Annotated in this window: 209 protein-coding genes, 3 pseudogenes and 1 riboswitch (1 of these 213 only partly in view); of the genes and pseudogenes, 124 read left to right on the top strand and 88 right to left on the bottom strand. The window is 59.0% G+C overall.

Annotated elements, in window-relative coordinates:
• The 3 genes from ahcY to metK all read right to left on the bottom strand — a co-directional run.
• On the bottom strand, positions 1–305 hold the 5' portion of the coding sequence (ahcY, locus tag NZ453_RS07550; RefSeq protein WP_263769873.1) for an adenosylhomocysteinase. 1,099 nt of this gene lie to the left of the window's left edge; only the first 305 of its 1,404 coding nucleotides appear in the window; its start codon is at positions 303–305; its stop codon lies beyond the left edge, outside the window.
• An 88-nt stretch (positions 306–393) separates the two neighbouring features.
• Positions 394–466: riboswitch (S-adenosyl-L-homocysteine riboswitch) on the bottom strand.
• 180 nt (positions 467–646) lie between these two features.
• The gene (locus NZ453_RS07545) at positions 647–1,879 is read right to left on the bottom strand and encodes a cyclic di-GMP phosphodiesterase (protein WP_263769872.1); all 1,233 of its coding nucleotides are present in this window, start codon (positions 1,877–1,879) and stop codon (positions 647–649) included.
• A gap of 117 nt (positions 1,880–1,996) precedes the next feature.
• Positions 1,997–3,163 carry a methionine adenosyltransferase gene (gene metK / locus NZ453_RS07540; RefSeq protein WP_263769871.1) on the bottom strand — a complete coding sequence of 389 codons (1,167 nt, stop codon included), beginning with the start codon at positions 3,161–3,163 and terminating at the stop codon, positions 1,997–1,999.
• Between the two features lie 192 nt (positions 3,164–3,355).
• On the opposite strand from metK, the gene NZ453_RS07535 reads away from it, so the two are divergent.
• The 10 genes from NZ453_RS07535 (at position 3,356) to cydX (ending at position 12,407) form a co-directional block, all read left to right on the top strand.
• On the top strand, positions 3,356–4,210 hold the full coding sequence (locus NZ453_RS07535; RefSeq protein ID WP_263769870.1) for a lysophospholipid acyltransferase family protein: 855 nt from the start codon (positions 3,356–3,358) through the stop codon (positions 4,208–4,210).
• Positions 4,210–5,334, top strand: coding sequence for a glycosyltransferase family 4 protein (locus NZ453_RS07530; protein WP_263769869.1), 1,125 nt, complete (start codon positions 4,210–4,212; stop codon positions 5,332–5,334). Before NZ453_RS07535 ends, NZ453_RS07530 begins: the two co-directional genes overlap by 1 nt.
• On the top strand, positions 5,327–6,172 hold the full coding sequence (gene rfaP / locus NZ453_RS07525) for a lipopolysaccharide core heptose(I) kinase RfaP (protein WP_263769868.1): 846 nt from the start codon (positions 5,327–5,329) through the stop codon (positions 6,170–6,172). The genes NZ453_RS07530 and rfaP overlap by 8 nt, the downstream gene beginning before the upstream one ends.
• A gap of 107 nt (positions 6,173–6,279) precedes the next feature.
• Positions 6,280–6,951, top strand: coding sequence for a lipopolysaccharide kinase InaA family protein (locus NZ453_RS07520; protein WP_263769867.1), 672 nt, complete (start codon positions 6,280–6,282; stop codon positions 6,949–6,951).
• A 1-nt stretch (position 6,952) separates the two neighbouring features.
• Positions 6,953–8,410, top strand: a complete 1,458-nt coding sequence (locus NZ453_RS07515; protein WP_263769866.1) for a lipopolysaccharide kinase InaA family protein — start codon at positions 6,953–6,955, stop codon at positions 8,408–8,410.
• Positions 8,411–8,600: 190 nt separating this feature from the next.
• A complete protein-coding gene (locus tag NZ453_RS07510; protein ID WP_263769865.1) occupies positions 8,601–8,963 on the top strand; it encodes a CoA-binding protein in 363 nt (120 codons plus the stop codon).
• 425 nt (positions 8,964–9,388) lie between these two features.
• Positions 9,389–9,622: a cytochrome oxidase putative small subunit CydP gene (gene cydP, locus NZ453_RS07505; RefSeq protein ID WP_263769863.1), complete on the top strand. Its 234-nt coding sequence runs from the start codon at positions 9,389–9,391 to the stop codon at positions 9,620–9,622.
• Complete coding sequence (locus NZ453_RS07500; RefSeq protein WP_263769862.1) at positions 9,600–11,135, top strand: cytochrome ubiquinol oxidase subunit I; 1,536 nt, start codon at positions 9,600–9,602, stop codon at positions 11,133–11,135. Before cydP ends, NZ453_RS07500 begins: the two co-directional genes overlap by 23 nt.
• A gap of 13 nt (positions 11,136–11,148) precedes the next feature.
• Positions 11,149–12,285, top strand: coding sequence for a cytochrome d ubiquinol oxidase subunit II (gene cydB / locus NZ453_RS07495; protein ID WP_263769861.1), 1,137 nt, complete (start codon positions 11,149–11,151; stop codon positions 12,283–12,285).
• A gap of 20 nt (positions 12,286–12,305) precedes the next feature.
• Positions 12,306–12,407: a cytochrome bd-I oxidase subunit CydX gene (gene cydX / locus NZ453_RS07490; protein ID WP_263769860.1), complete on the top strand. Its 102-nt coding sequence runs from the start codon at positions 12,306–12,308 to the stop codon at positions 12,405–12,407.
• Positions 12,408–12,500: 93 nt separating this feature from the next.
• Here the strand turns inward: cydX and NZ453_RS07485 are convergent.
• From NZ453_RS07485 to msbA, 5 genes and pseudogenes are all read right to left on the bottom strand, one after another.
• Positions 12,501–12,875, bottom strand: a pseudogene (locus NZ453_RS07485) (TVP38/TMEM64 family protein); the annotation flags it as partial.
• 391 nt (positions 12,876–13,266) lie between these two features.
• Complete coding sequence (locus NZ453_RS07480; RefSeq protein WP_263769858.1) at positions 13,267–14,013, bottom strand: glycosyltransferase family 2 protein; 747 nt, start codon at positions 14,011–14,013, stop codon at positions 13,267–13,269.
• Between the two features lie 87 nt (positions 14,014–14,100).
• Positions 14,101–15,114 (bottom strand): NAD-dependent epimerase, encoded by a 1,014-nt coding sequence (locus NZ453_RS07475; RefSeq protein ID WP_263769857.1) that lies wholly within the window; start codon positions 15,112–15,114, stop codon positions 14,101–14,103.
• Positions 15,111–16,436: a UDP-glucose dehydrogenase family protein gene (locus NZ453_RS07470; RefSeq protein ID WP_263769856.1), complete on the bottom strand. Its 1,326-nt coding sequence runs from the start codon at positions 16,434–16,436 to the stop codon at positions 15,111–15,113. The genes NZ453_RS07475 and NZ453_RS07470 overlap by 4 nt, the downstream gene beginning before the upstream one ends.
• A 3-nt stretch (positions 16,437–16,439) precedes the next feature.
• Complete coding sequence (msbA, locus tag NZ453_RS07465) at positions 16,440–18,302, bottom strand: lipid A export permease/ATP-binding protein MsbA (RefSeq protein ID WP_263769855.1); 1,863 nt, start codon at positions 18,300–18,302, stop codon at positions 16,440–16,442.
• 94 nt (positions 18,303–18,396) lie between these two features.
• Between msbA and NZ453_RS07460 the strand changes: the two genes are divergently transcribed.
• From NZ453_RS07460 to NZ453_RS07450, 3 genes are all read left to right on the top strand, one after another.
• A complete protein-coding gene (locus tag NZ453_RS07460) occupies positions 18,397–18,984 on the top strand; it encodes a BUD32 family EKC/KEOPS complex subunit (protein WP_263769854.1) in 588 nt (195 codons plus the stop codon).
• A gap of 66 nt (positions 18,985–19,050) precedes the next feature.
• Positions 19,051–20,244, top strand: coding sequence for an O-antigen ligase family protein (locus NZ453_RS07455; protein WP_263769853.1), 1,194 nt, complete (start codon positions 19,051–19,053; stop codon positions 20,242–20,244).
• Positions 20,237–20,890 carry a CatB-related O-acetyltransferase gene (locus tag NZ453_RS07450; RefSeq protein ID WP_263769852.1) on the top strand — a complete coding sequence of 218 codons (654 nt, stop codon included), beginning with the start codon at positions 20,237–20,239 and terminating at the stop codon, positions 20,888–20,890. Before NZ453_RS07455 ends, NZ453_RS07450 begins: the two co-directional genes overlap by 8 nt.
• Here NZ453_RS07450 and NZ453_RS07445 read toward each other — a convergent pair.
• The 6 genes from NZ453_RS07445 to NZ453_RS07420 are packed head-to-tail and all read right to left on the bottom strand — an operon-like array spanning position 20,863 to position 27,928.
• Positions 20,863–21,741, bottom strand: a complete 879-nt coding sequence (locus NZ453_RS07445; RefSeq protein WP_263769851.1) for a glycosyltransferase — start codon at positions 21,739–21,741, stop codon at positions 20,863–20,865. The genes NZ453_RS07450 and NZ453_RS07445 overlap by 28 nt on opposite strands.
• Before the next feature lie 21 nt (positions 21,742–21,762).
• Complete coding sequence (locus NZ453_RS07440) at positions 21,763–22,926, bottom strand: glycosyltransferase (RefSeq protein WP_263769850.1); 1,164 nt, start codon at positions 22,924–22,926, stop codon at positions 21,763–21,765.
• Between the two features lie 12 nt (positions 22,927–22,938).
• On the bottom strand, positions 22,939–24,006 hold the full coding sequence (locus tag NZ453_RS22045) for a CgeB family protein (RefSeq protein ID WP_263769849.1): 1,068 nt from the start codon (positions 24,004–24,006) through the stop codon (positions 22,939–22,941).
• Positions 24,003–25,025: a glycosyltransferase family 9 protein gene (locus tag NZ453_RS07430; protein WP_263769848.1), complete on the bottom strand. Its 1,023-nt coding sequence runs from the start codon at positions 25,023–25,025 to the stop codon at positions 24,003–24,005. Before NZ453_RS07430 ends, NZ453_RS22045 begins: the two co-directional genes overlap by 4 nt.
• 15 nt (positions 25,026–25,040) lie before the next feature.
• The gene (locus NZ453_RS21915; protein WP_275983101.1) at positions 25,041–26,165 is read right to left on the bottom strand and encodes a glycosyltransferase; all 1,125 of its coding nucleotides are present in this window, start codon (positions 26,163–26,165) and stop codon (positions 25,041–25,043) included.
• 20 nt (positions 26,166–26,185) lie between these two features.
• Positions 26,186–27,928, bottom strand: coding sequence for a carbamoyltransferase family protein (locus NZ453_RS07420; protein ID WP_263769846.1), 1,743 nt, complete (start codon positions 27,926–27,928; stop codon positions 26,186–26,188).
• A gap of 312 nt (positions 27,929–28,240) precedes the next feature.
• Here NZ453_RS07420 and NZ453_RS07415 point away from each other — a divergent pair, with 312 nt between their 5' ends.
• Positions 28,241–29,773: an ArnT family glycosyltransferase gene (locus NZ453_RS07415; protein ID WP_263769845.1), complete on the top strand. Its 1,533-nt coding sequence runs from the start codon at positions 28,241–28,243 to the stop codon at positions 29,771–29,773.
• Between the two features lie 20 nt (positions 29,774–29,793).
• Here the strand turns inward: NZ453_RS07415 and NZ453_RS07410 are convergent, their stop codons facing one another.
• Complete coding sequence (locus NZ453_RS07410; protein WP_263769844.1) at positions 29,794–30,681, bottom strand: lysophospholipid acyltransferase family protein; 888 nt, start codon at positions 30,679–30,681, stop codon at positions 29,794–29,796.
• A 171-nt stretch (positions 30,682–30,852) separates the two neighbouring features.
• On the opposite strand from NZ453_RS07410, the gene NZ453_RS07405 reads away from it, so the two are divergent.
• From NZ453_RS07405 to xerC, 4 genes are read left to right on the top strand one after another with little or no spacing between them, the layout of a single operon-like run.
• A complete protein-coding gene (locus tag NZ453_RS07405; protein ID WP_263769843.1) occupies positions 30,853–31,353 on the top strand; it encodes a GNAT family N-acetyltransferase in 501 nt (166 codons plus the stop codon).
• A gap of 45 nt (positions 31,354–31,398) precedes the next feature.
• Complete coding sequence (gene dapF, locus NZ453_RS07400) at positions 31,399–32,229, top strand: diaminopimelate epimerase (protein WP_263769841.1); 831 nt, start codon at positions 31,399–31,401, stop codon at positions 32,227–32,229.
• Positions 32,226–32,879, top strand: coding sequence for a DUF484 family protein (locus NZ453_RS07395; protein WP_263769840.1), 654 nt, complete (start codon positions 32,226–32,228; stop codon positions 32,877–32,879). The genes dapF and NZ453_RS07395 overlap by 4 nt, the downstream gene beginning before the upstream one ends.
• An 18-nt stretch (positions 32,880–32,897) precedes the next feature.
• Complete coding sequence (xerC, locus tag NZ453_RS07390; protein WP_263769839.1) at positions 32,898–33,797, top strand: tyrosine recombinase XerC; 900 nt, start codon at positions 32,898–32,900, stop codon at positions 33,795–33,797.
• A 19-nt stretch (positions 33,798–33,816) separates the two neighbouring features.
• On the opposite strand, the gene msrB is transcribed toward xerC, so the two are convergent.
• Complete coding sequence (msrB, locus tag NZ453_RS07385; RefSeq protein WP_263769838.1) at positions 33,817–34,284, bottom strand: peptide-methionine (R)-S-oxide reductase MsrB; 468 nt, start codon at positions 34,282–34,284, stop codon at positions 33,817–33,819.
• A 123-nt stretch (positions 34,285–34,407) separates the two neighbouring features.
• Between msrB and NZ453_RS22165 the strand changes: the two genes are divergently transcribed.
• From NZ453_RS22165 to hslV, 3 genes are all read left to right on the top strand, one after another.
• On the top strand, positions 34,408–34,890 hold the full coding sequence (locus tag NZ453_RS22165; protein WP_420851614.1) for a Fur family transcriptional regulator: 483 nt from the start codon (positions 34,408–34,410) through the stop codon (positions 34,888–34,890).
• Between the two features lie 183 nt (positions 34,891–35,073).
• Positions 35,074–36,249, top strand: coding sequence for an STAS domain-containing protein (locus tag NZ453_RS07380; RefSeq protein WP_263769837.1), 1,176 nt, complete (start codon positions 35,074–35,076; stop codon positions 36,247–36,249).
• A gap of 9 nt (positions 36,250–36,258) precedes the next feature.
• The gene (hslV, locus tag NZ453_RS07375) at positions 36,259–36,795 is read left to right on the top strand and encodes an ATP-dependent protease subunit HslV (protein WP_263769836.1); all 537 of its coding nucleotides are present in this window, start codon (positions 36,259–36,261) and stop codon (positions 36,793–36,795) included.
• Positions 36,796–36,884: 89 nt separating this feature from the next.
• Here the strand turns inward: hslV and NZ453_RS07370 are convergent, their stop codons facing one another.
• Together NZ453_RS07370 and NZ453_RS07365 are read right to left on the bottom strand one after the other, a co-directional pair.
• Positions 36,885–37,724, bottom strand: a complete 840-nt coding sequence (locus NZ453_RS07370; protein ID WP_263769835.1) for an HDOD domain-containing protein — start codon at positions 37,722–37,724, stop codon at positions 36,885–36,887.
• Entirely contained in the window at positions 37,721–38,041 is a 321-nt protein-coding gene (locus tag NZ453_RS07365; RefSeq protein ID WP_263769834.1) for a hypothetical protein, read from the bottom strand. Before NZ453_RS07365 ends, NZ453_RS07370 begins: the two co-directional genes overlap by 4 nt.
• 113 nt (positions 38,042–38,154) lie before the next feature.
• On the opposite strand from NZ453_RS07365, the gene hslU reads away from it, so the two are divergent.
• On the top strand, positions 38,155–39,486 hold the full coding sequence (hslU, locus tag NZ453_RS07360) for an ATP-dependent protease ATPase subunit HslU (protein WP_263769833.1): 1,332 nt from the start codon (positions 38,155–38,157) through the stop codon (positions 39,484–39,486).
• Between the two features lie 36 nt (positions 39,487–39,522).
• Here the strand turns inward: hslU and NZ453_RS07355 are convergent, their stop codons facing one another.
• Both NZ453_RS07355 and NZ453_RS07350 read right to left on the bottom strand, forming a co-directional pair.
• Positions 39,523–40,386, bottom strand: a complete 864-nt coding sequence (locus NZ453_RS07355) for an alpha/beta fold hydrolase (protein WP_263769831.1) — start codon at positions 40,384–40,386, stop codon at positions 39,523–39,525.
• Positions 40,387–40,533: 147 nt separating this feature from the next.
• Positions 40,534–41,757, bottom strand: a complete 1,224-nt coding sequence (locus NZ453_RS07350) for an MFS transporter (RefSeq protein WP_263769830.1) — start codon at positions 41,755–41,757, stop codon at positions 40,534–40,536.
• A gap of 252 nt (positions 41,758–42,009) precedes the next feature.
• Between NZ453_RS07350 and NZ453_RS07345 the strand changes: the two genes are divergently transcribed.
• On the top strand, positions 42,010–42,708 hold the full coding sequence (locus tag NZ453_RS07345; protein ID WP_263769829.1) for a phosphatase PAP2 family protein: 699 nt from the start codon (positions 42,010–42,012) through the stop codon (positions 42,706–42,708).
• A 108-nt stretch (positions 42,709–42,816) separates the two neighbouring features.
• Here the strand turns inward: NZ453_RS07345 and NZ453_RS07340 are convergent, their stop codons facing one another.
• Positions 42,817–44,112, bottom strand: coding sequence for a citrate synthase (locus NZ453_RS07340; protein ID WP_263769828.1), 1,296 nt, complete (start codon positions 44,110–44,112; stop codon positions 42,817–42,819).
• 208 nt (positions 44,113–44,320) lie between these two features.
• Here NZ453_RS07340 and NZ453_RS07335 point away from each other — a divergent pair, with 208 nt between their 5' ends.
• Positions 44,321–45,988 carry a fatty acid--CoA ligase gene (locus tag NZ453_RS07335; RefSeq protein WP_263769827.1) on the top strand — a complete coding sequence of 556 codons (1,668 nt, stop codon included), beginning with the start codon at positions 44,321–44,323 and terminating at the stop codon, positions 45,986–45,988.
• A 57-nt stretch (positions 45,989–46,045) separates the two neighbouring features.
• Positions 46,046–47,005, top strand: a complete 960-nt coding sequence (locus NZ453_RS07330) for an AEC family transporter (protein ID WP_263769826.1) — start codon at positions 46,046–46,048, stop codon at positions 47,003–47,005.
• Positions 47,006–47,066: 61 nt separating this feature from the next.
• On the opposite strand, the gene NZ453_RS07325 is transcribed toward NZ453_RS07330, so the two are convergent.
• The 5 genes from NZ453_RS07325 to lptM are packed head-to-tail and all read right to left on the bottom strand — an operon-like array spanning position 47,067 to position 53,196.
• A complete protein-coding gene (locus NZ453_RS07325) occupies positions 47,067–47,471 on the bottom strand; it encodes an RNA-binding S4 domain-containing protein (protein WP_263769824.1) in 405 nt (134 codons plus the stop codon).
• Between the two features lie 17 nt (positions 47,472–47,488).
• Entirely contained in the window at positions 47,489–50,590 is a 3,102-nt protein-coding gene (locus tag NZ453_RS07320; RefSeq protein WP_263769823.1) for an efflux RND transporter permease subunit, read from the bottom strand.
• Between the two features lie 7 nt (positions 50,591–50,597).
• Positions 50,598–51,776 carry an efflux RND transporter periplasmic adaptor subunit gene (locus tag NZ453_RS07315; RefSeq protein ID WP_263769822.1) on the bottom strand — a complete coding sequence of 393 codons (1,179 nt, stop codon included), beginning with the start codon at positions 51,774–51,776 and terminating at the stop codon, positions 50,598–50,600.
• Entirely contained in the window at positions 51,773–53,017 is a 1,245-nt protein-coding gene (lysA, locus tag NZ453_RS07310) for a diaminopimelate decarboxylase (protein WP_263769820.1), read from the bottom strand. Before lysA ends, NZ453_RS07315 begins: the two co-directional genes overlap by 4 nt.
• The gene (gene lptM / locus NZ453_RS22160; RefSeq protein ID WP_420851613.1) at positions 53,014–53,196 is read right to left on the bottom strand and encodes an LPS translocon maturation chaperone LptM; all 183 of its coding nucleotides are present in this window, start codon (positions 53,194–53,196) and stop codon (positions 53,014–53,016) included. The genes lysA and lptM overlap by 4 nt, the downstream gene beginning before the upstream one ends.
• Positions 53,197–53,233: 37 nt before the next feature.
• On the opposite strand from lptM, the gene cyaY reads away from it, so the two are divergent.
• Positions 53,234–53,551, top strand: coding sequence for an iron donor protein CyaY (gene cyaY, locus NZ453_RS07305; protein ID WP_263769819.1), 318 nt, complete (start codon positions 53,234–53,236; stop codon positions 53,549–53,551).
• A 19-nt stretch (positions 53,552–53,570) separates the two neighbouring features.
• Here cyaY and NZ453_RS07300 read toward each other — a convergent pair whose 3' ends face one another.
• Positions 53,571–55,865 (bottom strand): penicillin-binding protein 1A, encoded by a 2,295-nt coding sequence (locus tag NZ453_RS07300; protein ID WP_263769818.1) that lies wholly within the window; start codon positions 55,863–55,865, stop codon positions 53,571–53,573.
• 186 nt (positions 55,866–56,051) lie between these two features.
• Between NZ453_RS07300 and NZ453_RS07295 the strand changes: the two genes are divergently transcribed.
• The 9 genes and pseudogenes from NZ453_RS07295 (at position 56,052) to NZ453_RS07255 (ending at position 65,319) form a co-directional block, all read left to right on the top strand.
• Positions 56,052–57,131 (top strand): pilus assembly protein PilM, encoded by a 1,080-nt coding sequence (locus tag NZ453_RS07295; RefSeq protein ID WP_263769817.1) that lies wholly within the window; start codon positions 56,052–56,054, stop codon positions 57,129–57,131.
• Entirely contained in the window at positions 57,128–57,697 is a 570-nt protein-coding gene (locus NZ453_RS07290) for a PilN domain-containing protein (RefSeq protein ID WP_263769816.1), read from the top strand. Before NZ453_RS07295 ends, NZ453_RS07290 begins: the two co-directional genes overlap by 4 nt.
• A complete protein-coding gene (locus tag NZ453_RS07285) occupies positions 57,694–58,371 on the top strand; it encodes a type IV pilus inner membrane component PilO (RefSeq protein ID WP_263769815.1) in 678 nt (225 codons plus the stop codon). The genes NZ453_RS07290 and NZ453_RS07285 overlap by 4 nt, the downstream gene beginning before the upstream one ends.
• Positions 58,368–58,889 carry a pilus assembly protein PilP gene (locus tag NZ453_RS07280; RefSeq protein ID WP_263769814.1) on the top strand — a complete coding sequence of 174 codons (522 nt, stop codon included), beginning with the start codon at positions 58,368–58,370 and terminating at the stop codon, positions 58,887–58,889. The genes NZ453_RS07285 and NZ453_RS07280 overlap by 4 nt, the downstream gene beginning before the upstream one ends.
• The gene (locus NZ453_RS07275; protein WP_263769813.1) at positions 58,886–60,991 is read left to right on the top strand and encodes a type IV pilus secretin PilQ; all 2,106 of its coding nucleotides are present in this window, start codon (positions 58,886–58,888) and stop codon (positions 60,989–60,991) included. The genes NZ453_RS07280 and NZ453_RS07275 overlap by 4 nt, the downstream gene beginning before the upstream one ends.
• A gap of 290 nt (positions 60,992–61,281) precedes the next feature.
• A pseudogene (locus NZ453_RS07270) lies at positions 61,282–62,319 on the top strand (IS3 family transposase).
• 270 nt (positions 62,320–62,589) lie between these two features.
• Entirely contained in the window at positions 62,590–63,135 is a 546-nt protein-coding gene (locus NZ453_RS07265) for a shikimate kinase (RefSeq protein WP_338051150.1), read from the top strand.
• Positions 63,123–64,211: a 3-dehydroquinate synthase gene (aroB, locus tag NZ453_RS07260; RefSeq protein WP_263769812.1), complete on the top strand. Its 1,089-nt coding sequence runs from the start codon at positions 63,123–63,125 to the stop codon at positions 64,209–64,211. The genes NZ453_RS07265 and aroB overlap by 13 nt, the downstream gene beginning before the upstream one ends.
• Positions 64,204–65,319, top strand: a complete 1,116-nt coding sequence (locus tag NZ453_RS07255; protein WP_263769811.1) for a deoxyguanosinetriphosphate triphosphohydrolase — start codon at positions 64,204–64,206, stop codon at positions 65,317–65,319. The genes aroB and NZ453_RS07255 overlap by 8 nt, the downstream gene beginning before the upstream one ends.
• 141 nt (positions 65,320–65,460) lie before the next feature.
• Here the strand turns inward: NZ453_RS07255 and pntB are convergent, their stop codons facing one another.
• Both pntB and NZ453_RS07245 read right to left on the bottom strand, forming a co-directional pair.
• Positions 65,461–66,885 carry a Re/Si-specific NAD(P)(+) transhydrogenase subunit beta gene (gene pntB, locus NZ453_RS07250; protein ID WP_263769810.1) on the bottom strand — a complete coding sequence of 475 codons (1,425 nt, stop codon included), beginning with the start codon at positions 66,883–66,885 and terminating at the stop codon, positions 65,461–65,463.
• Positions 66,886–66,898: 13 nt separating this feature from the next.
• The gene (locus NZ453_RS07245; protein WP_263769809.1) at positions 66,899–68,485 is read right to left on the bottom strand and encodes a Re/Si-specific NAD(P)(+) transhydrogenase subunit alpha; all 1,587 of its coding nucleotides are present in this window, start codon (positions 68,483–68,485) and stop codon (positions 66,899–66,901) included.
• Positions 68,486–68,988: 503 nt separating this feature from the next.
• Between NZ453_RS07245 and NZ453_RS07240 the strand changes: the two genes are divergently transcribed.
• The 5 genes from NZ453_RS07240 (at position 68,989) to glmS (ending at position 79,282) form a co-directional block, all read left to right on the top strand.
• The gene (locus tag NZ453_RS07240; protein ID WP_263769808.1) at positions 68,989–73,677 is read left to right on the top strand and encodes a glutamate synthase-related protein; all 4,689 of its coding nucleotides are present in this window, start codon (positions 68,989–68,991) and stop codon (positions 73,675–73,677) included.
• A complete protein-coding gene (locus NZ453_RS07235; protein WP_263769807.1) occupies positions 73,677–75,143 on the top strand; it encodes a glutamate synthase subunit beta in 1,467 nt (488 codons plus the stop codon). Before NZ453_RS07240 ends, NZ453_RS07235 begins: the two co-directional genes overlap by 1 nt.
• 175 nt (positions 75,144–75,318) lie before the next feature.
• Positions 75,319–76,065, top strand: a complete 747-nt coding sequence (locus NZ453_RS07230) for a YEATS-associated helix-containing protein (RefSeq protein ID WP_263769806.1) — start codon at positions 75,319–75,321, stop codon at positions 76,063–76,065.
• Positions 76,066–76,086: 21 nt separating this feature from the next.
• Positions 76,087–77,445, top strand: a complete 1,359-nt coding sequence (glmU, locus tag NZ453_RS07225) for a bifunctional UDP-N-acetylglucosamine diphosphorylase/glucosamine-1-phosphate N-acetyltransferase GlmU (RefSeq protein WP_263769805.1) — start codon at positions 76,087–76,089, stop codon at positions 77,443–77,445.
• Between the two features lie 7 nt (positions 77,446–77,452).
• Positions 77,453–79,282, top strand: a complete 1,830-nt coding sequence (glmS, locus tag NZ453_RS07220) for a glutamine--fructose-6-phosphate transaminase (isomerizing) (protein ID WP_263769804.1) — start codon at positions 77,453–77,455, stop codon at positions 79,280–79,282.
• A gap of 622 nt (positions 79,283–79,904) precedes the next feature.
• Here glmS and ppx read toward each other — a convergent pair.
• Positions 79,905–81,494, bottom strand: coding sequence for an exopolyphosphatase (gene ppx, locus NZ453_RS07215; RefSeq protein WP_263769803.1), 1,590 nt, complete (start codon positions 81,492–81,494; stop codon positions 79,905–79,907).
• 882 nt (positions 81,495–82,376) lie between these two features.
• Between ppx and NZ453_RS07210 the strand changes: the two genes are divergently transcribed.
• Entirely contained in the window at positions 82,377–82,724 is a 348-nt protein-coding gene (locus tag NZ453_RS07210; RefSeq protein ID WP_263769802.1) for a hypothetical protein, read from the top strand.
• A gap of 68 nt (positions 82,725–82,792) precedes the next feature.
• Here the strand turns inward: NZ453_RS07210 and NZ453_RS07205 are convergent, their stop codons facing one another.
• The 4 genes from NZ453_RS07205 to NZ453_RS07190 form a co-directional block, all read right to left on the bottom strand.
• Positions 82,793–82,999, bottom strand: a complete 207-nt coding sequence (locus tag NZ453_RS07205; RefSeq protein WP_263769801.1) for a hypothetical protein — start codon at positions 82,997–82,999, stop codon at positions 82,793–82,795.
• Positions 83,000–83,123: 124 nt separating this feature from the next.
• Positions 83,124–83,765 (bottom strand): EamA family transporter, encoded by a 642-nt coding sequence (locus NZ453_RS07200; protein ID WP_263769800.1) that lies wholly within the window; start codon positions 83,763–83,765, stop codon positions 83,124–83,126.
• A gap of 17 nt (positions 83,766–83,782) precedes the next feature.
• The gene (gene phnY, locus NZ453_RS07195) at positions 83,783–85,225 is read right to left on the bottom strand and encodes a phosphonoacetaldehyde dehydrogenase (RefSeq protein WP_263769799.1); all 1,443 of its coding nucleotides are present in this window, start codon (positions 85,223–85,225) and stop codon (positions 83,783–83,785) included.
• A gap of 28 nt (positions 85,226–85,253) precedes the next feature.
• Positions 85,254–85,925: a GntR family transcriptional regulator gene (locus NZ453_RS07190; protein WP_263769798.1), complete on the bottom strand. Its 672-nt coding sequence runs from the start codon at positions 85,923–85,925 to the stop codon at positions 85,254–85,256.
• Positions 85,926–86,050: 125 nt separating this feature from the next.
• On the opposite strand from NZ453_RS07190, the gene NZ453_RS07185 reads away from it, so the two are divergent.
• The 6 genes from NZ453_RS07185 to NZ453_RS07160 all read left to right on the top strand — a co-directional run bounded on the left by NZ453_RS07185 (position 86,051) and on the right by NZ453_RS07160 (position 92,332).
• Complete coding sequence (locus NZ453_RS07185; RefSeq protein WP_263769797.1) at positions 86,051–86,881, top strand: phosphonate ABC transporter ATP-binding protein; 831 nt, start codon at positions 86,051–86,053, stop codon at positions 86,879–86,881.
• 46 nt (positions 86,882–86,927) lie between these two features.
• Positions 86,928–87,899 carry a phosphonate ABC transporter substrate-binding protein gene (gene phnD / locus NZ453_RS07180; protein WP_263769796.1) on the top strand — a complete coding sequence of 324 codons (972 nt, stop codon included), beginning with the start codon at positions 86,928–86,930 and terminating at the stop codon, positions 87,897–87,899.
• 93 nt (positions 87,900–87,992) lie between these two features.
• On the top strand, positions 87,993–88,790 hold the full coding sequence (gene phnE / locus NZ453_RS07175; protein ID WP_263769795.1) for a phosphonate ABC transporter, permease protein PhnE: 798 nt from the start codon (positions 87,993–87,995) through the stop codon (positions 88,788–88,790).
• Positions 88,791–88,820: 30 nt separating this feature from the next.
• On the top strand, positions 88,821–90,083 hold the full coding sequence (gene phnA / locus NZ453_RS07170; RefSeq protein ID WP_263769794.1) for a phosphonoacetate hydrolase: 1,263 nt from the start codon (positions 88,821–88,823) through the stop codon (positions 90,081–90,083).
• On the top strand, positions 90,076–91,179 hold the full coding sequence (locus tag NZ453_RS07165) for a zinc-binding dehydrogenase (protein WP_263769793.1): 1,104 nt from the start codon (positions 90,076–90,078) through the stop codon (positions 91,177–91,179). Before phnA ends, NZ453_RS07165 begins: the two co-directional genes overlap by 8 nt.
• A gap of 37 nt (positions 91,180–91,216) precedes the next feature.
• On the top strand, positions 91,217–92,332 hold the full coding sequence (locus NZ453_RS07160; RefSeq protein ID WP_263769792.1) for a 2-aminoethylphosphonate--pyruvate transaminase: 1,116 nt from the start codon (positions 91,217–91,219) through the stop codon (positions 92,330–92,332).
• Between the two features lie 214 nt (positions 92,333–92,546).
• Here NZ453_RS07160 and NZ453_RS22040 read toward each other — a convergent pair whose 3' ends face one another.
• Positions 92,547–94,181: a methyl-accepting chemotaxis protein gene (locus NZ453_RS22040; RefSeq protein WP_263769791.1), complete on the bottom strand. Its 1,635-nt coding sequence runs from the start codon at positions 94,179–94,181 to the stop codon at positions 92,547–92,549.
• 220 nt (positions 94,182–94,401) lie between these two features.
• Between NZ453_RS22040 and NZ453_RS07150 the strand changes: the two genes are divergently transcribed.
• Both NZ453_RS07150 and NZ453_RS07145 read left to right on the top strand, forming a co-directional pair.
• Positions 94,402–95,166, top strand: a complete 765-nt coding sequence (locus NZ453_RS07150) for a GNAT family N-acetyltransferase (RefSeq protein WP_263769790.1) — start codon at positions 94,402–94,404, stop codon at positions 95,164–95,166.
• Positions 95,167–95,345: 179 nt separating this feature from the next.
• Positions 95,346–96,092 carry a lysophospholipid acyltransferase family protein gene (locus NZ453_RS07145; RefSeq protein ID WP_263769789.1) on the top strand — a complete coding sequence of 249 codons (747 nt, stop codon included), beginning with the start codon at positions 95,346–95,348 and terminating at the stop codon, positions 96,090–96,092.
• Positions 96,093–96,307: 215 nt separating this feature from the next.
• On the opposite strand, the gene NZ453_RS07140 is transcribed toward NZ453_RS07145, so the two are convergent.
• Both NZ453_RS07140 and pmrG read right to left on the bottom strand, forming a co-directional pair.
• Positions 96,308–97,738: an ArnT family glycosyltransferase gene (locus tag NZ453_RS07140; RefSeq protein WP_263769787.1), complete on the bottom strand. Its 1,431-nt coding sequence runs from the start codon at positions 97,736–97,738 to the stop codon at positions 96,308–96,310.
• Between the two features lie 22 nt (positions 97,739–97,760).
• Entirely contained in the window at positions 97,761–98,471 is a 711-nt protein-coding gene (pmrG, locus tag NZ453_RS22265) for a lipopolysaccharide core heptose(II)-phosphate phosphatase PmrG (protein WP_476746812.1), read from the bottom strand.
• Between the two features lie 374 nt (positions 98,472–98,845).
• On the opposite strand from pmrG, the gene NZ453_RS07135 reads away from it, so the two are divergent.
• The 6 genes from NZ453_RS07135 to NZ453_RS07115 all read left to right on the top strand — a co-directional run bounded on the left by NZ453_RS07135 (position 98,846) and on the right by NZ453_RS07115 (position 107,661).
• Positions 98,846–99,529 carry a response regulator transcription factor gene (locus tag NZ453_RS07135; protein ID WP_263769786.1) on the top strand — a complete coding sequence of 228 codons (684 nt, stop codon included), beginning with the start codon at positions 98,846–98,848 and terminating at the stop codon, positions 99,527–99,529.
• Complete coding sequence (locus NZ453_RS07130) at positions 99,519–100,790, top strand: sensor histidine kinase (protein WP_263769785.1); 1,272 nt, start codon at positions 99,519–99,521, stop codon at positions 100,788–100,790. The genes NZ453_RS07135 and NZ453_RS07130 overlap by 11 nt, the downstream gene beginning before the upstream one ends.
• Before the next feature lie 80 nt (positions 100,791–100,870).
• Positions 100,871–102,058 carry an MFS transporter gene (locus NZ453_RS07125; protein WP_263769784.1) on the top strand — a complete coding sequence of 396 codons (1,188 nt, stop codon included), beginning with the start codon at positions 100,871–100,873 and terminating at the stop codon, positions 102,056–102,058.
• Between the two features lie 256 nt (positions 102,059–102,314).
• On the top strand, positions 102,315–103,016 hold the full coding sequence (gene imuA / locus NZ453_RS22155; protein ID WP_420851612.1) for a translesion DNA synthesis-associated protein ImuA: 702 nt from the start codon (positions 102,315–102,317) through the stop codon (positions 103,014–103,016).
• Positions 103,013–104,485, top strand: a complete 1,473-nt coding sequence (locus NZ453_RS07120) for a Y-family DNA polymerase (protein ID WP_263769783.1) — start codon at positions 103,013–103,015, stop codon at positions 104,483–104,485. The genes imuA and NZ453_RS07120 overlap by 4 nt, the downstream gene beginning before the upstream one ends.
• Positions 104,482–107,661: an error-prone DNA polymerase gene (locus NZ453_RS07115; RefSeq protein WP_263769782.1), complete on the top strand. Its 3,180-nt coding sequence runs from the start codon at positions 104,482–104,484 to the stop codon at positions 107,659–107,661. The genes NZ453_RS07120 and NZ453_RS07115 overlap by 4 nt, the downstream gene beginning before the upstream one ends.
• A 152-nt stretch (positions 107,662–107,813) precedes the next feature.
• Here NZ453_RS07115 and trhA read toward each other — a convergent pair whose 3' ends face one another.
• The gene (gene trhA / locus NZ453_RS07110; protein ID WP_263769781.1) at positions 107,814–108,431 is read right to left on the bottom strand and encodes a PAQR family membrane homeostasis protein TrhA; all 618 of its coding nucleotides are present in this window, start codon (positions 108,429–108,431) and stop codon (positions 107,814–107,816) included.
• 256 nt (positions 108,432–108,687) lie between these two features.
• Between trhA and NZ453_RS07105 the strand changes: the two genes are divergently transcribed.
• Both NZ453_RS07105 and NZ453_RS07100 read left to right on the top strand, forming a co-directional pair.
• A complete protein-coding gene (locus NZ453_RS07105; protein WP_263769780.1) occupies positions 108,688–110,133 on the top strand; it encodes a phospholipase D-like domain-containing protein in 1,446 nt (481 codons plus the stop codon).
• A gap of 45 nt (positions 110,134–110,178) precedes the next feature.
• Positions 110,179–110,463: a hypothetical protein gene (locus NZ453_RS07100; protein WP_263769779.1), complete on the top strand. Its 285-nt coding sequence runs from the start codon at positions 110,179–110,181 to the stop codon at positions 110,461–110,463.
• A gap of 63 nt (positions 110,464–110,526) precedes the next feature.
• Here the strand turns inward: NZ453_RS07100 and NZ453_RS07095 are convergent, their stop codons facing one another.
• Positions 110,527–111,237: a DsbC family protein gene (locus tag NZ453_RS07095; RefSeq protein WP_263769778.1), complete on the bottom strand. Its 711-nt coding sequence runs from the start codon at positions 111,235–111,237 to the stop codon at positions 110,527–110,529.
• 31 nt (positions 111,238–111,268) lie between these two features.
• Positions 111,269–112,429, bottom strand: coding sequence for a UbiH/UbiF family hydroxylase (locus tag NZ453_RS07090; protein ID WP_263769777.1), 1,161 nt, complete (start codon positions 112,427–112,429; stop codon positions 111,269–111,271).
• An 81-nt stretch (positions 112,430–112,510) separates the two neighbouring features.
• On the opposite strand from NZ453_RS07090, the gene NZ453_RS07085 reads away from it, so the two are divergent.
• Positions 112,511–112,864: a hypothetical protein gene (locus NZ453_RS07085; RefSeq protein WP_263769776.1), complete on the top strand. Its 354-nt coding sequence runs from the start codon at positions 112,511–112,513 to the stop codon at positions 112,862–112,864.
• Positions 112,865–112,925: 61 nt separating this feature from the next.
• Here the strand turns inward: NZ453_RS07085 and NZ453_RS07080 are convergent, their stop codons facing one another.
• Complete coding sequence (locus tag NZ453_RS07080) at positions 112,926–113,426, bottom strand: RrF2 family transcriptional regulator (protein ID WP_263769774.1); 501 nt, start codon at positions 113,424–113,426, stop codon at positions 112,926–112,928.
• A 291-nt stretch (positions 113,427–113,717) separates the two neighbouring features.
• Between NZ453_RS07080 and NZ453_RS07075 the strand changes: the two genes are divergently transcribed.
• Together NZ453_RS07075 and cax are read left to right on the top strand one after the other, a co-directional pair.
• Complete coding sequence (locus tag NZ453_RS07075; RefSeq protein WP_263769773.1) at positions 113,718–114,908, top strand: NnrS family protein; 1,191 nt, start codon at positions 113,718–113,720, stop codon at positions 114,906–114,908.
• Positions 114,909–115,119: 211 nt separating this feature from the next.
• Entirely contained in the window at positions 115,120–116,205 is a 1,086-nt protein-coding gene (gene cax, locus NZ453_RS07070) for a calcium/proton exchanger (RefSeq protein ID WP_263769772.1), read from the top strand.
• Between the two features lie 74 nt (positions 116,206–116,279).
• Here cax and NZ453_RS07065 read toward each other — a convergent pair whose 3' ends face one another.
• Complete coding sequence (locus tag NZ453_RS07065; RefSeq protein WP_263769771.1) at positions 116,280–118,670, bottom strand: nitric-oxide reductase large subunit; 2,391 nt, start codon at positions 118,668–118,670, stop codon at positions 116,280–116,282.
• A gap of 167 nt (positions 118,671–118,837) precedes the next feature.
• Between NZ453_RS07065 and NZ453_RS07060 the strand changes: the two genes are divergently transcribed.
• Both NZ453_RS07060 and NZ453_RS07055 read left to right on the top strand, forming a co-directional pair.
• Positions 118,838–119,314, top strand: coding sequence for a hemerythrin domain-containing protein (locus NZ453_RS07060; RefSeq protein ID WP_263769770.1), 477 nt, complete (start codon positions 118,838–118,840; stop codon positions 119,312–119,314).
• Positions 119,311–119,922, top strand: coding sequence for a hypothetical protein (locus NZ453_RS07055; RefSeq protein ID WP_263769768.1), 612 nt, complete (start codon positions 119,311–119,313; stop codon positions 119,920–119,922). The genes NZ453_RS07060 and NZ453_RS07055 overlap by 4 nt, the downstream gene beginning before the upstream one ends.
• Positions 119,923–120,031: 109 nt before the next feature.
• Here NZ453_RS07055 and fbaA read toward each other — a convergent pair whose 3' ends face one another.
• Positions 120,032–121,105, bottom strand: a complete 1,074-nt coding sequence (gene fbaA, locus NZ453_RS07050; protein ID WP_263769767.1) for a class II fructose-bisphosphate aldolase — start codon at positions 121,103–121,105, stop codon at positions 120,032–120,034.
• A gap of 271 nt (positions 121,106–121,376) precedes the next feature.
• Between fbaA and NZ453_RS07045 the strand changes: the two genes are divergently transcribed.
• Positions 121,377–123,578 (top strand): 3'-5' exonuclease, encoded by a 2,202-nt coding sequence (locus tag NZ453_RS07045; RefSeq protein ID WP_263769766.1) that lies wholly within the window; start codon positions 121,377–121,379, stop codon positions 123,576–123,578.
• 51 nt (positions 123,579–123,629) lie between these two features.
• On the opposite strand, the gene NZ453_RS07040 is transcribed toward NZ453_RS07045, so the two are convergent.
• Positions 123,630–124,865: an MFS transporter gene (locus NZ453_RS07040; protein WP_263769765.1), complete on the bottom strand. Its 1,236-nt coding sequence runs from the start codon at positions 124,863–124,865 to the stop codon at positions 123,630–123,632.
• Positions 124,866–125,117: 252 nt separating this feature from the next.
• On the opposite strand from NZ453_RS07040, the gene NZ453_RS07035 reads away from it, so the two are divergent.
• The 4 genes from NZ453_RS07035 to NZ453_RS07020 all read left to right on the top strand — a co-directional run bounded on the left by NZ453_RS07035 (position 125,118) and on the right by NZ453_RS07020 (position 128,947).
• Positions 125,118–126,092 carry a quinone oxidoreductase family protein gene (locus NZ453_RS07035; RefSeq protein ID WP_263769764.1) on the top strand — a complete coding sequence of 325 codons (975 nt, stop codon included), beginning with the start codon at positions 125,118–125,120 and terminating at the stop codon, positions 126,090–126,092.
• Positions 126,092–127,423, top strand: a complete 1,332-nt coding sequence (locus NZ453_RS07030) for a TAXI family TRAP transporter solute-binding subunit (protein WP_263769763.1) — start codon at positions 126,092–126,094, stop codon at positions 127,421–127,423. The genes NZ453_RS07035 and NZ453_RS07030 overlap by 1 nt, the downstream gene beginning before the upstream one ends.
• The gene (locus NZ453_RS07025) at positions 127,420–128,049 is read left to right on the top strand and encodes a nucleotide-binding protein (protein WP_263769761.1); all 630 of its coding nucleotides are present in this window, start codon (positions 127,420–127,422) and stop codon (positions 128,047–128,049) included. The genes NZ453_RS07030 and NZ453_RS07025 overlap by 4 nt, the downstream gene beginning before the upstream one ends.
• A 100-nt stretch (positions 128,050–128,149) precedes the next feature.
• Positions 128,150–128,947, top strand: a complete 798-nt coding sequence (locus tag NZ453_RS07020; RefSeq protein ID WP_263769760.1) for a response regulator — start codon at positions 128,150–128,152, stop codon at positions 128,945–128,947.
• 64 nt (positions 128,948–129,011) lie between these two features.
• On the opposite strand, the gene NZ453_RS07015 is transcribed toward NZ453_RS07020, so the two are convergent.
• Positions 129,012–129,458, bottom strand: a complete 447-nt coding sequence (locus tag NZ453_RS07015) for a glycine zipper domain-containing protein (protein ID WP_263769759.1) — start codon at positions 129,456–129,458, stop codon at positions 129,012–129,014.
• A gap of 212 nt (positions 129,459–129,670) precedes the next feature.
• On the opposite strand from NZ453_RS07015, the gene dnaE reads away from it, so the two are divergent.
• Positions 129,671–133,147, top strand: coding sequence for a DNA polymerase III subunit alpha (dnaE, locus tag NZ453_RS07010; RefSeq protein ID WP_263769757.1), 3,477 nt, complete (start codon positions 129,671–129,673; stop codon positions 133,145–133,147).
• 23 nt (positions 133,148–133,170) lie between these two features.
• Positions 133,171–133,440, top strand: coding sequence for a hypothetical protein (locus tag NZ453_RS07005; protein ID WP_263769756.1), 270 nt, complete (start codon positions 133,171–133,173; stop codon positions 133,438–133,440).
• A 150-nt stretch (positions 133,441–133,590) separates the two neighbouring features.
• Here the strand turns inward: NZ453_RS07005 and NZ453_RS07000 are convergent, their stop codons facing one another.
• The 3 genes from NZ453_RS07000 to leuC form a co-directional block, all read right to left on the bottom strand.
• On the bottom strand, positions 133,591–134,193 hold the full coding sequence (locus tag NZ453_RS07000) for a peroxiredoxin (protein WP_263769755.1): 603 nt from the start codon (positions 134,191–134,193) through the stop codon (positions 133,591–133,593).
• Between the two features lie 205 nt (positions 134,194–134,398).
• The gene (gene leuD, locus NZ453_RS06995) at positions 134,399–135,037 is read right to left on the bottom strand and encodes a 3-isopropylmalate dehydratase small subunit (RefSeq protein WP_263769754.1); all 639 of its coding nucleotides are present in this window, start codon (positions 135,035–135,037) and stop codon (positions 134,399–134,401) included.
• A 16-nt stretch (positions 135,038–135,053) separates the two neighbouring features.
• Positions 135,054–136,460 (bottom strand): 3-isopropylmalate dehydratase large subunit, encoded by a 1,407-nt coding sequence (gene leuC, locus NZ453_RS06990; protein WP_263769753.1) that lies wholly within the window; start codon positions 136,458–136,460, stop codon positions 135,054–135,056.
• Between the two features lie 155 nt (positions 136,461–136,615).
• On the opposite strand from leuC, the gene NZ453_RS06985 reads away from it, so the two are divergent.
• Positions 136,616–137,434 (top strand): helix-turn-helix transcriptional regulator, encoded by an 819-nt coding sequence (locus tag NZ453_RS06985; RefSeq protein ID WP_263769752.1) that lies wholly within the window; start codon positions 136,616–136,618, stop codon positions 137,432–137,434.
• 66 nt (positions 137,435–137,500) lie between these two features.
• On the opposite strand, the gene NZ453_RS06980 is transcribed toward NZ453_RS06985, so the two are convergent.
• The 9 genes from NZ453_RS06980 to metG all read right to left on the bottom strand — a co-directional run bounded on the left by NZ453_RS06980 (position 137,501) and on the right by metG (position 147,455).
• Positions 137,501–137,794, bottom strand: a complete 294-nt coding sequence (locus NZ453_RS06980) for an acylphosphatase (RefSeq protein WP_263769751.1) — start codon at positions 137,792–137,794, stop codon at positions 137,501–137,503.
• A gap of 26 nt (positions 137,795–137,820) precedes the next feature.
• Positions 137,821–138,354, bottom strand: coding sequence for an NADH-quinone oxidoreductase subunit B family protein (locus tag NZ453_RS06975; RefSeq protein ID WP_263769750.1), 534 nt, complete (start codon positions 138,352–138,354; stop codon positions 137,821–137,823).
• A gap of 2 nt (positions 138,355–138,356) precedes the next feature.
• Positions 138,357–139,904, bottom strand: coding sequence for a hydrogenase large subunit (locus tag NZ453_RS06970; protein WP_263769749.1), 1,548 nt, complete (start codon positions 139,902–139,904; stop codon positions 138,357–138,359).
• 15 nt (positions 139,905–139,919) lie between these two features.
• Entirely contained in the window at positions 139,920–141,368 is a 1,449-nt protein-coding gene (locus NZ453_RS06965) for a hydrogenase 4 subunit F (protein ID WP_263769748.1), read from the bottom strand.
• Positions 141,368–142,048 (bottom strand): formate hydrogenlyase, encoded by a 681-nt coding sequence (locus NZ453_RS06960; RefSeq protein ID WP_263769747.1) that lies wholly within the window; start codon positions 142,046–142,048, stop codon positions 141,368–141,370. Before NZ453_RS06960 ends, NZ453_RS06965 begins: the two co-directional genes overlap by 1 nt.
• Entirely contained in the window at positions 142,045–142,998 is a 954-nt protein-coding gene (locus NZ453_RS06955) for a respiratory chain complex I subunit 1 family protein (protein WP_263769746.1), read from the bottom strand. Before NZ453_RS06955 ends, NZ453_RS06960 begins: the two co-directional genes overlap by 4 nt.
• On the bottom strand, positions 142,995–145,004 hold the full coding sequence (gene hyfB, locus NZ453_RS06950; RefSeq protein ID WP_263769745.1) for a hydrogenase 4 subunit B: 2,010 nt from the start codon (positions 145,002–145,004) through the stop codon (positions 142,995–142,997). Before hyfB ends, NZ453_RS06955 begins: the two co-directional genes overlap by 4 nt.
• A 65-nt stretch (positions 145,005–145,069) precedes the next feature.
• Positions 145,070–145,348 carry a hypothetical protein gene (locus tag NZ453_RS06945; protein ID WP_263769744.1) on the bottom strand — a complete coding sequence of 93 codons (279 nt, stop codon included), beginning with the start codon at positions 145,346–145,348 and terminating at the stop codon, positions 145,070–145,072.
• Between the two features lie 7 nt (positions 145,349–145,355).
• Positions 145,356–147,455, bottom strand: coding sequence for a methionine--tRNA ligase (metG, locus tag NZ453_RS06940; RefSeq protein ID WP_263769743.1), 2,100 nt, complete (start codon positions 147,453–147,455; stop codon positions 145,356–145,358).
• 166 nt (positions 147,456–147,621) lie between these two features.
• Here metG and apbC point away from each other — a divergent pair, with 166 nt between their 5' ends.
• The 7 genes from apbC (at position 147,622) to NZ453_RS06905 (ending at position 156,693) form a co-directional block, all read left to right on the top strand.
• The gene (apbC, locus tag NZ453_RS06935) at positions 147,622–148,713 is read left to right on the top strand and encodes an iron-sulfur cluster carrier protein ApbC (RefSeq protein ID WP_263769742.1); all 1,092 of its coding nucleotides are present in this window, start codon (positions 147,622–147,624) and stop codon (positions 148,711–148,713) included.
• A gap of 31 nt (positions 148,714–148,744) precedes the next feature.
• Entirely contained in the window at positions 148,745–149,128 is a 384-nt protein-coding gene (locus NZ453_RS06930; RefSeq protein ID WP_263769741.1) for a hypothetical protein, read from the top strand.
• Between the two features lie 323 nt (positions 149,129–149,451).
• Positions 149,452–150,297 (top strand): formate/nitrite transporter family protein, encoded by an 846-nt coding sequence (locus NZ453_RS06925; protein WP_263769740.1) that lies wholly within the window; start codon positions 149,452–149,454, stop codon positions 150,295–150,297.
• A 72-nt stretch (positions 150,298–150,369) separates the two neighbouring features.
• Positions 150,370–152,700: a formate C-acetyltransferase gene (gene pflB / locus NZ453_RS06920; protein ID WP_263769738.1), complete on the top strand. Its 2,331-nt coding sequence runs from the start codon at positions 150,370–150,372 to the stop codon at positions 152,698–152,700.
• A 137-nt stretch (positions 152,701–152,837) separates the two neighbouring features.
• Entirely contained in the window at positions 152,838–153,599 is a 762-nt protein-coding gene (gene pflA, locus NZ453_RS06915; protein WP_263769737.1) for a pyruvate formate-lyase-activating protein, read from the top strand.
• Positions 153,600–153,763: 164 nt separating this feature from the next.
• Positions 153,764–154,330 carry a dCTP deaminase gene (gene dcd / locus NZ453_RS06910; protein ID WP_263769736.1) on the top strand — a complete coding sequence of 189 codons (567 nt, stop codon included), beginning with the start codon at positions 153,764–153,766 and terminating at the stop codon, positions 154,328–154,330.
• Between the two features lie 122 nt (positions 154,331–154,452).
• Positions 154,453–156,693 (top strand): arginine/lysine/ornithine decarboxylase, encoded by a 2,241-nt coding sequence (locus tag NZ453_RS06905; RefSeq protein WP_263769734.1) that lies wholly within the window; start codon positions 154,453–154,455, stop codon positions 156,691–156,693.
• Between the two features lie 15 nt (positions 156,694–156,708).
• On the opposite strand, the gene NZ453_RS06900 is transcribed toward NZ453_RS06905, so the two are convergent.
• Together NZ453_RS06900 and NZ453_RS06895 are read right to left on the bottom strand one after the other, a co-directional pair.
• Entirely contained in the window at positions 156,709–157,227 is a 519-nt protein-coding gene (locus NZ453_RS06900) for a dihydrofolate reductase (protein ID WP_263769733.1), read from the bottom strand.
• Between the two features lie 6 nt (positions 157,228–157,233).
• Positions 157,234–158,055 (bottom strand): thymidylate synthase, encoded by an 822-nt coding sequence (locus NZ453_RS06895; protein ID WP_263769732.1) that lies wholly within the window; start codon positions 158,053–158,055, stop codon positions 157,234–157,236.
• Between the two features lie 189 nt (positions 158,056–158,244).
• Here NZ453_RS06895 and NZ453_RS06890 point away from each other — a divergent pair, with 189 nt between their 5' ends.
• A complete protein-coding gene (locus NZ453_RS06890; RefSeq protein WP_263769731.1) occupies positions 158,245–159,771 on the top strand; it encodes a hypothetical protein in 1,527 nt (508 codons plus the stop codon).
• A gap of 21 nt (positions 159,772–159,792) precedes the next feature.
• Here NZ453_RS06890 and yjgA read toward each other — a convergent pair whose 3' ends face one another.
• Positions 159,793–160,356: a ribosome biogenesis factor YjgA gene (gene yjgA, locus NZ453_RS06885; RefSeq protein WP_263769730.1), complete on the bottom strand. Its 564-nt coding sequence runs from the start codon at positions 160,354–160,356 to the stop codon at positions 159,793–159,795.
• Positions 160,357–160,553: 197 nt separating this feature from the next.
• On the opposite strand from yjgA, the gene pmbA reads away from it, so the two are divergent.
• Both pmbA and NZ453_RS06875 read left to right on the top strand, forming a co-directional pair.
• A complete protein-coding gene (pmbA, locus tag NZ453_RS06880; RefSeq protein WP_263769729.1) occupies positions 160,554–161,927 on the top strand; it encodes a metalloprotease PmbA in 1,374 nt (457 codons plus the stop codon).
• Between the two features lie 106 nt (positions 161,928–162,033).
• Positions 162,034–163,116 (top strand): TRAP transporter substrate-binding protein, encoded by a 1,083-nt coding sequence (locus NZ453_RS06875; RefSeq protein WP_263769728.1) that lies wholly within the window; start codon positions 162,034–162,036, stop codon positions 163,114–163,116.
• Between the two features lie 78 nt (positions 163,117–163,194).
• Here NZ453_RS06875 and NZ453_RS06870 read toward each other — a convergent pair whose 3' ends face one another.
• Together NZ453_RS06870 and NZ453_RS06865 are read right to left on the bottom strand one after the other, a co-directional pair.
• Positions 163,195–164,667: a TRAP transporter large permease gene (locus NZ453_RS06870; RefSeq protein ID WP_263769945.1), complete on the bottom strand. Its 1,473-nt coding sequence runs from the start codon at positions 164,665–164,667 to the stop codon at positions 163,195–163,197.
• Positions 164,667–165,260 carry a TRAP transporter small permease subunit gene (locus NZ453_RS06865; RefSeq protein WP_275983100.1) on the bottom strand — a complete coding sequence of 198 codons (594 nt, stop codon included), beginning with the start codon at positions 165,258–165,260 and terminating at the stop codon, positions 164,667–164,669. The genes NZ453_RS06870 and NZ453_RS06865 overlap by 1 nt, the downstream gene beginning before the upstream one ends.
• Positions 165,261–165,502: 242 nt before the next feature.
• On the opposite strand from NZ453_RS06865, the gene NZ453_RS06860 reads away from it, so the two are divergent.
• From NZ453_RS06860 to ribD, 4 genes are read left to right on the top strand one after another with little or no spacing between them, the layout of a single operon-like run.
• On the top strand, positions 165,503–166,135 hold the full coding sequence (locus tag NZ453_RS06860) for a histidine phosphatase family protein (protein WP_263769726.1): 633 nt from the start codon (positions 165,503–165,505) through the stop codon (positions 166,133–166,135).
• A 55-nt stretch (positions 166,136–166,190) separates the two neighbouring features.
• Entirely contained in the window at positions 166,191–167,441 is a 1,251-nt protein-coding gene (gene glyA / locus NZ453_RS06855; protein ID WP_263769725.1) for a serine hydroxymethyltransferase, read from the top strand.
• A gap of 53 nt (positions 167,442–167,494) precedes the next feature.
• The gene (gene nrdR, locus NZ453_RS06850) at positions 167,495–167,965 is read left to right on the top strand and encodes a transcriptional regulator NrdR (protein WP_263769724.1); all 471 of its coding nucleotides are present in this window, start codon (positions 167,495–167,497) and stop codon (positions 167,963–167,965) included.
• An 8-nt stretch (positions 167,966–167,973) separates the two neighbouring features.
• Positions 167,974–169,059, top strand: coding sequence for a bifunctional diaminohydroxyphosphoribosylaminopyrimidine deaminase/5-amino-6-(5-phosphoribosylamino)uracil reductase RibD (gene ribD / locus NZ453_RS06845; RefSeq protein WP_263769723.1), 1,086 nt, complete (start codon positions 167,974–167,976; stop codon positions 169,057–169,059).
• 108 nt (positions 169,060–169,167) lie between these two features.
• On the opposite strand, the gene NZ453_RS06840 is transcribed toward ribD, so the two are convergent.
• The 4 genes from NZ453_RS06840 to NZ453_RS06825 all read right to left on the bottom strand — a co-directional run bounded on the left by NZ453_RS06840 (position 169,168) and on the right by NZ453_RS06825 (position 173,213).
• Positions 169,168–169,932 carry a HesA/MoeB/ThiF family protein gene (locus NZ453_RS06840; protein ID WP_263769722.1) on the bottom strand — a complete coding sequence of 255 codons (765 nt, stop codon included), beginning with the start codon at positions 169,930–169,932 and terminating at the stop codon, positions 169,168–169,170.
• Between the two features lie 68 nt (positions 169,933–170,000).
• On the bottom strand, positions 170,001–170,426 hold the full coding sequence (locus tag NZ453_RS06835) for a hypothetical protein (protein ID WP_263769721.1): 426 nt from the start codon (positions 170,424–170,426) through the stop codon (positions 170,001–170,003).
• A gap of 21 nt (positions 170,427–170,447) precedes the next feature.
• Positions 170,448–171,854: a S41 family peptidase gene (locus tag NZ453_RS06830; RefSeq protein WP_263769720.1), complete on the bottom strand. Its 1,407-nt coding sequence runs from the start codon at positions 171,852–171,854 to the stop codon at positions 170,448–170,450.
• 15 nt (positions 171,855–171,869) lie between these two features.
• Positions 171,870–173,213 (bottom strand): murein hydrolase activator EnvC family protein, encoded by a 1,344-nt coding sequence (locus NZ453_RS06825; protein ID WP_263769719.1) that lies wholly within the window; start codon positions 173,211–173,213, stop codon positions 171,870–171,872.
• A gap of 104 nt (positions 173,214–173,317) precedes the next feature.
• On the opposite strand from NZ453_RS06825, the gene NZ453_RS06820 reads away from it, so the two are divergent.
• From NZ453_RS06820 to NZ453_RS06795, 6 genes are all read left to right on the top strand, one after another.
• Positions 173,318–173,620 (top strand): ArsR/SmtB family transcription factor, encoded by a 303-nt coding sequence (locus NZ453_RS06820; RefSeq protein WP_263769944.1) that lies wholly within the window; start codon positions 173,318–173,320, stop codon positions 173,618–173,620.
• Positions 173,621–173,710: 90 nt separating this feature from the next.
• A complete protein-coding gene (locus NZ453_RS06815) occupies positions 173,711–174,127 on the top strand; it encodes a rhodanese-like domain-containing protein (RefSeq protein WP_263769718.1) in 417 nt (138 codons plus the stop codon).
• A 20-nt stretch (positions 174,128–174,147) separates the two neighbouring features.
• Positions 174,148–174,399 (top strand): glutaredoxin 3, encoded by a 252-nt coding sequence (grxC, locus tag NZ453_RS06810; RefSeq protein ID WP_263769943.1) that lies wholly within the window; start codon positions 174,148–174,150, stop codon positions 174,397–174,399.
• A 46-nt stretch (positions 174,400–174,445) separates the two neighbouring features.
• Positions 174,446–174,907 (top strand): protein-export chaperone SecB, encoded by a 462-nt coding sequence (gene secB / locus NZ453_RS06805; protein ID WP_263769717.1) that lies wholly within the window; start codon positions 174,446–174,448, stop codon positions 174,905–174,907.
• A gap of 117 nt (positions 174,908–175,024) precedes the next feature.
• Complete coding sequence (locus NZ453_RS06800; protein ID WP_263769716.1) at positions 175,025–175,462, top strand: SH3 domain-containing protein; 438 nt, start codon at positions 175,025–175,027, stop codon at positions 175,460–175,462.
• A 2-nt stretch (positions 175,463–175,464) separates the two neighbouring features.
• Entirely contained in the window at positions 175,465–176,457 is a 993-nt protein-coding gene (locus tag NZ453_RS06795) for an NAD(P)H-dependent glycerol-3-phosphate dehydrogenase (protein WP_263769715.1), read from the top strand.
• 70 nt (positions 176,458–176,527) lie between these two features.
• On the opposite strand, the gene trmL is transcribed toward NZ453_RS06795, so the two are convergent.
• Positions 176,528–176,992, bottom strand: a complete 465-nt coding sequence (gene trmL, locus NZ453_RS06790) for a tRNA (uridine(34)/cytosine(34)/5-carboxymethylaminomethyluridine(34)-2'-O)-methyltransferase TrmL (protein ID WP_263769714.1) — start codon at positions 176,990–176,992, stop codon at positions 176,528–176,530.
• An 89-nt stretch (positions 176,993–177,081) separates the two neighbouring features.
• Here trmL and NZ453_RS06785 point away from each other — a divergent pair, with 89 nt between their 5' ends.
• From NZ453_RS06785 to NZ453_RS06705, 18 genes and pseudogenes are all read left to right on the top strand, one after another.
• Complete coding sequence (locus tag NZ453_RS06785; RefSeq protein WP_263769712.1) at positions 177,082–178,788, top strand: GspE/PulE family protein; 1,707 nt, start codon at positions 177,082–177,084, stop codon at positions 178,786–178,788.
• Between the two features lie 31 nt (positions 178,789–178,819).
• Positions 178,820–180,049, top strand: a complete 1,230-nt coding sequence (locus NZ453_RS06780) for a type II secretion system F family protein (RefSeq protein ID WP_263769710.1) — start codon at positions 178,820–178,822, stop codon at positions 180,047–180,049.
• Positions 180,046–180,585, top strand: coding sequence for a hypothetical protein (locus NZ453_RS06775; RefSeq protein WP_263769709.1), 540 nt, complete (start codon positions 180,046–180,048; stop codon positions 180,583–180,585). The genes NZ453_RS06780 and NZ453_RS06775 overlap by 4 nt, the downstream gene beginning before the upstream one ends.
• 75 nt (positions 180,586–180,660) lie before the next feature.
• Positions 180,661–181,125: a prepilin-type N-terminal cleavage/methylation domain-containing protein gene (locus NZ453_RS21900; protein WP_275983099.1), complete on the top strand. Its 465-nt coding sequence runs from the start codon at positions 180,661–180,663 to the stop codon at positions 181,123–181,125.
• 50 nt (positions 181,126–181,175) lie between these two features.
• On the top strand, positions 181,176–181,622 hold the full coding sequence (locus tag NZ453_RS21895) for a type II secretion system protein (protein WP_275983098.1): 447 nt from the start codon (positions 181,176–181,178) through the stop codon (positions 181,620–181,622).
• 44 nt (positions 181,623–181,666) lie between these two features.
• Positions 181,667–182,137 carry a prepilin-type N-terminal cleavage/methylation domain-containing protein gene (locus NZ453_RS06760; protein ID WP_263769708.1) on the top strand — a complete coding sequence of 157 codons (471 nt, stop codon included), beginning with the start codon at positions 181,667–181,669 and terminating at the stop codon, positions 182,135–182,137.
• Positions 182,121–182,204: pseudogene (locus tag NZ453_RS22150) on the top strand (prepilin-type N-terminal cleavage/methylation domain-containing protein); the annotation flags it as partial. The gene NZ453_RS06760 and the pseudogene NZ453_RS22150, both read left to right, overlap by 17 nt.
• A gap of 30 nt (positions 182,205–182,234) precedes the next feature.
• Entirely contained in the window at positions 182,235–182,681 is a 447-nt protein-coding gene (locus NZ453_RS06755) for a type II secretion system protein (RefSeq protein ID WP_420851617.1), read from the top strand.
• A gap of 6 nt (positions 182,682–182,687) precedes the next feature.
• Positions 182,688–183,494 carry a prepilin-type N-terminal cleavage/methylation domain-containing protein gene (locus NZ453_RS06750; protein ID WP_263769706.1) on the top strand — a complete coding sequence of 269 codons (807 nt, stop codon included), beginning with the start codon at positions 182,688–182,690 and terminating at the stop codon, positions 183,492–183,494.
• Positions 183,491–184,030: a pilus assembly PilX N-terminal domain-containing protein gene (locus tag NZ453_RS06745; RefSeq protein ID WP_263769705.1), complete on the top strand. Its 540-nt coding sequence runs from the start codon at positions 183,491–183,493 to the stop codon at positions 184,028–184,030. The genes NZ453_RS06750 and NZ453_RS06745 overlap by 4 nt, the downstream gene beginning before the upstream one ends.
• A 645-nt stretch (positions 184,031–184,675) precedes the next feature.
• Positions 184,676–189,013, top strand: a complete 4,338-nt coding sequence (locus tag NZ453_RS06740; protein WP_263769704.1) for a DUF6701 domain-containing protein — start codon at positions 184,676–184,678, stop codon at positions 189,011–189,013.
• 75 nt (positions 189,014–189,088) lie between these two features.
• Positions 189,089–190,033: a type IV pilus biogenesis protein PilM gene (pilM, locus tag NZ453_RS06735; protein WP_263769703.1), complete on the top strand. Its 945-nt coding sequence runs from the start codon at positions 189,089–189,091 to the stop codon at positions 190,031–190,033.
• On the top strand, positions 190,030–190,719 hold the full coding sequence (locus tag NZ453_RS06730; RefSeq protein WP_263769702.1) for a PilN domain-containing protein: 690 nt from the start codon (positions 190,030–190,032) through the stop codon (positions 190,717–190,719). The genes pilM and NZ453_RS06730 overlap by 4 nt, the downstream gene beginning before the upstream one ends.
• Positions 190,716–191,417: a type II secretion system protein GspM gene (gspM, locus tag NZ453_RS06725; protein WP_263769701.1), complete on the top strand. Its 702-nt coding sequence runs from the start codon at positions 190,716–190,718 to the stop codon at positions 191,415–191,417. Before NZ453_RS06730 ends, gspM begins: the two co-directional genes overlap by 4 nt.
• On the top strand, positions 191,402–191,782 hold the full coding sequence (locus NZ453_RS06720) for a hypothetical protein (protein WP_263769700.1): 381 nt from the start codon (positions 191,402–191,404) through the stop codon (positions 191,780–191,782). Before gspM ends, NZ453_RS06720 begins: the two co-directional genes overlap by 16 nt.
• 3 nt (positions 191,783–191,785) lie before the next feature.
• Entirely contained in the window at positions 191,786–193,501 is a 1,716-nt protein-coding gene (locus tag NZ453_RS06715) for a secretin N-terminal domain-containing protein (protein WP_263769699.1), read from the top strand.
• A 19-nt stretch (positions 193,502–193,520) separates the two neighbouring features.
• Positions 193,521–194,351 carry an ExeA family protein gene (locus NZ453_RS06710; RefSeq protein WP_263769697.1) on the top strand — a complete coding sequence of 277 codons (831 nt, stop codon included), beginning with the start codon at positions 193,521–193,523 and terminating at the stop codon, positions 194,349–194,351.
• A 25-nt stretch (positions 194,352–194,376) separates the two neighbouring features.
• Entirely contained in the window at positions 194,377–195,633 is a 1,257-nt protein-coding gene (locus tag NZ453_RS06705) for a tetratricopeptide repeat protein (protein WP_263769696.1), read from the top strand.
• A 10-nt stretch (positions 195,634–195,643) separates the two neighbouring features.
• On the opposite strand, the gene NZ453_RS06700 is transcribed toward NZ453_RS06705, so the two are convergent.
• Positions 195,644–196,372 (bottom strand): ComF family protein, encoded by a 729-nt coding sequence (locus tag NZ453_RS06700; protein WP_263769695.1) that lies wholly within the window; start codon positions 196,370–196,372, stop codon positions 195,644–195,646.
• Between the two features lie 81 nt (positions 196,373–196,453).
• Between NZ453_RS06700 and bioB the strand changes: the two genes are divergently transcribed.
• The 3 genes from bioB to gpmI all read left to right on the top strand — a co-directional run bounded on the left by bioB (position 196,454) and on the right by gpmI (position 200,043).
• Positions 196,454–197,443 (top strand): biotin synthase BioB, encoded by a 990-nt coding sequence (gene bioB, locus NZ453_RS06695; RefSeq protein ID WP_263769694.1) that lies wholly within the window; start codon positions 196,454–196,456, stop codon positions 197,441–197,443.
• Between the two features lie 6 nt (positions 197,444–197,449).
• Positions 197,450–198,337, top strand: coding sequence for a malonyl-ACP O-methyltransferase BioC (bioC, locus tag NZ453_RS06690; protein ID WP_263769693.1), 888 nt, complete (start codon positions 197,450–197,452; stop codon positions 198,335–198,337).
• A gap of 65 nt (positions 198,338–198,402) precedes the next feature.
• Complete coding sequence (gene gpmI / locus NZ453_RS06685; protein WP_263769692.1) at positions 198,403–200,043, top strand: 2,3-bisphosphoglycerate-independent phosphoglycerate mutase; 1,641 nt, start codon at positions 198,403–198,405, stop codon at positions 200,041–200,043.
• Between the two features lie 129 nt (positions 200,044–200,172).
• On the opposite strand, the gene NZ453_RS06680 is transcribed toward gpmI, so the two are convergent.
• Together NZ453_RS06680 and NZ453_RS06675 are read right to left on the bottom strand one after the other, a co-directional pair.
• Positions 200,173–200,604 (bottom strand): CBS domain-containing protein, encoded by a 432-nt coding sequence (locus tag NZ453_RS06680; protein ID WP_263769691.1) that lies wholly within the window; start codon positions 200,602–200,604, stop codon positions 200,173–200,175.
• Positions 200,605–200,633: 29 nt separating this feature from the next.
• Positions 200,634–201,269: a c-type cytochrome gene (locus tag NZ453_RS06675; protein WP_263769690.1), complete on the bottom strand. Its 636-nt coding sequence runs from the start codon at positions 201,267–201,269 to the stop codon at positions 200,634–200,636.
• A 108-nt stretch (positions 201,270–201,377) separates the two neighbouring features.
• On the opposite strand from NZ453_RS06675, the gene yihA reads away from it, so the two are divergent.
• The 3 genes from yihA to NZ453_RS06660 all read left to right on the top strand — a co-directional run bounded on the left by yihA (position 201,378) and on the right by NZ453_RS06660 (position 203,828).
• Positions 201,378–202,118: a ribosome biogenesis GTP-binding protein YihA/YsxC gene (yihA, locus tag NZ453_RS06670; protein ID WP_263769689.1), complete on the top strand. Its 741-nt coding sequence runs from the start codon at positions 201,378–201,380 to the stop codon at positions 202,116–202,118.
• Positions 202,119–202,278: 160 nt separating this feature from the next.
• On the top strand, positions 202,279–203,292 hold the full coding sequence (gene hemB, locus NZ453_RS06665) for a porphobilinogen synthase (protein ID WP_263769688.1): 1,014 nt from the start codon (positions 202,279–202,281) through the stop codon (positions 203,290–203,292).
• A 77-nt stretch (positions 203,293–203,369) separates the two neighbouring features.
• On the top strand, positions 203,370–203,828 hold the full coding sequence (locus tag NZ453_RS06660; protein ID WP_338051149.1) for a DUF4124 domain-containing protein: 459 nt from the start codon (positions 203,370–203,372) through the stop codon (positions 203,826–203,828).
• A 197-nt stretch (positions 203,829–204,025) separates the two neighbouring features.
• Here NZ453_RS06660 and NZ453_RS06655 read toward each other — a convergent pair whose 3' ends face one another.
• The 4 genes from NZ453_RS06655 to argB form a co-directional block, all read right to left on the bottom strand.
• Positions 204,026–205,126: an acyltransferase family protein gene (locus NZ453_RS06655; RefSeq protein WP_263769687.1), complete on the bottom strand. Its 1,101-nt coding sequence runs from the start codon at positions 205,124–205,126 to the stop codon at positions 204,026–204,028.
• On the bottom strand, positions 205,123–205,719 hold the full coding sequence (slmA, locus tag NZ453_RS06650; RefSeq protein WP_263769686.1) for a nucleoid occlusion factor SlmA: 597 nt from the start codon (positions 205,717–205,719) through the stop codon (positions 205,123–205,125). Before slmA ends, NZ453_RS06655 begins: the two co-directional genes overlap by 4 nt.
• 230 nt (positions 205,720–205,949) lie before the next feature.
• The gene (locus NZ453_RS06645) at positions 205,950–206,570 is read right to left on the bottom strand and encodes a pyrimidine 5'-nucleotidase (protein ID WP_275983105.1); all 621 of its coding nucleotides are present in this window, start codon (positions 206,568–206,570) and stop codon (positions 205,950–205,952) included.
• Positions 206,571–206,680: 110 nt separating this feature from the next.
• Complete coding sequence (gene argB / locus NZ453_RS06640) at positions 206,681–207,568, bottom strand: acetylglutamate kinase (protein WP_263769684.1); 888 nt, start codon at positions 207,566–207,568, stop codon at positions 206,681–206,683.
• Between the two features lie 133 nt (positions 207,569–207,701).
• Between argB and NZ453_RS06635 the strand changes: the two genes are divergently transcribed.
• The gene (locus NZ453_RS06635) at positions 207,702–207,914 is read left to right on the top strand and encodes a cysteine-rich CWC family protein (protein ID WP_263769683.1); all 213 of its coding nucleotides are present in this window, start codon (positions 207,702–207,704) and stop codon (positions 207,912–207,914) included.
• Here the strand turns inward: NZ453_RS06635 and nudB are convergent.
• The 10 genes from nudB to NZ453_RS06585 all read right to left on the bottom strand — a co-directional run bounded on the left by nudB (position 207,889) and on the right by NZ453_RS06585 (position 216,841).
• Positions 207,889–208,326, bottom strand: coding sequence for a dihydroneopterin triphosphate diphosphatase (nudB, locus tag NZ453_RS06630; RefSeq protein WP_263769682.1), 438 nt, complete (start codon positions 208,324–208,326; stop codon positions 207,889–207,891). The genes NZ453_RS06635 and nudB overlap by 26 nt on opposite strands.
• A gap of 1 nt (position 208,327) precedes the next feature.
• Positions 208,328–208,777, bottom strand: coding sequence for a barstar family protein (locus NZ453_RS06625; RefSeq protein WP_263769681.1), 450 nt, complete (start codon positions 208,775–208,777; stop codon positions 208,328–208,330).
• Positions 208,774–209,187, bottom strand: a complete 414-nt coding sequence (locus tag NZ453_RS06620; protein ID WP_263769680.1) for a guanyl-specific ribonuclease — start codon at positions 209,185–209,187, stop codon at positions 208,774–208,776. Before NZ453_RS06620 ends, NZ453_RS06625 begins: the two co-directional genes overlap by 4 nt.
• Before the next feature lie 9 nt (positions 209,188–209,196).
• On the bottom strand, positions 209,197–210,999 hold the full coding sequence (gene aspS / locus NZ453_RS06615) for an aspartate--tRNA ligase (RefSeq protein ID WP_263769679.1): 1,803 nt from the start codon (positions 210,997–210,999) through the stop codon (positions 209,197–209,199).
• A gap of 25 nt (positions 211,000–211,024) precedes the next feature.
• Positions 211,025–211,633, bottom strand: a complete 609-nt coding sequence (locus NZ453_RS06610) for a DUF502 domain-containing protein (RefSeq protein ID WP_263769940.1) — start codon at positions 211,631–211,633, stop codon at positions 211,025–211,027.
• Positions 211,633–211,899, bottom strand: coding sequence for an FmdB family zinc ribbon protein (locus NZ453_RS06605; protein ID WP_263769678.1), 267 nt, complete (start codon positions 211,897–211,899; stop codon positions 211,633–211,635). Before NZ453_RS06605 ends, NZ453_RS06610 begins: the two co-directional genes overlap by 1 nt.
• A 106-nt stretch (positions 211,900–212,005) precedes the next feature.
• Positions 212,006–212,851 (bottom strand): prepilin peptidase, encoded by an 846-nt coding sequence (locus NZ453_RS06600; protein ID WP_263769939.1) that lies wholly within the window; start codon positions 212,849–212,851, stop codon positions 212,006–212,008.
• 14 nt (positions 212,852–212,865) lie between these two features.
• The gene (locus NZ453_RS06595) at positions 212,866–214,098 is read right to left on the bottom strand and encodes a type II secretion system F family protein (RefSeq protein ID WP_263769677.1); all 1,233 of its coding nucleotides are present in this window, start codon (positions 214,096–214,098) and stop codon (positions 212,866–212,868) included.
• 22 nt (positions 214,099–214,120) lie between these two features.
• Positions 214,121–215,836: a type IV-A pilus assembly ATPase PilB gene (gene pilB / locus NZ453_RS06590; protein ID WP_263769676.1), complete on the bottom strand. Its 1,716-nt coding sequence runs from the start codon at positions 215,834–215,836 to the stop codon at positions 214,121–214,123.
• Positions 215,837–216,001: 165 nt separating this feature from the next.
• On the bottom strand, positions 216,002–216,841 hold the full coding sequence (locus NZ453_RS06585; RefSeq protein ID WP_263769674.1) for a cytochrome C assembly family protein: 840 nt from the start codon (positions 216,839–216,841) through the stop codon (positions 216,002–216,004).
• A gap of 31 nt (positions 216,842–216,872) precedes the next feature.
• Between NZ453_RS06585 and ffh the strand changes: the two genes are divergently transcribed.
• Positions 216,873–218,228, top strand: coding sequence for a signal recognition particle protein (ffh, locus tag NZ453_RS06580; RefSeq protein ID WP_263769673.1), 1,356 nt, complete (start codon positions 216,873–216,875; stop codon positions 218,226–218,228).
• Here ffh and NZ453_RS06575 read toward each other — a convergent pair whose 3' ends face one another.
• A complete protein-coding gene (locus NZ453_RS06575) occupies positions 218,229–218,831 on the bottom strand; it encodes a lytic transglycosylase domain-containing protein (protein ID WP_263769938.1) in 603 nt (200 codons plus the stop codon).
• A complete protein-coding gene (locus NZ453_RS06570; protein ID WP_263769672.1) occupies positions 218,831–220,555 on the bottom strand; it encodes a proline--tRNA ligase in 1,725 nt (574 codons plus the stop codon). The genes NZ453_RS06575 and NZ453_RS06570 overlap by 1 nt, the downstream gene beginning before the upstream one ends.
• 169 nt (positions 220,556–220,724) lie before the next feature.
• Here NZ453_RS06570 and NZ453_RS06565 point away from each other — a divergent pair, with 169 nt between their 5' ends.
• The 3 genes from NZ453_RS06565 to coq7 are packed head-to-tail and all read left to right on the top strand — an operon-like array spanning position 220,725 to position 222,458.
• A complete protein-coding gene (locus NZ453_RS06565; protein WP_263769671.1) occupies positions 220,725–221,264 on the top strand; it encodes an RNA pyrophosphohydrolase in 540 nt (179 codons plus the stop codon).
• Between the two features lie 8 nt (positions 221,265–221,272).
• A complete protein-coding gene (locus NZ453_RS06560; protein ID WP_263769670.1) occupies positions 221,273–221,794 on the top strand; it encodes a CNP1-like family protein in 522 nt (173 codons plus the stop codon).
• A 43-nt stretch (positions 221,795–221,837) separates the two neighbouring features.
• Entirely contained in the window at positions 221,838–222,458 is a 621-nt protein-coding gene (coq7, locus tag NZ453_RS06555; RefSeq protein ID WP_263769669.1) for a 2-polyprenyl-3-methyl-6-methoxy-1,4-benzoquinone monooxygenase, read from the top strand.
• A gap of 42 nt (positions 222,459–222,500) precedes the next feature.
• Here the strand turns inward: coq7 and NZ453_RS06550 are convergent, their stop codons facing one another.
• On the bottom strand, positions 222,501–222,920 hold the full coding sequence (locus tag NZ453_RS06550) for an OsmC family protein (protein WP_263769668.1): 420 nt from the start codon (positions 222,918–222,920) through the stop codon (positions 222,501–222,503).
• A gap of 229 nt (positions 222,921–223,149) precedes the next feature.
• On the opposite strand from NZ453_RS06550, the gene rplM reads away from it, so the two are divergent.
• The 5 genes from rplM to erpA all read left to right on the top strand — a co-directional run bounded on the left by rplM (position 223,150) and on the right by erpA (position 225,919).
• Complete coding sequence (gene rplM, locus NZ453_RS06545; protein WP_263769666.1) at positions 223,150–223,578, top strand: 50S ribosomal protein L13; 429 nt, start codon at positions 223,150–223,152, stop codon at positions 223,576–223,578.
• A 9-nt stretch (positions 223,579–223,587) separates the two neighbouring features.
• Complete coding sequence (gene rpsI, locus NZ453_RS06540; RefSeq protein ID WP_263769664.1) at positions 223,588–223,980, top strand: 30S ribosomal protein S9; 393 nt, start codon at positions 223,588–223,590, stop codon at positions 223,978–223,980.
• A gap of 356 nt (positions 223,981–224,336) precedes the next feature.
• Complete coding sequence (locus NZ453_RS06535) at positions 224,337–225,104, top strand: DUF6776 family protein (protein ID WP_263769663.1); 768 nt, start codon at positions 224,337–224,339, stop codon at positions 225,102–225,104.
• 10 nt (positions 225,105–225,114) lie between these two features.
• Positions 225,115–225,519, top strand: coding sequence for a bactofilin family protein (locus NZ453_RS06530; RefSeq protein WP_263769662.1), 405 nt, complete (start codon positions 225,115–225,117; stop codon positions 225,517–225,519).
• Positions 225,520–225,568: 49 nt separating this feature from the next.
• Complete coding sequence (gene erpA / locus NZ453_RS06525) at positions 225,569–225,919, top strand: iron-sulfur cluster insertion protein ErpA (RefSeq protein ID WP_263769660.1); 351 nt, start codon at positions 225,569–225,571, stop codon at positions 225,917–225,919.
• A 77-nt stretch (positions 225,920–225,996) separates the two neighbouring features.
• Here erpA and NZ453_RS06520 read toward each other — a convergent pair whose 3' ends face one another.
• Positions 225,997–227,331, bottom strand: a complete 1,335-nt coding sequence (locus tag NZ453_RS06520) for a M23 family metallopeptidase (protein WP_263769659.1) — start codon at positions 227,329–227,331, stop codon at positions 225,997–225,999.
• Between the last annotated feature and the right edge of the window lie 561 nt (positions 227,332–227,892).

Here is a 227,892-nt window from a genome sequence, read left to right as displayed (position 1 = left end):
GCGAACACCGGGATGCTCTGCGCGGCGATGGCCGCTGCGGCGTGGTCCTGTGTCGAGAAGATGTTGCACGAGGCCCAGCGGACTTTCGCGCCGAGCGCAATCAACGTTTCGATCAGCACGGCGGTCTGGATCGTCATGTGCAGCGAACCGGTGATACGCGCGCCCTTGAGCGGCTGCGCGGCAGCGAACTCTTCGCGGATCGCCATCAGACCGGGCATCTCGGTCTCGGCGATGCGGATTTCCTTGCGCCCCCAATCGGCGAGGCTCAAATCGGCGACAACGTAATCGGTGAATTTTTCAGCCACAGTGTTCTCCTAAGAACTGTAGCCGGATGAGGGAGGGAAGTTCGTGCATGGCGCCTTGCTTCACCCGCCCCCGTGCCGGCACGGGTTGGTCAGGTGAGCGCCGTTGGTGATTCCGAGCCTGAAGCCGTCGTGGCGGCGGCTTTGCAGCGCTCCTCGGATAACGCGCGGATTATACGCATAATTTAGCGAAGTCAAAACCGAAACGGGTGCGGCAAGCTTGCTTGAGTCGTACCTAGGTTTTGACACGTTTCAAGCAAAATCGTCTCTTGATCCGCAGAGGCAGCTCTGAAGGTGATCCGAATACCTGATGAACGACCGCGCGGATGTCGCGATGCAAACTCTCAGACGCCAACCACTCCTGACCAGAGCTCGTTCAAGTCCGGGAAGCGCCACTTGGCCGGGTCTTCCCGGTTAGTAATCTTTTCCGGGCAGTCGGGTAGGGAAAGGTCGATGATCTCCGGGCGAATCCGTGCCTGGGACCGCGTTGAATAAAAAACCTTGATACGGGGCGTCAGCAGCGACTTGCCGGCCTGGTCGATGACGATGCCGAGGCGGCCGGAGTTGAGTTTGACCAGCGACCCTATCGGATAGATGCCGACACTCTTGACGAAGGCCTGGAAGATCGTCTGATCGAAGTGACCTTTCGACCACTCGGCCATCCGACGCAACGATTCGGCCGGGTCCCAACCCGCCTTGTACGGACGGTTGGAAGTGATAGCGTCATAGACATCGCAGACGGCCCCCATTTTCGCGAACTGGCTGATATCGTCGTCCAGAAGTCCTTCCGGATATCCAGAACCGTCGGTTTTCTCATGATGATGCAGCACGACGTCCAGCACGACCTCATTGACGTCGGAGCCGACCAGCAGCATCCGGTGCCCTTCTTCCGGATGCTTTTTGATGATCGCGAACTCTTCGTCGGTCAACTTGCCGGGCTTGTTGAGAACCTCCATCGGCATGGCTGCCTTGCCAAGATCGTGCAGCAGGCCGGCGATGCCGGCGCTCCGCGTTTGCTCGGCATCGAGCCCGAGCTGGCGGGCGAGCGCCACCATCAATGCACAGACGGCAACCGAGTGCATATACGTGTAGTCGTCGGCGGTCTTGAGGCGTGCAAGGCTGATCAAGGCTCCGGGGTTTCGGCTTACTGAGTCCGAAATCTCCTCGACTAGCCGCTGCGCCTGTTCCGTATCCACCGCTTTTCCGAGGCGAGCTTCCTGGAACATCGAAGTGACCGCTTTCTTCGATTGCGCACAAATCTTCACCGCCCGGTCGATTTCGACATCCATTGAAACGGGCGCTGTTTCGCGCATCGCCTGTGCGGCGGTTTCCAGATCGGCGTCCACCTGGGCTTCGGATTCTGACTCGGAGACAACAGCGTCTCCTTCCGGGACGTCGTCACCTTTGTCGGTGTCTATCCAGACTTCCTTGATGCTGCTGGCGAGGACCCGCTCAATGTCCTTGGGGTCGGTGATGACAAAAGCATTGCGCCAGAACGGATGCTCCATCCAGGAACCGCAAAATTCCTTGAGATGCATTCCGACGGCGAGTTGCTTGACGCTGATTTTTTTTAGCATGATCGGAGACGGGTAAAGCTGTACACACCCCCCGCGACGATCTTACCCCCATTTGTGTTCGCAAAAATGACGAAAGGGCCGCAAGGGCCCTTTCGTACGCTATACGGCAACGCTGGACTAGAGGTTGGCGTCGGCCTTCAAAGCGGCAACCTTGTCGATTGCCTCCCACGTGAATTCCGGTTCCTCGCGGCCGAAATGGCCGTACGCCGCGGTTTTCGTGTAGATCGGCCGCAACAGATTCAAGGTCTGGATGATGCCCTTCGGACGCAGGTCGAAGTGCTTTGCGACCAGTTCGACGATCTTCTCGTCACTGACCTTGCCTGTACCGAAAGTGCTCACCATCAGTGAAACGGGCTTGGCAACACCGATCGCGTAGGCGATCTGCACCTCGCAGCGGTCCGCGAGGCCAGCTGCAACGATGTTTTTCGCCACATAACGCGCGGCGTACGCCGCCGAACGGTCGACCTTGGACGGGTCTTTGCCGGAAAAGGCGCCGCCGCCGTGGCGGGCCGTGCCGCCGTAGCTGTCGACGATGATCTTGCGGCCGGTGAGGCCGCAATCGCCATGGGGGCCGCCGACGACGAACCGGCCCGTCGGGTTGACGAGGTAACGCGGCGATCCGGTAAGCAACTCTTTGGGCAGAACGGGCTTGATGATCTCCTCGATCACAGCTTCGGTGATCTGTGCGTGCGAGACGTCCGGGTCGTGCTGTGTAGAGACGACCACCGTATCAATCGCTACCGGCTTGCCGTCGACATAACGGACGGTCAACTGGCTCTTGGCGTCCGGCCGCAGCCAAGGCAGGCGGCCGTCTTTACGCACTTCGGCCTGGCGCTGCATGATACGGTGCGCGTAGTAGATGGGTAGCGGCATCAGCGACGGCGTTTCATTGCACGCGTAGCCGAACATCAACCCCTGGTCGCCAGCACCTTGATCAAGATCGAGCCCTTGGCCTTCATTCACGCCTTGGGCGATATCCGGCGATTGCCGATTGATCGCGGTGAGGATGGCGCAGCTCTTGTAGTCAAAACCGATTTCCGAATCGGTATAACCAATGCGGCGTACCGTTTGTTGTGCGATCTCGCGATAGTTGATGTGCGCTTTGGTCGTGATTTCACCCGAAATGACGACGAGGCCGGTCGACACCAGCGTTTCGCAGGCCACGCGGCCAGTAGGATCCTCCGTCAGAATGGCATCGAGGATCGAGTCGGAAATCTGGTCGGCGACCTTGTCCGGATGGCCCTCCGAAACCGATTCGGACGTGAATAAATACTCGTTAGACATGCTTCTGCTCCAATAAAAAACCCCGTTGCGGCTGCGTGGCCGGCCCGGGGTCTGAGCAGACGACGCTTTAGCAGTATTTTTAGCCTTTCGGCTTTTGCCGCCCTGCAAGTTGTCCTGATTAACTCGGCGGATGGGATAATTCTAGTTTTTCGTTCCCGGCGGGTCAAACCCGTCGCCGACAGGGTTATTTGCGTGGTTCTGATTTTTCGTTTCTTAAGCTACTGGCCGCTTGCCTGGTTGCACAAATTGGGGGCGCTGGCCGGTTGGTTTGCCTGGCTGTTCTCGCCTACGTATCGTCGCCATATGCGCGAAAACATGATTCTGGCGCTCGGGGAGGAGAAGGCGCGGGAGGCGAGGGCGGCGGCCATCGCCAACGCTGGTCGGTCTTCGCTCGAGTTGCCAAGGATATGGCTGCGCTCGCTTGAAGAAGCGGCTTCGCTGGTTGTCGAAGTAAGCGGGTGGGAGTTTGTCGAGCAGGCCACTCGCTTGGGCAAAGGAATCTTGTACCTCACACCGCACCTTGGTTGTTTCGAGGTGACGGCGCAGTATCTGTCCACGCACGCACCGATCACCGTCCTTTACAGGCCGCCGAAACAGGAATGGCTGCAGACCATGATCGAGACCGGCCGTAAACGGGAGCAACTCGGCATCGCGGCGGCCGACCTTGGTGGCGTCCGTGCGCTTTTCAAAGCGTTGAAGCGGGGCGAGGCGGTCGGCATGCTGCCCGATCAGGCCCCGAGGGTCGGCGAAGGACGCTGGGTCAATTTCTTCGGCAAGCCCGCGTACACAATGACTCTCGCCGCACGTTTGACCGAGAGCGGTGCCTCCGTCATTATGGTTTGGGCGGAGCGACTCCCTGGAGGCAGAGGCTACCACTTCCATTTGCAGCCGCCGACGCAGCCCATTTCGGGCAACACCGACGAGCGCGCCCAACAAATCAGTCGGGAAATCGAGCATCTGATTCTGCAATGCCCTGAGCAGTATCTATGGGGTTACAACCGCTATAAGCGTCCGCGCGGCGTCGAGCCGCCACCTGAAAGCTATTGATGCAACTTGCCTTTTGCCTCTACAAATACTTTCCGTTCGGCGGATTGCAGCGGGATTTTATGCGTATTGCACTCGCTTGCCAGGTACGCGGCCATTCTGTTCGCGTTTACACGCTCGAGTGGGAAGGCGAGATTCCGCCAGGGTTCGAGGTTATGCGTGTGCCCGCACGGGCGTTGCGCAATTGGAGGCGCTACGAAAAGTTTACCGAGTGGGTGCGGAGCGATCTGGCGGCTCGGCCCGCCGATCGAGTCGTCGGATTCAATAAAATGCCGGGGCTCGATATCTATTTTGCCGCCGATGCATGCTATGAGGAGAAGGCACGTACGCTGCGTAATCCCTTGTATAGGCTCTCGCCACGCTATCGGCACTTCGCGGCCTATGAACGGGCCGTTTTCAGCACAGAGAGCCGCGCAGAAATCCTGATGATTTCCTCATTGCAACAACCCTTTTTTGAAAAGCATTACGCGACACCGGCTCACCGCTTTCATCTTCTGCCACCGGGGATCGCGCCGGATCGGCGGGCGCCGGCCAATGCCGCGGAGATTCGTGCGGGCTTGCGCGCCGAGTTCGGGATTTCCGACGAAAATTTCTTATTGCTGCAGGTGGGCTCCGGTTTCAAAACGAAGGGGCTTGACCGCTCGCTGCGGGCCTTGGCACATTTGCCTGAGGTGTTGGCTCGTCGTGCCCGCCTCATCGTTATCGGGCAGGACAAGCCGACGTTCTTCCTGCGTCAGGCAGAGGTATTGGGTGTCGGTTCCCAGGTTACCATTCTGCAAGGCAGAAGCGATATTCCTCGCTTTTTGCTGGGAGCCGATCTCCTCGTGCACCCCGCATACAGCGAGAATACCGGGACGGTGCTGCTGGAAGCCTTGGTGGCCGGACTGCCTGTGATCGCAACGGCGGTCTGCGGGTATGCGCATTACATCGATGAAGCGAAGGCGGGCGTTGTCGTTCCGGAACCCTTCCAGCAGGCGCACCTGGATTCGGCGTTAGCCGATGCGCTGAGCGATGCTGCTAAGCGCGCGCAATGGCAAACCGGCGCATTGGCTTTTGCCGAACACGCGGACATCTACAGCAATGCCGAGCGCGCCGCCGATCTGATTCTCGGAGCGTCCAGTGAGTAGTGCGACCTTGTTCCTCGCCGAGCCATTCAAGACGCTATGGTCGGGCTACGATCCTTTTGTCGCCGTTGAAGCGCTACGCGGTGAGATATTTCGCGAGCTCGAGGCACGTCGCACCTTGCGTACGGAGGTCGGCGGCCGGGGCTACTTCGTGAAAATCCATCGCGGCGTTGGTTGGCGAGAAATCGCGAAGAACCTGCTCACATTCAAGCTACCCGTACTCGGCGCTGGAAACGAATGGCGTGCGATTAACCGCCTGACTGAGGTCGGCGTGGATACCATGCGTGCCGTGGCGTTCGGCGAGCGCGGCGCCAATCCGGCGACCCGACACTCCTTCATTGTGACCGAGGAACTGGCACCGACCATCAGCCTCGAGGACTTCTGCCGCGACTGGCCGCGCCGGCCGCCGCCTCCCAAAATGAAATGGGCTTTGATCCGCAAAGTCGCTGAAATGGCCGGCCGCATGCACCGCGGCGGCGTCAATCATCGTGATTTCTACATTTGCCATTTCCTGATGGGCCTTGATCCGACGCCCTCCCCCGAAAATCTGAAGTTGTCGATCATTGATTTGCACCGCGCCCAAGTCCGCGCGCAGACGCCATTACGCTGGCGCGACAAAGATCTCGCCAGCCTTTACTTTTCGGCACTCGATATCGGGCTGACGCGGCGCGACATCTTGCGTTTTCTCCCTATCTATTTCGCCCGGGGACTGCGCCAAATTCTCGTCGAAGAATCGGCATTGCTCCGACAGCTCGAAGCGGAAGCGGGCCGTCTGCACGCCCGTTTTTTGCGGAAATACGCGCCCGGCGCAGACGGAACGCCGTCCAGAACGGCTTTGTGATTCGCGACGCTATGCGCCAGTGGTGGGTTGATCCTCTTGAGAAAAGTTGCTGTGGCGAGACTACCTTTGCCGACATTGACCGCGTGTTCGTATTGCAAGGTGACCCGATGGCCGCAGACTCGTTGAGCGACGTTATCCGGGTCAGCGTCGGCACACGCCGGTACTACGTCAAGCGGTATCAGGGGAACGGCAAGGATGCGAAAAGCCGCTGGTTCGGATTGCGCCAGTGGTGGCCATTTCCCCGCGTGCGCAAGGAATGGGAAAACCTTCTTGCATTCCGGAATTGGGGCATACCTACGGCGCGTTTGGTCGCCTACGGCCTCGAACGTCGCCTTGGTGGCTTCCAACGCGGGGCTCTGGTTACTGAAGAGATTTCGGGAACCACAGACCTTGCGCGGATCGCGAACAACGGGGATGCGCGATTGCAAAATGGCCGGTGGGTACGGTCAGTGGCGCTGCAAATAGCACGAATGGCAAGAACGATGCATTCGGCCGGCTTCGCGCACAACGACCTGAAATGGCGCAATCTATTAGTGACGGAAGGCCCTGAGCCGCGGGTATTCTTAATCGATTGCCCAAGCGGGGGGTACTGGTGGGGGCCTTTCCTGAGATACCGCATCATCAAGGATTTGGCGTGCCTCGACAAAATCGCCAAGTACCGCCTGTCGCGTACGCAGCGACTTCGTTTCTATCTCGACTATACCGGGCATCGGCACCTAACGCCGGATGACAAGCGATGCGTACGAAAGATTCTCGATTTCTTTGCCGGACGCGAATGACATGGTCTTAAGCAGACCCGAACCGCCATTGTTATGCGCGACCGACCTCGAGGCGATGGGGCGGGACGTGAGAGTTCCTTTTCGCATTGCGCTCGAATCGGGGGCCGATCTTCTGTTCTTGCGGCCGTTGCGCGTGCTTCCGGGAAAACGCGTGGTTGGCGAAGCGAGGATCGACGACCAGCCCGTGTTGGCAAAGCTGTTTATTGGGCCGAGTGGGGAGCGGCGAGGGGCGAAAGAGGCGAGCGGGGTGAAAGCACTGGTCACGGCGGGGATTCCGACGCCGCACCCCGTCGCCGCGGAGCGTTTGTGCGCCGGTGGCTATGTGGCGTTGACCGAGTTCCTGGACGGTTCGGTTGGTCTCGACCAGGTCTTCGATCCGGTGGCGGAGACAGAAGATGTGTCGGCAGCATTCATGTGTCTTCGGCCGGCCTTTTCGCTCTTGGGAAGATTACATTCTGCTGGCCTGATGCAGGCGGATCTGCATCTCGGCAACTTTCTCGTTCATGACGAAAAGATGCTCATCATCGACGGCGATGCGGTGGCGAGCTTTGCTGGCGGAAGTAGCGGTTCGTCGCGCCTTATGCTCAGCAATCTCGCGTTGCTCATTGCCCAGTTGCCGCTCTTCGTCGAGGACGCTCTCGGTGATCTGGTCAAATCCTACGCGGAGGTTCAGCGCGCATTCCCTACCGACATGGCTGCCTTAAAGAACGAAGTGGAGCGGGCGCGGCATAGGCGGCTAGACCATTTTCTTGCCAAGGTTGGGCGCGAATGCACGCAGTTCTCCGTTGTGCACAGCGCAACCCGCTTCGTTGTGTCCGACCGAAAGATGAAGGAAGAGCTCGGGCCAGGCTTTGCGCAGCTTTTGAGTGATCCGGACGAAGCTGTTCGCCTCGGGCGGCTGCTCAAGGATGGCGGGACATGTACGGTGGCGAGGGCCGAGATCGGCCAGCGTGCCCTGGTACTCAAGCGCTATAACCTGAAGAACTTGCGCCATGCGATGTCGCGCCTTTGGCGGCCGAGCCGCGCATGGCGGTCGTGGCGCGAGGCGCACCGTTTGCTGTTTTACGGCGTGGCGACGCCCCGTCCGATCGCCGTCATAGAAGAACGCCTCGGACCATTACGGCGTAGGGCTTTTTTGATCACGGATTATTGCCCGGGCCGAAACTTGCTGGATTGCCTCGACCCAGGCGTCCCGCCGCCCTCCGATATGGCGGCTGCAATAAGTTGTTTGTTTATGACCCTGCACCACCTGCGTATCTCTCACGGAGACCTGAAGGCGACGAATCTGATCTGGCAGGGCGGGCGACTCTGGATGATCGATCTCGATGCCATGACGCAGCATCAAACCGAGCGTGGGTTTACACGGGCTTGGCAACGAGACCGCGCCCGCCTGCTCAGGAACTGGCCGGTATCGTCGCCGCAGCAATGCTGGCTCGATGAGGTCTTGCCCCCGGCCTGATCGATCTTCCGGAACAGGTTTGGTTACGTCCGGGACTGCGGCTGTCTCCGGCGAATTCCGTCCGTGCCGCACATGCGCGAGAACCAAATGTACTGTTCCGTTATCACAACGCAGTCGCGTGTGTTTGTCTAAGTCCCAATTACTGCACGACGGCATGCGGGATCGGATTGCCAACGTCGAAGGAGAATGTATGGAGAACGTCGCTGTGGTGGGTGCCAGCACGAACGAGGAACGCTATTCAAACAAGGCGATGAAAATGCTCCTCGAGTACGGACATAACGTTATCCCGATTGCGCCGAAAGAGGAGGTGGTTCTTGGCCGGAAGGTTGTTGCCTCCCTGTCCGCAGTCGATCAGCCAGTCGATACGGTGACCATGTATCTCAGCGCAGCGCGGCAGGCGGAGACCGTTGATGCCCTCATTAAGCTCAAGCCGCGTAGGGTGATATTCAATCCTGGAGCGGAGAACCCGACCCAGTACCCCCGCTTGTCGAAAGCCGGGATCGAGGTGGTCGAAGCCTGCACCATGGTTCTTCTACGCACCAATCAGTTTTGATTCTGGACAAGTGGGCAAAGGGCCGTCGGTTTCAACATCGGGCGTGTTCCTCAATATTGGAAAGCGGTTGGGCGAGGCGTGTTTTTGATATAGCGCAAACAAAAAACGCTTCGGTCGAGAACGTTCGAAAGCCGTATGAGCCTTGCGACAGCAAGAGAAATTGCGGCTCATAGCAGATTATTGATACTGGCTCGAGCGCGAGATCGATTTTGACAAATCACAAATTAGTATATTATTGAAGAATATAAAGATGAGAGGTGGATAGCCTCGCGTCATTTACGAGCCATTGCCGTTTGGGCTCTATCACCTAAGCTGTCCACAGTGCAGTCGCCAGGTTGCCGCCTGGCGCACAAGAAGATAAATAGCAATTGATCGACGCAACGCCGAGCATTCGAGGCAGGCGTCGATACACCGAAACCAGAACAATGAGAAATCGGGGCTTCTTCAACGAACGATTCGCAAAGGCGAATCGCGTCATGCTGGTGCGCGAACTTGCGGTCGTTCTGGTGCTCAAGATCCTGTTGATCGTGCTGCTCTGGCACGTGTTCATCAAGCCGAACAAAGTCGCCGTCGATGCAGACGCCATGGGCGGGCGCATCGCGACCACGGTATCCCAGCCACCCACGGAGAACAAGAATGATCGACTCGGCAGTCGTTGACCTGTCTCGCCTGCAATTCGCGGCGACGGCGATGTACCACTTCATATTCGTTCCGTTAACACTTGGATTGTCGTGGATCCTCGTCATCATGGAATCGGTGTACGTGATGACCGGCAAGGCGATCTACAAGGAGATGACGCAATTCTGGGGCAAGCTGTTCGGCATCAATTTCGCCCTCGGCGTCACTACCGGCATCACCATGGAATTCCAGTTCGGGACCAACTGGGCCTACTACTCGCACTACGTGGGCGACATCTTCGGTGCGCCGCTGGCCATCGAGGGACTGATGGCCTTCTTCCTCGAATCGACGATGTTCGGCCTGTTCTTCTTCGGCTGGGACCGGCTCTCGAAGCGCGGCCACCTCGCAGTCACGGCGTTGCTGGCGCTCGGTTCGAACCTGTCGGCGATCCTGATTCTCATCGCCAACGCCTGGATGCAGGACCCGGTCGGTTCGGCGTTCAACCCGATCACCATGCGCATGGAGTTGACCGACTTTGCGGCGCTCGTGCTTAACCCCGTTGCGCAGTCCAAGTTCGTGCATACCGTGGCTGCGGGGTATGTCACCGGTGCGCTGTTCGTGCTCGGCATTTCGGCGTGGTATCTACTCAAAAACAAGCATATCGAATTCGCCCGCCGTTCGTTCCGTATCGCCGCGGCCTTCGGTATCGCCGGTACGCTATCGGTGATCGTGCTCGGCGACGAATCCGGCTATGCCGTCTCCGAATCGCAGAAATCCAAGCTCGCGGCAATCGAGGCCATGTGGGAGACCGAACCGGCGCCGGCGGGCTTCAACATCGTGGCTTGGCCGAACGAGGAGAAACAAGCCAACGACTGGGAGATCAAGGTTCCGTTCATGCTCGGCCTGATCGCCACTCGCTCGATCAACAAACAGCTTCCGGGTATTCAGGAGATTCGCGCCAAGAACAAGGAGCGCATCGCGTCCGGTGTGCAGGCCGTTATCGCGCTCGAAGACATGCGGAAGAACCCAGAGGACAAAGCCGCGCAGGAGAAATTCAAGGCGCACGAGGCTGACATGGGCTACGGCCTGTTGGTGAAGCGTCACGCCGAGGATGTGCGCCAGGCCACCCCAGAGATCATAGAGAAGGCGGCGACGGACTCGGTGCCGAGAGTCGCGCCGCTGTTCTGGAGCTTCCGCATTATGGTCGGCCTCGGTTTTCTGATGCTCGGCCTGTTTGTCGCCGCGATCTGGCTGTCGATTTACAACACCCACCAAAAGCACCCGTTGCTGATGAAAACCTTCCTGTGGAGCCTACCGGCACCATGGATCGCCTGCATGTGCGGCTGGTTCGTCGCCGAGTACGGTCGCCAGCCCTGGACGGTGTTCGGCATGCTGCCGACACATCTCTCGGCATCGACCCTGACGTCCGCCAGCCTGTGGGGGTCGATCGCCGGCTTCGTTGGCTTCTACACCCTGCTCCTGATCGTCGAGATGTACCTGATGTTCAAGTACGCCCGTCTCGGCCCGACCGCATTGCAACCGAACAACGCCTGAGGGAGAAGATCAAATGCTTGACTACGCAACCCTGAAACTCATCTGGTGGCTGCTCGTCGGCGTCCTGCTGATCGGTTTCACCATCATGGACGGCCACGACATGGGTGTCGGCATACTGCTCAACTTTCTTGGCAAAGACGACACTGAACGCCGCGTGATGATCAACACCATCGCACCGCACTGGGACGGCAACCAGGTATGGTTCATCACCGCCGGCGGCGCTATCTTTGCGGCCTGGCCGTTTGTTTACGCCACCGCCTTCTCCGGAATGTACTGGGCGTTTCTGCTGGTATTGTTTGCACTGTTCTTCCGCCCGGTCGGCTTCGAGTACCGCTCCAAACTGCCCGACCCAACTTGGCGCAAGTCCTGGGACTGGGGACTGTTCGCAGGCAGCGCAGTTCCCGCGCTGGTCTTCGGTGTGGCTTTTGGCAATCTGTTCCTCGGCGTGCCGTTCCGCCTCGACGACACGATGCGCTCGTACTACTCGGGTTCATTTTGGGCACTGCTCAACCCGCTCGCGCTGCTCTTCGGTGTCGTTAGCCTCTCGCTAATCACCTTGCAGGGTGCGACCTTCCTTGCCCACCGTACCGATGGCGACCTGCAGGATCGGGGAAAGAAGGCCGCCCAGATTGTCGCCGTCGTTCTGCTGGTGGCCTTCTCACTCGGCGGCCTGTGGGTGTCACGCATCGACGGCTACGTCATTCAATCGATCGGCGATGTCGGCGCGTCGATCAATCCGCTGATGAAGGAAGTCGGGCGCGCGCCTGGAGCCTGGTTTACCAACTACGGGAAACACCCAGTGCTTTGGTTAGTTCCGGCGCTGGCCTACCTCGGAGGGATTATCGTACTGCTTACCATCCGTGCAGGCCTGACATTGCTGGCTTTTATCGGCTCATCGCTGGCTTGCGTGTCGGTCATTCTGACCGCAGGCATCGCGCTGTTCCCCTTCGTCCTGCCCTCGTCCGAAATGCCCAAAGCCAGCCTCACGGCCTGGGACGCGACGTCGAGCCACTTCACGCTTAACGTCATGTTGTGGGTAGCGCTCATCTTCACCCCGATTGTCGTCGCCTACACCGGTTGGGCGTATCGGGTGATGGCGGGCAAGGTCACGCGTGACTTCATCGTCAAGAACGACAAAGTCGTCTACTAATCACGGAAGGGAGATATCTCATGTGGTACTTCACCTGGATTCTGGGGCTCGGCTTCGCGGTACTCCTGAGCATCGTCAACGCCATGTGGCTCGAGTCACAGGATGAACGGGAGCAGAGCTGAGTATCGAGGGGGCTCAAGCGGCAACGGAGAGGGGAGAGGAGATGCAGGCCTACGTTTGCTTCTCCCCGGAGGAACGCTTTGAGGCGCGGTGAGTTAGTGCTGCGCGTCCGACGTCGCTTCCGGCTCTGGCGGCTTCCGACGTTTCTTTGACGTCCAGTAGAGAATCCCGAGTAGCAGGGTGGCGGCAACGCCGATCTGGATGGCTCCCGCCCACGGCACGTCGTGCGCGATCCCGCTTCCAATGACGACCGCGACAACGCCTTGGGGTAGAAAACCGATCAGCGAGCCAAGCACGAAGGCGCGGTTGCCGACCCTGCTCAGCGCCAGCGCGACATTGATGATCACGTTGCTGACGGGAAGCATGCGCATCAGCGCAACGGACGCCGTGGTGGGCCGGGCGCCGGCAATGCGAGAGAAGAAGCGGTTCTGTCCGAAGCGTTCGATCAACCACTCCCGGCTGCCCCAGCGCGCCGCGCGGAAAGGTCAGGAATGACCCGACGACACTGCTCACCGTCGACCAGATCAGGCCCTGCCAGAGTCCAAAAACCAGCCCGCCAAGTGCGTAGAACAACAGCCGGGGCGTTCCGAGCGCAATAAGCACCGTGCTGATTACGACGAAATAAGCTGCAGCTTCCGGGCCGCCGCCTGCGAGAAGCTTGGTGAGCGTGTCCCAGTTGCGCACCCGCTCGCCTAAGGGCGTGACGTGAATAATGAGGAACAAGACGGCGCCGAGTGCGAGGAGGCTCAGCAATTTGCGCGAGGTATTACGGGCCGCCAGCTCGATTTCTGCCGTTTGCTCCTGCTCGTCAACGGTCGGTGTCTTGCCGTTGCTTTGACTTTCCACCGGCTCGCTCATTGTTCAGATACGTAACCGATCGGAGCGCACGGCTCGCTTGAGATACCAACGGATACCGAAACAGTCTCGGATGCCGCGCCAAAGTCGATTGTGAACGCCGTATTTGGAAACGCCGCGGGTACGCTCGCGGTGGTTCACGGTCGTTTCCTCGACGGTATAACCTTGTCCACGCAATAGCGTCGGCAAAAAGCGGTGCATGCCATTGAAAACCGGGATTTCGCGCAGCGCGGCGCGACGTACGACGCGCACCCCACAGCCACTGTCGCTGATCCTGTCGCCCGTAATCATATTGCGGAAACCATTGGCGACTCGCGACGATAGGCGGCGGATGAAGGTGTCACGGCGCTTACGGCGAATTCCTGTGACGCAATCGACCCCGGCTTTCAACGCGAGCTCGAGCATCGCCGGCAAGTCGGCTGGATCGTTCTGCCCGTCACCGTCCAGCGTTGCAACCCATTCACCTCGCGCGGCTTGAAATCCCGTCCCGACGGCCGCGCTTTGACCACAATTCACGCGATGAAAAACGCCGCGGACGGCCGGGTGACCGATCTGCGTTATGCGGTTAGCGGTGGCGTCGGTACTTGCGTCATCAACCAGAATCAGCTCGAACCCGCCCGGCAATTTCTCCAGCGCAGCGACAATCTCCTGCGCCAACGGAACGATGTTTTCTTCTTCGTTGTAGGCGGGCACCACAACCGATAGGCGGGGGGCGCCACTTTCCTCAGCGGGTTTTGAGTCTGCGTTGCTCATCTTATGGTTTATGGTCGGGTTGGCTGCCGTCGCTTCGGGTAAAACGGCTGACGCGCAAAACGCAGATTTTACCGTAGGGCGACGGGATCAGACTGTCTGTTTCCTGTATTCGCAGAACCACTCCGTCCAGCGGGCGATACCGGTAGCAAGGGGTGTTTTAGGCTCGAATCCGACGTCGCGGCGTAAATCGTCGACGTCGGCATAGGTAGCGGGGACATCGCCCGCTTGCATCGGCAGCAAGTTCTTCTTTGCTTCGCGACCCAGCGCCTTCTCGATGGTCTCGATGAAATCCATTAGCTTGACTGGTTGGTGGTTCCCGATGTTGTAGACGCGATAGGGAGCGCGGCTACTGCCGGGGTCCGGCCGGTCGCCGTCGAAATCGGGGTTGGGCTTCGCGGTTCGGTCGAGAACCCGGACCGTACCTTCGGCGATGTCGTCGACAAAAGTGAAGTCGCGCTGCATCTGACCGTGATTGAACACGTCGATCGGCCGACCTTCGAGAATCGCGGTCGTGAATAGCCACGCGGACATGTCCGGCCGGCCCCACGGGCCGTAGACGGTGAAGAAACGTAGTCCGGTCGTCGGCAGTCCGAACAAATGGCTGTAACTATGAGCCATCAGTTCGTTCGCCTTCTTCGTTGCCGCGTAGAGGCTTACCGGGTGGTTGACTTCGTCATGAACGGAGAACGGCATGCGCGTGTTCGATCCGTAGACGCTCGAGCTGCTCGCGTAGACCAGATGTTCAACCTTGTTGTGCCGGCAGCCTTCGAGGATATTGCCGAATCCAACGAGGTTGCTCTGCACGTAGGCCTGAGGATTGGTCAGCGAGTAACGGACGCCAGCCTGGGCCGCGAGATGGACGACGCGAGCAAACCGTTCTTGAGCAAACAACGATGCGAGCACCGGTCCGTCCGCCACATCGAGCGGAACAAAGCGGAAGTTCTTGTAGGGGCTGAGCTGTGCAAGTCGCGCGCGTTTCAGTTCGGGATCGTAGTAATCGTTCAGGTTATCAATACCGACGACCTCGTCACCGCGTTCAAGGAGCAATTTCGAAACGTGCATGCCGATGAATCCGGCCGCTCCAGTTACCAATACTTTCATACCGCCCTGCCAATCGAAAAATACTCAAACCCTTGCTCGCGCATCGCGGCCGGGTCGTACAGGTTGCGTCCGTCGAAAACCACCGGGTTCTTGAGCTTCGCTTTCATCTCGTCGAAGTTAGGGCTACGGAAGGCCTTCCATTCAGTGACGACGAGCAACGCGTCGGCGCCTTCCAACGCCTGCATCGGACCGTCGGTTAGCGTGAGATTGGGCCGGGCGCCGTAGATCCGTTGTGCCTCTTCCGTTGCGGCGGGGTCGTAGGCTGAGACGCTCGCACCCCGCTTCCACAATTCTTCGATCATCGTCCGGCTGGGCGCCGCACGCATGTCGTCGGTGTTCGGTTTGAACGCGAGGCCCCACAGTGCGAAGCGCCGACCAGAGAGATCATCGCCAAAGTGCGTGCATATTTTTTCGATCAATACCGTCTTTTGCGCTTCATTGGCCTGCTCCACGGCGTCGAGAACGCGCAAGCGCATTCCGCTCTCCTCGGCCGTGCGGCGCAGCGCTTGCACATCCTTGGGGAAGCACGAGCCGCCGTAGCCGCATCCCGCATACAGGAAGTGGTAGCCGATACGCGGATCCGCCCCAATGCCGCGACGAACGCGGTCGATGTCCGCGCCCAGTTTTTCGGCGAGCAGCGCTAGCTCGTTCATGAACGAGATGCGAGTGGCGAGCATCGCATTCGCCGCGTATTTCGTCAGTTCAGCGGATCGTATGTCCATCGCGACCAACCGTTCGTGGTTGCGTTGAAACGGCGCGTACAACGTGCGCAGCATCTGCGTCGCTCGCTCGTCGTCGGTGCCGATCACGATGCGATCGGGCTTCATGAAGTCCTCAACGGCGGCGCCTTCCTTGAGGAACTCCGGGTTCGACGCCACGCTGAATTCCAGGTTCTCGCGACGCTTGTCGAGCTCTTCACGCAGTACCGTCCTGACTCGGTCGGCTGTTCCGACCGGAACTGTCGACTTGTTGACGACGAGTTTGAACGACGTCATGTGGCGCCCGATGTTGCGGGCAGCGGCAACGACGTACTGCAAGTCGGCAGAACCGTCCTCATCGGGTGGTGTCCCCACGGCGATGAACTGGATGTCACCGAAGTGCACCGAGCGTTCGATGTCGCAAGTGAAGGAAAGCCGACCCGCCTCCACGTTCCGCTTGACGACATCTTCCAGTCCGGGCTCGTAGATCGGAATGCCACCCGCATGAAGCGTCGCAATCTTGCGCGCGTCCACGTCGAGGCACAAAACTTCGTTGCCGACCTCAGCGAGGCAGGCGCCTGTAACCAGACCGACGTATCCGGTCCCGACAACCGTGACTTTCACGTTTTATCCTTTCGAATGTTCATGCGGCTGATTAATCTCCATCCCGATTGTCGTCTTCGGGCTCTTCTTCGTTTCTTCCGTTTCGTTTTCATTGAACTGCATCGCATGCAGGCGCGCGTAGTGCCCGCCGGCGCGGAGAAGCTCTGCATGCGAACCACTCTCAATGATTCGCCCCTGATCCATCACCATGATGACGTCGGCTTTCTCTATGGTCGACAAGCGGTGGGCGATCACCAACGTCGTCCGGTTTGCCATCACTCGGTCGAGCGCCTTCTGAATATGGCGCTCAGACTCGGTGTCGAGAGCGGATGTGGCTTCGTCGAGCACCAGGATCGGCGCGTCCTTCAGGATTGCGCGTGCAATAGCCAGTCGCTGCCGCTGGCCGCCAGAAAGCAGCACGCCGTTCTCTCCCACGAGCGTATCGAAGCCCTCTGACAATTGATCGATGAACTCCCGCGCATACGCTGCTTCCGCCGCTCGCTCGATTTCCACACGCGGTGCTCCGGCCAAATCGCCATAGGCGATATTGTTCGCCACAGTGTCGTTGAACAGCGAAGTTTGCTGGGCTACCAAGGCGATGTGGCGACGGAGGTTACGCAGCGTGTAGTCCTCGACATCAATGCCATCAATGAGAATTTTCCCTTGGGCGTGGTGATAGAAGCGTGGGATAAGACTGGCGAGCGTCGATTTACCGCTACCGGAGCGGCCCACCAGCGCGACCATCTGTCCAGGCTCGATCGTGAAACTCAGATCATCAAGGATGACGCGCTCGCTACCAGCGTAACGGAACGTGAGATTGCGGACCTCTAGGCGGCCTTCAATGCGTTCGCGTTCCACGGTGCCGCGATCGGTTTCCGGGGCTTCATCGAGTTGTTCGAAAATACTCTCGGCTCCCGCCAACCCTTTCTGAATCGTGCCGCTTACCTCTGAAAGCTGGCGTATCGGCTTGGGAATCATCCCCGCCGCGGTGATGTAGGCGACTAGATCACCGGCCGACGAGTCGCCGCGCAGAAGCAGCACGAGGAACAGTACGGCGGCCATCGTCGTAAAGATAGCGAGTTGCAACGCCGGCGTGAACGTCGCCGACGTACGCACCATCCGAAGTTCCTTGCGCGTATTCTCGTCGTTGGCCCGGCTGAAACGGGCGTATTCATAATCCTCTCCGCCGAAACTGCGCACCACGCGGTAGCCGTGTATCGTCTCCGAGGCAATATGCGTCAAATCACCCATCGAAGCCTGGATTTTTCGGCTCTGTTTACGGAACCGCCGGCTGGCGCTGTTCACCATGAGGCCAATAACCGGGAGTAGCGCGGCCATCACAGCGGTTAGCTTCCAGTTCATCCAAAGCAGATAGAGGAACAGGAAAGCGACGGTCATTCCCTCGCGGACGACCACTTTCACGGCATCCGTCGCCGCGCCAGTGACCATGGTGACGTTGTACGTGATTCTGGAAACGAGGTGGCCGGAGTTGTGCCTATCGAAGTAGGTGTTTGGAAGATGCAACAGGCTCGCAAAGAGTCTTTGTCGCAGATGATTGATCAGCCCCAACGAGACGCGAGCGAGGTAATAGTTGCCGAGAAATGACCCGAGGCCTTGCCATAGGATGATGAGAACGACGAGAAGCGGGATGCCGTACGTCAATTCCATCCGGCCGAGTAAGGGGAAGGCTTGTTGCTGTGCCGCCGATCCTGCCGTCAGTCCGTCCACAAAAAGCTTCAGCACGCCAGCCAACATCGGCTGCGAGGATGAGAAAATCAAATATCCAAGAATACTGACCGTGAAATGGCCGACGAAGGGCTTGAGATAGCCTAACAATCGTAGGTATATCTTCAGGGAGGACGGCGTATCTGGACTTGTCTGCTGCATGTTGCTCGCGCGGGATCGTTTCGGGCGCAAATAGTAGCATGTCGCACTTTAGCTCGACGGCACCGGGCGTTTGGCCGTTTTTGGACACAACTGCATGATACAACTCGATCATCCCGCTTATCTGGCCATGCGCGAAGGCGCCGAGGTCATAGAGGACGACTATTACGGTGACAAAGTTCTTCGTTTGCCCGATGGGAGCTATCTGAAACTATTTCGGCGCAAGCGCCTTCTATCTTCGGCGGCCTGGTATCCCTACGCCCAGCGTTTCGCGGACAACGCAGAAGCGCTTTCGAATCTCGGCATACCGGTGCCAAAGATTATCGCCGTCATGCGGATTGACTCGATTCGGCGTGATGCCGTGCACTACGAACCGCTGGCCGGCGCCCCTTTGCGCGCCTTAATGCGCAACGGCCTCGGGGACGACACAGAGCGGCAACTAAAGGCGAAGTTCAACGAATTCGTCGTCCGCCTGCATAATGCCGGTGTCTATTTTCGCTCGTTGCATTTGGGTAACGTCATACTATCGCCCGATGGTCGCATGGGCCTCATTGATTTTTCGGACCTGCGCATCTTCCGATCTTCCCTTCCAAACTACTTGCGTCGTCGAAACATACGCCGTATCGAGGGAATCGAAGAGGAAAAACACTGGATCGACCGGTCAATTGTGTTGGGTAAGCGCTGAGTGGACTCGCGCCGAACGGTTACGTTATCGGTTTTCGAGCCGTTATGAGCAAGCAAAGGAGCATAAATGATTGTTGAGGAGTCTCCCCGGGCCAAAACGACTCTTTCTGAATGGCGAGAGAAACTGGAGAACTTTCTGGTTGAACGTGTCTTGCCTGTCGGTTTGTTTGCGCTTGTTTCAGGCTTGCTGTGGATTGGCGACCATGGCTATTACTCCAAGTTGTTCTATTGGCTCATGGCTCTGCCGACGATTGTGCTGGTCGCGTTGCGGCCGGCCTGTGTTGGCGTCGTTCTTCGTTCGCCCATTGCGGTCACATACCTTGCGTTCGCTGTGTATATCAGTATAAGTGTGACATGGTCAGCGGCTTCCGATGCGCCGGATTTGCTGAAGCGCCCCTTGTTTGTTGCAGTCCTCTTTTTAGCAATTCTCAGACTTGCACGGGAGCGATTCGAACTTGTCATCGACTCGATGAAGTGGTCGGCGATGGTGGCAGCAGTTGCTGCGCTCGTGACGTTAACACTCTATCTTCAAGCCGGTGGAGCGGGCCGTCTCACGGGATACGGAGCGGTCCACAACCCGCTTCTGGTTTCCCATGTGTTTGGGTTCTTTGCGGCGCTGTGGCTGGCCTTCTATGTGACGGACCCGCGCCCGTTTCATTGGCTCTCGCTTGTCTCGATGGGCCTCTGCTCAGCTCTTATCGTTGCCACGGGATCGCGCACCCCGCTTGTGGCCCTTGTTGCGGCCGTCGGCTGGCTCGCAATCGCTGCCCGGAACCGTAAGTCGGCGGCCCTTGTTGCTACGTTCGTCCTTCTAGGTGTTTTGACTGTTGTCGTTGCCCCAGACCTCATCACCCAGCGAGGGTTGTCGTATCGGAATGAAATATGGGCAGGTACGTTGGCGCAGATCTCAGAGAAGCCTTGGTTCGGTCACGGCTACGGAAGTTCCTTTTCGATCCAGCTAGCGGATTTCTCATACCCGTTCAGTGACCCTCACAATCTTCTTCTGTCCGTCCTGTATTCTGGAGGAGCGGTGGGTTTCCTTCTCTGGGTTGGTATGTACGCTGTCGCTTTTGTCTCGGGATGGCGGTTCCGGTCCGACAAGTGGGTGAAAATTGCCGCTACGACCGTCGTTTACGGACTGGCTGCTGGCATGACGGAAGGAGGATCGTTCCTTTCGAGGCCCAAGGAGCACTGGCTTCTCATTTGGGTCCCGTTGGCGTTGTTGTCGGCAGCCACGGTTAAGGCGCGAGCGGATGGGTAAGCGGAAAGATTCGAAATTCCGGTCTTGGCTCCGGAAGGCCTTAGGGCGGGAGCGGATTCCGAAGTTCTACCGTGGGCGAGCAAAGTTTCTCGAACGGTATCCCAACTACGAAATCGGGTACGGGACCTATGGACTTCCGTTTGTTCACGACTGGCACGAAGGAACGACTCTAAGGATCGGTTCCTATACGTCGATTGCCGACGACGTGCATATTTTTCTCGGGGGACACCATCGTACGGACTGGGTGGCATCGTTTCCGTTCCCTGCGTTTCTAGAGGAGGCCGCTCATATCGCGAGTTATGGGGGAAGTCATGGCGACGTGAATATCGGCAACGACGTATGGCTTGCCTCCGGCTGCACGATCTTGTCAGGAGTTACCGTCGGCGATGGCGCTGTCGTGGCTGCGCGAGCCGTCGTGACGAAAGATGTGGCGCCTTATTCGATCGTTGCCGGTAATCCAGCGCGGCATGTGCGATTCAGATTCGAAGAAGAGACTCGCGCTGCGCTTCTTGCCAGCGCCTGGTGGACTTGGCCGGAATCCGAGGTTCGGGAAATCGTTGCTCTGCTTTGTTCAACCGACGTATCGGCATTTCTCGATTACGCCTATCGGCGGGCCGGTCAAACGACTTCCGGCGCGAACGGATAACGCAAGAGGCTGGCCAGTGTCCTCCGGTTCCAAGCCTTGAGAGGAAGTTGGGCGAGCAATTCCCTGGCGAGCGCCTTGTCACGCCGAGAAGCTTTCACCAGCATCGAGTTGATGAAGCGGCATCGCACCTGCTCGTACGCTGGGTGGTCCGAATAGTCACTGTAGATACGCAAAATGCTCTCGGCCATGAAGCGAATGTTCTTATACGTGTTGGTCGGGTGCTTTCGGTAACGGGCCAACGTCGTTCCAAGCGCGTCGATGTAGTACCCTGCGTGCGTGATCTTGAGTTGAATGTAAAGATCCTCGAGACGGATCGATGGATCGAAGCCGCCGACTTTGTCGAATGCTTCCTTACGTATCAGCATGGTGGGGGCGGGCACATAAGGTTTACGTTCGAGAAAAACGTCATCGAAGTTCATACGCCTGAAACCCGGTTCCGCGTGCCGTTCGGATTTCGGGTAGGGCGTACCATCCGAATGCATGAGTTCGATATTGCCTGCACACATTCCAACGTCCGGCTTATCGGCGATGTGGGCCATCTGCAGCGCCAGGCGATCTTGCAGCATGATGTCGTCGGACCCAAAAGCTGCGACGAATGTACCCCGGGCGCGGGCAAATGCTTCGTTTAGTGTATGCGTCAGTCCTTTGTTTTTCTGCGCAATGAACTCGAACGGGTGAGTAGCCTGCAGGGCTTGGATCCTGTCGACGCTGTCGTCAGTCGAACCGTCATCTATGACGATTAGTTCGATATTCGGATAAGTCTGCCCAAGGACGCTGAGAATCGATTCCTCAATGTATGGTCCATGGTTGAAGCAGGAAATAACTACTGTTACTAGATTGTGATCCGCCATGGCCCTGTTTTTCCGCGATGCCTAGTTTTGCACGCCAAGTGCTATGCCTCGGGATGAAAGCGCGCTTTCAACGAGTTCAAGGTACTTCCGCCGATAAGTCTCGATTCCATGGTTCGCGCGGAGATACGAATATGCTTGCTCGCCTTTTGCTCGGAGCGCGTCGGTCGAAAGCGATAGATATCGGTCGAGCGCGGCTGCAAGAGCCGTAACATCGGCTGGCGGGACGGCGATGCCGCCAGCCCCATCGACCAGCGGCCGCATCGCAGGGATGTCGGAGGCGATGACCGGAAGATGCCCATTCATTCCCTCAAGAAGTGCCAAGCCTAGTCCTTCGGTCAAAGAGGGCATGGCCCAAATGTCAAAGGCGCGCACGTATTGTTTAGCGCCCGCCCGGAAACCAAGCAGTTTCACGCGGTCCTTCAGCTTCAGATGGGCGATTTCTCCTTCGAGAAATTCTCGCTCGCGGCCTTCGCCAATGATCGCGAGCATGGCATCGGGGTGCTTCGCAGCAACACGGGAAAATGCTTCGATCAGGTGGTCGTGACCTTTTACCCGGACCAGGCGACCGGCTGCTCCGATGATCCTGCCCTCGGCCGGGAGACCGAGGGCACGCCGTGCCTCTGCTCGAGACAGCTGATTTGCCTCGACCTGTTCAATGTCGAGTGCGTTAGTTATGGCAACGGTATTGCTTTCCGTAAATCCACAGCGCTTTTCGATTAGATAGCTGGCTACGGCAGGCGAAACGCCGACGAAGCGCCACGACGCGTCAACCAGAACCCTCATGCGTTGCCGCCGCCAGAAAGGATCATAGGCGCCGAAACCATGTGCAATACCCACGCATACGGGAATTCGGAGTAAATGATTGAGGACCATCAGAAGATTAGTCTGCTTGTATCGGTTGCAGATGATGACATCGTAATCGCCCTTTTTACAGAAGCGATAGATTTCCCACATCAGTCTTAACCGTAACCCCCGAAGCATTGTGTCGGGAAAGTTAAAGTAAACCGTCTCGTCCGCTCGGCTTTTCGGGTGCCCTGGCTCGGGTTTGCCGCGAAGAAACGCGCTGGTTACCGTATAGCGTTCCTTCGGAAAAGCGGCAATGATCTGTTCTGCGAGATCCGAATAGTTGTGCGAGTTCTCGTGGTAATCCGGTTGGATTTGCAATAGCTTGACGCGTCTGTTCATAGTGCCTTGCCGTTATGCGCAGGACTCGCAATCACGCCATAGATGAGTAGACAATTGGCGTATTCGAGAAGCCCACGTGTGCTGTCTAAGGAACTTCTCCTGCCCGTTTCGCGCGATCCTATCGCGGGCGTCGTCGTTGTGCAGGTAGTACTCCACCTTCTCCGCTAGCTCGCGGGAGGACCTAAAGACATCGATGTCCGTCCCAATCTCGAAAAGGTCCTCGATTTCCTCGCAGTAATCCGTCAGCAGCATCCGCCCTGCGCCAAGTGCTTCGAAGATGCGAAGGTTGATTCCCGTCTCGGCGCCAAAAAAATCGGAGCGCGTGATATTCAGGATAATGCGTGAACTTGCCAAGAGTTTATGTAGTGTTTCGCCCCAGACCGGAATGTCGACGATCCTCGCCTGGAGAGGTTGCGAGATGAGTGCGCGATGGCGTTCCCAGCGATTGCCGTAGATAGATACGTGCTCTCTGATTCTCTCGAGAAGAAAGATGCGACGCAGGTCACCGCTGCCGACGAATAGTGCCTCTATGGTCGACTCAGATGTCGGCAATTGAACCGGGTTGGCCCCGAACGGAAGGTGAACGGCGTCCAGCCCCCGGGTGTCGCGGAAGAAGCGGGTCGTGACCTGGGAAAACGAAAAGACGCGATCATAAATAGGCAGCTCGTTCTCAACGAAGAAAATGAACTCCCGGCGTCGCGAATAGAGGTTGCAGCTGTCGGTGTCGTAAAGGAATAGCCGTGCACCACATCGTGCGGCGGCTTGTTTAAGGAACTGCGGGCTGAAGAATTTGTAGGCGAATCCGACGACAAGAATATCGCTTGGCTGCTCGCCTTCGAGCCGGTCGTTCAGATCGTTTTCGATGAGGCGTGGCAGGAAATAGAACCCGTCGCGATCCGTCCGCTTATTCGCCGCTTTGGCGCATGCGGACCTCACCCCATACAGCGATCGCGTTTTCTGGCGCAGGCAATCGAAATGAACGGCCTCAACGCCGATCTCCTGGAATGCCGCCGTGATCTCGCGTCCGAGCGGAACCCCTGCGATTCCATCGAGAACGAAAATTTTCTTGTTTCTTGTCACCTCAGCCTCGCTAGCGCGTCAATAATATCGGAGGTGCTCACGAACGGCCCCCAAATCGGGCCGTCGAACCAGGGAATGGTAAGCCGTGGGCAGATCACTTCCGCCGGCCCCCATGACGGGCGCCAATGGAATGCCGGGTTCCTCTTCCGGTAAATCGTCACTACCGGTATGCCCAGGAACGACGCGAGATGGCCGTTGCCCGAGTCGTTTGCGATGACTGCTCCGGATTCATAAAGGTACGCACTCAACTGGCCGATGTCCGGAAAAACCGGCGTGTCGAAAACGTTGCCAGGCATCGCGCTCCATTCAGGATGGTTCCGCGGGGCTACGACGATTTTCGGGTCGTACCCGCGTGCCCTAAGCTCATGGCAGAGTGCAAGGAAAGACTTCGGCGGCCAGTTTTTCTTCTTAGGGCGCGCTGAATCGGGGCTGACGACGATGCGCTCCGGGTAACGACGATAAGCCAGACTGGCGGGGGGCGTCAGCTCAACTCCGCGCGCGAGTCGTGAAAGCCCCATCCGGTGTCTCATGAAGTCCAGCATGATGTCGATCATGCTTTCGCTAGTGAACTTCCGGAAACGTATGGAGCCGCTGGCCTGGAGCAAACCGCGCAACTCCTCGAACACCCCTGGATCGCAGGTTTGGCGTACGCGCTCTGTGTGGTCGAAGTACCAATTGGCGGGCGGCTTCTGGCAGATCAGCATCCACTTTTCGCGCATCGCGGTCGCCGTCTGTTCGTCCATGCGATCGCGCACGAACTGTGGTGGACTCATGATCACCAAGTCGTAGCCGTCGAAAGCAGAATCGAAGGCTTCTGGCTCAGGGTAGGGCTGAATCGTTAGCTGCGGCATCCACGCACGCATCTGAAATGCGAGGTCGCCAAAATAGGTGACGTTATACCCATTCAGACGGAGATTTTCGGCCATCATCAGGTAGAGGAGACCGTCACCCAGCGAACTGTACGCGACGAGCGCGATACGCGAACGCTTAAGCGATGGGGAGTGTGCCGTATCGTTCATGCGACGACGCATTCCTCAGGAAACGCGCAGTGCATGTCGGGTCATCGGCAGTGCGAAGAACCGTTGGCGAGCGGCATCGTCGGAGAAAAGCCGCTCAAGCCTGTCCATACCGTCTTCGACGATGGTTCGTTTCGCATTCTCGTTTGTAGGCGAAAAGAAAGCTACGAGTCTGTCCGCAAGTTCCTCAGCATTTCCGAGCGGAAATAAGCAGTCGCTTCGCCCGATGACTTCCGGAGCACCGCCGCAGTCGGTCGCCATTACCGGCACTCCGGCCGCCATTGCTTCGAGCAGCACCATGCCGAAGGGTTCATGGTCCGAGCTGAGTACGAATAGATCGAATGCGGCGAACAAGCGTCGCGCATCGGGAACCTGGCCGACGAAACGCACATCGTCAGCGATTCCAAGCTTTTGTGCTTGGTCCCGCAGCGGTTTTTCAAGCGGGCCCTTGCCGGCAATGACGAGCAAAGTATTCGAGCCAAGGGACGGGCGGGCTTTGGCGAACGCACGGAGAAGCGTTGCCTGATCCTTGTCATGATGCAGTCGGCCAACGTTTCCAATTACCGCCGCTTCCTGTGGCAAGCCCAACGTTGTTCGCGCAATGTAGCGCGGCAACACCTCGGCCCGGGCTATGCCGACATCGAGCCTATTGTGTAACGTCTCGATCCGTTCGATGGGCCAGTCGGGCAAGCAACGCCGCATGTCGTCCCGCACGGCGTCCGAAACGCCTAGTAGAGCTAACCGCTTGCGGAACAGGTTAACAAACCAGCGCCTGGGCGCACGTTCGTAGCCGCCGAACGCGTGGTGTACGCCAATGACGGGCAGGTTGGTTGCGAGGCACGAAATGTAGATGGGCTTGAAGCGGTGCGCGATGATGAAGGCAAAATCCCTTGTCGCTACCAAACGCTTCAGTGCCCTTATCGCACCCAACTTGAGTCCGCGGATGTCGCGGCTGCGAAAACCCAGGAAACGCACTTCATCAGAAGCTGAAGCGCTCTCAACGCTTACGTGCGGATCGCCCGTCAGATAGACCGTGAGGACCTTGTAATTACTGCCGTGAAAAAGTGCCGCATACTGCCGTGCGACGTCCAGGAACGGTCCGTAATACCCGTGGCAAAACTGCAATATCCAACGTTCGGCCATGCCGCCCCACCTGTTACCTGTTAAACGGAAGTTTTTATTTTTCGTACCAGAATGTCTTCCATGACCAGATACTCGAGATCCGAACCGTAAAACATATTTAGCGCGTCGGTTGGCGAGCAGATCATCGGTTCCCCTCGCCGGTTCAACGAGGTGTTGAGGACCACGCCGTTGCCGGTGAGTTTCTCGAGTTCAACCATCAGATCGTAGTAGCGAGGATTGAAGTCGCGCTTCAGTACTTGGGCGCGCGAGGTGCCATCTTCATGCACGACTTCTGGCACTCGCTCTTTCCACCCCGGGGCGACTTCGAAAGTAAAGGTCATGAAAGGCGCTGGGTGTTCGCTGCCAAGCATTTGCGGGCCCACCGTGTCGAGCATGCTGGGGCAGAAGGGGCGCCACCGCTCCCTGAACTTGATCTGCTCGTTGATGCGGTCTGCGACGCCGGGGGCACTTGGGCAACCAAGAATCGAGCGGCCTCCGAGTGCGCGCGGGCCGAACTCCATGCGGCCGTGGAACCAGGCGACCGGGTTGCCGGCGGCGAGAATCTGCGCAATATCGCGCGGCACGTTGTCGATTCGAGCCCACTGCGGTTGGGCGGGGTGGCGTGCGCAAGCCGCGATGACGTCCTCATTGCTGAATGCCGGGCCCAGATAGAGGTGTTCCATCTTTTCGACCGGCACGCCGCGTTCGACCGAAACGTAGGCGGCAGCGCCCACGGCAGTTCCAGCATCGCTGGCGGCGGGCTGTACGAACAGTTCTTTCAGGTCGGTCCGAGCGATGATGCGCTGATTGAGCTTGACGTTGAGTGCACCACCCCCGGCAAAAGCGAGTTTGCCCGTCTCGCGCAGGATGTCGCCCAGGTAGTAGTCGATCATCTGCAGCGAGATGTCCTCGAACAGCTTCTGTATGCTTGCGGCGTAATGGATGTAGGGATCATCCGCGATGTCGCCTACGCGCTTTGGGCCAAGCCAGTCGATTAGCTTTGGCGAAAAATAGTAGCCCTTCCCGTTTTCCTTGTAGCGGCGGAAGCCGATCACGTTCGCGTAATCGGTGTTGATCGTCAGTTCGCCGTTCTCGAATTTCGCGAGGCGGGAGAAATCGTACTTGCTTGGGTCGCCGTAGGGCGCCATACCCATGACTTTATATTCCCCATCGAGCATCTCGAAACCGAGAAACTCGGTAATGGCACCGTATAAGCCGCCGAGCGAGTCCGGGTCGTAGAATTCCTTGATCTTGTGAATCCGTCCGTTTTCGCCATACCCAAAGAAGGTCGTGGCGTATTCGCCCTTACCGTCGATGCCGAGAATGGCGGTTTTCTCGTGAAACCCGGAGCAGTGATAGGCGCTCGCTGCGTGTGCCAGGTGGTGTTCGACCGGGACGATCTCGATCTCTTTGAGATCGAAACCGAGCTGAACGAGGCACCACTCGATGCGCTTTTTGTATCGATGATAGCGGCGGTTGCCAGCGAAGATGGCATCGAGCGAGCGGTCCGGTGCGTACAAATAGCGACGGGCATAGTGCCAGCGCGCTTTCTCGGTGAGGCTGATCGGCGCATACGGAATGGCGACGCCGTCTACATCCCCGGGCTTGATGCCGGCGAATTGAAGGCAGAATTTGGCCGCTTCGTAGGGCATCCGGTTCTTGGCGTGCTTATCCCGAACGAAACGTTCCTCTTCTGCGGCGGCGACCAACTTACCGTCGATATATAGCGCCGCTGACGGATCGTGCGTCAATGCGCCGGAAAGTCCCAATATTGTTAAAGCCACGGTAAGTCTCGCTATGCTGAAACGCCCGAGGTGGCGAGAGCCGCCTCGAATAGGCAAAAGCCCGAAGTATACCTGCGCCCTTCGCCGACGGGCAGATTGGGCATCCAATCGAACTTGCCGGATTTAGTTGAAGTTATTTCTAGCAGGGATAGAACCACGGGATTCGCGCATTATGTCATTCGGTGCGTATTGCACAATGCTTGCCCGATTGCGTGCATGAACTGCCGGTTGCGAGTGCGCAACGAAGACAAGCAACTCTGCTCGCTATAGACTCTGATCCTCTCTAAAAACGGATCGAAACTACCGCTCATCATGCCGTCATCGCTCAAAACCCTACTCGTGCTCCTCTCGTTACTGCTTCCCGCTCTGCTCGTGGGTTTAGGCGATCGTCCTGTCTACAAAATCCAGGAGGTAAGAATCGCCGAGACGGCGCGTGAGATGCTGGTGGACGGCAACTGGGTCGTGCCGCGATTCAATGGCGAGTTGCGGTTGCAAAAACCCCCACTCCCCTACTGGCTGACAGCCGCGAGCTATCGTTTTTTCGGGGTCGATGCGGTGGCTGTGCGGTTGCCGGCTGTGATCGCCGGCCTGCTGCTGGCTTCGCTTCTCTGGAGATGGATAGGGCGCGAGGCAGGTCCCGAGATCGCGTCGGCTAGCGTCCTGCTTCTGATTGCTTCTTACCTCGGCCTGCGCTACTTCCGCAGCGGTGAGGCCGACGCGGTGTTACTGCTTTGCATCACAGCAGCGTGTGTGCTGGGGTACGACATCCTGAATGGAAAAGGAGCAGCCGCCCGGCGGGCGCTTTTCGGACTTGCGTTAGGACTCGGTTTCCTGAGCAAAGGGCCGGCGGCCCTCGCGATTCCGCTGCTCTCGCTTGCGCTGTTCGCCCTCACCGAGAAACGCGCCGCGCGTCCGCTTGCGCCGCTGACACAGTTGTTTAGCATTCCAGGTGTGCTGCTTCTCATCCTCGTGGCTTTCGGTTGGTACGCGTGGGTTTTCGCCACAATGCCTGACATTGCGCAGAGCTTTTTCGGCAAACAGGTCGACGAAACCTTCATCAGCGGTAATCACGCCAAACCGCTGTGGTGGTATCTGGGACATCATTTTGAGTTCTTCGCGCCTTGGGGTGTCCTTGTCCTTCCCGCGGGGTGGATGGCTTACCGCGGCAGTCGAGGCGAAACCCCGGCAATCGTGCGGTTTGCATGGTGTTGGCTGGCGGTGGTGTTCGTCCTTTTAACGGCTACCGTGAATAAGCAAATGCAGTACGCTTTACTGTTTGCTCCGCCGCTTGCGCTCATTCTCGGCTACTACCTAGTCGCGGCAAGCGGTCGCTACGCCAAGATCAACCGCGCGCTGTTCGGCCTTTTCTGCCTCGTCGCGCTTGCTGTGGTCATTTATGCGGCGCGTAAGCTGGGGGCATCGGCGTCATTGCTTCTGTTGGCCGCTATTCCGTTCGTTCCGCTGGCGTTGAAACTCATCCTCCGGGAACGGGCGACTTCTGCTGCCGTATTGTTTGTGGCTGCGGCTACGGCCATGGGATTCCTTTACAGCGAGGCCTATCTTTCGAAGGAACCTCGCAAGGTTGCCGCACAGGTACTCGGAATGGCGGCGGCTGCGCGGTCGCCGCTGTATCAGCTCGATCCCCCGGGTAACGGCGCGGTGTCGTTCTATGCCGGAAAAGCCGTGCCGCCGATCGTGGCGGAAGATATTCCGCTTCGCCTCCTCGATCACGACGAGATCTGGCTAGTCCTGGAAGGCGAGGTCCCCGCTGTCGACGGAATCGTCTTCGAGTCCGTCATGCAATCCGACGAAATGGCGCTTTATCGGGCACGTCGGCGGGAATAGCCGGGCGGCGTGGCTATTGGCTAGTACGGTCGTTCCTCGCCCTCGGGGCGGGTCTTGAAGCGACGGTGCACCCAATAGTATTGCTCGGGCATCGTACGCACCGCAGATTCGATCCACGCGTTCATGCGCCGGGTGTCGGCGTCGACGTCTTCGCTTGGAAAATCTGTCCAGGCATCGCCAACCTCCACGCGGTAGCCTTGACCACCAGGAAGCATGCGGGTAATACAGGGAACGACGGCAGCGCCCGCTGCACGGGAGAGGCGGGAAAGACCGGTAATCGTGGCCGCCAGATGGCCGAAGAACGGGACGAAAATCGAGTCCCGTCGTTTTGCATTGAGGTCCGGCAAATAGTACAGCGGGCGTCCCGCCTTCATGGCCTTGACCGTTGCCCGGACGCCTTCCTGCCGCGATACCAGGAGTTGATCGCCAAAGCGTTTGCGGCCGCGGAATAGCAAGTCGTTGAATACTGGATTCGTTTGTTCGGCGTAAATGCTGACCGAATCAAAGCGCATCGCGATTCCGACACCGCCTGCGTCGAGGCCGACGAAGTGTGGCGCCAGCAGGATAATCGGGCGCCCGGCCTCGCGAAGTGCGCGGATTTTTTCGTCGCCTTCAACGCTGATCAGTCGGGATAGCCGTTGGGGACTGCTCCACCAAAGAAGACTACGCTCGATGATGCTCCGGCCCAGGGCTTTGAAATGTGCACGAGCCAAGCGCCGCTGCGCCGCCGCGTCAAGTTCCGGGAAGCACCAGGCGAGGTTTACCGAGACGATTTTGCGTCGCCGGCGCCCGAACGTGTAGAGAACCAAGCCGAGGGCCTTCCCAAGACTGACCAACGCGGGCAGCGGCAGAAAGTGCAATAGCCAGAGTCCTGCGACCGGGACCAGGCTCGACGCCCGCCTCAGCATGGCCTGCAGTCTCTCTTCGGGACGGTTTTGTGCGGCGGGTTATGCAGTAGCTTCATGGCGAAAGGGCATAATTGCGACAAAGGCGCGGAGTTTCCTCGCACACCTGACTCGGCGTTGCGCATTGTATTGCCAATACCGCGTACCGGCCACTTCGATACCACGATTAAACAAATGCAAATTGCCGTTTTCCCGATTGCCACTGAAGAAGTGGAGGTGATCGCCGCGCTTGCTCGCCTTGTGTGGCAGGCGGCGTACGCCGACCTCATCAGCCAGTCGCAAATCGATTACATGCTGGAACAGCGCTATAACGCACCACGCATGCGGGAAGAACTCTGCACGCCCGGTATTTGGTGGGACAAGGCAATGGCCGGCGGCGAGATTGTCGGATTCGCCTCGTCACTACTCCAGACGCCTGAGGAAATGAAGCTCGATAAGTTGTATGTCGATCCGGCGCGGCAACGAGCGGGAATCGGTGCTTGCTTGGCGGAACACGTGGCGGCACGAGCGGCAGCGCTTGGGTGCCGCAGCCTGATCCTCGCAGTGAACCGAGGTAACGTCCGCGCCAAGGCCGCTTACGAGAAATATGGCTTTACCGTGCGTGAGGAGCGTAAAAGCGACATTGGCGGCGGTTTCGTCATGGACGACTTTATAATGGCGAAGCCGCTAGCGTAGTCCGCGACTGAGACGTTCGACTTTTCTGGACCCATTCGGATCGCCATGAAGATCACATTTACCAAAATGCAAGGATTGGGCAACGATTTCGTGGTGCTCGACGGTATTCGTCAGCACCTGGCGTTGACTGCTGAGCAGATGCGGTTTCTGGGAGATCGGCATTTCGGAGTCGGTTGTGACCAGATACTCCTTGTCGAGAAAGCCGAGAGCCCAGGACTCGATTTTCGCTATCGCATATTCAATGCTGACGGCGGAGAAGTTGAGCAATGCGGAAATGGCGCTCGTTGCTTCGTTCGCTTTGTGCATGAGCAAAGACTGACCGATCGGCGCGAAATCAGAGTGGAAACGATGCGCGGCGTGATTTCGCCCCGACTTGAGGACAACGGTAACGTCACCGTCGACATGGGCCAGCCCGTGTTCAAGGCAGCGCAAATCCCTTTCATTAGCGAGGGTGAGGCCTTGATCCACTCGCTACGTGTTGGGGAGGAGGATCTCGAGATCACCGCGGTCTCGATGGGTAATCCGCACGCTGTCCAGATTGTCGACAATGTCGATGCCGCTCCCGTCGAGAAACAGGGGCCGCTGATCGAGTCGCATCCGCGTTTCCCGCAACGCGTCAATGCAGGTTTCATGCAAATCGTAGGGCGTCACGCCATTCAGCTCCGCGTCTTCGAACGTGGCGTTGGCGAGACGTTGGCTTGCGGCACCGGCGCCTGCGCCGCGGTCGTCACCGGCATTGCCCGCGGGCTGCTCGATTCGCCAGTACGGGTGAGTACGCGCGGTGGTGATTTATCGATCGCCTGGGCAGGCGAGGGGACGCCAGTGCTGATGACCGGGCCTGCCATAACGGTTTTCACCGGAGAGATTGATCTATGAAATCCGAAGAAGTCGCCAAGTACCTTCTGGATAATCCGCAGTTCTTCGAAGAGCATGCCGATCTCGTGTCGCGGCTCGTCATCCCACACCCGCATGGTGGTCGCACGATTTCGATCACGGAGCGCCAGATGCTCAGCCTCCGTGATCGCAACAAGCAGCTCGAAGGGAAAATGGACGAGCTCCTGCAGTTCGGCGAGGAGAACGATTCGATCAGCGAAAAAATGCACCGGCTAGCGGTCGCAATGATTGCCGCCGGGTCGTTTCCTGCCGTAATCCATACGCTGAACTTCCACCTGAGGGATGACTTCCAGGTGCCGCACGTCGCGCTGCGTCTTTGGGATCATCCCGACGATAACGACGAGCTTCCGGAGTTCGCCGACGTCAGCAAGGATTTGCAGGTGTTCGCGGAAACGCTGAACCAGCCTTACTGCGGATCGACCTCCGGGTTCGAGACTTCGTCGTGGTTTGGTGATGCATCCAAGCATGTGCGTTCCCAGGCGCTGATCCCAATGCGTACTGGCGGTGGCACCATCGGCCTGATCGCGCTTGGCAGCGAGGACGTGGAACGCTTCTACGCCGGAATGGGAACGCTTTATCTTGAGCGCCTCGGCGAGATGGCGTCGGCAGCGCTTGCTCGCGTATTGAGTTGAAGGCGCGAGGAGGCGGATGTGACCGCCGATGAACAGGCTGACGCGTATATCGAGGAACTCGCGCAACAACGACGCGTTTCTCCGCATACGATTGCCAACTACAGACGCGATCTGTCCACGTTGTGCAAGCTCTTGCATGAAGGTACGCGGGAGATCGCGTTGGATGGGTTGCAGACCCATGAAGTGCGCCGCTTCGTTGGGCAACTCCATTCCCGCGGGCTTAGTGGCCGCTCGCTCGCCCGGTCGCTTTCGGCCTGGCGTGGTTTCTATCGGTGGCTTGGCCGCCGCGGTCTCGTAGCAGCGAATCCGGTTGACGGGGTTCGGGCGCCGAAGAGCCCGAAACGGTTGCCGAACGCGCTTTCGCCGGACGAGGCGGGGCGCCTTTTAGACTATGTGCCCGATTCGGTGGAGGACATTCGCGACCGAGCGATGTACGAACTTTTCTACTCTTCGGGGCTCCGTCTGGCCGAACTGGCCAGCCTTGATCTGGATTGCGTCGAGGATTTGTTGGCTGGCGAAGTCCGTGTTGTCGGCAAACGCAACAAGCCCCGAATCGTTCCTGTAGGCTCCAAGGCGCGCGAAGCGGTGGCGCTATGGATGACTCGGCGGGTCGAACTTGCTTCCCCGGACGAGCGGGCCGTCTTTGTCGGCAAGCGAGGGGCACGAATCAGCCCACGCGTTATCGAGGAACGGCTCAAGCGGCGTGCGCAAGCGCAAGGACTGCCAACGCACGTGCACCCTCATATGCTGCGCCATTCGTTTGCGTCGCACGTGTTGCAGTCATCTGGCGATCTACGCGCGGTACAGGAAATGCTCGGCCACGCGAGCATCGCCTCGACCCAGGTCTATACACATCTCGATTTTCAGCACCTCGCGAAGGTCTACGACACCGCTCACCCGCGGGCAAAAAGAAAATGACGGGCGATGGCCCGGCGGTTCAGTTTCGCGGTTCCGGAAGCGGCTCGCCTCGGGGAACGAAACGAAGCGCTACTCCGTTGTTGCAATAGCGCTTTCCCTTCGGCTTCGGGCCGTCGTCGAACACGTGCCCTTGATGCCCACCGCAGTGCGCGCAATGGTATTCGGTGCGCGGGTAGATCAGTTTTGAGTCGGTCTTCGTGTCGACCGCACCCGGCAAAGCGTAGAGAAAACTTGGCCAACCCGTGCCGCTGTCGTACTTGGCCGAACTATCGAAGAGCGGCCGAAAACAGGCCGCGCAGATGTACGTTCCCTCACGTTTTTCGTCATTGAGGGGGCTTGTCCCCGCGCGTTCGGTAGCGTCCTCGAATAGAACGCGGTAAGCCGTGGGATCCACGGTCTGGCTCCATTCGCATGTCGATTTTGCTTCGTTCATGAGCAACCCTTTCTTTACAAACGCCGTTTCGTACGGAATAGCGGTCTCATCCATTCGGCAATCGTTGGCGGGCTCAGTTCCAAGTTCCACTTCCAAGCCGGTTTTCCGCCGGAGTGGAACCCGATTGCACGGCGTTGGGGCCTATGGTGTAATCATCCGCGGCTCCTCGTCCCTTTTGTGTCGCTAACTACAGCCTTGCCAGTCCCTCACGCATCTTGTGTCGATCCCGTTGCCGAGCAAATTCGTCGCGCGGGCGCCCGTGCTACGCCGGCGCGAGTGTGCGTCCTGAAACTGTTGCGCGGCGCTCCCGCCGCATTGACGCATAGCGAGATTGAGCTTGCGCTTGGGGACAGCGCACTGGATCGGGTTACGCTCTACCGCGTGCTCGACTGGCTGGTGGAGCTTGGTTTGGCCCATCGGAGTTCCGACAAACACCGCGTATTCCGCTTCTCCGCGGCCTCGGAAAGCGAACACAAGACGCACGTTCATTTCCGCTGCGAGCACTGTGGCAAAGTGTATTGTCTCGACGCAGCGCCTCCTCTCGCCCCCGATTTGCCTCCAGGATTCTCGCTGTCACGGCTGGATTTCGACTTGAGGGGTATCTGCCAAGCGTGTTCGGGGGCTTTGGGTAAGGTTTCTATATCCCCGCAACCAAGGTAAATCGGAGTTAAGAGACCTCCGGGTCCCGGCCGGACTCGCGTCGAACCGACCATTTCAACGTTTCGACAGCAAGGCGCGAAAATTGCAGAGTGAATGGGGATGTGTTAAAAGATGAACCTCTCGGCTCACGAGAGTTCTCAACGCGTTATGGTTTTCTCCTTCTTCAAAAAGCCACCGGAAAAAATGGTCGCGAGACCCGCGGTCAAGCCACGCCCGTCGGGAAAACCCGAAGCACCATCCTCTGGAACCGGTGCAAACGCTGAGGCGGGAACCGCCTCCGCTCCGGCGGCTGAGCAGAAGATCGAAAGTCCGTCGATCGAATTTTCAGATTTTCGCTTTAGCCAAAGCGATCAGGGTTTTCAGATTGTCGAAGAGGCTGACCCGGTCGACGCCGCGGCCGAAGAGGCGGCGGTGCTCTTCTCCAATGGCCAAGACGAGGCGGCCTCGTCAGTTCTCGAAGCGGCGGCGCATGCCTACCACACGGCGAAAGCCGAACGCCTTTGGCAGATGCTTTTCGACCTATATCGCCTGACCGGGAAGAAAGCAGCGTTCGAGGCACTGGGGATTGAATACGCCCGCGGCTATGAAAAATCGCCGCCGAGTTGGCGTGATAAGTCCACCGGGTCGCCGAAACTTGTGGAACAAGCGGTTGGCAGCGTTTTGTTCAGAGGGGAATTGCTGGGGGAAAACGACGCTGGTTTTGAGGCTATGCGCCAGGCAATGGAGCGGTCGCCAAAACTGCGCGTTGATTTGTCTAAGGTGACTTGCCTCGACAACGACGGATGCGGACGCTTACTAACGCTTCTACAGAAGGCGCATAAGTCAAAGCGTGGGCTTGAGCTACTTGGTAGAGACGCGATTGGAGCACTCGTAGAGGAACGCGTCGAGGCAGGAAAGGCCGAGAACAGGGAGTGTTGGCTGCTGCTGCTGGAACTCTGCCAGATGCAAGGACAGCACGACGCGTTTGAGGATGTGGCCATTAATTACGCCGTCACGTTTGAGGAGTCGCCTCCTTCCTGGGAGCCGACCCGGGTTGCCACGCCGGAACCGGTTTTGCAATTGGCGGCCGATGCGCCCGACGAACTTGACGCCGATACCTACATGTTGCGCGGAGAGGTCAAGAACTCGCGCTTTACGGATCTCCCAGCGTACGCGGAATTCCACGACCCGGTGTTGATCGACTGCGCGGCCCTGAGGCGTATGGATTTCGTCAGTGCCGGTGCGCTGCTTAACGTTCTCACCACCATTCGGCGATCTGGCAAACAGATCGTGTTTCGCCATCCCAATCATCTTGTCGCGGAATTGTTCGGCGTCATCGGGCTGAAAGCCGTAGCGACGCTTGTATTCGCGAAGTACTAGAGGCCCACGATGGAGCAATACCACGGCACGACCATACTCTCCGTGCGTCGCGACAATCGCGTGGCCATGGGCGGCGACGGCCAGGTGACTCTGGGCAACATCGTCATCAAGGCCAGCGCCCGCAAGGTTCGGCGCATTTATCAGGAACGGATATTGGCGGGCTTCGCCGGTGGGACGGCGGATGCCTTTACGCTCTTCGAGCGCTTCGAGGCAAAGCTCGACAAGCATCAGGGCAACCTGCTGCGGTCTGCCGTCGAATTGGCGAAAGACTGGCGCAGCGATCGTGCCCTCCGGCGTTTGGAGGCGATGCTGGCCGTTGCCGATCAACAAAACTCGCTCGTAATCACGGGCAATGGGGATGTCCTTGAACCCGAGTACGGGATTGTCGCGATTGGTTCGGGAGGCGCTTTCGCGCAGTCCGCTGCGCGGGCCCTGATCGAGAACACGGCACTTGAACCGGTCGATATCGTGCGCAAGTCGCTCGAGATAGCCGGCGACCTTTGTATCTACACCAATCGCAGCTTTACGATCGAAACGCTCGGTTAAGGCGGCGCCGGAATACGCCTTAAAGAAGTGAGACCGTACGGCTTTGCGATGAGTTACTGCGGTGCACTCAAAGAATCACTCCCTGCTTGTCAGGCTCCCAACGCCAAGCGAATGCCATCGTACCGCGCCTCGATCTCCGCAAATTGACTGGCCAGTTTCGGCCACGAAATACCAAGTTTTGCGCAAGCAAGGTCGGATAGATCCGGGACACGGTTTTCCGGCTGCTCGCCGAGATCTAGGGCGTGGCTGAGAACCTCGGCAACGTGGATCAGGTCGCCGATTTCGCTGCCTATTTCGTCCGGTTCATGGTGAGCGGCGATGGCTTCTTCTGTTTCGATCGGCAATCGCCAGGCGCGAGCCAACATGCGGCCCGCGGCGGCATGATCGTAACCGAACACCGAGCGTTCCGCGGCAACCAGCGTAATGTCTTCCGCATAGTGGACTTGCAGCGTACGCACGTAACTTGCTGGACTCGCCGTATACATGAGCAACTGTCCAATGTCGTGCAAGAGCCCGCTCGTGAACGCGACGTCGGGATTGATGCCTATCTGCTCGGCCATGACGCGCGCGCAAATGGCGACACCGAGCGAGTGACGCCAAAGCAGGTGGGTGTCGAATCCTGAGTTGCGGATGTCGTATCGGTAGCTCAGCGCTGAAGCGAGGATGATACTGACGATACGGTCCACACCGAGGAACAGGAAGGCTTGCCGAACCGAATGAATCGGAGTCGAAAGCCCCGAAGCGACTGAGTTTGCAGCAGAAAGCAACCGCGCGACGATGACGGGGTCAGAGTTGATATGGTGAACCAGCGTATCGACATCGGCCTGCTCATCGCCGAGCGAGCGCATCAAGTAGCTCACCACTTCAGGCAACGAGGGCAGCGCCGTGGCGTGTGACGTGAGTTCGTGCAGCCGGGGTGTTGGCGTCATTTCGTCGTATCCAGACGGTATTGCAATACCGCTGCTCGGAGCGTTTGGCGTGCAGCACTCCCCGGTCCGCGAAAAATCTTCTCGACGCGGGATTGAGCAGCGGCGAGGTCGTCGGCGATCGTCAGTTCGTCGCGCGTATCCAAGACCTGGATCCAGACAGTTTCGACGCCGCGCCGAATGAGCCGGTCGATCGTTTCCAGATCGAGTTCGGTGTCGGCAGAGAGGAGCGTTTTGCCTTCGCGGTCTGTGACGGGTTTGGCGAGCGTCATTCCCGGAGCGATGCAGCCTGGGGAAAAGCACACAGTGCGGGACTTCATGGCGCGCTCCGGAATTGGTTTTTGGCATGAATGCTTGGCGAGGAAGTTTGCCACATCGCGTCGTCGATGAGAACATTATGTCCCGGTAACTCAGCAATGCAGCAGGCCTCCCCATGACGCAAATGACTCCTCAGGAAATCGTTCACGAGCTCGACAAGCACATTGTCGGGCAAAGCAAGGCCAAGAAAGCGGTCGCCATCGCGTTGCGCAACCGTTGGCGCCGCATGCAGGTCGACGAACCGTTGCGCCAGGAGATTACGCCGAAGAACATTCTCATGATTGGGCCGACGGGCGTCGGGAAAACCGAGATCGCCCGCCGCTTGGCGCGACTCGCGAACGCCCCGTTCATCAAGATCGAAGCAACGAAATTCACCGAAGTCGGCTATGTTGGCCGCGACGTCGAGACGATCATTCGCGATCTGGCCGAGATCGCCGTCAAGAACGCCCGCGAAATGGCGATGAAGGGGGTTCGCCCGCGCGCCGAGGATGCGGCGGAGGAACGCATCCTCGACGCATTGTTGCCTTCGTCGCGGGCGAATTTCTTCAACGACACGCAAGCCACTGATGAAAACGGTACGCGGCAGAAATTCCGCAAGAAGTTGCGCGAGGGCGAGCTTGACGACAAAGAGATCGAGATCGAAGTCGCTACGGCCGGCATGCAGGCTGAAATCTTTGCCCCACCAGGCATGGAAGAGCTGACGTCCCAAATCCAGGGCATGTTCCAGAATATCGGCGGCGCACGCAAGAAGTCGCGTAAGTTGAAGATCGCCGAGGCACGCAAACTCCTCATCGACGAGGAAGCTTCCCGGCTCGTCAACGACGATGAGATCAAGGTAGACACGGTGCGCAACGTTGAACAAAACGGCATCGTTTTTCTCGACGAGATCGACAAGATCACCTCGCGCAGTGAAGCCCATGGCGCCGACGTATCACGGCAAGGTGTTCAGCGCGATCTATTACCGCTTGTCGAGGGAACAACGGTGTCGACGAAGTACGGAATGATCCGCACCGACCACATCCTGTTCATTGCCAGCGGGGCCTTCCATCTGGCAAAGCCTTCCGATCTCATTCCTGAACTGCAGGGGCGCTTTCCCATTCGCGTGGAGCTCGAATCGCTGTCGGTGGCGGACTTCGAGCGCATCCTGACCCAGACCGACGCCTGCTTGACCATGCAGTACCAAGCGCTGCTTGCCACCGAGGGCGTCTCGCTCGAGTTCCAGCCCGATGGGATCAAGCGACTGGCCGAAGTGGCGTGGTCGGTGAACGAGCGTACCGAGAACATCGGCGCGCGCCGACTTTATACGGTCATGGAGCGGCTGCTTGAGGAAATTTCATTTACGGCGGGGCGTGCCGGTACCGAAACGGTATCGATCGATGCCGCGTACGTCGACAGCCGGCTCACTGAACTCGCGCGCAATGAGGACCTTTCGCGCTACGTCCTCTAGCGTACGCGCACCGGCTGATCGCCTCCCAAAGCGCGATCAGGGGAAAAAGGCTTCGACCAGACGGGCAAGTGCCTCCGGCTGGTCGTGATGGTGATTGTGCCCGCACTCGTCGATCACTTCCTCCTCGACCTGAGCGAAGCATGCCATCCGTTCCCGATAATCCTCCGGATGCTCGACAAACTGCGCCATCGCCGGCGATTCGCGCCCGGCGACCCAGAGCGTCGGGGCCGTAATGCGACGCCAGCAGGCCTTGGCCTCATCCAGTGGGTACAGAACCGGGTTGATCCAGCGGTGACGCGGGTCGCCGGCGAAGACGAAGCCGCCATCGCGGGCGAGCAAAGCGTGTTCGGAAAGAAAGGCCGCGCGCTCGGGCGTCAAGCGCGGGTTGTCTCGGCACAACCGAACCGCGAACTCCTCGCGGCGTTGATACTGGCGGAATGCCGAGTTGTCGTCGCGGATCTGCTGCAGCCACTTTTCGAAGCGCGTCGGCGTTTCGCCGGGGACGGGGATCCAGGGCGCGAAACCTTCGAGCATCGCTAGGCGTTCGACACGGGCGGGCCGGATTCCGGCGTAGAGTCCGGCCACGATTCCGCCGAGGCTGTGTCCGATGATTCGGGCCGCCTTCCCCGGCGAGTAGCGTTCGAGCAGGATATCGAGGTCCGCGATGTAGTCGGCAAACCAGTACGCGCCGTCATTCCATTGTGTCAGGCCGAAACCTCTCCAGTCTGGCGCGATGACACGCCAGTCTCGCTGCATTTCGTCCATCGTGAACTGGAATGAGGCCCCAACATCGCCCCAGCCGTGCAAGAAAAAGAGTGTCGGCGCATTGTCGTCGCCCCACGTCCTGACGTGATAGCGCCGACCGCGCACGGAAATGAATTCGGTACGAGATGGTTTCATCCTGAGCCTCAAATCGTGCTACGGCGCCGGGCGTTACCGGCGGTCGCGCCGCAGTCACGTTATTGTTCCGCTTTACCGCTCAACATGCCGACTGCTCTATGCGGCGCATCGTGCAGCGCGGGTGCGAAGAGCCGCTATTCTAATGCTTCAAGACGTCGCCAACGCGGCTTGCTGCACCGGGGCCTCCCGAATGGGCAGATTGACGATCGCGGCCAAGCAGGCGAGGACGATATCCCCGTACCACATCCACGTGTAGTCACCGAATCGCGTGATGGCGATTCCTCCGAGCCACGCACCGAGAAAGCCGCCGGTCTGATGCGACAGCAGCGTGAGGCCGAACAACGTTCCGAGGTAGCGGACGCCGAACAGCTTGCCGATGATCGACGCGGTGGGCGGCACGGTAGCCAGCCAGGTGAAGCCGAGCCCGGCTGCGAACAGATAGAAGGTAACGTCGGTTCGTGGCGACAGGAGATAGAGCGCGATCAAGGCGGCGCGCGACGCGTACATCCAGGAGAGTACGTATTTGCTCCGGTAGCGTGCAATCCACGCCCCGGCATAGAGGCTGCCGACGATGTTTGCTGCTCCGATGATCGCCAACGACCAGCTCGCCACCGAGGGAGGGAGTCCGCACAGATTAACTTCGCCTGGCAGATGGGTGACCAGAAACGCGATATGGAAACCGCACGTGAAAAAGCCGGCGTGTAGCAACAGATAGCTCCGGTCCTTCAAGGCATTTCGCACGCTTTGTCCGAGCTTGGGTTCGTCCGCACCCGTGGCCGCTTGGCCCACATGCCCTGGAGTACGCGCCAACACACCGATCAGGGGTAGAGCGCCCAACGTCGCCAAGGCAAGGGCCCAAAAAGCGTTTGCCCAACCCAGCGCCTGGATAAGCTTTTGCAGTATCGGGGCGAAGACGAACTGACCGAAGGATCCGCCCGCGTTGATTACCCCCGATGCTGCGCCGCGTGCATGAACCGGCAAGCGGCTAGCCGCCGCGCCGATGAGAACTGAGAAACTCCCTGCGCCTGAACCGATGGCTGAAAGCAGCCCGAGCGAAAACACGAGGCCCCAGGTGGTGTTCATGAACGGTGTCAGGGCGCTGCCGAGCACGAGGAGGACGATACCAACCTGCAACACCCGTTTCGATCCCCAGTGGTCGGCCACAGCGCCGGCCACGGGTTGGATGGCTCCCCACGCGAACTGCCCTACGGCCATCGCGAAACTGATCGACGCGATCCCAAGGCCCGTAGCGGTATCAATGGGCGCCAGGAAAAGGCCGATCGACTGGCGGGCGCCCATCGTGATCATGAGAATGCCCGCAGCGGACAGCGTAATGGCCCATATGGCGGGCGTATTCAGAGTGCGAAACATAGAGCATCCCGGGGAAGCGCGGCAACGGTTTGGAGCAGTGATTGTAAGGCCGAGTTCAGATTTCCCGGCTGACGGAGATTTATTGTTTCCGGTTCTCACCGTGATGCGTTTAAGATCCGGTTAAGGCCGGCGGCCGATACTCAGCGCTTCAACAACAAAATGGAAGGTCGGTCCGTGATGGTTGGGTGGCATCTGGAATCTGAGTACGAGGCACAACGAACAGTATTGCGGGACTGGTGCCTGAGACTCTCGGTGCTCCTCATCATCTCGGCGGTCGTGATCGTCGTCCTGGCCCAATATACGGACCTCGATACGATCCTCGCGGATTACTACTTCGATACCCAGCGACAGGTCTTCCCATGGGACAAGACGTGGTTTGCCCGCAATTTCATGCACGGGTGGGTAAAGAACGTTCTTGTCTGGTCGGGATTTGCGCTCATGGGCGCAATGATCATTGATGCGATCCGTCCTTTATCGAAGGATTCCGTGCATCGGGCACGTTTACGCGTTCTTGGCCTGGCAGCGTTCTGTGAGCCGCTCGTAGTCCGGACCTTGAAAAGTCATTCGAATCTTCATTGCCCGTGGGGCATCGACCGGTACGGCGGCGACTGGCCGCTTCTTCGGCTGCTGGACGCTATTCCCGACGGCTGGCAAGCGGGACGTTGTTTCCCTGCCGGCCATGCCAGCGCCGCGATGTGGCTGTCCGCTCTGGCCGTCTTATGGCTGCCGCACAACCCCAGGCGGGCGTCAGTGGTCTTTCTGGGCGGTATGGGAGTCGGGCTATTCCTCGGCTGGGTGCAGCAGATGCGCGGCCAGCATTTCCTTTCACACACGCTCGCCACGGCATGGATTAGCAGCGTACTGATCGTCGGCCTGATCGCCGTTTTCTCTCGGCAATTAACGGGGGCGCCTGGCCCTGCGGCCCGGCAGGTGGCGCTGAATACGCGCTAGCCGGTTGTTGACCCTCAGCGGTTCCCCGATTGGGGACCAATCGAGAGGGCGCTGAGGTCGGTGAGGCGGCCCAGCCGACTTTCGAGCAGTCGGCTTGGGCAGGACGCTTTAAGCGGACCTTTGCGCCATGGGCACATAATCTCGCGTTTCGGGGCCGGTGAATATCTGGCGCGGACGGGAGATCTTTTGCTCCGGATCCGTTAGCAATTCCAGCCAGTGGGCGACCCAGCCGCAGGTTCTCGGCACGGCAAACATGACCGTGAACATCGAGGCCGGGAGCTTCATCGCGCGGTAGATCAATCCCGAGTAGAAATCGACGTTGGGGTAGAGCTTGCGGGAGATGAAGTACTCGTCCTGAAGGGCAATTCGCTCGAGTTCGAGAGCGACGTCGAGCAAGGGCGTGCGGCCCGTGACTTGGAACACTTCCTCGGCCGTCTGCTTGATGATACGGCAGCGCGGATCATAATTCTTGTAGATGCGGTGGCCGAAGCCCATGAGGCGCTGACCATCGCCGTCTTTTACGCGGTCGAGGAAGGCGGGCACATTTTCCGGCCGCCCGATTTGTTCGAGCATACGCAGCACGGCTTCGTTCGCAGCGCCGTGTAACGGCCCGTAAAGCGCCGCGGCGGCGCCAGCCAATGACGAATAAGGGTCGGCCTGCGACGATCCGATCACGCGCATGGCGTTTGTGCCGCAGTTCTGTTCATGGTCGGCATGCAGGATGAAGAGGATGTTGAGCGCGCGTTCGAGCACAGGATTCGGCTCGTATTTATGCTCGGTCATCCGGAACATCATGCGCAGGAAGTTGCCGATGAAGCTCAGGCTGTCATCGGGGTAGTCGAATGGCCATCCCTGGTTGTGGCGATAGGTGAAGGCGGCGATCGTCGCGGTCTTCGCGATCATTCGCTCGACCTGCAACCGGCGGTTGGCCGGGTCGGTCACCATCCGCGCATCCGGGTAAAGGGTCGACAGCGATGCGATGCCGCTGATGAACACGCTCATCGGGTGCGCATTGAAGCGGAACGTTTCGATCAATCGCTGGATGTTCGTATGCAGTAGCGTGTGGCGGTTAATGTCGGACTCCCATTTAGCCAGTTGCTCTGCCGTCGGTAGTTCGCCAAAGATGACGAGGTAGGCCGTTTCCAGATACGTGCTGTGCGCGGCGAGTTGTTCGATCGGGTAGCCGCGATAGCGCAGGATTCCTTTATCGCCGTCGATGTAGGTGATCGCGCTTTTGGTCGACGCGGTGTTTGTCAGTCCGGGGTCGTAGCTCATGAGACCGAAATCGTCTTCATTGAGCCTGATTTGACGCAGGTCCATCGCTTTTACCGTTCCGTCCGCGATCGGTAGCTCGTATTGCGATCCGGTGCGGTTGTCGATGACGGTCAATGTGTCTTTAGGCATGGCATCAAGGAGGGGAGGGTGGAAAAATCGAGAAATCGGTAACCAAACCTATGAGTATCGTTTCCCGAAGGCTCCGTGACAAGGGGACTTTGCCGAAACCCCTTAATCAGTGCGGCGCGGCACAGACTCATGTCTCCTCTTTCCGCTTTGGTTGCCGGCCGGTGCGCGGGGTAAGATGTCGCCTCCGAGGGTTAACAGGGACGTTTCCATGCCCGTCAAAATAATCACAGGCACACCATCCGCTTACTCGTATCCGCTGCTCATCAAGCATCTCCTCCATACACCGCTGGCGATCGCGCCGGAACAGGGAATCAGTTACCAAGGCAAGTTCCGTTATTCGTACCGCACGTTGTATGAGCGTATCGGCCGTCTAGCTGACGGCCTTGCGCGTCTTGGCGTCGAACCGGGTCACACGGTGGCCGTAATGGACTGGGACAGCCACCGCTATCTCGAGTGTTTTTTTGCGATCCCGATGATGGGCGCTGTCCTCCAGACGGTGAATGTCCGGCTGTCAGCGGAACAGATTCTGTACACACTAAATCATGGGGCAGCCGACGTTCTGCTCGTCAATCGGGAATTCTTTTCGCTGTTGGCGCCCATCGCGGATCGGTTGGAGACAATCAAGCGATTCGTTCTGATCGACGACACACCTGATGCGGTGCAGGCCGCCCCGGTGGAATTCGCCGCCGAATACGAGCAGTTGCTCGCGCAATCGGCTCCCGACTTTGTCTTTCCTGACTTCGATGAGAACGCCCAGGCAACCGCTTTCTACACGACCGGCACGACGGGGCTTCCCAAGGGGGTCTATTTCAGCCATCGCCAGTTGGTGTTGCACACGCTCGGCGTGGCCACGTGCGTCGGCAGTGCACCGGCAAACGGGCGGCTGCATCGCGAAGACGTGTACATGCCGATCACCCCGATGTTCCATGTGCACGCCTGGGGGTTCCCCTACGTGGCGACGCTCCTGGGACTCAAGCAGGTTTACCCCGGTCGTTACCTGCCGGGGACCTTGCTGCAGCTCATTACAAGCGAGAAGGTGACCTTCTCGCATTGCGTCCCGTCGATCATGCAGATGCTGTTCAGCCACCCAGGCTCCGAGAAGTTCGATCTCTCCGGCTGGAAGGTTCTGATAGGCGGTTCTGCAATGTCCCCGAGTCTGGCGACGGCGGCACTCAAGCGCGGCGTGGATCTTCTTACGGGCTACGGCATGTCAGAAACCTGCCCGGTCCTTTCCATTGCCCACCTGGGGTCGGCGGATATGCAGGCTCCGTTTGATGAACAGGCACAGATTCGGAGCAAGACCGGCCTGCCATTGCCTCTGGTCGACTTGCGGATCGTGACCCCCGAAATGAGGGACGTTGCCCACGACGGTGTGGCGACTGGCGAGCTGGTGGTCCGTTCGCCGTGGCTGACGCAAGGCTACCGAGAGGCGACCCAGGCTTCGGAAGAGCTCTGGGCAGGTGGTTATCTGCACACGCAGGACATCGGGAATATCGATAGTCGCGGCTACATCAAGATCACTGACCGGATCAAGGACGTGATCAAGACGGCGGGGGAATGGACCTCCTCGCTTCTTCTCGAAGATGTGGTCTCCAAGCACGACGCCGTTCATGAAGTCGCGGTGATCGGTGTGCCGGATGAAAAGTGGGGCGAGCGCCCGGTCGCTCTCGTTGTGCTGAAACCCGAATTCGAAGGGAAGGTGACCGAGCACGCGTTGCGCAATTTCGCGGCCCACCTCATTGAGACGACAGGTGTTTCGCGCCACGGTATCCTGCTGCAAGTCCGCTTCGTCAAGGCTTTGATCAAGACGAGCGTCGGCAAGATCAACAAGCGGGAAATGCGCGAAAAGTATGCCGTGGAGTCTTCGAGAACCTAAACGCCAACACCGGGAACTCCGACAACCGCCGCTCGGTGTTCCCGACCTTTTGTTTTTATGCTTGAAATCCTCTCTGTCACGACGCCGATCTACGTTCTGATCGGCGTTGGATTCCTTACGACTCGTTGGGGCCTGTTCAATCGGGACGATATGCGCGTGTTTGGCCGCTTCGTCCTCAACATTGCGCTGCCGGCGATGCTTTTTCGCACCGTTTCACAGCGTTCGATCGGCGAAATCTTGAACCCGACCTACTTGCTCGCGTATCTCGCGGGAACGTTCGTCGTCATCTTCGCCGGCTTTTTCTGGAGCCGCCGCGTCGTTGGACTAAACCGTTCGAGCAGCACCGTGTGTGCCATGGGGATGGCGTGCTCGAACAGCGGGTACGTTGGTTATCCCATTTTGCTGCTTATCCTAGCCCAGATCGCTGGCGTGGCATTGGCGCTTAACCTCATCGTCGAGAATCTCGTCGTCATCCCTTCGTTACTCTTGATGCTTGAGCCTCGGCAGGACGGCGCAGGGCGGTGGGAGGTTGTAGCCAAATCCCTGCTCCGTGTTGCCGGTAATCCACTCATCATTGCGCTCTTCTGCGGGGTTGCGATGTCGTTGCTAGGCTGGCGATTGCCAACACCCTTGGAACGCAGTGTGGACATGGTGTCCGCGACTACAAGTGGAATCGCGTTGTTCGTCATCGGCGGCATGCTGGTCGGTCTCTCGTTACGAGGAACCGGTAGCCGGGTGGCGTCGGTAGCCATCGGCAAACTCATTGCGCACCCCTTGGCCGTTTTTGCCGCAATGGCGACATTGCCCCTGTTTGGGATGGCGCCGGTCGCCTCCGACCTCTACATGGCAGGTGTCTTGATGGCCGCCATGCCGATGATGGGGGTGTACCCGACGCTGGCTCTCGCGTATGGAGAGGAGGGCATCGCCGCGCCGGCCCTGCTGGCGACAACGATCGCTTCGTTCTTTACGCTCAGCGCGTGGTTATGGCTGTTCAAGCACACCGCCATTCTGGCCTGAATTGCCATCGAGATCTTGGGCAGGCAATACGAGCGATAGCGCGACCAAAAACCGGCGAGTCTCAGTGACCTTCGTTGAAGCGGTGAATTTGGCGCCTTGCCTTTTTGGTTGGTCGGCCACGCAGATCGCTCCCCGGTACCGGCGCCAGACGGCTCGCGTCCTTCCTGGCTTCGCGTCGGGTACGGCTCTCGCTCGTTTCTTCGTATAGCTGCTGCGCCTCGCTGGCCGGGCGGCGCTGATCGTTCAGGCCAAGCACGTCGACTGTCCACCATACGTCGCCGGCCATGATTTCAAGTTGATTTCCGGCGCGTACTTCGCGAGCGACCTTGATGGCGTTGCCGTTCAGCTTGACGTGTCCGGCCCGGATCGCTTCCGCCGCGAGCGAACGGGTTTTGAAGAAGCGCGCCGCCCACAACCACTTATCTGCGCGGAGCGCGAGTAACGGGGCGCGGATTGGCGGCGGCATGGTAGGGCGTGAGCTCGTCAGGCGGATTCAGTTTCGACATTCAAGTGCGCGGCTTCTTCTTTGCGCGTCAATCGGTCGAGATAGAGGTAAACGACGGGCGTCAGGTAGAGCGTCAGGAGCTGCGAGAGCACAAGGCCACCCACAACCGCGAGTCCGAGTGGCCGCCGTACTTCGGCACCGGCCCCGAGTCCGAGCGCAATTGGAAGCGTACCGACGAGTGCCGCCATGGTCGTCATCATGATGGGGCGGAAACGGATCAGGCAAGCTTCATAGATCGCCTGCGCGGCCGGCACTCGTTCGCTGCGTTGCCGGTCGAGCGCGAAGTCGATCATCATGATTGCATTTTTCTTCACGATTCCGATCAGCATGATGACGCCGACGAAGGCATAGAGACTTAGGTCAACCTTGAAGATGAGCAGCGTGATCAGGGCGCCAAGCGCGGCGGCCGGCAAGCCGGAGAGAATGGTTAACGGGTGGATGAAGCTCTCGTAAAGAATACCAAGAACGATGTAAACGACGAGCACGGCGATCAGGAGCAGGACGCCGAGCCCTTGCAGCGACGACTGAAACGCCTTGGCCGTCCCCTGTAGGCTGGTGTTCAGCGAGGCAGGCATGCGCATTTCCTGCTCCAACGCCTTGATACTATTCACAGCGTCGCCGAGCGACACGCCGGGCAGCAAGTTGAACGAGATGGTGACCGAAGGCAACTGACCGAGGTGGTTCACGGTGAGCGCCTGGGTCTTGCGCGTTACGCGAGCCACCGTGTCGAGAGGGATGAGTTTGCCGCCGGTCGCCCTGACATAGAGGCGGGACAGCATCGATGGATCCATCTGGAACTCGGGGTCGATCTCAAGGATGACTTGGTATTGGCTTGCGGTGCCGTAGATCGTCGAAATCTGGCGGGAGCTGAAAGCGCTTTGCAACGCGTCTTCGACCTGTCCGAAGCTCAGCCCGAGTGTGGCGATCTTGTCGCGGTCGATGTCGAGCGACAGGACCGGGCTCATGTTGTTCAGGTTGCTCGTTACGTCGACAAACCCCGGTAGGGCGCGCACCCGTTCGAGCAATGCGTCGGTCCATTGATACAGCTCGGCAAGGTCCGTACTCTGCAGCGTGTACTGGTATTGGGCTGCCGTTTGCTGACCGCCGATCCGGATCGATGGCGGGTTCTGCATATAGACCTTGATCCCCGGCACGGCGGCCAGTTTTGGCCGCAGTTGTTGAATCACTTCATCGGCTGACAACTTACGCTCGTCACGCGGCTTGAGAATGAGGTTCAGCGTCCCGCTGTTCGACGACGGTCGCGATCCGCCACCGCCGCCTACCGACGACATGAAGGAACGCACGTTCGGGTCTTTGGCGATAATTGCCGCAACGGCCCGCTGATGCTCGACCATGGACGCGAATGACGAGTCCTGGGCCCCTTCCGTGACTGCGGTGATTTGGCCGGTGTCCGAACTGGGCAGGAAATCCTTTGGTACGTGGCCAAAAAGGAAACCGGTAAACCCAACAGTCAGGACGAAGACCGCCATCACGAGTCGCGGGTGCCTCATGGCCACCTGCAGGGTGCGATCATATCCCGACAGCAGCGCGGCAAAGAAACGCTCGAATGCACGAAAAACTCGGCCGTGGGATTCGGGTTCCGCATGCTTCAGGTAGCGGCTGCACAACATCGGCGTAAGAGTCAGCGAAACGAGCCCTGAGACGAGGATCGCGGCACAGATGGTGACCGCAAACTCGTTGAGGAGCCGGCCGACGATGCCGCTCATGAAGAGGACAGGGATGAAAACGGCCATCAGCGAAATGGTCATCGAGATGATGGTGAAGCCGATTTCGCGCGACCCCTTCATCGCTGCATGCAATGGCGTTTCGCCATGTTCGACATGCCGGACGATGTTCTCCAGCATGACGATTGCATCGTCTACGACGAACCCCACGGAGAGCGTCAAGGCGAGCAGTGAGAGATTGTCGAGGCTAAACCCCAACGCATACATGACGGCGAAGGTGCCGGTGACTGAAATGGGCAACGCCAGCGCCGGGATGATGGTCGCCGAAAGGTTGCGTAGAAACAACATGATTACCAGAACGACGAGAACGCCGGCAATGATCAACGTGATCTGGACGTCCTCAATACTTTCGCTGATCGACACGCTGCGGTCGTACAGCGTGGTCATTTCGATTGACGCCGGCAAGCTCGCCTGGAAGCTCGGCAGAATCCGCTTGATTGAATCGACGGTCTCGATGGTGTTGGCACCCGGTTGGCGCTGGATGGCCAGAACGATTGCCCGCTTGTCGACGTTCCAACCGGCGATGCGCTTGTTCTCGACGCTGTCTACCGGCGTTGCGACTTCCTCCAAACGAACGGGCGCTCCGTTGCGCCAGGCGACGATCAGCGGTCGGTAGGCCGTTGCGTTCGTGAGTTGTCCGTTGTCCTTGATGGCAAACGACTGGCGGTCGCCGTCGATTTGGCCGACGGGTTGATTCACGTTGCCTTGGGCGACCGCTTGTTGCAGTTCGTCGATACCCATGTTGCGGGCCGCCAGTTGGTCGGGATTGGCCCGAATCCGAACGGCGTATTTTTGGGAACCGAAAACAAGTACCTGGGCGACCCCGCTGATTGTCGATATCCGTTGCGCGAGTTGCGTTTCAGCGTATTCGTTGACCAACGGCAGAGGGAGCGTAGGCGACGAGAGCGCGATGAAGAAGATCGGCGAATCGGCCGGATTTACCTTGCGGAACGACGGGGCTGACGGCATGCTCGAGGGTAGCTTCCGTTGCGCCGACGCAATCGCGGATTGGACGTCTTGTGCGGCGGCATCAATGTTCCGCTCGAGCGAGAACTGCAGCGTGATCGAGGTCGAGCCTTGCGCACTCGTCGAGGTCATCGAGTCGAGGCCTGCGATCGTCGAAAACTGGCCTTCGAGCGGTGTGGCGACCGAGGCGGCCATCGTCTCCGGCGACGCTCCCGGGAGGCTGGCGGAAACGGAAATCGTCGGAAAGTCGACGCTCGGTAGTTCGGAGACCGGCAAGGCCCGATAGGAGATGATGCCGAAGATAACGAACGCGGCCATCAGCAGCGTCGTCATGACGGGACGACGAATGCAAAGCTCGGGCAAGTTCATCGGAGCCTCAGCCTGCGGCGTTTGCTGGAGACTGCGCCGAGGGACCCGCTTCCGGCATTGCAGCCGGTTTTTCGGCCTTCTCTGCGCGCTCGCCGGATTCCTTGATGCGCACCTTCGTTCCCGGTGTCAGACGCAACTGACCGTCGGTGACGACCGTTTCTCCTGACACAAGCCCCTTTGCGATGGCGATCATGCCGGCGTTCGACGCGGCGATGCCAACGTTGCGAACTTCCACGGTGTTGTCGCTTTTGACGACGAAGACGAAGCTACCGTCAGTACCTTGCTGGAGCGCTTCACTTGGAATCGTTACCGCATCTTCTAGTGTTTCAAGCACGAGCGATACGTTGAGGAACTGCCCGGGCATGAACTTCTCTTCTTCGTTGGGCAACTCGGCCTTCATCAGAATGGTGCCGGTTGCCGGGTCTACCGTGTTATCGAGGAAGCGGACACGGCCTTCGAATTGGTGAGCTTTGTCGCTCGGCACGCTGACGTTGACCTTCATCTCTTCGCCGGTTCGCGCCGACCTTATCCGCCCCAAGTATTTCTCCGGAACGGAGAACCCAACGAGTAATGGCCGCACTCGATTCACGACAGCCAGGATGGTTTCGTTGGTCTTTACCGCCGATCCGGGGAATACGACGCGAGCGCCCACAATTCCCGTGATCGGTGCGCGAATGGTGGTATAGGACAGTTGCAGCCGGGCCACTTCAGCTGCGGCCTTGCTGGCGCGCAAATTGGCGTTCGCGGTGGCCTCGTTGGTGCGGATATCGTTGACCTTCTCTTCGGAGACGAAGTTGCGCTGCTTGAGCTCGGTGTAGCGCGCCGTATCCGATCGTGTCTTTGCAATTAGCGCCTCGTCGCGCGCGGCTACCGCTTCCGCCTGCTGCAACCGAGCAACGAAGTCCGTCGGGTCGAGTTTGACGAGGATGTCTCCTTGCTTGACGTGCTGGCCCTCGGTGAACTGAACGCTGGATACCTGCCCGTCGACCCGAGATTTTAGGGCGACGCTCTCGAACGCTTCGGCGCGCCCAACGATCTGAAGCAGAACCGGTACGTCTCGCGTTCCCGCTTTAACCGCAGTAACCGGTACGGGTGGGGGCTCGGACTTTTTTTTGGTATTTCCTTCAGAACACCCGCCGAGCACTAAGGTGCCGGCGATCAGTAGCGCGAGACCGGTTGATTTCAAGGCAGCACACTTTCCGCAGCGAACAATTCATCGACGACTTCTCGGCGGCGAACGACGTGGCAGCGCTCCCCGTCAACCATAACTTCAGCCGCTCGCGGCCGGGTGTTGTAATTGGAGCTCATTGCCATGCCGTAGGCGCCTGCTGACATGACGGCAAGGAGGTCGCCTGCCTCAAGGCAGAGTGGCCGACCGTGCCCGAGGAAGTCGCTCGACTCGCAAATCGGTCCGACGATTTCCCAATCGAGGTGCTTGCCGCCGCCGGGCGCGACGGGGACGATATCGTGCCACGCGTCGTAAAGTGCCGGTCGGGCTAGGTCGTTCATCGCGGCATCCACGATGGCGAAGTTCTTGACTTCACCCGGTTTGAGGTATTCGACACGGGTGAGCAGAACACCCGCGTTGCCAACGAGCCGCCGCCCGGGTTCCAGCAGAATCTTTAGCTTTCGGTCATTCAGCGCGCGTAGTAGCGGTTCCAAATAGGTCTGCACAGCCGGAGCCTTTTCATCCTTGTAGCGGATACCCAGGCCGCCGCCGAGATCGATATGGCGTAGTCTTATCCCCGCCGCCTCAATCTCGTCGACAAGTTGCAGCACTTTCTCCAGGGCTTCGGCAAAAGGCGACGCGTCGAGAAGTTGCGACCCGATATGGCAGTCAATGCCTTCGACCTCGATATGCGGTAGATTTGCCGCGCGGCGATAAAGGTTGACAGCCTCTTCGTAGGCGACCCCGAACTTGTTCTCCTTCAGGCCGGTCGAAATGTACGGATGCGTCTTGGCATCCACATTCGGGTTTACACGCAGGCTGATCGGCGCGCGTTTCCCCTTTTGGCCGGCTACTTCATTAAGACGCTCGAGTTCGGCCTCGGACTCGACGTTGAAACACAGAATGCCGATGTCCAGAGCAAGTGCCATCTCGTCAGCAGATTTGCCCACGCCGGAGAAAACGATCTTCTTCGGGTCCGCTCCGGCGGCCATGGCACGTTTGAGCTCGCCGCCGGAAACAATGTCGAAACCGGCTCCTCGGCGAGCGAAAACATTCAGTACGGCGAGGTTCGAGTTCGCTTTGACGGCATAACAGACCAGCGCATCGAGCCCAACCAGCTCCCTTTGAAATTCATCGAGAGAAGCTTCGAGTGCGGCCCGAGAATAGACATAGCACGGCGTGCCGAAACGCCGTGCGATATCCGAGAGGGAAACCGACTCGACGTGAAGTTGTCCGTTCTTAAGTTGGAATGGGTTCATGAGGCGGAGTCTTTCGCCGTGCTAACATCAGGTGACGTTGTTGTTTTGCCTGGCTCGATGGTCGGAGCCGTTGTGGGCTGCGCTTTACGCGGGGGAGGAAGGTAAAGCGCACCGCGTGTGCCGCAGGCGCTGAGGGCGATGGCGGACAACAGGACGACAAGCGGGAAGCGTCGACGCATAGCGGATTTTCAGGAAATTGGAAAATGGTAGCACAGGATGAACGATAGCGAATTTGCAGCGCGCGCGGATGCGGCGCTGACAAGCATAGAAGCGGGGTTGGAGGCGAGCGGCGCAGACCTGGACTTCTCCATGGTCAGCGAAGGTGTCCTCGAAATCGAGTTTTCCGACGGGGCGAAAATCATCGTTAACCGTCACGCGGCGGCCCAGGAAATCTGGGTCGCCGCACGTTCCGGAGGGCGCCATTTTCGCTGGGACGGGGAAAACTGGCTCGACACGCGCGATAGCGGAGAACTAATGGCTGTCCTATCGGCGTTGTTGTCCGATAAAACTGGAGTGGCGATCAACCTCACGTGACTCGACCGCCTGCTCGCCATCAATCGATGGGTTTTGCGTCCGGATCCTGCGGTGGTTCCGGCTCCACCGCAATCGGCACATTTTCCTTGTAGAAAAGCTCCTTGGCCGGGCCTTTGCCAGGATTTGGCGTTTCGAGAGCCACCAGCCCGTCAGGTTGCGTCATGAAAGACTCAGGAACGTCTTTGAGGACCTTTCCCATATAGGAAATCCACGCGGGCAAAGCGGCTGATCCGCCTGTTTCGCCATTACCCATGCTCTTGGGTTGGTCGAAGCCGATCCAGGAACACCCGACCACAGTTTGCTGATAGCCGCAGAACCACGCATCCACGTGTTCATTCGTCGTTCCCGTCTTGCCGGCGAGGTCACGCCGTTTGAGTGTAGCCGAAGCACGTGCGGCGGTTCCATAAATGGTCACGTCGCGCAGCATGCTGTCCATCAGGTAGGCGTTACGCGGGTCGATGACGCGCAAGGACTCTTCCCCTGCCGTGATCGGCTGCGCTTGCGCAAGGACTTGCCCTTTCTCGTCGACGATTTCACGCACGACATACGGCTGGATTCGATAACCTCCGTTTGCGAAAACCGAGTAGGCCGCCACCATCTGCCAGGGCGTTACCGAGCCGGCACCAAGGGCCATTGTCAGGTAAGGAGGATGTTTATCCGCATCGAAGCCAAACCGAGTCACGTAGTCCTGTACGAAGTTCACGCCGCTCGCTTGCAACAGGCGAATGGAAACCATGTTCTTCGACTTGGTGAGTGCCGTGCGCATTCGCATTGGGCCCTCATACTTGCCATCGTAGTTTTTCGGTTCCCAAGCTTGACTACCCGTCACAGAAGCCGGAATGCTGATTGGTGCATCATCTATGATCGAAGCCGGCATGAATCCTTTTTCAATGGCTCCCGAATAGATGAACGGTTTGAAACTCGATCCCGGTTGTCTCCATGCTTGCGTGACATGATTGAACTTGTTTCGGTTGAAATCGAATCCACCGACAAGCGCTCGGACAGCGCCGTTATGCGGGTCGGCTGATAGGAAGGCGGATTCGACCTCCGGCATTTGCGTGATCCGCCAATTGCCTTTGTCGTCCTTCTGGACGCGAATGACGGCTCCTCGCCGCAGTCGTTTGTTGGGGGGCGCCTTGTCGTCCATCATGCGCGTCGCGAACTTGAGGCCGTCGCCAGCTATGGTGACGGCCTCTCCTCCTCGCCGGTAGGCGCGAACCTGTTTGCTGTCCGCCTGAAGAACGATTGCCGGATGCAGGTCTTCGGAGTCGTGGAAATCCTGCAATAGTTCGTCGAGAGTTTCGTCCTGCTCCGAAGTGACGTCTTTCATCTCGACATAGGCTTCGGCTCCGCGATAACCATGTCGCCGGTCGTAGTCCAGTGCGTTGCGCCTTAAAGCCGCGTAAGCCGCTTCCTGATCGTTCTTGATGATCGTCGTGTACACGCGTAGACCTCGCGTATATACATCATCCGGGAATTGCTCGGCCGCGATTTGACGGGCCATCTCCGCGACAAATTCAGCGTGCACCCCGTACTCGTTGGTATCTCGCTTGACGATTAGGGGTTGTTTGGAGGCCTCATCTAGTTGGCGATCATCGATAAACCCCAACTCGCGCATCCGACGCAGCACGTATTGTTGCCTCAGCTTTGCGCGCTTTGGGTTGACGACAGGGTTGAAGGCAGAGGGTGCTTTCGGCAGGCCGGCGAGCATGGCTGCTTCGGCGACGCTCAATTCCTTAATGGGCTTCCCAAAGTAGATCTGCGCGGCTGCTCCAAAACCGTAAGCCCTCTGACCCAAGTAGATCTGGTTGATGTACAACTCGAAGATCTGATCCTTGGTCAAATTGCTTTCGATCTTGAACGAAAGCAATGCCTCATAGAGCTTGCGGATGTACGTCTTCTCCGATGATAGAAAGAAGTTTTTCGCGACCTGTTGAGTGATGGTCGACGCGCCTTGCCGTTTGGCTCCGCCGATGACGTTGCTCACTGCGGCCCGTACGACGCCGAGCGCATCGATTCCCTTGTGCTCGTAGAACCGCTCGTCTTCCGCGGCCAGGATCGCCTGCTTCATGACATCCGGGACATCCTGGATGCGGACGACGGCGCGTCGTTCCTCTCCAAATTCGCCGATCAGGTCGCCGTCTGCCGTATACACACGTAGCGGAACCTTTGGTCGGTAGTCCGTGAGGATTTCCAGGGAGGGTAGATTCGGATAGGTCAGCGTCAATACGACTGCGGCTAGAGCTACAGCGATGGCGGCGAGACCGGCTACGAACAAGATGGGGTAGAGAACCCAGCGCGAAACATTAGGCAACGTAGTGTCCGGAAGAAAAGGCACGATTGGCCATTATAAACGTTGCCTGAAAGGCAGTGAGACGAGTGATAAATTATCCTAAAGAAATGGCTTTACATGCCGAATACTTGTTGCTAGCATCTAAAGTAGATTATCTATAAATACGCTAACTACCAATTATTCAAAGGTTTTTCAGGGGGTGGCGACTTGCAAGTTGATCTGTCGTTCTTTAATCCGAAGGCACGGTCCCTAATCGGGGTTGATATCAGTTCGTCTTCGGTCAAGATGGTGGAGCTCGCGAGCGACAGCAAGGCGGGGTATCGGGTCGAGCGGTATACGATCGAAGTATTACCTCGCGATGTGGTCGCGGATGGCAATATTGTCAATCTGGAGCAGGCGGCGGAAACCGTACGCCGGGCCTGGAAAAAGCTGGCCACCTCAACCCGTCACGTTGCCCTTGCTCTTCCGACCTCGCACGTCATCACCAAGAAGATCATCCTTGCCGCAGGTCAGCGCGAAGAGGAGTTGGAGGTCCAGGTGGAGTCGGAGGCCAGTCAGTACATTCCGTTTGCGCTTGAGGAGGTCAACCTCGACTTCCAGGTCGTCGGCCCTGCGCCATCCTCTCCCGATGAAATCGAAGTTCTGATCGCTGCTTCGCGAAAAGAAAAGGTTGAGGACCGCGTTGCTGTTGCGGAATCGGCGGGCTTGAAACCGGTCGTCATGGACGTTGACTCATATGCCGTGCTGTCCGCGTTCGAGTTGATTGCCAAGCAGTTTCCCGACAACGGTAAAGGTCAGATCATCGCCTTGATTGACGTTGGCGCTAACGTAATGAACTTGACGGTCCTTCGCGATGGACAGCAACTCTATGCGCGAGAACAGGCGTTCGGGGGGAACCAGCTGACTCAAGACATCGCACGGATGTTCGGCATGACATTCGAAGAAGCGGAAGCGGAAAAGCGCCGTAACGGTTTGCCGGATAACTATGAGGCTGAGGTCCTGCGGCCTTTTGTTGAAAGCATGGCGCTCGAAGTATCTAGAGCGCTTCAGTTTTTCTTCACTTCAACGCAATTTACACAAATTGATCATATCGTTCTCGCCGGCGGGTGCGCTGTACTGCCCGGTGCGGATGAGGCGGTCGCGTCGCGGACTCAGGTCAATACGGTGATCGCAAATCCGTTTGCCGACATGGTTCTTTCCGATCGGGTACGTGCGAAAAGCCTCCTTGCAGATGCGTCCTCTTTAATGGCCGCATGTGGTCTGGCGATGAGGAGGTTCGAAGAATGATTCGCATCAATCTCCTTCCCCACCGCGAGGAAAAACGAAAAGCTCGTCGTAAGCAATTTTATGGCTTGCTTGGGATGGTGTCCGTTCTGGCTGGCCTCATCGTTTTTCTGGTCTACACAATCATCGAGGGCCAGATTTCGTCTCAAGAGTCAAAAAACGCTTTCCTCAAGAAAGAAATCGCGGCGCTTGATAAGGAAATCGATCAGATCAAGCGGCTAAAAGAGCAAACGCAAGCCCTCCTGGCAAGAAAGCAGGTAATCGAATCTCTGCAGCGTGACCGGGCGGAAGCGGTGCGCTTGCTTAGTGAACTCACAAAGCAAATGCCAGAAGGCGTGTATCTTCGGTCGATGAAGCAAGAAGGTGTGAAGATTGCACTTAATGGTTATGCGCAATCAAATGCCCGCGTGTCCACGCTAATGCGAAATATCGAAGCCTCGCCATGGCTTGAAAAGCCGCAGCTCTTGGAGATTAAAGCGGTTACGGTGGACAAACGTAGATTAAGTGAATTTAGTTTAAATGCATCTTTAAAACGTGAATCGGTGAACAATAATGGAGGCAAGCAATGAAAGCCCCGCCGACCGTGAAAAAAATTGATTTCGGGGCTGTCCTTCGTGATTTTCAAGATCTTAATCCGAATGACGTTGGTGCTTGGCCCGTCGCCCCCCGGGTTACCGTTCTGATCGTATTGTTTTTTGGCATTCTCGCAACAGGTTGGTATGCTGTCTGGAGCGACCAACTCGAATCACTAAATACCAAAGAGCAAGAAGAGCAGAAACTTAAAGACGAATATGTAAGCAAGAAATCCCAGGTAATCAACCTTCCCTTGTATGTTGAGCAATTAAACGAGATCGATCGTTCTTTCGGAGCATTGCTAAAGCAACTGCCGAATAAAGCGGAAGTCGAGTCGCTATTGGTTGAGGTAAATCAGTCTGGAATGGGACGGGGATTGCAATTTGATCTGTTCAAACCTGGGCAGGAAGTAGTGCAGGATTTCTACGCGGAGCTACCGGTCAGTGTGCGACTAACAGGGAACTACCATGACTTTGGCGCTTTTGCAGGTGATATTGGGCGCTTGTCAAGAATTGTTACCCTGAACAACCTCTCAATCAGTGCTAATCAACAGGCAAAAGATGGAACCTTAGTGCTCGAAGCTGTAACTAAAACCTTCCGATATCTGGACGAAGAAGAAATGGCTGCGAAGAAAAAAGCAGCACAAGCAGCAAAAGGTGGAAAGAAATGAGAATCTCCGCCATCTTAATTGTAAGTATTCTTCTTGCTGCGTGTTCCGGAGACGATCACCAAGATTTGCGCCAATGGATGGCGGAAGCAGCAAAGGGTGCAAAGGGAAAAATTCCGCCACTCCCCCAAGTGAAACCTTATGAACCGGTTCCTTATGATGTGTCGAATATCGTCGATCCATTCAAACCGGCAAAGATTGGCGTTGCTGAGAAAAAAGGCTCGGGTTCTGGTGTTCAACCTGATATGGACCGTCCCCGTGAACCTCTTGAAGCATATCCCCTGGAGTCGCTTAAGTATGTAGGCGTTATGACAAAAAGAAAAGCGTCGTATGCCATTATTCAAGTGGATGGATCGTTGTATCAAGTGAAAACTGGAAACTATATAGGCCAAAACTTCGGGGTTATTACCAGGATTACAGAATCTGAGGTGGCTTTGAAAGAGCTTGTTCAGGATTCTGCTGGAGATTGGGTCGAGCGGACAAGTGCGTTACTTTTGCAGGATCAAGGGGGTACAAAGTGAAACGTGTTCTTAATTGCCTGCTCGGCTTAATTGGAGCGGCGACTCTTACAGCCGCCGCTGTGGCGGCAACTGGTAAGCCGAATTCGATTGAGTCGATGAACGTTGCTGTGCAGGGAGGTGCGGTTAATGTTCGACTAAATTTTGCGGAGCCGTTGAAGATGGTTCCTCAAGGCTTTAGTGTCGCCAGCCCTCCACGGATCGCCCTTGACTTCCCAAATGTTGTTAACGGTTTAGGCAGAAACTCTCAGAGCTACAATGAAGGCGAATTAAAAGGAGCGAACATCGTCCAGTCGGAAGGGCGCACACGAGTTGTGTTGAACTTGAACCGCCCGATGACTTACGAAGCCTCTTTGGATGGCAATAGTTTACTGCTTGTTCTAAATCCAAGTAAAAAGGAAGGCGAGGTTGCTCCGCAGGTGGAGCATTTTTCTAAACCAATGTCTTCTCAGTCGGGAACCTCGATCAGGGATATCTCGTTCCGTCGTGGTAAAGACGGAGAAGCGAGAATTTTGGTGGAGTTAAGCGATCCGAATGCAGGTATTGATATTCGGCCGCAGGGCGAAAACCTTGTAGTGGACTTCGTAAAGGTTGGTGTGCCAGAAATTCTCCGCAAACGGTTGGATGTCACGGATTTCGCTACGCCGGTCACAACGGTCAATACCGTTCAACAAGGCGAAAATGTGCGGATGACAATTATCCCTCGTGGGCTATGGGAGCACAACGCTTATCAGACGGATAACCAATTTGTGATTGAAGTTAAGCAGATCATAGAGAATCCTAACAAATTAGTTCAAGGATCTCGAGGGGGTTATCAGGGAGAGAAGTTATCGCTTAATTTTCAGAATGTTGACGTGAGACGTTTATTGCAGGTAATTGGCGAGTTTACTGGAATGAACATGGTGGTAAGCGACTCTGTTGGCGGTTCTATTACTCTTATTCTTAAAGATGTTCCTTGGGATCAGGCATTAGATATCATTCTCCAACAAAAGGGGCTTGATATGCGGAAGAACGGGAATGTAATTCTCGTTGCGCCGCGGGAAGAAATCGCGACTAAAGAGAAACTGGAATTTGAATCGAAAGCACAGATCGGAGATCTTGAACCTTTGCGAACAGAAAGCTTTCAATTGAATTACCAAAAGGCTGAGGAAATCAAAAAACTACTTACTGACTCCGGTCAACGAATGTTGTCAAAGCGTGGAAGCGCCGTTTTTGACGCACGAACCAACATTCTTTTTGTTCAAGACACTGCAAGTCGTTTGGATGATGTAAGACAGCTTATTGCAAAGGTCGACTTGGCCGTAAGGCAGGTAATGATAGAAGCTCGTATTGTCGAGGCCGGAGATAGTTTCGCAAAGAATCTGGGTGTAAGGCTCGGATTTCATCAAATGGCCGGGAAAACCGGTCAGATTGGTAGCGCACAAACGGTAGTTGGGGGGAAACTGACTGATACGGGCCATCATACCGGGCAGATTGAAGATACTCCTGATTTTACTGATAGCCTTGGGGTAAATCTACCGGCAACCCCGCGGTCAGGCAATGCTGGCGCGTTCTCGGTTATCTTGTATAATAGTGCTCGGACTAGATTCTTGAACGCGGAAATATCGGCTTTGGAAGCCGATGGGAAAGCGAAGGTTGTTTCCAGTCCACGAGTCATGACAGCGAATCAAATTGAGGCAATTATTGAGCAAGGCACGGAGATTCCTTATCAACAGGCAACAAGCTCTGGAGCGACAAGCGTGTCATTTCGGAAGGCGAATTTGTCATTGAAAGTTAAGCCGCAGATCACTCCGGATGGCCGCATTACTATGACGCTGGAGATAAATAAAGACACGCCAAATAGCTCAATTAATTTGCAGGGTGCGGGAATCGCGATCGATACGAAACATGTAAAAACGGAAGTTTTGGTCGATAACGGAGGAACGGTTGTCATCGGTGGCATCTATACTCAAAAGACCAGCGAAAGTACTAACCGGATTCCATTTTTTGGCGATCTCCCGTATATCGGCTGGCTTTTCCGAAATCGAGAATGGATAGATGATAAGACCGAACTACTCGTTTTTATCACGCCGCGCATACTGAATGAGAGCCTTTCTTTGAGATAATTGCGCTCAAAGTCAATGTCCCAGTTATTTCAAGCAAGGCCCCTTACGAGGGGCTTTGCTATTTCAGCGCTATAGTAGGAGAACCAGCTTTCAAGTCTCTCCCGCCGTTATGTCGGTTCAGTTACCCTTGCTAGATGCATTCGTTGACACTATGCGTTTATCTTGGGGAACATGCGGGTGGTTGGCTCTATCAAGAGTCTTCATGTTCGTTAAGAAAGCTAGCGACCTCCCCCCGGAATTGAGTAGCGTCTGACTGTAGCGTCCAATCCCAAGCGACAAGGAGATTGGACATGAAGAAGCGATTCATCGAAGAGCAGATCATTGGCTTCCTTCGACAAGCGGAAGCGGGTCTGCCGATCAAGGAGCTGTGCCGTCGGCACGGTTTCGAGGAAGCAAGGTACTACCTGTGACGCAGCAAGTTTGGTGGGATGAGTGTCTCAAAAGCCAAGCGCCTGAAGGAATTGGAAACTGAGAACACGCGGCTGAAACGGTTGCTGGCCGCTGGAGAACGAGGTCACGAAAGAAGCCTTGAGAAAAAAGTGGTGAGTGCACTGTCTCGCCGTGATCTGGTGCGCTACATGATCGACAAGGGACTCAGCGAGCGGCGCTCGCTCTCGGCGGTTGGCATGAGTCCGAGCGCGTTCCGTTATCAACCGGTAGCGGATCGGAATACAGCCTTAAGGAAAGGATCATCGCCCTCCCGCAGCGCCACCGACGCTACGGGGCCGAGATGATCTATCTGAAGCTGCGCCAGACTGGCGGGCTTGCACGTCCGAAGGCGCAAGCGGAAGAAAATTCCGGTGGCAGGTCGCCATCCTCTGGAACGCCCCTTGGCAGCCAACCCGGTCTGGTCGATGGTCTTCGTGTTCGATCGGACGGCAGAAGGGCGTGTGACCAAGAATCTGACCATCGTTGATGACGCTACCCTCGAAGCGGTCGCTATCGTCCCGGAACGCACGATGGGCGGGCAACAACTTGTCCGCGTCCTTGACCCACTGGCCACGGCACGTGGCCTGCCCAAGGCGATCAGAACCGATAACGGCAAGGAATTCTGTTGCCGCGCCATGCTGACTTGAGCTCATGCGCGAAGCGTCCAGCTGTTCCTCATTGAATCTGGCAAGCCGAATCAGAACGCTTGCATCGAGTCCTTCAACGGCCGCTTCCGCGACGAATGCCTCAACGAGCCCTGGTTTTTGTCGCTGGACGATGCTCGCCATAAGATCGAGAGGTGGCGATGCGATTACAACGAATTCAGGCCGCACAGCTCACTGGGCGATCTGACCCCGAGCGAGTTCCGGCTCACTCACCTTGAGGCCGGAAATCTCTAACTCCACCCGCTCGGATATCCGGGGGGAGGTCAAATTAACCCCGGACTCTAAAGCCCTGTGCTACTGAAATTGGGGGGCGTCGCTAGTCGTCGATTTTGGCGCGCGTAGATGCATAGCGTTGCTGCGAAGATGATCGCGTAGTCACTAGCCCGCCACTTCGCCAGCGTGTCGTGTTGGATGAGTTCCACTGTCGCGTGTCTTCACAGACGCTCGTAGCCTCCCTTCTTTCTTATACCGTCCTCCGCGCAAGGGCTAGGTTAGAATAGTGCCGTGGATAACGTGGACAAACATCACAATCTCGGAAACGTCTACTTAGTCGGCCTGATGGGGGCGGGGAAGACAACCGTCGGGCGTTTGCTGGCGAAGAAGCTGGGACGAGAGTTCGTCGACTCCGACCGGGAGATCGAAGCGCGTACGGGCGTAACGATCCCGACGATTTTCGAAATAGAAGGTGAGGACGGATTTCGGAAACGCGAAGCGCAAGTCATCGCCGACTTAGCTCAATCCTCAGGAAAGATTATTGCCACGGGGGGTGGTGCTGTTCTGCGTGTGGAAAACCGCGCGAATCTGAAAGCGAGCGGTTTTGTGGTCTACCTAAACGTGCCGCCACATACGCTGTTGGAGCGGACGCGACACGATCGTAATCGTCCGTTGCTGCAAGTTGCCGATCCGTTGCAGAAACTGAAAGACTTGTTCTTGCAGCGAGATCCGTTTTATCGGGAAGTCGCTGACCTCATCATCGACGGAGGCCGCGTGAGCGCTCAAGGAATTCTTCAGTTGCTAACCAAGGAGTTAGGAGAGTTTTGGACACGCTGAAGGTCGCTTTGGGGGACCGGGCCTATCCGATATATATAGGGCAGGGGACACTCTGTCGTTTCGATCTGTTACGTCTCCATATCGCCCAACCGTCGGTTGCCGTGGTGACAAATACGACGTTGGCTCCCCGTTACCTCCCGTCACTGACGGCGATGCTCCGCGCCGAAGGGGTTGAGGTTGCCGAAATTGTTTTGCCGGACGGTGAAGAGTACAAGGATTGGAAAACGTTAAATGCGGTGTTCGATTCCTTACTTGAACGCGGATGCGAACGCGGCACAACGTTGATAGCCCTGGGAGGCGGCGTTATCGGCGACATTACGGGCTTTGCCGCGGCTTGCTATCTGCGCGGTGCGCCCTTTATTCAGATTCCGACCACTTTGCTGGCGCAAGTGGACTCTTCTGTTGGTGGAAAGACCGCGATCAACCATCCGCGCGGCAAGAATATGATTGGCGCATTTTATCAACCGAAAGCCGTGTTCATCGACACTGATGCACTAGGAACGCTTCCGGAACGTGAGTTCCGCGCCGGCATGGCGGAAGTGATCAAGTATGGCCTCATCCGGGACCTGCCTTTTCTGGAATGGTTGGAAGAAAATCTCGAGCGCCTTCTTGCGCGGGATACTGACGCGCTTCAGCACGCTATTCGTCGATCATGTGCTAACAAGGCGGAGGTGGTTGTTTCTGATGAACGAGAATTAGGCGACCGGGCCTTGCTGAATCTTGGGCACACCTTCGGTCACGCTATTGAAGCCGGCCTTGGTTATGGGACGTGGTTGCATGGAGAAGCGGTTGCGGCGGGCACCATGATGGCTGCCGAGCTGTCGCGCGAGCTGGGTAACATTGACAGTCAAGATGTCGCCCGTATAGAAAAGCTTCTTGGGCGTACCGGGCTTCCTGTCCGTGGTCCTCGACTTGCTCCCGAACGTTACCTAGAACTCATGCGACATGACAAAAAGGTGCGAGATGGAAAGCTTCGGCTTGTCCTATTGGAGCGCGTTGGAAAAGCGACGGTGACTGACCGAGCCTCGGATCAGCAGATCGTGAAGGCAATTGACATGCGTAGCGAAAATGCATGATTTGGCGCCGTATGCCGTTTCCTCGGCCAATTCGCGCGGGCGTCGTTTCCAAGACCAAGCTCCATCGTACCGTAGCGAGTTTCAACGCGACCGCGACCGCATCGTCCACTCGACAGCGTTCCGGCGGCTGGAATACAAGACGCAGGTTTTCGTCAACCACGAAGGTGATCTCTTCCGCACCAGGCTGACGCACAGTATTGAAGTTGCGCAAATTGCTCGCGCCGTAGCGCGTTCACTGCGCCTTAATGAAGACTTGGCAGAGGCGATTTCGCTGGCACACGACCTTGGACATACACCGTTCGGCCACGCGGGACAGGACGCGCTTAATGGATGCATGTTGCAGTACGGCGGGTTCGAGCATAACCTCCAGAGCTTGCGAATCGTGGACGTGCTTGAGGAGCGGTACGCGGAGTTCGATGGGCTGAACCTCTGCTTCGAGACGCGGGAAGGGATCATCAAGCACTGTTCCTTGAAAAACGCGGCTAAGCTCGGCGACATCGGTGAGCGTTTTTTCAATCAAACTCAGCCGTCGCTCGAAGCGCAAATCTGTAATCTGGCCGACGAAGTTGCCTACAACAATCACGACGTCGATGATGGGCTCCGCTCCGGCTTGATTTCGCTCGAACAGCTTCAGGATGTCGGTTTGTTCGCTCGCCAGTGGACCGAGGTTAAGTCCCTTTATCCGGATTTGGCTGGGCGACGGCTGGTTCACGAGATTGTTCGCCGAATGATCAACGTTCTGGTGTGTGACCTGATTGAGACGACAGCAAGCAACATTGCCGCATCCAATCCCCAATCGCTAGCTGAAGCGAGGGCCGTTGGTCCACTGGTCGGTTTTTCAGCCCCGATGCGCGAAGCTCAGCAGGAAATGAAACGGTTCCTCAATAGGAACCTGTATCAGCATTATCAAGTTCTACGCATGACGAGCAAGGCGCAGAGGATCGTCTCGGAGCTGTTTTTGGCGTTTCTTTCTGACTCGCGTTTACTGCCGCCACCGTACCGCGACAAGGCCGATCAGGCGCGCCGCGTCGCAGACTATATCGCCGGCATGACCGACCGTTATGCGATGAAAGAGCATCGCCGCTTGTTCGCGGTGGGTGAAATCTAGATCAAGTGTTGGCTGATAGCTGGAGCCGACCGAACGGCTAGAAGGTGTCTCCGATGTTCGCTTCATGCGCCTCCGATCGCGAGGATAGAAATGAAAACGGCGCTCATGGTCGAGCGCCGTTCGTTTGAACCAAGTCTTGTCCTAACTCATTAAGGCGACAAGAACCTCGTCGAGCATCTTCTTCGCGTCCCCGAAAAGCATCCGGTTGTTCTCTTTGTAGAACAGCGGGTTGTCCACCCCCGCATAACCGGAAGCCATGCTGCGTTTCATCACAATCGAGCTCTTCGCCTTCCAGACTTCGAGTACCGGCATGCCAGCGATCGGGCTTGTCGGATCCTCTTGGGCGGCCGGGTTGACGATGTCATTGGCTCCGATAACCATCGCGACGTCGGTGTCCGGAAAATCATCATTCAACTCGTCCATTTCAAACACGACGTCATAAGGCACTTTGGCTTCGGCGAGAAGGACGTTCATATGGCCCGGCATCCGCCCCGCGACAGGGTGAATACCAAAGCGCACGTTCACACCCTTGTCGCGCAAGTGTTTCGTAATCTCGAAAACGATGTGTTGAGCTTGCGCGACCGCCATCCCGTATCCTGGGACGATGATGACGTTTTTCGCTTCACGCAGAAGTTCGGCGGTTTCAACCGCGCTGATCGGGGTAACCTCTCCCGCTGGCTGGGCAGCTCCGTCACCTGACTTCGCTGCCGGGGCGCCGCTATCTGAACCGAAGCCGCCTGCAATCACGCTTAGGAACTGCCGATTCATCGCTCTGCACATGATATACGACAGAATCGCACCGCTTGAGCCGACGAGCGCACCAGTGACGATCAACAGATCGTTCGACAACATGAAGCCTGTTGCCGCTGCCGCCCATCCCGAGTAGCTGTTGAGCATGGAGACGACGACCGGCATGTCGGCTCCGCCGATTGCCATAACCATATGCACCCCGAAGAGCAGGGAAATGATCGTCATCACGATCATCGGCGTCATTCCTTGCGCCACGGTGACGGCATGGAGGAACTCGCGGCCATAGTAGATTATGATCAGCAGGCCAACAAGGTTGATCCAATGGCGGCCAGGCAGCAAAACAGGTTTGCCACCGATCTTGCCGGAGAGCTTTCCGAAGGCAATCACGGAACCCGAGAACGTCACAGCCCCGATCAGCACACCGACATACATCTCAATTTCGTGAATTGCCTTTTCGGCCGGTGCGAGACCCACCGAAACCGCGGGGTCGATGAAGTTGGCGTATCCGACCAGCATGGCGGCCAAACCGACCATGCTGTGCATGAATGCCACCAACTCGGGCATCTGGGTCATTTGCACCGCACGCGCGAGGTAGAGTCCGACCGCGGCGCCGACCACCATGGCGCCGATGATCCAGGGAATGCCTGCCGCTGTGATGTGAGGACCGAAAACAGTAGCGAGTACAGCGATCGCCATACCGATGACGCCGTAAAGGTTCCCGCGACGCGCTGTTTCCTGGTTCGACAAGCCTCCCAGGCACAGAATGAAAAGAATCGTAGCTCCGATATAGGAGACGGTTGCCAGATTTCCAGACATGTTCTAATTCTCCCTATTTACGGAACATAGCCAGCATGCGCTGGGTAACGGCGAAGCCACCGAACATATTGATCGTGGCGAGCACGATGCCTCCGATGGAAAGCCACCGTATCCATTCGTCGGGACGCGCGACGTCGCCGGCGAGCGGAGGAGCGATTTGCACCAAGGCTCCGATGGCGATGATGCTGCTCACTGCGTTGGTGACGCTCATCAGCGGCGTATGCAGGGCCGGTTTGACGTTCCAGACCACCATGTAGCCGACGAAGCAGGCGAGCACGAAGACGGTGAAGTGACCAAGGAATTTCTCCGGCGCGTAGGCCCCGACGAGCAAGAAGAGTAGGGCGCCGATGCCGAAAATGATGGCCGCGGCCGTTCCTGACATCGGGCCGGATGCTTCGCCGTGAGCCGGTGCCTTCTTCACTGCCACTGCTGCAGCCGCTGCCTTGGGTGCTGGGGCCGCCGGGAGTTTTGGCGGAGGCGCAGGCCAAGTGATGCTGCCTTCCTTGATCACCGTCAGCCCACGGATGGCGTCGTCTTCCATATTGACGTTGATGATGCCGTCCTTGGTCTTGCAGAGTTCTTCGGTCAGACGAAGCAGGTTGTTCGCGTAGAGCGTCGACGATTGCCTTGCGAGGCGGCTCGGCAAGTCGGTATAGCCGATGATGGTGACGCCGTGCTTCACGACGGCCCTCCCCGGCTCGGTTAGTTCGCAGTTCCCTCCCTGTTCTCCGGCCATGTCAACAATTACGCTGCCCGGCTTCATGCTCTTCACCATCTCGGCTGAGATGAGTCGGGGTGCGGGTTTCCCGGGGATGAGAGCCGTGGTGATGATGATGTCGACTTCCTTGGCCTGCTTGGCATACATATCGCGCTGGGCCTGTTGGAAGCCTTCGCTCATCACTTTGGCGTAACCGCCACCGCCGGAGCCTTCTTCCTCGTAATCGACCTTGACGAATTCGCCGCCAAGCGACACAACTTGATCTGCCACTTCGGCCCGCGTGTCGTTGGCGCGTACGATGGCGCCCAGATTGGCCGCGGTGCCTATGGCGGCCAAGCCCGCAACGCCTGCCCCTGCGATGAAGACCTTAGCCGGAGGAATCTTGCCCGCAGCCGTCACTTGACCGTTGAAGAAGCGGCCAAACGCGTTGGCTGCTTCGATAACTGCGCGATACCCGCTGATGCCGGCCATGGAGGTCAAGGCATCCATCTTCTGAGCGCGTGAGAGTTGGCGCGGGAGCGTATCGATCGCCAGGACGGTAGCCTTCTTCGCGGCGAGCTTTTGCATCAGCTCCGGGTTTTGGGCCGGCCAAATAAAGGAAATGAGCGCTCCGCCTTCGCGCAGAAGACCGATTTCTTCTTCTGAGGGGCCACGCACTTTGAAGACGATGTCGGACGTCGCCCATAGTTTGGCTGCACTGTCGATAACCTCTGCACCCGCTTCGCGGTACGCGTCGTCATTGAAGTTTGCCAAATCACCGGCGCCAGACTCGACTGCGACTTTGAAACCTAGCTTAATCAGTTTTCCGACAACTTCCGGAACGGTCGCGACACGTTTCTCGCCCGCAAAGACCTCTCGTGGTACTCCGATAGTCAGTGGCATTCAGTTCTCCATCACTCGTTTCTAAGTGTTAAAAATACGGCGTGCATGGATGCATACCGCTTATCCGCAAAGGCGAAGCTGCAGATACCTGAAATTGAACAGCCGAATCTCCCTGGCCGGCGCATATGAGGCGTCGCGTTGCGCGCTTCTGTTTTTTATCTCTTTGGCCGGCTTCTGCCCGGAGTTTTTTTGTTCTGAGCGGTCATACTTCTGGCAGGGTCACAAATATACCATGGGGGGATGGGGACGGATTGGAATTCTACCGGATTACGGTATTCATGACCGTAATGCGAAAAATCCAAGGGGCCGACAACTGCCCCAAAAAGGTGCATAAACCCCGTGGCGCCTTGGTAAAAACGATTTGTAGCAGTGGGGTTTCGCGATATACTCCTAGGTCGCCCCAACAAAACCATAAGCTGGCCTAGGCCGGCTTTTTTGACGTTTGGTGGGTCGACATCTGATGTTCTCATTCTGTGTAATCTCATCTTTGAGGATTGAGCGTGATGGATTCGGCTGTACCTGAGCGGCAGGGCCTATACGACCCGGCCAACGAGCACGACGCTTGCGGCGTCGGTTTTGTAGCGCACATCAAAGGCCAAAAAAGCCACTCGATCATCCAGCAGGGGCTCCTGATCCTCAAGAACTTGGATCACCGGGGCGCTGTGGGTGCCGATCCATTGATGGGTGACGGCGCGGGGATCCTGATTCAGATTCCTGACGATTACCTGCGCGATGAGATGGCCAAGCAAGGGGTGGTTCTGCCTCGTGCAGGCGACTATGGCGTCGGCATGGTCTTTCTGCCGAAGGAATCCGCTTCCAGGCTCGCGTGCCAAGAAGAAATCGAGCGCGCCGTTCGTGCCGAAGGTCAGGTGGTTCTTGGCTGGCGCGATGTCCCGGTCGATCGTGCGATGCCCATGTCACCCGCCGTTCGCGAGCGCGAACCGGTAATTCGCCAAGTCTTCATCGGCCGCGGTGCGGACGTCATGGTGACAGATGCGCTTGAGCGCAAGCTCTACGTCATTCGCCGTCGGGCGGCGAACGCGATTCGCTCTCTGGGGCTTGAACACAGCAAGGAGTTTTACCAACCGTCGATGTCCGCAAGGACAATTGTTTACAAGGGGTTGTTACTGGCTGATCAGGTCGGCGAATACTATGTCGACCTGAAGGATCCGCGCGTGGTTTCGGCGTTGGCTCTGGTGCACCAACGGTTCTCGACCAATACGTTCCCAACGTGGCCGCTTGCCCACCCGTTCCGCATGATCGCCCATAACGGGGAGATCAACACGCTACGCGGCAACTACAACTGGATGCGCGCGCGCGAGAAGGGGACGTCGTCCCCCTTGTTGGGACCCGATCTCGATAAGATCTGGCCGCTCATCTATCCGAACCAGTCCGATACCGCTTCGTTCGACAACGCACTCGAACTCCTGGTGATGGGAGGGTACTCCCTAGCGCATGCCATGATGATGCTGATTCCCGAAGCTTGGGAATCGCACACGCTGATGGATGAGAAACGGCGCGCTTTCTACGAATATCACGCGGCAATGATGGAGCCGTGGGATGGGCCGGCGGCCGTGGCGTTTACGGATGGTCGCCAGATTGGCGCCACGCTCGACCGTAACGGACTGCGCCCCGCGCGCTATCTCGTGACGGACGACGACTACGTCGTGATGTCATCCGAATCCGGCGTGCTTCCCATCCCGGAATCGAAGATTGTCAAGAAATGGCGGTTGCAGCCGGGCAAGATGTTCCTGATCGACCTCGACCAGGGTCGGATCATCGATGATGTCGAGCTTAAGGAGACACTGTCGCAACAGAAGCCGTACCAGGATTGGGTCGCTCGGATCAACATCAAGATCGATAGCCTGGAGGTCCCGGCGCATGCGGCGCCTCCCGAATCCTCTGCATCGCTCCTCGATCGCCAGCAAGCCTTCGGCTATACGCAGGAGGACATCAAACTCATCCTCGAACCGCTCGCCAAGTCAGGCGAAGAGGCCGTCGGCTCGATGGGCAACGATTCGCCGTTGGCCGTCCTGTCAAACAAGAACAAATCCTTGTTCAACTACTTCCGGCAATTGTTCGCGCAGGTGACGAACCCACCGATCGATCCCATTCGCGAACAGCTCGTCATGTCGCTGGTGTCGTTCATTGGCCCGAAGCCCAACCTGCTCGGGATCAACGAAATCAACCCGCCGTATCGGCTTGAAGTCTCGCAGCCCGTGTTGACGTACGCCGACATGGCCAAGCTACGGAACATCGCTGCTTATACCGACGACAAATTCCATTCGGCCGAACTCGACATCTGCTATCCCCTCGCCTGGGGCAAGGAAGGCGTCGAGGCGCGTCTCGCGTCGCTATGCGCGGAAGCCGAGGATGCTGTGCAGCGGGGCGTCGGCCTCTTGATTGTCTCCGACCGCAAGGTCGACAAGGACCACGTTGCAATCCCGGCTCTGCTCGCGACTTCCGCGGTACACCAGCATCTGGTGACCCGTGGCTTGCGCACACGCGCTGGCTTGGTCGTGGAAACCGGTGCCGCACGCGAGACGCATCACTTCGCCGTGCTTGCCGGCTACGGTGCTGAAGCTGTCCACCCGTATTTGGCGCTGGAGACCCTGCAGCAGATGGCGGGCAACGATCCGGAAAAACGGGAAAAACACGTTAAGCACTACGTTAAGGGCATCGGCAAGGGGCTGCTGAAGGTGATGTCGAAGATGGGCATCTCGACCTACATGTCCTACACTGGCGCGCAGATTTTCGAAGCCATCGGCCTGCAGAAGAAGATGGTTGACAAGTACTTCACCGGTACGTCGAGCCAGGTCGAAGGGATCGGCGTTTTCGAAGTCATGGAAGAGGCGATCCGGCTGCACAAGGAGGCCTTCGGGGATAATCCCGGGCTGGCCCGCATGCTCGATCCGGGTGGCGAATACGCGTTCCGGATCCGTGGGGACGAGCACATGTGGACGCCGGATGCGATTGCCAAGCTGCAGCATTCGACGCGTTCCGGCAAGTACGAAACCTACAAAGAGTACGCGCGTATCATCAACGATCAGAGTCAGCGTCATATGACTTTGCGCGGCTTGTTTGAAATCAAGCCGGCCGGGGCGTCGGTTCCGCTGGACGAAGTTGAGCCGGCCAAGGACATCGTGAAGCGGTTTGCTACGGGCGCCATGTCGCTCGGCTCGATTTCGACCGAGGCGCACAGCACCCTGGCCATCGCCATGAACCGCATCGGCGGCCGGTCGAACACCGGAGAAGGCGGCGAAGATCCTGCCCGCTTCAAGCCCGTCAAGGCCGGACAACTGGTTTCCGATATCGTCGGCAAGGGGCGCATCGAACGCGACTACGAGCTGAAGGAAGGCGACAGTCTCCGTTCTGCGATCAAACAGGTCGCGTCGGGACGGTTCGGCGTGACGACAGAGTATCTGGTCAATGCCGACCAGATCCAGATCAAGATGGCGCAAGGCGCAAAGCCCGGTGAAGGGGGGCAGTTGCCGGGGCATAAGGTGTCCGAGTACATCGGTTTCCTGCGCCACTCGGTGCCGGGCGTCGGCCTCATCTCGCCGCCGCCGCACCACGACATCTACTCGATCGAGGATTTGGCGCAGCTGATTCACGACCTGAAGAATGCGAATTCGAAAGCGTCGATCAGCGTCAAGTTGGTTTCCGAAGTCGGGGTGGGAACGGTCGCGGCCGGTGTGACGAAGGCCAAGGCCGACCATTTGGTGATCGCCGGCCATGACGGCGGCACCGGGGCGAGCCCGCAGTCGTCGATCAAGTATGCTGGATCGCCATGGGAGCTTGGACTCGCCGAAACGCAGCAGACGCTAGTCCTGAACAGGTTGCGCGGCCGTGTTCGCGTACAGGCTGACGGTCAGATGAAAACCGGCCGGGATGTCCTCATCGCGGCGCTGCTCGGTGCGGACGAAGTGGGTTTCGCCACTGCCCCGCTCGTGGTTTCCGGCTGCATCATGATGCGCAAGTGCCATCTGAACACCTGTCCCGTCGGCGTGGCGACGCAGGATCCGGTGCTGCGCCGCAAATTCACGGGCCAACCCGAACACGTCATCAACTACTTCTTCTTCGTCGCCGAGGAGCTGCGCGAACTGATGGCACAGATCGGGATTCGCCGTTTCGATGACCTGATCGGGCGTGTCGATCTGCTCGACATGCGCAAGGGCATCGAACACTGGAAAGCCCGCGGCTTGGATTACAGCCGGATCTTCCGCCCCGCGGCAAGCCTGTCCGGCGAGCCGGTGTATCACCGCGAAACTCAGGACCACGGGCTATCCAAGGCGCTCGATAATGAACTGATCCGTCTGGCGGCGCCGGCTATCGAAAAAGGCGAGAAAGTTCGCATCGACATGCCGATCCGTAACGCCAACCGGACGGTAGGCGCGATGCTTTCGAGCCGGATAGCGGCCAAGTACGGCTTTACAGGCCTGCCCGATGACACGGTACATATCGCGTTCAACGGGACGGCGGGGCAGAGTTTCGGCGCCTTTCTAGCGCGCGGCGTTACGCTTTCGATCGTCGGGGATTGCAACGACTACGTGGGTAAGGGTCTTTCCGGCGGGCGCGTCATCGTTCGTCCTCACCCTGCGTTCTCCGGGGATACGACGAAGAACATCATCGTCGGCAACACGGTGCTTTACGGTGCCATCGATGGAGAGGCTTTCTTCGCTGGTGTGGCGGGCGAGCGTTTCGCGGTCCGCAATTCGGGTGCGACGACGGTCGTCGAAGGCGTGGGCGACCACGGCTGCGAGTACATGACCGGTGGTACGGTGGTCGTTCTTGGCATGACGGGGCGCAACTTCGCGGCTGGTATGTCCGGCGGCGTCGCGTACGTTCTTGACGAGAACGGGACTTTCGAATCGCGTTGCAACCTGGCGCAGGTTGCGTTGGAACCCGTCGAGGAAGAAATCGCGGCAAGGCGGGGTTCGGACGCAGGCGACGAACTCGAGAGCCACGGTAAGGTGGATGTCCGCCATCTCGGCATGGCAGACGAAGACTTGCTGAAGGGGCTGATCGAGAAGCACGCGGCCTACACGGGAAGCTTGCAGGCCAAACGCATTCTTGACGACTGGAGTGCTTTCCGCGCACGTTTTGTGAAGGTCATGCCGCATGAATACCGTCGCGCGCTAACCGAATTGGCCGCACAAAAGGCGGAAAGTCAGCAATTGGAGGCTGCATAATGGGAAAGCCGACCGGCTTTATGGAGTACCAGCGCCTGTCCGAAGCGTATGAGCCGACGACGACGCGATTGAAGCACTATCGCGAATTCGTCGCGACGCTGAATGATGAACAAGCGAGCCTTCAGGGTTCGCGCTGTATGGACTGCGGTATCCCGTTCTGCAACAACGGCTGCCCCGTCCACAACATCATTCCCGACTGGAACGACCTCGTTTATCGCGGCAATTGGGAGCAGGCGCTTGCCGTTCTCCACCTCACCAACAACTTCCCGGAATTCACGGGACGTATCTGCCCAGCGCCGTGCGAGGAAGCGTGTACGCTCAACATCAACTCGGATCCTGTCGGAATCAAGTCGATCGAGCACGCGATCGCTGACAAGGGATGGCAGATGGGGTGGATCGTGCCGCAGCCGCCGAAAGCCAAAACCGGGAAAAAGGTCGCTATCGTCGGCTCCGGTCCCGCCGGCCTTGCGGCGGCGCAACAATTGGCCCGCGTTGGTCATGATGTGACGGTTTTCGAGAAGAACGATCGCCTTGGCGGTCTGCTCGGCTACGGAATACCGGACTTCAAACTCGACAAGACGCTCATCGAACGCCGCGTCAAACAGATGAAGGCGGAAGGGGTGACGTTCCGTACGGGCGTGCTCGTCGGGAGTGAGCAGCTGCCTGAAGGAATCTGCAACGATGCAAAGGAGTTCGTTTCGGCCGAGCAGATCCAACGGGAGTTCGATGCCGTGATTCTGGCGGCGGGATCGGAAGTCCCCCGCGACCTGCCTATTCCTGGGCGCGAATTGAAGGGCATTTATCCGGCACTGCAACTCTTGATTCCGCAAAACAAGGCGGTGGCTGGCGGCAAAGCGAATCCGATCAATGCGAAGGGCAAGCACGTCGTCGTGATCGGTGGCGGCGACACCGGATCGGACTGCGTCGGGACCAGCTACCGGCACGGCGCCGCATCGGTGACGCAACTCGAACTGATGCCGCAACCTCCAGAGCGGGAGAACAAGGCGTTGACCTGGCCATACTGGCCTCTCAAGCTCCGTACTTCGTCATCACACCTTGAAGGAGCCACCGAGCGGCGTTTTTCGATAGCGACGAAGGAGTTCGCTGGGGAGAGCGGCTGCGTTAAGGAGTTGCGTACGGTCGAGCTCGAGTGGAAAGACGGCAAGATGTGCGAAGTCGAGGGCAGCGAGAAAATCATCCCTGCGGACCTCGTTTTTCTGGCCATGGGCTTTCTGCATCCTGTCGGTGGGCTGCTCGATGCCTTTGGCGTGGAAAAAGACGCGCGTGGCAACGCCAAGGCGACGACGGATGGTGATGGCTGTTATGCGACGAATGCCGAGAAGGTATTTGCGGCCGGAGATACTCGCCGCGGGCAGTCGCTTGTCGTTTGGGCCATTCGCGAAGGAAGGCAGTGCGCGCGTGAAGTGGACGCTTTCCTCATGGGGTCCAGCACGCTGCCTCGTTAGCGAACGTAAGCGTCTTTGCGCCGGGGCGTGAGCCGCCGGCAAAGGGCGCCCAAGCATTGGCGCGGAGGTGCAGCGTAGTCAAACCGCATAACGGCATCAACTGTTATGCGGTTTTCTTTTGGGTTCAAGGACGGCTATGGCATAGTTATGTCTGCCTTGTTCGGGGGAGTGGACAATGAATCCTGAATTACAAAAATCGTTCCAGGTCACCGCCTTACCCAACAATCTCGACGGCTATATGCTCGTCATTCTGCTCATCATGGTCGCGGCTGGTCTGCTCGGCGGCTTAGCGAATTTTTTCCTGTGCGACAAGCACGCTGAGTCCGAGTCGCGCGATTGGCGAAAATACCTGACTCTCGGCGTGATCGCCGCCTTGACCGTTCCTCTTTTCCTCAACATGATCTCGAGCAACCTGCTCGAAGCGGCACGGTCGCGCCCGGCCGACTTTTTCGTTTTCGGCGGCTTCTGCCTGATCTACGTGGTTGCTTCCCGACGCGTTTTCGAGAATGTAGCCAACCGGCTGATCGGCCAGGTCGACCAAATGAAACGTGAGGTGGCCACCATGAAGCAGCAAGGAGAGCTGGCCAGTTCCTCCAGAGAGGAATTAATTCCTTCTGCTGATCCGACCGGGACGTTATCTTCACCTAACGGCAAATCGGAACCGGCTAAGGAGTCTCTTTCGTACAACGACGTCGAGATACTGCGGGCACTCGCCGGCGAACCTCATGTCTACGGCAATCTGGCCGGCCTGACGGACAAGACCGGCCTCGCGCGCGACTTCGTCAGTACGCGACTGACGGTGCTCAAGAATCTCGGCATCATTGAAACTCGCATCAACGACAAGAATGTGCTGCACTGGTACGTTTCGCCGAAAGGCAAACAAATGCTGGGCGACATTCTGTCCGGACAGGAAGAACGCTAGTCCGCATTACCAGGTACTTTCATGAACATTGTTATTCTCGCTGCAGGGCAGGGAAAGCGCATGCATTCCAACCTGCCCAAAATCCTTCACCCGCTGGCCGGTAAAGCCCTGGCCGCGCACGTTATCGATACGGCTCGTTCTCTCTCGCCTCAGACCTTGTGCCTCGTCTATGGCCATGGCGGTGACATGGTGCGCACGACCCTTGACGCGCCGGACCTCGCTTGGGCGCTGCAGGAACCGCAGCTCGGTACCGGACACGCCGTACAGCAGGCGCTCCCCCACTTGAAGGGGGCCGGCACGACGCTCGTGCTTTACGGGGACGTGCCGCTAATCCAGGCAGATACGCTGAAACGATTACTGCATGCGGCACAGGATGCGCTGGCCATTCTCACGGTTGAGCTTGCCGATCCCAGCGGCTATGGCCGGATTGTGCGCGACGCTGGGGGGCGAGTTGTCCGCATCGTCGAGCAGAAAGACGCCACTTCCGACGAATGCCGGATTCGTGAGATCAATACTGGAATCATGGCCATGCCGACTGGCCGGCTTGGCGAATGGCTCGGGCGCCTTTCGAACGACAACGCGCAGAAAGAATACTACCTCACCGACGTCGTTGGCATGGCAGTGGAGACGGGCGTTGCAATCCGCACGACACATCCGGGACATGAGTGGGAGGTCCTCGGGGTCAACAGCAAGGTTCAACTTGCCGAACTGGAGCGTATCGCGCAACGCAGCACAGCGGAGCGGCTGATGGAGGAAGGCGTCCGGTTGGCCGATCCGGCACGAATCGACGTTCGCGGTGAGCTGATCTGTGGACGCGATGTGTTCATTGATGTGAATTGCGTTTTCGAGGGTACGGTGCACCTCGGCGAAGCCGTTGAGGTTGGGCCGAACTGTGTTCTGAAAAACGCCCGTATCGGTTCTGGCACACGGCTGGCTGCATTTACGCATATCGAGGATGCAACGGTCGGCGCTGACGGGCAGATCGGACCTTTTGCGCGGCTCCGGCCGGGAACGGAACTCGCAGAAGACGTGCATGTCGGCAATTTCGTGGAAATCAAGAAAAGTACCATCGCCGCCCACTCGAAAGCGAACCATCTTGCTTACATTGGAGATGCGATGATCGGCAGCCGCGTGAACGTTGGTGCAGGCACCATCACCTGCAACTACGACGGGGCGAACAAGTTCCAGACGATCATCGAGGATGACGCGTTTATCGGTTCCGACACGCAACTCGTAGCGCCAGTGAGGGTCGGACGAGGCGCGACCCTGGGTGCGGGCACCACGCTGACCAAGGACGCGCCGGCAGACACACTCACTATTTCCCGCGCCAAGCAGATTTCGATTCCCGGCTGGAAGCGGCCGGTCAAGACCAGAAAGTGAACTGACTATGTGTGGCATCGTCGCTGCGGTTGCAGACCGCGACATCGTTCCTGTCCTGCTCGAAGGTTTGCGCAAACTGGAATACCGGGGTTATGACTCGGCCGGATTGGCGCTGATCGACGCTGACGGCTTGCGGCGCTTGCGTGCCGTGGGACGAGTGTCTGGGCTCGCGGCGCAGGTCGAAGAGTCACATGTCTCAGGGCATATCGGTATTTCCCATACGCGGTGGGCGACGCATGGCGTGCCGTGCGAGCGCAACGCACATCCGCACATCTCGGGCGGCCTGGCTGTCGTTCATAACGGCATTATCGAGAATCACGAGGCGCTGCGTCTGCGGCTCAAGGGAGAGGGCTACGAGTTCACCTCAGACACCGACACCGAGGTTGTCGCGCACCTGATTGCTTCCGAACTGAAGAAGACGGCCGATTTCTTCACCGCTGCCCGAACGGCGATTGCCCAGTTGCAAGGTGCCTTTGCGATCGCCGTGCTCCGCCAGGACAATCCTGACCGGCTTGTCGTTGCCCGCGAAGGGGCCCCGCTGCTGCTGGGTCTGGCCGAAGACGGCAATTACGCGGCATCCGATGTGGCGGCCTTGCTGCAAGTGACGCGGCGCATCGTGTATCTGGAGAACGGCGACTGCGCTGAATTGACCCGCGACGGTTTTCGTATCACACGCGTCGACGGTACGCCGGTCGAACGCGCCGAGACGGAGTCCCAACTCTCCGCCGACGCTGTGGAACTGGGGCAGTATCGGCACTACATGCAGAAGGAAATCTTCGAGCAGCCGGTAGCCCTGTCGAACACGCTTGAAATGCTCGGCACGGCGCGCAGCATTCAACCGGGTCTTTTTGGCGCCGATACGGAGTCTTTGCTCAAGGACGCCCGACAAGTGCTCATCATCGCGTGCGGCACCAGTTACCACGCGGGTCTGGTTGCCCGTTACTGGCTTGAAGCCATTGCAGGCATCCCCTGCAATGTCGAGGTGGCAAGCGAATATCGTTATCGAGAATCGGTATCCGATCCGGATACGCTTGTTGTTACGCTCTCGCAGTCGGGCGAAACGGCCGATACCTTGGCCGCCCTCGAGCATGCCAAGGCACAAGGCATGACGCGCACGCTGTGTATCTGTAACGTGCCCGAATCGTCATTGGTGCGCGCCAACGCGCTGCGTTTCATTACGCGCGCTGGCCCGGAAATCGGTGTGGCTTCAACCAAAGCATTCACGACGCAGTTAGCCGCGTTGTACCTCTTGACGCTGATCCTGGCCAAGCTGCGCGGGCGCCTCTCCCCAGCACTCGAAGCCTCCGAGTTGCAGGCATTGCGCCATCTGCCCAGCGCATTGACCAAAGTCTTGGAACTCGAGCCGCAGATTCGCGAATGGTCGGAACGTTTTGCAATGAAACAGGACGCCTTGTTCCTAGGGCGCGGCCGACACTATCCGATCGCCCTGGAAGGCGCTCTTAAACTCAAGGAAATCACCTATATTCACGCCGAGGCGTATCCGGCCGGCGAGCTCAAGCACGGCCCCTTGGCGCTCGTCGACAAGGAAATGCCGGTCATTGCCGTCGCCCCGAACGACATTCTGCTTGAGAAGCTCAAGTCGAACCTGCAAGAAGTACGCGCCCGCGGTGGCGAGCTTTATGTCTTTGCCGACGCTGATAGCGAGATGATGGCGTCCGATGGAATCCATCTCATGCGCCTGCCTGAGCATTACGGGCAGCTTTCGGCGCTGCTGCACGTCGTTCCGTTGCAGTTGTTGGCTTATCACGTCGCTCTGGTCCGCGGTACCGACGTCGACAAGCCGCGCAACCTGGCCAAATCAGTCACTGTCGAGTAGCAACGATGATGGAGCCCCGGGAGGAGTGGCTGGGCACCCAACCTCCCGTTGTCAGTTTTGATCACCGCAATAGAGGGGCTTGCGATGGCATATGCAATTTCCGCCTCGGGGCGAAGCAATGGCAGAGACAGATGTCAATACGTCAACAAGAAGGAGGCAGCTTAGTCGTTTCACATGGTGCGGCCAAACTAGGCGCTGAACGCCCTGATTATTGTTAATAATACGGACGAGGCCAAAATGCCTTTAACGTATTGAATGACTCAGAGATAGCTGATCGCGCTCTCCCGGCTTCCCTCATTTTCACCCTCCTTTTTAAACCCCTCGTTGTTGTAGGTCTGACGCACCCCTAAATAGAAGCAGGGCTACCTTTGCTTTCTCGTTGGACCAGTGCTCATTGTCGGACAGGCAGACTTCGGCTGGCACAACAATTCACGTGGGCATGCTTGGTCGATGGCACGCATTGCCCATCGCAACAAAGCCGGATGCCTGCTTTGGGTCGGGAGTTCGAGTTCCAAACGGGAGAGCTGACGTTCTCGAACTCACATGGTTGAACGGACAGATCGGTCAGCACGGGCCAACGGCAGATGGCCGAGCTGCGTGAGTGCATTTCGGCCGAATCGATTCAGGCGATCGCAACGAGATGCGCAGGGCGATACTTGATTTGGAAATCTATACCGACCCGTCGCCAGAGGGCACTCTCATCCGAAAGGGCGGCGGCACTGAGCGGGTTAGTCTCCCCCCAAGCATCGGGCAGTTCAATCTCATACCCAACGCCCGATGGGAGTATTCCGACGTGAATCTCAGGGAATGGCCGGTCATCACGCGATCGGCAAAGCAAAACAGCGAGACGGAGGCAGAAGATCAGGGTCCAGAGCGGGTTGCCTTTGGATAAAGCAGCGAGCTTTTCGAGCTTACCGCGCTGTCCGAGCACGATTTTGGCGAGGCGTTCCTGGTCCTCGGTGGAGAATCCGGGCATGTCAGCCGCCGCGAGAATATAGGCACCGTGTTTGTGGTAGTCACTGTGCGCCACCGAGAGGCCAATCTCGTGCAACGCCGCCGCCCATTGGAGAAAGCGCCACGCGTTCTCGCGCTCTTGGTCTTCTTTCGTACCCACCGCGAGGTTGCATGGATGGCGATTCAATTGTTTGAATAACGCCCGCGCTGCTTGCTCCACCCGTGCCGATTGGTGCAGGTCTACGTGGTAGCGGCGCTTAAAGTGGCGCACCGTCGTATCGCGCATATCGCGCTGATGAAGACGCCCGAGCAAATCGTAAAGGACGCCGAGACGCAAAGCGCCACCGGCATACTTCATACGCTCGATACCCAGCCCGCTGAAAATCGCGTACAGGATGGCAACACCACCCACGAGGACGGGCAATCTTTCAAGCGGTAGATTGCGCAGTTCTAAGCGATCGATCGAACCGGCCTGAATCATCAGGCTGCGCAGGGATTCGAGGCCACGCCACGTAATGCCTCCAACGCCGCCCGGATTGAGTCCGTTTGCTTCGAGCAACTCGGCGATGGCACGCGCTGACCCAGAGGAACCCACCGCTTCGCCCCAACCCACCTGACCATACGCCGCCGCGATGCGCTCGATCTCCTGGCCGGCCATCGTCTCGGCTTCCCGGAAGCGCTTTTTGTCCACCTTGCCGCCAGGGAAAAAGCGCTCCGAATAACTCACGCATCCCATATATAGCGATTCCAACAGCAGCGGTTTCATTTGCCGGCCGACGATGAACTCCGTTGAGCCGCCGCCGATGTCGACGACCAAGCGAGGCCCGTCGAACGGCGGCAACGAGTGCACCACGCCGACGTAGATCAACCTCGCTTCTTCACGCCCGGCAATGATCTCGATCGGGAAGCCAAGCGCCTTCTCCGCCAGCGGAAGGAAATCAGGCGCATTCCGGGCGACGCGTAGCGCATTCGTTCCCACCACACGCACGGTGCTTTTGTCGAACCCGCGCAGGCGTTCACCGAATCGGCTTAGCGCGGCCAAGGCTCGCTGCTGAGCCGGCTCATCAAGCCTTTTGTCGGATGTGATCCCCGAGGCGAGCCGTACAGACTCCTTGATCGAGTCCATCGGGTAGATCTGGTCGTCAATGACACGACCGATTTGCAGGCGAAAGCTATTCGAGCCAAGGTCGACGGCGGCGAAATGCCTTGGGTCTTCGGATACGGCCACTTCCGTGGAATCGCCCACCACGCGGAGCATTACTTGTCCCTTTGTTGTTCTTCTCACATCAGGAAAACGTCACAAGCGCTGACGCCAACTGACGCCGTAGCAGCGAGCCGCCGAATTCCAGTAAATGGCACATCCGAACCGATCTTGGCCAGCTTGCTCATCCCACGGGCATTGTCAGCGCATCGTATTACGAGCAAATGACACAGCGTTCACACCAATCACATGTGCGTCCCATGAAGGTGCCGACGCTTAGTCCATGGAGCAGACGGAAACGTGGGAAACACACCGTGGAAGGGCTTCCATCGGAGAAGGCGCGCCATCCTGTCGGAATGCGGGTTAGCACCGCAACCCAAAATCACACCGCGAGTCGCACGCGCATCAGGATTGGCGAGGACTCGTCTTCGGGCGACGGAGTATAGGACCAGCTAGCGCGACCACATACAATTTTCTTTCCCGTACGGAGGGTCTTTACCTTCACGATACCGTCGGGCACTGCCGCAAAACCTTGTCACATATCTGTCATAAAGCCGGTTTCTGCGACGCTCGCCGTTATACTAAAGTCCATATGATTGGTATGGATTTTTGGCGGGATGACGGACCTTTCAGAGAGAAGCTAGGCGCTCTGGTTAACCTCAGCGACTTAACCGCTTTGCTCAGGCGCCGATACATCACTTCGGCTGCCTCGTGCTCGGTCGGGCAGCCATAGTAGGGATCGATGAGAATTGTGCTCAGATGCGCAAGACTGCGCGCAACTGATCGCCAGTTCTCACCAAGTCGGGGATCGTTTGACCAACGCTCTGCCTCGTCAGCCACCATTCGATAGTCCAGCATGGCGATGTCTCCGAGTTGAGACGTTAATTATACGTACCAGGGCAAGCCCCTATAGAACAAACAGAATGGATTGTGTTGAGAATGAGGAAGGAAATGGCTAACAATAACTCTGAGTCAGCCGGTGGGAAGACGAACGTTTCGACCGTCATAAATCCCTCTGCCGGTCTCCCTGCACGGCGCAAGCGCTTATCGAAGTTCTTTCCTCGTCCGCTGGATAAAGTCCTGCGGAACCGAAGCGCACCGGTCCGCGACAGCTTTACCCTCTTGAAGAGCGAGCACAACGAACTGGTTCGGATCAAGCGTGAACTCACAGACCAAGATCTAGACGTGAAGAAAAGCGATTTGGTCCGGGCGGCTTTATCGCTGCTTTTCAAATACGATGCGAAGGGGATCAAGAAGCTCTTGGAAGCTCTACCGCAACGACGCTAAGGCTGGCTGCTCAACAAGCCTCGCGTTTCAGAACCGTGCACGATCCGCAGACCCTGCCGTTTTTTTTTCTACAGAAAAACGACCTCGGACCGCGGGACGTTAACTCGTCGGCTGGCGCCGTAGCAAACGATCCGGCGGGCGCCGCGCACAGTGGCGGCAACCACAAAAACCTCTCCATCGTCATTGTCGTCGTGCTCGGGTTGACCGAGGTGTTGCGAGTGGGCGCTGGACTTCAGGCGCACCAGCCGGCCGACATATTTTTCGTGCTCACGCATGAGGCTTTGCGAAATAGGAGAACATTCGCGCATCTTGGACAACGAATATTGCACCATGATGAAAAGCGCCCCGAACGAGGGGGCGCCCGATCGTTCCCGCGAAAGACAAAAGGTGAGGTGAGATTCACGCCCCCAAGCGGATGACCACCGCGCTGATCCCATACATCCAGCGGTGCGCGAGATGACGGATCACGTCGCCTCCCCGATACCATAACGCTACCGCCAGTATTCCCCATGCATCGAAAAAGAAAAGCCATAGGGTATAGGCGGCGGCGCTTCCTGAGTGGCGTACGCCGACCCCATCAAGAATGGTGTAGAGAGCAATAACCGCGGAGTTGCAAAGAGCGTATGGCAGCCCTCTTGTTTCCGCGACGCAGCGACCGAAGCCGATCACTACGGGGAAGATAATGCCCAGGCCAACCAGGCCGATGCCGATGAAAAGGGTCGAGTGATAAGGCTCCCCAAACAAAGGAGCGCATAAGGCCACGATAACGGGTGCGCAGCCACGCATCAAGGGATAGGCGACGGATAGGTCGGCGTGTTTATAGCTCTCCACCAAGGCCAGAAAGTACGCGATGTGGACGAACACCGAACAACCAAGCCACCACCGGCTTTCAGGTAACGGAGGTGGAACAAAAGGTAGCGTTAGGGCCGCGAGAAAGCTTCCGCCCACGGCGATGGTCACGGTGTCAAGAAGACGATCACTGCTGGCTTTCACCAGGAAGTTCCACCCCGCATGCATCACTGCGGACAACAGAACGGCCATGAGTACCGAGGTGGATGTCATGCGGGCCAAGGAAGCGAGTAGGTTTTGACGTTTGTGAAGCTCTTCATCGCCTCTTGCACGCCTTCCTTGTAGCCGAGTCCGGAATCCTTGATGCCCCCGAACGGCGTGAGTTCGAGCCGGTAACCAGGAACCTCACGCACGTTCACCGAACCCACTTGAAGTTCGTTTACCAGACGTGTAATGACATCCAGGCGATTGGTACAGACACCCGACGACAACCCGTAGGCGGAGCCATTCACGATCTCGATTGCGTCATCAACCGTCTCGAAACGAATCACGGGTGACACGGGGCCAAACGTCTCATAGCGAACGACACTCATTTCGGATGTGACGTGATCGACGACGGTGGGCGCATAAAGGGCGCCTTCTCGTTGGTTACCACAGCGAAGCTCTGCGCCTAGAGCGACGGCGTCCTCCACCCGGCTCTGGAACACTTTGGCCGCCGCTTCATCGATCACCGTTCCCATCTGCTGCGTCTCGTCAGTCGGGTTGCCGAAACGCCACTGGGTTGTTTTTTCGACGAGCCGGTCGACGAATTCGTCGGCCACGCGATTCTGCACAAGAATTCGTTTGACGGCCGTGCACCGCTGTCCCGAGTTCTTGTAGGATCCCGTGACCGCAAGCGCCGCCGCCTCGTCAAGATCAGCATCGTCCATGACGATCAGCGGATCATTGCCGCCGAGTTCAAGCACCACCCGCCGGTACCCGACCTTGCTCGCGATGTATTTGCCGACGCTGACGCCGCCCGTAAAGCTCACCAGATCGACGTAATGATTGGTCAGGAGTTCGTCGGCGATCTCGGCCGGTTCCCCGGTGACCACTTGGAACATGGGGACGGGAAGTCCAGCCTCATAAAGAATGTCGGCAAAAAGCAGCGCCGAAAGAGGAACCTTCTCCGACGGTTTCAGGACCATGCGGTTGTTTGTCGCAATCGCAGGTGCGACTTTGTGCGCCACCTGGTTCATCGGATGATTGAACGGCGTGATCGCCGTGATGACGCCCAGCAAGGGCGAGCGTTGGGTAAATACCCGCCGATGGCGGCCGTGGGGCGTTATGTCGCAGGAAAAAATCTGTCCGTCATCCTGCAGCGCAGCTTGCGCGGCGAAAAGAAGCACGTCTCGTACGCGGCCTACCTCGTAGAGCGTGTCCTGCTTGCATAGGCCGGACTCGGCCGTAATCAGGTCACTGATTTCTTGCTTCCGCGATACGACGCTTTCCGCGGCCTGTTGCAGTATGGCGGCCCGGTCCGCCCGAGTAAGGGTTGGGCGATATTTTGCAGCGGCCTCAAGCGCCGCGCGGACATCGTCGACCGATGCTTTGGGCACGGTCCCCACGCATTCACCAGAATAGGGGTTAAGGACCTCAATGACACGCCCATCGCCAGTCGGCCGTCCGCTGGCAACGCGCATTGACTCGCGCCGGATCGTGAAAGCACTCATGTGTTTTCTTTGCCTTATGAAGAGATGATCAGGAAGAAAGCGCCCTGTGCAGACGGCGCTGGCTGTCGCTTGCATGCTTTTGCAGGAGCCGGCCCGCTTCGCCGGCTCGGCGCTCGACGATCGCATTCAGAATCGTCTGGTGCTCCGAGAACGAGATGGCCAGAGACTGCTCGTCATGTACATACGTCTGGCGGCGAAAAAGAGACAGTTCGCCAACCAGACGCGCATACGTCGCATGCAGTTTTAGATTCCCGGTGAGACGGGCCAGCGTGTCGTGAAAGGCGATATTCAAACCGGTGTAACGGGTCACATCGCCATCCTCGACGGCGTCCCGCATGCCGGACACCGTTTCGCGCAACGACTGTAGTCCTTGCTCGTCGATTCGTCTTGTGACCTTCTCACCAATGAGGCGCTCAAGAACTAGGCGCACCTCGTAGATTTGGTCAGCCTCTTCGATGTCGAGAGTGCGCACATAGACGCCGCAGTTCTTGACCACCATGACCAAACCCTTTTCCTCGAGCGCACGAAACGCTTCGCGGATCGGCCCTCTGGAGACTCCGAGGAGCGCCGCGAGGGGTATTTCGCGGAGCTGCTCTCCCGGCACGAGGCGGCCGTCCAGAATCATCCGTTCAAGTTCCTCCTGCACAAGGGATGGAAGCGAGTGCGTCTTGAGTAGTTCCAGCGTCACGGGGTATGTCATTGCGGCGTCATCTCGTTGATGAATGATTTCGTAAGGTTCTTCGTCGCTTTGCAGATTGTCAACAAAATGCAATGTCGAGATCCTAGGATTGACGTGTTGCCGCTTCATGACAAAGAAAGATCGCGATGGCCAACGCCGTAGAAATCACCGAGCTGACAAAAAACTTCTCCTGCTGTCGAGCACTGGATACCGTTTCGATTCGAATCGAGCAAGGAGAAATGGTCGCGCTGCTGGGCGCCTCAGGCTCCGGAAAATCCACCCTCCTGCGGCTGTTGCCAGGGTTCATGGCCGCCGATGAAGGCACTGTGAAAGTGCTTGGGCGGACCGTGCAAGAAAATGGGCGGCTCGTTGGCAACGCGCGCGTCGTGCGGCGCGAACTCGGTTTCGTCTTCCAGCAGTTCAACCTCGTCAGCCGGCTTCCCGTCATCATCAACGTCCTCGTCGGGTTGCTTCACCGCGCGGCCTGGTGGCGCCGGATGCTCATGCTGTTCACTGTCGGCGAGAGACAGCTGGCCCTTGAAGCGATGGCTTCGGTGGGCATCGAACAAACCGCTTGGCAGCGTGCCGGCACTCTGTCGGGAGGTCAGCAGCAGCGTGCGGCATTGGCACGCTGTCTGGTTCAGAAAGCGCGGATCATTCTTGCCGATGAGCCGATCGCCTCGCTTGACCCGGAGTCCTCCAGAAAGGTCATGGAGGTTCTCACTCACCTCAACCGGGCACGGGGTTGTACCGTGCTCGTGTCCCTGCACCAGGTCGACTTCGCCATCCGTTATTGTCCGCGGACCATCGCCCTGAATGCCGGACGCGTGGTTTACGACGGTCCGTCATCGGCCCTGACGCCCGCCTTGCTGGCGCAGCTCTATGGTGCCAATGCCAGCCAACTCGTCGAAAACTCACCGGCAGTGCCCCCTCTGATGCGCGACGGCGCCATACCGTCCGGGCTTGTTCTCGCGTGACATCCCTTTACGCAGTTTCTATCTATACAAAAGAAAGGAAACACTGATGCCGTCTCTTCTCAAAAGCCTCATTGCCGGACTGGCCTTTGCCATTGCCGGAACCGCCGTAGCGGCCGAGCCGAAGGAACTCAATTTCGGAATCATCGCCACTGAAAAATCTGGCGCGCTAAAACAGATGTGGCAGCCTTTCCTTGACGACATGGCGAAGGCGGTCGGCGTAAAGGTGAACGGATTTTTCGCCACGGACTACGCCGGCATCATCGAGGCGCAGCGGTTCAACAAAGTGCAGATAGCGTGGTACGGGAATCTGGCCGCCATTGACGCCGTGGACCGGGCAAATGGTCAGGTGTTCGTCCAGTTTGTCGACCTCGATGGAACGCCCGGCTACTACTCGTACATCATTACCCACAAGGATTCAGGCATCTCCACCCTCGATCAGGTATTGAAGAACGGCAAAGACTACACGTTTGGAATCGGCGATCCGTCTTCCACGTCGGGGACGCTGGTGCCCACGTACTACGTGTTCAGCATGAATGGTCTCGATCCAAAAACCCACTTCAAGGTCACGCGGTCGTCGAACCACGAGGGGAACTTCCTGGCGGTATTGAACAGGCAGGTGGATGTTGCAACGAGCAATAGCGAGATGACGCAGAAGATGCAGGAGAAGTCACCAGAAAAGCTCGAACAGATTCGCATCCTCTGGACCTCGCCATTGATTCCGCGCGACCCCCTCGTGTGGCGGAAAGATTTACCTGCTGATCTCAAGAAGAAGATCCAGGATTTCGTGGTCGGTTACGGCAAAGACGATCGTGAGAAAGAGATTCTCAAGAACATGTACCGGCTGGCCGGGTTCAAGGCATCGTCGGACGCTCAGTTGTTGCCGATCCGGCAGTTGGAGCTGTTCAAGGACCGCAAGAAATACGAGAGCGATGAACACATGGCCGCCGCGGCCAAGAAGGCGAAGCTGGCCGAACTCGACGCCCAACTCGCCGAGTTGGCGAAGCAGATGCAGAAGTGACACCGTTCGTCCGGCGAGAACCTGCGTCTGAATGATCTCACCCGCCGAGCGGCCGCCGTTGCTCTCTTTTCCAACTGATACGAGGCGCTCTTGATGACGTCGCAACCCAGTATCAATGACGTACCGCTCAATCCGCCGCCCCGTAGTCTGACGAATCACCTCGCGTGGGGCGTCCTCGGCGCCCTTCTCATCTGGTCATGGAGCGGGGCCGATATGCGCCCCGCTGATCTATGGCGTGATTCGGCCAATATGGTCGTCTTTGCGCGGGATTTCTTTCCTCCGAATTTTCACGACTGGCGGGTCTACCTTGCCGAAATGGCGGTGACGATACACATCGCCATCTGGGGAACCGTGCTGGCCATTATTTGCGCCGTACCCCTGGGGCTCCTTTCAGCGGAGAACATCGCCCCGAAGTGGGTTGTACAGCCCGTGCGCCGGGCAATGGACGCTTGCCGGGCGATCAACGAAATGGTCTTCGCCATGCTGTTCATCGTGGCGGTCGGCCTCGGCCCGTTCGCGGGGGTAATGGCGCTGTGGGTGCATACCACCGGCGTCCTCGCCAAACTCTTCGCCGAGGCAGTGGAAGCCATCGACCCGCGACCGGTGGAAGGTGTCCGGGCGACTGGTGTCAGCCTCCTGGAGGAAATCATCTACGGCGTCATTCCTCAAGTCCTGCCGCTCTGGATTTCCTATTCCCTGTACCGCTTCGAGTCCAACGTCCGCTCCGCCTCTGTCGTTGGCATGGTCGGCGCTGGGGGTATTGGCGTCATTCTCCATGAGGCAATCCGTGGGTTTGACTATGCCGAGACCAGCGCCGTTCTTCTGATCATTATCGTCTGCGTCACGTTGATCGACCTCGTTTCCTCGCGGATTCGCCAACTCGCCATATGACGAACGTTCTTCCCGATAATCCAATCTCCTATGCCTAACGACAAAGAAATCCTCCTCAACGGTGTTACCTACCGCCGGCCGTCACGTCCGGTGGTCGCAGTCTGCATTGACGGTGGTGATCCTGCCTACATCGAGAGGGGCCTGCGTGATGACGCGCTGCCGAACATCGCACGTTTCATCCGTAAAGGGTTTACGTCCGTAGCCGAAGGGACGGTGCCGAGTTTCACTTGCCCGAACAACGTATCGCTCGTCACCGGGGCACCGCCTTCTGTTCACGGTATTTCCGGCAACTTCTACCTCGACTCGGCGGGCAAAGCCGTTGTCATGACGAGTCCCGAGTTGTTGCGAAGCCGAACGTTGTTAGCCGAATTTGCCGATGCCGGCGCCCGCGTGATAGCGATTACGGCGAAGGACAAACTGCGTGAGCAACTCGGCAGTGGCGTCGATGTAGCGGGTGGCAACATCTGTTTTTCGTCAGAGAAAGCCGACCGATGCACGCTGACTGAGCACGGCATCGAGAATGTGCTCGAGCGCTTCGGCATGCCCTTGCCCGACATGTATTCGATGGAACTCTCCTTGTTTGTGTTGCACGCCGGGGTTCGTTTATTGAATAGCGAGCGCCCCGATCTCATGTATTTGTCGCTGACCGACTTCATACAGCACAAGCACGCCCCAGGCGATCCGGTAGCCACAGCCTTCTACCGCCGCATTGACGAGTTATTCGGACAACTGGACGAACTCGGGGCCACGGTCGCCCTCACGGCCGATCACGGAATGAGCGACAAGGCAGGGCCCGACGGGAAACCCAACGTCGTGTTTCTGCAAGATCTGCTCGACCAAACCTTTGGCACGGGAACGACGCAAGTCATTTGTCCCATTACCGACGCTTTCGTCCGTCACCACGGTGCGCTGGGAGGCTTCGTCCGGGTATGGTGCCTGACCCGGGAGGTCACGGCTCAAGCCATCATCAATCGCCTGCAAGGCGTGCAAGGGATAGCCGAGGCGCTGGACCGCGCCACGGTCAGCCGACGATACGCTTTACCCGTCGACCGCGAGGGAGATGTCGCAGTCATTGCCGAACAGAATTTTGTCATTGGCTCAAGGGCGATTGACCACGATCTCACCGCTCTGTCGGATGCACGATTGCGCAGCCATGGCGGGCCATCCGAAGCTTGGGTGCCGTTCATTCTCAATCGTCCGCTGAATCAGCGCTACGCCGAACGTGCCACCGCAGGCGTCAAGAGTTACCAGCTGTTCGATTACGCAATCAACGGAACCGACGTCGATGCCTGATCGCTTTCACCTCGGGACGTCGATTCCAAAAGAGGCGCGGGTCGCCGTGTACGATGCCCCGAATGGCGATTTCCGTCTAGCTGACTATCCCTTGCGACTGCCCTCGACCGGAGAAGTGCTGGTCAAGGTCAAGATGTGCACGATCTGCCGTTCGGACATTCATTCGTGGCAAGGTCACCGTCCCAACGCTTGCCCAGCGCTACTCGGGCACGAGATCATCGGAACGATCGCCGCCCTGGGCGAGGGAACGATTCGCGATCTCCGCGACAATCCGCTTGTCGTGGGCGATCGCATTACGTGGAGTGAGTATTTCGTTCCCGAACGGACCTTCCTGAGCGAAGTCTGCGGGTTGCCGCAGAAATCGCCGGGCGTGGCGAAATACGGCCATATGTCTGCGGATGAAGCGCCCCATCACCATGGTGGTTTTGCTGAGTATTGCTATGTGCTCCAGAACTCGTGGATCGCGCGCCTGCCCGACATTCTGACTGATGAGGAAGCGACTCCTATAAATTGCGGCGTAGCGACGATGTGCGCAGCGATCGACGCGGCGGACGTCCGTTTCGGTGACACAGTTTTGATACAGGGACTTGGCCTGCTCGGGATATACGGCGCAGCGATGGCCAAAGCTCGCGGAGCACGCCGAGTTATCGGCGTCGATTCGGTCCCGTCGCGTCGCGACATGGCGAAGCGCTTCGGCGTCGATGACTTTTTCGAGGCCGGCGAATCGTCGCCCGAACCGGTACGCAACCGCCTCCGCGTAGATGTCGCCATTGAAGTCTGCGGACAAGCTGCGGCGATTCACCAAGGAGTGGCGGCCCTTCGTCCCGGTGGACGCTACGTGTTGGCCGGGCTCGTAAACCCCGACGCGATGATCACCCTAGACGCCAACTTGCTTCTCAAGAAGCACCTCACGGTTGCCGGCGTCCATAACTATCACCCGCGCCATCTGCTTCAAGCCGTCGACTTCGTCGTCGCCAACCGCGGACGGTTTCCATTTCACGAACTGGTCGACGGGCACTACCCCCTAGAACACGTGGCTGAGGCGATGGCTGATGCGGCAGAGCGCCGCGTACTTCGAGCCGCCGTCTCTCCTTGACGGCCAGATCAACACTAGCCCCTCTTTGGGAGAAACCATGTCCGATCCTGTATTGCTCACGCCCGGTCCGCTAACAACCTCTGCTGAAACCAAAGCCGCCATGCTCCGCGACTGGGGGTCGTGGGATAAGGCTTTCAACGAATTGACGGCCTCGGTTTGCGCAGACCTGGTGGAGATTGCCCACGCTCGCGAAAGTCATGTCTGCGTGCCTCTCCAAGGGAGTGGCACCTTCGCTGTTGAAGCCGCCCTGGGTACCTTGGTTCCGCGGGATGGGAAAGTGCTCGTTCCCACCAATGGCGCTTATTGCGAACGCATCACTCGCATCCTGGATTACCTGCATCGCAAGGTCGTTGTACTCGATTTCAGGGAAAATGAAGTTGCCGATCCGGCGCGAATCGAGGCCGCTCTGGCGGCCGACCCCGGCATCACGCACGTTGCACAAGTTCACTGTGAAACAGGTACGGGAATTCTCAACCCGCTGCCGGATATTGCCGCCGCCGTCTCACGCCAGGGCCGCCGCCTCATCGTCGACGCCATGAGCTCGTTCGGCGTCATGCCGATCGACGCTCGAACGATGCCGTTTGACGCGGTCATCGCTGCGTCGGGGAAATGCCTTGAAGGCGTTCCCGGCATGGGTTTTGTCATTGCCGAACGCAACGCCTTGAAAGACGCCGCCGGCAACTCGCACTCGCTGGCCCTGGATCTTCATGACCAGTGGAGCTACTTTTCAAAAACCGGACAGTGGCGCTTTACTCCGCCGACCCATGTGGTGTCGGCTCTACGGGCCGCGCTGGACCAATATCATGCTGAGGGTGCCCAGCCCGCAAGGCTGCTGCGCTACCGAAAGAACTACTCTATGCTCATCGGTGGCATGCGGGATCTCGGCCTGCGGACGTTCCTCAACGATTCGGTTCAGTCCCCCATCATTGTCACGTTTCACGCGCCTACCGACCCCGCGTATCGATTTGGCGAGCTCTACGAGCGCGTACGCGAGCGAGGTTTCATTCTCTATCCCGGAAAATTGACGCGAACGGAAACATTCCGCGTGGGTTGCATTGGCGCCATCGAGCCTTCGATCTTGCGTAGAGCAGTAGAAGCGATTGAGGCCGCGTTGGTGCAAATGGGCGTTCGCGTACCATGTCTCGCGCCATGACGTTTTGACTTTGTCTTAAGGAACCAGCTCTCAAAACCCGTCGTGGACCGTGGCCTTTTTCGGCGGACGGATGCCCGCCGACTAGACACTGGAGAACTGCTTTTTCGCTGCAAAAGATATTGAGAGCCGCGGCCACCTGGCAGGACGAACTCGACACCATCGTAGTGGAAATTGGAGTCGCGTTCGGACAGGCCGGCTCCCCACGGTGACGGCTTCAAGCCGCCAGTTGCCCCTCGCCAATGCGAAATCGATTGATGATGCCGGTCATCTGGTTGGAAAGCGCTCGGATCTGATCGGCGAAGTCCTTGGTGTTTTCGGCGGCTACGTTGGCCTCCGAAATCACGCTGTCGATGCAGTTAACCTGAAGCACGATGGCTTCGCTCGACGCTTGGCCCACGCTGACTTGCTCACCAATTTCATCGACGACCGAGACGACTTCGCGGGTGGACGATTCTATCTCCGCCATCGCGGAGCCAGCGGACCTCGTGAGTTCAAGGTTATGTTGCATCTCGGCGATGACTCTCTGCATGAGGTCGGTGGATAGTGCGGAGGTAGCATCAATCTCTGCCACTTGCTTAGTAATGGAGAGCGTAGCCGCGGTTACCCGCTCGGCCAACTTGCGAACCTCGTCTGCCACGACGGCAAAACCCCGTCCCGTCTCCCCGGCCCGCGCGGCCTCAATGGCGGCATTCAGCGCCAGCAGATTCGTCTGGTCGGCGATTTCCCTGATCTCCTTGATTTGGCCCCCAATGTTCTGGCCTGCGGCCGCCAACGCGAATACCTTGTCTGCCGCCGACTCGATGCCCTGGGCTAGGGCGTGTATGCGGTCTACCGCATCGCGAATGATTTGGCTGTTCATGACGGCCTGTTGGCCCGACGCTTCGGTCAGATCTCCGGCTTGGCGGGTGTTAAGGCAAATCTGGCTGATCTGGGCCTGAACCTGCTGCACGGCGGTTTGGATCTCTTTGGAAGAGACGCTTCCGCTTGAGGCGATATCCGCGAGGGTGACGGCCGACTGATGCATTTCGATGGCCATGACTTCGTTGTCCTGAATTACTCGCACCATTTCCCTCATGCTCGATTGCAGAGTGTCCAGGAGCGAATTGAAGGCGGCCACTGAATGTCCGATTTCATCTTTGCGCCTAACGGGAGCACGCTGCGTAAAATCCAGGGAGACGGCGACCTTCGACATGGTTTTTTCCATCGTCCGAAGCGGGAAAACGATCTGACGGTAGAGGCGGTAGCCCAAGACGGCCAGGGTCAGCACGGTAAGCGCAGAAGCGACCACCAGCGTCTTCATGGTGTCCTGCAAATTGACGTCGATCAGCGCGGCGGTTTGTTCTTTGGCACGCCGTTTCTCCACCCGAAGCGTGCCGAGAATCTGCTCCAACTCCTGAAGATACGGGCCGGCAGTCCCCTCGAGAGCCGCTTCGGCAAGGTCGCGCTGACCCGTCAAACGTAGCGTCATTACATCGTCGATGGCGCCGAAGTAGTTGTGCATGCTTTCTTGGGCCTGTTTGATTAGCCCCTGCTGGACCGGCGAATCGGCGATGTCCATTTGCTCTTCGAGATCACGCACGAGATCGCGACGCGATGATTCGACTTTTTCTTTTTGTTGTTCAGCAATACCTTGGTCGGGTGCATTCACTAGGCCGATGATAAAAATCTGCAAGGTCTTCAGCTTCGAGCCAAGTTCTGAGGCCGCGAGAAAACCGGGAATGGCTCCATCAGTCAGCTTGTAGATCAGTATCTTGTTTCGTTGGAACTGATAAAGAGTTGTACCCCCGAGGACCAGCAAGGCGACAGATGCAATGGCAAGGATGAGGACTAGATGGCGGCGAATGCTCACGGATAAATCACCCTATCAAATTTGACAGTCGGGCACGTTAACTTGGCAAAGTTGCGGCGGCGTTACTGACCAGCCCCTGGCTCCCGAAATCGTGCCGAGTGACGGTTCGAATACGCGAAAGCGAGGCGCGTCGCTCTTGGGTCATTGTTTCGTAATGGCGGCATAACCGAACCGTAAACACATCTCCCTACAGTCTCTTCAACTTATAGGAGGGACTGCCATGACCCATTCGACCCCGCTACGCCAACAGCCTGAGCGCTCTCTGCGCGCTCGTCCCCGCCTTTCCGTGGGTTTTGCCCGTACGCAACGCGAGATCCTGGAAGCGCAAAAATTGCGATACCGTGTCTTCGCGGAAGAACTCGGAGCCAAGTTGCAATGCGCCACTCCGGGCGTTGATCAGGACGAATACGATCACGAATGTAGCCATCTGATCGTACGCAACGAGGATGACGGGACTGTCGTCGGCACCTATCGCGTTCTATCGCCCGAAAGCGCACAAATCCTCGGCAGGTACTATTCGGAGGGTGAGTTCGACCTGGCCCGTCTGGGCCATCTTCGTCGGCAGATGGTGGAAATCGGCCGTTCTTGTGTCGACGCCGATTACCGCACTGGAGCGACCATTTCGTTGCTCTGGGCCGGCCTCGCGCAGTACATGACCGAGAACCGGTATGAATACCTAATCGGTTGCGCAAGCATCAGCATGGCCGACGGCGGGCATGCTGCCGCTAGCGTTTATCGACAGCTGGAGACGCATCTGGGGCCGATGGAGTACCGTGTCTTCCCGCGATGCCCGCTTCCGCTTTCCGCGCTTCGCGATGACGGTCCGGCAGAAGTTCCTCCTCTTATTAAAGGCTATATCCGGGCAGGCGCCTATGTATGCGGAGCGCCCGCCTGGGATCCCGATTTCAACACCGCCGATCTGCCGATCTTGATGCCGATGTCCCGGTTGAGTGACCGCTATGCCAAACACTTCGTTGGAAGATGATGGAGGGCGTTGCGCAGAGAACGCGTGTTCCCGACCCACGGACGCCCCTGCCGACCGTGGCTTATCGCGCGTGCCGGCTCGCGGTGCATTTGCTCCTCGGGCTCTTCGTCGTAGCCGCCCTATATCCTCACTGGACTCCAGAACGGCGCGATGCCGTCAAGCGGCGGTGGTCGGCGCGCTTGCTCCGCATTTTGAATATCGCCGTCGAGGCACCATTTCGAGACCTCCCTTCGGGTACGTTGCTCGTCGCCAATCACATCTCGTGGTTGGACATTTTTGCCATTAATGCCCTATCGCCGGCTTGTTTTGTTGCGAAGGCGGAAGTTCGAGCCTGGCCGGTGATAGGCTGGCTCACCTCCCGCACGAACACGCTGTTCCTGCGCCGGGACAGTGCCCGAGACGCAAAGCAGCTATGCACGGAAATCGCGAATCAACTCAGGCGTGGGCAAACCATCATGTTCTTCCCCGAAGGCTCAAGTACGGATGGAACGCTCGTGCTACCGTTCCGCAGCGCCCTGTTTCAAGCCGCGATTGACGCGAAACGTCAGGTGTTGCCCATCGCATTGTCCTATCACGACGCGCGTGCGCAACAGAGCCTCTTGCCTGCCTACGCGGGCGATACGAGCCTGTTTCAAAGCGTGATGTCGGTTCTCTCTTGCCGTTCGCTGACCGTGCGCCTTCAAGCGGGACCTGCGCTGTCTACCGAGCGCGAACAAAGAAACGACTTGGCGGCGTGGAGCCATGAGGCTATTGCGAAACGTTTATTCTCCACCGATGGCTTCGCCCGTTGCGCCGAGGTAACTCGATCGGCCGATGCGAATCTCGATTCGGCCCACGATACCGTATTCTTGAGCCGACGATCTGAAGGAGTTTTCGGGGCAGCCAAATTGAAAGCCGGACAAAGCGGCCTCGCGAGCATTCAATAGGGTATTCGGAGGGACTTGCGGTGCTGCCCTCGATTAAGGGGCTAAGTCAGATTGACGTCACGCGTTGATGGAACGCGTCACGGGGTCAGAGTCCGTACTTGCCGTTCGGGAAAGGATCAGCCGGTCAGTGCGGAGACGATTTCGTGCCAGCATCGCGACGAACGTTCTGCACGTCGCGAACCGCGGCCCGTCATAGTACGTCAGGATTACGGTGATTAGTTGCCAAGCGCCCGGCCCGAGGCTACGCAAACCGAACCGAAGCCATATACCTTTAGTGTCTTTCCTCGTTTCAGGTAGGGCTTGAATTCGTTGACTCTACAGTCTGCGATGGGTGCTATCTCGTCAGTTCGGGCGCCTTCGACGAGGAGCAGGAAGGATGCGTTTGCCGACCGCATTTCACTAAGCGAGGACTCTTCCAGAACAGGGATGTCGCGCTTGGCGTAATAGATGAGCCTTTCATCGAGATCGACGTACCCATACATTGGCACGTTGCCCACCGTGCCTAGCCACGCAGAGAATTTTGGGAAAGCGGTGTAGCGATAGGCGAATACCTGGGATTCGACTGCCGCGTAAAACACGGCATAGCCGATTGGACAAATCAGGGCCATCGCAAGAAGTGACCGCCGCACGATCGGGGTCGCGCTTTCCAGCAGTTCGCCCAAACGTTTTGCGAAGAGAATCGCAACCAGCGGATATGTCGGCAGCAAATACTTTGCGTGTTTGTTGCTGAACAGAGAGAACACGAGCAGCGGCAATCCGACGGCGAGCATCAGCGCAAGAAGGAAGTTGTCATCCTTCCACCTGCGCCATGTGGCCAGCGGCCGCGCAAATGCCAGGAGGCAGAAAGGGGCAAAGTCGGCCAAGAGCCAAAAAACGTACATCAAGAGCGGTTTCGCCGATGCGCCCGACATCTTTTCGACCATGTCCTTCTGGACGATGGCGTGCCAGATACCGAAGCCCATGCGCCATGTCACGGCGAGGAACCAGGATGATCCGATGACTAGAAAAATCGCCCAGCCAACCGGGTCGCGTAGCGCTTGCCAAAGTCTGGGTTGCCTATGGCATAGCGCGTCGGCTAACAGAGGAAGCGTGACGAACAAGAGAGCCACAGGGCCCTTCGCCAAGACGGCGGCACCCAATAGAAAATAACTCAGCCATAGCCATTGGCGGTGTCCGCCGCCGCGGGTGTAGTGCAGGGCAGACAACAGTGAGCAGAAACACAGCGCCGTCAGCAACATCTCGATCTCGGCGCGGCGGGCAAACATCGCAAACGTCGTGTTGGCGATTAACACTTGCACGGCGAACAAGGCCGGCCACGCTCCGAATTGGCGCAGCGCAAACCGGTACGCGACGATGGCGATGACCGTTGCGGATAAGGCGGAAGGAAGACGGACGGTCCATTCGCTGACAGACCCTGATAACCAAGAAAACGCGGCCGCAATCCAATACAGCAATGGAGGCTTGCTGAGGTAGAGTTCGCCGTTCACGCGCGGCAACAGCCAGTCCCCGGACACGAGCATGCCGCTCGTCGGAATGGCTCGCCGTGCCTCGTTATAGGAGAGGAGAGGAATGCTGCCCAGTCCCCAGAAGAACAGCAAGCATCCAATGGCAACGGTGGCGAGAAGCAGGGGCCGATAAAATCTCATGGCACGAACGAAAAGTGGCAAGCTAGCGTGGCAAGTATTTCCCTAGATCGCCCGATTCGTCCACTTTTCGGAGGTCCTTAATCAACTGTTCTACTTCCATATACTCGGCGGCGGTCGGCGTGTTGGTTTTCCCGTCGAGAGAAATGAATGTTATGGAGCCGTATGCTGGTTTTCGCGGGGGGCGGACTCCTATTTCTTTCTGGATTTTCTCGATGCAAGTGCTATGAGTGACAAGAATCAGATTGCGTCCCAGTGTCTTATGCTGAGAGATTTCGCCGAACGTCAAATCGTCACAATTACCCAGCCATTGCTGCTCCGCTACCGTCTGACTGAACATATATCTCGCAGTTTGCCTCGTCCGAGTCGTGGGGCTTGTGAAAACCTCCGAGTTTTGAACTCCAAGCTGCTCAAAAATGGCACCTTCGACAGCAGCGGCCTCTTTACCCCTGGCGGTGATGCCGTCCGCTCCATCAAGACAAGGAGCGGTAGAGCGGTCACAGCGTTCCATGTGTCGAACGAGCGCAACGATTCCGCCCACTGCCCAATGAGCGCGGAGCGTCGAAATACTCTTCGATGAGCTGGGGCCAAAATCAGGAATTGCTGCGTTGGCAGATCGGAAATATATGACCAGACTGAATACACTGACGAGTATTGCGATCGGCGTAAGTAGCCAGGCGTTTAGCCAAAAGCATCGCGCGTCGGGTTTCAGGCGAATTGCTTGAGGGGTTTGCACAGATACATTGCTCCGCAACAGAATAGGGCGCCACGCTTGGATCTCTCCGGCGCGACGAGCGAGTGAATCAATGTAGTGTTGCAATCAGGTGAAGGCCGCCCAGGGCAAGAGGAACACCGGACCTTAAGCAAACAGCTTGCACGAGAGTTCGTGAAAAAAACGTCAACCAAGCGTTAAGCCAGGTTAAATCGTCACAGGCTAAGGTATTGGTAACCGCAAGGGGCCGACTGCGAGGAGCAGCGAAGGCTGCCCGAACCCTCCGAGCTTTCGGTTCGACAAAGGGGACTTACAAGGACCCGGCCAAGCAGGAAGGGCGTAAATACCATCGGCAATGGAAATGGCGACTCATCCTCGCTGCGTTGAATGAGGGATGCATGCGTATTCTGGTCATAGAGGACAACGATGATATTCTGGCCAACGTGCTGGATTACTTGCAGCTCAAGGGGTTTGGCGTGGATTGCGCGCAAGATGGGGTGAGCGGCCTGCGCCTGGCCTGTTCGCAGCACTATGATCTGATCGTGCTCGATATCATGCTTCCTGGTATTGATGGCTACCAGGTGAGCAAGCGTTTGCGCGAAGGCGCACGAAACGAAGTGCCAATTCTTATGCTGACCGCCCGCGATGCGTTGGATGATCGGCTGCAGGGGCTTCAGGCGGGGGCCGACGACTATTTGGTCAAACCTTTCGCGTTGTCCGAGTTGGTCGCGCGCATTGAAGCGATCTTGCGGCGAACCCATGGCGGTCGCAAACGTCGGCTCGTCGTGGGGGATCTTGTTTACGATCTCGACACGCTGCACGTGGCACGGGCCGGGCAGGCGCTCAAACTCAATCCGATCGGAATGAAGCTGTTGTCGATCTTGATGCAGAGAAGTCCGGCGGTGGTGCGCCGCGAGGTGCTGGAAGAGGCTCTTTGGGGCGATGATTGTCCGGACAGCGACAGCTTGCGCAGCCACGTCCACCAGTTGCGGCAGATCGTCGACAAGCCCTTCGCGAAGCCGCTGCTACATACCTTGCACGGGATCGGCTATCGCTTGGCGGAAACCGACTGTGACGTCTAAACATCCGCTTGCGCGGCGTATCGTCATCGCTTTTGTGCTGATGACCGTTATCGTCTGCGGCGGCTTCTCGCTGGGTATCGTAGCTGTCGTTCACATCGTCGAACAACGTCTTGTCTCGGAGGCGCTGCGTCACCAACTGGACGCTGTTCTGCAGCAAGACCTGCCTCAAGGTCGTTTGCCTCGGCTGGATTCCAGCACGCGTTTTTATTCGTCGAAGCTGCCCGGATACCCGATCCCCGAATCGTATGCCGACCTCAATGAAGGATTCTCGGAAGTATTCGACGGAGACAGGGCGTTTCACATTTACACTCGGGTCACCGACGGGGATCGCTATCTCTTGGCGCAGGAACAAAGTGAATTCGAAAACCGCGAACAGGCGCTGTTCAATACGACGCTCGCTGGGTTTGTGCTGGCTGTTCTTGGTTCGTGGCTGATCGGCCGGACCATGGCGAGGAAGGTCATGGCGCCGGTTAGCCATCTCGCTCGGCAAGTGCGCCGTCAAGAGCAGTTGTCACCGTCGGCGCCTCCCCTCGCGCCGAAGTATCCGGACGACGAGGTCGGCCAATTGGCGACGGCTTTCGACAGCACTTTCGGGAAACTTCGGCAATCGCTGGAGCGTGAGCGCTTGTTTACGAGCGATGTCAGTCATGAGTTGCGCACGCCGTTGACCGTTATTGCGACCTCCTGCGAAATCCTCCAGCAGTCGACTCTGGATGATCGGCAACAAGAGCTTTTGCAGCGCGTCAATCGCGCATCAGAGGAAATGCAGGAATTGGCGCAGACGTTCTTGCTGCTGGCGCGGGGACAAGCCGATCAAATCGACGTTTCGGTTACGACCCGCTTGGCGCAGGTGGCGGAGCGGCAATGCGCCCATTGGGGAGCTCTGATACGCGAGAAGGGGTTGGATTTCCGATGCGTCACAGAAAGTCACGACGATGGTCGCTACAACGACACCTTGCTAAGCAGCGTCATGGCGAATCTCTTGCGTAATGCCCTGCATTACACCGATCACGGTCACGTGAGTTTGACTCTTGAAGCAGGGGGCTTCCGGGTCGAGGACAGCGGCGCGGGTATTCCTTCCGGGCAACACGACCTGATTTTCCAGCCGTTCGTCCGCGGCCCGCAAGCTAGGGGCGAGGGGTTGGGTCTTGGCCTCTCGTTGGTGAAGAGAATTTGCGCGCACCAGGGTTGGCAGATTACGGTACATAACTTGTACCCACAGGGCAGTTGCTTCAGGGTCTGGCTCAAGCCGAACGCTTGAGGCCTCGAGAATTTCCGTATCGGGTCTGACCGCTTCAGCACTACAGAGAGAGCCGGCCATCAATGTCGAATATGACACCCATGTCGCAGCGAATCCCTGCAGGGGTTTGGGTTCTCGGGTTCGTGAGCATGCTCATGGATATTTCCTCGGAAATGATCCATAGCCTGCTGCCTTTGTTCATGGTTGGCACCCTCGGGGCCAGCGCCTCGATCGTGGGGGTGATCGAGGGGCTGGCGGAATCCACGGCGCTGATTGTCAAAGTCTTCTCGGGCGTGCTCAGCGACTACCTGGGTAAACGCAAACCGTTGGCCTTATTCGGTTACGCCCTCGGTGCGTTAACCAAGCCGCTTTTTGCCATCGCGCCGGTCATTGGCGTCGTGCTCACGGCTCGCTTGCTCGACCGTATCGGCAAGGGGATTCGCGGTGCGCCGCGCGATGCGCTCGTGGCTGATATCGCACCAGCGGAAGTGCGCGGAGCGGCGTTCGGTCTTCGCCAGTCGCTCGATACCGTCGGGGCCTTTCTCGGTCCGCTGTTGGCTGTCTGGCTGATGCTGCTCTGGGCCGATGACTTCCGATCCGTGTTCTGGGTCGCCGTCATTCCCGGTCTGGCGGCTGTCGGGTTACTGTTACTCGGGGTGCGCGAGCCCGGGCAGCATGTCAGCGAGAAACGTACGAACCCGATTCGGAAGGAGAACTTGAAGCGATTGGGGCGGGCGTATTGGTGGGTGGTCGGTGTGGGCGCCGCACTCACCTTGGCCCGTTTCAGCGAAGCTTTTCTGGTCCTCAGGGCACAGCAGGGAGGTATTCCGGTGGCGCTGGTGCCGCTCGTGATGGTCGCCATGAATCTTGTCTATGCGGCGTCCGCCTACCCGTTCGGCAAGCTCTCCGACCGCATGAGTCATACAACTCTCCTGGTGCTGGGCCTGGTGTTACTGATTGCCGCCGATCTGGTTCTGGCGGCCAGCGATCATTGGCCAGCCGTCCTGGTCGGCGTCGGGCTATGGGGTGTTCACATGGGTATGACTCAAGGGTTGCTCGCCACCATGGTCGCCGATGTCTCACCGACCGATCTGCGTGGGACCGCGTACGGTTTCTTCAACCTCGTGAGCGGTATGGCGATGCTGGTCGCCAGCATTGTGGCGGGCCTGCTTTGGGATCGTTTCGGCGCGCCTCTCACTTTTTACGCAGGGAGCGCTTTTTGCGCAATCGCCCTCGTCGGCTTGGCGTGGAAACCGGCGGTTCTGTCCGCAAAGGGTGAGGCCGGCTAATCGTATAGCTTTTCCGTGGGGGAAGGGGCGATAGCGTGGGGCCTTCGCCAATTGCGACCTCATTGAGACATTGAGAGACTGATATCGCCGGCTCGGGGCCTCATAGCCAGAACTTCCCTCCGATCGCAACGCCCCATCGAGTGTCAAAGGGCTGCCGTGACGAAGCATTAAAAGGGCTACAACAGGACGGCTGGAATCCTCTCGATTACTGTATATAATTACAGTATGTTTGTAGCGCTTCCGTCGGACTCCTTCCGTGCCTGTCCAACTCGCTGACCTTCTGCAACGTTCCGATGTTTGGCAAGGAAATCAACTTGCCGCACCGGAGGGGGGCATTGTATCCAGCGGTTTTGCTTTGCTGGATGCGCAACTTCCCGGTGGCGGCTGGCCACGCGGCGTCTTGATCGAGTTGCTGGTGGCGTCTCCGGGCGGAGGTGAGGTCTCGTTTTTACTTCCGGCGCTTCGTCAGTTGGATGCTACCGCCCCGTTCGCTGTTGTCGCGCCTCCGGCGAAGGTGCATGCGCCCGCGTGGGCGAGCCATTTCCCGCTGCGACAACTGCTCCAGGTGGATGCGAAGGGCGAGGAGGTTCCGTGGTGCGTCGAGCTGTTGCTCGGTTGTGGAGCTCTCGGCGCTGTACTCGCCTGGCTTCCTTCGAACTTGGGGGTCAAAGCATTGCGACGTTTGCAGCTCGCCGTTGAAGGCCGGCGTACCCTGGCTTTCATGTTTCGACCTTTGAGCTGCGCCAGGAACTCATCGCCAGCACCTTACCGTCTCGCGGTCCGAGGTGGCCGGGTCGGGCTCCAGGTGGAAATATTCAAGCGGCGTGGGCCGCCTTGCGAGCAGACCTTGGTCTTACCCGTCGAACGCCCGGTTCCATGGGGGCGTTTGGCGCCTCACGAATCTTCCCCATACCCACGGTCGGGCACCAAGGCTCATCTGACGGTGGTGAGTAAATGAACGCGTTGTGGCTCGCGTTATGGTTCCACCGCTTGCCGGTCGAAGTTTTCGAAGCGAGCGAGGAACCAGCGGTAACCACTGTTCAACACTGTGTGGTCAGCGGCAACCAGGCGGCGGATGAATTGGGAATTACCGCAGGGATGCGGTTGTCGGGAGCCTTAGGAATAGCACCCGACCTGCGCATCCATGAGCGGAGTCTTGCCCGCGAAACCACGACCATGGAGGGGCTGGCGTGTTGGCTGGGAAATTTCTCGCCGCATGTCAGCGTGTCTTCACCGGATTTCTTGTTGCTGCTCGAAATTGGTGGCTGCCTCCGGCTTTTCAACGGATTGAAAACCCTGTGCAAGCGCTTGAGCGATGGCGTACAAGCGCAAGGTTTCAGCATACATATGGCCGTAGCGCCGACACCAATGGCGGCACAGTGGTTTGCCCGGGCCGGGCAAAAAGGGTGCTTGCAGCCAGAACACCTCAAGAGTTACTTGGCGGTTTTGCCGGTCGAGGTCATGTCGCTTTCCTCTGCCGAGCGTAGCGTCCTTGCTTCGTTCGGCATTCGCTTCATGCATGAACTCATGGCGCTGCCGCGGGCTGGAATAGCGCGCCGCCTGGGCGTCGATTTTTCCCAGCGACTCGACCAGGCTCTGGGTGAGACCCCGGACTTTCGTACGCCTTTCGTATTTCCTGAAACCTTCTTACAAAAACTCGAACTTCCTGCGAAAGTGGAGTCGAGCAGTATGCTGCTCTTTGCGACCCGCCGTCTGCTCGCGAGCCTCTCCGGGTGGCTTGCCGCACGGTCTTCTGGAATCAACGAGTGCACGCTCTGGCTCACGCATGAGAGGCAACCTCCGACGCGCCTGATCCTGGCTTTTTCCGGGGCAACCCGGGATGTCGAGCGGATGGAGCGGGTGACGCGTGAGCGATTGGCACACTTTGAAATTCCCGCTCCGGTGACGGACATTGCTCTCGAAGTGAAGGAGTCCGTCGAACTACCTGGCCAGACGGCAGGGCTGTTCGCAGAGTCTTCCGCCGGTTCTCTCGAACCCGTGATCGAGCGTCTGCGGGCGCGGTTGGGGCAAGAGGCCATCCACGGAATAAGTGTCCGGGAAGATTATCGGCCCGAGTGCGCCACCCGATATGTGGCGGCAGCGCGCGAGAAATTCTTGCGTTCCGGGCCACCTCGACCTTTCTGGTTATTGCCGAAACCTCTCCCCATCCAAGAGCGAGAGGGGCGTCTTTTTCATGAGGGCTTGCTTGAACGCGTTGCCGGCCCTGAACGGATCGAAAGCGGCTGGTGGGATGGTTCTCTCATGGATAGACAAGCCGGAAGCGATGCGAGTCCGGCGGTTGCACGGGGCGGGTCCGGCATAGCCGATGTGCGGCGCGACTACTACGTTGCCTTTCACGAAGATGGCCGCTGGTTGTGGATTTTCAGAGATACCGAAGGTTGGTGGTTGCACGGGCTTTTCGCATGACGACCTTACCCGACTACGCTGAGTTGCACTGCGTGAGCAGCTTCAGCTTTCTCAGAGGGGCGTCGCAACCCGGCGAATTGATCCAGCAGGCGCTGGTACGTGGTTATCAGGCGCTCGCAATCACCGATGAATGCTCCGTGGCCGGCGTTGTTCAGGCTTGGCAGGCCTTGAAGGATTTGCGCGAAGAGGATGCGGCTCAAGCAAAGCAGGCCTTGGCCGATGGTATGGAACCGACTACCCCGTTGCAGCTACCACAGCTCATTGTGGGCAGCGAGTTTGTGCTGGAATGCGGTCTCAAACTCGTTTTGCTGGCCCAGAACCGTGAAGGCTATGGCAATCTCTGCGCTTTGATTACCTTGGCGCGAGGGCGTGCGCGCAAGGGCGGTTATCGTTTGTGCCGCGCGGACTTCACCCCGATTTCGTCGCGGGGAGCGATACCCGATTGCCTGGCTCTGTGGCTGCCCGGGCCATCTCCGAACGCGGATGAAGCGCGATGGCTAGCCGAATGTTTTCCTCAGGATGCGGACACGCAGGCTCCGCGTCTATGGATTGCCGCGGAGTTGTTGTGCGAGCACGACGATGCGGAAAAGCTGGCGGCTCTGCAGAAAATCGGACGCGAGTTCGGTGCCCCGCTGGTGGCCTGCGGGGACGTGCATATGCACGTCCGCAGCCGACGTCCGTTGCAGGATACGTTGACTGCGATTCGGCTGGGTACGACGGTCTTCGATGCGGGGCGGGCGCTTTTTCCGAATGGCGAGCGCCATCTACGTTCCCGCGTCCGACTCGCCCGGCTATATCCGCGCGAGTTGCTTGAAGAAAGCATCCGGATTGCGCGCCGCTGCACGTTCGACCTCAAGACGCTGAGCTACGAGTACCCGGAAGAGATTGTTCCTCCTGGGCACACGCCCGCTTCCTATCTTCGCCAGGAAACCGAAGCCGGTCTGCGCCGTCGTTATGCCAAAGGTATTCCAGAGAGCATTCGCGAGGGCGTGGAGAAGGAGTTGTCCCTTATCGCCGCGAAGCAGTATGAAGCGTTTTTTCTGACGGTGTATGACATTGTGCAGTTTGCCCGAAGCCAAGGAATCCTTTGCCAGGGCCGTGGTTCCGCCGCCAACTCGACGGTGTGCTATGCGTTAGGAATTACGGAAGTGGACCCGACCCGTGCGCATTTGCTCTTTGAGCGGTTCATTTCCTTGGAGCGGGACGAGCCTCCCGACATCGATGTCGATTTCGAGCATGAGCGACGCGAAGAGGTCATCCAATACATTTACGAAAAGTATGGGCGCAACCGGGCGGCCTTAGCCGCCACGGTCATTCGCTACCGAAGAAAGAGCGCGCTGCGCGATGTAGGTGCGGCATTGGGATTCGGTGAATCCGAGATTTCGGCGCTATCCCGTTCGCTCTCATGGTGGGACAGGCGCGAGCAGCTTCCTGATCGGCTGGCGGGAATCGGTTTGAGCCTGGACAGCGAACGGGTCTTGAACTGGCTGGTCCTCGCTGAAACGCTGATGGAATTCCCGCGCCATCTCTCCCAGCATGTGGGCGGCTTCGTCATTTCCCGCGGACCGCTCTCCCGCCTGGTACCGATCGAGAACGCCGCGATGGCGAATCGTTCCGTCATTCAGTGGGATAAGGATGATCTCGAATCGCTTGGGCTGCTCAAGGTGGACGTTCTTGCCTTGGGAATGCTCACCGCCATCCGACGCGCACTTCACTGGGTTTCGGTCAGGCGCGGCAAGCCATGGGCGCTTGCCGATATCCCCCCCAAAGATGGGGCTACCTTCGACATGATCTGCAAAGCCGATACCGTGGGTGTCTTCCAGATCGAGTCGCGCGCGCAGATGTCGATGTTGCCGCGGTTGAGGCCAAGGCATTTTTACGACCTGGTGGTGCAAGTGGCAATCGTACGGCCAGGCCCGATCCAGGGCGGCATGGTGCATCCGTATCTGAAAGGGCATGCCGAGCAAAAATCGGTGCAGAAAATCAGCCCCGATATCGACGCTGTGCTCGATCGTACTTTCGGCGTCCCTATTTTTCAGGAACAGGTGATGAAACTTGCTCAGGTGGCCGCCGGTTTTTCGCCGGGCGAAGCGGATCAGCTACGGCGCGCCATGGCGTCGTGGAAAAAGAAAGGACACCTGGAAAAATTCAAGGAGAAGTTGCGCAGCGGCATGGAAGCCAAAGGCCTCCGCGAGTTCGCCGAGTCGCTCTGCCGCCAGATCGAAGGCTTCGGGGAATACGGCTTTCCGGAGTCGCACGCGGCCAGCTTCGCGTTGCTTGCTTACGCTTCGTCGTGGCTCAAATGCCACGAGCCGGAAGCCTTTTTGTGTGCGTTGCTCAATAGCCAGCCGATGGGTTTTTATCGACCGTCGCAGCTCGTTCAGGATGCGCGCCGACATGGTGTGGAAGTCGACAGCGTCGATGTGTGCTTCAGCGATTGGGAAAGCAAACTCGCTGCCCTGGACGCGCCGCGCCCTCGGGTTCGGCTGGGGTTGCGTGAAATAATCGGCTTTAGCCAGGAAGCCGCCGAGCGGATTGCCCAGGCGCGCGCGGCGCGCGGTTTTTCCCGGGTGGAGGATCTGGCGTCGAGAGCCGAACTCGACGCGCGCGATATGCGTCTTCTCGCTGCCGGAGGAGCACTTGCTTCCTTGAGCGGACACCGTCGGCAGGCCGCCTGGGATGTCATGGGCGTGCAACGCCAGAGGGATTTACTCGAGGCCGTTCCTGTGAGCGAAACCCAGGTGAGGCTTTCTGCCCCTAGCGAAGGACAAAACATTGCGGCCGATTTTCATACTGTCGGTTTTACGCTGGGCCGCCATCCGCTGGCTTTGCTGCGCCCAAAATTGAACAAGCATCGGTTCACGACGAGCGCTGAAGTTCTTGTTGCGCCGGATCGCGGTGTGGCGCGCGCGGCGGGAATCGTGACGTGTCGCCAAAAGCCTGGATCGGCCAAGAGCGTGTTCATCACCATTGAAGACGAAACCGGCGTGGTCAACGTAATCGTGCATCCCTGGCTCGTGAATCGGCAACGCCGCGAGGTGCTGAGTGCCAGCCTCTTGGGCGTCTACGGTCAGCTGCAATCGGAGAACAATGTTGTTCTGCTTGTCGCCAAGCGGCTCGTCGATTTGTCGCCATGGCTAGGAAACCTGCGCACGGCGAGTCGAGATTTCCACTAGTGGTCCTAGATCCCGCGAATACTTTAGCCTGGATGCCTAACGCCTTGATAGGCGAAATAATGAGAGGAAGGCCGCTACGCATGGCATGGCGTGGCGTGTCGCGAGGCAACCCAATCAATACGCCCGCAATGCAACGCCGAACAACCCAGCCGCTATATCACATACCCCGCGATGGCCACGTAATGGCAGAGGCTGCCGCCGATTACGAAGAGATGCCAGATGCCATGCCAATGCCGGAACCGGCTGTCGAAGGCATAGAAGATGATGCCTATCGTGTAGGCGGCACCACCGACAGCCAGCCACACGAACCCCGCTGTTTGCAGGCGGTCGAGGAGGGGGCCGAGAGCGACCACGATCGTCCATCCCATGATGGCGTAAATCACCACGGACAGCACGCGCGCTTCAGACCTTGGCTTGATTTCCTGCAGCATGCCGATCAGGCCCAGCCCCCAAACGGCTCCGAGAATCGACCAGCCCCATGCACCGCGCAGGGTGACAAGGCAGAACGGCGTGTATGTGCCGGCAATGAGCAGATAGATCGAGAGGTGGTCTAGCTTGCGCAATATCGTTTTGGCGCGGCCCCGCAGGCTATGGTAGAGCGTTGAGGCGCTGTAGAGCAGCACGAGGGCGGCACCGAAGATCGACACGCTGACGATCTTCCAGGGGTCGCCCATCAGGGACGCCATGACGATCAGAGCGATGGCCCCGGAAACCGCCAGGACGGCGCCGATGAGATGGGTCCAAGCATTCAAGCGCTCACCGTAATACATCTGACTTCCTGCCTTTCTTGATCGTAGGGGACGCCGGCTGCGGCGGGGCGAAGAGGGCGCACCTTTTCATGCTGCTAGAATGCAGCCATGCACTGTACGACCGAATCGCGAAACACCAGCGCCCTACTTACTCGCGCCCGGGTTGAGACGGTCGCCCGTCCTCGGGTGTTCCGCTTCTGTGTCTCGCGTGCGGCCGACGCCGCTTTTTCATTCTCCCACCATTTCGGCAAAGTGGCGACCGCAAGCAGGGTGTGTAATGACTAATCTCTGGTCTGTCGCCGCCGGCCTGATCGATCGTCACTGGGAAGTGATCGACGTCGTCCTCGTCACGGCGGGGCTCTTCATCTATGTCGGAGCGTCGCACGGCCTGCATCAGCGTCGGCACCCATCGGCTGCCATCGCCTGGGTTTTGGGAATCATTCTTGTCCCGTTCGTGACGCTGCCCCTCTACCTGGCTTTCGGCAGCCGCAAGATCGCTGCCTCGCCAATGCCAGTGGGGGAGCCCCGGGATATGATTTCGAGTGGTGGGCCACGTGCCGCAGCGACCCATGCGACCGCCGCGCGAAGCCTTCAATTGGGCCGTGCCATGGGGCTGCCGGAACCTGTCCCTTACGAATCGCTAAATGTCCACGAAAGTGGGGAAGGCGCTCTCGAGTCTCTGCGGCAAATCATCGACGGTGCCGAGCATACCCTCGATCTATGTACCTTTCTTTTCGGCCGCGACGTCCTGGGGGACGAGATCGCCGAGCGCCTGAAGCAAAGGGCCCGCGCCGGCGTCGATGTCCGGCTGATGATCGACGGGATAGGCATTTACCTGGGCGGTTATCCGGACGTGAGAAGCCTGCGCGAGGCGGGCATCGAGGTCGTGCGTTTCGTTCCGCCCTTCCGCTCGCCCAAGCGGGGGCGGACCAACTTACGCAACCACCGCAAAATGGTGATTGCGGACGGCCTCCGCCTGTGGTGTGGTGGGCGCAACCTCTCCGCCGAGTATTTCGAGGGCGACCGTCGGCCGTTCTTGCGGCGTACGCCATGGGTCGATCTGAGCTTTGACGTGTCCGGCCCGATCGCCGCGCAAGCGAGGATCCAATTTGAGCAGGACTGGGCATTCGCGATCGAAAAGCTGCCGGCTGCGATTGAAGAGCCGGAGCCGGCCGAGATCACCGCGTCGAATTCGGCTCAGCTCGTTGCCAGCGGTCCTGATCGGCCCGACGACACGGTGCATACCTTGCTTGTCTCGGGCGGCTTTACTTCGCAGCGACGGATTCTCGCCGTCACGCCTTACTTCGTGCCCGACCCATCCTTGCTGACGTCGCTTTCGCTCGCGGCGCGGCGTGGAATTGACGTGGATCTGGTGTTGCCGGAACAGTCCAATCACCGGATTGCGGACTTCGCACGCCATCGTGCACTGCGCGATCTGGTCGGCTCGGGAGGGCGCGTGTGGCTGTACCCGCGGATGATCCATGCCAAGGCGGTGATCATCGACGATGAACTCGCACTCGTCGGTTCGGCGAATCTCGACGGCCGCAGCTTGTTTCTCAATTACGAGATGATGGTCGCCTTTTACGATCGCAAGGCGGTGCGGGCCTTTGCACACTGGATCGAGGCGCGCCGCTTGCAATGTCGCCCGTACGTGGCGCGCACTCCGTCGATGCTGCGCGATCTGGCCGAGGGCTTGTTGCTTTGGCTCGCCTTCCAGCTATAACCTAATCGGAACGCTTTTCCGCCGATCAACCAACTTGGGCTACGCATGATGGATAGCCAACCCGACGACAAAGGCATTCTCGCCGCGCTTGTCGAGCGCCTGGATGAGCAGTGGTTGCCGCGAGCTCTTGATCTCGAGGCGAAGGTCAATGGCGGTGACTTACTCGATGATCTGGATATCGAGTTTCTCGAGCGGGTATTTGAGGACAGCAATGAGTTGCGCGCTCTGCTTGACCGCCACCCCGAGTACGAGGAACTCGCGGCCAAGGTGACTTCTCTTTACCACGCAATTACTGCGCGGGCACTCGAAAACGAGAAGAGTCGGCGGTAAAACAGCGCGGGCGCCGCTATGCCCCGAGGAGCAGAGAGTCGCCCGCAGGCCTTCTAAGAAGGTTTATTTGCTGCCAACTAGCTGGTCGAGTTTCTTTTCGATCTGCGCCATCGGAACGGCGCCGGGGACACGTTCGCCATCGGCGAAAACGAGCGTCGGGGTGCCGGAAACGTTGAGGGAACGTCCGAGTTCGACAGTTTTCTGCACGGCGCTGGTGTCGCAATCTCCCTTGCCTGTCGGCGCCTTGCCCTCCTGCATCCACTCGTTCCACATTTTTGCGCGGTCAGCCGAGCACCAGATCTGCTTCGACTTTTCCAGCGAATCCGGCGACAGAATCGGGTAGAGGAAGGTGTAAAGCGTAATGTTGTCGAGCTTGGCGATGTCCTTCGCCAGCTTCTTGCAGTAGCCGCAGTTCGGATCCTCGAACGTGGCGAGAATCCGCTTGCCGTCACCGCGCACCTGCTTGACGGCGAGTTCGAGCGGGAGATCGGAGAACTTGATCGCGGTCAGCTTCTGCATACGTTCGGCCGTGACGTTCTTCATTGTCTTGCCGTCGATCAGCGTGCCCGCGATGATCACCGACAGCTTCTCGTCCGTGTAAAGGATCTGGCCCTCGCCATAGACCTCGTAAAGGCCCAGGTAGGGGCTCTTGGTGACGCTGACGACCTTGGCTCCTAGCTTTGCCTCGATGGCCTTCTTGACGCTGGCCTCGTCCGCCGTGGCGGCCTGACTGAGGAGGATGCAAAGGACGAGCGACAGCAGCTTTTTCAACATGGATTCTCCGTCTGGATCGGTGGTTCGGGGGTTAAAGTGCGCCGATCGCGTAGCGCACGAGTTGGTTCTTCAGTGGGGAAGCCACGTTGGTCAACGACATTCCGAGATTGCGCAGAGGCTTCACGCCAGGAAGTTTCTCACGAAAGAGCTCGTGCAGGGCGTGCGTGGCGAACTGCATGAATACGGTTTCCTCTCGCCTTGCACGCTGGTAGCGGCTCAGCACCTTTTCGTTGCCGATGTCCTGCCATTCCGGCACGGTGGCCAGGAGCTCGGCGAGGGCTTTCGCGTCTTGGAAACCGAGGTTGATGCCGTGCCCAGAGAGGGGGTGAATACCGTGCGCGGCATCGCCGATGAGCGCGACGCGGCGGCTCACTGTGCGGGGAACGCGGATCAGGCGCAGGGGGAAAGCCGTGGCGGGAGTGAGCGGCGCGAACTTCCCCAGTTCCCCCTCTCCCGCGGCGGCTACGTACTCGCACAGAGCCTCGGGCGAGAGAGCAAGCAGTTCTTGCGCATGCGCGTCGGGCGTCGACCAGACCATCGAGATGCGCTGGCCGGCCAGCGGCAGCCAGGCGAGGACGCCATCGTCCCGGAACCACTGTCGCGCGATGCCCCGGTGGGGCCGTTCGCATTCGAAGTTCGCCACCACGCCCATCTCGCCGTAGGACGTTTCCACAGCGGCGAGGCCAGCCTTGTTGCGCACCCAGGAGTCGCGGCCGTCAGCAGCGACAATAAGCCGCGCCGACAGCGACTGGCCGTCGGCGAGGGCGAGTTCGGTACCGTCTTCGTTCAACTCGATTGAACTCGGCTCGTCGGGACAGAAAAGCGTTACGTTACTTTGCCGCTTCACGCCTTCCCAGAGTTCGCAGGCCATCAGCGAGGATTCAAGTACCCACCCGAGCTCCGGGACGCCGCTTTCGTAAGCGGAAAACTCAAGGCGCGAGCCTGCATCGCCCAGAACCTTCATGGCGAAGATCGGCGTGATTCGTTCGCTCTCGAGGTGTTTCCAAGCGCCGACGTGCGCGAGGAAATCGGCATTGGCCGGGCTGATGGCGTAAACGCGCGCATCCCAGCCGGTGGGGCGAACGGGTGCTTTGCCCTCTACGAGGGCCAGCTTCAACCGGGTGTGGCGCAGGGCGCTGACCAAGGAAAGGCCGGCCAACCCGCCGCCGACGATGACGACATCGAACTGCATCGAAAATACTCCGTGAACGGAGGATTGTGCCTCGTTGCCGGTTTGTTTTACAAGTGAGGCATGCCGTGCTAGAACCCGTCCATGACTACGCTCGTTTCCCCGAATCCTTCTGCCGTTCGCTATTTCCCTGCCATTCTTTGCATCGAATGCGATTCGCCCATCGATGCCTTGATCGCCATGTGCATTCCGCGCGATGAGGCAATGGATCTCGTGGCGGCGGCGTGGCCCTTGGCCGACGAGGGGCCTCAGTGCCTCGTCGGCGTCGTCGACGGCGGACGGCCGATTGTCGCATTGCGCACGCCCGAGGGACGTTGGGCCGGATGCAACGCTTTCCTCGATCATGCGTGTTCGACTCCGGACGAAGCAGAGCGGCGGCTGAGCAAGCTCCTCAAGCGTGGCCGTCGTGGCTACGTGGCCGCCGCAATCCTCTGTTGAGTTCTCCGTGTCCCGTTAAGGGATCGGGCGGTTCGATCCGACAACGAGCCGGTGGTTTGGGTCAGGAGGCTAGGGCTTTACCGGTTTTTCGCGGACCGGTCGGGCGCTGAGCATCTCCGTGCCCGAACACGTCTTCGAGCCGCACCAGCTTGGCCATCACTTTCGGCTGGCTCACCATGTCGGCCAACGTGTATTTATCCAAAACGGCATAGAGCGCGTCGAAGGCCTCGGTAAGCACTCCTTTGAGACGGCAGGCTGGCGTCAGATTGCATTGTGGCTGTATGCCGAGGCACTCGACGATCGGACTGTTCCCTTCGGCTTCGCGCACGATGGCCCCCAAGCGAATTTCCTGTGCCGGACGTGCCAGGCGGATGCCGCCGCCTTTGCCGCGAACCGAGGCCACCGCACCGGAGCGCGTCAATAGCTGCGTCACCTTCATCAGGTGATTCTCTGAAACGTCGTACGCCCTGGCGATTTCCGGAATGGTGGCCAGCCGCTCCGGTTTCAATGCCAAATACATAAGGACACGCAGCGAGTAATCGGTAAAACTGGTCAGGCGCATGGTGTTTGCTCCTGGCGTCTGTTGGCGCCGGTCAAAGTGTGTATTAAGATGTATAAATTATACTTGTTATAAACCCTCGGCGAAACTCTGTTGGGCGTTTGACCGTCTATTGAAACGGTGTGGTTCTGGCTCGTTGATGTCCCTGCTAGTCAGGGCAGAACGCAGTGATTCCGCCGACTCCTCATGCGCGGTCCATCCGAGCGGTGATACGGACAACGACCCGATGCAATGGGCGAGTGGAATCCGGATTTCAGCCTTCGGGTGCCCGAGAGGAATTGAAAGGTTTGCAGCATGAAGAAAATTACCGCGTTCGTCGCCCCCCACCGTATCGGGTTTCTCCTTGGTTGTGTCTTGCTGCTCCTGAGCCTCGGCTGGTGGGCGGTCGAAATGCTGGCCCGTGTGCGCGGTGCCGCTCTCGGCATGATTCTGCCGGCGATGCTGTTGCACGGATATCTGATGCTTTTCGGATTCTTCCCGCTGTTCATGCTGGGGTTTATTTACACGGCCGGTCCGCGGTGGCTCCGGGTGGCGGCTCCCACATTGCGCGTCTATGTCCCGGTCATGGTGGGTTACGGATTCGGCACCTTGCTCGTGCTCGGCGGTGGATGGGTCCCTGCGGCGCTGCCGTTTGGCATAGCCCTTCATGCGATCTCCTGGGCGGCCGCGGTTCTTGTGTGGATCGGGCGTATCCGTGCCAGCGACGTTCCTGACAAACGGCACGCTCACTTGATCGCCGCCGCCTTCATCCTCGGTTTACTCGCCCAGCTAATGGCCATCGCATGGAGTGCTGGTTATGGTGCGGGGGTGTGGCAGGCCGCGGTGCATCTCGGTGTGTGGGGTTTTCTCCTGCCGGTGTTTCTCATCGTCTCCCACCGGATGGTTCCGTTTTTCAGTGGGAACGTTCTCGTCCCCTACGTCGTATGGAATCCTCCTGTACTCCTCCTTGCGCTGGTTGGGTTCGCCTGGATGCATGGCGCACTGGCTATGCTCGGTGTGGCTACGTGGCCCGTAGACGCGTTGTTTGCCGCTGTTCTCGCCTATACCGTTTGGCGGTGGGGCCTCGTGCCGTCATTCAAGGTTCCTCTGCTGGCGATGCTGCATGCCTCCCTTGCCTGGTCGGCGGTGTCCCTCGCGCTATTCTCGTTGCAAGGACTGTTCGAGGCTCAAGACCGTTACGTTCTCGGTTTCGCGCCTTTGCACGCGCTCACGATCGGCTTCTTCGCGACGATGCTGCTCGGGTTCGTTACGCGCGTCAGCTTGGGCCACTCCGGGCGCCCATTGGTCGCTAGCCGATTCACTTGGTCGCTGTATTGGCTCATGCACGGGGTTGCCGTCACACGGGTGGCCGCCGATGTGGTTCCGGGGTGGCAACAGCCGCTTTACGTCGCATCCGCCGTCATTGCCCTGGCGGCTTTTGTGGCCTGGGGAACGCGTTTCGTCCCAATCTACGTACGGCCTCGCGAGGACGGAAAAGAAGGCTAGGTAGGTCGAGTAGTGTGCCTGGCACGCGCCCAGCAACACGCGGAAGGGGGCTTCGCGTTACGCCTTTGCGCCGAGTAGAATCGTCCTCAGCCTCTTCAAGAACGCTTGCGGCCGGGCAGTCTCGGCGCTAAGTACGGGCTGCTTCGAATCGCGACCGTTATCCGTCCCTACCGGCGTTGGCTGCGCCGGAACTTCGCGGAGAACAACAACCATGAAAATCGGTTCGCTTCAGATCACGCCGCTGGATACGTTCCTCGTCTTCATCCCCATATGCGCTGTGTTGGAGTTAATGCATGCTGACCCGGCGTGGATCTTCGTGACGTCGGGACTGGCAATTATCCCGCTGGCCGGTCTGATGGGAACCGCGACGGAACACTTGGCGGAACACCACGGCGCCGGCATTGGGGGGTTGCTTAACGCGACCTTCGGTAACGCGGCGGAGCTCATCATCGGGCTCGTCGCTTTGCGGGAAGGGCTGCTGGACGTGGTCAAAGCGTCCATCACGGGATCGATCATCGGTAACGTTTTGCTCGTGCTCGGAGCGAGCGTGCTTGCCGGCGGTCTTCGCTACAAGCGGCAGCGTTTCAACAGCACGGCCACTTCGGTCGGCACGACGCTCCTCGCGCTGTCGACTGTCGGCCTGGTGATCCCGGCGATCTTCCACATGCTCGTGTCTGATCGCCCCGAGCCGCACGAGCAGGAATTGAGTCTCGAAATCGCAATCGTTCTATTCGCCTGCTACCTTCTCAGCCTGATTTTCAGCTTGCGCACCCATTCGCATCTATATCTTGGCGAGTCGCCGGAAGAGTCCGACGAGGCGCTCGATGTCGCGACATGGAGCCAGGGAAAATCGATGCTGGTTTTGCTGGTGGCCACCGCGCTGGTGGCGGTGATGAGCGAGTTCCTCGTCGGCGCCGTTGAGCACACCGCCAAAATATGGGGCCTCACGGACATTTTCATCGGCGTCATTCTGGTCGCCATCGTCGGTAACGCCGCCGAACACAGCACCGCGGTGATGATGGCGCTCAAGAACCACATGGACCTGGCGATCAATATCGCGATTGGCTCAAGTATCCAGATTGCATTGTTCGTTGCGCCGTTGCTTGTGTTCTGCGGCTACCTGTTCGGACAGCCGATGAACCTGCTTTTCACCACCTTCGAAATTATTGCCGTCGGTTGCTCCGCACTGATCGTCGTGCTGATCACCTATGACGGCGAAACGAACTGGATGGAAGGCGTGATGCTGCTGGCCGTCTACCTGATTCTCGGCTTGGCCTTCTTTTATCTGCCGGCCTGATCTCAAATGAAAAACGCCTGACCGCGATGGCGGCCAGGCGTTGCCTCAAGCGGAGATGCTCTAAGGCGTCAGCGTTAGGCGCCGGGCGTGACGGATCTTAGCGTCGTCGCTTCTCCAGCTCCTTGGCTTGCCGTTGCTTTTCCGCCGCTCAAGAGACGGAGCGCGAACAACGCGAGCGCCGCGACCCCGATCGCGAACACGATGTCCCCTGGAACACGCAGCCAGACGAAGAGTTCCATGAGGAACGAATGTACAAACTCCGGCGAGCGTGCGAACCACACACCATGCGTGATGCTGGCCCAGGCCTGGTAGAGGCCGGCGGGGACGAGCGATATGAAGACCATCATTGCCAGGCCGATGTTGACCGACCAGAACATCACAGCCAGCAGCTTGTCGGACCACGCAAAGCGATTTACCAGTCCACGCAGGCAAAACAGCATCAGTCCAATGCCGAGCATGCCATAGACGCCAAACAACGCGGCGTGGCCGTGTGCCGCCGTCATGTTCATGCCTTGCATGTAGTAAAGCGCAATCGGTGTGTTGATCGAGAAGCCCAGCAAGCCGGCGCCCACAAGGTTCCAGAAGCCGACGGCGATGAACGAGAAGATCGCCCATTTGTAAGCGCTGACCCACGGCGCGGCTTGGGCGCGGTGGTAGTTCCGATAGGCTTCGACGCCGATCATCGTCAGCGGCACCACTTCAAGCGCCGAGAACATGGCGCCGATGGCGATCACCGAGGTAGGCGTGCCCGTGAAGTAGAGATGGTGCAGCGTGCCGAGGATGCCGCCGAAGAGGAAGACGATCGTTTCCAGCACGATGGCGCTATTGGCGGTCGCGGCGCGAATCAGGCCGAGCCGAGTGAAGAGCAAGGCAATGACCGCGGTGGCGAACACTTCGAAGAAACCTTCGACCCACAGGTGTACCAGCCACCAGCGCCAGTACTCGATCATCGAATAGTGCGTGTGCCGCCCCCAAGTCAGCGAGGTGGCGTAGAAGCCGCCGATGCAGACGGCCGACAGAAACACCATGGCGAGTACGCCGCGGCTCTCGGACGGCCTCTTCAGCGCGGGCCACAAGCCGCGCCCGAGCAACGTCACCCACAGGATGAGACCGACGAACAGCAGGATCTGCCACACGCGGCCCATGCTCGTGAACTCGAGTCCTTGATTGCCGACCCAGAAGCTGAAGCTGTTGCCGATGTTCTGCAACGTGCCGAGCCAGCCGGTGAGGGTCGATCCGGCGACGATGAGCAGCAAAGCGTAGAACAGGAAGTTCACGCCGAACTTCTGGAATTTCGGCTCGACGCCGGAAATCGCCGGTGCGATATAAAGCCCCGTGGCCAGCCACGCGGTGGCGATCCACAGCACGGCAAACTGCGTGTGGATCGTACGACTAACCGTGTATGGAAGAATCTCGCCGAGCGGAATGCCGAAGAAACTCTGCCCTTCCACAGCGTAATGGGCGGTGATGACGCCCATGCCGACCTGAGCGAGGATCAGCGCGATGACCACGTAGAAATACTTGCGCGTTGCCAGCATCGATGGCGTCGGTTTCAAATTGAACAGCGGGTCGGCCTTCGGTGCGGCGGGGTCGTCCTCTTCCTTGCGCGACGAATGGAAGAAGATCATGCCGCCGATGGCCCCGATCATCAGAATCACGCTGGCTACCGACCAGATGCCCGTATTCGCGGTCGGGGTGTTACCGACGAGCGGTTCATGCGGCCAGTTGCTCGTGTAGCTGAGGTCGGCCTGACCCGGACGATCGGTGGTCGCCGACCACGCGCTCCAGAAGAAGAATGCCGTCAGCGCCTCTCGGTCGACGGGATCGTGCAGCGAGCCGGACTTCATCGCGTACTGAGCACGTAGCGCGTCGAGCGATGCTTCGTTGCCGAAGAGACCGGCGTAGTGCGCCGCGACCTGCTTCACCGCTTCGGCCCGTTCAGGCGACAGCGTAATGGAGCCGTTGGAGGCGTCGTAGGTGTTGCGCCGCATTTCTTCCTTCAGGTTGGCATCAAGTTGCGCCCGTCGTCCCGGCTGCAAATCCTTGTAAGCAGTACCGGAATCGCGTTTTGCCCAGATTTCCCTCAGCGCTACCGCCTCACGATGCAACCAGTCCGCAGACCAATCGGGCGCGAGGTAACTCCCGTGGCCCCAGACGGTGCCGAGTTGTTGACCGCCGGCGGCGCGCCAGGCTTCCTGACCTCGGTCAACCTGACCCTCGGAGAAGAGAACGTCGCCCTTGGCGCTGACGACGGATTTTGGAATCGGCGGGGCGTTGAGATAAATCTCGGTGCCCACCCAACCGAGCGCGGTGAACGAGAGCACGCAGATGACGGCGAGCCAGGTCCAGAGCTTGCGGGTGTTGTGCATGGCGGTTTCCCTGTACGTTGGATTGACGATGCGCGGTAACGACGCGGCGGCTTGCTCATTCCCTGAGAACGGAAGGGAAAACGCTGCCTTTGTCATTACCACTCTTAAAGCGGTAAAATAAATACCGCTTAATTGTAGCGATGCTGATTTCTTAAAGCAACATTTTTTGTACTACTTATGGATGCGATGGAACACGGAGTGGTTGCGCCGGGCGCTGGCGCCCGCGGAAAGTGTCCTGACTATCGATTGCGGAGAACGAAGAGATGAAACGGCACGCGGGTCTTGCGCAATGGTCGCGTGAGCATCACCAGGCTCTCGTCCTGGCGAAACAGGCGCGAGCGGCAATGACCTTAGGTTCGAGCGAAGCGGCGGCGCTGATCGCCAAAGCCCTGCGCGTCTTCAGGCGTGAGCTCGAACCGCATTTCGTAGCAGAGGAAGCACGATTATTGCCGGCATTGATAGCAGCCGGTGCGTGCAGTGCCAGTGAGCGTGTGCGCGCCGAACACGACACGATGAGGGGTACTATCGGCCGTCTTGAGGATGGAGGGAACGTCGGGATGCTCGTATCGTTCGGCGAACAATTGACGGCGCATGTGCGGTTCGAGGAGCGTGAGCTTTTTCCACTTGCCGAGTCGCTCTTGGCGTCGGCGACCCTCGATGCATTGGCCGAAGACCCTGACGCCACCGCAAGGGGAAGCAACAACCATTTGGTGTCCGATCACAATCAGGAGTTGCCATGAGTCACCCGGGGTTTTTCGACACGATCCCTCATCTCGCTGTGCGCGAGCCGTTGGCGCAGTTTCTCGGAGCCAGCAATACGGGGATCTTCGATTACAGCTATCTGGATGCCGTGAAGCTCGCGGGGCACTCCTGTCCAACCGTCGCTTCCGCGTACTGGCTGACGTGTCTTGCGTTGAAGGCGCTCTATGACGACCAGATGCCAGAGCGCGGCGGCGTGTCGGTCGAGTTTGCCGATCGCTATGAGGAAGGCGTTACCGGCGTTGTGGCCAGTGTCGTGACGCTCCTCACTGGCGCTGCGGGAGAGGGCGGTTTCGCCGGGCTCAACAGCCGTTTCGTACGGCGCGGCTTGATGCGATTCAACGCGAGCTTGCGGCTCGACCTACGCTTCTCGCGCCTCGACACTGGTGCGCAGGTGGACGCCGCCGCTTATCCGGGCAAAGTGCCGGCCTCTCCGGAGCTGTCCGCGCTGATGGCCCGGTGCATCAGTGGCGAAGGCTCTCCGGCCGAGCAGCAGCGTTTCGGCCTGCTCTGGCAGGAGCGCGTGCGCCGGCTGCTTGGCGAGCATCGCCATGACCCGGAGGTTTTTGTCGTCCATCCGGTCGTCTGATTACTCGCGATCCGGTACCGGGAGTTGATGTTTTCAGTCCTGCTCCGGTGCCGAGGAATGGGCGAAAAAAAAGCCGGCACTGAGCCGGCTTTTTCCTGACTGCAATCGCTTAGCCCAGCGTACCGACGTTGTTGAGGTCGGTAAAGGCTTGCTTGAGGCGCGCCTTGAAGGACTCTTCGCCCTTGCGCAGCCAGACGCGCGGGTCGTAGTACTTCTTGTTCGGCTTGTCTTCGCCTTCCGGATTGCCGATCTGGCCCTGGAGGTAACCCTCGTTCTTCTTGTAGAAGCCGCGAACGCCGTCCCAGAACGCCCACTGCGTGTCGGTGTCGATGTTCATCTTGATCACGCCGTAGGAAATCGCTTCGCGGATTTCTTCGAGCGTCGAGCCCGAGCCGCCGTGGAACACGAAGTCGATCGGCTGCGCCTTGGTGCCGAACTTCTTCTGGATGTATTCTTGCGAGTTCTTCAGGATGATCGGCTGCAGCTTGACGTTGCCGGGCTTGTAAACGCCATGCACGTTGCCGAACGACGCGGCGATCGTGAAGCGGTTGCTGATCTTCGACAGTTGCTCGTAAGCGTAGGCGACGTCTTCCGGCTGCGTGTACAGCTTGGAGCTGTCGACGCCGCTGTTGTCCACGCCGTCTTCCTCGCCTCCGGTGACGCCGAGTTCGATTTCGAGGGTCATGCCGATCTTGCTCATGCGCTCGAGGTAGCGCTTGCAGATCTCGATGTTCTCTTGCAGCGGCTCCTCAGACAGGTCAAGCATGTGCGAGCTGAACAGCGGCTTGCCGTTGGCCTTGTAGAACGCTTCACCGGCGTCGAGCAAGCCGTCGATCCACGGCAGCAGCTTCTTGGCGGCGTGGTCGGTGTGGAGAACGATGCTGGCGCCGTACATGGCAGCCAGTGCGTGAATATGCTGTGCGCCGGAGACAGCACCGGCGATGCAAGCGCGTTGTGCGTCGTTGTTCAGCGCCTTGCCGGCGTAGAACTGTGCGCCGCCGTTGGAGAACTGGATGATGGCCGGCGACTTGATCTCTGCGGCCGCTTCCATTACCGCGTTCACCGTGCTCGTGTTGATGACGTTGACGGCAGGCAAGGCAAACCTGTTGGCCTTGGCGAACGCGAAGAGGGACTGCAAATCGTCACCGGCGATAACACCCGGCTTAACCTGGGGGGCATTCATGATATCGATTCCAATTAACGTGAGTTTGAAAGGGAAGACGCCATTATAGCGTGCGGGGGCGGCCCCCGTACGGAACCGGACATTCATTGGAGACCTTGGCAGAGGACAAGTTTCCCGGGTTTCGGCTTTTGAGCGAAGGAAACCGGCGAGGGATGCTGCGCGGGCTTGGCGTCACCGCTCTGCGGCCAGGTTGCCGACCGTACATTTACAGCGTGTCCGTCGGCGCATCCTCACCGCTCGGTATAATCGCCGTTTTGGTGTCCGCTCATCCATGCCGAATCTCCTCTCCGACCTCAATCCGCCGCAACTCGCTGCCGTTACGCTTCCTCCGCAACATGCGTTGATCCTTGCCGGGGCCGGCAGCGGAAAAACCCGCGTCCTGACGACGCGTATCGCTTGGCTGATTTCGACCGGTCAGGTCGGACCGTACGGCATCCTCGCCGTAACGTTCACGAACAAGGCGGCAAAGGAGATGCTTACGCGTTTGGGCGGGATGCTGCCGATCAATACGCGGGGGATGTGGATCGGCACCTTCCACGGCCTGTGCAACCGACTATTGCGCGCGCATCACCGCGACGCCGGCCTGCCGGCGCTATTCCAGATTCTCGATTCGGCCGATCAGCTTTCGGCGATCAAGCGGTTGCTGAAAAACCTGAATGTCGACGACGAGAAATTTCCGCCGCGCGAGCTCGCCAACTTCATCAACGCGCACAAAGAACAGGGTGTCCGGGCCGCGCACGCGGAGGTCTACGACGATTACACGCGGCGACGCGTTGCGCTCTATGCCGAGTACGACGCGCAATGCCAAAGGGAAGGCGTCGTCGATTTCGCCGAGCTGCTGCTGCGCTGCTACGAACTGCTTTGCCGCAACGAGCCGGTGCGCCGTCATTACCAGCAACGTTTCCGGCACATCCTGGTCGACGAGTTCCAGGATACGAACATCCTGCAGTACAAGTGGCTGAAGCTGCTCGCCGGGCACGGCGAAGAGGCCGGGCCGGCGCAGGAGGAAGCGACTGATGAAGCGAGCATTTTTGCCGTCGGCGACGACGACCAGTCGATCTATGCATTCCGCGGCGCCGAGGTCGGCAATATGCGCGATCTCGAGCGCGAGTTCGGGATCAAGAACATCATCCGCCTGGAGCAGAACTATCGCTCGCACGGCAACATCCTCGACGCGGCCAACGCGCTCATCAAGAACAACCGCACCCGGCTCGGCAAGACGCTGTGGACCGATGCCGGGCCGGGTGAGGCAATCCGTGTGTTTGAAGGCTTCTCCGACCTCGACGAGGCGCGTTTCGTCGTCGATGAAATCCGTGAACTCGTGCGCGACGGTTTTGCCCGCGATCAGGTCGCGCTGCTTTATCGCTCCAACGCCCAGTCGCGCGTGCTCGAGCACCAGCTATTTACGGCCGGAGTGCCGTACCGGGTCTATGGTGGCTTGCGCTTCTTCGACCGGCAGGAAATCAAGCACGCGCTCGCTTACTTGCGTCTGATCGTCAATCCCGACGACGACACTGCCTTCATGCGCGTGGTGAACTTTCCAACGCGCGGCATCGGCAGCCGGAGCATCGAAGCGCTGCAAGAAGCGGCCCATCGCGCCAATTCAAGCTTGTACAACGCGGCCGCCGGGTTGGCAGGAAAGGCGGGGGCGGCCGTCGGCAACTTCATCCGGCTCGTTGAGGCGCTGCGTAACGACACGGCTTCGCTCGCGTTGCCCGAAGTGATTGATCATCTGATCGAGAAGAGCGGCCTGCGCCAGCATTACCTTTCTGAAAAGGAAGGCAGTGAGCGCCTCGAAAACCTCGATGAACTGATCAACGCGGCGACGAGTTTCGTGCAGGAAGAATCGGACACGCTGGCGAACCCCGCCGACGGCAGTCCCCTGGCATCGTTTCTCGCCCACGCCTCGCTCGAAGCCGGCGAACACCAAGCCGGCGAAGGCCAGGACGCCGTACAGCTGATGACCGTGCACGCGGCCAAGGGGCTCGAGTTCGACGTCGTATTCATCACCGGCCTGGAGCAAGGGCTCTTTCCGCACGAAAACTCGGTGCAGGAACGCGACGGCATCGAGGAGGAACGTCGTTTGATGTACGTCGCCGTCACGCGGGCCCGCAAACGACTGTACCTTTCGTATGCCCAGACGCGCATGCTGCACGGGCAAACCCGCTACTGCGTGCCTTCGCTCTTTCTCGAGGAACTCCCCGAAGAATTGCTGCGCCGCGTCGGGCCGGCCCAGGCATTTGTAACCGCCCCTGCGTCGCACGCCAGTGATGTCCCGCGCGCCAGATACGCCGAAACGGGGCCCGACCTGCGCGGCCTGCGCATCGGGCAAAACGTAGAGCACGCCAAGTTCGGACTTGGCGTCATCGTGGCGGCGGAAGGACGGGGGAACGACGCGCGCGTGCAGGTGAATTTCGGTGTGCAAGGCATGAAATGGCTTGCGCTCGACTACGCGAAACTGACGCCAGTGTAGCGCCCAAATGCCCGATATCGGCGTGGATGGCGCCGCAGTGAGCGCGTGCCGTTATCCCTGCTGATTGTCGTGTACCGGAATCACCGGCGCGTCCGCCGACTGAGTACCTGTTCGAGCCGCCGCGCTGGCGAGGCGAGCGGCAACGACCGTCATGGCCACGGCGAAGGTGGCGTAGAAAATGAATCCCGCCTTGATACCCCATTCCTCGGCCAGCCAGGCCATGACGAACGGGAAGGCGAATGCCCCGATGCCGCCGCCGGTGGCGGCGAAACCCACTGCCTGGCTCTGCGCGCGCGGGAAGCATTTGCCGATCAGCGTGATGACCGTCGGGTAATAGATCGAACAGCCCAGTCCGACCAGAAAGACGAGCACTTGGCCGACCCCGGCCGGGGTGCCCGAGGAAGCGGCATAACCGAGCAGTGTCAGCGCGATGAGTGCGCCTGCGGCCAATGCCGAGAAGGCGATCAGCAATCGTCCATGCCGTTCGCCTTTGTAAAGCAGCGGGATGCCGAAGCGGCCGGCGAGTACGCCAAACCAGAACACCGAGACGAGAAACGCGCCAGCGGCGGCCGAATAGGCGAAAACGCGGCTGAAATACTCCGCGACCCAGTTCGAGACGCCGAGCTCGACGCCGACGTAGAGGAGGAGCGCGCCGAACGCAAGCCAGTAGGCCGCCGACTGATGCGCGGGTTCGGCCGCACCCGCCTCGGCGGTCTCCTCCGATCCTGCGTCCGGCAGCGGGGTGAGTACGACGACGACAGCGAGCAACGCAAAGATCGCGGCGATACCCCGAAAAACGAGCACCCAGCCGATGTCCGATGCGATCAGCACACTCACCGCCAGCGGCCCGGCGATGGCGCCGACGGCGAAGGCGCCATGTATGAGGTTCATCGGCCGGCCGCTGTGGCGGGTATCGATGCGCAAGGTGGTCCAGTTGACGCCGATTTCGATACAGCCTTGCCCCGCGCCGATGACGGCACTCAGAACGGTATTACTCAACGGGTCGGCCGCTGTGGCGAAAAACGCCAGTCCCGCGACGATGCTGCCGAGTCCAAGCAGGAAGACCGTGCGCGGGCCGTAACGTTTGACGAGGTGACCGGCCGCGTAGGTGAACACGAAATAGGCCACCGCGCCGGCGCCGATGACGATTCCGGCCGCGAGGTAACTCCACTTGAAATCGGCCAGGATCTTGGGCAGCGTGGCCCCGATGATCGTAAACGACGTGCCGTAAACCGCGAAAAGAGAAAAGAGCGTGACAAACAGCCGGCGGTGTTGAGGTTCGATCATGGCGCCATTTTACGGGCAATCGTCCCTCGTCAGCGCTCGCTTGATCCACGTCCTGAGCGTCGCTTACCCACAGGTTTTGCACAGCCCCTCTGGATAAGTCTGTGGATTGTTTCAACGGCATGCTCCTGGCTTGCCCGCTGCCCGGGGAGCGGCTAGGCTACGATCTGCATGCCGTTGCCGGACGGACCCTTGGGCTTCGTTCGCAAAACGGCACACCGATCGATGACTCGTTGATTTTGCAAGGAGAGAACCATGCCCTACGCCATTCGCTTTCATCAGACGGGAGGACCGGAAGTCCTGCGTTGGGAAACCGTCGCCGTCGGCGACCCCGCGCCCGGGGAAGTCCGTGTGCGCCACGAGGCGGTGGGGCTAAACTTCATCGATACCTACCATCGCTCAGGCCTATATCCAGTACCCTTGCCGTCTGGACTCGGCACCGAAGCCGCAGGTGTCGTCGAAGCGGTCGGCGAAGGCGTCAGCGAGGTGTTGCCTGGCGATCGCGTAACCTATGCCCTTGGCCCCCTCGGCGCCTACAGCGAAGTACGTTGCTTGCCGGCCCGGCATCTGCTCAAGCTGCCGGACGGCATCGATTTCAAGACGGCGGCGGCGATGACGTTGCAAGGGCTGACGGCGGCGTATCTGTTGCGCCAGACATACCGCGTGCAACCGGGCGACACGATCCTGATCCACGCCGCCGCCGGGGGCGTCGGCCTCATCGTTTGTCAATGGGCGAAAGCGTTAGGCGCAACGGTGATCGGCACGGTCTCCACCGAGGCGAAGGCAGAACTGGCCCGGGCGCATGGGTGCGACCACGTCATCTTCTATTCGCGTGAAGACGTCGCCAAGCGGGTGCGAGAACTGACGGGCGGTAAAGGCGTTTCCGTGGTTTACGACGGTGTTGGTAAGGACACTTTCACCGGCTCGCTCGACAGCCTGCGTTCGCGCGGCATGCTGGTCACCTTCGGCAATGCCTCCGGCCCGGTTCCGGAAATCAGCCCGCTGTTGCTCTCGCAAAAGGGATCGCTCTTCCTCACGCGTCCGAAGCTTGCCGATTACGCTGCTGAACGGGGCGACCTCGTGACACTAGGCCAAGAGCTCTTCAATGTCGTGGGATCGGGGCAAGTGAAAATCGAGGTTAACCAGACGTTCCCGCTTGCTAAGGCCGGGGACGCACACCGGGCCCTCGAAGCACGACAGACAACCGGTTCGACGGTTCTCCTGCCGTAATGAACGCCCTGCGCGCGAAGTTCATTTCGATTCGCGATCTGCTGGCGACGGCGTGGCCGATCGTTCTCATCACGGCGATCGGCTTTGTCATTGCCTACCAGTTCGTGCAGCCAGCTCCGCCCCGCCGGATCACCATCACCACCGGCGGAGAAACCGGAGCGTACTACGCGTACGCCAAACGCTACGCCGAGCTTCTCGCCGTCAACGGCATCACCCTGGAGATCAAGACATCGGCTGGTTCCGCGCAGAATCTGGAACGCCTAAAAAACGGCGAGGCCGACGTGGCGCTCGTGCAAGGCGGTATTCAAGACGTTGCGAGTGAGGACACCGCCAATCTCGTGTCGCTGGGAAGCGTATCGTACGAGCCGGTGTGGGTTTTCTATCGCAATGACCGGCGCCTTGATCGCCTGCATCAGCTCGATGGACGGCGCATCGCGGTCGGTGAGGAGGGCAGCGGCATTCGTGGGCTTGCGCTGCAGCTGCTCGAAGCGAACGAGATTGCCGGGAATGCGCCCAACCTGTCCCCGGTCACCGGCCTCAACGCCGCGGAGGAACTGCAGCAAAGCCGCATTGACGCCACCTTCGTCGTCGCCGCACCGGAAGCGCCCGTGGTGCAAGTGCTGTTGCGTTCGCCCGGCGTGCGCGTCATGAGCTTCAGTCAGGCGGATGCTTATACGCGGCGTTTTCCGTTCCTCTCCCGCATCGTTCTGCCGCGCGGAGTTGTCGACCTCGTACGGGATACGCCTCCGCGCGATACGGTGTTGCTGGCGACCACCGCCAACGTCGTCGTTCGCGACGATCTGCATCCAGCCTTGGCGAGCTTGTTCCTGCAGGCGATGAGCGAGGTGCATGGCAAGAGCGGCTTTTTCCATGCGGCCGGAGAATTCCCGGCCTACCGTGATCGCACTTTCGAGCTTTCCGCCGATGCGGCGCGTTATTACAAATCGGGGCCGTCATTCCTGCAGCGCTATCTGCCGTTCTGGCTCGCGGTGCTTGTCGAACGGCTATTCGTGCTCGTCGTTCCGGTCGTCGTCCTGCTGCTTCCGTTGCTCAGGCTCGCGCCGTCGGTGTATAGCTGGCGGGTACGATCGAAAATCTTCCGCTGTTATGGCGATCTGAAATTCATGGAGAACGAGATTCGGCAGCATTACGATGCCGCCCGACACAGCGAATATCTCGCGCGGCTCGACCGCATCGAAGAAGACGCGTATTCGCGCAACATCCCGCTCGCCTTCAGCGATCTGCTTTACACCTTGCGCGAACACATCAATCTCGTACGCCAGAAGTTGCAGCATCTTCAATCCGGACAAATCACGGAAACAACGTCATGAAGTCCTTTCTGATCGCGAACCCCAAGGGAGGGTCTGGAAAAACGACGCTGGCGACCAATCTCGCCGGCTATTTCGCGCGTAGCGGGCATACCACGATGCTGGGCGACACCGACCGCCAGCAGTCGGCGCGCGATTGGCTGTCGATTCGTTCCGAGCTTCTGCCACCCATCCATAGCTGGGAAGTTGAAAAGGGTCAGCCAGCTCGTCCGCCACAAGCGACCACGCACGTCGTCCTGGACAGCGCGGCCGGCGTTCACGGCAAGACGCTCGAATGGATGCTCAAGCAGGTAAATGCGGTCATCGTTCCCGTGCAGCCGTCGCTATTCGACATTCTGGCCACGCGGCATTTCCTGGAAGCGTTGCTTGAGGAGAAGGCCGTGCGCAAGGGGCGTCTCGCTGTAGCTGTCATCGGTATGCGCGTCGACCCGCGCACGCGGGCGGCGGGCGAATTGGAGCGCTTTCTCGATTCGTACGAGTTGCCTGTCCTGGCCTGTCTGCGCGATACCCAGATTTACGTGCAACTCGCCGCGGCCGGCATGACGTTGTTCGACGTCTCCGGGAGCCGCGCTGAAAAGGATATCGCGCAGTGGCAGCCCATCATCGACTGGGTGGACCGCCAAGAGTGAGGCAGGAAGCGGGAGGCGGGCGGAACCGGCCGCGTTTGCTTTTTCTTTCCTCCTCCCTCGCGTATAGTCGGACGCAGTTAGTCGGACTCAGGGAGCAGAAATGAATTTCGCAGGCAACGAACTCGACGCGCTGCTGGTCGAGCCATCCAAGGTGCAGCAGCGGATCATCATCGAGGCGTTGCAAAAGTTGGGAGTCGTGCAGATCAAGGCGGTCGAGAGCGGGAGCGACGCCCTGGCGCAGATGCGTCGCGCCAAACCGGCGATCGTTGTGAGCGCGATGTACCTGCCGGACATGTCGGGCACGGACCTGATTACGGCCATGCGCGACGACAAGCGCCTGGCCGCCGTGGCATTCATTCTGATCTCTAGCGAGACGCGGCCGCATATGCTCGAGGGCGTGCGCCAGTCCGGCGCCTGCGCCATCCTACCCAAGCCCTTTACGCCAGCGCAGCTTGACCGCGCGATGCGCGCGACGTTGGACTACTTGAATCCGTCCGATTCGCTCCAGGTGCAAGGCGTCGATCTCGAAGCCTTGCGCGTGCTGATCGTTGACGACAGCGGCAATGCACGGCGTTTCATTCGGCGCGTGCTCAGCAACCTCGGCATCGAGCATTTTCTTGAGGCCGAAAACGGCCGTCAGGCGGTCGAAGTTCTCGGCGGCAACCTCGTCGACCTCGTCATCACCGACTACCACATGCCGGAAATGGGGGGGCAGGAACTCGTGGAGCACATCCGCAGCCAGGGCTGGCAGAGTTCGGTGCCGATTCTGATGGTGACCAGCGAGCAGAACAGTAGTCGCTTGGCCGCTGTCGAGCAAGCGGGAGTTTCGGCGATCTGCGACAAGCCTTTCGAGCCGAGCACGATCAAAACGTTGATCGAAAAGGCGCTTGCCGCGTGAGAGTGCGCGGCGCCCGGCCCCTTATTGAATCACTGCGGCCTGTTCTCTCCGTCGCCGTCCGGTTTTAGCGCCAATCGCGATCGCGGCCGTAGTAACCGTCGTGTCGATAGTAATGATGGTGGTGAGGCCGCCCGTAGGCCGGGACGTAGACCACCGGCGGCGTGACGACGCGCACAGGTGGCGGTGCGTAATACACCGGGGGTGGGGCGTACGCCGGCACCTGATAGACAGGCGGAGGGGCGTAGACCGGTACGGGCGCTGGGGCCACGTAATAGCCATGGACGCGCCGGTAATTGCGGTCGCGGTCATTGTCCGACGCGATCGCCGCGCCTGCGGCCGCACCAACCGCGCCACCGATTACGGCGCCATTGCGGCCGCTGACCTGATTGCCGACGACCGCTCCTAGTCCGCCGCCGACGATGGCTCCGATTACGGCGTCGTTCGCCAGGGCGGCGTTTGCCGTCAGCAGACCGAGCGAAAGGGTGACGGCGCTGACAAATCCCTTGTTCATGATGATCTCCGTGCGTGTCGTGACGATCGCAGAATAGCCCGTTCCGTCTTCCGCGTTGTGGCTACGCCGTAAGGATGTGTAAAGAGTTGTTTCAGCCGTCTGCTGCTCTTTTCCAAAACGAAGGCTCGGAATTTCAGCACCTTGCGCTGCCGGGGGTGGAAAGAGATTCCCATCACGCCGCCGACCAGGGCGACGCGCGGTAAAATGGCGGGATGCCCGATACCCGTTTCGTCCATCTCCGTCTGCACAGCGAATACTCGGTCACCGATGGCATCGTCCGCCTCGATGATGCCGTGGCGCGGGCGGCGTCTTGCGGTATGCCGGCGCTTGGGCTGTCCGATCTCGCCAATCTGTTCGGGTTAGTGAAGTTCTACCTTGCAGCACGCGGCAAAGGGGTCAAGCCGGTTCTCGGTTGCGACATCTACCTCAGCAATGAGTCGGACGCAGACCGGCCGTACCGCATGCTGCTCATCTGCCGCTCGCGCGAAGGTTACCACCAGCTGTGCGAGTTGCTCTCGCGGGCTTATCTGGCGCCGCGCGTGCGTGGCCGTGCAGAGATCACGCGCCAGATGCTCAACGACGTCGGCTGCAGCGGCCTGATAGCGCTTTCGGGCGCTGGCGCCGGCGATGTCGGCGAGGCGCTACAGCAAGGCAATCTCAGCCAGGCGGCAAGCCGGGCTGGCTATTGGGCCGAATTATTCCCAAACGCCTTCTACCTCGAAGTACAACGCGTGTATCCGCGCGGCCATGGCGCTCAGGAGGCGCTGGTCGCGGCGACGGTTTCCCTTGCTGCCGATCTCGGGTTGCCCTTGGTGGCCACCCATCCGATCCAGTTTCTTGAACGCGACGACTTCAAGGCGCACGAGGCGCGCGTGTGCATCGCCGAGGGCTACATGCTCGGCGACGCCCGCCGGCCGCGGTTATACACCGAAGAGCAGTACTTCAAGTCGCCCGACGAAATGGTCGAGCTGTTCAGCGACCTGCCCGAGGCGCTGGAAAACACCGTCGAAATTGCCAAGCGCTGCAATCTGCAGATCACGCTCGGCAAGAACTATCTGCCGATCTTCCCGACGCCGGACGGCATTTCGCTGGACGACTTTTTGGTCATGCAGGCCGAACAGGGATTGGAACGGCGCCTGAAGCAGCTTTTCCCAGACGAGGCGGAACTCGAGAAGCAGCGCCCGACCTACGAGGCGCGGCTGAAGACCGAGACGCAGACGATCGTTCAGATGGGATTCCCGGGCTACTTCCTGATCGTTGCGGACTTCATCAACTGGGCCAAGAACAACGGCGTTCCGGTCGGCCCCGGGCGAGGCTCGGGCGCGGGCTCGCTGGTCGCTTTCTCTCTCGGCATTACCGACCTCGACCCACTCAAGTATGCCCTGCTCTTTGAACGTTTCCTGAACCCGGAGCGGGTGTCGATGCCCGACTTCGACATCGATTTCTGCCAGGACAACCGCGGCCGCGTGATCGAATACGTGCGCGACAAATACGGCCACGATGCCGTTTCGCAGATTGCCACGTTCGGCACGATGTCGTCGAAGGCGGTCATCCGCGATGTCGGGCGCGTGCTCGATCTGCCGTACAACTTCTGCGACCAGCTTTCCAAGCTGATCCCGGTCGAGCAGAACAAGCCGCTGTCGCTCTCCAAGGCTGTCGAGGCCGAGCCGCAGCTCAAGCAGCGCATCGAGGAGGAAGAGGAGGTCAAGGAGCTGTTCGAGCTGGCCGGCCGCCTCGAAGACCTGACACGGAACATCGGCATGCATGCCGGCGGCGTGCTCATTGCGCCCGGCAAGCTCACCGACTACTGCCCGCTGTACTCGGCCGATGCTGGAGCCTCGGTTGTCTCGCAGTACGACAAGGACGACGTGGAAAAGGTCGGGCTCGTGAAGTTCGACTTCCTCGGCCTGCGTAACCTCACCATCATCAAGCTCGCCGTCGACTACGTCGAGCGGCTCACCGGTTCGCGCCCCGACCTCGACGCGCTGACCTTCGACGACCCGGCCGCGTACAAAATCCTGAAGGACGCCAACACGACGGCGATCTTCCAGGTTGAATCGGAGGGCATGAAGAAGCTGCTCAAGAAGCTGCAGCCCGACCGCTTCGAAGACATCATCGCCGTTCTCGCGCTCTACCGTCCCGGCCCGCTCGGCTCGGGCATGGTCGATGACTTCATCCTGCGCAAGAAGGGTCAGCAGAAGATCGACTACTTCCACCCCGACCTCAAGGGGAGCCTCGAACCGACCTACGGCGTGATCGTGTACCAAGAGCAGGTGATGCAGATCTCGCAGATCATCGGCGGCTATACCCTCGGCGGCGCCGATATGCTGCGCCGGGCGATGGGTAAGAAGAAGGCCGAGGAGATGGCCAAGCACCGGGCCACGATCGCGGAGGGCGCGGCGAAGAAGGGCTACGACCCGGCGCTGGCCGAGCAGCTCTTCGACCTGATGACGAAGTTCGCCGAGTACGGCTTCAATAAGTCGCACACGGCCGCGTATGCCGTCGTTACGTACCAGACCGCCTGGCTCAAGGCGCATCACTGCGCCGCCTTCATGGCGGCGTCGTTGTCGTCCGACATGGACAACACCGACACGGTGAAGATTTTCTACGACGATGCGATCGGCAACGGGCTGACGATGCTCGGGCCGGATGTCAATGCGTCCGAGTACCGGTTCGCGCCGGTCGACCGCAAGACGATTCGTTACGGCCTCGGCGCCGTCAAAGGCACGGGCGAGCAGGCGGTCAATGTGATCCTCAAGGCGCGCGCCGAGGGCGGCCCGTTCAAGGATCTGTTCGACTTCTGTCAGCGCGTGGACAAGCGCATGGTGAACCGGCGCACGATCGAGGCGCTGATTCGCGCCGGCGCTTTCGACTCGCTCGACGACCACCGCGCGCGGCTGATGGCCTCCGTCGGTATCGCCATCGAAGCCGCCGAGCAAGCCGAGCGCAACGCGATGCAGGTGAGTCTCTTCGATGTGTTCGGCGAAGAGACGCGTGCCGAGCATGGCCCGCAGTACCAGGAAGTGCCGCGTTGGACCGAGCGCGAACAGCTCACTGAAGAGAAAATTGCGCTCGGCTTCTTCTTCTCCGGGCACCCGTTCAACAGCGTCAAAGCCGAGGTGTCGCGTTTCGCGCGCAAGTCGCTTGCCACGCTGCAGCCGAAAAAAGAGCCGCAGTTGCTCGCCGGGCTCGTCGTCGGTGTGCGCACCAAGCTGACCTCGCGCGGCAAGATGGCCTTCGTGCAACTCGACGATGGCACGACCTCGCTCGAAATCTCGGTGTTCAACGAACTGTTCGACGCTGAGCGGGCCAAGATTCGTGAAGACGAGGTGCTGGTCATCGAAGGCAAGGTGCAGCGTGACGATTTCGCCGGCGAAGGCAAAGTACGTGTGATCGCCGAACGCCTGCTGACTCTGGCCGAGGCGCGCGGCCGCTTTGCCAAGCACCTCCGGCTCTCGCTCAACGGGCAGGCGAGCGGACCCAACGCGCGTTCCGCCGTGCAGCGCCTGCAGGCCGCCCTGGCGCCGTTTACGCCGGGTAACTGCCCCGTTCGCCTGGCTTACCGGAACGCCCAGGCGGCCTGCGAGTTGGCCTTGGGCGAACAATGCCGCGTGCGCCTCGAAGATGATTTGCTGAACACACTCGGCGATTGGCTGCAGGCCGAGAATGTGACGATCGAATACGCCTGATTCTCCTCCGCTAAGGAACGTCCATGCTGCCACCGTCCTTCCGCCGTCTTACCGTCGCGAGCCTCGTCGCCTTGTTGGCTGCCGCTTGCGGCGATCGGATCAATATCGAAAATTACGGCAAGCTCAAGGCCGGGCAGTCTTACGACGAGGTGCGCGCAATACTCGGCGACCCGGCGCGCTGCGACGAAGCGCTCGGCGTGCGGTCGTGCCAGTGGGGCGACGAGAAACGCGGCATCTCGGTCAATTTCCTCGCCGGCAAGGTCGTGCTGCTCTCGGCGTCCAACCTGAAGTAGGCGGCTGTTGCGCGCGGCGCTGGCAATATCATTCAACTCGCTCAATCAAACGGCTGAAAACGAAAAAACGGCCACGGAATGCCTTCCGTGGCCGTTCTTTTCGCGCCCGATCTTCCGGGCGCCAGGCGGTGGGATTCTATCGATCGATGATCAGAGTTCCTGCGCGTGTTGGGCGAGGTACTCGGCGACGCCCGAGGTGGAGGCCTTCATGCCGGCCTTGCCCTTGTTCCAGCCGGCCGGGCAGACTTCGCCGTGCTCTTCAGTGAATTGCAGCGCGTCAACCATGCGCAGCATCTCGTCGATGTTACGGCCGAGCGGCAAATCATTGACGACCTGATGGCGGACGACGCCGTTGCGGTCGATCAGGAACGAGCCGCGGAAGGCGACACCCCCGGCACCAAACTCGACGTCATAGGCGCGGCAGATTTCGTGCTTCACGTCGGCGACGAGCGGATATTGCACTTGGCCGATGCCACCGTTGTTGACCGGTGTGTTCTTCCATGCGAGGTGCGTGAACTGCGAGTCGATCGACACGCCGATCACTTCCACGCCACGCTGCTTGAATTCGTTCAGGCGGTGGTCGAAGGCGATCAGTTCGGACGGGCAGACGAAGGTGAAGTCGAGCGGGTAGAAGAACAACACCGCGTACTTGCCCTTGATGTGCTCGGAGAACTTCATCTCCTTGATTTCGTTGTTTCCAAAAACGGCGTTGGCGGTAAAGTCCGGAGCTTGCTTGCTGACGAGAACGGCCATGATGTTTTTCTCCTTGAGTGGCTATTGAAACGAAGCGTGCAAAGCGTGCCTATCTCGCACGCGAACCCACCTTAGTGTAGTTGTCCGGCCGCAAGTTCCCAGCGAAAGAGCCGCTTCTCGCTCGGCGCACAAAAGCAACGGCCGCCGGGCCTCGGTCCAGGACCGAAAACCGGGCGGCCGTTTCGAGGAACGGCGCAGCGGCGTCTTAAGCGAACAGCCAGGGCTGCGCGGCCTTGTGCCGCGCTTCGAAGGCCTTGATCTCGCCGGCGTGCTGCAATGTCAGCCCGATCTCGTCGAGCCCGTTGAGCAGGCAGTGCTTGCGGTGCGGCGTGATGTCGAAGGTGAAGCTGAAGCCGGTCGGCGAAGTGACCGTCTGCGTCTTCAGATCGACGTCGAGCGCATACCCCTCGGTAGCCAGGCACTCGCGGAAGAGCCGGTCGACGTTCTCGCTCGACGCGACGATCGGCAGCAACCCGTTTTTATAGGTGTTGGCGAAGAAGATGTCGGCAAACGACGGCGCAATGATGACGCGGAAGCCGTAGTTCTCGATCGCCCACGGTGCATGCTCGCGGCTTGAGCCGCAGCCGAAGTTGTCGCGCGCGAGCAGAACTTCAGCACCCTGATAACGCGGTTGATTAAGGGCGAAGTCGGCGTTTTTCGGACGGTTCGTGCAGTCCATTTCCGGTTCGCCGTGATCGAGGTAGCGCCACTCGTCGAACAGGTACGGGCCGAAACCGCTGCGCTTGATCGACTTCAGGAACTGCTTCGGGATGATCGCGTCGGTGTCGACGTTGGCGCGGTCGATCGGGCAGACGATTCCGTGGAGTTTGGTGAAAGCTCTCATGTGTTCTCTCCTCTGATCAGGCTTGGCGGACGTCGACAAAATGGCCGGCAATGGCGGCAGCGGCGGCCATCGCCGGGCTCACGAGATGTGTGCGTCCGCCGGGCCCTTGGCGTCCCTCGAAGTTGCGGTTCGATGTCGACGCACAACGCTCGCCTGGCGACAACCGGTCGGCGTTCATCGCCAGGCACATCGAGCAGCCCGGCTCGCGCCACTCGAAGCCGGCGGCGGTGAAGACCTTGTCGAGCCCCTCGGCTTCGGCCTGACGCTTGACGATGCCAGAGCCCGGGACGACGAGCGCCAGCTTGATGTTGGCCGCCACTTTCTTGCCCTTCGCTACAGCGGCGGCGGCGCGCAGATCCTCGATGCGCGAGTTGGTGCACGAACCGATGAATACCTTGTCGATGGCGATTTCGCTCATCGGCGTATCGGCTTTGAGGCCCATGTATTGCAGGGCGCGCTCAATGCCGGCGCGCTTGATCGGATCGGCTTCGTTGGCCGGGTTCGGCACTTTGCCGCCGATGGCCGTCACCTGTTCGGGCGACGTGCCCCAGGTGACCTGCGGCTGAATCGCGGCAGCGTCGATTTCGATGACTGCGTCGAACTTTGCGTCGGCGTCCGATTTCAGCGTCTTCCAGTAGGCGACTGCCTTGTCCCAGTCGGTACCCTTCGGCGCGAACGGGCGGCCTTCGAGGTAGGCGATGGTCTTCTCATCGACGGCGACGATGCCGGCGCGTGCGCCGCCTTCGATCGCCAGGTTGCACAAGGTCATGCGGCCTTCCATCGACAGACCTTCGACGGCGGTGCCGGCGAACTCGACGCAGTAGCCCGTGCCGCCCGCCGTACCGATGCGGCCGATGATCGCCAGCGCCATGTCCTTGGCCGTAACGCCCGAGCCGAGCTGCCCATTGACCTTGATCTGCATGGCTTTCGACTTCTTCTGCACCAGCGTCTGCGTGGCCATGACGTGCTCGACCTCGGAAGTGCCGATGCCGTGCGCCAGCGCGCCGAAAGCGCCGTGCGTCGCCGTGTGGCTGTCACCGCACACCACGGTCATGCCGGGCAGCGTGGCGCCGTTTTCCGGCGCGATGACGTGGATGATGCCCTGGTTGGCGTGCTTGAACGGGAAGTAGACCTGCGCGCCGAATTCCTTGATGTTGGCGTCGAGCGTATCCACCTGTTGCTTCGAGATCGGGTCCTCGATGCCGCGGTCCCAATTGTTGGTCGGCGTGTTGTGGTCGGGTACGGCGACGATCGTCGTGTTGCGCCACGGTTTGCGACCGGCAAGGCGCAGGCCCTCGAACGCCTGCGGACTGGTTACCTCATGCACGAGGTGGCGGTCGATGTAAAGCAGGCAGGTGCCGTCCTCTTCCTGGCGGACGACGTGGCTGTCCCACAACTTGTCGTAAAGGGTCTTACCGGCCATCGATAGGTCTCCTGGCTAAGCGCGCCATCGGGCGCGGGGAATCGGGAACCGCAACGATACTCGTTGGGCTTGAGCGGATGGTATTCCGTTCCTATACCGTAACAAGTCGAGTATTTATACTAGTATTATCACTAACAGTCTTCGGGGAGCGGGGCATGAAAAGCGAAGCCGCCAGCGCCCGCCGGAAGGAGCTCGCCGCCTTCCTGCAAGCCATCCGCAATCGCAGCCAACCGGCCGTTTTCGGCTTCCCCGCCGGCAGCCGCCGGCGTACCTCAGGCTTGCGTCGCGAAGAGATGGCGCAGCTCATCGGAATCAGTCCGACTTGGTACACCTGGATCGAACAGGGACGCGAGGTGAACATCTCAGCCGAGGCGCTCGACCGGCTAGCGACAAGTCTGCGTCTCACGCGCAGCGAGCGCGCCTACCTGTTCGAGATTGCCGACCGGCGTGATCCTCAAGGCGCCGTCCCGGACGGCGACGACATCCCTGCGCTGCTTATCGACCTGCTCGACGACGTGCGCATTCCGGCGTATGTGATGGGGCGCTATTGGGACGTCGTGGCTTGGAACGCGCCGGCCGCCGAACTGTTCACCGGCTGGCTCGACCGCGAACCGCATGCCGACGAGCCGGCGCCGAACATGCTGCGGTTCGTCTTTCTCTCGTCGCAGGCGCGCACCTTTCTCGCCGATTGGGAAGTGCGCGCGCGGCGCATTGCCGCCGAGTTCCGAGCCGATTGCGGGCAGTACCTCGACGAACCCGCGCTGATCCGTCTCGTCGACGAACTTTCGAGCGCCAGCCCCGACTTCGCCCGGTTCTGGAAACAGCATGACGTGCTCGAACGTCAAGGCGGCGAACGCCGCTTTGTCCACCCGACGCGCGGCGACATCCGCTACCAGCAGGTCACGCTTCGCCCGGGGGAACATGAGCACGTCAAGTTTGTCGTGCTGCGCCCAGAATTAGTTGGTTTGCCGTAAGCGGGGTTGTGCTCGCGCACACGGAGCACTCGGTTCTTTGCTGGCCGGGATCCTCTACGGCAAGCGTTAAACGCTCGGCCGCTGCTCAAATCGCCCTTGCGTCCCAAAATCCTCGCCGCCCGGCTCATCATTGGCGAGCACGCGGCTGACGTCGGCGTGCGACGGGCCGTCGTGGGCGAGTCGGGTAAGCATCTCGACGGCGTCCGGGGCACCGTGGATGAGCGCTTCGACGCTGCCGTCATAGCGGTTGCGTACCCATCCGCTAAGGCCGAGGCGCCGTGCCTGGGCGCAGACCCACCAGCGGAAGCCGACGCCCTGCACGCGGCCATGGATGAACAGACGGCGGGTAATGTTTGCCATGCCCGCTAGGAGTTCGCTCTTGGGTGCTAGGTTCCCGGGTTGCTTTCGACCTGCGCGGGGGCGATTGCCGCAAGGATGCCCTGCATCAATTGCAAGGGCGTCGGGGGGCACCCCGGAATCGCAACGTCCACCGGAATGACGTTGGCAACGCGTCCGCAGGACGCGTAACTCTCACCAAAAATACCGCCCGTGCACCCGCAGTCGCCGACGGCGACAACGAGCTTGGGCTCGGGCATGGCGTCGTAGGCGCGCTTGAGCCCGACTTCCATGTTCTTGGCGACCGGGCCGGTGACGAGCAGCAGATCGGCGTGTCGCGGGCTGGCCGCGAATTTGATGCCGATCGCTTCGAGGTTGTAGTACGGGTTGCCGAGGGCGTGCAATTCGAGTTCGCAGCCGTTGCACGAGCCGGCGTCGACGTGGCGGATGACGAGGGCTCGCCCGATCTGCCGGGCGACGGCGTCGGAAAGCCGCTGTGTCGTCAGGCGTAGCGTTTCGTCGGCTGGCGGTGCCGGCTCAGTGACGATTCCGACGCGGAGGATTTGGCGCAGCAGCGGGATCATGGTCAGAGGTCCGGTCCGGCGTAGGAAAGGTTGAACGACTTGTTGATCAGCGGGAAGTCGGGAACGATGTTGTCGATCACCGCGTGTTCGAGCGCCGCCCAGTTCTGCCAGGATGGATCGTGACAGTGACCGCGGCGGATCTTGCCGTCGGCGCCCGTTTCGATTGCAACCAACACGTCACCTCGCCAGCCTTCGACCCAGCCAAAGCCGCGCTTGTCGGGCGCGCTGCGCAGATCGCGTCGGAGTTCGCCGGCCGGCATATCGACGATGAGTTTGCGGACGAGGCGGAATGCTTCGCCGAGTTCGGCAAAGCGGACGAGCGCCCGCGCCGCGACGTCGCCGTTGCGCTCGATGGCCATTTTCGGCTTCAGCTCGTCGTACGGCGCGCACGGGTGCTCGCACCGCAGGTCCCAGCGCTGGGCACTCGCACGCCCGGCGAGGCCGATGATGCCGAGTCGGCGGGCGAGTGCTGGCGTAATCCGGCCGGTGGTGAGAAAGCGGTCCTGCAGGCCGGCGTGCTCGTCGTAAATCGATTTGAGCCGACGTACGTCCTCTTCTATGGCGTGGCACTGATCGATGATCGCTTCGGCGCCTTGCGCGTCGAGATCGATGGCTACGCCGCCGGGAACGATACGGTCCATGAGGAGGCGATGCCCGAACAACTTTGCGTTCAGACGTAGCCAGTCTTCGCGGAGTCTCAGAAACTGAGCGAGGCCGAACGCCAGCGCGACGTCGTTGCCGAGGTAGCCGAGGTCGCCCAGGTGATTGGCTACGCGCTCGCGTTCGAGCAGCAGCGCGCGCAACCAGCGGGCTCGCGGCGGCGGCGTTACGTCGGCGATCGCCTCGCAGGCTTGGCTGTAGGCCCAGGCGTAGGCGACCGTCGAGTCGCCGGAGACGCGGCCCGCCAAGCGCGCACCTTCGGCGAGGGCCATGCCGACGAATCGGCGTTCGATTCCTTTGTGCTTCCAGCCGAGCCGCTCTTCGAGGCGGAGCACGTTCTCGCCCATCACCGAGAAACGGAAATGGCCGGGCTCGATGATGCCGGCATGGATGGGGCCGACCGCGACTTCGTGCACGCCGTCACCTTCGACGCGGACGAACGGGTAGTCCTCGTTGCGGGTTTCGAAACGGGCGTCAGGCGTATCGCGCCGCAAGGGGTAGTAGTCCTCCGGCCAATTGGCGTGGCGCAGCCAAGCGCGCTGATCGCCGCCCTCGGACGTGGCGCCGATCGTGTCGCGCACCGCGCGTTGCATGCGGTCGGCGGCGGGAAATGCCGGAGACATGTCGGGAAACACGGGTTGGTCCGGGGCCGTCGGCAGCGTCAGGCAGACGAGACCTTCGGCGAGATCGAATGCGACGTGCAGCGCATAGCCCGCACCGGGTTCGCGGTCTCGCTCATCGCTGCCCCACAGGGCAACAAGGCGCCGCTCAGCCGCGTGTGCCGCGTGGCAAAAGGCGGCGAGTTCGTCCGCTGTCGTACGTGCGGCGAAGACGGGTATCGCGTGTCCCGGCAACGACTCAAATTCGATGGGTTGATCGAGGAATCGCATGAGCTTCGTCCGTCGCTATCCGATCAGGCGTGCCGCCTGCCGGTACCACTCGGCGAGGTAGGGAGGAATCCAGAGGCCGAGCATGAGCACCAGCCCGAGGTGCACGAAGACCGGCAGCAACGCCGGGTTGTGCGGCAGCGGCTGGACCGTCGGGTCGCCGAAAGCCATGGCTTGCACCTTGCCGAACATGGCGGCGAAAGCGACACCAAGCGAGGTGAGCAAGACGGGCGTCGCCCACGGGTAGTGTTTGATCGCCGTCGTGAGGATCATGAACTCGCTGGTGAACACGCCGAAGGGCGGCATGCCGAGAATGGCGAGCGAGCCGAGCATCAGTCCCCAGCCGATCGTCGGCGAGCGTTTGAGTAGTCCCTTGATGTCGGCAATGATCTGCGTTCCCGCCATCTGCGACGCGTGTCCGACGGCGAAGAAGATCGCCGACTTGGTGAGCGAATGCACCGTCATATGCAGCAGTCCGGCGAAGCTCGCCACTGGCCCGCCCATGCCGAATGCAAAGGTGATCAGCCCCATGTGCTCAATCGACGAAAATCCAAACAGACGCTTGATGTCCTTTTGCCGCGAGAGGTAGAACGCGGGTACGGTCACCGTCAGGAGCCCGAAGCCCATCATCAGGTTGCCGGCGAAGTGGCTCTCCAGCGCGCCGTCGACGAGTACCTTGCAGCGTACCACCGCGTATAGCGCTACGTTGAGCAGCAACCCGGAAAGGACCGCCGACACCGGCGTGGGCCCTTCGGCATGCGCGTCGGGCAGCCAGTTATGCAGCGGGACGAGGCCGGTCTTGGTGCCGTAGCCGACGATCAGGAATACGAAGGCCAGCGAGAGTACCGTCGGCTCCAGCGACATCTTGACGACGTCCAGGTGCGTCCAGAGCAGCGCGCCACCCAGAGGGCCGAGGACGCGTTCGGCCGCGAAGTAGATCAGGATGGTCCCGAACAGCGCCTGCGCGATGCCGACGCCGCACAGGATGAAGTACTTCCACGCTGCCTCCAAGCTGGCCGGGGTACGGTAGAGCGCGACCAGCAGCACCGTGGTCAGCGTCGCCGCCTCCATTGCCACCCACAGGATGCCGAGGTTGTTGGTGGCGAGTGCCACCAGCATGGTGCACATGAACATCTGGAACATACTGTGATAGAGGCGCAAGCGCGGCACCGAGAGCCGCCCGTGGTGATGCTCCACACGCATGTACGGACGCGAGAAGACGGAGGTGGTGAAGCCAACGAGCGCCGTCAGCGCGATGAGGAACACATTGAGCGGGTCGACAAAGAACTGTTCCTGGAAGAGGACCATCGGACCTTCACCGATGACGCGGATCGTGAGCAGTGCTGCGGCGAGGAGCGTCAGCAGGCTGCTCACGATATTGAGACGGTCGGCGATGTGGTGGTGGCCGACGATCGCCAGCAAAAGTGAGGCGACGAAGGGGACGGCGAGGACGAGGGCGAGTTCCATTACCGTTCCTTGAACCGTTCCATGTGGCGGATATCGAGACTGTCGAACTGCTCGCGGATCTGGAAGAAGAACACGCCGAAGATCACCATGCCGACCAGCACATCGAGCGCGATGCCGAGTTCGACCACCATCGGCATGCCGTAGGTCGCGCTGGTTGCTGCGAAGAAGAGGCCGTTTTCCATCGCCAGGAAAGCAATCACCTGCGGCACCGCCTTGCTGCGCGTGATCATCATCAGGAAGGCGAGCAGGACGCAGGCCAGCGCGATTCCGATGGTCGCGCGCATGATCGTTCCGGAGAGCTGCGAGATCGGCTGCGCCACGTTGAAGGCGATCACGACGAGTGCGATGCCGGCGAGCATCGTCGTCGGAATATTGAGCAGCGTCTCAATGTCCCACTTCACGGAAAGCCGGCGAATCAGCCGATGCAGGATGTACGGCAGCAGGATGACTTTGAGGATCAGCGTGAGTCCGGCCGACCATAGCAGGTGATGCTGTTGCGTCGTCAACGCGACGATCGCCGTGGACACCGCGAGCACGGCGCCCTGCATCATGAACAGATTGATCAAGGTTAGGATACGACGCTGCGCGAGCATCGCAAACCCGAGCAGTAGCATGATCGCGGCACACAGGTTGATCACCTGTCCAGCGAGCGGAACGGCGTGCAGGATCGACAGGTTCATCGCCCGGCCTCCAACAGAAGATGCACGAGCATGGCAAGGACCGCGAGCAGGAAAGCTGTGCCGAGGAACTCGGGCGCGCGGAAGACGCGCATCTTGGCGCTCAGGGTTTCGATCAGCGCAAGCGTGAAGCCTCCGAGCGCGAGCTTGGCGACGAGAATCGCGCTCGCCAAGGTGAGTGCGATGGGGTCAAAGGCCTGGGCAACCCCGAAGGGGAAGAATAGCGCGATGCCGAGGCACGAATAGGCGAAGAGCTTCAGGCACGACGCCCATTCGATGAGCGCCAGATGCCGCCCTGAGTATTCCAGAATCATCGCCTCATGGATCATCGTCAATTCGAGGTGTGTCGTCGGGTTGTCGATCGGCACGCGCGCATTCTCGGCCAACGACACCATCATGAACGCGATGCCGGAAAACGCCAGACTCGGATAGATCGCGAACTCTTTATGCGCCAACGTCTCGACGATGGTTGCCAGCGACGTCGAGTGCGAGATCAGCGAGGCGGTGAAGAACACCATCAGCAACGCCGGTTCGGCGAGGAAGCCGATGAACATTTCGCGCCGCGAGCCGAGCGATCCGAACGACGTGCCGACGTCCATGCCAGCCAGCGAAATGAAGATGCGGGCGAGGGCGAACAAGCCGACGAGCGCGATCGCGTCCGCCGCCGGCGAGAAGATGAGCTCGGTCGACAAGGTCGGGACGATGGCCGATGCCAACGCCATGCATGAGAAAACGATGTACGGTGCCGCACGGAACAGAGTCGATGCGTTGTGCGCGAGCAGCACGTCCTTGTGAAACAGCTTGCTCAGCGTGTAGTAGGTTTGCAGCAGCGGCGGCGCGGAGCGGTTCTGCATCCAGGCCCGGCATTGGTTGACCCAACCGGTGAGCATCGGTGCCAGGATCAGGGCGACGATCAACTCGAGCAGTTGGGCAAAGAGGGCGTAGAAGTTCATCCGCGTGTGAGAACCAGGAGAATGATCAGCGTCGCGAAGCTGTAGAGCAGATAGACCGCGATCCGGCCTTCTTGCAGGAAAGCGATCAGCCGCGTACCGAATTCGACAATGCGCGTGATGGGCACGTAGAGCCAATACCAAATCGGGTCTTCGACGATGCTCAGGTAACGCGGTTGTGTGTCGAATGCCGAAGGATGCTCGCGCGTGCGCTTGAAGAACGGCGAGAAGACGCGCCGGATCGGTTGCCCGAAACCTTCGGCCGTGTCCTGCATGCGGCTAGTCTGCAGCGGGAAGCCGCAATCCCAGGCCGGAACTCGGCTCATACGACCATGATAACGGCGACGCACCAACCAGAATACCAACGGCATGAAGAGGGCGATGCTGCCGAAGAAGATTGCCGGACTGTAGCTGGCCCGGTCTTCGCTAATCGGTGCCAGCAGCCACCAGCCGTGGCTGCTCGCCGCCGCGCTGAGCCCGCTGTGGACAAGTAGGCGCGTCACGGGATCGAGCATCATGATGACCAGGTTAGGCAGCAGCCCAAGGGCCACGCATCCCACGGCCAGCCAGAGCAGGCCGAGTCGCTCGAGGCGACCGGCGTCGTGCGCCGCCGCCAGCTTTTCTTCGCGCGGTTGGCCTAGAAAAACGACGCCGAAGAACTTCACCATCGCGAAGCCAGCGAGGGCGGCGATCAGCGCCAACGCCGCGGCGACGACAGGCAGGAGCATGTTCAGATACCCGTGCGGCAAACCCGACGTGAACAGAAAGCTCTGCAACAGCAGCCATTCGGAGACGAAGCCGTTGAGCGGCGGCAGGCCAGCCGAAGCGAGCACGCCGGCCAACGCCAACCAAGTTACCCACGGCATGCGGTGGATCAGTCCGCCAAGCTTGCCCAGATTGCGCTCACCCGTGGCATGCAGCACGGAACCGGTGCACAGGAAAAGCAGGCTTTTGAAGAAGGCGTGATTGAGACAGTGATAGAGCGTCGCGGTCAACGCGAGTGCAGCCAGATGAGGCAGGAGGAACGATTTGAAGATGATTGCCAGTCCAAAGCCCACGAGGATGAGACCGATGTTCTCGATCGACGAATACGCGAGGAGGCGCTTCATGTCGGTCTGGATCGCGGAGAAGATGACACCGAAGATCGCGGAGGCGAGCCCGAAGAGGAGCAGAATCAATCCCCACCACCACAGTTGCGCCTGCAGCAGATCAAAGGTCACACGCATCAGTCCGTAGATGGCCGTCTTCAGCATGACGCCGCTCATCATTGCCGATACGGGCGACGGCGCGGCCGGGTGGGCTTCCGGTAGCCAGATGTGCAGCGGCAGCACGCCGGCCTTGGCTCCGAACCCGAAGACGGCGAGCAAAAACGCGATCGTCGGCCAGGCGCCATGGTGGAAAAATTCGCGCATCGCGTCGAACGTGTAGTCTCCAGCACTGCCTGCCATGACACCGAAGGAGAGCAGGATGCCGACGGCCCCGACGTGCGCGACGAGAAGGTAGAGGTAACCCGCGCGCCGGATTTCCGCATGCCGGTGTTCGGACGTCACGAGAAAAAACGACGTGAGCGCCATCGTTTCCCACGCGACCATGAAAGCATAGCCGTCGTCGGCGAGCATCACGAACGCCATGCTGGCAAGGAATACGTGGTAGAGCAGACACTGCAGCCCTGGCGCCGTGCCGCCTCCTTTGCGGAAGTACCCGGCAGCGTAGGTCGAGATGCCGGCGGAGGCGGCGCCGAGAAGCAGCAGGAAGAAGCCGGAGAGGCCGTCGAGCCGTAAATGGAACGGCAGATCGGGAAGCCCGAGCGGCAGGATGATCGTCTGCACCTCACCTGCAATCCCGGTGAGTGCGAGGCAGGCGAGCGCTAAACCGAGGACGGCCCCGAGTGGGAAAAGTACGCGGCTAATGAGCGTGAAGCGGCGGGGGAAAAGAATACCGAGCCCGCCGATGATCAACCAACCGGTAGCGACCGCGAGAAGGCCGTTGATTGTCGAAAGATCGCGCATTCCAGCCTATCCTCGTTCGATGCGACGCTTCGCGTCTGGGGGATATGGCCGGAACGGGCGCACGATCAGGCGTCCTCGCCGACGTCGCTTGCGCGCCGGTTGCCGGCGCGGCGGAGTGTCAGGGTGGCTCCGCGCGCTACGCGACTTTTGAGGGCCGCGCCAAGTAGCAGCATGGCGGTCAAAGCAACAGGGGCAGAGTGGAAGACTTGCACCGAATGAAAGCGCACTTCCGCCATACCAATCGCCGCCGCCGCAAGCAACGCAGCCGTCGCCGCTCCGGCGACGGTACGGAGCGAGGGGTTCGATGCCGGCCAACGGAGCCGGCGGCGAATGGCTGATAGCATGGTAGGGTTATTTTACGCGCATTCCTGGCATTGCACCCGCGTCCGGGGCGAGCAGAAAAATCCCCGGCGCCTTTCCTTCCGGATCCGATGCGGCGAGGATCATGCCTTCGCTTAGACCGAACTTCATCTTGCGCGGAGCCAGGTTGGCAACCATCACCGTCATGCGTCCGATCAATTGCGCCGGATCGTAAGCTGACTTGATCCCGGCGAAGACCTGACGCGGTTTCTCTTCTCCGATGTCGAGCGACAGCCGAATCAGTTTCTCGGCGCCTTCAACGTGGCCGGCGTCGACGATCTTCGCCACTTTCAATTCGACCTTCATGAAGTCGTCGATCGAGATATGCGGACCCGCTTCAGCGACTGCCTTAGCGTTTTCGGCAGCCTTCTCCTGTTTCTCCGTGTGCTTCTGGGGTGCCGCTTCGGGAACGGGGGCTAGAGAGATCTTGTTGGCTTCGACGAGTGCGGTGATCAGCTTGGGATCGACGCGCGTCATCAGATGGCTGTAGGCGTTGATAACGTGGCTAACGGGCAGCGGGGTCGCGGCGTCGCCCCAGTTGAGCGGTGCAACGTTGAGGAATGATTCGACGGCTTCGGCCACCTTTGGCAACACCGGCTTCAAATACAGAGTGAGCAGGCGGAACGCCTCGATGGCTTGTGAGCAGGCGGCGTGAAGCTCGGTTTCCTTGTCCTCTTGCTTGGCGAGTTCCCACGGTTTTTTGTCGTTAACGAAGACGTTGGCGGTGTCGGCGAGGGTCATGATTTCGCGCAACGCACGGCCGAACTCGCGTTCCTCGTAGGCCTGTGCAATCGAGACGGACGCTTCACGCAAGGGCTTCAACCATTCGGCATCCGTGGCGGCAAGCTTGCCGTCGAATTTCTTGCCGATGAAGCCGGCACAGCGGCTGGCGATGTTGACGTACTTGCCGACGAGGTCGGAATTGACGCGCGCGACGAAGTCGTCGAGGTTGAGGTCGATGTCCTCCATCGTCGCATTGAGCTTGGCGGCGTAGTAGTAGCGCAGCCATTCCGGATTGAGGCCGGTCTTCAAATAGCTCTCGGCGGTGATGAAGGTGCCCCGCGATTTGCTCATCTTGGCGCCGTCGACGGTCAGGAAACCGTGCACGCACAGGCCGCTCGGCGTGCGGTAACCAGCATGCTGGAGTTCCGCGGGCCAGAACAGCGCATGGAAGTACAGGATGTCCTTGCCGATGAAGTGGTACAGCTCGGTCTCGGTGTCCGGCTTGAAGTAGGCGTCGAAATCGATGCCCTTTCTTGCGCACAAGTTCTTGAATGAGCCCATGTAACCGATCGGCGCGTCGAGCCAGACATAGAAGTATTTGCCCGGCGCATCGGGAATTTCGAAGCCGAAATACGGCGCGTCGCGTGAAATGTCCCAGTCGGTGAGCTTGTTCTCGCCTTCCGCGCCCAGCCATTCCTGCATCTTGTTGGAGGCTTCGGACTGCAGGCGTCCGGGCTCGCGCGTCCAGTGGCGCAGGAAGCTCTGGCACGTTTCGCTGGAGAGCTTGAAGAAATAGTGGTCGGAGTTGCGCAGCTCGGGTGTTGCCCCGGAAACTGCGGAATACGGGTTCTTCAATTCGTTTGGCGTGTAGGCAGCACCGCAACTCTCGCAGTTGTCGCCGTACTGGTCCTTGGTACCGCACTTCGGACACTCGCCCTTGATGAAGCGGTCAGGTAGGAACATCTGCTTGACCGGGTCGTAATACTGTTCGATGGTGCGCTTTTCAATCAGCCCGGCGTCCTTCAGGCGGCCGTAGATGGTGTTCGCGCATTCCTGCGTTTCCGGGGAATGGGTACTGTAGAAGTTGTCAAAAGCGACGTGGAAACCGGCGAAGTCCCGCGAATGCTCGCCATGCACCCGCTCGATCAGTGCTTCCGGGGTGATGCCGTCCTTTTCGGCGCGCAGCATGATGGGCGTTCCATGCGTGTCGTCGGCGCAGACGTACCAGCATTCGGCGACCTTGTCCTTCGGCTGCATCTTCTGGAAACGCACCCAGATGTCGGTCTGGATGTATTCGACGAGATGGCCGAGGTGGATGGCGCCGTTGGCGTACGGCAGGGCGGACGTGACGAGAATTTTGCGCGGCATGGAGGCGGTTCCGGATCTTGTTGGTCTTCGGCAACGGGCCGATGCGGCCCGCGGCAAAACGGCCATTCTAGCAAAGCGCTTCCAGCCGGAGGAAACGCGGACGGGCGGGTGAGTTTTCCGGTAAACTCTACAGATTTACTCGGGTATAGCGACAAGGAGCTGAGGAATGGCGGTTACGTTGGAAGCCGTGCAGGCGGCGTTGAAAGAGCTGATCGATCCGAACACTCGGAAAGACTATCTATCCACACGTTCGGCAAAGAACATCCGGATCGATGGTGATCGGGTAGCGCTGGACGTCGAATTGGGCTACCCCGCGAAGACGCAGATTGAAGCGATTCGCAGTGCGATCGTGAGTGCGCTCAAGACGGTCCCCGGTGTTGCATCGGTCGATGCCAACGTGGAAGTCAAGATCGTCGCCCATGCCGTGCAGCGCAATCTCAAGCCGCTGCCTGGCGTAAAGAACATCATTGCTGTGGCGTCCGGCAAAGGCGGCGTCGGCAAGAGCACCACTGCGGCCAATCTGGCGCTCGCTCTGGCGCAGGAGGGGGCGACCGTCGGGCTGCTCGATGCCGACATCTATGGGCCGTCGATTCCTCAAATGCTTGGCTTGGCGGGGCAGCAGCCCGAATCGAAGGACGGGCAATCGATGGAACCTCTGGTGGCGTACGGCGTGCAGACGATGTCGATCGGCTTCATGATCGATGTCGACTCGCCGATGGTCTGGCGCGGCCCGATGGTCACGCAGGCGCTCGAACAACTGCTCAATCAAACCAACTGGCGCGATCTCGACTTCCTGATCGTCGACATGCCCCCGGGGACCGGTGATACGCAGCTGACCCTCGCGCAAAAGGTGCCGGTGACTGGCGCCATCATCGTCACGACGCCACAAGATATTGCGCTGATCGACGCTCGCAAGGGGCTCAAGATGTTCGATAAGGTCGGCATCCCGATCATCGGCCTTGTCGAAAATATGAGCATCCATATCTGCTCGAATTGCGGCCATGAAGAGCACATCTTCGGCCACGGTGGCGGTGAGAAGATGTGCCAAGACTACGGCGCAGAATTTCTCGGCGCCTTGCCGCTCGAGCTTTCGATCCGGGAACTCGCCGATGCCGGCAAGCCGACGGTCGTCGGTGCTCCCGACTCGCGAGCGGCGGACATTTATCGCACGATTGCTCGTCGGGTGGCCGTCAAGGTTGCCGAGCGCTCGAAGGACATGAGCGCGAAGTTCCCGAACATCGTCGTTCAGAACAGCTGAGCCCCGGTTAGTAAAGAAGAGGGGAGTGCGGATGCTCGGATGTGACGGTTGCACCATGTGCTGCAAGACGATGAAGGTCCGCGAACTCGACAAGCCCGGCGATACGTGGTGCCGTCACTGCGAGATCGCCCGGGGGTGTGCCGTGTATGAAATGCGGCCCGACTCTTGCCGTACGTACGAATGCATCTGGTTGCAGACACAACGGCTTGAGAAACCGATGGCACCGGAGTTACGCCCGGATCGTTCGCGGGTCGTCGTCGGCACGACCAATCAGGGCGAGGACCTCGTTCTCTATGTCGGCGCGGATCGCCCCGATGCCTGGCGCACCGGCGCCTTCGGGCGTTTTGTTACGCAGATGAAAGCCAGGGGAACGGCAGTTTTTATCAGCCGCAACGACGTCCTGACGCCGGTATAGGTGTTGGCGCCACAAAACCTTGGTGTCGGAAGTCGGCGCGTAAGAGTGCGATCTGGCCCGCGACTCCTCGCGCCTCCCACGCCTCTTCTGAATAAGCACAATATCGAGTAAAATTAGCGGTTTTCGCCATCCCGGCTTGATGCCGTCATCGGCTCGTTTGCTCCTCTCTGGAGCCGATGTTCCCGGTTGTCGCACTCGAAGAGCTTCGTTCCGCGCATTGAGCGTGTCTGGATTCCCCGAATCCCGGTGGCGTTTTGTTTGTTTTCGCTATTGCGAGCGGCCAATGGACCGCCGTGACCGGTTTTTGTTCAATTGGGTTATCCATGTATCTAGAAACTGTCGATAAGTTTGCCGAGCTGGCGGCAAAAAAGGTCAAGTACCAGAAACAATCTCCCGCAGGTTTTTTTGTCGGCGCGATGATGGCCGGAGCGTATGTCGGGCTAGCGATCATCCTGATCTTCACGCTGGGCAATGATGTCGATCCCTCGATACGCAGGTTGGTCATGGGCGCGTGTTTCGGTATCTCGCTGACCTTGGTCATCTTTGCCGGTTCGGAACTCTTCACCGGTTACACCATGTACATGTCGCTTGGCTGGCTGCGCGGACAGACGAAGCTGAGCGATTCGATCCGGCTGTGCGCGCTCACGTGGGTTGGCAACCTCGCCGGGGCGCTGCTGGTGACCTCGATTTTTCTCGTCTCCGGCGGCGGCAATCTGGTTGGGGGAACGGTTCTCTACGATATCGTGGGCCACAAGATGCACGCGTCGGCTCTCCAGATTTTCGCCCGGGGCATGCTGTGCAATTGGCTCGTGTGTCTGTCCGTGTGGATGACGGCGCGCACCAAGAGCGACGCGGCGAAGTGCATCCTGATCTTCTGGTGCCTGCTCGGTTTCATTGCCAGCGGCTACGAACACAGTGTTGCCAACATGACGGGCTTGAGCATTGGCGTGTTGGGTGGCGGCGATCCGACGGTCAATCTGGCCGGCTGGCTGCACAACCTGTTGTGGTCGACGCTGGGTAACGCGACCAGCGGTGTCCTGTTCATGGGGGCCGGTTACTGGTTTACATCGCGACCGTCGATCGCGGAGGCGGATCGGGTCAGCACCGAGTCCGGCTTGGCGGGCCAGACGGTTGCGTATGCGCAGAACGACGCGCCAGAAGCTTACTGAATTTGAATCGGGCCTGGTGCTGCGAAGCGCCGGCCTGGGAACACGAATTTTTAATGACGGAGGAAACACAGAATGGCCAGAGTGAAGAAAGCGGCCCTGACCACCACGGAAACCAAGCGCCAGGCGGAAGCGGCAGCGCCAGCTGCGGCTGTGCGTGAGAACGCTTGGGAAGGTTTCGAGGCAGGTCGGTGGACGAAGGAGATCAACGTCCGTGACTTCATCCATCGCAACTACACGCCCTACCTTGGCGACGACACGTTCCTGGCTTCCGCGACCGAGCGCACGCAGAAGGTCTGGCAACAGGTGCTCGAACTGTACAAGATCGAACGTGACAAGGGCGGCGTCCTGGACGCCGATACCCATGTCGTCGGCAACATTGCCACGCACGCGCCGGGGTACATCGACAAGAAGCTCGAGAAGATTGTCGGCCTTCAAACCGACAAACCTTTGAAGCGCGCGATGATGCCGTTCGGCGGCATCCGCATGGCGGCGCAGGCTCTCAAGGAATACGGCTACCAGATCGATCCAGAGATCGAACGCGTATTCAGCGAATACCGCCGCACGCACAACCAGGGCGTATTCGACGCGTATACCGAAGACATGCTGCGTGCGCGCAGTTCGGCGATCATCACCGGGCTGCCGGATGCCTACGGCCGTGGTCGCATCATTGGCGACTACCGTCGCGTGGCGCTGTATGGTCTCGACCGCCTTGTCGAGGACAAGAAATCGCAGAAGCACGAGTTGCGCCTCGATGTGATCAAGGAAGAGACGATCCGGCTGCGTGAAGAATTGTCGCGCCAGATCATGGCGCTGGAAGAGCTCCGCGAAATGGCAGCGAGCTACGGTTTCGATATCTCGAAGCCGGCGCGCAATGCCCAGGAAGCCGTGCAGTGGACCTACTTCGGCTACCTCGCCGCAATCAAGGAACAGAACGGCGCCGCCATGTCTCTTGGCCGCGTCAGCACCTTCCTCGACATCTACGTCGAGCGCGACATCAACGAAGGGTTGATGACTGAAGTTGATGCGCAGGAATTGATCGACGACCTCGTCATCAAGCTCCGTATGGTGCGGTTCCTGCGGACGCATGATTACAACTCACTGTTCTCTGGCGACCCGACCTGGGTGACGGAGGCCATTGGTGGTGTGGGTATTGACGGCCGTCCGCTGGTCACCAAGAACAGTTTCCGTTTCCTGCATACGCTGACGACGCTCGGCCCGGCACCCGAGCCGAATCTGACGGTGCTCTGGTCGCAATTGCTGCCCAAGGGCTTCAAGGACTATTGCGCCAAGCAGTCGATCGAGACGAGTTCGATCCAGTACGAGAGCGACGATCTGATGCGCCAGTATTGGGGCGACGACTACTCGATCGCGTGCTGCGTATCGGCGATGCGCACCGGCAAGCAGATGCAATTCTTCGGTGCTCGTGTCAACCTCGCGAAGGCTCTGCTGTACGCGATCAACGGCGGGCGCGACGAAATCACCGGCAAGCAGGTGACAACGCCCTTCGCACCGATCACCACCAACGTGCTGAGGTATGACGAAGTCATGTCCCGCTTCGACCACGTGCTTGACTGGCTGGCCGGAACGTACGTCAATGCGCTCAACGTCATCCACTACATGCACGACCGCTACGCCTACGAGCGCGTCGAGATGGCGCTGCACGACATGCACATCCTGCGCACGATGGCCTGCGGCATCGCCGGCTTGTCGGTCGTCGCCGATTCACTCTCGGCGATCAAGTACGCCAAGGTGCACGTCATTCGGGACGAGACGGGGCTGGCGGTCGATTACCAGATCGACGGCGAATTTCCGATGTTCGGCAACGACGACGACAACGTCGACGAGATCGCGACGACTGTGGTCAAGAGTTTCATGGAGAAGTTGCGCCAACATCCGACCTATCGCGATGCAATGCATACACAGTCGGTGCTGACTATCACCTCGAACGTCGTGTACGGCAAGAAGACGGGCAACACCCCGGACGGCCGCAAAGCCGGGGAACCGTTCGCTCCGGGTGCCAACCCGATGCATGGCCGCGACATGAAGGGCGCCATGGCGTCGATGCGCTCGGTGGCCAAGATCGACTACGAGCATGCGCAGGACGGCATCTCGTATACCTTCTCGGTGGTGCCGAAGGCGCTTGGCAAGACCGCCGCGGAGCGCGTGGGGAACATGGTCGGACTGCTCGATGGCTACTTCGGCGAGGGTGGTCAGCACATCAACGTGAATGTGTTTACCCGCGAGACGCTCCAAGACGCAATGGACCATCCGGAGAAGTACCCGCAGCTGACCGTCCGCGTGTCCGGTTACGCCGTCAACTTCATCAAGCTGACGCGCGAGCAGCAGCAAGACGTCATCAACCGCACCTTCCACGAGAAACTGGCTTCCGCGTCCTGCCTGTGATCGTGATGACTACGGAGCGCCGGTTGCCCGCTTGTCGGCAGGCGCTGGCGGCCGTGTCCTGAGGAGAACCGGGGGCGGCCACTGTACGGGCCGCTTCGGGTTTGTCCTACCGTTACACCTAAGTTCGAGTCGCTGCAATGAAGATCAAGTCGCGTCCGCGAAAAACGGAGCCGGTCGTCGGCTATATCCATTCCATAGAAACACTGGGCACGGTAGACGGCCCGGGTGTACGCTTCGTGATCTTTACGCAGGGGTGCCCCTTGCGCTGCCTCTATTGCCACAACCCCGACAGTTTAAAGATGAAATGGGGCCGCTTGATCTCGTCCGGCCTGCTGCTGGACAAGATTGAGAAGACTGCCGGGTTTCTCCAGCGAGCCAAAGGCGGGGTGACGATCAGCGGCGGGGAACCGTTGGTGCAGCCAAAGTTTGTGGCTTCGCTCCTCCGCGGTTGTAAGGAGATGGGCGTACATACGGCGATCGATACGACGGGTTATCTTGGGGCCAAAGCCACCGACGCGATGCTCGCCGACACGGACCTCGTCCTGCTCGACATCAAATCGTCCGATCCGGAAACCTATCGGCGCGTGACCGGCGTTGACCTGCAGCCGACACTCGATTTCGCCCGTCGCCTGGAGCGCATGGGCCGCACGATGTGGATACGCTTCGTGCTCGTTCCCGGCTTGACGGACGACCGCGCGAACGTCGAGGGGCTTGCTGATTTCGTGTCCTCGCTGAAGACGGTCGAGCGCGTCGAGGTGATTCCCTTCCACAAAATGGGCGAGTTCAAATGGAAAGAACTTGGCCTGTCCTACCAGTTGGGCGATACCGAGCCACCGACACAGGAATCCATCGACCGCGTGCGGCTGGCCTTTTCATCCCGGGGACTGACGGTCGTGTGATCGGAAGCGTGGTCCGCCCCCGACCTTGGCCCCCCTGGCGTACCGAACGGCCGCTTTTCTTGCCCTGTTCGTCGAGTCTTCGACGCACTGCTTGCTTTTCCCCCATCCGTTTGCGGAAACCGTAAAATAGCGGCCTTTATTCAACCGATCCCGGGTAGTCAGCGATGTCCATCAAATCCGACAAGTGGATCCGCCGCATGGCGGAGGAACACGGCATGATCGAGCCGTTCGAGCCCAATCAGGTGCGCTCGATCGATGGACGGAGGATCGTTTCGTACGGGACGTCGAGCTACGGTTACGACATTCGCTGCTCGAACGAATTCAAGTTGTTCACCAACATCAACTCGACGATCGTGGATCCGAAGAACTTCGATCCCAATTCCTTCGTCGAAGTGACGAACGACTTCTGCATCATCCCGCCGAATTCGTTCGCCCTGGCCCGCACGGTCGAGTATTTCCGCATACCGCGCAGCGTCCTCACCATCTGCCTTGGCAAGAGCACCTACGCGCGGTGTGGCATCATCGTCAACGTCACCCCGTTCGAGCCCGAGTGGGAAGGCTATGTGACGCTCGAGTTCTCCAACACGACACCGCTGCCGGCGAAGATTTACGCCAACGAGGGTGTGGCGCAGGTTCTCTTCTTCGAGTCGGACGAAGAGTGCGAGACTTCTTACCGCGATCGCGGCGGCAAGTATCAGGGGCAAGTGGGCGTCACTTTGCCGAAAATGTAACCCTTCGCCATCCCTTCCGTTAAAGGCAAATGAGCAGCGGTTCCCGGTTGTCGGAACGCGCTGCTTCGACCGCTTCCCCGACGTTCCAGGCTATTGAGCCACTTCAGAATGCAGGAGTACCCATGCACTTCAACTTCCCGGTCATCATTATCGACGAGGACTTCCGTTCCGAAAACGCGTCGGGCCTCGGTATCCGCAAACTCGCCGACGCGATCCGCAAAGAGGGCTTCGAGGTCCTCGGTGTCACCGGCTATGGCGATTTGACCTCCTTCGCCCAGCAGCAAAGCCGGGCGTCCGCTTTCATCCTCTCGATCGACGACGAGGAGTTCACCTCCGGTGAGGCAGAGAAAACGATCGCCGACCTGCGCTCGTTCGTTAACGAGATCCGCTTCCGCAACACCGATATCCCGATCTTCCTGCACGGTGAAACCCGCACTTCTCGGCACATTCCGAACGACGTGCTGCGCGAACTGCATGGGTTCATCCATATGTTCGAGGACACGCCGGAGTTTATCGGCCGCTACGTCGCTCGCGAGGCAAGAACCTACCTGAAGAGCGTGCCGCCGCCATTTTTCAGTGCGCTGACCCACTATGCTGCCGACGGTTCGTTTTCCTGGCACTGCCCCGGACACTCCGGTGGCGTGGCTTTCCTGAAGAGCCCGGTCGGCCAGATGTTCCATCAGTTCTTCGGCGAAAACATGCTGCGCGCCGACGTATGCAATGCGGTTGAGGAACTTGGCCAACTTCTCGACCATACCGGTCCGGTCGCCGCGTCGGAGCGTAATGCGGCGCGCATTTTCAACGCAGACCATCTGTTCTTCGTCACCAACGGGACGTCGACGTCGAACAAGATCGTCTGGCACTCGACGGTGGCGCCGGGCGACGTGGTTATCGTCGACCGTAACTGCCACAAGTCGGTGCTCCACTCGATCATCATGACTGGCGCGGTGCCCGTGTTCCTGATGCCGACGCGCAATCACTTCGGGATCATCGGCCCGATCCCGAAGGAAGAATTTCGCTGGGAGAACATCCAAAAGAAGATCGCTGCGCACCCGTTCGCACGTGACGTGAAGGCCAAGCCACGCGTGCTGACGATAACGCAGAGCACCTATGACGGCATCCTCTACAACGTCGAGGAAATCAAGGAAATGCTCGACGGCAAGATCGACACCCTGCACTTCGATGAGGCCTGGCTGCCGCATGCGGCGTTTCACGACTTCTATGGCGATTACCATGCGATCGGGGCCGATCGCCCGCGATGCAAGGAGTCGATGGTCTTTTCGACTCAATCGACGCACAAACTATTGGCCGGTCTTTCGCAAGCCTCACAGATCCTGGTTCAGAACTCGGAGGTTCGTGAACTCGACCGAAGCGTTTTCAACGAAGCGTATCTGATGCACACCTCGACGTCGCCGCAGTACTCGATCATTGCTTCTTGCGACGTCGCCGCCGCGATGATGGAAGCGCCCGGTGGTACAGCGCTCGTCGAAGAGTCGATCGCCGAAGCCCTCGATTTCCGCCGCGCGATGCGCAAGGTGGACGAGGAGTGGGGCGAGAACGACTGGTGGTTCAAGGTCTGGGGGCCCGACGATCTCTCCGAGGAAGGGATCGAGGAGCGCGAGTCTTGGATGCTCAAACCCGGCGATCGCTGGCACGGCTTCGGCCAACTGTCCGACGGCTTCAACATGCTCGACCCGATCAAAGCGACCGTCATTACACCGGGACTCGCCCTCGACGGCGATTTTGCGGACCACGGCATTCCGGCATTCATCGTCACCAAATACCTCGCTGAGCACGGTGTCATTGTCGAGAAGTGCGGCCTGTACTCGTTCTTCATCATGTTTACCATCGGCATCACCAAAGGCCGCTGGAACACGATGGTCACCGAGTTGCAGCAGTTCAAGGATGACTACGACAAGAACCAGCCGCTGTGGCGGATCCTCCCGCAATTCGTCGCCAAGTATCCCTGCTACGAGCGCATCGGGCTGAAGGATCTGTGCCACTTGATCCATGGCGTGTATTCGGTGAACGACGTGGCACGATTGACGACGGAGATGTACCTTTCGGACATGGTCCCGGCGATGAAGCCGACGGAGGCGTTCGCCAAAATGGCTCACCGTGAAATCGACCGGGTTCCGCTGGATGAACTGGAAGGCCGCATCACCAGCACGTTGCTGACACCGTATCCTCCCGGCATACCGCTGCTGATTCCCGGCGAGCGCTTCAACGCGACGATCGTGCGTTACCTCAAATTCGCCCGCATGTTCAATGAGCAGTTCCCGGGATTCGAAACCGACATCCACGGGCTCGTCAAGGAAGTCGTGGACGGCAAGACTACGTATTACGTCGACTGCGTGCGCTAAAGGGGCCGGGAAGGGTCAGGCGGCGGCGCGCTTGTTCCGTCGCTCATAGACGGCAAAGGAGAAAGCGGGCGTCGTACGTGTGTCCGGCTGTCGACGCTCGATCTCGTTCCAGTCGGCGGGCGAGACTTGGGGAAAGCTGGCGTCGCCCGCAAAGGGTGCTTCGATCTCGGTGAGATAGAGACGATCGGCAAGCGCTAGAGCCTCGGCATATATTTGAGCGCCGCCGATGATGAAGATTTCCTGCATATCTTCGGCGAGACGAATCGCTTCTGCGAGCGAATTTGCCAGCGTCGCGCCTGGTGCATCGTAGTTTCGGTTCCGGCTGATCACGATGTTCTTCCGCCCTGGCAATGGCCGGAACGAGTCGGGTAATGACTCCCACGTCTTGCGCCCCATGATCACCGGTTTCCCACGTGTCGTTTCGCGGAAGTGGCGCATGTCTTCCGGCAGGTGCCAGAGCAGCTTGTTGCCGTCGCCGATGACTCCGTTGGCGGCAACGGCGGCGATCAACGAGATCATCGGCTTGCGGGCCATGCCGAGCTAGACAGCCACGGGAGCAGCGATGTGCGGATGCGGATCGTAGCCTTCGAGCGTGAAATCCTCAAAACGGAAGGCAAAAATGTCGCGGGCGTCCGGGTTGATGCGCATCGTGGGAAGCGGTCGGGGATCGCGGTTTAGCTGCAGCCGAGCTTGCTCGAAATGGTTGCTGTAAAGGTGCGCGTCGCCAAAGGTGTGTACGAAATCGCCGGCGCGGTAGCCGCAGACTTGCGCGAGCATCATCGTTAGCAGCGCGTATGAGGCGATATTGAAGGGAACGCCAAGGAAGATGTCGGCGCTGCGTTGATAAAGCTGGCACGACAGCCGCGGACGCGGATCGGCCCCCCCCGGCAACGGAGGGGCGACGTAGAGTTGGAACAAGGCGTGGCAGGGCGGCAGCGCCATGCGGTCGACGTCGGCCGGATTCCATGCGGTGACGATGTGCCGGCGCGAGTCCGGGTTCTTTTTCAGCCCGTCCACCAATTGCGCGATCTGGTCGATTTCGCGCCCGTCTGGCGTCTTCCAGTGTCGCCATTGGTGGCCGTACACCGGGCCGAGATCGCCGTTCTCGTCGGCCCATTCGTCCCAAATGCGCACGCCGTTTTCCTTCAGATAACGGATATTCGTATCGCCCTGCAGAAACCATAGCAGTTCATGGATGATCGAACGCAGGTGAAGCTTCTTCGTCGTCAGCACAGGAAAGCCTGCTTCGAGGTCGAAACGCATTTGCCAGCCGAAGACTGAACGGGTGCCCGTGCCAGTACGGTCTGCTTTGGAAACTCCGTGCTCCAGCACGTGGCGCATCAGGTCGAGGTACGGCTTCATGGCGTCGATGTATCCAGGGATGATCCTGAGTATTGTAATAGATTGGCCTCTCCCGCCCACTTTCAATGGGGGTTTCAAGACGTTTTCGCACCTGCCAGTGCGCGGCTTGCAGCTTTCGGGGCCCGCCTTATACTGTCGGGATAAATTGCCACTTCTCCCCATGAAACCGGGGATCAAGGACTGCCTGCCATGATCTTGAAGCTTTTTTCGTCGCGCCCGGATCATCCGCTCGGCGACGCCAAGGAACTCAAGCGCATTCTCGCGGAACTGCCGCTCGATAACGCATTTCGCGCCGTCGATGAAATCTACGGTTGGTACGAGTCGCTGCAGACGGCCGACGATTTCCGTATCGATCAGCTTTTCGACGTAGTGCGGCAACTGGATGACGCGGCCCAGCATTCGTTACGCCGCTTGTCGAGGGACTACCTCAATTCTCCCCGACTTTCCAAGAGTGACGAGCGTCGATTGTGGACGATGTGCTACAACTACGCGGGAGAGGTTTCGAGCCTTTACGCCCGCTGCATCGACGTGGCACAGCGTAATCCCAAGGAAAAGGCCAGCGAGGCCCTGAAGCCGATGCTGCCGCTTGCGGCAGCCCGCGCGGTCGCCGCGCGGGCAATGCAACTGAAGTGGGTGGAGTTGCGCTATGGCCCCATCGGCGAAGACCTTTGGCGCGGCCTGGGACGTCCGTACTTGGCAGCGGAGGCTGGCGGTTACGCCCAAAAACAGGTACAGCTTTATCCCGGGCATCCGGCGACGACGAACGTTGCGCAGCAATATTTGCAGGCGCTCATTTTCCATGCTTCCTCCACCGATAGCCTGATGCCGCTTGAGATCGAGCTTGCCGATCGTCTTATTGCGCATTTCCAGCAGCGTTTCGCGTTCTCGCATGATTGCCAACCTGATAGCGTTTACTGGGTCGATGTGGCGAGCGGCTCACCGCCCGTGCGCTTGGCGCGCAAGCCGGAGCGACTCTCCTCTTCCTTGCGTTTCTTCTCGCCCGGTACGGCTCCTCAGGCGTTAAACGAGCTGGTGCGGGTTGTCGAACGCGGCGAGATTCCCTCCGATCTAAACCTTGGTGGTGAATACCTGGCGAAAGTATTGCTGCCTGTGCTGCGTCATCTGGCGATGTACTGGGCGCCGGAGCCTCCGCAGCGCGAGCACAAACGTCACTCCGTGAAGGCGCGCATCGCGGTGCTGCAAGGCTTCGATGACTGCTTCACGGTGTTCGCCGGCGACGTCGCGCGCATTGGTAAGGAGCGCAATGCCGAAAGCTGGGTGGTCGAGAATGTCAGTCTCGGTGGCTTCGGCGCGGGGGTCGACGACCTCGGCGAGTGGCTGAAGATCGGCGCCTTGCTTGCAATGCAGCCCGAAGGTGGCGACAACTGGGTACTCGGCATGGTGAAACGCTTCAACAAGGAGTCCGAGGCGCACGCCAGCGTTGGCATTCAGGCGTTGTCGCGTCAAGCGCAGAGCATTGAGTTGCGACCGCGCACGTCGGGTTTTTCGGCCACGGGTGCAATTCCCGGTATCTGGCTGCGCGAAAGCAACGGCTCAGGCGAGGCGCGCGTCGTGATGCCGGCCGCGAGTTTCGATCTGCGCGAGAGTCTTGAATTCGTCCACGACGAGCAGCGCTACCTGTTGACGCCGATCGAACTCGAGGAAACCGGAAGCGGCTTCGAAATCGCTCGCTATCGCGAGCAGATTGTCGCCTAGCGTAGTAGCGTAGTGCCGGGACTACCCGGCACTTTCGCCTGTCGATTCTTCCGATGCTTCGTCGCCCGGTTCGTGGCCGCTACTCCCCTCGTTTTCCAATGACTTGAGCACCTGGAAGATCGCACGGTAACTACGCGGGGGACGGTTTTGCTCCTGCTCCTTCAATGCGGCCCTACGTAGCGACCGCAAGTGTTGCAAATCGACTGCCGGGTAGCGCTCCGCCAAACCGTTGAGAACCTTTTCGTCGGCCAGCAAATCGGTGCGCAGGCGCTCGATACGATGGAGCTTCGCCGTCTCGCCCGCCGATTCTCCGCGCACATCGGCGAGCGCAGCGCGGATAGGCTCGGCGTCCACCTTACGCATCAGCTTGCCGATGTACTGCATTTGGCGCCGACGCGCTTCGTCATGGCGTTTCATTCGTTGTGCTTCGGCGACGGCGTCACGCAGATCGTCGGGGATGGCAATTTTCTTTACGCGGTCTGCCGGTAGCGCTACCAGCTCTTCGCCGAGCGTCTGGAGTTCATCCATTGCTTTCTTGCGGCGCGTCTTCGATAGGGGGGCAGATTCTTCTTCGTGGATGTCCATAATGTCCGTAAGCTTAGCCGCTCTGATTGCCGCGAAGAATGCGGTGTTGAGAGCCTGTGTCTCCGCTGCCGCCGTGTTTCGGGTTCGGCTCCCGTCAAGGATGGCGCCGAGGCGCCGTCCCAGTCTTCACGCCCCGCGGGCCAAGCGCTGCGCGTCAAACTGCTATCATAGCGTTTTTGGTGTCCGGTACAGCGCCCATGTCGAGCATTCCTTCGTCTTCCGCCGCCGAATCCCGCTTTGGTCATCGGCTGGAAAACCTGCAAACCCTGGCTCAGGACGTTCTCGATCATGCCCGGCAAGCCGGCGCCAGCGACTGTGAGGTCGACGTGTCCGAAGGGTTCGGGCAGGCGGTCACTGTCCGTTGTGGCGACGTAGAAACGATCGAGTACAACCGCGACAAAGGCATCGGCGTTACAGTTTATCTTGGCCAGCACAAAGGGCACGCGAGTACCTCTGACTTTTCATCAGCGGCATTGCGTGAAACAGTCGATGCCGCGTTGAGCATTGCGCGCTTTACCGCGGCGGACCCGTCCTCCGGTCTGCCCGAGACCACTCTCCTGGCGACCCGCGAGCAGGGGTTTCGTGACCTAGGCTTGTACCATCCATGGTTGCTATCCGTTGATGGGGCGGTTGACCTCGCTCGGCGTTGTGAGGAGGCCGCGTTTGCGGTCAGTCCGCAGGTTACGAACTCGGAAGGAGCGACTGCTTCTATTCAAGAGGGGCAGTTCGTGTCGGCGAACAGCCTCGGTTTCATGGGCGGGTATCCGACGTCGCGCCACTACCTTTCGTGTTCCGTCATCGCTGGCAAGGATGAAAACATGCAGCGCGACGACTGGTATTCCACGTCGCGTGACGCGCGGGAAATCGCCAGCCCGGAAGCAATCGGAGACTATGCAGCACGCCGCGCGCTGGCACGGCTCGGCGCTCGCAAGATCAAGACCTGCAAGGTGCCGGTGCTTTTCGAGGCTCCTCTTGCGGCTTCGCTGATCGGCAATTTCGTACATGCCGCGAGCGGAGGTAGCTTGTATCGTCGAGCGTCGTTCCTCATCGATAGTGTCGGCAAATCAGTGTTCTCGAAGAACGTTCAGATTAGCGAACGACCGCACTTGCTGGGTGGCCTCGCCAGCTCTCCCTTCGACAACGATGGCGTCGCAACGCGTGACCGCGAGGTCGTCACCGACGGCGTGCTGCAAGGCTATTTCCTGAGCGCCTACACGGCACGCAAGCTCGGGTTGCAGACGACCGGGAACGCTGGCGGGTGCCACAACCTCATCGTGCGCCCGGGCGAGGAAGACTTCGTGGGGTTGTTGAGAAAGATGCGGCGTGGCCTGCTCGTTACCGAATTGCTTGGACAAGGCATCAACTACGTCAACGGCGATTATTCGCGCGGTGCCGCGGGCTTTTGGGTCGAGAACGGGGAGATCGTTCACGCCGTAGAGGAAGTAACGATCGCCGGGAACCTGCGAGACATGTTCCGGAATGTTGCCGCCATCGGGAGCGATGTCACCGTACGGGGTTCGAGGCAGGTCGGTTCAATTCTCATCGAGCAGATGAAAATTGCGGGAAATTGAACGGCGGCGGTTTTTCCTGCCCCCGTTTTCGTCGAGCCATGGCGGCTTTGGCTATAATCAGTCGGTCGTCTGCATATGGGCCCAATAACCAGGAGGGGATGAAGCAATGGAAAGACGTTCGTTTTTGAAGAAGGCCGGTGTGGGAATCGCTGCCGGTGCGGTGGCCGTGCCAGCAATCGCGCAGAATGCGCCGACGATCAAGTGGCGGATGGCGTCGAGTTTCCCGAAGAGCTTGGACACCCTGCACGGTTCGGCCGAATTCCTGGTCAAGCGGATTTCGGACATGACGGGCGGCAAATTGCAAATCCAGTTGTTCGCGGCAGGCGAAATCGTTCCCGGCCCGGGGGTTCATGACGCCGTCAAGGACGGTACGGTCGAAATCGGCTTCACCTGCTCGTATTACTATTTCGGCAAGGACCCCACGTACTGCATCGATACCGCGATCCCGTTCGGGATGAACGCGCGTCAGGTGAAAGCCTGGTATCGGCAGGGCAACGGGGCCAAGTTGATGGCGGACTTCTTCGCCAAATCGAACATCGTCTCCTTCCCCACAGGCAACACGGGGGTGCAGATGGGTGGTTGGTATCGCAAGGAGATCAAGAGCGTTAACGACTTCAAGGGCATGAAGATGCGCGTTGCCGGTCTCGCCGGCGCAGTGCTTTCGAAGCTCGGCGTCGTGCCGCAGCAGATCGCCGGGAGCGATATTTACCCGGCGCTTGAGAAAGGCACGATCGACGCGGTCGAATGGGTCGGCCCGTACGACGACCAGAAGCTGGGGTTCAACAAGGTCGCCAAGTACTACTACTATCCGGCGTGGTGGGAGGGCGGTCCGCAGATTTCGACTTACATCAATTCGAAGAAGTGGGCTGAATTGCCGAAGGAATATCAGACGATCATCGAAGCGGCGTGTGCGGACACGGACGCGGAAATGTGCGCACGGTACGACGCTAAGAACCCGGTAGCTCTGAAGCAGCTTCTTGCCTCGGGTACCAAGATGCTTCCCTTCCCGAAAGATGTCATGGAGGCGAGTTACAAGGCGGCTATGGAGTATTACGCGGAAACGTCGGCGAAGAATCCTGAGTTCAAGAAAATTTACGACGACTACAAAAAATTCCTGGACGAGCAAAACCTCTGGTTCCGCGTGGCGGAGAACGAGTACGCCAAGTTCATGTTTAGCCGCAAGAGCTAAGTCAAAGCAGCAACAAAGGAAACGGGGGCTTTTGCCCCCGTTTTTGTTTTCCAGACTTCCTCGGACCTTTGCCGATTTTTATTTTGAGTCCGTCGGCGGCTGTTCAGGCGCCGCCGTTTCACCTTCCGCCGGAGCTTCTTCTGACGGAGTCTCAGACGGCTCGTCGTAGTTGGTTTCCGGCAATACGATCTCGACGGAGTTCACGTCCACCGTGGTCTGTTTGTCCAGGCTGACAGTCACCATCTGCGGGACAAGGATAACCAGCAGAACCATCAGGACCTGCAGGCAGACGAAAGGAATGGCACCCCAATAGATGTCGCTCGTCTTCACTGACTGAGGTGCGACCGAGCGCAGGAAGAACAGCGCGAAGCCGAAGGGCGGGTGCAGGAAGGACGTCTGCATATTGACGCCAAGCAGCACCCCGAACCAGATCAGGTCGATGCCGAGTTTTTCAGCGACGGGGGCGAGCAATGGGACGACGATGAACGACAACTCGAAGTAGTCGAGGAAGAATGCAAGCACGAAGACCATCAGGTTGACGGTGATCAGGAACCCGAGTTGCCCGCCGGGCAGGGAGACCAACAAATGTTCGACCCACAAATGGCCGTCGACGGCATAGAAGGTCAAGGAGAATACCCGTGCCCCGATCAGCACGAACACCACGAAAGTCGTCAGCTTCGCCGTACTGTCCATCGCTTGCTTGAGGAGCTTCAAGTTCAGCCGCTTGCGGACGATTGCCATAACCAGTGCGCCAGTCGCTCCCATCGCGCCGCCCTCGGTGGGTGTCGCAATACCGAGAAAGATCGTTCCGAGCACAAGAAAAATCAGAAGCAACGGCGGCACGAGCGTTGTGAGGACCCTCAAAGCGAGCCGAACGCCGCGCAACGTCCGGGCTTCCGGTGGGAGCGCTGGCACCCAGTGCGGCTTAACGATCGAGACAGCAATCACGTAGGAGACATAGAGGCCGGTCAGCACCATCCCAGGGATGAAGGCGCCGGCGTACATGTCGCCGACTGACCGACCCAGTTGGTCAGCCATGATAATTAATACGAGGGAAGGTGGAATGATCTGGGCGAGGGTTCCAGAGGCGGCAATGACGCCGCTGGCAAGCCGTTTGTCGTATCCGTAGCGCAGCATGATGGGCAGCGAAATCAATCCCATCGAGATTACTGAGGCGGCGACGACCCCCGTGGTTGCCGCCAGTAAAGCGCCGACGAAAATGACGGCATAGGCGAGACCGCCGCGTATCGGGCCAAACAATTGCCCAATCGTTTCCAGCAAGTCTTCGGCCATGCCGGAGCGCTCGAGGATGAGCCCCATGAACGTGAAGAACGGTACTGCCAAGAGCGTCTCGTTCGACATCACGCTCATGATGCGGTCGGGCAATGCTTGGAATATCTGCGGACCGAGCAGCCCGAGTTCGATCCCGAGCAGTCCGAAAACGACCCCATTTGCAGCCAGGGCAAAAGCAACCGGGAAACCGAGAAGCAGGAACGCCACCATGGAAGCGAACATGATCGGCGCCATATTCGCGACGATAAACTCGGCCATCATTTAGCTCCCTTTCGCTGTCGGATCGCCCGTGCCAGCTCTTCCTCGGCCGAGACTTCGTTACGCTTGGATGTGGGGTCCGGACAAAGGCCCTTCAGAAACCCGATTCTTTTTATGAGTTCGGAAATCCCTTGCACGATGAGTAGAAGGAAACCGACAGGGACCATCAAGCGAGCAGGCCAGACGATGAGTCCGCCGGCGCTGTTGGACATCTCGCTCGATTCGAAGGCGTGCATGAACACCGGCCACGAAAGGACAAGAATCGCCACCGCCATTGGCATCAGGAAAAAGAGAATGCCGAAAACGTCGATCCACGCTTGAGTGCGCCTTGAGAACCGGCCCGATATCAGATCGATGCGCACATGTTCGTTTCTGAGCAGGGTATAGCCCGAGCAGGAAAGGAAAATCAGGCCGAACAGGTTCCACTGGACCTCGAGAAAAGCGTTGGAACTGAAGTTCAGGGTGTAACGCATCACCGCGTTGCCGGCGCTGATTAGCACGACGATCAGGACCACCCAGAGGGCGATCTTGCCGATTCGTTCGGTCAACGCGTCAATCGCGCGTGACAGCTTAAGGAGGGCGTTCACGGGCATTCCTTCGAGATTGAATCTGTTAATGTTCTTTTGACGTTCGGCGATCGACACTCGTGCCCGGTTGCTGCAAGATTCCGCTTCTTCAGCAGGCGCAGCCCAGATCTGCAGGTGGCGAGGGGGAACGCGCGATTATCCCACAGAAGGCTGGTGACGGTCACGATGAGACCGTTCCCGAAGCTGTGGCGTCAGGGTACCGTTCCCAACGCCTATTGACGTATCGAATTGCGATACATGGAAAAGGAATGACGAGGATTTGCTTGGTCCGTCACGGACAGACGGACTGGAATGTGGCGTTACGTATGCAGGGTCACCGGGATCTGCCGTTGAATCGCGTGGGGGAGGCGCAAGCCCTCGCGGCCGGGCTCGCTTTCGCCGGGACTTCCGCGGCGGCCATTTATAGCAGCGACCTTCAGCGCGCCAGGCGTACCGCGGCTCCGATCGCAGAGGCGCTCGGCTTGCCCGTCGTCCCCCTGGTTGCGTTACGCGAACGCAATTTCGGCCGTTGCGAGGGGATGACGATTGCAGAGATACGAGCCACGTACGCGGCGGATGCCGAAGCGTTTGCCCGGCGAGATCCGGACTATGTTCCGCCCGGCGGAGAAAGTCGGCGACAGTTCCGCGAGCGGGTAATTGCTTGCCTGCAGGAGTTGGTGGACTATCATCCCGAGCAAAATATTGTCGTCGTGACGCACGGCGGGGTACTCGACGCGGTTTACCAATGGATCCACGGATTGCCGCCGGAAACTCCGCGGAACTACGCGATTCCTAATGCAGGCATCAACTGGATTTGCATCGAAGAACGGTCCTGTTCGATCGAGCGGTGGGCCGACGTGACTCACCTAACCCCTGTGGGGAATGGGCCGGAGGAGCCGTAATACCCGTTGCTGCGTGTTACAATTCGCCACTTTTCAATGGCTTGTGAGGCAAACGATGTTTTCGGCTAAAGACACCTTGGCAGTGGTTGATCCGGAACTGTGGCAGGCGATCGAGAAGGAGAATCGTCGCCAGGAAGAGCACATCGAGCTCATCGCCTCGGAGAACTACGTCAGCAAGGCGGTGATGCAGGCGCAAGGGTCGCAGCTGACGAACAAGTATGCCGAAGGTTATCCGGGCAAGCGTTATTACGGCGGTTGCGAGTACGTGGATATCGCAGAACAGATTGCCATTGATCGCTTGAAAAAGCTCTTCGGAGCCGACGCCGCCAACGTCCAGCCGAACTCGGGTTCCCAGGCCAACCAAGCCGTGCTCATGGCGTTCGCTAAGCCGGGCGACACGATCATGGGCATGAGCTTGGCGGAAGGCGGACACCTCACGCACGGCATGCCGCTGAACATGTCGGGGAAATGGTTCAACGTTGTCGCCTACGGGCTCAACGAGAGCGAAGAGATCGACTATGACCGCATGGAAGCGCTCGCGCGCGAACACAAGCCGCGGATCATCATCGCCGGTGCATCGGCCTACTCGTTGCGCATCGATTTCGAACGCTTCGCCAAGGTCGCCAAGGAAGTGGGTGCCATCTTCTGGGTGGACATGGCGCACTACGCCGGACTGATTGCCGCCGGTTGCTATCCGAATCCGGTTCCGTTTGCCGACGTGGTCACCTCAACGACCCACAAGACGTTGCGCGGACCGCGCGGCGGTGTGATCCTGATGAAGGCCGAGCACGAGAAAGCCATCAACTCGGCGATCTTCCCCGGCCTGCAAGGCGGCCCATTGATGCATGTTATTGCCGCCAAAGCGGCTGCGTTCAAGGAAGCGCTCAGCCCAGAATTCGCTGAGTACCAGGAAATGGTCGTTGCCAATGCCCGCGTCATGTCACGCGTGCTCGCCGAACAGCGTGGGTTGCGCATCGTGTCGGGACGCACCGAATCACACGTGTTCCTCGTTGATCTGCGCTCCAAGAACATCACGGGCAAAGAAGCCGAAGCGGTGCTTGGGAAGGCGCATATCACGGTCAACAAAAACGCGATCCCCAACGACCCCGAGAAACCCATGGTCACGTCCGGCATCCGAATCGGAACGCCGGCGATGACGACGCGGGGGTTTACCGAGATCGAGGCCGAAGAGGTTGCCCATCTCATCGCTGATATCCTCGATGCGCCAAGCGATGAGAGCGTCATTGCACGTGTGCGCCAACAAGTAGCGGCGCTGTGCAAGAAGTATCCGGTCTACGGTGCGTGATCGCCGAGCGTCCTCGCTTTTCCCGGAAATCGGGGAGCCGGTGAGGTTCTGAGATGAAATGCCCATTCTGCGGAGCTGCGGAAACGACGGTTGCCGATACGCGGATCAACGACGACGGCGACATCGTTCGACGCCGTCGTCGTTGCCTGAGCTGCGACAAGCGTTTTTCCACCTATGAGCGTGCTGAGATACGCTTGCCGCAGGTTGTTAAGAAAAATGGCTCGCGTGTTGACTTTGACCGCGACAAGCTCGCCGCCAGTCTCTGGCTCGCGCTGCGCAAACGTCCGGTGACGGTGGAAGGCGTGGACGCGGCCCTCGCCCGCATCGAAGAAAAGCTACTGGTGCTTGGCGAGCGCGAGATTCCGTCCGAGAAAATCGGCGAGATGGTCATGCGCGAATTGAAGAAGCTCGACAAGGTCGCTTACGTTCGCTTCGCCTCGGTCTATCGCAATTTCGAAGATGTGGACGAGTTTTCAGATCTCGTCCGTGAAGTTTCGCGGCCGGGCCAGCGCCGGGGCAGGTAGCCTTTCCGATGTTCAGCGCCGCCGACCACGAGCACATGGCGCGCGCCCTGCGCCTTGCCGAACGCGGCTTGTTTACGACCACACCCAATCCCCGCGTGGGCTGCGTCCTCGTCAAGAATGGCACGGTGGTCGGCGAAGGCTGGCACGAAAAAGCCGGCGGGCCACATGCCGAGAGGGTGGCCCTGGCCGAGGCCGGTGAGGCGGCGCGCGGGGCAACCGCCTATGTCACCCTAGAACCCTGTTGTCATCACGGCCGGACGCCGCCGTGTACGGACGCACTTATCGATGCAGGGGTTGCGCGGGTGGTGGCCGCGATGGAGGACCCCAATCCCCAGGTCGCCGGCCAGGGAATGGCGAGGCTCCTGGCCGCCGGGATCGTCGCCGAGTGTGGGTTGCTCAACGGCGAAGCGCGAGAATTGAACCTCGGCTTTGTTTGGCGGATGACGCGCGGCAGGCCCTGGTTACGCACCAAGCTGGCATCGACGCTCGACGGAAAGACCGCCCTCCAGAATGGCGTCAGCCAATGGATCACCGGCCCTGCAGCACGCCAGGACGGGCACCGTTGGCGAGCCCGGGCCTGCGCGATTCTGACGGGGGCGGGCACGGTGCGCAGCGATGACCCGCGTCTGAACGTTCGCGACGTCGGTACGCCGAGGCAGCCTCTCAAGATCGTTATCGACAACCGGCTCGAAATTTCTTCGTCCGCACGTTTGTTCGACGAGGGGCGCGTGCTCGTTGCAACGGCAAATCCAGACGCGGAGAAAGCGGCGCCTCTGCTTGCTCGCGGTGCTGAAGTCGCGTTATTCACCGATGGAAACGGCCGCGTCGATCTGCCGGCCTTGTTGCGCGAACTCGGGCGACGCGGCCTCAATGAAGTCCATGTCGAAGGCGGATATCGGCTGAACGGCGCCTTGCTTGACTCCGGCCTGCTCGACGAACTGCTGCTTTATATGGCTCCGTGCATAGTTGGTGACGCCGCTCGCGGGATGTTTGATCTACCGGCGCTTGGCTCGCTCGACGACAAACGCCCCTTGGTAATTCGAGATGCGCGTCTCGTCGGTTCCGATCTGCGGGTTGTCGCGCGGTTTTCCTGAGCGAGTCACAGAAACTCCGCTTGCATACCGATCGCATGGCAATTGTCTCTGGCTACCAAGTGCCGTCGGTTTGCTCCGTGTAATCCATCGATGGGAGTGTCAATCTTTTCAGATTCGCCGGCAGGCAGGAGTCGCGCAGATTGGACATTCCGGGTCCTTGGCGAACCGAACACTACGCCATTCCATCGTCAGTCCGTTGAGCAACTGCAAGCGCCCGGTGGCCGGTTCTCCAGCACCCGACAGCAGTTTCAAGGCTTCGGCCGCCTGCATTGTTCCGATGATTCCGGTTAGCGGAGCGAAAACGCCCATTACGGCGCAGCGCGTTTCCTCGACGTCTTCTCCCTCGGGAAAAAGACAGTGGTAGCACGGTGTGTCAGGGCGCCGTGGGTCGAATACCGCCAATTGCCCGCTGAAGCGGATGGCGGCGCCGGAAACGAGGGGTTTGCGGTGTTTCACACAAGCGCGGTTTACAGCGTGCCGTGTGGCGAAGTTGTCACAGCAATCGACGACGAGATTGACGCGCCCGACAACCTCGTCGAGCGCGTCATCGGACAACCGTTGGGCGATAGGTTCGACGACAACGTCGGAATTGATACTTCCCAGGGCGGTCTGGGCGGAAAGCACCTTGGCTTGCCCAACGCGTGCCTCGGTGTGCAGGATTTGCCGCTGCAGGTTGGTCAGATCGACGTTGTCACCATCAGCGATAACGAGGCGCCCGACACCCGCGGACGCAAGGTACAAAGCGGCGGGAGAACCAAGGCCTCCGGCCCCCACGACGAGCACTTGCGATTCGATGATCTTTAATTGCCCCTCGATACCCACCTCATTGAGCAGAATGTGGCGGCTGTAACGCACGAGTTGATCGTCGGTCATCTCATCCCGTAAGCGATGGGTCGATTAATTGAATAGCGGGAAACGAAGCGTTCAGCGGCCAAACCCGGCTATTTGTATTCGCGCCATTCCGGCGGCGTATCGTCGTGGTCCCCGTGCGGGTGCCGCTCCCAGGCGTGCGTGTAGGCTTCGTTCTGAGATTTCTTCAGTGGCCGGTCGGGAGCTTCCAGGTTATGCAATTGCGTTTCTTCGATGTAGTAGATGAGCGCGCGCATTAGTTTGCTCATCAACGTCGAGTCGAGGTGGAACCCCTTGTCTTCCAGTGAGACTTCCAGTTCTTCCAGCGAGTGCTCGCGTAAATCATAAGCCACGCCAACCGCGAGGTGGGATACGTCCGGGGTCGCCTCGACATGGTCGATGCGCGAGAGGAAGCTCGCGGCCTCCGGTACCTGACCCGGCGGAAACTTGGAAAACAGAATGTTCCGTTCCTTGCGGATCGGTTCCGGTTTATGTCCAGTTACCGCCGGCCGCTTCACGTCGCGCCCGAGAGGGAAACGCTACGGCTTCGGCTGCATGATCTGCAGCCCCTTGAGGAGATTCAGCGCCTGGCTCAACTGATAGTCGTTCTTCGACGCCAGTTCCCGGCTCGGCAAATCCGCTGATTCGTCCTCGTCTTCTTTGGTGGCGCCGTTCTTCGGTTTGGCGGCTGGCGTTTTGGCCGGTGCCTTGCCGGGTTGGGCGATGTCTTTCGTGCCGTTTTCCAAGTGGTTCTCAAGATCCACTTCCCTCAGACGAGTCGCCGAGGTGCCATTGGCGCGCTCTTCAACCACGATATCAGGAACGATCCCTTTCGCCTGGATCGACCGTCCGGACGGGGTGAAATAGCGTGCCGTCGTGAGTTTGATGGCGGCGCCGCCCGGTAGCGGAAGGACGGTCTGGACAGAGCCCTTACCAAAACTTCCGGTGCCCATGACTACCGCACGCTTATGATCCTGAAGGGCACCAGCCACGATTTCGGATGCTGAGGCCGAGCCGCCATTGATCAGGACGACCATCGGCACCTTGCGTGCCTCTGGCGGCAACGCCTTCATGTAGTCATCCTTGGTTCCGCGGAGATAATCGTCGGGAACCGCGAAATACTGGTGCTTGGCGTCCGGTGTTCGACCATCGGTCGAAGTGACAAGCGTTTGCGGCGGCAGGAAGGCGGCAGAGACGCCGATTGCCGTGTTCAGCAGTCCGCCGGGGTCGTTGCGCAGATCGAGAACGATGCCCTTGAGCGGTCCGGGTTTGTATAGGTCGTTCAGATGCTTGACCACGGACGAGGTCGTATTTTCCTGGAAAGACGTAACTCGCAGGTATCCGTAGCCCGGTTCGACGAGCTTCGACTTGACGCTCTGAACCTTAATGATTTCGCGCGTCAACGTGATTTCAAGCGGCTTGGTCTCGCCCTTGCGCAGGATGGTTAGTTTGATTTGCGTCTTCGGCTTGCCACGCATGCGCTTGACGGCGTCCGACAACGTCATGCCTTTGACCAGCGTTTCATCAAGCTTGAAGATCAGGTCGCCCGACTTTACTCCGGCACGGTCGGCGGGAGTGTCTTCAATCGGCGAGACGACTTTGACGAGGCCGTCTTCCATTCCGACCTCGATACCCAAGCCGCCAAATTCACCTTGCGTTCCTACCTGCAAATCCTTGTACGCGTCTGCATCCAGATAGGAGGAGTGCGGATCGAGATTCGACAGCATGCCACTGATGGCATGCGTGATCAGCTTCTTGTCCTCAACGGGTTCGACGTAGCCCTGCTTGATGGCGTTGAACACCTCGGCGAACGTGCGCAGTTCTTCGACCGGCAGGGTGGCTCGCGTGTCTTTCTGAGCGATCGCCGAAAACTGCAGGCTGATCAGTACGCCGCCTACCAGCCCAACACCGATCAATCCGGCTTGCTTCAACTTACCCATCCACATTACTCCATGACGATGTCACTTAAGGCTAACCCATTTGAGAGGGTCGAGAGGCTGTCCTTGATGACGCAATTCAAAGTATAAACCGGATTCCGTATTGCCACCGCTGTTGCCAACGGAGGCGATCGGGTCGCCTCCGCGCACGCCGTCACCCACCTGTTTCAGCAAGGCGTCATTGTTGCCGTAGACCGACATGTAGCTGCCCCCGTGGTCAACAATCACGAGATTCCCGAAACCGCGCATCCAGTCCGCAAATACCACTCGGCCTCCGGCGACGGCCCGCACTTCGCTCCCCGCTGCGGCGCGGATGAAGAGACCTTTCCATGTGCTGCCTTCCTGTCTCGGCGCTCCGAAACGGTTCGCGACGGTTCCCCGCGCGGGTAGACGCAATTCGCCTTTAAGGCGGGCGAAGTTCCCGGCCGGTGCGGCTTCCGGGATGTTGTCGTTGCGAATCTCCTCGGACGGTTTCCCAGGCGCGGTATTCTTCTGGGCCTGCGGCGATTCCTTCCGCGGCACCGGGCGACTTTGCGCCTTGCGGGTCGCGATGATCTTGTTCAGTTTCTGTATCAGTTGGGACAGCTGTTGCTCGTCGCGCTGCAGGTTGCCGATCTCGCGGCGCTGCTCGGAGATTTTTGCCGAAATGCGTTCGAGAACGGCCTTGCGCTGCTCGCGTTGGGCAACCAGTTTGCCGTGTTGTTCCTTCTGGCGGGCCTCAATTCCGGCCAGCTCTTCGCTACGGTCGCGATAGTCGCTGGCGAGCGTCTTCTTGCGCTGCAGCGTTGTTTCTATCTCGGCGAGCAAGTGCTGGCGTGCGCGCCCCACCGCCTCGAGATAGTAAAGATCGCGGGCCATCTGGCTAGGGTCGTCACCGCTCAGAAGCAACCGCAGCGAGTCCGGTTTTCCCTGCAAGTACTGACGGTAGGCGAGCTTGGCGAGCTGAGCCTGCTGCTCTTCAAGGCGGGTTTCCAGACCGCGTGCTTGTGCTCCCAAGTCCTTCAGCGTCGCTTCGACCTTGTTGCGCTGTGCGGTGAGGTCACTAAGCTCTCGTTGGGTCTCCGATATCTCGCGCTCGACCCCTTTGAGCTGATCGGCGGCGCCGACCCGCTTGGCCTCGGCTTCGGTCATCTCTTTGCGCAACGCCTCGATCTGTCCGCGCAGTTCCTTGAGGTCGCTCTTCTTCTCCGCGACATCACCGGGCGTTGGGGCTGCCGCTTTTTCCTTGGCAGCCCATGTGACGGCGGGTACGCAGAACAAGCCCATCAGGACGAATACGGCGATCCGCACGGTGGGCGCGTAGCGGGGCGATGGGAGCGAGACCAATGCTGTGATGGGGCGGGTGACGATACTACGGAGGAGGTCCATGCGGCGGCGTGGGATGGCGGAGGGTTTGCCCTGCGGCCGCCCCTCGGATCGGCATTTATTCTATAATGAATCCCCACACTTAACGAGTGCCAAGCATCGTGCCGATACAGGCCAGTTTGATCGACAAGCAAGAGCATATCGAACTAGCCGCGCGTGCGCTGAAGTCGATTTCCCACCCCTTGCGGTTGAAGATTCTGTGCGTTGTGGGTGATCAGGAAGCCTGCGTGCAAGAGATTGTCGAGGCCGTCGGTACGTCTCAAAGCAACATTTCGCAGCACTTGGCGATTCTGCGCGAGAAGGGCGTATTGGTAACGCGCAAGGATGCCAACCGGGTGTACTACCGTGTCGGAGATGCGCGCACGCTGCAGTTGATCGGCATGATGCGGGAAGTGTTCTGCGGGAGCTAGCGGTCCTCGCTGTGACCAGCTGCGCTGGTCGCGACTGGAGGAGAGGAGCCGGGCTTACTTGGTTAATAACTGCAATCTCTGGAGTCTCGCTTGGAATTTATTCAGCAAAACCTGCTTCTCGTTGCCGTTGCGATCGTCAGCGGTTCGCTGTTGTTATTCACGAGCCTCCGCCGGCCTGGCGGCGGGAACACTGTGTCGTCCACACAGGCGACGATGCTGATCAACCGTGAAAACGCACTGGTAATCGACATACGCGAGGCCGGCGATTACGCTGCCGGGCACCTGCCTGAGGCACGCAATATTCCGGCGGATCGCATTGAGGAACGGGCGGGTGACTTTGGGAGTGCAAAAGAGGCACCCGTAATCGTCGTCTGCCAGTCAGGTGCCCGCGCCGACGCCGCATGCAAGACACTGCAGAAGCTCGGCTTCACCAAGGTGCATAGCCTTGAGGGCGGGATCAACGCATGGCGTCAGGCCGGCCTGCCGCTCAAGAAAGGAAAGAAGTGAGTACCTATCGCCCCGTGCTGATGTACACGACCGCCGTTTGCCCGTATTGCTTGCGGGCCGAGCAGCTGTTGCGCGCGCGCGGCGTTGCCGACATCGAAAAAGTCCGGGTCGATCTCGATCCGGAACGCCGGGTCGAAATGATGCAGAAGACCTCGCGACGTACGGTACCGCAAATTTTCATTGGCGATACCCACGTGGGCGGTTGTGACGACCTGATCGCACTCGATCAGGCCGGCAAGCTGTTGCCTTTGCTGTCCGGCGATCCCGCCTGACGGTCCTGATTGCCCGTTACTCAATACAACTCATCACAGGATTACCATGACTGAACAAGAAGCCCCGTCTTTTGCCATCGAAAAACTCTACATCAAGGATCTCTCGCTCGAAGTGCCCAACGCACCGGCCATCTTCCTTGAACGTGAGAGTCCCGAAGTCAGCCTGCAATTGCAGACGGCGGCGCAGGGTCTCGGCGACGATGCCTTCGAAGTGACGCTGACGGTGACCGTCACCGCCAAGCTTGGCGAGAAAACCGTCTTCCTCGTCGAGATCGGGCAGTCCGGCATTTTCCGCATCCGCAACGTGCCGCAGGACAATCTCGATCCGCTGTTGTCCATTGCGTGCCCGAACATCCTCTTCCCGTATGCCCGCGAAGTGGTTTCGAACGAGGTCGTGCGCGCCGGTTTCGCACCGGTCGTTCTGCAGCCCGTGAACTTCGAGGCGCTGTACGCCGCCCGCATGCAGGAACAGCAAGAGGCGGCGGGCACTTCGCCGACCGTTCAGTAAGGCTGTACCCGGATAGATCCGGGGCGTCATTATTCCCCCATCCCGGGTCCGATTGTGATGGTCCGGGGCGAGGGACTCCCACCGGACGGGACGTCGAAACCAAGAGGAGTGCTGAAGATGAAGCGGCTATTGATCCTGTCGCTCGTGGCGGCGGCTTATTCCTTGCCAGCCAGTGCCATCGAATACCGCACGGTCGATGCTCCGACGGTTCTTTACGACACGCCCTCGCAACGGGGCACCAAGCTTTTCGTCATCAAGCGCGATACCCCCGTCGAAGTCGTGGTCAATCTTGAAGGCTGGTGCAAGGTCCGCGACGCCGAAGGCGGGTTGGCGTGGATCGAACGCAAGTTTCTCGCGGATCGTCGCTCGGTGATCGTTACAGCGGAGCGTGCGGAAATCCGCCAGAAACCGGAAGAAGGCGCCCCGGTGGCCTTCGAAGCCGAAAAGAACGTCTCGCTCGATTATCTGGAGACGGCATTGGGCGGATGGGTGAAAGTACACCATCAAGACGGGCAGACGGGGTTCGTGCGCGCCAACCAGATCTGGGGCATCTAGGTTTGAATCTAACGATAATCGGCGCCGGAGCGTGGGGCACGGCGCTGGCGATTACCTTTGCACCGCGCCATCGCACCGTGTTGTGGACGCGCGAAGACGACGTTACGCGCACGATGCTTTCTGAGCGCGAAAATCGGCGCTTTTTCCCTGGCTATTCCCTGCCCGAGTCCTTGATCATCGCTGACGATTTCGACTCAGCCATCTCCAGCGCGGATCTCGTCATTCTTGCAACGCCGCTGGTCGGCTTCCGCGCGTCGGTGCGCCGGCTGCGGGCTTCACACCGAGCAAAGCCGGTGTTGTGGGTCTGCAAAGGTTTCGAAGCGGATACCGCCAAGCTACCGCATCAGATCGTGGCCGAAGAACTGGGTCCTGATGCACTCTATGGCGCGCTGACCGGACCAAGCTTTGCGGAAGAAGTGGCCAAGGGGTTGCCGACGGCAGTCACGCTGGCCGCGAACAACGCCGATTTCGCTCGGCGGTCGGCACTCGAACTGCACAGTCCACGGCTACGCATTTACGCCAACGACGATCTGGCCGGCGTCGAGGTGGGCGGCGCGGTGAAGAACGTCATGGCTATCGCAACGGGGATTTGCGATGGCCTTGGTTTCGGGCATAACGCGCGTGCCGCCCTGATGACGCGTGGGTTGGCGGAAATTGCTCGCCTGGGTGTCGCGCTCGGTGGGCAAGCGGCCACATTCATGGGCCTGGCCGGCATGGGCGACCTGGTGCTTACTTGCACAGGCGATCTCTCGCGCAACCGCCGGGTCGGGCTGGCGCTGGCGACGGGCAAGAAACTTCCTGAAATCCTTGCTGACCTGGGACACGTGGCCGAGGGCGTTAGCACCGCCCGCGAAGTTGCCCGGCTGGCGCGCGAACTCGGGATCGATATGCCGATTACGCAAGCCGTCGACGCCATTCTTCACGCCGACGTGCCCGCGTGGGACGCGGTTGACGCCCTGCTTAGTCGCGATCCGAAATCGGAAAACGGGCTGTAGACCCGCCGCTTGCCCAACCGTGTCGTGTTCTCTGACACGGTTCTGGCCGCGGCTCCCGCGCCGGTCAGCTTTACACCCCTCCGTCAAATCCCTGCTGACGCCACGCTTCAAATACGGTGACGGCTACCGCATTCGACAGGTTGAGGCTTCGCTGCCCTTCACGCATTGGCAGTCTTAGGCGGTGCTCATCGTCAAATTCGCCAAAAACCGCTGCCGGCAAGCCGCTCGTCTCGCGTCCGAAAACGAAGACATCGTCGGGATCGAACGTCACCGTGTGGTAATGGCGACCGCCTTTCGTCGTCATTGCGAAACGCCTCCGTCCTGTGAGGGCGGCGAGGCAGGTCTCCCAATCGCGGTGCCGGAAAACGCGGGCAAACTCGTGGTAATCGAGTCCCGCCCGCTTCAGCGAACGATCTTCCCAGCGGAAGCCGAGTGGTTCCACGAGGTGCAGTTCCGTCCCCGTGTTGGCGCACAAGCGGATCACATTGCCGGTGTTCGGTGGAATCTCAGGCTGAAACAGGACAACTGCGACCAATGAGTTCTCCAAAAATGCGGTTTGTTCACCAAGGATCGGCTAAAATCAGCCAATTAGCGTAGTTACTTCAAAAGTTGCTGGAGCTTTCCATGGCGCGGCCGGAAAAGATTCGCCTCGGCGATCTGCTCATCCAACAAGGCCTGCTCACCGAAGAGCAGTTGAAATTCGCACTGGAAGAGCAAAAACGCAGCGGCCGTAAGCTCGGGCGTATTGTCGTCGATAGTTCGTTCGTAACGGAAGAGGCCATTTCCCAGGCCCTTGCCCGCCAGTTGCGGGCGCCCTACGTCGATCTGCGACACTTCAATCCCAAACCGGAACTCATCAACCTGCTGCCCGAGGCACAGGCTCGGCGTTTCCGAGCGGTCGTCCTCGAAGAGATCGACGGCCGCTTGCGCGTCGGGTTCGTCGATCCCACCGACTTGCAGGCCTACGACGACATCTTCCGTCTGCTGCGGCGGGAAATCGATCTCGCCGTCGTGGCCGAGAGCCAGTTGCTTGGCCTCGTCGACCGGGTGTATCGGCGCACGGAGGAGATCAGTGGCCTCGCCAAGGAGCTGACTGAAGACCTGGGCGACGTTCCGGTCGAGTTCGGCGACTTGCTGGGAACTACGACGGGGGCCGAGGAGGCTCCGGTCGTCAAGCTCTTGCAGACCGTGTTTGAGGAAGCCGTGCGTTCGCGTGCCTCGGACATCCACTTTGAGCCGCAGGACCGTTCGCTACGCGTCCGCTTCCGCATCGACGGCGTGCTGCACGTGCAAATGGAGGCCGATTCGAAGATTGCCTCGGCCTTGGCTCTGCGCCTGAAACTGATGTCCGGTCTGGACATTTCGGAGAAACGGCTACCGCAAGACGGGCGGTTCGCGATCAAGGTCCGTAACTCCATGGTAGACGTCCGCATCTCCACGATGCCGACGCAGTTCGGCGAATCGGTCGTGATGCGGCTGCTCAATCAGAACACGGGCCTGCTGTCGCTCGACCGTCTCAACATGCCGCCACGAACGCTTGATCGCCTGCGGCGGGCCGTGGGCCGCCCGAGCGGTATGGTGCTGGTGACCGGGCCGACGGGGAGCGGGAAGACAACCACACTGTACGCGGCGCTCTCCGAGCTAAACACAACCGAAAAGAAGATCATCACGGTCGAGGATCCGGTCGAGTATCGCTTGCCCGGCATCAATCAGGTACAGGTGCATGAGAAGATCGACCTGTCGTTCGAACGCGTGCTGCGTTCCGCCTTACGTCAGGACCCGGACATCGTGCTCGTCGGCGAAATGCGTGACCAAACGACGGCGGAAATCGGGATGCGGGCGGCTATCACCGGCCACATGGTGCTGTCCACCCTGCATACCAACGACGTCATCTCGACGCCGATCCGCCTGCTCGACATGGGCGTGCCCCGTTATATGGTCGCGTTGTCGCTGCAGCTCGTTCTTGCCCAGCGCCTTGTACGCGTGATTTGTGAGAATTGCGCCGAGCCATATGCGCCGCTTCCGCATGAACGCGAATGGCTACGCTATGAACTCGGCGATACTGTCGATCAGCGTCGCTATATGCAGGGTCGCGGTTGTGCCCATTGCGGCGGAACCGGCTACGCGGGCCGTACAGGCGTATATGAAATGCTCGAAATGACCAACGAGGTCGTCGAATCGATCAACAGCGACGATACGGCGGCATTCGTGCAAGTGGCGAGAAAGCAAATGGCGGGGGAGACGCTTCGTCGTGACGCCGTGCGGCTGGTCGTAAAAGGCCGTACCACGATCGAGGAAGCGATGCGCATCAGCAACCAGTTCGAGGATTGACGGGTTGTGAGCGAATTAAGTGGGGGAATGAATGCCGGCGTTCGCCTATAAGGCGCGAGACGGCGGGAGCCGGCTGGTCGAGGGCGTGCTCGAGGGGGCAACGTCGGGTGCCGTCGTGGACGTGCTGCGCGGCCAGGGACTGACGCCTGTCGAGATCAAGGAGGCGCCGGCCAAGACACGCGAGAAGGCGGCGAGCTTCAACGTTACGCTCTTCAAGCAGCGCGTCTCGCACATCGATCTTCTCCTCTTCAGCCGTCAGATGCACACGTTGCTCAAGGCCGGCGTACCGATCATGCGCGCCTTGAGCGGCCTGCAGGACGCGGCGATCAACCCGGAGATGAAACGCGTCATCGGCGAGATCCGGGAGAGCCTCGAAGCCGGTCGCGAACTCTCGCAGGCGATGGCTCGGCATCCGCGCGTCTTTTCCCCCTTCTACCTATCGATGGTGCGCGTCGGCGAGGCGACGGGCCTGCTCGAAGAAATCTTCCTACGTCTGTTCGAACACCTGGAGTTCGAACGGTACATGCGCGAACAAGTAAAGTCGGCGCTCCGTTACCCGATGTTCGTCGTGCTGGCCATGGCCGTAGCCATCGTCGTCGTCAATATCTGGGTCATCCCGGCTTTTGCCAAGGTGTTTGCCGGCTTCGGGGCCGAACTGCCGCTGATGACTCGCGTGCTGCTCGGCTTCTCTAACTTCATGGTGAACTACTGGCCAGCACTGATCGGCATCGTGGCGGTTGCCGTCGGCGCTTTCCGCGCGTGGGTTGGCACTACGCGTGGCCGCTACGACTGGGACCGCATCGCCTTGCGGATTCCGATCGCGGGCAAGATTCTGCACAAGGCAGCCCTCTCGCGTTTTGCACGCAGTTTTTCGCTCGGCATTCGCAGTGGCGTTCCGGTCATGCAGGCACTCTCGAATTCCGCGCAGACGGTGGACAACGCCTACGTTTCCCGGTGCATCGAGGGCATGCGCGAAAATGTCGAGCGCGGCGAGAGCTTGCTCCGGGCGACGATCAGTTCGGGCATCTTCACGCCGGTCGTCCTGCAGATGGTCGCAGTCGGCGAAGAGTCTGGTGCGGTCGACGACATGATGGAAGAAATCGGCGACATGTACCGGCAGGAAGTCGAGTACGAGCTCAAGACATTGAGCCAGCAGATCGAGCCGATTCTGATTGTTTTGCTCGGCATCATGGTGCTGATTCTGGCCCTCGGCATCTTCCTGCCGATGTGGGATTTGGGGAAGGTGGCGATCAAGCGATGACGCCCCACGAGGCCCGTGGACTCGGGTACTATGCGGCCTCGCGATGGCTGCACGGGGCTGTAGCTGGGGTGTTGCTTGTGTTGCTGATGCTCGGTTTGCTCAGGGCGCTTGAAGACGCCAAGGCGCAGGCCGAACGACAGGTGGTTGAATTGACGGTGCGCAACATGCGCACGGGGCTGCAGCTCGCGATGGGTGAAGCGCTGATGCAGCAACGCGAACATGAAATTGCCTCCTGGGTCGGCAGCAATCCGATCCAGTGGCTGGGGACGCCGCCCGCCGGTTACCAAGGCGAGTGTGGCAGGTTCGAAGGTCGAGCGCTGGAACAAGGGGGCTGGTGCTTCGATAAGGGGGAACACCAACTTTATTATCGTCCGCGGAATGCGGGGCTCAGCGATGAGAAGGGTGCTGCGTGCGACCGCTTGAGCTGGCGGGTGGCCCGGAGCGACAAGCGCGGTTCCGACGCGAAAGACGGTAGTTTTGCTGGATTAAGAATCCAGCCTGCTGCTTCTTGTGTTTGGGTGCAGGTGAGGGATTGAAAAACAGGTAAATGAATGGCGTATTCGTGCCGTTATAACAGGTCTGTGTATGCGCGTTTTTTGGAGGGAAGTTCAATGAAGAATAACAGGGGTTTTACTCTTATCGAGTTAATCGTGGTTATTACGATACTCGGCATTCTTGCGGCAATAGCTCTACCGAAGTTCGCGGCAATGCAGGCGGACGCTAGGTTGGCAAAAATGAATGGTGCGCTGGGTTCAGTAAAGGGGGCCGCGGCGATGGCGCACGGTTTGCTTATTGCGCGGGGGTTTAACGCTAACTTTACGGGCACACCTACGCCGAACATCACCATCGAAGGGACCACGGTTGTTTACGCTAACGGTTACCCAGACGCTTCGGTGATTGCGACATTGGCGGGCATCTCTACGCCTGACTACGCGGTGCCGGCGGCAGCTGCCACAACCCAAGAGATTCAACCTGACTCAAGCCATGGGACTTGCTCTTTCATCTATACCGAGGCGGCGGTAGACAACCAGCCAACGTACAACATTACCGGGTTGACCCTGGACAATTGTTCATAGCGTTAGGCGCGATATTCGGGTAATTATTTCTTCCTTCTGGGGGTGGACAAATGAAATCGAAGCAGCAGGGTTTTACGCTTATTGAGTTGGTTGTAGTCATCGTTATTCTTGGGATTCTGGCGGCGACCGCTTTGCCGCGATTTGTTGACCTGACAGGTGATGCGCGGACAGCCGCGGTACAGGGGTTTGCAGGTGCAATAAACGGAGGAAATTCCCTCAATTATTCAACGTATTTGGCGCGCAGAACGGTAACGGATGGGTCCGTTGTTACACCGACCCCCGCCGGCGGGCAAGCGGTTGTTGATACGACAGGTGGGTGTAGTCTTGCGACGGCAAATGCGCTATTGCAGCAGCAGATGCCAGTGACAAATCCTACTTATCAAGTGACAACAGCGGCCGCCGCATTGGCGGTGGGCGCTAATGTCGTTTGCACATTGCGCGCAGGGACTGCTGCAGGCGATCCGACCGCTACATTTACGCTTACCGGGGCCAGATAACTCCTCCAACTGAGGAGGATGGTTTTTCCCCAGGGTGAGCAATAGTGGCAATCCGCGTATCTGAGCGCGCAGTTTCTGTTGGTTTTACGTTGGTCGAGTTAGTCGTCACACTTGTGGTTGTTGGTATTCTGGCGGTGACTGCTCTGCCTCGTTTTGCTAGCCAACCCGAGTTTGACGCGCGTGGATTCTTCGATGCCACCGTTTCGATCCTGCGTTACGCGCAGAAGTCCGCAGTAGCGCAGCGGCGGGAAGTTTGCGTAGTATTTGGCGCGAATCCCGCAGTTGCGCTCTCCGTCGCGAGTGCCTTCGGCGGTGCCTGTAATACACCGGTCACCGGACCAGATGGAGGCACTCCGTACGTGGTTCCGGCTCGTGGCGGCTTTACTGCGCCACCGATTAACTTTAGTTTTCTGCCATCGGGAGAAGCCTCGTTCGGGCAGAACATCACTGTAACAAATCTAGCGGGGCGATCGATCACCGTAGTGGCGGCGACGGGTTATGTGCAAGAGAATTAGCAGGCGGCAGGCTGGGCTGACGCTAATCGAGCTAATTGTCTTCATAATAATTATTAGCGTCGGTCTGGCCGGTATCCTCGTTACTTACGATACGGTAGTGCGACACAGCGCCGATCCAATGGTGCGCAAGCAAGCGCTCGCAATCGCCGAGTCATTGTTGCTTGAAATCGAGCAGCAGCCGTTTACCTGGTGCGATCCGCAGGACGAGAAGGCGGCGACCGCCGTCGGTTCTGGTGATTGCACGACGAGTCAAAGCAGCCTCGCAGGGCCTTCTCCGGCGGGCGAGGCACGCGGAAGCCTGACTAATCCCTTCGACAACGTAGCCGATTACGGCGGTTTGAATGGGGCGGCCACCGATCTGAATGGCAACGGGCTGGCGGGCTACACCGTCGATGTGGCCATCACGGAGGCTGGCGGCGTGGCGCCTTTTGCCGACATGCCGGCCGGCGCGATGCTACGCATTGCGGTGACGGTGATGGGCCGCGGAGAGAACGTCACCCTGGTGGGTTACCGGGCGCGTTACGCCCCCAATGCCGCGGGATAACCCACCATGACGAGAGGACGGCGGCAATCCGGATTTACACTGGTCGAGGCGATTGTCGTCATCGTCATCACGGGCATCGTCGCTGGAACAGTGGCGGTCTTTATCCGACCGGCGATGGACGCCTACACCGATTCGACCCGCCGTGCGGCGCTGACGGACGAAGCCGATACCGCCGCCCGGCGGATCGCCCGCGACCTTCAAGCCGCCTTGCCCAACAGCGTGCGCATTCTCGACGCGGCCGGTACGCAGCTCGTTTTTATCCCGGTGCACGATGCTGGTCGGTATCGTGCGGAGATCGGCGATACGGCGGCCCCCGGTAATCCCCTGGATTTCACCGTTGTCGATACGGCGTTCGACGTATTGGGCCCGCCTGTGACGGTGAACAAGGGGGATAGCCTCGTCGTCTACAACCTCGGCATCCCCGGGGCCGATGCCTACGATTGGCCGCTCACCAACCGACGCGTTGCGCTGACGGGGGGCAACACGGTGACGATCGCTTCTGCGGATGTCCTTCGGTTTCCCTCGCCGGGGCAGCGCTTCCAGATCGTCGGCGCTCCGATCGGATATGAATGTGCTGATGGCACCGTACGGCGATACGTTGCAAACGGTTTCCCGACCACGGGGATGACTTTTGCGGATCTCTTTCCCGGGATCACCCCTGACGTTTTGGTTTCCCATGTCACCGCGTGCAACTTTGCCGATACGGTGGGCGCTTTGCAGCACAACGGGTTGGTTTCAATTCGGCTGACGTTAACGCGAGGCGATGAGTCGGTCACGCTACTGCATCAGGTCAACGTGGATAACGTGCCATGAAGCGGCGTATCGAGCACACGAAAAGGAGGCGATCCGATGGCGGTTTTGCGCTACCCAGCGCGATTTTCCTGCTCGTGATCCTGGCTGGACTGGCCGCATTTCTCGCACGTGTTTCGACGACGCAAAGCGTGACGTCGGCGCAGGACATCCAAGGTACGCGGGCGTATCAGGCGGCGCGCGCAGGAATCGAGTGGGGACTTTACCGGGTACTCGATCCGATCAATGCATCCGCCGTGACACCGGGAGATGCCAAATGGCCGAACATGCCGGATTGCGCTGCCGGGGTTCTGGCAATCGAAGGTTTTACTGTGACCGTTGTCTGCTCTCGGTTTCCTGCCGGAGCCGCCGGAGCCGGGGGGCCGCCCGTCTACTTGGAAAGCGGCAATACGCGTTCGGTGATCGTCTACCGGTTGACGGCCACGGCCGCCGGCCCCGGGAATGTAGGTAGCCCGCATTACGTCGAGCGTGAAATCTCGGCGACGGTGGCAAAGTGCCGGAGCCGCGATGGCGAGGCGCCGGCGTATGCGTGTCCGTGAGGAGCGGGTATGAAAAGCGAACTCCTTAGTAAGTTTGGCCGCTTTCTTGTCAGCTTATCGGCTCAACGTCCGGCACGCGCCAAACGACGGTTTGCCGCCGCTGTGGCCATGGGAGCGATGCTCGTTTTTGCTTTCGCTACCTCATCGGCATTTGCTTTGACCGTTGAGCGGACTCCAACGAATTGCGTAAACGATTCGACGGTCGGGACTCGACCCTGGAATAGCCCTGAGCGTGCTCGGCAGAGTGACAATAGTTACGCCTTTGCTCAATTATTCAGCGGGGCAACAAGCAATTATCTCCGTTGTACTGACTTCGGTTTTTCCATCCTTCCTGTCTGGGCGACGATCAACGGCATCACGGTCAAGGTTGAGCGGTTGTACGCCAGTGGGCAGAACAATCCGAAACCACTTGATTCTGAAGTTCGGTTGATCAAAGCATCCGCCATTGTGGGTTCCAACGGGGCGACATCTACGATCTACACAACCGCGGACGTTGTTGAGGCACACGGTGGCGCGAACTCTCTTTGGGGTACTACCTGGAAGCCTGCAGAGATCAACGGTTCCGCATTCGGAGTGGTGTTCGCGACGCGTGCGCCGATGAACGGGAGCGGGACCCCGACAGTGGGGGTGGATGCTATCAGTATCATGGTTGATTACGTGGTACCGGAGAGGAATTGCGTCTCCGTTGCCTCGGGCAACTGGAGCGCCGCGGCAACATGGAATTGTGGGGACAGCGACGGGCCTCCGATCGCTACGGACAACGCGACGATCAACAACGATACCGTCACGCTCGATACGGATGCGACCGTTGCTTCCCTGACCATCAACTCTGGGGCGCTGCGGCAAGGCGGAATTGCTGCACGCACTCTCGCAGTGACCGGAAACCTGACGAGTTCAGGCGCGGTGGCCGACAATGGGGCCAGCGGCAGCCTGGCGATCTCCGTCGGTGGCGACCTCACCATCAACGGCGCGTCGTTCCTCGCCGATACGTTAACGGTGTCCGCCAACACGACGACCAATGCCGCGCTTACGGTGAACGGCACCTTCAACGTCGGGGGAAACGTCACCAACAATTCGGCGGCGTTTACAGTCGGTTCGCTCGTCTTCACCAAGTCTGGATCGCAGTCGGCAACGTTTTACGGAACCTCGACGACGATAACGGACTTTACAGTCAATACCGGTAGCACGGTAACGAGTAACGCTTCTTCGACACTGAACCTCAAGGGCAACCTGACCAACAACGGAACAATCAGTCTGCCTTCGACATCGTGGATCTTCAACGGAAGCTCGTTGCAACGGGTGACGGGCTCCAGCGATACAACGTTTGCCAACCTGACGCTCAATAACGTCAGCGGTCTCCTTCTCGCCCGCAACGTGACCGTGACGGGCACGCTGACCTTGAGTCGCGGGCTCGTCACCACGGGCTCCTATATCCTTACCGTCGGCGGAAACTGTCCGACCTCGGTCGCGGGCGGAGACAGCGACAGTTTCGTTAATGGCAACCTGCGATTAACGTTCCCGGCGTGGGGCGTGACGTGTACTTATCCCGTCGGTACGGCGACGGCTTACGCACCGATCTCTCTGACCATTCCCTGGTTTAACGGAATTACGGGCGGTACCCTGACCGGCCGTACCGACAACGGTGAGCACCCGCAGGTTGCGACCTCGGGCATTCAGTCGTCGCTCGATGTGAACCGCTATTGGACGCTCGGAGCAAGCGGCGACATGATGTCATCGTTACCAAGTGGCGGAAGCTATTCGGCGACTTTTGCATTCCTCGCTGGGGACGTCGACACAGGGGCCACGATTGCGAAATTCAAGACCGTTCGTTACTCCGGCAGCGTTTGGTCGATCCCAGCGGGATCAGCGACGGAGAACTCGCCGTCAGCGACGGGCGGGACAGCGACTTTCCCGGGAACGACGGCATTCGGTAGTTTCGCGGTTGGCACGATCGCCCCCGTCGTCCGCTTGACGAAGACAGCGAGTGCCGCATCCGCGGTGGTCGGTGACGTCATCACGTTCACTATCTCAGTGAGCAATCCGTCGGCGGATACGCTCTCGAACGTCGTCGTTTCGGACGTTCTTCCGGCTGGGATGAGTTACTCGACGCATGCCGCCACGCTCGGTTCCGTGGCTCAGTCCGGGCAGAACATTGCGTGGACCATTCCCTCGATGGCTTCAGGAGCTACTGCGCAGATGACACTTGCGGTGTCTCTCAACGCTCAGGGTACATTGACAAACACAGTGACATCGCCGGGCGCAAACTCGGCCAGTGCCTCGATTCTCGTCCTCGCCGGAGCGAGAACGCACTTCCGCCTGGACGAACCTGCTGGATCCTGGACGGGATCCGCAGGGGAAATCATCGACAGCGGCGGTACAGCGTTGCATGGGCAACGTCGAACGACAACCAACCCGACCGCGACTAACGCCGTCATCCCGTCGCCCACCATCGATTCTCTCTATCCCTCGGTCGTCGGCGGTTTCTGCAATGCCGGTCGCTTCGACGGAAACGCCGTCATCAGCGTCGCCCGTAATGCGCAGTTCGATTACACCAGCCAGCTCTCTGCATCGGCCTGGATTTACCCAACGGCGCTGCCATCCGAAATGGCGTCGATCCTGTCCAACGACGTCAACTATGAGTTCCACCTCAACTCCAGCGGCAAACTCTATTGGTGGTGGAATTCGTCGACTCTGACGTCAGCGGCGACGATTCCACTCAATACGTGGACGCATATTGCGATCACGTTCAGTTCCGCCAGCGGAGCCGGCCGGCAGAAGATCTACATCAATGGGGTTCCGGACGCGAACACGAACAATTGGACCGGTACGCTCGCCGCCAACTCCTGCCCGTTCTATATCGGAGGGGACATCTCGACGAACTCGAACTGTACCCTGCTGCCGGCGCGGAATTTCCGCGGCATGATCGACGAAGTGAAGCTGTACAAATACGAACTGAGTGCTGCCGAAGTTCAGGCCGATATGAATCTCGGCCGCAATTGCTCGGGCACGTTCGACCATATCCGCATCGAGCACGACGGCGTTGCGTCGGTCTGCGCGCCCGAAACGGTCATCGTGAAGGCATGTTTCAACGAAGATTGCTCCACGCTTTACACTGGGGACGTTACGGTCCGCCTGTCGCCTTCGGGATGGATTGGTGGCGATACTTTTACATTCTCCGGTGGGGTCACGTCGCGACAGCTGAGCTACGCAACGGCCGGTGACGTAACGCTCGGAATGGTGAGCGTTTCCCCTGCACCCGGTAAAACCGCGCCCCGCTGTTTCAAAGGAAGTACCGAAACATGCACCATTAACTTCGCCTCCTCATCGTGTTCCTTCGACGCGGTTGAGCCGGGGGCGGCTCCGCAAACACGGCTTTTCACCAAGCTTGCGGGCGTTCCGTTCAATGTGGATGTCCTTGCGCTTACTTCCCCTTCCACCGTGAACACCGGCTACACGGGAACCGTCAACGTCGATCTCGTCGATGCGTCGTCGTCGGCCTGCCCAACCGGGGCCGGGTTAACGTCAACCAACCCGATTACGTACGCCGCGGGGAACGCCGGACGTAAGACTGTGCAGTTCACCTACGTCAATGCAGCACGCAACGTGCGCGTTCGCGCGAAGGTTGGCTCATCCGCGCCGGCATGCTCGACCGACAGCTTCGCGGTCCGGCCGAGCGGCTTTACCAGCGTCACCTCGAGCGCTTCTGCCGATGGCTCTGGCGTCAGCGCGACGGCGACGCCCGTGGTGAAGACGGAAACCGCATTTACGCTTTCCGCGAATTCGGGTGTTCCGGGATACGATGGAAAGCCGACGGTCAATCCTTCGCTGATCGAATGGCCTGGCGTGCCATCGGGAGGGCGGTCAGCGCCTGGAACGGGCACGCTTGCCGGAAGCTTTTCCAACACAGCGAACGGTGCGTCGGGAAACAACGCCAACGGCAGCTTCACCTACGACGAAGTCGGCTATTTCCGATTCAGGGTGAATGGCGTTTTCGACGACTCGTTCGTCGCCGATTCAGGCGACAAGCTCGGCGGAGATTGCGTCGTAGGCAATTTCTCGAACACTTTGAACGGTCAAGGCAAGTACGGTTGCAATTTCGGCAACACGGTCGAGACGGCGCATTTCGGCCGATTCATCCCGGATCACTTCGATACGGCCGTAACGCAGGGCTGCGACGCCGGTGGTTTCTCCTACTCTGGCCAGCCGTTTCAACTACAAGTCACGGCAAAGAACGGGAGTGGGGGAACGACGCAGAACTACACCGCTGCATTTGCCAAGGTAGTGACTTTGATGGCCCGGAACGAAGGGGATACCGAGAATAATCCTGGCCCTGGAGCTCTTTCTCCGAATACGATTCAGAACACGAAATTCAATGCGGGGGTCGGGAGTGCGCGGCCGAGCTATACCTTTACCAATCGGCAAACGCCCGAGACGAACGTACGTCTTCGCGCTCTGGATACGGACGGTGTTACCTCGTTGCGTACGCTGCCTTCGTCAACGGTCGAGGGAACGACCAAAGTCCGGAGTGGCCGCGTGAGGCTGGGCAACGCGTACGGTTCCGAGCTTCTCGACCTGCCTGTCGTTTTCAGGACCGAGTTCTGGAATGGAAGTGGGTGGGTTCTCAACACGGCTGACAGCTGCACTGGCAACGTGGACCTTGATCCGAATAACGCGGTAAGCGTGGGGCTAACCAACTCACCCGGTACTCTGCCCACCTGCGTTCGCGATAGCCTCCCGGCATTGAGCGGGGGGGCTGCGTGCGCAACAGCTGCGCCAATGCCCCGCCGTTTCCGGGAAGGAGCGACAACGTCCGTGGGCTTCGCCGGCGACTTCAATCTCTGGCTCGCTGCGCCGGGAGCGAACAACTTCGGAACGGCGAAAATCACGGCCACGGTACCGAGTTGGTTTGGACCGGTTCCGGATGCGATGGCGGCTTTCGGTCGCTACAAAACGCCACTGATCTACCGGCGCGAGAACTTCTGATGATTCGTGAAAAAAGGCGTTGTTGCCGGAGCGGTTAATATGTATCGTTCCGCCAAAATATAGATAAGTGGGTCCATGCTTTCCTCTCTTCGTAAATCGCGCAAACCGGGCTGGATGGCCATCCAGTTGCACGGTGCTTCGGTGACGCTCGCGCACGTGGTGCGAACTCGGGACGCGCGGCCGGAAGTGCGGCTACTCGAGAGTTTCGCGCTGGAGAACGGCGAACGCGAGGCACTGCAGAGGTTGCGCGCCCGACGGGATCTGCGTTCTTACGCCTGCACGGCATTGATGCCGGACGGCGAATACGCGGTGACGCAGCTCGACGCGCCACCGGTTCCGGCGGAAGAGCGCAAGGAAGCGTTGCGTTGGTCGTTGAAAGAGGTCGTCCCATACGCCGTCGATACGGCGTGCATCGGCGTACTCGACATCCCGGGCAGGGGCCAATCCTCCGGGCCGGCGTCTACCGTGCTCGTCGTGTCGGCGTCCGAGTCCGCCGTCCTTGCCCGAGTGAAGCCATTCGAGGAAGCCAAAGTTACGCTGGGCGCCGTCGATATTCCCGAGCTTGCGCAGCGCAATGTCGCGGTGTTGCTAGAAGAAGAAAATCGGGGCCTGGTTTTCCTGCGCGTCGACGACGTCGGCACCATGCTGACATTGACCTTCAACGGCGAACTCGTCGCCGTCCGCCGCAGCGATATGACGTCGGTGCAGCTGAGCGCGGTCGACGCCGAACAGCGTGAGCGGGTGCGTGAAAGGCTGGTGCTCGAAGTACAGCGCAGCCTCGACAACTTCGACCGGCAATACAGTCACATTCCGGTTTCGCGTGTCGTTCTGGCTAGCTATCCCCGGGTCGAAGGTCTTGCCGCCGCGCTGGCGGAGAACGTCTATGTACCGATCCAGGAGATGGACCTCTCGTCCGTGATGGATTTCCGCAGCACTCCGGAACTAACCGATCTGCAGTATCAGGCGAAGCACCTTCTCGCCATCGGCGCGGCGTTGCGCACGTCGGAGGGGAACGCGTGAGTCAGCAGATCAACCTGTATGAAGATCGGCTGAGGCCGCGCCGAGAACTTGCAACGTGGCGCAACGTGGGCGGCGCCGCGCTCGTCGTGTTCGTTGTCACCGCGATTGTCGCCGCTTGGACGGGCTTGGAGGCGAAGGGCAAAGCCGAAGCGGCGGCCGTCGTCCAGAAGCAATTGGCTGACGAACAGCAAAAGCTTGCCGAGCTGACCAAGGCCATGGGCGAGCGCAAGGTTTCTCCGGCGGTGGCGGCGGAGCTCGATAGCAGCCGGGTCGCCGTTGGCCTGCGCGAAGAGATACTCAGCGCGCTGGAGACGCGGCCGCTGGCCGTCGAAGGCCGATTTTCCGCGGCGATGGCAGCGTTTGCGCGTCAGGCACAGCCGGATCTTTGGCTGACCGGTTTCGACATATCGGCCGGCGGTGATGAAATCGAAGTACGCGGCCGCATGCTCGATTCGGCAAAGTTGCCGGCCTACGTTCAGGCCCTCGGCCGTGAGCCGGCGTTCCAAGGACGTCGTTTCGCTGCGCTCGAAATGCGCGGCGTCGACCCGGCCGAGCCGAAAACGGCAGCCGATACGGCGAAAGGAGACGGCGTAGCGGCTATTCCAGCGCTGCACTACGTCGAGTTCATCCTGCGTTCGGAGAAAGCCCGCGCAGACGCGGCAAAGAATGACGGGAGAAAACAATGAACGCGCCGTGGAAGCGCCTCGGCGTCTGGTACGACGGCTTGCAACGCCGTGAGCGCGTTTTGATTGCAGTAGCGGTGTTGGGCGGCATTGTTTTTGTTGGTGCGACGGCCTTTATCGAGCCGTCGCTTCGCCGCGTGCATACAGCCGAACGCGAGACAGCGGATGCTACAGCGCAGTTGCAGGCGGCACGAGCCCGAATCGCTGCGTTGAATGCCCCCGACCAGAATCCCGATGCGGTAGCACGAGCGGAGATCGCCCAGTTAAAAACGAGGCTTGCCGGCCTGAATGCCCGGGTGGAAGCCATGGAGACTTCTTTCGTAGCACCGCAGCAAATGCCGCGCGTATTGGAAGATGTCATCGGACGCAGAGGGAATGTTCGCCTGCTCAGTCTCAAGACGCTTCCCGTCGCACCGTTGTTGAACCGGAAAGCACCGGCTCCGGCCGAGGGCGGAGCTGCGCAAGTGGCCACGGCGGGTACGGAGGTGGCGCCTCCCGCGGCGGGCCTCTTCAAGCACGGCGTCGAGATCAAACTCGAAGGGAGCTATCAGGAACTCGTGGCCTATCTCGAGCGGCTCGAACAGTCGCGTTCGAAGTTTCTCTGGGACAGCGTCGCGCTGTCAGCGGAAAAGCATCCAAAGCTGGTCCTGACCCTAACCGTTTTTACCATCAGCATGGACCGCGCATGGCTCGTCATTTGATTCTCGGCTGCATGGCGGCCGCCGTATTCGCCTTGCCGAACGTCTGGGCGCAGACAGGTTCGATGGCCGACCCGACCCGCCCACCGGCGAGCGTTGCAGAGACGGTGGAGTCGGGAGAGAGCGGGGCGCCCGTATTGCAATCGGTCATGATTCCGAAGAAAGGCAGGGCCGCCGCGATAATTAACGGGCAGCATGTGCGGTTGGGCGACAAGTTCGGTGAGAGCCGGCTGGTCAAAGTCAGCGAGCAAGGCGTCGTGCTCGAAGGGCCGGACGGCGCTGAGCGATTGCTGCTCACGCCCGGGGTTGAAAAGACATACGTCAAAGCAAAATCGCCTGCCGCGAAGCGCGGGCAGGGTGGGGGATAAAGCATGAAGTTCAGATCGATTCTTTCGATCGCATTCATCGGGCTGGCGGGATTCGTCGCCGGTTGCGCAACGCATCAGAAAGCACCGGGTGCGACGTTCGACCGCATCGGCGATGAGTTGAAGGGAGCAGTGGCGGCCAAACCAAAGGGGGCCGACGAGGCGTTGAACCAGGCGATGCTGCCGCCATTGCAGCTCGATCTGCCCGATTCAGCGAAGAGCGTTGAGCCCCGTTTCGATCTGGCTGTGAATAATGCGCCAGCGAGCCAAGTGTTCATGGCACTCGTCAGCGGCACGCGCTACAGCATGCTGGTGGCGCCCGAAGTGTCGGGCAACGTAACGGTCAATCTGAAGAGCGTGACCGTGCGCGAGGCGCTGGAGACGCTGCGCGAGCTTTACGGCTACGAGTTCAGGATCCAGGGCACGCGCATCTACATCCAGCCGAATACGCTACAGACTCGAATCTTTCAGATCAATTACCTGGCTGGGAAACGGCAGGGGCAATCGGACGTGCGCGTTACGTCAGGATCGATCACGGCCACGCATACGCAGAGTTCAGGGACCGCAACGGCGGCCAGCACGTCGAATGCCAGCGGCTCGACCGTCACGTCCGGGCCACCGAGCAGCCAGATTTCGACGACGCAGAACAGCGATTTCTGGCAAGACCTGACGACAGCGCTTGCGAGCATTGTCGGCGCTCAGGAGGGGCGCGCCGTGATCGTTAACGCGGGTTCCGGGGTGATCGTCGTGAAGGGCTTTCCGGCCGACATCAGAGCGGTGGAGAACTACCTGCGTGTGACGCAATTGATCGTCGAACGGCAGGTAATGCTTGAAGCGAAAATTCTAGAAGTCTCGCTGAGCGAGGAGTTTCAGGCGGGTGTGAACTGGGCGGCCTTCGGCGGAGCTAATCATCGGTATTCCGTGGGCTCGATCACACCGGGGACAACCTTGCGTACGAACGGGACGATCAGCTCAAGCGACTCCGCAGTTGTTCCAGGCGCCAACGGCGCGGCCGCGGCCACCGCACTTGGCAATGGTTTCTTCGGTCTCGCACTGCAGACGGCCAACTTCGCCGCGCTGCTTGATTTCCTCGAGACGCAGGGCAGCGTGCAAGTGCTTTCGAGTCCGCGTATCGCGACAGTCAATAACCAGAAGGCCGTGCTCAAGGTAGGCACCGACGAGTTCTTCGTTACCAACGTAAGCTCAACCGTTACGTCCTCAGGAACGAGCAACGTGACGACGCCGACGATCACGCTGCAGCCGTTCTTCTCCGGTATCGCCCTCGACGTCACCCCGCAGATCGATGCCGACAACAATATCGTTCTGCACGTGCATCCTTCGATCAGTGTCGTCACCGAGAAGCAGAAAACAATCGACCTGGGTACGCAACTTGGCGTGTTTACGTTGCCGCTCGCCAACAGCACCGTGAACGAGACCGATAGCATCGTGCGCGTGCAAGACGCCAACATCGTGGCGATTGGCGGCTTGATGAAACAGGAACAGTCGTCGGAAGCCAACGGCTTGCCAGGAACGACGCGCTCGTCAGGGTTCGGCCTGCTCTTCGGCTCGCGCAACAGCTACCTGACGAAGCGCGAGCTTGTGATCCTGATCAAGCCGACGATCATCCATAACGAATCGAGCTGGAAGGACGATCTCGTGGATACGCAGATGCGGGTGCAGCAACTCGATCCGCGCCTCGCCCGTCCGCAGCCCGTGCAATGACGCTATCGCGGAGCCGTCGTTGTACCTGAAGCACTTTGGCCTCTCCGAGCTGCCGTTCCGCATTACGCCGGACACGAGCTTCGCGTATTCCGGACAGCATCATCAGGAGGCGTTGAACACCCTCCTGATCGCGCTCGACAATGGCGAGGGCTTCGTGAAGATCAGCGGTGAGGTCGGCACCGGAAAGACGCTCCTTTGCCGTCGCCTCCTACAAACACTGAATGACGACTGGGTTTCGGCCTATCTGCCAAATCCCAGCATCGATCCCGATACCTTGCTCCTTGCGCTTGCCGAGGAATTAAGCATCAAGGACGTCGCCGGCCTCGATCAATACCATCTGATACGTCGCATCAACCTGGCGTTGCTCGATTTCGCGCGCGCCAAGAAGCGGGTCGTCGTCTGTATCGACGAGGCGCAGGCGATGCCGATGGAAACGTTGGAAGCGCTGCGCTTGCTCTCGAACCTGGAAACGGAAAAGCGCAAACTACTGCAGATCGTCCTCTTTGGGCAGCCGGAACTCGACGTCAAGCTCGGGCGGCAGGAGGCGCGGCAGCTTCTGCAACGCATCGCTTTCCATTACCAGTTGCGCGGTGTCGCGAAGAGCGAGATCGCCGATTATGTCGCCCACCGCCTTCGCGTTGCAGGATACCGCGGCGATGGACTATTTACCCCATCAGCGTTGCGGGCCTTGCACCGTTCGAGCGGCGGCGTGCCGCGGCTCATTAATATCCTGGCGCACAAGTCCTTGCTTGCCGTATACGGTGAGGGGCGGCAAATGGTAAAGGTCCGCCATGTTCGTTTGGCACGCAAGGATACTGAGGGCGCGCGCCGTGCCGGGTGGCTCTGGTAGAGCGAGAACGACTAAAGGGGTGGCCATGAGCCTGATCAATCAAATGTTGCAGGATCTCGATGCGCGGAGCGGCACACAAGGGCGGCCGAGTCAGCTACCGAACGACGTGCGCCCTCTGCCTCCGGCGCCGCCGTCGCGTCGGCCTCTTTTGCTTGGCGTCCTGACTGCGCTGCTGGTTGGAGCCGTTGCCGCCTACTGGGTCAGTCAAAACGCTTCCAGTCCATTGCAGACGGTAGCGGCTCCCAAGGCCGAGGCCGAGTTTTCGCCACCCGCACCGCGGGTCGTTGCTGCGCCGGCAACGGCTCCCGCGCCTTCGACTGAGGTTTCCACAGTCAATGTTCCGGAAAAAAAATCCCTCACTGAAGACGCCGGTGCTAAGGAGCTGCCTGCTCAGGCTGTTGAGGCAGCCCCGGTGGCTGACGTGGCTACCGGAAAAGAGGCGTTGCGCGGGATCGATGGAAGCTTGCGTATTTCCGATTTCCGGCCAGCCCCCGTGGTGGAGGCACGAAGCAAATCGGCAGCTCAGGCGGCGCGTGACGATAAGCCCAGCCCGCAGAAAGCGGTGGAGCGCGAACCCAGCGCACGGGTGAGTGGCCAACCGTCGGTCGTCGGCGACGTGCCTATTCCAGACCGTACTTCAGCGCCTATGAAGGCGGCAGTTGAAGAGCCGCGTCGTTCGGCAAAACCGGCTTCGATTGAGAAGACCGACGCGCTCGGGTCGCCTCGCGAGCGCGCCGAGGCGCAATATCGAAAAGCGATCACCGCCGTGAACCAGGGGCGCGTTACCGAAGCCGTGGCCTGCTTGCGCGATGCGCTTGAGCAGGATGCCTATCACGTCGCTTCGCGCCAGCTACTCGTTCGGTTGTTGCTGGAGGCAAAGCGGGCCGATGAGGCGATGCAGATCCTTCAGGACGGATTACAGGGTCAGCCGGCGCAGCTCGGCTGGGCGATGAGCCTTGCTCGCTTGCAGGTCGAGCGCAACGATCTTGGCGGTGCCTGGCAGACGCTGGACCATTCGCTGCCAGCGGCCGGTTCGAGCCCGGATTACCAAGGATTTGCCGGCCATGTGCTGCAACGGCTGGGGCGAAATGCCGAAGCCGCAGAACGGTATACCGTTGCGGCACGGCTGGCACCCCGCGATGGGCGTTGGTGGCTCGGGCTGGGGCTCGCGTACGACGCCGAAGGGCGTGTCAATGAGGCGCGCGAAGCCTTTCAGCGGGCGCGCCAGTCCGGGAGCCTGAGTGCGGATCTAATGGCGCTCGTCGAGCAGAAACTGCGCTGATGCCGGCGCCTCAACGCGGCAGCGCACGCGCCACGGCGAGCGCGGTAACGTGCGCCGCGCCATGCAGTTTGAGCGTGCGCGCGCACTCGTTCAGCGAGGCGCCGGTCGTCATGACGTCATCGACGAGGAGAACGCGTTTCCCTGTGAGGTCCGCGGTGCAATGGAAGGCGCCGCGAATGTTCTTGACGCGTTGACGCCAGTGCAGGTCGGCTTGAGGTGGCGTAGGGCGGATGCGCTGACAGAGTGTGGGGTCGATCGGCCACGCGTGCTGTTTAGCAATAGGCCGGGCAAGTTCCATTGCCTGGTTGAATCCACGTTCGCGCAGTCGCTCCGGATGCAGCGGTAACGGGACAATGACGTCTACCGCGAGCCCTGTCGCAAGTTGCGCGAGAACACGGCCAAAGTACTGGCCCAGCGCCAGCCGATGACCGTATTTGAACGATTGAACCAGCTTGTCGAGAGGGAAGTCATATCGATACGCCGCAAGGGCGGCGTCATGCTCCGGCGGGCGGCGCAAGCAACGACCGCAGGTTTCGCCGTGAGGCGTCGGCAAGGCGCAGCGCGGGCAGCGTTTCTGGGGCAGCTCGGGCAGGTCGGCGACGCAGGCGGGGCACAGCAAATCATCTCGGCTCGTGCTGCCGCACAAGAGGCAGTCCTGTTCCGTGATACCGCCGAGACGTTGGATGAACGCCCATAGGCGTTCGGGCTTCAAGGCCTTGTTTTGAGGTAGAATCGACACCTTCGGACCGCTCCAAACCGGTTCTGTGATTGTGCCTGCGTGGCGACTGCATGTCTCCCTTTTTTCCGGTAGGTTTTGCCCATGAATACGATTTCTCCGACGGTAGCGTTGTCGCCTGACGCAGCCGCTTCCGCTCCGAAAGCCAAATGGACGGTGTCGCAGGTTGAAGCGTTGTACCAGTTACCGCTGATGGATCTGCTTTCCCGCGCTCATCAGGTGCACTGCGAGAACTTTGATCCGAATGAAGTCCAGCGATCGGCGCTTATCTCGATCAAGACCGGTGGTTGTTCCGAAGACTGCAGTTACTGCTCGCAGTCGGCGCGTTACAAGACGCCGACCGAGCGTGAGGCACTGATGCAGGTCGAGGAAGTGTTGGCTGCTGCGAGGGAAGCCAAGGAAAAGGGGGCCACCCGCTTCTGCATGGGGGCCGCGTGGCGAGGCCCGAAGGAAAAGGAACTGGAAGTCGTCACGCGCATGATTCGCGAGGTGAAGTCGCTTGGCATGGAGACGTGTGTGACGCTCGGTATGCTGAAGGACGGCCAAGCCGAGAAGCTTAAGGAAGCGGGCCTCGACTACTACAATCACAACGTTGATACCGACGCCGATTTTTACGACCAGGTAATCACGACGCACAAGCACACGGATCGCTTGGATACGATTTCCAAAGTCCGTGAGGCCGGCATCAAAGTGTGCTCTGGCGGCATCCTCGGCATGGGGGAATCGCGCCGCAACCGCGCGGCGATGGTGGCGCAGTTGGCCAACCTCAATCCGCCTCCGGATTCGGTGCCAATCAACAACCTCGTGCCGATTCCCGGCACGCCGATGGCGGAAAAAGAGAAGCTCGACAACTTTGAATTTCTGCGCACCATCGCCGCCGCGCGCATTGCCATGCCGAAGAGCTATGTGCGCTTGTCGGCCGGGCGCGAGTCGATGACCGACGAGATGCAGGCGCTTTGCTTCTTTGCCGGAGCCAATTCGATCTTCTACTGTGAAAAGCTGCTCACGACTGAGAACCGGGTGAGCAACCGCGATCAGATGCTTTTCGAGAAGCTCGGCTTGCGCGCGGTCTGACGATTCATGAGCGCACCGGGGTCGTTTGTCGATTCGGGCCGGGTGCGCCGCAATTTCGCGCGCGCCGCCCGGACCTACGACGGTGTCGGCGTGCTGCAGCGGGAAGTCGGGAGCCGGATGTTGGAGCGGCTCGACTACGTGAAGATCGATCCTGCTCGGATACTCGACATCGGTTGCGGGACGGGCGCGAGCATGACCGCGCTCAGCGAACGTTACCCAAAAGCGCAGACGGTCGGCGCCGATTTCAGCGAGCCGATGCTGCGTGCGGGGCTTTCCCATCGCGGCCGTTTGCGCTTGATGCTCCCTTTCATTCGAGGCTCTCGCAACCGGTTAGTCGGCGCGAATGCCACGGCTCTGCCTTTCAAGGACGATTCTTTCGGGTTGGCCTGGTCGAACCTGATGCTGCACTGGCTCGACGATCCCGTCCCGGCCTTGCGCGAGATGCATCGCGTGCTCCAAGTTGGCGGGCTGCTCATGTTCTCGACGCTCGGCCCGGATACGCTCAAGGAACTGCGTTCCTGCTTCGCTGACGGCTACGAACATACGCAACGTTTTACCGACATGCACGATTACGGCGACATGCTCGTTGCGTGCGGATTCTCCGACCCGGTCATGGATGTCGAAGTATTAACCGCCACGTATCAGAGTCTCGATGATCTGTTCCGGGATTTGCGCCGAGGCGGTGCAGGCTGCGCGATGCGCCATTCGCGGCACGGGCTGATGGGACGCCAGACATGGCGTTCCGCGTGTGGCGCCTATGAACGCCTGGCGCGAGATGGACGATTGCCGGCTACGTTCGAGGTAGTGTATGGCCACGCCTGGAAAGCACCGGCAACGAAGACGGCAGACGGTCGCTCGATCGTACACTTCGACCCCAAAGGGCGACGGCCCTAGGGACGTGAACGCACTCAATGTAATTCGTCGATTTACTTCTACCTTAACAAACGCAGGAAGACATCATGTTGCAGAAACTAGCGAATTTCCCGGGCATCGCTGGCCCGGTGGTCACGATCATTATGGACGGCTACGGAATCGCCAAATCCGAAGTTGGTAGCGCCATCGCTGCAGCCAAGAAGCCCAATCTGGATCGCCTGTTCGCGAACTATCCGAATGTGACGCTACGCGCTCACGGTACGGCAGTCGGCATGCCGTCCGACGACGACATGGGGAATTCCGAGGTCGGGCACAATGCGATTGGCGCGGGTCAGGTCTACAGCCAAGGCGCGGCGCTCGTCGCCGACGCCATTGCGTCCGGTGCCATTTGGCAGGGTGACGGTTGGAAGCAGATCGTCGCCGGTGCGAAGGCCGGGCGCGGCGTGATTCACTTCATCGGTCTGTTTTCCGACGGTAACGTCCACAGCCACATCGACCACCTGAAGGCAATGGTCGCGCGCGCTAAACAGGAAGGCGTGAAGACCGTGCGCATCCACGCGCTGCTCGATGGCCGCGATGTCCCGGAAACCAGCGCGCTCGACTACATCGAGCCGTTTGAGGCTTTCCTGGTGGGGGTGAATGATGCCGGCTTCGATGCGCGAATCGCCTCCGGCGGCGGTCGCATGCATATCACGATGGACCGTTATGACGCCAACTGGAACATGGTGGATCTCGGCTGGCGTACGCACGTTCTTGGTCAGGGCGACCAGTTCGCGAGCGCCGCTGAAGCAGTCAAGGCCTTGCGCGTGCGCTTCCCCGGCACGATCGACCAGGACCTCCCGCCGTTCGTGATCGCCAAGGACAGCAAGCCGGTCGGGACGATCGAGGACGGCGATTCGGTCGTCCTCTACAACTTCCGCGGCGACCGTGCGCTCGAACTGACACGGGCTTTCGAAGAGATGAACTTCAACAAGTTCGACCGCGTGCGCGTGCCGCGTGTTACGTATGCCGGCATGCTCGAGTATGACGGCGACCTTAAACTGCCGAAGCGCTATCTCGTCAATCCGCCCGAAATTCTGGATACGACGGGGGAATGGTTCTCCAAGGCTGGCATCAAGCAATTCGCCTGCTCGGAAACGCAGAAGTTCGGCCATGTGACATATTTCTGGAACGGCAATCGCTCCGGCAAGTTCGACGGCGAGACGTATCAGGAAGTCCCGAGCGACGTTATTCCTTTCGAGCAGCGTCCGTGGATGAAGTCCGCCGAAATCGCCGACGCGATGATCGAGGCCTTGCGTAGCGGAAATTACAAGACGCTGCGCTGCAACTTCGCCAATGGCGACATGGTGGGCCACACAGGTAACTTCCGCGCGGCCACGATGTCGATCGAGGCGGTCGATCTCGCTCTCAGCCGCATTCTCCCGGTGATCGACGAAATGGGCGGTGTGGCGCTGATTACGGCGGACCACGGCAACGCCGACGAGATGTACGAGATCGACAAGAAGACGAAGCAGCCTGCGCAGAACAAGGATGGTACGTTCAAGGCGAAGACGGCGCACACGCTGAATCCGGTCCCGTTGATTCTCTATGACAACGTCACCGGCGGGAAGTTATCGCTGAAGGCTTTGCCGAAGGCCGGGTTGTCCAACATCGCGGCAACGACCGCTAATCTGCTCGGCTTCGAGAAGCATGCCAAGTGGGACGAGAGCCTACTCGAAATCAAGTAGCACGCACTGAACGCGCCGCGAAGCGTGAAAGAAGAGAGCCCGGCTGTTCCGGGCTCTTTTTCTATCCAAACAAAAAGGGCGAGAATCTTCTCGCCCTCATGCATGACTTGACGGTGCTCTGCAGGACCGTCAACCGGTGATGTACTTCTCCATCTGACCGATGATGAATTCCTGCTTGCTGATTGTTTCCTTGACGACGTCACCGATGGACACGATACCGGCCACGCTGCCGTCTTCACCGAGCACCGGAAGGTGACGGATGTGCTTCTCGGTCATGATGGCCATACATTCTTCGATCGTATTGTTCAGCGTGACGTAGAAGACCTTTCCCGTCATGACTTCGCTGACTTTGGTGTGGCGGGACGCTTTGCCCTGCAGAATGACCTTGCGCGCATAGTCGCGTTCGGAAAACACGCCAGCCAGACGCTTGCCTTCGCACACGAGCAAAGCGCCGACATCCACTTCAGCCATGATCTCCAGCGCACGCAAAACTGTTTGATCAGGCGAGATGGTGGCCAGCCGCTTGTTCTTGCTTTCGATCAACTGCTTTAGCGTTTTCATCTGCTTCCCTCGGGCCGGCAGTACTGTTTTCAGCGCAAGCCGGCGATATAGTCGGAGAGCGCCTTGATTTGTTTGTCGGAGAGTTTGTCCGCAATCGTCCGCATTGTTCTCTCCGGGTCGTTCGACCGTTCCTCGCTGCGGAAGTTCTTCAGCTGCGTCTCGGTGTACTCGGCGTACTGGCCGGCAAGGCGCGGATACTGCGCCGGGATGCCGGCGCCCGCCGGTCCGTGGCATCCGGCGCACGCAGGAACGCCGCGTTCAAAGTCGCCCTTGCGCCACAACGCCCGCCCAGTGGCGACGAGTTTGTCATCGCTGGCCGCCGATGGCTTCACTTTTTGCTGCGAGAAATAGGCAGCGAGGCTTTTCATGTCTTCGACCGACAATGGCGCGGCCATGCCAACCATGATCGGGTTGTTGCGAACCGGTGCTTTGCTATCGGCCGCCTTGAAATCCGACAATTGTTTGAAAAGATAGTCCGCTCCCTGCCCGGCAAGAATCGGGTTCGCCGGAGTCTGGCTATTGCCGTCTGCTCCATGACAAGCGACACAAACCGACTCGGCGATGCTTTTCGCTTTCGCGAGATCGGGCTTGACCTTGGCATCCTCCGCGGCGAAGCTGGAACCGAAGGCAGCGAGAAGCGCCGCAGCGACTATGGTGCGAATCATGAACGGGACTCCTGTGAACGAGAGCGACTCCGGGGAGCGCCTCCCCAAATTTGATATTCTATAGCACTTCAAAGCTGAAGCTCCTTTACCCGAAAGCCCACCGTTTTCATGTCAATTTTCCAGAAGGCCGTCTTTCACACCACCGTCGCCGACTTACGCGATATGCCGATCGACTCGCAATGCGAGGTCGCGTTCGCCGGCCGATCCAATGCCGGCAAATCATCGGCAATCAACGCGCTTGCGAACCACACGCGCTTGGCCTTCGTGTCTAAAACGCCGGGGCGTACACAGCACCTCAATTACTTCACGCTCACCGACGGCAAGTATTTCGTCGATCTGCCCGGTTACGGTTTCGCAAAGGCGCCAGAAGAGATCCGCGAACAATGGGAGTTCCTTCTCGCGCCATACCTAAGTCATCGGGTTCCGCTCGTCGGCCTGATTCTCATCATGGATAGCCGTCATCCCCTGACGGACCTCGACCGTCAAATGCTGAATTGGTTCGCTCCGACGGGGAAACCGATTCACGTTCTGCTTTCCAAGTGCGACAAGCTGACACGTCAAGAACAGGCCGACGTGTTGCGAAATGTGGGCGCGGAAATCGGGAAATTGGGTAGCCAATGCACCGCGCAATTGTTTTCCAGTTTGAAGCGGACCGGTATCCGCGAGGCAGAAGAGACTCTGGCGGGATGGCTGCAAATGGAACTTCAGGACGAGGTGGCCCCTCCGACTGGCCTGCGCACTGAGAAAGCCGCAAGACCGAAAAACCGCAAAGCCCAGGGGTGGAGTGCGCGAACGGCTGCGAACGCCGTTTCCTCACCCAGAAATAAAAAGCCCCCGGCAAAGGGGTAGCCGGGGGCAAAATGCCTTACCTAGATGTAAGGCGCCCGCTCAGGGAGATGAAGCGGGAGACGGCGTGTACCATCTGCAACTAAGAGCAAGTTGGGCCGTGCTAAGTTCCCCGCTACGCGCAGTTTTTTTGAACGAATAACCCTGGAAAGGACGAGGTTTAATGAGCGTCGGCTCCCCCAGTTTTCCGAGCATCCGGATGCGCCGGATGCGCCGCGATGATTTCTCTCGCCGCCTGATGCGCGAGAACGTACTCACTCCTGATAGCCTGATTTATCCCGTGTTTGTGCTCGATGGCGTTGGACGTACGGAGAAGGTTGTTTCAATGCCGGGCGTTGAACGGCAAAGCATCGATGTACTCTTGCAGACGGCGGAACGCGCGCTTCACCTCGGTGTTCCGGCCCTTGCTCTGTTTCCTGTCATCGATGCTCGCCACAAAACCATGTCAGCCGAGGAGGCCTGGAACCCCGAAGGGCTGGTTCCGCGCGCGGTCACCGCGTTGAAAAAAGCGTTTCCCGAACTGGGCGTCATCACCGATGTAGCACTCGATCCTTATACGAGCCACGGACAGGACGGACTGATCAACCCGGACGCCCCTGACGGCTATGTGCTTAACGACGAGACCTTGGAAGCCTTGGCAAAGCAGGCGCTCACTCACGCTGGCGTTGGCGCTGACGTTGTGGCGCCGTCCGACATGATGGATGGGCGTGTAGGGCGCATTCGAGCAGAACTCGATGCGCGAGGTTTCATCCATACACGGATTCTCGCCTATTCGGCGAAATACGCTTCCAGCTTCTACGGGCCATTCCGGGATGCTGTCGGCTCCGCGGGGAATCTTGGCAAAGGAAACAAGTACACGTATCAGATGGATCCGGCTAATTCCGACGAGGCGTTGCGGGAGGTGGCACTTGACCTCGCTGAAGGCGCGGATATGGTGATGATCAAACCTGGCCTGCCTTATCTCGATATTGTTCGCCGCGTAAAAGACGAGTTCAAGGTCCCGACTTACGCGTATCAGGTCAGCGGCGAATACGCGATGCTCAAAGCGGCGTGTGGCAACGGCTGGCTAGACGAACGATCATGTGTGCTGGAAAGTCTCTTGGCATTCAAGCGGGCAGGGGCAGACGGCGTCCTCACGTATTTTGCCCTTGATGCTGCTACTTGGCTCTCCGAGTAGCTTTCACGCTGCTATGGCTACTCCCCCGACTAACATGCCGTCATGCCGAAGGCGGTCTAGCCGCCGCGCCGTATACCGTGAATAGATTGCGGAAAGCCCGTCTGGCGACCGCGCTTGCTGTGCTGGCACTAAGTACGGATTTGCCGGCAGCCGAAATGTATCGTTGGAAGGACCATGACGGACAAACGGTTTACTCGGACAAGCCGCCCACGGGGGCCAAGGTGCAGACCGAGATCGTCCGGACTAACGACACAGGCAACGCGAGAGTGAGCTCTGGGGCCACTGACTGGACCGAGAAGGAACGTGAGTTCCGCCGGCGCCGCATCGAAGAACGTGAGGCGCGCGGCCCCGAAGAAGAGCGAAAGAAGCAGGCATGTGAAGCCGCGCGGCGGCGGAGCGCGGAATTGAAGGCGCCAGAAGGACAGTTGCTCTTCCGCACCGACAAGAACGGCGAACGGGTTTTCATCGGAGACGATGAACGTGCGGCACTCGCTAGCGAGAGTGAAAGAGCCATTGCAGAAAACTGTGGTCGATAAAGTGATCTCAGTGATCTTGCTGCGGACCGGTGTCCGCCGCTGAATGGCCAGCGCGCAATCCGATCCTCGCCATCGTCGGACGCGACGCGAGAGCTACCCTTGGACATCTCCCTCAGGCCGCCCTCGGTCTCCGACCGAGGGCGAACACTGTGCTTTTGCGCGGGTGTTTTGCCGCACAAACGTGGTATGAACCTTCGTTATCGTGCGCTGGTGATGCCCTCAGGGATCGGACCACGAGCAGATGCATTGCGCGCCCAACCCAAAGCCGCGCACTCGACGTGTTTGTGAAAAAGCGCGCCGCCCGCAATGCTCGCCGTCCAAGCCAAGAGAATTCCAAAGAACTGAATGCCCGGCTCGTGCGGGAAAACCTTCTCGAAGACCGCATTGACCACTAGGCAAACGGGAAAATGCACGAGAAACACCGAATACGATATCTGCCCGAGCCAGCCCAGGAAACGCGCATTCAGGCAGGTGGCGATTAACCCCGTGTAGCGGAAGAGGCCGAGTGTTATCGCCGTCGCCAGGGCAATGGCGATGCGTGGCCGGAAATCGATAGCTAATGCCGCGACCGCAACGATCAGCGTCGTGGCAATGGAGAACAACGATATGCGACCCTTTTCAACTGACCAGTAGGTGAGTGCCCCGAGGCCATAAGCGCCAAAAAAGTAGGGCGCCCAGTTATCCCACGATGCATCGCGATTGAAGTAAAAGAGCGATGCGGCTATCAAGCTCAAGACAAACATCTGACGGCAGGCTGGAGCGAGACCGCCCGAGCGCTGCGCTAGCCAGAGCAAACCGAGCAGGAGCGCGTACAACTGGAAGTCGATGGCCACGTACCAGACGCCTGCGGAAATCCCGTCGAAACCGAGAACCCCGTGCAATAGCACGATGTGCGCCGCAAACTGGCCGACCGTCGGGACGTCGGGAATCGATTCGTGGGTGATCAAGTGGCGTGCGATAGCGGACGCCGCCAGCGCGAGCACCAAAGCACCGACATACGGAGGGGCCAATTTGAGATAGCGGCGCCACAAGAGGCCGAGTGGCGGCTTGTCGACCAGGGTTCCATCACGTCCGAGCGCTTGAGCGGCAAGGAATCCCCCGATAACGAGGAATACCTGGACCGCCATGCGGGCATACTCGGACAACCAGGAAACGACGGCTGGACCGAGGGACTGGGCGTAGTCCGACATCGGGCCGTAGAAAGCCAAATGGTGAAGAACAATCAACTGCGAGGCGATTCCTTTTGCCGCATCCACAAAGGCCAGTCGAGAACGACCGGCGGTACTTCGACTACTCATGCATTCCTCTGATCTAGGCAGGCCGTGCACAGCAGCGGCCATTGTTTGGCCCACTGGGTGGTGGGCTCGCGGGTGAATCCACTTCTAACGTATTGCTGCCAGCGGCCGATGACATAGCAAAGCAACAAGTTCGCAACGCTGCCAAAGTCCGGATCCCCCGACAATCGATGCTGCGCGGCCGCGATGCGCAGTGCTTGCCTGAGGGCGGCTTCGAGCTTTTCCATCAGTTGATTAATACGCAACTGCAAGCGAGGGTGTTCGTTAACCAGCGCATCACCGATCAGTACCCGAGTCATTCCTTTATTGCGCTGTGCAAAGCCAAGCAGAAGAACTACAACATGCTCAACTTGGCGTAATCCTTGCTGCTCCTCTGACTCAATCTGATTGATGACACCAAACAAACTCGTTTCAATGAACTCAATGAGTCCTTCGAACATTTGTGCCTTGCTGGCGAAATGACGGTAAAGCGCCGCCTCCGAGCAGTTCAAACGGCCCGCGAGCGCCGCTGTAGTGATCTTCTCGCCTTTCGGATCCTCAAGCATCGCGGCCAGCACCTGCAGTATCTGCAGCCTTCTCTCACCCGGCTTCGCCATGTCACCCCCGCCCGACATTAGAAATCAGCAGCCTGGCGGCCAAGATATTGGCGCCGGTAGCGAGGCGTCTGTGGATACTGAGCCTGAAGGGCGCGCCAATGCCTGCTGGACGTACCAAGAAACACGCAGGACATGCGTTTTGTTGCGCTTTGTCCATTGCCAACCAACCGCAGCTGGCATCCCAGCCGACTATCGACTATCGCGGCTGAAATCCATTTGGACGGGAGGGATTATAGCTCGCGCAACCGGCGCGGCAAATCGACGACGGAGGACACCATCACGTCGACGTAAGGCGGCCGCCGCGTACCGGCGGATACCCAGACGGTCTTCATGCCTAGCCGCTTGGCTGTTTTCAAGTTGGCAAGAGTGTCTTCGATCATGATGCAATTCCGGGGGGCGAGCCGCTCGTTACGCAAGAGTTGGAGGAAGCCTGCGGTCGCTGGCTTGGGTTTGAAACGCAAGCGTTCGATTGAGTACACAGCGGCGAAGCAACTACGGATTCCAGTGGTCTCGAGCACTGACTCGGTGTATCGCCGCGGCGCATTGGAGAAAATGATCTTCTTTCCCGGTAATCGGTGCAGCGCCGTTTTCAGCCGGCGCTCGGCGATCACAAGGCTGCCTAAATCCGGGAATTGATGGGTGTGGTGCAAGAAGTGGACCGGATTGGTTCCGTGGTGTCTCATCAGGCCCAGTAGAGTCGCCCCGTAGCGGTTCCAATAGGTTTGCCGCAGCCGCGTGGCTTCGCTTTCTTCAACGTCGAGGTGCTGGCAAATGTACGCCATCATTGCTCGCCCGATACGCGGGAAGATATGGCGGCTGGCGTCGTGAAGCGTATTGTCGAGATCGAACAGCCAGACGCGCTCGCGGGGTGTTGGGATCTCCGCCGAAAAGCAAGACGGCCCGTGCGGGCCGTCGGATGCTGTAGGCGGTTTTCCCCGGATGGAGCGTCGTAACTCCACCGTCAATGGCTTTTGATCATCGTGCCGAAGCCATGGCTGGTGAGAATCTCGAGCAGTAGCGCATGTTCGACGCGACCATCAATGATGTGTACGCTCTTGACGCCGTTGCGGGCAGCGTCCAACGCCGACCCGATCTTCGGCAGCATTCCGCCGTGAAGAGTGCCGTCTGCAACCATCTCGTCGATCCGTTTTGGAGTTACGTCGGTCACCACGGAACCCTCTTTATCGAGGACGCCAGGCGTGTTGGTCAGGAGCACCAGTTTCTCTGCCTTGAGGATCTCGGCGATTTTGCCTGCGACGACGTCCGCATTGATGTTGTATGTTTCTCCATGCTCACCCACACCGATCGGGGCAATCACGGGGATGAATGCGCCAGCTTCGAGGTGGCTGATAAGAGCGGGGTCGATATGAGTAATATCACCGACCATGCCAATGTCGATAAGGTCGTCGTAGTTGTCGCGGTTGTGAAGGAATAGCTTCTTGGCGCGGATCAGGTTTCCGTCTTTGCCCGTGAGGCCCACCGCCTTGCCGCCGCTTTGGTTGATGAGATTGACGACATCCTTGTTGACCTGGCCGCCGAGAACCATCTCTACGATTTCCATCGTTTCTGCGTCGGTGACCCGCATTCCCTGGATAAACTCGCCTTTCTTGCCAACCCGCGTCAGCAGATTCTCAATTTGCGGGCCCCCGCCGTGAACAACGACCACGTTCATGCCAACGAGTTTTAGCAGCACGACGTCTCGTGCGAAGCACTGCTTCAGGCTCTCGTCGACCATCGCGTTGCCGCCAAACTTGACGACGATCGTTTTCCCGTGGAAACGCTTGATGTAGGGCAGCGCTTCGGCAAGCACAGCGGCTTCTTGTGCGGGCGAGACTTGGGGCAGGGTCATGGCTTGGTTCCTCAAAAAGACGGGCTGATTTTACTCGGCACGCCGTTAAATAAAAAGCCGCGAAACCGCTTGCTGACCCCATGCGTGTATATCATTTCTTTTCGTACGGCATACAGCCGATGGAGGTCTTGTGATGGAAGAAAACTCAGTTGCGAAAGAAAGCGTTTGTCCGCGATGCGGGATCGCTTTCGTGTGCGGTGTAGCCGCTGGCCTGGATAGTTGCTGGTGTATGGACCGGCCTATCGCGTTTCCGGTATCCGACCCGGGAAATGAGGGCAAATGCTATTGCCCTGCCTGCCTCGAAGCCCTCGAAGGAGCCTCTACCGGGACCGTTCGGGGAGCATGAGGATGGCATCTCGGTTGGACCAAGAGAAGCAACGGTCAGCCGCATCCCGCCAGGGTAACCAGACATAGTTGACATGTTCTTCCGGCGAAAGATGGATCGCTTGGCCGGCGGATACCTGGAGCGAAAAGACGTGCTCTTCGTTGTGCGTGATTCCGGGCGCGTAGCGATGCCGCCACTCAGGAAAAATCTCAAAGGTGTTGACGAGATGCCAATCCATCAAGACCGTAAGCGGTGCGAGGATGCCTGTTTCTTCTGCGACTTCGCGTGCTGCAGTTTCCGGAAGCGTCTCGTCGGCCTCTTGGCTCCCGGTCACTGACTGCCAGTACCCCGGATGCGAGTTGCGCTCCAATAGCAACACTTGCAAGTCCCGAGTGTGAATGACGACCAGCACAGATACGGGGCGTTTGAACATCTCAGTTTACCCCCGGCAAAGCAGGCAAGCCTTCGGTGCGGGTAGCAGAATCGAGTTCGTAGGCGACTACAAAGGTAGTGCCTTCTCCCTTCCAGAAATCGACCGTCGCGGCAAACACACCGTTCAGTTCGGCAAAGCCATGATGGTCGGCGGACAAAGCATCCGCGTTCATAAGCAAGAGGATATAACTCTTTCCTTCACGCCAGGATAAATCAGTTAGGCAGTCATGCAGCGCGTCGAGGTTATTACCGTACCATTCGGGGAATCGCAGCTGAGTACCGATGCGCTTGAGCACTGCTCTCAACTGCGATGATTGCTCCAAATCCACTTGAAATGCGGTGCAGCCAGTTCTTTCGACGAAACGCCTTACCGTGTCTGAACTCCGCCGGGTGAAGCGGTAGATTCCCTCTTTGATACCGGGCCGATCTTGACGTTGGCTAGGATTGCTCATGGCGTCTCCTGGACCCGCCGGAACGTTCGGTAGTGATCGTCGGTATAGTAGTACTCACCCGACCTCGCCCAGCTATCGGCGCCTTTGCCTGCGACAATGCGCCGAGGGCCGCGGTCTGAGCGTCCAGGAGTGGGGACCGTGTACTCTCGATAATAGCCGCTCGGCTGTAGTGGCAACCGTTTCTCGAAGTTGCCAAAAACACTCCCGTCCTTGCGCGGGTACGGGAACGGTCCCCCGTTTTTAATCACAGCTAAAGTTTGCCTTGCCTCCGCTGGTAGTTGCCGCAAGGCGATAATCGGCAACGCCGCATCGCGCTCAGAAGCTCGGGCAGAGACTTCGGTGGCTACCCCCAGCCACCCGACCAGCGCAAGGACAAGCGCTAGCCGGAACGTGGCCAGGAGGCCGCTCATCGCCGCCTGTTAGGTATTGCTGGCGTTGGCCGGCGTATCGGCTTTCTGACGCAGGCGGATGTGCAGCTCGCGCAATTGCTTTTCATCCACGTCGCTCGGCGCATTCGTGAGCAGGCACTGGGCCCGTTGTGTTTTCGGGAAGGCGATCACGTCTCGGATGGATTCGGCTCCAGTCATCATCGTCACAATGCGATCGAGTCCGAACGCCAGCCCGCCGTGTGGAGGTGCGCCGTATTTCAGCGCGTCGAGCAGGAAGCCGAACTTGATCCGGGCCTCTTCCTCGCCGATGCCGAGGGCTTTGAAAACCTGTTCCTGGACGTCGGCACGGTGGATACGCACCGACCCGCCGCCCAGTTCCCATCCGTTGAGCGCGAGGTCGTAGGCCTTTGCCAGGCACTTGCCTGGATCGGTTTTGAGGAGGGGGATGTGCTCGTCCTTCGGACTGGTGAACGGATGGTGGCAGGCGACCCAGCGCTTGTCCTCGTCGTCGTAATCGAACATCGGGAAATCGACGACCCACAAGGGCTCCCAGGCTTTGCCGTTGAGGAAACCCTTTTCGTGGCCGATCTTGATCCGTAGCGCTCCGAGAGCGTCGTTGACCACCTTCGCCTTATCAGCACAGAAAAAGATGAGGTCACCAGACTTTGCACCCGAACGCTCGACGATGGCCTTCAGCGCCTGTTCGTGCAGATTCTTGACGATAGGCGATTGCAGCCCCGTCTCATTGAGCTGGCTCGCGTCATTGACCTTGATATAAGCCAGTCCCTTTGCCCCATAAATCGCGACGAACTGCGAGTAGGCGTCGATCTCGCCCCGGGTCAGGGCCGCGCCTCCCGGGATGCGAAGTGCGGCGACTCGCCCGCCGTCGCTGTTCGCGGTGTTAGCGAAAACCTTGAAGGCGACGTCTTTGACGACATCCGTGATCTCGGTGAGTTCGAGCGTGACGCGCAGGTCCGGCTTGTCAGAACCGAAACGGTGCATTGCTTCGGTATAGGAAATGCGGGGGAACGGATTGGGCAGGTCAACTCCGATCGCTTCCTTGAAAACGTATCGGATCAGTTCTTCCATGATTCCCGTAATTTCGGTCTCGGTCAGGAAGGATGTCTCGATATCGACCTGGGTAAACTCAGGCTGCCGGTCGGCGCGCAAGTCTTCGTCCCGGAAGCACTTGGTGATTTGATAGTAACGGTCGTATCCAGCGACCATCAGCAGCTGCTTGAACAACTGCGGCGATTGCGGCAGCGCGAAAAACTGGCCGGCATGGACGCGAGATGGAACGAGGTAGTCGCGAGCACCTTCAGGCGTGCTCTTCGTAAGCATCGGTGTTTCGATGTCGATGAAACCGGCGTCGTCAAGAAACCGGCGGAAGGCTCGTGCCGTTTTGTAGCGCAGCAGCATATTCTTCTGCATCTGCGGACGGCGCAGATCGATGACTCTATTCTGCAAACGGACGGTTTCAGACAGATTGTCGTCGTCGAGATTGAAGGGAGGCGTGATCGACGGATTGAGGACTTCGATCTCTCGGCATAGAACCTCGACTTCACCGCTCGGCATGTTCGGATTGACCGTCCCTGCCGGCCTAGCGCGCACCTTTCCGGTGATCCTGAGGCAGTACTCATTGCGAACCGACTCAGCAATGGCGAACATATCAGGGCGGTCCGGGTCGCAAACGATTTGAGCAAGACCTTCCCGGTCGCGAAGGTCAATGAAGATGACGCCCCCGTGGTCTCTGCGACGGTGAGCCCAGCCGCAGAGGGTCACTTCCTGACCGATGGTTTGTGAATTGAGTTGTCCGCAAAAATGAGTTCGCATTCTGTTTCCAGGGATACCGATTATGTTAGAGAGAAGGTTTCGACCGTCGTGCGGGCGGAGCGACCACGCCCATCGAAATGATGTACTTGAGGGCCTCGTCGACGTCCATGTCGAGCTCGATGACTTCGTTCCGCGGCAACATCAGGAAGAACCCTGACGTCGGATTGGGCGTGGTAGGAACATAGACGCTGACATGGTCTTCGAGGTGATTGGCGACATCTCCGCCAGGAACGCCGGTGAGGAATGCGATCGTCCACGAACCTGCCCTTGGATACTGAACGAGCAAGGCCTTGCGGAAAGCATTGCCTGAGGACGAGAAAAGAGTGTCAGAAACCTGTTTGACGCTGTTGTAAATCGAGTTGACAACGGGAATGCGCGCCAGCAGCTTCTCCCACCAGCTCACCAGCCGCTGGCCGATAAAGTTGGCCGTCAGGATACCGGTGGCGAGAATGATCGCCAGGGTGACAACGACTCCCGCACCGGGGATGTCGAAACCGACGACATTGTGTGGATGCATCGAGGCCGGAAGCAGTCGGAGCGACTGGTCCGCCACATCGGCAATCAACAACAGGACCCAGGCGGTGATCGCCAGGGGTACCCAGATCAGAAGGCCTGTAATGAAGTAACGTTTGATCAACTGGCGGCGCACGCCTCTGCTCCCGCGCAGCCTTGGCATTGCGGAGCATTCTCACTCTTCGAAGCCTTCGGAGTGCCCGACCCGCCTTTGAAATCCGTTGCGTACCAGCCGTTGCCTTTCAATTGGAAGCCGGCCGCGGTGATCTGCTTCTGATACGCCTTTGCCCCGCATTCCGGGCAATCAGTAAGAACCGGCGCGTTCAGTTTTTGCAAGTGATCTTTCTCAAAGCCGCAGGAACTGCAGCGATACGCATAGATCGGCATGGTTCACCTTTAGTGCAACAAAGACATGGATTATAACCGAGTGCCGGTCCCTTTTTCCCGAGACCGGCATGCGCAAGATAAGGGCGAACCGCCTTATTTCAACCGATTACATTAGCTGCAAATAGGCTTGTGTAAGCTCGCGTCCCCAGAAAAGAGCAAGCATTCCGGCCGATGCGAGGTATGGGCCGAACGGGATCGGCACATTTCGCCCGTGCTTAGCGAGGACGATCAGCACGATGCCTACCACGGCTCCGACGAGTGACGAAAGGAGGATGGTCAATGGCAGCACCTGCCATCCCAGCCAAGCACCAATGGCCGCCAAGAGCTTGAAATCACCGTAGCCCATCCCTTCCTTGCCGGTGGTGAGCTTGAATAGCCAGTAAACCGACCATAATGCGAGATAGCCTGCCATCGCGCCGATGACGGCAGAACGCAGGTCTACGAACGTTCCTTCAAGGTTGAATAGCAGTCCTCCCCAAAGTAGCGGCAACGTCATTGAGTCGGGGAGTAACTGCGTATCGAAGTCGATGAAACTCAGCGCAAGCAGGAACCAGATAAAAAGCACTGCTCCCGCTGCGGCAGGAGTGGGGCCGAAGTGGCTAGCCGCGAAAGCCGAGAGTGCGGCCGTCGCGCCTTCGATGAGCGGATATCGGAATGAAATCGGCGCTTGGCATGCCGAACATTTTCCGCGCAAGAATACCCAACTGAGGACCGGTATGTTTTCAATCGCCTTTATGAAGTGGCCGCAGGTAGGACAGCGCGAACGCGGCATGGCGAGGGAGAGCGGGGCTTCTTCCGGCAGAGATTCTCCACGCAACTCGGCGCACTGAACCCGCCAGTCGCGCTCCATGATTTTCGGCAGGCGGTGGATGAGCACATTCAGAAAGCTCCCGACAAGGAGCCCGAGAATACCTACGAAGAACGTAAAATATGGCTGCGTAAACAGGCCCAAAGAATCCGAACTCACTAGACGACCGCGCCCAGTTTGAAGATCGGCAGGTACATTGCGATCACCATACCACCGATGAGGACCCCGAGGACCACCATGATGATCGGTTCCATTAGGCTCGATAGTGCTTCAACGGCGTCGTCTACCTCCTGTTCAAAAAAATCCGCAACTTTACCAAGCATGGCGTCCAGCGCTCCGGATTCTTCGCCAATGGCGACCATTTGAACCACCATGTTTGGGAACAGCTCACTGTTTTGCATTGCTGAAGTCAAGCTTGTTCCTGTGCTCACTTCGCCCTGGATTTGCCTTGTCCCTGTCTTGTAAACGTAGTTTCCGGCAGCACCTCCGACCGACTCAAGTGACTCCACGAGCGGCACGCCAGCAGCAAACATTGTGGACAGTGTACGTGCCCATCGTGCCATCACAGCTTTGCGAATGATGTCACCGAAGAGTGGCAATCGGAGAAACAGGCGGTCAATGGCAAACTGCATGGCTTCAGAGCGTTTCCACGTATAAAAGAACGCAAATAGGCCGCCTCCTATTGCTCCGAATATCGCCCACCAATACGCGACAAAGTAATCCGATATGGCGATTACAAGGAGCGTAGGCGCCGGGAGGTCAGCGCCAAAACTGGTGAACACTTGCTTGAAAGCCGGGATAACAAAAATCATGATCACCGCTGTGATTATGAATGCGACGACAATGACGGCTGTTGGATAAAAAAGCGCTGATTTGATCTTTGACTTGATCGCCAGCATTTTTTCTTTGTACGTTGCCAGGCGTTCAAGAAGAGTCTCTAGTATCCCTGCTTGTTCTCCCGCGGCGACTAGGTTGCAGTAGAGCTGGTCGAAGTGAAGAGGAAACTTGCGGAAAGCCTGGGAAAGGGAACTACCTGTTTCGACATCGGCCTTGATGTCGAGGAGGAGTTTCCCTACAGCTGGATTGGCATGTCCCCGGCCAACGATATCGAACGTTTGCAATAGCGGAACCCCTGCTTTCATCATGGTCGCAAGCTGCCGCGTAAAAAGCGCAATATCTTTTTCTGAGACCTTTCCACCCCTTCGGAAGGTCTGTTTGGATATCTTCGTAACGACGACCCCTTGCCGCCGCAACGTCGCGTTGACTACCGCTTCGCTCGTAGCCCGCTGCTCGCCCCGGATAAGTTTCCCAGCCTTGTTCTTGCCGGTCCAAAGAAACGTGTATTCTTTGATCTCTTGGGTGCGTCTTGCCGGTTTCGCCGCCATGGCCATGCATCCCTCCCCGTGTAATTCTCTAGATATTTGTGCTACCGAGAACTTCTTCCAGCGAAGTCAGTCCCTGCTTCACCTTCAAAAGCCCGGAACGGCGCAGATCGTTTACGCCCTCTTTTTGGGCTTGTTGTGCGATGTCTAGCTCAGTGCAGTTTGCCATGATGAGCCGCTGGATTGCTTCCGTTACTGGCATAACTTGGTAAACGCCCACGCGGCCTTTGTATCCCGTTCCTTTGCATCTGTCGCAGCCCCCTGGGCCATAAAGAACCCAACTTCCGTCAAGGTCGGCGTCTCTGAAACCCGCATTGAGCAGAGTCTCGATTGGCGTTTCCAGAGGCTTTTTGCATGAACACAAACGGCGAACGAGGCGCTGCGCCGTAATTAGAAGTACGCTGGAAGCGATGTTGAATGTAGGGATACCCATATTCATGAGACGCGTGAGCGTCGATGGGGCATCGTTGGTGTGCAATGTCGAAAGCACCATATGGCCGGTTTGTGCTGCCTTAATCGCGATCTCGGCAGTTTCCAAGTCCCGAATTTCGCCCACCATGATGATGTCCGGATCTTGGCGCAAAAAGGCCTTTAGTGCGACCGGAAATGTAAGTCCTTGGCGGTCATCGATATTGACCTGATTGATCCCTGGGAGAGCGATTTCGGCCGGGTCTTCGGCTGTAGAAATGTTAATCCCAGGCTTGTTTAAGATGTTGAGGCAAGTGTAAAGAGACACCGTCTTGCCGGAGCCCGTTGGGCCTGTGACGAGGACCATGCCATACGGGCGTTGTACCGCGTCCAAAAGCACGGCTTTCTGCTCAGGTTCATATCCCAGCGCGTCAATTCCCAACGTCGCGCTGCTCGGGTCGAGAATCCGTAAGACGATTTTTTCGCCGTACATGGTGGGAAGCGTGCTCACGCGAAAGTCGATTGCTCGGGTTTTCGAAAGAACCAGGCGCATGCGACCGTCCTGCGGAACGCGCTTCTCCGCAATATTTAGCCGTGAAATGACCTTGATGCGGGAGGCGATCTTCTCTTTGATGACAAGCGGAGGTGCCGCGACTTCGCGCAGCATGCCATCACAGCGGAAGCGAATACGGTAACTCTTCTCGTAGGGTTCGAAATGGATGTCGGAGGCGCCGTCGTTGATGGCGTCCAATAGCATTTTCTGAATGAACTTGACGACAGGGGCATCGTCGACCTCCAGAGAGTTCGCATCATCGCCCTTTTCCGCCGCTTCTTCATCGGTGAATTCGAGGTTGATGTCTTCGTTTGCGAGGTTTTTTAGACTTTCTGCTGCAGATTCCGAAAATTTCGCGACCAGCGGTGCAATCAGCGCTTCATCAACGACGATCGGATCGACGGCCATCCCGGTTTGGAACCGGATTTCGTCCAAGGCCCGAAGATTGGTCGGATCCGCTATCGCGATCGAGAGGCGATTGCCTCGTTTGTGCAACGGAATGACGCGGTGGGCGGCGATCAACTTGCGGTCGATCGCCGTACTCTGCATATGCGCTTCATCGAAGGCGCCCAGATCCAATAGCGGGTAACCGAATGTATCCGCCGCAAAACGGGCGACGTCAGCCGAACTAGCCTTTTTGCTGGTCGCTAACTGTTCGATGAAGGTCGTTTTAGTCGCAGCGGCTTGATTTAATAACGCCTCCGCTTCGGCTTCCTTGATTTTTCCTGCCTGAACGAGCGCCCGAGCGAGTCCGCTGAGTGAGGATTGTTGTGGATTCGCGGCCATAGTTCGTCAAATGATGCTTTTTTGCTCGCAAAACCGCCACGCAGGGGCGGTGTTTAGTATGTCAGGTTGATGATGCATCGACTCCCGCCTTTTGTAAAGGAAAGTGCTCTAGCGCGGCACTATTCCATCTAATACGGCTCTTTGCACTGCGACTGAAGGATTATTCTAGATTCTGCCGAGGAGAACTTCCGATACGAAACGGCTCCCAACATAGGCAAGGAGCAAAACAAGAAATCCAGTCATGGTCCAGCGTAAGGCGATACGTCCTCGCCAACCATACGCATGGCGGCCCACGAGAAGAGCCGCAAAGATCATCCAAGACATAAACGCAAAGAGAGTCTTGTGATCCAATACGAACGCTTTTCCGAAAATTGCTTCTGAAAATCCCAATCCGCTAGCGAGCGTCAGAGTGAGGAGGGTGAACGCCACGGTGATCATGCGAAAAAGCAAGTTCTCCATCGCGAGAACGGGCGGCAGGCTGGCAAGGTTCGAGTCGAACCTTCCCCGATGCAACTTGCGTTCGACGAAGCTCATAAACGCCGCGTGCAGGGCTGACAAAGTGAAGAGGCTGTAAGCCAGCATTGCAGCGAGAAAATGAAACTTGAATCCCCACGCCTCGGCATATGCAATCCAGTGCATTTGTGGAAAAAATGCTGGAAGAACCGAGCAGGTTGCGGCAAGCGGTAGGACCATCGGCTGAAGACCTTCCATCCGGGAGCGGAAACTCTCAAGCCAGTAAATAAGGACGGCAAGCCAAAGCATGAGGGATAATGCAAGGCTGAATGAGAAACGCATACCTCCCCCGCCGAAGAGGCTCCAATAAAGCCCTGCACCTTGCATAACAATAGCGGCGAGAATCGAGAGTCGTTCCCAAGGCCGCATTGCAAGAGGCAATCCCGGCTTTTCATCGGCCCGCCATCGTGTGCGCCAAAAATGCACTCCAAGCGCCGCATACAACAGGCACGAGGCGATCGGTGAAACAAGGTGAAGTAGAATAGCCGGCATCTTCTGAAGTCTACACTAAGCCGGAAACTAAATGCTTGATAACCTGACTCAACGACTTGCGCGCGTCATGAAGACGTTGCGCGGAGAGGCTCGTCTCACCGACGACAACATTGCCGACGCAATGCGCGAAGTGCGGTTGGCACTTCTGGAGGCGGACGTTGCCCTGCCAGCCGTCAAAACGTTCATCAACGCCGTCAAAGAGAAGGCCGTTGGTGAGGAGGTCATCGGTTCGCTGACGCCAGGCCAAGCCTTGATCGGCGTAGTACACCGCGAATTGACCGCGTTAATGGGGGAGGCGCACACCGGCCTCAACCTTGCCACTCAACCGCCGGCGATCGTTCTCATGGCCGGTTTGCAGGGCGCAGGGAAGACTACGACGGTCGGCAAGCTGGCTCGGCTCTTGAAGGAAACCCAGAAAAAGAAAGTACTCGTCGTTTCCTGCGACGTCTATCGGCCGGCGGCGATCGATCAGTTGAAGGCCGTTGCCGAGCAGGCTGGGGTGGACTTTTTCCCATCTTCATCTGGTGATAAACCAGTCGATATCGCGCTAGAGGCGGCAGCGTGGGCCAAACGTCATTATCACGACGTCTTGCTGGTCGACACGGCGGGTCGACTGTCGATCGACGAGGCGATGATGAGGGAGATCGCCGCGCTTCATAAGGCGCTGAATCCGATCGAAACGTTATTCGTCGTCGACGCCATGCTCGGTCAGGATGCTATCAACACGGCGAAAGCGTTTAGCGAAGCCTTGCCTCTCACGGGGGTGATTCTTACCAAGCTCGATGGAGACGCGCGTGGCGGTGCAGCTCTTTCGGTGCGACACGTAACGGGTCGTCCCATCAAGTATGCCGGTGTGGGTGAAAAGCTGTCGGGTATCGAGCCCTTCCATCCGGAGAGAATGGCCTCCCGTATTCTTGGCATGGGCGATGTCTTGTCCTTGATCGAAGAAGCAAAGAAGGGAATCGACGAGCAGCAGGCTGTTGAGTTGGCAAAAAAGCTGAAGTCGGGCAAAGGTTTCGATCTGAACGACTTCAAGGAACAGATAAGTCAGATGCGAAAGATGGGCGGGCTCTCGTCAATGATGGACAAGCTTCCAGCGCAATTCGCTCAACTCGCCGGGCAATTGCCCGCAGGTGGTGAGCAGAAGATGATTAGCCGTGTGGAGGGCATTATCGATTCGATGACGCCGGCCGAACGCAGTCGGCCGGAAATCTTGAAAGCTTCACGCAAGCGCCGTATCGCGATGGGCGCGGGCGTCCAGGTTCAGGAAGTGAACCGGCTGCTTAAGCAGTTCGAACAGACACAGAAGATGATGAAGCAGTTTTCCAAGGGCGGCATGGCGAAGTTCATGCGCGGAATGAAAGGCATGCTGCCAGGAATGAGGTAATCATGGCTTGCTAGAGGCCACCCGCGCCTTGGTCGCGGCGTAAGCCCATTGTCCGTGCCAAGCGGCGCGAACCAGATTCGGGTACTCCGGCTGTCCAAGGCTTCCGTTGTAGCGACCGAGTGCGCGAAATAGATCGCCTTGCTCAATGTCGAGATAATGGCGGAGGATCGTGCATCCGTACCGCAGGTTGGTGCGCAAGTGGAATAGGTTATCTTCTTTGCGACCGATCACTTGCACCCAGAAAGGCATTACCTGCATGAACCCTCGCGCACCGGCAGGGGACACCGCATACTTTTTGAAGCCGCTCTCGACTTGAATCAATCCGAGCACCATCTGCGGGTCAAGTCCTGCGCGTGTCGCTTCGTAGTGAACCGCCCTCAGAAACTCCAGGCGGCTTTCCCGATCAGCAATTCGCCTATCCATGCGACGAGACATTTCGGTCAGCCAGTCAATGGCGTCCATGGCGTCTGAGAAAGAACTACGAGACGGTGCTTGATCCGAAATGGTACGCGATAGCGCCGCCCTGACGCTCTCCGACAGTGGTTCGTACTTTTGGGCGCCGGCGAAGGCAAGTTGCCAAATCAACAGCGCCGAAAATAACATTAAGAGGCGCACAGCCTTTCCTTGATAAAGCCCAGGGCAGACGCTAGAGGTATCATCGTCGCGTCACTGTCGGTTCGGCCCTTGTACTCGAGTTTTCCGTCGGCCAATCCTCGTTCTCCGACCACAATACGGTGTGGGATCCCGATCAGTTCCATTTCAGCGAACATGACCCCTGGGCGTTCGCTCCGGTCGTCCAGCAACACGTCGATTCCGGCAGCGGCAAGCTCTTCGTACAAAGCCTCAGCGGCCGCTTTCACCTGCGAGGATTTGTGGAATCCCATCGGCACGACGGCGACTTGGAATGGGGCGATCGCTACGGGGAAAATGATGCCGCGCTCATCGTGGTTCTGCTCGATTGCCGCGCCGACGATACGTGAAACCCCGATTCCGTAACAGCCCATCTCCATGATCTGACTCTTGCCGCTTTCGTCTAGAAAACTGCAATTGAGCGCTTCCGCGTATTTTCTCCGCAATTGGAAAATGTGCCCGACTTCAATACCCCGGCATAACTCCAACTTCCCCTTTCCATCTGGAGAGGGGTCTCCTGTGACGACGTTCCGCAGATCAGCGATCGTCTTAGGGGTGGGTAAATCACGCTCAAAATTAACGCCCGATAAGTGAAAGTCGACCTCGTTGGCTCCGCAAACGAAGTTCGCCATCGCAGCCACCGAGTGATCGGCAAAAACAGGAATGTCGCGTGCACCAACAGGGCCAATATAGCCGGGTTTGCAACCGAGTGCGGCGACGATCTCCTCGTCCCGCGCAAACCGGAACTCGCCGACAACCTTTTGCGTCTTGATTTCATTGAGATCGTGATCGCCCCGCAAAAGGATCAGCGTGAACTCGCTTCCCTCGTTTTCGGGGGTGGCGCGCATGATTGCAATGGCTTTCACCATCTTGGTGATCGGGATCCCGAGAAACTCGGCTACGTCTTCGCAACGCGTCTTGCCAGGGGTCGCCACTTTCTTCATTGGATCGGAGGCAGATTCCCTTGAACTGCGTGGCGGTAGCGCCTCCGCGAGTTCGACGTTGGCGGCGTAATCCGAGTGGGGGCAGTAAGCTAAAGCGTCTTCCCCGGAGTCCGCAAGTACATGAAACTCATGTGAACCCGTTCCGCCAATCGATCCGGTGTCCGCTGCGACGGCACGGAACTTCAAACCAAGCCGTGAAAAGATTCGCGTGTAGGTGTCGAACATATTCCTGTATTCACGCTGCAAGCCCTCGAAATCGGTGTGGAAGGAGTAGCCGTCCTTCATCAGAAACTCGCGTCCGCGCATGACACCGAAACGCGGGCGAATCTCGTCCCTGAACTTGGTTTGTACCTGATAGAAATGAACGGGAAGCTGACGGTAGCTCTTTATTTCTTTCCGTACGACGTCCGTGATAACTTCTTCGTGCGTTGGCCCGATGACGAAATCGCGCGCATGCCGGTCTTTCAGCCTTAGCAGTTCAGGTCCGTACTTCTCCCACCGCCCCGATTCCTGCCATAACTCGCCAGGCTGGACAGCAGGCATCAGCAGTTCGATAGCCCCAGCGCGATCCATTTCTTCGCGCACAATGTTTTCCACCTTGCGCAGTATCCGAAGCCCCATCGGCATCCAAGTGTAGATGCCTCCTGCGAGCCGTTTGACCAGTCCCGCCCTCAGCATAAGTTTGTGGCTGACGATCTCCGCGTCGGCGGGGGCTTCCTTGAGTGTTGAGATGAAGAACTTGGAGGTTCGCATAGCGATCAGGCTTCTTTTGACAAAACGTGAATTCTACAAGAGTGGCACGATGCGGGCGATGTCTCGGGCAGCGTGCTTTATCGGGGCGAGTTCTTGATGTGGCAAGCTTTGCAAGGGGGGCGAAATATGGTTGAATGTATTCAACTTTTGAATACCGCAGGTTTACGCAATGCTTGACCGTGAAGGCTATCGCCCGAACGTCGGCATCATCCTATGTAACGCGAAAAACGAGGTCTTCTGGGGCAAGCGCATTCGCGAGCACTCATGGCAGTTTCCACAAGGCGGCATCAAGCGGGGGGAAACCCCTGAGCAGGCGATGTACCGGGAACTGCACGAAGAGGTCGGGCTGCGTCCGGAGCATGTTGCCATTCTTGGCCGTACCAAGGACTGGTTGCGTTACGATGTGCCGATCCACTGGGTAAAACGCGAGTGGCGCGGCAGCTACCGCGGCCAAAAGCAGATTTGGTTTTTGCTCAGATTGGTTGGGCGCGACAGCGATGTTTCCCTGCGTGCCTGTGATCATCCCGAGTTCGATGCCTGGCGTTGGAATAACTACTGGGTTTCGCTCGATGCCGTGATCGAATTCAAGCGTGAGGTCTATCAACAGGCGTTGAATGAGCTCGCTCGCTTTCTCGACGCAGACCACCGTCGTTCTCGGCGCGAAGGGATTCCTTGCGGGCGTGCGGCGGAAACCTTGCCGAAAGGGTAAAGGGGCTGATGTTGCGTCTTTGTAAGAGCGGGATTAAACGTTTCCTTCAGTCGGGCTTCCTTTTGCTCGGAATCGTTTCGAGCGCGTGGGCCGCCGAAGGGTTTGACGATGATTTCGACGAAAAACCCTGGGCGGAAATGGAAGTGCAACTGCCTGCCTTTCCAGACAGGTCTAATCTGATTCCGTTCGAAGTTGGAGCGGTGCGCGACACCAAATTTTGGATCGATGGCAATTCTCTATCCGTCGGCGCGGACGGCGTCATTCGATATGCTTTAGTCATTGAGAGTTCCGCAGGCGCTGAAAACATCAGCTATGAAGGCATTCGCTGCGCCACGAGGGAAAAGCGGCTCTACGCGTTTGGTCGGTCCGACAAGACCTGGTCTAAGGCTCGCGATAACCAATGGAAGCCGATTCGAGGTAGTTCTAACAATCACCATGTCGAGCTTTTCTCGAATTACTTCTGCGTCCCCGGGGCGCCCAGTTTAGGAAGTGCCGAAGATGCGCGTCGAGCGTTGCGCTCTGGACGATAGCAGGCCGCCGGTTTGGCCCTGATCGTTTTCCCAGGAGATTTTCGTGGTTGATGCGTTCATCGCCGAATTTGACAAGATCCTACGGACGCTTTTTGTTCGCCAGCGCTCCGTCCGTGCAACGCCCGGGGATAGCGAACTTGCAACGGATCTCTCGGAGCGTGATAAATCGCATGTTGGAGCGCTGATGCGAATCAATCATGTTGGTGAGATTTGTGCCCAGGCCCTCTATCACGGACAAGCAATTGCGTGCCGCGAACCGGAAATTCGCCAAGCATTGGAGAACGCAGCTAAGGAGGAGACCGAGCATCTGGCTTGGACGGAACAGAGACTCGGCGAGGTCGGGGCGAGGAAGAGCTTGCTCAATCCTTTCTGGTATTTGGGTGCCTTCTCGATGGGAGTTGTTGCCGGCCGGCTCGGCTCGGGGTGGAACCTGGGGTTCCTTGCCGAGACAGAGCGTCAGGTCGAAGCCCATCTCGCGGGGCACCTGTCGGCACTTCCTGCGCAAGACAAGCGGTCGCAGGCCATCGTAGGCCAGATGAAAGAAGACGAAAGACGCCACGCAGAAATGGCCGTTCGCTTGGGTGCTCGCGAGCTTCCTCCGCCGGTAAGGCTCGCGATGAAGGTGTCGGCCCGAGTGATGACTTCTACGGCCTACTATCTATAGGATCTGGCGTCCGGCGTGTGCTTTGAGAGGAAATCTGTGCGGTTATGCTTCGACGATCTCGAAGTCGTGTGTAATCGTCGCCGTTTTCCCTAGCATGATTGACGCCGAGCAGTACTTGTCTTTGGATAATTCGATGGCGCGCGCTACAACCTCGGGGCGTAATTGTTTACCGGTCACGCGGTAATGAAAGTGTATCCGCGTGAATACCTTGGGCTCCGTTTCAGCGCGCTCGGCCTTGAGGATTACCTCGCACCCGGTTACGGCATGGCGCCCTTTTTTGAGAATCAGCACGACGTCGAATGCTGTGCATCCCCCGGTTCCGACCAATACCATTTCCATAGGCCGAGGTGCCATGTTTCTTCCTCCGGCCTCTGGGGCGCCGTCCATGGTGACGCAATGGTTGCTCCCGGTTTCAGCCAGAAAAGACATTCCTTCACCGACCCATTTGACTGTACATTCCATAGGTTTCCTTTGCGTAAAAGATTATTGTAGTTTAGTTGTGTCGCCATTTTGGACCTTCGATGCGTGTCGACTTCGCTTGCTGTGTGGGAGCGGTCGAACATGAGGATAGGCATTGATAAATACCGGGGTCAGGGACGCTCAGCGTTGGAAACAGCAATTGACATGAGTCGTTGATTTGAAATAATATGCTCGGCTTTCCGTTATCAGGCATACAAGGACGGCGTTTCAAATGAAGACTTTTTCCGCCAAATCGCATGAGGTGAAGCGCGAGTGGCTCGTGGTGGACGCCACTGACAAGGTGCTCGGCCGCCTCGCCACTGAAATTGCTCGCCGCCTTCGTGGCAAGCACAAACCTGAATTTACGCCTCACGTCGATACCGGCGATTTTATTGTCGTCACGAACGTCGAGAAGCTGCGTGTTACGGGAAATAAGGCCGAAGACAAGATGTACTACCGTCACACGGGCTATCCCGGCGGGATTTATGAAACGAACTTCACGAAGATGCAGCAGCGTTTTCCTGGGCGGGTCCTGGAAAAAGCTGTCAAAGGCATGCTGCCGAAAGGGCCGCTCGGGTATGCGATGCTGAAGAAGATGAAATGCTACGTGGGAAGCGCCCACCCGCACGCTGCTCAGCAGCCGAAAGTTCTGGAACTCTAAGAGGTCGAAATGGCTGAAAATTTCTACTACGGCACCGGTCGCCGCAAAAGTGCCGTCGCGCGTGTATTCATGAGGCGCGGTTCGGGCAACATCGTGGTCAACGGTAAGCCTGTGGACGAGTTTTTCTCGCGAGTCACCGGTCGGATGATCGTTCGCCAGCCGCTCGAGCTGGTGGAGCAGACGGCCGGTTTCGATATCATGGTCAACGTATCAGGCGGAGGTGAGTCCGGACAAGCCGGTGCCGTTCGCCACGGCATCACGCGCGCGCTCATCGAATACGATGCTGCGCTCAAGCCGGCATTATCGAAGGCTGGGTTCGTCGTCCGTGACGCTCGCGAAGTCGAACGGAAGAAGGTTGGCTTGCATAAGGCTCGCCGCCGTAAGCAGTTCTCCAAGCGCTAATCTGGCAATATCCTTGCGAAAAGGAAAGCCGCCCGCGGGCGGCTTTTTTTTTCAAGTATGTCGCTTGATGAAAAACAGCGCGATACCGCTACCAAGCGGTAAGTTGCTACTATACCGATGAGAAATGGTGAAGCGCGGGTCGGCAGAGCATTTTTTGTCACGTTCATCAATACGGAGTAGCGCGCGGGATTGGGGCGCCAGGCGCCTCTGGCGTGCTAGGCGATGCATCATTTCGTTGAGAGTTGCCCACTGCGATGGGTTGTTATCCGTTCGGGATCATTGTCTAGCGTCAAGCGCCGCCCCAAAAGGAGCGTTCATGCGGTTTGTTGCGCAACACGAGGCGTCCTAAGTCCGCCATGTCCGTTACGCGTCCTTCGGTAAAGCTGAAGCGTCTTCGGAGACGGTTTGGTATCAGCGCCCCCAAACTCGCTATTCGCCAACACGTGGCGTGGTATTGGCGCGCCTTGACTGTTGTTGCTGTCCTCTTCGCACTCGTCATATCAGCTGTCTGGATTTTTGACGTTGGGCGCAGAACAGGTGGGTTCCACCGAGATGAATCGGACCGAGAGATCCAGTCCCTGCGGGGGCATCTCGTTGATCTCGATACGGAACTTGCGCGCCTGCGGAGCGTGGTGGGGTCGGGTGAGAGTAACCTGCAAATTGAGCGTGCTACACAAAAGCAGTTATTGCAGCAGGTGAGAGCGCTCGAAATGGAGAATGCCGCCTTAAAGGAAGATCTGGCCTTCTTCGAAGGTCTGATACCCACTTCGGATGCGGCGGGAGAGGGCGGTGGGCTGCGCATCGAACGTTTCCGTATCGAGCCCACAGGAACCCCCGGGGAGTTCCGTTACAGGATGTTGGTTGTAAATAGTGCTTCCCGGCCGCTAAAGGAGCCTAAGCTGTGGCTGCAACTTGTTGTGAAAGTGCGGCAAGACGGCAAAGATGCTATCATCACCGTTCCGGATAAAACGGAATCAAAAAAAGAAAATTTCCGGTTCGAAATCAAGCACTTTCAGCGACTTGAAGGAATCGTTCTCGTCCCAGTGGGGGCGAGTGTTACTGGCGTGGAGGCCCGGGTTCTCCAGGATGAAACGATACGGGCCAAACAATCACTGGCTTTCTAGGGGAATGTCCATGTTTGGAACGAACAAGAAAGGTAACGCTCCGCAGAACAGCATAGACAGTCTTATCGGTTCAGGTACCAGGGTCGAGGGGAACGTTGTTTTCTCCGGCGGTTTGCGTGTGGACGGAGAAGTCCGAGGCAACATAACGAGTGCTGATGGGCAAGATGGGACAGTCGTTATCAGTGAAAAAGCCAGCGTCGAGGGCGCAATTTCGGTTGGCCATGTAGTGATTAATGGGACGGTTATCGGCCCTGTTTTTGCGGGAGTATCGTTGGAACTCTTACCGGCGGCACGAGTCACAGGGGACGTCGAGTATCACCAGATCGAGATTCAGCAGGGGGCGGTGATTCAAGGGCGGCTTGTACACCATGTCAGCGCGAAGACGGTGGAATTGAAGTTGGCCTCGAATAGCTAGCCATCTCTTCGCGGGGTTGGGAAAAGTTAGGTTTTTCGAAGGAAGAGGAATGAATACAGTCGTTGATACGCCATTGCCGTTTGTCTTTACGGACAGTGCGGCGAATAAGGTCAAGGATCTTATTGAGGAGGAAGGGAATCCCGATCTGAAACTACGTGTTTTCGTGACGGGCGGAGGTTGCTCGGGATTTCAATATGGGTTTACATTCGATGAGGTGGCGAACGAGGACGATACGTCGCTGCAGAAGAACGGCGTGACGTTACTCATTGACCCCATGAGTTATCAATACCTCGTCGGTGCGGAAATCGATTACACCGAGGGGCTGGAAGGTTCACAGTTCGTTATTAAGAACCCCAATGCGTCTTCCACGTGCGGTTGTGGATCGTCATTTTCGGCCTAAAATCCTGCGATAGAAGAAAAGCGGCCCGCGATGGCCGCTTTTTTTTATCGTATGCCACCTGCGTTGCGGGTTCTCCGTCAATCTATAGCCGCCATTTGGGTTTGCTTGGCTAGATCAAGCAATGCGCGCAAGGAGCCCGCCGTGGCCTTGAATCTTGCCAGTTGAGACGCGTCAAGCGGGAACGAAGTAGGTAGCGCAATGGTCGCGGGGTTGACTTGCTGAGCATTTACCCGGAATTCATAGTGCAAATGGGGCCCTGTCGCTAACCCTGTACTGCCTACGTAGCCGATCGTGTCCCCTTGCCCAACGCGCGCTCCTTTACGAATTCCTGGAGCAAAACCGTTAAGGTGCCCGTAGGCTGTCGAGTAGGTGCCTTGGTGCTTCAGGACGATGAAGTTGCCATACCCTCCTTGGCGTCCGGCGAATTCCACTACTGCATCCGCGACGGCGCGTACTCGCGTTCCTGTAGGAGCGCCGTAATCGATTCCTTTATGAGCGCGGGAAATTTGCAGCACGGGGTGAAGGCGGGCCCTCGAAAAACCTGAGGTAACGCGCGAAAATTCAAGTGGTGAGCGCAGAAATGCTTTTCGCAAATTCTTCCCGTCGCCTGTGAAATAGCCCGCTTTGCCGTCCGTCGATTGATACCAGAAAGCGCTGAACACCTTTCGATCATTGACAAACTCGGCGCTAAGTATCCGTCCGGTTCGAACGACCTGCCCCCGATTGTAAAAGGCCTGGTACACCAAGGAAAACCGGTCGCCTTTTCGCAAATCCCGATAGAAGTCGATGTCGCCACCAAAAACTTCTGCAAGCTGACTCGCAATCGCGTCCGGAATATCGGCCGCGTCGGTGGCGGCAAAAAGTGAGCTTTCAATTTGGCCCGATTTGACAACAGTTCGCATGTCGAGGTGGAGTACTTCTTCTGACGCTTTGAAGCCTTCGCCGTCGCGCTCGACAACGAGCGTCGCCTCCTTGCCGTTGAGAGGGAAACAAAGCGAGTGAAGCTTTCCGCGCGCGTTCGTTTTTGCCGTGACTGCTTTGCCGGGACTCAGCTGGCGGGATATGGCTTGCGTCGACGGTGTCTTCCGGATGAATTCGTCTGCTTCAGGGTCCTCTATGCCGAGCCGGTTCATCAAACTGGATAAGGTATCCGAGCGCTCAACGCGTTCCTCTCGGAGGAATACCGTGTTTTCGGGCGTGTCTAAAATGGCGATTGGGGTGCTGAGTTGTTCCAGAACGGTGTCAATTTCGACGGCGGGTTGGGGTTCGGAAGGGGCCAGGGCAAACGCAGCGACCGTCCCAACAAGACCAATACTTCCCGCAGTAACAACGGTCCAGCGGTTTTGCTTGGCAAGAAACCGTTTTGACCCGGTGTAGATAGGGGAGATCAGAAGTTTCAAATGATGATTCATGGGAAGGCCTGCGAAAAACTCATGGGAGTTTAGCAAAAGTGTCGTTCGCAAGGAGTGATGGTGAGAACGTAAGGCTTGCTCGATCGCGGCGGTGTTTCCGGCCTATCCGGTCTCTTTGTGTCGTCTTGCGCTCGCTTTCGAGTTTTAGAGAGGCATCCTTCGCGAAAAGTGTTGACGCGATGGTTCTGCCCTGTATAATGCGCATCTTTCGCTGCTGACGCATCGGCGAGAAACGTTAAGAATCAAGGGGTTGTTGTTTTTTCTAACTCCGAGACGTTGAAATAATCTCTGAAATAGAGGTTGACGCAACAAAAAACGTCTGTATAATGCGCACCTTCGCTGCTGACGCAGCGAAAAAAATCGAGCAAAAGCTTGATTTTACGCTCTTTAAAAATGTGATGATTGATAGGTGTGGGTTCTTGTTTTGGGGGTTATGCGCAAGCATGACCTAAAGAGATGAAGAGCTCGCACGATTAGATGCGGATCTGGGAGACTGGATCTGCAGACGTCAAGCGAGAGTTTTAACAGGAATTGAACTGAAGAGTTTGATCCTGGCTCAGA

Origin of the sequence: Propionivibrio soli (assembly GCF_025770765.1) — a bacterium.
In the GTDB taxonomy this organism is placed as follows: Bacteria; Pseudomonadota; Gammaproteobacteria; order Burkholderiales; family Rhodocyclaceae; genus Propionivibrio; species Propionivibrio soli.
The sequence above is the reverse complement of the archived record's forward strand: the minus strand, read 5'-3'. Positions and strand labels throughout refer to the sequence as shown.

Excerpts from the sequence above, each read along its gene's own strand:
- NZ453_RS07430 (WP_263769848.1), bottom strand. The coding sequence starts at position 25,025 with ATGAACGATACGGCACACTCCCCATCGCTTAAGCGTTCGCGTATCGCG.
- NZ453_RS07440 (WP_263769850.1), bottom strand. The coding sequence starts at position 22,926 with ATGAACAGACGCGTCAAGCTATTGCAAATCCAACCGGATTACCACGAG.
- NZ453_RS07280 (WP_263769814.1), top strand. The coding sequence starts at position 58,368 with ATGAGAATCTCCGCCATCTTAATTGTAAGTATTCTTCTTGCTGCGTGT.
- NZ453_RS07450 (WP_263769852.1), top strand. The coding sequence starts at position 20,237 with ATGGGTAAGCGGAAAGATTCGAAATTCCGGTCTTGGCTCCGGAAGGCC.
- lysA (WP_263769820.1), bottom strand. The coding sequence starts at position 53,017 with ATGAACCCATTCCAACTTAAGAACGGACAACTTCACGTCGAGTCGGTT.
- cyaY (WP_263769819.1), top strand. The coding sequence starts at position 53,234 with ATGAACGATAGCGAATTTGCAGCGCGCGCGGATGCGGCGCTGACAAGC.
- hemB (WP_263769688.1), top strand. The coding sequence starts at position 202,279 with ATGAGCGTCGGCTCCCCCAGTTTTCCGAGCATCCGGATGCGCCGGATG.
- NZ453_RS06550 (WP_263769668.1), bottom strand. The coding sequence starts at position 222,920 with ATGGAATGTACAGTCAAATGGGTCGGTGAAGGAATGTCTTTTCTGGCT.
- nrdR (WP_263769724.1), top strand. The coding sequence starts at position 167,495 with ATGAAATGCCCATTCTGCGGAGCTGCGGAAACGACGGTTGCCGATACG.
- pilM (WP_263769703.1), top strand. The coding sequence starts at position 189,089 with ATGCTTTCCTCTCTTCGTAAATCGCGCAAACCGGGCTGGATGGCCATC.
- NZ453_RS07445 (WP_263769851.1), bottom strand. The coding sequence starts at position 21,741 with ATGGCGGATCACAATCTAGTAACAGTAGTTATTTCCTGCTTCAACCAT.
- NZ453_RS06945 (WP_263769744.1), bottom strand. The coding sequence starts at position 145,348 with ATGCTATCAGCCATTCGCCGCCGGCTCCGTTGGCCGGCATCGAACCCC.
- NZ453_RS06595 (WP_263769677.1), bottom strand. The coding sequence starts at position 214,098 with ATGGCCATGGCGGCGAAACCGGCAAGACGCACCCAAGAGATCAAAGAA.
- NZ453_RS06970 (WP_263769749.1), bottom strand. The coding sequence starts at position 139,904 with ATGCGATTCCTCGATCAACCCATCGAATTTGAGTCGTTGCCGGGACAC.
- trhA (WP_263769781.1), bottom strand. The coding sequence starts at position 108,431 with ATGTATTACGGTGAGCGCTTGAATGCTTGGACCCATCTCATCGGCGCC.
- NZ453_RS06875 (WP_263769728.1), top strand. The coding sequence starts at position 162,034 with ATGGAAAGACGTTCGTTTTTGAAGAAGGCCGGTGTGGGAATCGCTGCC.
- NZ453_RS07165 (WP_263769793.1), top strand. The coding sequence starts at position 90,076 with ATGCCTGATCGCTTTCACCTCGGGACGTCGATTCCAAAAGAGGCGCGG.
- hslV (WP_263769836.1), top strand. The coding sequence starts at position 36,259 with ATGGAGCAATACCACGGCACGACCATACTCTCCGTGCGTCGCGACAAT.
- NZ453_RS07105 (WP_263769780.1), top strand. The coding sequence starts at position 108,688 with ATGACTAATCTCTGGTCTGTCGCCGCCGGCCTGATCGATCGTCACTGG.
- NZ453_RS07480 (WP_263769858.1), bottom strand. The coding sequence starts at position 14,013 with ATGAGCAACGCAGACTCAAAACCCGCTGAGGAAAGTGGCGCCCCCCGC.
- NZ453_RS06715 (WP_263769699.1), top strand. The coding sequence starts at position 191,786 with ATGAAGTTCAGATCGATTCTTTCGATCGCATTCATCGGGCTGGCGGGA.
- NZ453_RS07475 (WP_263769857.1), bottom strand. The coding sequence starts at position 15,114 with ATGAAAGTATTGGTAACTGGAGCGGCCGGATTCATCGGCATGCACGTT.
- msrB (WP_263769838.1), bottom strand. The coding sequence starts at position 34,284 with ATGGATGAGACCGCTATTCCGTACGAAACGGCGTTTGTAAAGAAAGGG.
- NZ453_RS07185 (WP_263769797.1), top strand. The coding sequence starts at position 86,051 with ATGGCCAACGCCGTAGAAATCACCGAGCTGACAAAAAACTTCTCCTGC.
- NZ453_RS07095 (WP_263769778.1), bottom strand. The coding sequence starts at position 111,237 with ATGTTGAAAAAGCTGCTGTCGCTCGTCCTTTGCATCCTCCTCAGTCAG.
- NZ453_RS06720 (WP_263769700.1), top strand. The coding sequence starts at position 191,402 with ATGGCTCGTCATTTGATTCTCGGCTGCATGGCGGCCGCCGTATTCGCC.
- erpA (WP_263769660.1), top strand. The coding sequence starts at position 225,569 with ATGAATACAGTCGTTGATACGCCATTGCCGTTTGTCTTTACGGACAGT.
- phnE (WP_263769795.1), top strand. The coding sequence starts at position 87,993 with ATGACGTCGCAACCCAGTATCAATGACGTACCGCTCAATCCGCCGCCC.
- slmA (WP_263769686.1), bottom strand. The coding sequence starts at position 205,719 with ATGGCGAAGCCGGGTGAGAGAAGGCTGCAGATACTGCAGGTGCTGGCC.
- NZ453_RS07285 (WP_263769815.1), top strand. The coding sequence starts at position 57,694 with ATGAAAGCCCCGCCGACCGTGAAAAAAATTGATTTCGGGGCTGTCCTT.
- ffh (WP_263769673.1), top strand. The coding sequence starts at position 216,873 with ATGCTTGATAACCTGACTCAACGACTTGCGCGCGTCATGAAGACGTTG.
- grxC (WP_263769943.1), top strand. The coding sequence starts at position 174,148 with ATGTACACGACCGCCGTTTGCCCGTATTGCTTGCGGGCCGAGCAGCTG.
- NZ453_RS06565 (WP_263769671.1), top strand. The coding sequence starts at position 220,725 with ATGCTTGACCGTGAAGGCTATCGCCCGAACGTCGGCATCATCCTATGT.
- pmbA (WP_263769729.1), top strand. The coding sequence starts at position 160,554 with ATGTCGAGCATTCCTTCGTCTTCCGCCGCCGAATCCCGCTTTGGTCAT.
- NZ453_RS07085 (WP_263769776.1), top strand. The coding sequence starts at position 112,511 with ATGACTACGCTCGTTTCCCCGAATCCTTCTGCCGTTCGCTATTTCCCT.
- hslU (WP_263769833.1), top strand. The coding sequence starts at position 38,155 with ATGACGCAAATGACTCCTCAGGAAATCGTTCACGAGCTCGACAAGCAC.
- NZ453_RS06980 (WP_263769751.1), bottom strand. The coding sequence starts at position 137,794 with ATGGCAAACATTACCCGCCGTCTGTTCATCCATGGCCGCGTGCAGGGC.
- nudB (WP_263769682.1), bottom strand. The coding sequence starts at position 208,326 with ATGTTCAAACGCCCCGTATCTGTGCTGGTCGTCATTCACACTCGGGAC.
- NZ453_RS06575 (WP_263769938.1), bottom strand. The coding sequence starts at position 218,831 with ATGTTATTTTCGGCGCTGTTGATTTGGCAACTTGCCTTCGCCGGCGCC.
- metK (WP_263769871.1), bottom strand. The coding sequence starts at position 3,163 with ATGTCTAACGAGTATTTATTCACGTCCGAATCGGTTTCGGAGGGCCAT.
- NZ453_RS06840 (WP_263769722.1), bottom strand. The coding sequence starts at position 169,932 with ATGACCGACGATCAACTCGTGCGTTACAGCCGCCACATTCTGCTCAAT.
- NZ453_RS07230 (WP_263769806.1), top strand. The coding sequence starts at position 75,319 with ATGAATCCTGAATTACAAAAATCGTTCCAGGTCACCGCCTTACCCAAC.
- gspM (WP_263769701.1), top strand. The coding sequence starts at position 190,716 with ATGAACGCGCCGTGGAAGCGCCTCGGCGTCTGGTACGACGGCTTGCAA.
- msbA (WP_263769855.1), bottom strand. The coding sequence starts at position 18,302 with ATGCAGCAGACAAGTCCAGATACGCCGTCCTCCCTGAAGATATACCTA.
- NZ453_RS21915 (WP_275983101.1), bottom strand. The coding sequence starts at position 26,165 with ATGGCCGAACGTTGGATATTGCAGTTTTGCCACGGGTATTACGGACCG.
- phnD (WP_263769796.1), top strand. The coding sequence starts at position 86,928 with ATGCCGTCTCTTCTCAAAAGCCTCATTGCCGGACTGGCCTTTGCCATT.
- dnaE (WP_263769757.1), top strand. The coding sequence starts at position 129,671 with ATGCCCGATACCCGTTTCGTCCATCTCCGTCTGCACAGCGAATACTCG.
- NZ453_RS07020 (WP_263769760.1), top strand. The coding sequence starts at position 128,150 with ATGAATTTCGCAGGCAACGAACTCGACGCGCTGCTGGTCGAGCCATCC.
- NZ453_RS06625 (WP_263769681.1), bottom strand. The coding sequence starts at position 208,777 with ATGAGCAATCCTAGCCAACGTCAAGATCGGCCCGGTATCAAAGAGGGA.
- yjgA (WP_263769730.1), bottom strand. The coding sequence starts at position 160,356 with ATGGACATCCACGAAGAAGAATCTGCCCCCCTATCGAAGACGCGCCGC.
- NZ453_RS07035 (WP_263769764.1), top strand. The coding sequence starts at position 125,118 with ATGCCCTACGCCATTCGCTTTCATCAGACGGGAGGACCGGAAGTCCTG.
- dapF (WP_263769841.1), top strand. The coding sequence starts at position 31,399 with ATGAAGATCACATTTACCAAAATGCAAGGATTGGGCAACGATTTCGTG.
- NZ453_RS07140 (WP_263769787.1), bottom strand. The coding sequence starts at position 97,738 with ATGAGATTTTATCGGCCCCTGCTTCTCGCCACCGTTGCCATTGGATGC.
- NZ453_RS07335 (WP_263769827.1), top strand. The coding sequence starts at position 44,321 with ATGCCCGTCAAAATAATCACAGGCACACCATCCGCTTACTCGTATCCG.
- NZ453_RS07005 (WP_263769756.1), top strand. The coding sequence starts at position 133,171 with ATGCTGCCACCGTCCTTCCGCCGTCTTACCGTCGCGAGCCTCGTCGCC.
- NZ453_RS07415 (WP_263769845.1), top strand. The coding sequence starts at position 28,241 with ATGCCGTCATCGCTCAAAACCCTACTCGTGCTCCTCTCGTTACTGCTT.
- NZ453_RS07545 (WP_263769872.1), bottom strand. The coding sequence starts at position 1,879 with ATGCTAAAAAAAATCAGCGTCAAGCAACTCGCCGTCGGAATGCATCTC.
- NZ453_RS07325 (WP_263769824.1), bottom strand. The coding sequence starts at position 47,471 with ATGCCGCCGCCAATCCGCGCCCCGTTACTCGCGCTCCGCGCAGATAAG.
- NZ453_RS06520 (WP_263769659.1), bottom strand. The coding sequence starts at position 227,331 with ATGAATCATCATTTGAAACTTCTGATCTCCCCTATCTACACCGGGTCA.
- NZ453_RS06905 (WP_263769734.1), top strand. The coding sequence starts at position 154,453 with ATGCACTTCAACTTCCCGGTCATCATTATCGACGAGGACTTCCGTTCC.
- fbaA (WP_263769767.1), bottom strand. The coding sequence starts at position 121,105 with ATGAATGCCCCCCAGGTTAAGCCGGGTGTTATCGCCGGTGACGATTTG.
- NZ453_RS07255 (WP_263769811.1), top strand. The coding sequence starts at position 64,204 with ATGCATGATTTGGCGCCGTATGCCGTTTCCTCGGCCAATTCGCGCGGG.
- NZ453_RS06655 (WP_263769687.1), bottom strand. The coding sequence starts at position 205,126 with ATGAGTAGTCGAAGTACCGCCGGTCGTTCTCGACTGGCCTTTGTGGAT.
- apbC (WP_263769742.1), top strand. The coding sequence starts at position 147,622 with ATGGCGGTTACGTTGGAAGCCGTGCAGGCGGCGTTGAAAGAGCTGATC.
- NZ453_RS07530 (WP_263769869.1), top strand. The coding sequence starts at position 4,210 with ATGCAACTTGCCTTTTGCCTCTACAAATACTTTCCGTTCGGCGGATTG.
- NZ453_RS07515 (WP_263769866.1), top strand. The coding sequence starts at position 6,953 with ATGGTCTTAAGCAGACCCGAACCGCCATTGTTATGCGCGACCGACCTC.
- phnA (WP_263769794.1), top strand. The coding sequence starts at position 88,821 with ATGCCTAACGACAAAGAAATCCTCCTCAACGGTGTTACCTACCGCCGG.
- NZ453_RS07045 (WP_263769766.1), top strand. The coding sequence starts at position 121,377 with ATGCCGAATCTCCTCTCCGACCTCAATCCGCCGCAACTCGCTGCCGTT.
- NZ453_RS06635 (WP_263769683.1), top strand. The coding sequence starts at position 207,702 with ATGGAAGAAAACTCAGTTGCGAAAGAAAGCGTTTGTCCGCGATGCGGG.
- NZ453_RS07190 (WP_263769798.1), bottom strand. The coding sequence starts at position 85,925 with ATGACATACCCCGTGACGCTGGAACTACTCAAGACGCACTCGCTTCCA.
- NZ453_RS06775 (WP_263769709.1), top strand. The coding sequence starts at position 180,046 with ATGACGCCCCACGAGGCCCGTGGACTCGGGTACTATGCGGCCTCGCGA.
- NZ453_RS06865 (WP_275983100.1), bottom strand. The coding sequence starts at position 165,260 with ATGCCCGTGAACGCCCTCCTTAAGCTGTCACGCGCGATTGACGCGTTG.
- NZ453_RS07025 (WP_263769761.1), top strand. The coding sequence starts at position 127,420 with ATGAAGTCCTTTCTGATCGCGAACCCCAAGGGAGGGTCTGGAAAAACG.
- NZ453_RS06585 (WP_263769674.1), bottom strand. The coding sequence starts at position 216,841 with ATGCCGGCTATTCTACTTCACCTTGTTTCACCGATCGCCTCGTGCCTG.
- NZ453_RS07115 (WP_263769782.1), top strand. The coding sequence starts at position 104,482 with ATGACGACCTTACCCGACTACGCTGAGTTGCACTGCGTGAGCAGCTTC.
- argB (WP_263769684.1), bottom strand. The coding sequence starts at position 207,568 with ATGACCCTGCCCCAAGTCTCGCCCGCACAAGAAGCCGCTGTGCTTGCC.
- glyA (WP_263769725.1), top strand. The coding sequence starts at position 166,191 with ATGTTTTCGGCTAAAGACACCTTGGCAGTGGTTGATCCGGAACTGTGG.
- NZ453_RS21900 (WP_275983099.1), top strand. The coding sequence starts at position 180,661 with ATGAAGAATAACAGGGGTTTTACTCTTATCGAGTTAATCGTGGTTATT.
- NZ453_RS07245 (WP_263769809.1), bottom strand. The coding sequence starts at position 68,485 with ATGCCACTGACTATCGGAGTACCACGAGAGGTCTTTGCGGGCGAGAAA.
- NZ453_RS07370 (WP_263769835.1), bottom strand. The coding sequence starts at position 37,724 with ATGACGCCAACACCCCGGCTGCACGAACTCACGTCACACGCCACGGCG.
- NZ453_RS06890 (WP_263769731.1), top strand. The coding sequence starts at position 158,245 with ATGATCTTGAAGCTTTTTTCGTCGCGCCCGGATCATCCGCTCGGCGAC.
- NZ453_RS06780 (WP_263769710.1), top strand. The coding sequence starts at position 178,820 with ATGCCGGCGTTCGCCTATAAGGCGCGAGACGGCGGGAGCCGGCTGGTC.
- NZ453_RS07090 (WP_263769777.1), bottom strand. The coding sequence starts at position 112,429 with ATGCAGTTCGATGTCGTCATCGTCGGCGGCGGGTTGGCCGGCCTTTCC.
- ppx (WP_263769803.1), bottom strand. The coding sequence starts at position 81,494 with ATGCTCCGCGTGGTGGGCGATTCCACGGAAGTGGCCGTATCCGAAGAC.
- pntB (WP_263769810.1), bottom strand. The coding sequence starts at position 66,885 with ATGTCTGGAAATCTGGCAACCGTCTCCTATATCGGAGCTACGATTCTT.
- bioB (WP_263769694.1), top strand. The coding sequence starts at position 196,454 with ATGAATACGATTTCTCCGACGGTAGCGTTGTCGCCTGACGCAGCCGCT.
- NZ453_RS07340 (WP_263769828.1), bottom strand. The coding sequence starts at position 44,112 with ATGCCTAAAGACACATTGACCGTCATCGACAACCGCACCGGATCGCAA.
- NZ453_RS07350 (WP_263769830.1), bottom strand. The coding sequence starts at position 41,757 with ATGTTTCGCACTCTGAATACGCCCGCCATATGGGCCATTACGCTGTCC.
- NZ453_RS06745 (WP_263769705.1), top strand. The coding sequence starts at position 183,491 with ATGAAGCGGCGTATCGAGCACACGAAAAGGAGGCGATCCGATGGCGGT.
- NZ453_RS21895 (WP_275983098.1), top strand. The coding sequence starts at position 181,176 with ATGAAATCGAAGCAGCAGGGTTTTACGCTTATTGAGTTGGTTGTAGTC.
- NZ453_RS07100 (WP_263769779.1), top strand. The coding sequence starts at position 110,179 with ATGATGGATAGCCAACCCGACGACAAAGGCATTCTCGCCGCGCTTGTC.
- NZ453_RS07320 (WP_263769823.1), bottom strand. The coding sequence starts at position 50,590 with ATGAACTTGCCCGAGCTTTGCATTCGTCGTCCCGTCATGACGACGCTG.
- NZ453_RS07210 (WP_263769802.1), top strand. The coding sequence starts at position 82,377 with ATGAGGAAGGAAATGGCTAACAATAACTCTGAGTCAGCCGGTGGGAAG.
- NZ453_RS07460 (WP_263769854.1), top strand. The coding sequence starts at position 18,397 with ATGATACAACTCGATCATCCCGCTTATCTGGCCATGCGCGAAGGCGCC.
- NZ453_RS07000 (WP_263769755.1), bottom strand. The coding sequence starts at position 134,193 with ATGGCCGTTCTCGTCAGCAAGCAAGCTCCGGACTTTACCGCCAACGCC.
- NZ453_RS06530 (WP_263769662.1), top strand. The coding sequence starts at position 225,115 with ATGTTTGGAACGAACAAGAAAGGTAACGCTCCGCAGAACAGCATAGAC.
- aspS (WP_263769679.1), bottom strand. The coding sequence starts at position 210,999 with ATGCGAACTCATTTTTGCGGACAACTCAATTCACAAACCATCGGTCAG.
- NZ453_RS07290 (WP_263769816.1), top strand. The coding sequence starts at position 57,128 with ATGATTCGCATCAATCTCCTTCCCCACCGCGAGGAAAAACGAAAAGCT.
- NZ453_RS06785 (WP_263769712.1), top strand. The coding sequence starts at position 177,082 with ATGGCGCGGCCGGAAAAGATTCGCCTCGGCGATCTGCTCATCCAACAA.
- NZ453_RS06930 (WP_263769741.1), top strand. The coding sequence starts at position 148,745 with ATGCTCGGATGTGACGGTTGCACCATGTGCTGCAAGACGATGAAGGTC.
- hyfB (WP_263769745.1), bottom strand. The coding sequence starts at position 145,004 with ATGCGCGATCTTTCGACAATCAACGGCCTTCTCGCGGTCGCTACCGGT.
- NZ453_RS07205 (WP_263769801.1), bottom strand. The coding sequence starts at position 82,999 with ATGCGTGAGCACGAAAAATATGTCGGCCGGCTGGTGCGCCTGAAGTCC.
- NZ453_RS07160 (WP_263769792.1), top strand. The coding sequence starts at position 91,217 with ATGTCCGATCCTGTATTGCTCACGCCCGGTCCGCTAACAACCTCTGCT.
- cax (WP_263769772.1), top strand. The coding sequence starts at position 115,120 with ATGAAAATCGGTTCGCTTCAGATCACGCCGCTGGATACGTTCCTCGTC.
- lptM (WP_420851613.1), bottom strand. The coding sequence starts at position 53,196 with ATGCGTCGACGCTTCCCGCTTGTCGTCCTGTTGTCCGCCATCGCCCTC.
- NZ453_RS06960 (WP_263769747.1), bottom strand. The coding sequence starts at position 142,048 with ATGAACCTGTCGATCCTGCACGCCGTTCCGCTCGCTGGACAGGTGATC.
- cydB (WP_263769861.1), top strand. The coding sequence starts at position 11,149 with ATGCTTGACTACGCAACCCTGAAACTCATCTGGTGGCTGCTCGTCGGC.
- glmU (WP_263769805.1), top strand. The coding sequence starts at position 76,087 with ATGAACATTGTTATTCTCGCTGCAGGGCAGGGAAAGCGCATGCATTCC.
- leuD (WP_263769754.1), bottom strand. The coding sequence starts at position 135,037 with ATGAGAGCTTTCACCAAACTCCACGGAATCGTCTGCCCGATCGACCGC.
- NZ453_RS06860 (WP_263769726.1), top strand. The coding sequence starts at position 165,503 with ATGACGAGGATTTGCTTGGTCCGTCACGGACAGACGGACTGGAATGTG.
- NZ453_RS06705 (WP_263769696.1), top strand. The coding sequence starts at position 194,377 with ATGAGCCTGATCAATCAAATGTTGCAGGATCTCGATGCGCGGAGCGGC.
- NZ453_RS06675 (WP_263769690.1), bottom strand. The coding sequence starts at position 201,269 with ATGATTCGCACCATAGTCGCTGCGGCGCTTCTCGCTGCCTTCGGTTCC.
- NZ453_RS06895 (WP_263769732.1), bottom strand. The coding sequence starts at position 158,055 with ATGAAGCCGTACCTCGACCTGATGCGCCACGTGCTGGAGCACGGAGTT.
- NZ453_RS06965 (WP_263769748.1), bottom strand. The coding sequence starts at position 141,368 with ATGGAACTCGCCCTCGTCCTCGCCGTCCCCTTCGTCGCCTCACTTTTG.
- NZ453_RS07120 (WP_263769783.1), top strand. The coding sequence starts at position 103,013 with ATGAACGCGTTGTGGCTCGCGTTATGGTTCCACCGCTTGCCGGTCGAA.
- NZ453_RS06620 (WP_263769680.1), bottom strand. The coding sequence starts at position 209,187 with ATGAGCGGCCTCCTGGCCACGTTCCGGCTAGCGCTTGTCCTTGCGCTG.
- NZ453_RS07235 (WP_263769807.1), top strand. The coding sequence starts at position 73,677 with ATGGGAAAGCCGACCGGCTTTATGGAGTACCAGCGCCTGTCCGAAGCG.
- NZ453_RS06750 (WP_263769706.1), top strand. The coding sequence starts at position 182,688 with ATGACGAGAGGACGGCGGCAATCCGGATTTACACTGGTCGAGGCGATT.
- NZ453_RS07065 (WP_263769771.1), bottom strand. The coding sequence starts at position 118,670 with ATGACAAAGGCAGCGTTTTCCCTTCCGTTCTCAGGGAATGAGCAAGCC.
- NZ453_RS07410 (WP_263769844.1), bottom strand. The coding sequence starts at position 30,681 with ATGCTGAGGCGGGCGTCGAGCCTGGTCCCGGTCGCAGGACTCTGGCTA.
- NZ453_RS07080 (WP_263769774.1), bottom strand. The coding sequence starts at position 113,426 with ATGCGCCTGACCAGTTTTACCGATTACTCGCTGCGTGTCCTTATGTAT.
- rplM (WP_263769666.1), top strand. The coding sequence starts at position 223,150 with ATGAAGACTTTTTCCGCCAAATCGCATGAGGTGAAGCGCGAGTGGCTC.
- NZ453_RS07055 (WP_263769768.1), top strand. The coding sequence starts at position 119,311 with ATGAGTCACCCGGGGTTTTTCGACACGATCCCTCATCTCGCTGTGCGC.
- NZ453_RS07380 (WP_263769837.1), top strand. The coding sequence starts at position 35,074 with ATGGTCGCGAGACCCGCGGTCAAGCCACGCCCGTCGGGAAAACCCGAA.
- pilB (WP_263769676.1), bottom strand. The coding sequence starts at position 215,836 with ATGGCCGCGAATCCACAACAATCCTCACTCAGCGGACTCGCTCGGGCG.
- glmS (WP_263769804.1), top strand. The coding sequence starts at position 77,453 with ATGTGTGGCATCGTCGCTGCGGTTGCAGACCGCGACATCGTTCCTGTC.
- NZ453_RS07200 (WP_263769800.1), bottom strand. The coding sequence starts at position 83,765 with ATGGCCGTTCTGTTGTCCGCAGTGATGCATGCGGGGTGGAACTTCCTG.
- NZ453_RS07365 (WP_263769834.1), bottom strand. The coding sequence starts at position 38,041 with ATGAAGTCCCGCACTGTGTGCTTTTCCCCAGGCTGCATCGCTCCGGGA.
- NZ453_RS07015 (WP_263769759.1), bottom strand. The coding sequence starts at position 129,458 with ATGAACAAGGGATTTGTCAGCGCCGTCACCCTTTCGCTCGGTCTGCTG.
- NZ453_RS06900 (WP_263769733.1), bottom strand. The coding sequence starts at position 157,227 with ATGGCCCGCAAGCCGATGATCTCGTTGATCGCCGCCGTTGCCGCCAAC.
- NZ453_RS06570 (WP_263769672.1), bottom strand. The coding sequence starts at position 220,555 with ATGCGAACCTCCAAGTTCTTCATCTCAACACTCAAGGAAGCCCCCGCC.
- NZ453_RS07150 (WP_263769790.1), top strand. The coding sequence starts at position 94,402 with ATGACCCATTCGACCCCGCTACGCCAACAGCCTGAGCGCTCTCTGCGC.
- NZ453_RS07405 (WP_263769843.1), top strand. The coding sequence starts at position 30,853 with ATGCAAATTGCCGTTTTCCCGATTGCCACTGAAGAAGTGGAGGTGATC.
- NZ453_RS06985 (WP_263769752.1), top strand. The coding sequence starts at position 136,616 with ATGAAAAGCGAAGCCGCCAGCGCCCGCCGGAAGGAGCTCGCCGCCTTC.
- NZ453_RS06830 (WP_263769720.1), bottom strand. The coding sequence starts at position 171,854 with ATGTGGATGGGTAAGTTGAAGCAAGCCGGATTGATCGGTGTTGGGCTG.
- NZ453_RS07040 (WP_263769765.1), bottom strand. The coding sequence starts at position 124,865 with ATGATCGAACCTCAACACCGCCGGCTGTTTGTCACGCTCTTTTCTCTT.
- NZ453_RS07500 (WP_263769862.1), top strand. The coding sequence starts at position 9,600 with ATGATCGACTCGGCAGTCGTTGACCTGTCTCGCCTGCAATTCGCGGCG.
- NZ453_RS07520 (WP_263769867.1), top strand. The coding sequence starts at position 6,280 with ATGGCCGCAGACTCGTTGAGCGACGTTATCCGGGTCAGCGTCGGCACA.
- gpmI (WP_263769692.1), top strand. The coding sequence starts at position 198,403 with ATGTTGCAGAAACTAGCGAATTTCCCGGGCATCGCTGGCCCGGTGGTC.
- NZ453_RS07395 (WP_263769840.1), top strand. The coding sequence starts at position 32,226 with ATGAAATCCGAAGAAGTCGCCAAGTACCTTCTGGATAATCCGCAGTTC.
- NZ453_RS07125 (WP_263769784.1), top strand. The coding sequence starts at position 100,871 with ATGTCGCAGCGAATCCCTGCAGGGGTTTGGGTTCTCGGGTTCGTGAGC.
- NZ453_RS06560 (WP_263769670.1), top strand. The coding sequence starts at position 221,273 with ATGTTGCGTCTTTGTAAGAGCGGGATTAAACGTTTCCTTCAGTCGGGC.
- NZ453_RS07455 (WP_263769853.1), top strand. The coding sequence starts at position 19,051 with ATGATTGTTGAGGAGTCTCCCCGGGCCAAAACGACTCTTTCTGAATGG.
- NZ453_RS06825 (WP_263769719.1), bottom strand. The coding sequence starts at position 173,213 with ATGGACCTCCTCCGTAGTATCGTCACCCGCCCCATCACAGCATTGGTC.
- NZ453_RS06800 (WP_263769716.1), top strand. The coding sequence starts at position 175,025 with ATGAAGCGGCTATTGATCCTGTCGCTCGTGGCGGCGGCTTATTCCTTG.
- NZ453_RS06955 (WP_263769746.1), bottom strand. The coding sequence starts at position 142,998 with ATGAACTTCTACGCCCTCTTTGCCCAACTGCTCGAGTTGATCGTCGCC.
- bioC (WP_263769693.1), top strand. The coding sequence starts at position 197,450 with ATGAGCGCACCGGGGTCGTTTGTCGATTCGGGCCGGGTGCGCCGCAAT.
- ribD (WP_263769723.1), top strand. The coding sequence starts at position 167,974 with ATGTTCAGCGCCGCCGACCACGAGCACATGGCGCGCGCCCTGCGCCTT.
- NZ453_RS07330 (WP_263769826.1), top strand. The coding sequence starts at position 46,046 with ATGCTTGAAATCCTCTCTGTCACGACGCCGATCTACGTTCTGATCGGC.
- NZ453_RS06740 (WP_263769704.1), top strand. The coding sequence starts at position 184,676 with ATGGTTGATTACGTGGTACCGGAGAGGAATTGCGTCTCCGTTGCCTCG.
- phnY (WP_263769799.1), bottom strand. The coding sequence starts at position 85,225 with ATGAGTGCTTTCACGATCCGGCGCGAGTCAATGCGCGTTGCCAGCGGA.
- secB (WP_263769717.1), top strand. The coding sequence starts at position 174,446 with ATGACTGAACAAGAAGCCCCGTCTTTTGCCATCGAAAAACTCTACATC.
- rpsI (WP_263769664.1), top strand. The coding sequence starts at position 223,588 with ATGGCTGAAAATTTCTACTACGGCACCGGTCGCCGCAAAAGTGCCGTC.
- pflA (WP_263769737.1), top strand. The coding sequence starts at position 152,838 with ATGAAGATCAAGTCGCGTCCGCGAAAAACGGAGCCGGTCGTCGGCTAT.
- cydP (WP_263769863.1), top strand. The coding sequence starts at position 9,389 with ATGAGAAATCGGGGCTTCTTCAACGAACGATTCGCAAAGGCGAATCGC.
- NZ453_RS07240 (WP_263769808.1), top strand. The coding sequence starts at position 68,989 with ATGGATTCGGCTGTACCTGAGCGGCAGGGCCTATACGACCCGGCCAAC.
- NZ453_RS06605 (WP_263769678.1), bottom strand. The coding sequence starts at position 211,899 with ATGCCGATCTATGCGTATCGCTGCAGTTCCTGCGGCTTTGAGAAAGAT.
- NZ453_RS06535 (WP_263769663.1), top strand. The coding sequence starts at position 224,337 with ATGTCCGTTACGCGTCCTTCGGTAAAGCTGAAGCGTCTTCGGAGACGG.
- metG (WP_263769743.1), bottom strand. The coding sequence starts at position 147,455 with ATGCCGCGCAAAATTCTCGTCACGTCCGCCCTGCCGTACGCCAACGGC.
- NZ453_RS06680 (WP_263769691.1), bottom strand. The coding sequence starts at position 200,604 with ATGAAAACGCTAAAGCAGTTGATCGAAAGCAAGAACAAGCGGCTGGCC.
- cydX (WP_263769860.1), top strand. The coding sequence starts at position 12,306 with ATGTGGTACTTCACCTGGATTCTGGGGCTCGGCTTCGCGGTACTCCTG.
- NZ453_RS06925 (WP_263769740.1), top strand. The coding sequence starts at position 149,452 with ATGTATCTAGAAACTGTCGATAAGTTTGCCGAGCTGGCGGCAAAAAAG.
- NZ453_RS06870 (WP_263769945.1), bottom strand. The coding sequence starts at position 164,667 with ATGGCCGAGTTTATCGTCGCGAATATGGCGCCGATCATGTTCGCTTCC.
- yihA (WP_263769689.1), top strand. The coding sequence starts at position 201,378 with ATGTCAATTTTCCAGAAGGCCGTCTTTCACACCACCGTCGCCGACTTA.
- NZ453_RS06975 (WP_263769750.1), bottom strand. The coding sequence starts at position 138,354 with ATGATCCCGCTGCTGCGCCAAATCCTCCGCGTCGGAATCGTCACTGAG.
- dcd (WP_263769736.1), top strand. The coding sequence starts at position 153,764 with ATGTCCATCAAATCCGACAAGTGGATCCGCCGCATGGCGGAGGAACAC.
- leuC (WP_263769753.1), bottom strand. The coding sequence starts at position 136,460 with ATGGCCGGTAAGACCCTTTACGACAAGTTGTGGGACAGCCACGTCGTC.
- NZ453_RS07075 (WP_263769773.1), top strand. The coding sequence starts at position 113,718 with ATGAAGAAAATTACCGCGTTCGTCGCCCCCCACCGTATCGGGTTTCTC.
- NZ453_RS07355 (WP_263769831.1), bottom strand. The coding sequence starts at position 40,386 with ATGAAACCATCTCGTACCGAATTCATTTCCGTGCGCGGTCGGCGCTAT.
- NZ453_RS07060 (WP_263769770.1), top strand. The coding sequence starts at position 118,838 with ATGAAACGGCACGCGGGTCTTGCGCAATGGTCGCGTGAGCATCACCAG.
- pflB (WP_263769738.1), top strand. The coding sequence starts at position 150,370 with ATGGCCAGAGTGAAGAAAGCGGCCCTGACCACCACGGAAACCAAGCGC.
- NZ453_RS07510 (WP_263769865.1), top strand. The coding sequence starts at position 8,601 with ATGGAGAACGTCGCTGTGGTGGGTGCCAGCACGAACGAGGAACGCTAT.
- NZ453_RS07135 (WP_263769786.1), top strand. The coding sequence starts at position 98,846 with ATGCGTATTCTGGTCATAGAGGACAACGATGATATTCTGGCCAACGTG.
- NZ453_RS07030 (WP_263769763.1), top strand. The coding sequence starts at position 126,092 with ATGAACGCCCTGCGCGCGAAGTTCATTTCGATTCGCGATCTGCTGGCG.